The following is a 223,663-nucleotide window of genomic DNA, read 5'->3' as shown; positions in this document are numbered from 1 at the left end:
ACTCTGGCACAGGCCAACCTGCCCGGCGCGAGCGCCATGATCGTGGACCGCGACGGCATCCGCTATTCGCACGCGAGCGGAGAGCGCGATGCGGTGGAGCACGAGCCGATGGCGCTCGATACGCCGTGCCAGATCGCGTCGATGACCAAGGCAGTCGTGTCGGTCGCGGCGATGCAACTGGTCGAACAGGGCAAGCTGGAGCTGGACGCGCCGATCGGATCGGTCCTGCCTGAACTTGCCGAGCCTCAGGTGCTCGACGGTTTCGAGGAGGACGGCACGCCGAAACTGCGCGCCGCGGAAAAACCCGTCACCTTGCGGCACCTGCTGACGCACACCGCGGGCCTCGGCTATTTCTTCGTTCAGCCCGAAGTGCTGCGCTATTTCGCGCATGCGGGGATGCCGGTGCCGGGATCGAAGGCGAGCCTCAAGATGCCGCTGATGTTCGAGCCTGGCGAAAGGTGGGAATACAGTGTCGCGACCGACTGGGCGGGCCTCGCGATCGAAGCTGTCACGAACCGGAAGCTGCGCGACTATCTCAGCGAGCACATCTTCCAGCCGCTCGGCATGAGCGACACCGGATTTCACGATGCCCCGCTTCCCGGAGGAGCCGCTGTTCATCGGCGCGAGGGTGATGGCTTCGTCAAGGCCGATATGTTCCTCGGTGGCGGCGAGTTCGACAGCGGTGGTGGCGGGCTGATCTCGACCGCGCCCGATTATGGACGCTTCCTTCGCATGATCCTGCGCGGCGGCGAGCTAGACGGCGCGCGCATCCTGTCGGAGGAATCGGTGGCCGAGATGAGCCGCAACCAGATCGGCGATATTCGCGCAGGCTACATGGGTTCCTCCATGCCCGATCTTGCCGCGCCCTTCGACAACTTTCCCGATCAGCACACCGGCTGGGGCCTCGGCTTCCTGATCAACCCTGAGCGCGGCCCCGCAGGCCGGTCGCCGGGTAGCCTAGCCTGGGCAGGCATCTTCAATTCCTTCTACTGGATCGACCCGAGCGAAGGCGTGGCGGGCGTGTTCATTTCGCAGATGTCGCCGTTCGGCGATCCGGGCGCGTTCGAGGCCTTCGCCGCACTGGAACGCATGGCTTACGCCTGACCGGCAGCGTCTCCGCCGAGATCGAAGCGCTTGCGGGTCTTGGCGATCTGCGCATGGAAATCCGCGATCGCAGCGCGGTCGGCGTCGGACCCATGCGGCACGATATAGGCCTCGATCTCGGCCAGTTCCTGTTCGGCAATCTCGAGGTGCGCGGGAAGCTCGGCCAACGCTTTCGCGGCCGCCCGTTTGTGCGCCTCGACCTGTCCGGTATCGATGGCGTGGTTCGACACCTTGCGCCGGCAGCGCGCCATTGCTCCTGCGTGTGCTGGAACAGTTTCTTGAGGAACTCGCGCAGCAGGGTCATCGCCAGCGGCGCTTCACCCGCCTCGATCATCCGGTCGAGCGCCATGCGATTCCGCTCGGTCAGCCATCCAACCGGGTGATACATGATCCGATATTTGAGATATTTCGCGACGAGCCCGAACTTGCCTTCGTCGAGATAGGCTTCGACCAGCGGGTGGGTGATCACGTCACCGCTATCGAGCCACAGCAGCTTCGCATCGTGGATTGCGATCTCGCCAGCTTTGGCCAGTTTGAGCGCGCTGTCTTCAACCCGGTCCTGATCCTGCCGGAGGTTCTTGAAGCGTAGCGTCGCCCGCTCGACCAGTTCACGTCCGATAGAAGACAAATGCGGGGGTGGCGGTGGCGGACCTTCGAACAGCATGCGCTCGAACTCGCCGAGTTTGCCGGGCTCTTCGTTTTCAGCGTTGTCATCCATCGCGGCGGGCCCCCGATCGGAGGAAAGGCTATCACGGCGGAGAGATAGCGCAAGGTCGCCGCAAACGTCTCGACGTGAGAGCTCAGCAGGACGCAGCTTCGGCCATGACGAGCTGCAGGGCGTCATCCCAGACGCGGTCGATCCGCTCGCTTCGCACCAGGCCGGCCAGCTGATCGTTAAACGACGCGCGATCATTATGCCACGCAGCATCGAGCATCGCGCCGAGCGTGCGTTCATCATGGCTGAGACAGCCGCAGCAAAAGCGCTGCACCAGTACCGGTTCGGGCCATGAATGGCCGATCGTCTCCACGAGTTGGAGCGCCTTGATCGCGGTCTGGATGCTGCCAAGCCGATTGGCGAGCTCGGCCGCCGGATCACGCTTCGCCCGTTTGTAGGCCGCGACCAGCCTCAACGAATAGATGAAGCGCGCAGCGACCGGATGCAGGTCGGTGATCCTGGGTGCTTCCTGCAAGGCGGAGATCTGCTCCGCAAATCGTTCCGTTTGCGAATCGCTACGCTTCCTCATGCCCGCTCCTTTCAAATGACGAGGCAATGAGTATCCTTGTTGCGAGTGCTTCGCAATAGCATCTTTATAAGTTTGGCAAAGAAAAACCCCGCCGGAAGCTTGCACTTCCAGCGGGGCTCTTTCCTTTCAGCCGGGCAAGGCTGCGAGCGATTACTCCTCGCTCGCGCCCTCCGGAGCGGCTTCGCCGCCGCCCCCGGCACCGCCCATCGCAGCCTTCATCGCTTCCTCGGAAGGAACCGCATCGGCTTCGGGCTCCGGCTCGGACTCGTTCGCTGCGGCGAGCGCTTCCTGCTGCTTCTTCCACTGCGCACGAAGCGCAGCGTCGCGGCTGGAAGCGGTCACGCGCATGCGGTTCATGCCCGCACCGGTACCTGCCGGGATAAGGCGGCCCACGATCACATTCTCCTTGAGACCGATCAGCGTGTCCTGCTTGCCCTCGACCGCGGCCTGCGTCAGCACGCGCGTGGTTTCCTGGAACGAAGCGGCCGAGATGAACGATCGCGTCTGCAAGCTTGCCTTGGTGATGCCGAGAAGGATGGGCGTGCCCTCTGCCGGCTTCTTGTTCTTGGCAAGCTTCGCATTGGTCTCGAGCATTTCGGCCAGATCGACCTGCTCGCCCGGCAGCAGCGTGGTGTCGCCGCCATCGGTGATCTCGACCTTCTGCAGCATCTGGCGAACGATCACCTCGATGTGCTTGTCGTTGATCTTCACGCCCTGCAGTCGATAGACTTCCTGAATCTCGTTCACGAGATATTCGGCCAGAGCCTCGACACCCAGAACCTCGAGGATGTCGTGCGGGTTGGGCGAACCGGAAATCAGGGTATCACCCTTCTTCACGAAGTCGCCTTCCTGCACGTCGATCACCTTGGTCTTGGGGATCAGGTACTCGACGCGATCTCCCTCCTCGGGAACGATCGCGATCTTGCGCTTGGCCTTGTACTCGCGAACGAATTCGATCTTGCCCGAAATCTTGGCAATGACCGACACGTCCTTCGGCATGCGGGCTTCGAACAACTCGGCGACACGCGGCAGACCACCGGTGATGTCGCGCGTCTTGGCCGCTTCACGCGAAGCACGGGCGAGGATGTCACCCGCCTGCACTTCCTGACCGTCGTCGACCGACAGAGTGGTGCCCGGTGCCAGCATGTAGCGCTGGGCCTCGGTCTCGCCGTCTTCGCTCTCGCCTTCGCCGAGCAGGGTCAGACGCGGACGAAGGTCTTCCTTCTTCTTGCGCCCGGTCGCCCGGTTCTCGGTGACGACGCGCTGGGCGATGCCGGTGGCTTCGTCCGAACGCTCTTCCATCGTGGTGCCGTCGACGAGGTCCTTGTAGCGGACCACGCCCGACGTTTCGGTGATGATCGGCAGGGTGAACGGATCCCACTCCGCCAGACGATCGCCTTCCTTCACCTTGGCGCCGTCCTTGTGCATCAGGACGGTACCGTAAGGCACCTTATGGATCTCGCGCTCACGACCCTCGGCGTCGATCACGGCCAGCTCGCCATTGCGGGCAAGCGACAGGATACGACCCTTCTTGTCAGTGATCGTGGGCATGTCGCGATATTCGACCTTGCCGTCCGACACCGCTTCGAGGTGCGAGGTTTCGTTGAGCTGCGCCGCACCACCGATGTGGAAGGTACGCATGGTAAGCTGCGTGCCCGGCTCACCGATCGACTGAGCGGCGATGACGCCGACAGCTTCACCGATGTTTACCGGAGTACCGCGAGCAAGATCACGGCCGTAGCAGGTGCCGCAAACGCCCTGTTCGGCTTCGCAGACCAGCGGCGAGCGGATCTTGGCCGACTGCACTTCGGCTTCCTCGATCGCCTTGACCATCGGTTCGTCGACCAGCGTACCGGCCTTCACGATGACCTCGTCGGTCGCCGCGTTGATGATGTCTTCGGCAACCGTACGGCCGAGGATACGCTCGCCGAGCGAAGCGATGACGCTGCCGCCCTGAACGATGGCGCGCATTTCGAGCACGTTTTCGGTCTTGCAGTCTTCCTCGACGATCACGCAGTCCTGCGACACGTCGACCAGACGACGGGTCAGGTAACCCGAGTTCGCCGTCTTGAGCGCGGTATCGGCCAGACCCTTACGCGCGCCGTGGGTCGAGTTGAAGTATTCAAGAACGGTCAGACCTTCCTTGAAGTTCGAGATGATCGGCGTTTCGATGATCTCGCCCGACGGCTTGGCCATGAGGCCGCGCATACCGGCAAGCTGCTTCATCTGCGCTGGCGAACCACGCGCACCGGAGTGGCTCATCATGTAGATCGAGTTGATCTGCGCTTCCTTGCCGTTCTCGTCGATCGGCTGCGACTTGATCTCCGCCATCATGGCGTCCGCCACCTGGTCGCCGCAACGGCTCCAGGCGTCGATCACCTTGTTGTACTTTTCCTGCTGGGTGATCAGACCGTCCTGATACTGCTGCTCGTAATCGGCAACCAGCTTCTTGGTCTCCTCGATCATGCCGTCCTTGCTGTCCGGAATGATCATGTCGTCCTTGCCGAACGAGATACCCGCCTTGAAGGCGTGACGGAAACCGAGAACCATGATCGCGTCGGCGAACAGCACGGTGTCCTTCTGACCGGTGTGACGATAGACCTCGTCGATCACGTCGCCGATGTCCTTCTTGGTGAGAAGGCGGTTGACGATGTCGAAGGGAACCTTGTGGTTCTTCGGCAGACATTCACCGATCAGCATGCGGCCCGGCGTCGTGACGAAGCGCTTCATCGCGACATTGCCGTCCTCATCGGCCTGCGGAACGCGGGCGATGATCTTGGAGTGCAGCGAGACCGACTTGGTTTCGAGCGCCTGGTGCACTTCGGCCATGTCGGCAAAGCGCGGCAGCTTCTCGATCTTGGTGCCGTCTTCTTCCTCGATGAACTCGGGCGTCTTTTCCTGACGTTCCATCGAGAGGTAGTAGAGACCCAGCACCATGTCCTGCGAAGGCACGATGATCGGCTTGCCGTTGGCGGGCGAGAGGATGTTGTTGGTCGACATCATCAGCACGCGCGCTTCCAGCTGCGCCTCGAGGCTCAGCGGAACGTGAACGGCCATCTGGTCACCGTCAAAGTCGGCGTTGAAGGCGGCACAGACCAGCGGGTGAAGCTGGATCGCCTTACCCTCGATCAGTACGGGTTCGAAGGCCTGGATGCCGAGACGGTGAAGCGTGGGCGCGCGGTTCAGAAGAACCGGGTGCTCGCGGATCACTTCGTCGAGGATGTCCCAGACTTCCTTGCGCTCCTTCTCGACCCACTTCTTCGCCTGCTTGAGGGTCATCGAGAGACCCTTGGCATCGAGGCGGGCGTAGATGAACGGCTTGAACAGTTCGAGCGCCATCTTCTTCGGCAGGCCGCACTGGTGCAGCTTCAGTTCCGGACCGGTCACGATGACCGAACGGCCCGAATAGTCGACGCGCTTGCCGAGCAGGTTCTGACGGAAGCGGCCCTGCTTGCCCTTGAGCATGTCGGACAGCGACTTCAGCGGACGCTTGTTGGCACCCGTGATGACGCGGCCGCGACGGCCGTTGTCGAACAGGGCGTCGACCGATTCCTGCAGCATGCGCTTTTCGTTACGCACGATGATGTCCGGCGCGCGCAGTTCAATGAGGCGCTTCAGACGGTTGTTACGGTTGATGACGCGGCGATAGAGATCGTTGAGATCGGACGTCGCGAAACGGCCGCCGTCCAGCGGGACGAGCGGACGCAGTTCCGGCGGGATCACCGGAATGACTTCGAGGATCATCCATTCCGGACGGTTGCCCGAATCGATGAAGCTTTCGACGACCTTCAGACGCTTGATGATCTTCTTCGGCTTGAGCGCGGACTTGGTGGTCGCGAGCTCTTCGAGAAGGTCTTCACGCTCCTGCTCGAGGTCGAGATCCATCAGCATGATCTTGACCGCTTCGGCACCGATGCCGGCGCTGAAGGCGTCTTCGCCATACTCGTCCTGCGCTTCGAGGAGCTCGTCCTCGGTCAGCAGCTGGAACTTCTCGAGCGGGGTGAGGCCCGGCTCGACCACGATGTAGCTTTCGAAATACAGCACGCGTTCGAGCTGCTTCAGCTGCATGTCGAGCAGCAGGCCGATGCGCGAAGGCAGCGACTTGAGGAACCAGATGTGCGCAACCGGCGCAGCCAGTTCGATGTGGCCCATGCGCTCGCGGCGCACCTTGGTCACGGTCACTTCGACGCCGCACTTTTCGCAGACGACGCCCTTGTACTTCATGCGCTTGTACTTGCCGCACAGGCACTCGTAGTCCTTCACCGGACCGAAGATGCGCGCACAGAACAACCCGTCACGCTCGGGCTTGAACGTGCGGTAGTTGATCGTTTCCGGCTTCTTGATCTCGCCGAACGACCACGAGCGGATCCGCTCGGGCGATGCGATCCCGATCTGGATCTGGTCGAAGGTTTCCGGCTTTGCGAGCTGGTTGGTGAATTTGGTCAGTTCGTTCATTTTCGTATTCCCTTACGGGTGAATCTTGCAGGCGGAGTTGGCGGGGGCGAGAAGCCCTCCGCCGTTATTCCGCCGCCTCCGGCCACTGGTCTTCGTCTTCGTCGCCGTCGCTCAGCGACTTCAACTCGACGTTGAGGCCAAGGCTGCGCATTTCCTTGACGAGAACGTTGAAGCTCTCCGGAATGCCGGCTTCGAAGGTGTCGTCGCCCTTGACGATGGCTTCGTAGACCTTCGTACGGCCGACCACGTCGTCCGACTTGACGGTGAGCATTTCCTGCAGGGTGTAGGCAGCGCCGTATGCCTGCAGGGCCCAGACTTCCATTTCGCCGAAGCGCTGTCCGCCGAACTGCGCCTTACCGCCCAGCGGCTGCTGGGTGACAAGCGAGTACGGACCGATCGAGCGAGCGTGGATCTTGTCGTCGACCAGGTGGTGCAGCTTGAGCATGTAGATGATACCCACGGTGACCTTGCGGTCGAAGGCTTCACCCGTGCGCCCGTCGTAGAGCACCGACTGGCCCGAACCGTCGATCCCGGCTTTTTCCAGCTCGACGGTCACGTCACCTTCGCGGGCGCCGTCGAACACCGGCGTACCCATCGGGACGCCCATGCGGAGGTTGCCGGCCAGTTCTACGATTTCCTCGGTGCTGCGCGCCTCGATTTCATCGTGATACTGCTCGCCATAGACCGTCTTCAGGCGCTCCACGACGGCGGTCGGGGGCTTCGCTTTGGCGTAATCCTCGGCTGCATTCGGATTGGCCGCCTTCCACTCCTCGAGCTCGGCGGTGATCTGCTGGCCGAGGCCACGCGCCGCAAAGCCGAGGTGCGTTTCGAAGATCTGCCCGACGTTCATGCGCGAAGGCACACCCAGCGGGTTGAGCACGACGTCGACCGGCGTGCCGTCTTCGAGGAACGGCATGTCCTCGATCGGCAGGATGCGCGAAATCACACCCTTGTTACCGTGACGGCCGGCCATCTTGTCGCCCGGCTGCAGCTTGCGCTTCACCGCGACGAAGACCTTGACCATCTTGAGCACGCCCGGTGCGAGCTCGTCGCCACGCTCGAGCTTTTCCTTGCGGTCCTCGAACTTGTCTTCGATGCCCTTCACGGCTTCGTCGTACTGCGACTTGACCGCTTCGATCTGCGCCTGGCGGTTGTCGTCGGCCACGGCGAACTTGAACCATTCGTGGCGTTCGATGCCTTCGAGCAGTTCCTCGTCGATCTCGGTGCCCTTCTTCACGCCCTTCGGAGCCGCCGAAGCGGTCTGGCCGACGAGCATGTCGCGCAGGCGGTTGTAGGTCGCCCGGTTGAGGATCGCGCGTTCGTCCTGGCTGTCCTTGCGCAGGCGCTCGATTTCTTCGTGCTGGATGGCACGCGTACGGTCGTCGATCTCGATGCCGTGACGGTTGAAGACGCGGACTTCGACCACCGTGCCGGCCACACCCGGGGGCAGGCGCAGCGAGGTGTCGCGGACGTCCGAAGCCTTTTCACCGAAGATGGCGCGCAGAAGCTTTTCTTCCGGCGTCATCGGGCTTTCGCCCTTCGGCGTGATCTTGCCGCACAGGATATCGCCCGGGTGCACTTCGGCGCCGATGTAGACGATGCCCGCTTCGTCGAGGTTGCGCAGGGCTTCCTCGCCGACATTTGGAATGTCGCGGGTGATGTCTTCCGGCCCGAGCTTCGTGTCGCGAGCCATGACTTCGAACTCCTCGATGTGGATCGAGGTGAACACGTCATCCTTCACGATACGCTCGGAGATCAGGATCGAGTCTTCGTAGTTGTAGCCGTTCCAGGGCATAAAGGCGACGAGGCTGTTCTTGCCAAGCGCCAGCTCGCCGAGATCGGTCGAAGGACCGTCGGCAATGATGTCGCCCGGCTCGACCACGTCACCGACCTTAACCAGCGGACGCTGGTTGATGCAGGTGTTCTGGTTCGAACGCTGGAACTTCTGCAGCGTGTAGATGTCGACGCCCGACTGACCGGGTTCGACATCGCCGATCGCACGGATCACGATACGCGTCGCGTCGACCTGGTCGACGATACCGCCGCGGCTGGAAGTGATCGCCGCGCCGCTGTCACGCGCCACGGTTTCTTCCATGCCGGTGCCGACGAAAGGCGCTTCGGCCTTCACCAGCGGCACGGCCTGGCGCTGCATGTTCGAGCCCATCAGCGCGCGGTTGGCGTCATCGTTTTCCAGGAACGGAATGAGCGATGCGGCGACCGAGACGAGCTGCTTGGGCGAAACGTCCATCAGCGTGATCTGGTCGCGCGGCGCCATGAAGTAGTCGCCGTTCTGACGCGCCGAGACGAGCTCTTCGACGAAGCTGCCGTCTTCGTTGAGTTCGGCCGAGGCCTGCGCGACGGTGTGCTTCTGCTCTTCCATCGCCGACAGGTAGATGACTTCGCTCGAAACCTTGCCGTCCTTGATGGTACGATAAGGCGTTTCGATGAAGCCGTACTTGTTGACGCGGCTGAACGATGCGAGCGAGTTGATCAGACCGATGTTCGGGCCTTCCGGCGTTTCGATCGGGCAGATACGGCCATAGTGCGTCGGGTGAACGTCGCGCACTTCGAAGCCTGCGCGCTCGCGGGTAAGGCCGCCCGGGCCAAGCGCCGAAACGCGGCGCTTGTGGGTGACTTCCGACAGCGGGTTGGTCTGGTCCATGAACTGCGAGAGCTGCGAAGAACCGAAGAACTCGCGCACCGCAGCCACGGCAGGCTTCGCGTTGATGAGGTCGTTCGGCATGACGGTCGACACGTCGACGCTGCTCATGCGCTCCTTCACCGCGCGTTCCATGCGCAGCAGGCCGACGCGGTACTGGTTTTCCAGCAGCTCGCCGACCGAACGGACACGGCGGTTGCCGAGGTTGTCGATGTCGTCGACTTCGCCCTTGCCGTCCTTGAGGCCGACCAGTTCCTTGACCACGGCGAGGATGTCTTCCTTGCGCAGCGTGGTCACAGTGTCCTCGGCATCGAGGTCGAGACGCATGTTGAGCTTGACGCGGCCGACGGCCGAAAGGTCATAGCGCTCGCTGTCGAAGAACAGGCCTTCGAACAGGGCTTCTGCGGTTTCCTTCGTCGGCGGTTCGCCCGGACGCATGACCTTGTAGATCGCTTCCAGACCTTCGTCGCGGTTCTCGGCCTTGTCGGCCTTCAGCGTGTTGCGGATCCACGGGCCGGTGTTGATCTCGTCAATGTCGAGCAGTTCGATCTTGTCGAAGCCTGCAGCATCGAGCGCCTCGAGGTGTTCTGCCGAAACCTCGTCACCCGCTTCGATGTAGATGCGACCGGTCTTCTCGTCGATCAGGTCGTTTGCAGCGTAGCGACCGAAGATTTCGTCGGCCGGAAGCAGCAGGTGCTCGAGACCGTCCTTCTGCGCCTTGTTGGCGGCACGCGGGCTGATCTTCTGGCCGGCCGGGAAGACTTCCTCACCGGTCTTGGCGTCGACCAGGTCGAACGCCGGCTTCTGGCCGCGCCACTGCTCGGGCACGAACGGGATCTTCCAGCCGTCACCCTTCTTGCCCGATACGCGTTCCCACGTAACGGTGTCGTAGAAGTGATGCAGGATTTCCTCGCTATCGAGGCCGAGTGCGTAAAGCAGCGCGGTGACCGGCAGCTTGCGCTTGCGGTCAATACGGACGTTGACGATGTCCTTCGCGTCGAACTCGAAGTCGAGCCAGCTGCCGCGGTACGGAATGACGCGAGCGGCGAACAGCAGCTTGCCCGAGCTGTGCGTCTTGCCGCGGTCATGGTCGAACAGCACACCCGGCGAACGGTGCATCTGCGAGACGATCACACGTTCCGTGCCGTTGATGATGAAGGTGCCGTTCTCGGTCATGAGCGGCATGTCGCCCATGTAAACGTCCTGCTCCTTGATATCGAGGACCGAACGGGTTTCGGTTTCCTGGTCGACCTCGAACACGATGAGGCGCAGCGTGACCTTCATCGGGGCAGCATAGGTGATGCCGCGCTGGCGACATTCGGTGGTGTCGTATTTGGGCTCTTCGAGTTCGTAGTGAACGAAGTCGAGCTCGGCGGTGCCGGCGAAGTCGCGGATCGGGAAGACGCTGCGCAGCGTCTTTTCGAGGCCGGAGACGTAATCGATCTCCTTGTTGGAGCGCAGGAACTGTTCGTAGCTCTCGCGCTGAACCTCGATGAGGTTGGGCATCTGTACGACTTCGTGGATATCGCCGAAGATCTTGCGAATACGCTTCTTCGCAGTGCCCTGCGTCTTGGTGGACTTCGCCTTGGTTGCCATGGAGGAGGTATGCCTCTTTATTATGCCGGGTCCTGAGGGGCAGCCCGGTGTCGTGAACAGTAATGTCACGCGAAACGGCTCGCATATCGGACGCGAAAAGGCCGCAGCGATAGGCCCACCTGTCCCGGCGGTACTGCTGCAGCTCAATCAAGCGTCGCGATTATGGAGCCCGCCGCTTCCATCCTTAAATCCGATCCCCGCGCATGAATCGGTTTTGCTCGAAGCGTGCGGTCGCGGCTGCATATAGGAATGCAGCGCCTGTGGGTCAAGCGCAGTCGGGGTCTGTGCGTTCGAGTCCGAAAGTATGCGCCACGACGGAGCGAATGACTTCGGGGTCGTTGCGGATTTGGCCCAGGAGGATGAGGTTGGCGAGCCCGTGGACGAGCGACCAGGCGTGCATCGCAGCGCTGGCCCTGTCGGACCGCGGGCCCAGTTGCGGAAGAACGCTGGAAATACCGGCCTGGAGTTGGCGGAAGGCTTCATTCTCGCCACCCTCGGGATCGGCCAGATCCCCACTGGTCCGGCGCGAGAACGTAATGGCGAACAGGGCGGGATTGGCCACCGCCCAGTTCACATAGGCCTCTCCTGTCGCGCGGAACTGCGCGTTCTTGCTTTCCGCGCTCCCGGCCGCTTTCTTCTGGCATAGGCCCAATTGCCGTATGCCTTCGACAGCGAGCGCATCGAGCAAGGCATCCTTGTTGGCGAAGTGGCGATACAGAGCTGTCGCACTGACACCGAGCTCGCGCGCGATCGCTCGCAAACCCAGGTCCGGCACCTCTTGCGAGGCCAGTTTCTCCAACCCCAGCGCGATCGCCGCAGCGCGCAAGTCGCCGTGGTGATAGCTCTCGTCGGATTTGATGTTGACAGTGTTAGCATTAGCAGTCATGTTAACATCATAAACATTCCGAGTCGTCCATGCAAGGGAGCCTCATCATGGCCAGCGTTATCGAGAAGAGCATTCGCAAGGCGGTTACCGGCGGCATCATGAAAGTCGCGGATTACAACCGCAAACGCCTACCTGAACCCGCAGGCGGCCATCCCTATCTCACCGGTCTGCACACGCCGATGAGGGAGGAGGTCACGCTTGATACGCTCAAGGTCGATGGCGAAATTCCGGCCCAGCTTGACGGGCGGTATCTGAGGATCGGCCCCAACCCTGTCACCCCGCCCGATCCCGCCAGCTATCACTGGTTCGTGGGCGACGGCATGGCGCATGGCGTGCGGATCAAGGATGGCAAGGCCGAGTGGTATCGCAACCGCTGGGTCCGCTCCAACGCGGTCAGCGATGCGCTGGGAGAGCCGCGCAAGCCGGGCACTCGCCACCCGCGCACGGACAACGCGAACACCAATATCGTCGGCATAAACGGGCGGACCTTCGCCATCGTCGAGGCAGGCGGCAAGCCGGTCGAGCTGGACGACACGCTCGACACGATTGCGCACAACCCGTTCGACGGGACGCTGCAGAACTCCTTTTCCGCGCACCCGCATCTCGATCCCAGAACAGGAGAGATGCATGCGATCTGTTACGACACGCAGATACCGACTACGGTCTGGCACACCGTGGTCGATGCCGATGGCAAGGTCGTGCGCGAGGAACCGATAGAAGTCGCCGATGGCCCCTCTATCCATGATTGCCAGATTACTGAAAACTACGTGCTGGTGTTCGACATGCCGGCGGTATTCTCGATGAAGCGCCTGATCGCTGGCTATTCCTTCCCCTTCCACTGGAATCCTGATCACGGCACGCGGCTCGGGCTCATGCCGCGCAACGGCACGAGCGACGACGTGATCTGGTGCGAGATCGAGGAGCCCTGCTACGTCTATCACCCCGCCAACGCGTTTGAGCGCGAAGACGGGTCGGTCGTCGTCGATGTGGTAGTCCACGAGAGCACTTACGACAGCTCGCCCGGCGGCCCGGGCGGCAAGTGGGTACGGTTCGAACGCTGGATCGCCGATCCCGCGACGCGCACAGTCGAGCGGACAATCGTTCACGACCGGCCGCAGGAGTTCCCGCGCTACGACGAGCGCCGGACCTGCCGACCCTATCGCTACGCCTATTGCATAGGCCTGGCCGAGCGCGAAGGGCTCGACATGGGCGGCACGCAGATCTTCAAGCACGACCTGGAAGCCGGTACGACCGAGGTCCGCGAACTCGGCGCCGGCCGCCACCCGGGCGAGTTCGTCTTCGTACCGCGCAACCCCGGCTCTGGAGAAGATGCCGAAGAGGATGATGGCTGGCTGATGGGACTGGTGATCGACTCGGCGGAGGAAACCACCGAGTTGCTGATCCTGCGCGCCGATGACTTTACCGGCGAGCCCCAGGCAGTGATCCACATCCCCCATCGCATACCGCCCGGATTTCATGGCAACTGGGTCGCATCCTCCGTCTAATTCCCACCCCATCGCGAAACACGAAGCGCCCGCCCGGTCCGTCCGCGGCGGGCGTTTTGGCGCGTGAACCGCGGAAATCCGCCATTTCAAGCAAAACGATACGCTCCATATTGTTTTTCGATATTACTAATTGACAATAAATCGAATCGTCCTTATTGATTATCGATATTGAATATCAAGGAGATCGATAAATGACCCGTTTTGCTTCCCAATCGCTCGCTGCCTTCGCCGCTGTGCTCATGATGGCGGTATCGATGCATGCCATCGTCACCGTTCCCCCGGTTCAGGCACATCCGGTCACCGCACCGGTCCTGGCCTGAACAACCTCAGCGGAGACATCTCATGACTACTCGTACCAATGATCCGCTGCTGCTGGCCGGCAAGGTCGCCACGATCATCGCCCAGGTCGGCATGGCAATCGGCGCGACCGCGCTGGTTGTCGCAATCGGCGCCGCGCTTATCTTTCGCGGGAAAATGGTCGCCGAGTATGCCCAGGAAGTCGGCGACCCGAATGTCGTCTTTCCCGTCTTCCTCCTGATCGGTGTGATGCTGATCGGCCTCGCTATCGTTGCCGCGATGTTCGTCTTCTTCGGCAAGTTACGCGCAATCATCGGAACCGTGGGCGAAGGCGACCCCTTCCAGCCCGCCAATGCCGACAGGCTCAGCATGATGGGCTGGCTGGTTCTCGGAGTTCAGCTGCTCATCCTGCCCGCGACCGCAATGGGCATCCAGTTGGCACAGTTCGCCGACGAGCTGGAGGATGTGAACTTCACCGTCGACGGTGGCTTCGACCTCTCGGCGATATTGATGACAATCGTCCTCTTCATCCTCGCCCGCGTGTTCCGCCACGGCGCCGCCATGCGCGATGACCTGGAAGGAACCGTGTGATGGCGCCTGCAACATCAACCGAAGGAGGCGCGATCATGGTCAAGCTCGACGACCTGCTGCACGACCGCCGCATGACGCTGACCGAGCTGGCCGATCGCGTCGGCCTCACCCTCGCCAACCTCTCGATCCTCAAGACTGGCAAGGCCAAGGCGATCCGCTTTTCCACCCTGGAGGCGATCTGCCGCGAGCTCGACTGCCAGCCCGGTGATCTGCTCGAATATGCGACAAACTAATTCTTGGAATTGTGGCGACAGTATGGCAACTGCGCCTGGCCCGGATTTCAGGGTTCAAGGACAGGACATCATTATGAAGAAGCTCATTCTCGTCGCCGCTCCCCTCGCATTCGCCCTCACCGCGTGTGACGGCCCTGCCGAAGAAGCTGGCGAACAGGCTGACGACATTGCCGAAGCTCAGGCCGAAGTGATCGACGCCGAAGCCGGCGTTGCCGAAGCGCAGGCTGAAGTTGCTGAAGAAGTGGGCGATGATGCCGCCGAAGCCACTTTGGAAGAAGAAGCTGAAGAGCTGGAAGAAACCGCAGACGAAATCTGATCGCTCTTTCACAGCTTGAACAGATACGTCGCCCCGCGATCCCCAGACCGGATCGCGGGGCGACTTGTTTTTGCGCTTCAATCGCCGCTAACTCACGGCAATAGCGGGGGGATCGCATGACATTCTGGCAGAGCTTCAAATTCGCTTACCGTGAATCGCTGGCCTTTCTGATCGCCTGTCCGCTGCTGGCGCTCATCCCCGCCCTCGCCGAGTTCGCCCAGCATGTCGGCGAGATGCATATCGGCATGTATGACAGTGTCGAGGCGGCTCAGGCCGCGGAGAACCACCCGCTGCGGATGGGCCTCGGCGTGTTGAAGACACTGGCATTGCAGGTCTCGATCTTCTGGATGATCCGCTTCTATCACGGTGGACGCGATGCCGGGGCAGCGAGTCGCTTTCCTGCCCGTCCGATGAAGCTGTTCGCTGTCGTGCTCGGCCTGCAAATGCTTCTCGCCATACTCGGCCTCTTCGTATTCGTCCCGGACAACCCGGTCGGTGTCGGCTTCATGGTCTTCGGCTTTTTAATCGGCCCGCTGCTCGCGCGGTTCACTGCAGGCGCTCCGCTAGGCATCTGGATCAGCCCGCTGAAATCGATCCGGCAATTGCTGCCGCATTTTTTCTTTGCCGTCGGTTTCAGCATCATCGCCATGTTGCCGCTGATGGTCGTGCATTATGCGCTGGGGTTCGGCGCCATGTTCGTCGAGCCCGATAGCGTTAAATGGGTGATGCATGTCGCAGACAGTCTGGTGGTCGCCTGGCTGGCGGCGGTGCTTACTGCCATAATGTATGTCATCGCGCTGCGCCCGGGCCCGCTGGAAGACGCTGCGAGGGCTTGACTTTCGGCCCGCAGCGGCTAGTTGCGCCCCCGACCGGTTCGCCGGTCATCCGTCCGAGACAGTTGGTGAAGGCAATCGGGCCTTCTTAATTTCCAGCCTAGACGGGGACAGAGATTTTCCGGCGATGCCTACCGCATCTCCGACACGCGTGACCGCACGCACCTCCTTCCCTTGTCAAAACGGACCTAGCCCGCACGGAGCCTCAAGGCTGCGCGCGGACAAATGTGAGCCGGTCGTATGCGGAGCCATTCGTGTGCGGCCATAGTGAAGGAGTATGGCATGGATCGTTCGCAAAAAGCCGAAGCGGTTGCCCAGCTCAACGAAGCTTTCCAAGAGGTCGGCGTGGTGGTTGTCACCCGCAACCTCGGCCTGTCGGTTGCTCAGTCGACCGAACTGCGCGGAAAGATGCGTGAAGCAGGAGCTTCCTACAAGGTTGCGAAGAACCGTCTCGCCAAGCTCGCCCTGAAGGACACCGATTACGTCGGGATCGAAGAGTTTCTCTCCGGCCCGACCGCGCTGGCCTGGTCGGAAGACCCGGTCGCAGCAGCCAAGGCTGCTGTCGAATTCGCCAAGGCGAATGAGCAGCTGGAAATCGTCGGCGGTTCGATGGGTACGCAGGTTCTCGACGAAGCCGGGGTCAAGGCACTCGCCTCGATGCCGAGCCTCGACGAACTGCGCGCCAAGCTTGTTGGTCTCGTCAACGCCCCGGCAACCAAGGTTGCCCAGGTCGTCAACGCGCCCGCGAACAAGCTTGCCCGCGTCTTCGGTGCCTACGGTGCCAAGGACGCTGCGTAAGAGCAGCATTACGAGACGTTTTCGCAATAGCGATTTTTCCGGGATGACCCCGCGTTGGGCTCCCAGCCGAATTTTGGAGTAAGTAATCATGGCCGATATTGCCAAGCTTGTTGAAGAACTGTCGAAGCTGACTGTCCTCGAGGCAGCTGAACTCGCAACCGCACTCGAAGAAGAGTGGGGCGTTTCCGCCGCTGCTGCTGTTGCAGTTGCTGGCCCGGCTGCCGGTGGTGCAGACGGTGGCGCCGCTGCCGAAGAGAAGGACGAGTTCGACGTCATTCTCACCGGCGACGGTGGCAAGAAGATCCAGGTGATCAAGGAAGTCCGTGCCATCACGGGCCTGGGCCTCACCGAAGCCAAGGGTCTCGTCGAAGGCGCGCCGAAGCCGCTCAAGGAAGGCGTCAACAAGGCAGAAGCCGAAGAGATCAAGGGCAAGATCGAAGCAGCCGGCGGTACCGTCGAGCTCAAGTAAGCTATTCGCTTACGCTTCGGTCGGTTCCGACCGATCAGACGAAGGGCGGTGCCGCAAGGTGCCGCCCTTTTTCGTTGCTATGCGGGCTGCGGTTCGCTCTGCCGGTTTGCGAGGGGGCCGCGCTGCCAGATCAGCCAGACCATGGCGATGCTGACCAGCGGCATGAGATTGAGCTGGAGCGGCAGGGCGAGTGCTCGGACCGCAAGAGGCGAGAAGAAAAGCGCCAGCAGGATGAGCTTGTCCCAAGGGCCGAATCCGCGCTTCAAATTGTCCCAGGTCAGCCACATCAGCGGTATGACGAGGAAGGCGAGGTCGTAGCTGAACAGGTAGGGCGTCGCGAGCGGAATGGCCGCGAGGAAGAGCGCGCCGCTCGCCTGATCGTCTCCGTCGAAGCGTCGCCATGACAACATGACCAAACCGATCATCGCCAACGTGACCACCCCGCTCACCGCCAGTGCGGCGCCCTCTCCGAAATAGAGCCTGACCTGGCCATAGACGGTCACCATTCGCAGGTAGAACTCGTCAGGCGTGTCCTGCAGCAGTTCTCCCGTCACCGTCAGGCTTTCGCGCATGGCCTCGAGACTCTCCACGCCAAACACCAGCAACGACATCCCTGTGAGAGCAATGGCCGAAATCGCCGCTGCCACGAAGGCATCCCATTTTTGGCCCGCTGCGAGCCAGAAGGGTGCGAGCAGGGCAAGGTGCGGCTTGATCACCAGCGCTCCGATGGCGAGGCCCGCGAGCCACGGTCGCCGTGTCACAAGCGCAGTCCCAGCAATCAGCAGGGCGCCGGTGACGAAGCCGTTCTGAGCGTGGATCGCCGCCAGGAACGTTCCGGGAAAGGCTATGGCGAGGGGCCAGAGGCGTGGGAAGGCGCGGATCGCGATTGTCGCCCAGATGGCGAACCCCAGGACGACCCAGACGATCCATGCCAGCGGGTAACCTAAAAAGCCGAATGGCAAGACAACGAACAGGAACGGCGGGGGATTGATGAAGGGAAACACCTCGCCCGGACCGAGACCGGACTGGATCTGCCGCTGCGCATCGAGGTCATAGGCAGCCGTCGGACCAAACTCCAGGACCGCCCTCGCACCGCCCCAGAACGCTTGGAAGTCGCTTCCCGAAGTGGTCAGCGCGAGGTGGTAGAACCACACGAGGCCCGCGACATATCCGAGGAGGACGATCCGGCTGTAGCCCCGCACGCGCGTCGCATCGAGCCAGTGCGCTTCGCGCAAGAACGACATGGCACTCTGCATTCGGCCCCCACTCTTCCGGTGCATAGCCACCGCACCGAAGTTCAAGTCTTGCAGATTGCCAGTTCGCGCGAAAGGCCCCTTTTTCATCGGCATAGAAGCGCGGGAAAATGGTCCGACCCGAAATTGCTCCTGCTGCGATGTGTGTCGGCGAAGTCGCAGCGTCACCGCGAAGTTCGCCTGCGGATGAGAACGCGCTTTGCGCAGTCCGCCAGCACGCGTATCCGGGCCGGCTTTATGCGTGACGCACTGGATCTCGAAACGCCCAGCTGGCGGCAGGAATTGCGCGCGACGACCTTGCTCGCCGCGCCGCTTGCTGCTGCCAATCTGCTGCAGATGCTGACCTATGCGGTCGACGTGATCTTCATCGCGCGGCTGGGGGATGAGCCGCTTGCCGCCTCGGCTCTCGCGGTTGCCTTGTTCGGCCTCGTGCTGTGGGCGATGACCTCGTTGACGGGAGCAGTGGCGCCGCTGATCGCCGAAGCCATCGGTTCGCGCTCTCCCTCCTTCCGCCCCGTCCGCCGCGCCACGCGCATGGCGCTCTGGCTCGCCGTCATCACCGGCGTGATCGGCATGGGGCTCTGCCTGTTGCTCGAACCGATCATGCGGTTGACCGGCCAGCAACCTGCGATCATCGAGCTCGCGGTCGAATACAACGTCGTCATCATCTATTCGCTGGTGCCGATGCTGATCGCCGGCGTGCTGCGCAATTACGTCTCGGCGCTGGGTCGCCCGATCTTCGCGACCGCGATCACCGGGCTCGGCATATTCGTGAACGCAGCGGCGAACTACGCCTTCATCTTCGGCAATTTCGGCGCGCCCGAGCTTGGCCTGACGGGTGCGGCGGTGGCGACGATCATCACCTCGATCTTCACCGTGCTGGTCTACATCGTCGCGATCCTCGCCGATCCGGCGCTGGCGCGCTTCCGCATATTCTACCGCTTCTGGAGGCCCGACTGGCACCGCTTCTGGCAGATCATCCGCATCGGCACGCCGATCGCGCTGACCGTCACCGCAGAGGCAGGCATCTTCGGCGCCGCGGCCTTCCTTATGGGACGCTTCGGCGCGGCGGAACTGGCCGGCCACACGGTCGCGCTGCAACTCGCCGCGCTCGCTTTCCAGATCCCCTTCGGAATCGGACAGGCGGCAACGATCCGCGTCGGCTATTTCTATGGCGCGCGCGATCCAGTCGGTATCAAGCGCGCCGGCTGGGTCGGGATCGCGATCGCGACCGGCTTCATGGCGATGACCGCCAGCACTATGGTCCTCGCGCCCTACACACTGCTGTCGATTTACGTCGATCCCTATGCCGCGAAGAACGCCGCACTGGTCGGATTTGCGCTGCAATATCTCGGCCTCGCTGCCGCCTTCCAACTGGTCGACGGGGTGCAGGCCGTCGCCGCCGGAGCGCTACGCGGCCTGCAGGATACGCGCATCCCGATGTGGATCGCGATCTTCAGCTACTGGGTGCCGGGCTTCGGCCTCGCCATCGGGCTCGGCTTTTTCACCCCGCTCGAAGGTGTCGGCGTCTGGATCGGGCTTGCGGCGGGCCTCGCCTTTGCAGCGGTGCTGCTTACGTGGCGATGGATGCTGCGCGAGAAGCTGCAGCTGACCCTCAGGCCGCGCGCTGCCTGACCTCGCGCTGCGGGAACGGGATCGAGATACCGACATCGTCGAAGCGCGCTTTGGCCTTCTCGGTCAAGTCCCAGCTTACTGCGACGAAGTCGCCCGTGGTGCACCATACCCTTACGCCGATACCCACCGAACTGTCGTCGAGCGAGGCGACGAAGGCGACCGGTTCGGGATCGTCAAGCACGCGCTCGTCTTCTGCAGCAAGCGCCAGCAGTTCTTCGCGCGCCTGCTGCATGCTGTCCGAATAGGCGATGCCGACGATCAGTTCGAAACGGCGGATCGGGTGGCGGTGGAAGTTGACGATCGCCTGGTTCCACAGTTCCGAATTGGGCACCATCACGAACAATCCGTCGAATTGCTTCAGTTCGGTGGTGAAGAGACCGATTTGCTGGACCGTGCCGGTGACCGAACCGGCCGAGATCGCCTCACCGATCTTGAAAGGACGCTGGACGAGGATCATCACCCCCGACGCGACATTGCTGAGCGTGCCCTGCAGCGCGAGGCCGACCGCCAGAGCCATGCCGCCCAATGCCGCGAGGATGCTGGTCGTCTCGACCCCGAACTGCGAAAGCACGGTGACGAGCACCAGCGCCCAGAGCGCATATTTGACGAGGTTCGAAAGGAAGTTCGCCACCGTCGCATCGAACCGGTCGGAGCGGGCAAGGCCGCGCTCGACCCAATTTGAAATGAGCTTTGCGGCCAGCAGGCCGAAGATCAGGACGGCAAAGGCGCCCGCGATATCCATCATGTTGAGCCGCAGCCACAATAGAGCCTGTTCGGGAATAGTGAGGGCCGAGACGGCCTGATCGGTCTGCAAGATTAAGCTCCGTTCAATTTCGGGAATGTCGGATTTGGGGGCTCGATAGGGCGTCGAGTCCGGTCTGGCCACCCTTGGCCCTGTCTGCCGCTGGCGCCGCAAAATTTTTTCCTGAACGCCAGTTGACTCGATCTGCGGGCATCCCCATTTGCGCCACGCTGGCACTCTCATGGGGAGAGTGCCAATTGAGATCATCAACCTAAGTAGAAAGGTCATATAACATGGCATTTCGTCCGCTGCACGACCGCGTTCTGGTCCGTCGCATCGAAGCCGACCAGAAGACCGCTGGCGGCATCATCATCCCCGACAGCGCACAGGAAAAGCCGAGCGAAGGCGAAGTCGTCGCCGTCGGCAACGGTTCCAAGGCCGAAGACGGCACCGTCACGCCGCTCGACGTCAAGGCTGGCGACCGCGTCCTGTTCGGCAAGTGGTCCGGCACCGAGGTCAAGCTCGACGGCGAAGACCTGCTGATCATGAAGGAAAGCGACATCATGGGGATCATCGGCTGATCTGCCGAGCCCACGCTTTCTAACGAAATCACAGAACTCCAGGAGAAACACCAATGTCAGCCAAGGACGTAAAGTTCTCGCGTGAAGCACGCGAAGGCATTCTCAAGGGCGTCGACACGCTCGCAAACGCCGTGAAGGTCACGCTCGGCCCCAAGGGTCGCAACGTCGTGATCGACAAGAGCTTCGGCGCACCGCGCATCACCAAGGATGGCGTTACCGTCGCCAAGGAAATCGAACTCAAGGACAAGTTCGAGAACATGGGCGCGCAGATGCTGAAGGAAGTGGCATCGAAGACCAACGACCTCGCCGGTGACGGCACCACGACCGCTACGGTCCTGGGCCAGGCGATCGTGCGCGAAGGCATGAAGTCGGTCGCAGCGGGCATGAACCCGATGGATCTGAAGCGCGGCATCGACCTCGCCGTCAGCAAGGTCGTCGATGATCTCCAAAGCCGTTCGAAGGACGTCTCCGGCTCGGAAGAAATCGCCCAGGTTGGCGTGATCTCCGCCAATGGCGACCGTGAAGTCGGCGAGAAGATCGCCGAAGCCATGGAAAAGGTCGGCAAGGAAGGCGTGATCACCGTCGAAGAGGCCAAGGGTCTCGAGTTCGAACTCGATGTCGTCGAAGGCATGCAGTTCGACCGCGGCTATCTCTCGCCCTACTTCATCACCAACCCGGAAAAGATGACGGTCGAACTCGATAACCCGTACATCCTGATCCACGAGAAGAAGCTCACGAACCTTCAGCCGATGCTGCCGGTGCTCGAAGCGGCTGTCCAGTCGGGCCGCCCGCTGCTGATCATCGCGGAAGACATCGAAGGCGAAGCGCTCGCAACGCTCGTCGTGAACAAGCTGCGCGGCGGCCTCAAGGTTGCTGCGGTCAAGGCACCGGGCTTCGGCGATCGCCGCAAGGCGATGCTGCAGGACATCTCGATCCTCACCAAGGGCGAAATGGTCAGCGAAGATCTCGGCATCAAGCTCGAGAACGTCACGCTCGGCATGCTCGGCGAAGCCAAGCGCGTCACCATCGACAAGGACAACACGACCATCGTCGACGGTGCCGGCTCGCAGGATGACATCAAGGCCCGCGTCGGCGAGATCAAGGCCCAGATGGAAACGACGACCAGCGACTACGACCGCGAAAAGCTGCAGGAGCGTCTGGCGAAGCTCGCCGGCGGTGTTGCCGTGATCAAGGTTGGCGGCGCTTCGGAGGTCGAAGTGAAGGAACGCAAGGACCGCGTCGACGACGCGCTCCACGCAACCCGCGCTGCCGTCGAAGAAGGCATCGTGCCGGGTGGCGGTACCGCTCTGCTCTACGCCTCGAAGGTCCTCGACGGGCTCAAGGGCGAGAATGACGACCAGAGCCGCGGTATCGACATCGTTCGCCGCGCGATCCTCGCACCGATCCGCCAGATCGCCGAGAACGCCGGCCACGACGGTGCCGTGGTTTCGGGCAACCTCCTGCGTGAGGGCGACGAAAGCCAGGGCTTCAATGCTGCAACCGACACCTATGAGAACCTGGTTTCGGCTGGCGTGATCGACCCGACCAAGGTCGTGCGCACCGCGCTGCAGGACGCAGCTTCGGTTGCCGGCCTGCTGATCACCACCGAAGCGGCGATCACCGACGCTCCGGAAGACAAGAACAGTGGCCCCGCCATGCCCGATATGGGCGGCATGGGCGGCATGGGCGGCGGCATGGGCTTCTAAGCCCTCCCGTCATCCGACGCTTACCAAAAAGCCCCGGTGGAGCGATCCGCCGGGGCTTTTTCCATGGTCGGATGGTCAGCGACACCTTACTCGCGATCCATGATCGGCGCGGCGTCCGGGGTGGTGGTCGGAGTGGTGTCGAACTCGGGCCCGGCGCAGACATCTGCACGCAGCGCGAGGTGGTCGGAGCCTGTATCGTCATCGAGCAGCCTGAACGATTCCACCTTCACGCCGTTCTTCACGAACAACTGGTCGAGCGGCCAGCCGAGTAGCGCATAGCGGGCAGGGAAAGTGGCGAAGCTGCCGCGGCCCACGCGCGGATCGAGATAGCCCCCCTCGGCCACGAAGTTCTGGGTGGTGCGTGACCACGGCACATCGTTGAAGTCGCCGATCGCAAGCACATTGTCGAGCTCCTCGGGGGTCTTGGAGCCGGCGCGCGCTATATTCGCATCGCGCGTCTCGGTGCTCTCCCCCGGCAGTGGAGGACGTGGGTGCAGGCCGATCAGTTCGAACCGCGCACCATCCCCGGTATTCAGCGTCGCATACAAGGTCGGCGTGTTCGAACTGGTGTTGGCGACCATGTTCGCCCGTTCGACCCGCATGCGGGTAGCGAAGGTCATGCCGTAAGTGTTCTCGAGCGGCTCGATCAACTGGAAGGGATAGCGCGCCAATTGCGGCCGAAGCGCATCGACCCATGCCTGGTTCGTCTCCATCAACAGCAGCACATCGGGATCCTCCCGATCGATCATCGCGGCGACCGCATCATACTTGTCGTTGGGCTGGAGGACGTTGAACGACAGCACGCGCATGCAGGACATGCCATCGACGTCATCGGGCAGCGGAAGCTCGCTCTCGGCCAGCATCGAATAGGGCCAGATGCGGTAGAGGTTGATCGCCGCGCTGAGCACCGCGAGGCCCACGATCAGCCAGCGATGCCGCTTTGCAAGCAGCAGAGCCAGTATGACGAACAACGCCGAAAGATAGATCGACGGCTCGCGCACGAAATCCAGAATGCGCACAAGACCGCGATTTGTCTGGACCAGCGAAACGAATGTGGCGAGCAACTGTATCAGCGCGAGGGCCAGCAATATCGCGCTCGGCCAATGCCGGTTTCCGGATGATGTCATTTGCTTGCCCCTCGTATGTGTTCAGGCCGCTCCGGCCCTTCGCGCGCCGCATAGGAATGTCCCGCATGGAAATGCCAGCGAAAAGAGTTGAGGATCGGATAGCGATCTTCAGGCTGTGCAGGCACCAAGATCGCTCCGAAGCATTGGTCCCATGACACCAACATAACGGGAGACCTGAAAGATGAAACTGCCGCACAAGGCCCATGTCGCGCTCGTCGATGGAGAGAGCTTCACCCTGTTCCGCAATGACGGACAGATTTTCGAACCCACGCTGACCAAGGAGAACTCGCCTGACCTCGACGTCACGAATTACAGCGCGGGCGTGCGTCATCAGGACCATATCGGACAGGAACTGGGCCGCACCCAGTTGGAAGAACTCGCGCATGGCGCCGCGGTGGCCGAATGGCTCAACAGCAAGGCGATTTCGGGCGATCTCGACCAGACTCTCATCATCGCAGACCCCAAGACGCTTGGTGAAATGCGCCAGCATTATCACAGCGAACTGGAGAAAAGGCTGGTGGGTGAGATCGACAAGACCCTGACCGGCCTCTCGACCAAGGAACTCGAAAAAGCCATCGCCGACGCATAGTTTCAGCGCAGCGACGCGATCCTGCAGTTGATTTGCCGATAGTTTCACACGGCTGGCCGCAGCCGTGCGCGCTGGAATGTGGCACGCCCTGCCTTAGTCTGTTAATTTCCTGAAAACCATGAATGATGTATACGGGAAAAATGTTGACTAGACTCAAGGGTATCGCGCTCATCGCTCTGGTCGCCGCCGGCGCGACAATGTCGCCTGCGCAGGCGCAGGGCACAAATCTCGAAGCCGCTTTCGACAATGCGCTCGGGACCGAACTGCGAGAGCCGCGAACTTTCGAGGCCGTCTACGAGTCCGGTTTCGAACGTCGCATAGCGCAGCTTGCCGATGGAACCCGCGGGCGGATCGGCGTCTACGCCATAGATCTCAGCTCCGGCGATGAAGTTAGCGTCCTGGGCGACCAGTTCTTCCCGATGGCCAGCACCAGCAAGGTGGCAGTCGCAGCGACGTATCTCGCCGGTGTCGACGAAGGCCGCTGGGGCCTCACCAGCGAGTGGCAGTTGCCGCGACGGGGCGGCGCCCATGTCCCCGCTTATCGCTTGATCGAACTGATGATCAGCAAGAGCTGCAACGACTGCACCGACGCCCTGCTCGATGCCGTCGGCGGTCCCGCCGCAGTGAACGCGTGGGTGAAGAAGGCCGGAATCTCAGGCTTCAACCTCAACCGCAATATCCGTGCGCTGATCCGCGACGATGGCGAGGTCGATCCCGCTTCGGTCGTCGACACGCGCGATGCCGCGACGCCACGCGCGATGGGGCAGCTCCTTGCCGGGATCTACCAGGGGCGCTGGCTGAGCAGTTCCTCGCGTCAGGTCATTCTCGATTCCATGGAGCAGACGACGACGGGCAAGCGCCGCATGCGCTCCGCCGTGCCACTCAGCGCCAAGCTGGCCCACAAGACCGGCACTCTCAGCCGTACGGCGAGCGACATCGGCATCTTCCACACGCCCGATGGCCGGCCGATTGCCGTGGCGATCTACGTCACCGGGCAGAGCCCCTCGATGGCAGTGGAGAATGGCAGCCGCGCGGCGAAGCTTGATGCGCGCAGCCAGCGCGACATGCGCATCGCGACCATCGCCGGCGCTCTTTATGAAGGTTTCGGCGGTCGCAATTCGGACGGCCGGGTCTGGACCAGTTCGGGATACGGCGGCGAGTAACGCTCCGCACTTCGAGGGCGGGTCAGGACTCACCCCCTTCGATCCCGTTCGCATCAATCTGATTCAAACAAAGAAAAAGGGCGGCGCCGCAAGGCACCGCCCTCTTCTGTTAGCGCCGAAGCGCTGCTTGCGACTAATTAATCGGCAGCAGCTTCTGCTTCGGTTTCGCCTTCCATAGCAGCTTCGGCGTCGACTGCAGCGTCTTCAGCAGCAGCTTCGACTTCTGCGCCAGCTTCAGCAACTTCTTCGCCAGCGGCGTCAACGGCGTCACCAGCAGCTTCCATGTTGGCTTCGGTGTCAGCAGCCATCGAATCGGCGGTTGCTTCAGCAGCGTCTTCGGTGCCTTCCGAGCAAGCGGCGAGGCCGAGAGCCGAAGTAGCGATTGCTGCTGCGAGAACGATCTTACGCATAGGTATAATTCCTTGATCAGCGAGTGATATTCGCATTCCCCCTTCCGGGGTTTGCGCAAAGCCATCCGAACTGGCTGGCTCCGGCGTCTAAATAATGGCGAGATTGTGACCGCGCAAGCGAATTTGGGCAAAATGGACACTTTTTTGCCTCATTTTACCTTTGTCTTGCCACATTTCATCGGGGCCTCTCCTCCGTAAAACCGCCGGTGAACAAGCACGCGAAAGCGGCTTACCACGCGCCCTGCACGCTGCTAGCACCCGTTCATGCCAGACCAGCAGCACCTCTACCTCGTCGACGGTTCTTCCTATATTTTCCGGGCCTATCACCGTCTGCCACCGTTGACCGACCCGGAAGGGACGCCGGTCGGCGCGGTTTATGGATACACGACCATGCTGTGGAAGCTGGCCGAGGATCTCGACAAGGCCGATGGCCCGACGCACCTCGCAGTCATCCTCGACAAGGATTCGCAGAGTTTCCGCAACGAGATCTACCCCGAGTACAAGGCCAACCGGCCCGATCCGCCCGAAGACCTGGTGCCCCAGTTCCCGCTGATTCGCGATGCGACTCGTGCTTTCAGCCTGCCCTGTATCGAGGAACAGGGGCTGGAAGCGGACGATCTTATCGCGACCTATGCTCGCGCCGCGCAGCGAGAAGGCTGGAACGTCACAATCGTCTCGTCCGACAAGGATCTGATGCAGCTGGTCGGAGAGGTCGATGGCCCGAACGGACCGGCACGGATCGACATGCTCGACACGATGAAGAGCCAGCGCATTTATATCGAAGAGGTCGAGGACAAGTTCGGGGTGAAGCCCGAGCTGGTGGGTGACGTCCTCGCGCTGATGGGCGACAGCGTCGACAATATCCCCGGCATCTATGGCATCGGCCCCAAGACAGCGTCGAAGCTGATCGCCGAACATGGCAGCCTGACCGCCGCGCTCGACGCGGCCGAGTACATGAAGAAGTCGAAGCTCAAGGAGCGCCTGCTCGAAAATCGCGCCGATGCGGAGATGAGCCGCGTGCTGGTCACGCTCAAGGAGGATTGCGACCTTCCCGAACCGCTCGACGACTTCAAGCTCGACGGCGTGCCGCCCGAACCGCTCGCCGCCTTCCTCGAAAAGCACGGTTTCACCTCGCTGCTGCGCCGCCTCGACGCGGGCAGCGGCAGCCCCGACAGGCCTAACAATCTCAACCCGGAAAAGGCGCAGACCAAGGGGGACGCGGGTACGGAAGAGGGCAACAGCCAGCCCCTGCCCGAAATGCCCGCGGTCGATCGCAGCGCTTACGAAACGGTGCAGACGATGGACCGGCTCCTGTCCTGGATCGAGCGGGCCGAGGCCGCGCACGAAGTGGCAGTCGACACCGAGACATCCTCGCTCGATGCGATGCGGGCGGAGCTGGTCGGGGTCAGCCTCGCGCTGGGGCCGAACGAGGCCTGCTATATCCCGCTCGGCCATGGCGGCAGCGACATGTTCGCCGAAAGGCCTGAGCAGGTGGATCGCGAAGCAGCGCTGGCCGCGCTCAAGCCGTTGCTAGAGAGCGATGCGGTCACCAAGATTTTCCAGAACGGCAAATACGATCTCAACGTGCTGGCGCGCTATGGCATCGAGGTCTCGCCGATCGAGGACACGATGATCGTCAGTTTCGCGCTCGACGCCGGGCGCGGACAGGACGGGATCGGCGGCGGCCACGGAATGGACGAGCTCAGCGAACGCCATCTCGGTCACACGCCAATCGCGTTCAAGGAAGTCTGCGGCACCGGCAAGAAGCAGATCCCCTTCGGCGAAGTCCCGCTCGACAAGGCGACCGAATATGCCGCCGAGGATGCGGACGTCACATGGCGGCTATACCAGCATCTGAAGCCGCGCCTCTCGGTCGAAGGCGGTACGCGCATCTACGAGCGCGTCGACCGCCCGCTGATCCCGGTCGTCGCCGGGATGGAGCGCGAAGGCATCAAGGTCGATCGCGCACGGCTGGCCAAGCTGTCCGAGGAATTCGCGCAGGAGACCGCTCGGCTCGAAGACGAAATCCACGAGGCGGCCGGGCAGGAATTCACCGTCGGCAGCCCCAAGCAGCTGGGCGATATCCTGTTCGAAAAGCTCGGCTACAAGGGCGGCAAGAAGGGCAAGAGCGGGCAATATTCGACCGACCAGAGCGTGCTCGAACGGCTCGCGGGCGAAGGGGCGGATATCGCGAAACTGGTGCTCGAATGGCGCCAGCTGACCAAGCTCAAGTCGACCTATACCGACGCGTTGCAGCAGGCGATCAATCCCGACACCGGCCGCGTGCACACCAGCTACAGCCTCGTCGGCGCGCAGACCGGACGGCTCTCCTCGACGGACCCGAACCTGCAGAACATCCCGATCCGCACCGCCATCGGGCGGCAGATCCGCGAAGCCTTCGTACCCGAAAGCGGCAATGTCCTTCTTGCCGCCGACTACAGCCAGATCGAGCTGCGTCTCGCGGCGCACATGGCCGATGTCGAAACGCTGAAAGAGGCATTTGCCAATGGCGAGGACATCCACGCGCGCACAGCGACCGAGATGTTCGGCGAAGTTACCCGCGACACCCGCGCCCGCGCGAAGACGATCAACTTCGCGATTCTTTACGGCATTTCGCGCTGGGGACTCGCCGGCCGGCTTGAGGTCGAGCCGGACGAAGCGCAGGAAATGATCGACACCTATTTCAAGCGTTTCCCCGGCATCCAGCGCTACATCATGGAAACGCTCGAGACGGTGCGCGAGCGCGGCTATTCGCAAACGCTGTTCGGGCGCAAGACGTGGTTCCCGCGGATCAATTCGAAGAACCAGGCCGAGCGGCAGGGTTCGGAGCGCGCGGCGATCAACGCGCCGATCCAGGGCACCAGTGCCGATATCATCAAGCGCGCCATGGTCCGCATGCTGCCCGCCCTGCGCGAAGAAGGGCTCGATAACGTCCGCATGTTGCTGCAGGTGCATGATGAACTCGTATTCGAACTGCCCGAAGGCGATGTGGAGAAAGCTTCTCCGATCATCGAGCGAGTGATGGCAGAAGCGGCGCGGCCTGCGGTGGAACTCGCGGTTCCCCTTGGCGTGGAGATCGGCACCGGAGCGAGCTGGGATGCGGCACATTGACCATGCCGGCAGTAACCGTGTTTCTTGAAACTGTATTGCCGGGGGCATAATTGGCGCGTCATGCTTGAACGATACAATCCCGCCAACTGGCAGATCGCCTGGGACGAAGTGGTCTCCGGCGCGATCGCGCTAACGATTGCGGTTGTCCTCGCCTATCTGCTGTATCGCGTGGTGTTTGCCGCGGTGAGCCGCCTCACCAGAATGTCGGAAACCGAAATCGACGAAATGGTGATCGAGCGGGTCCGCAAACCCGTGAAATGGTCTTTCATCGCGATCGGCGTCACGCTAGCCGCGCAGGCGCATGAAGAGCTTCAGTCGATATGGGAACCGCTGGCGCAATTCGTGCGCCCAGCCCTGCTCGGCTGGATCGCCTACACGCTCGTGCGCGCATTCACTGCCGCGCTCGAGTTCAAGCTGGAACTGTCTGAAGACCCGGTTGCCATGCGCAGCCGCCGCACGCGCATCGCCGTGCTGTCACGCACCGCGACCTTCGCCATCATATTCATCACCGTCGGCCTTATGCTGTTCACCATACCGGCGGTGAAGAATATCGGCGCCACGCTGCTTGCCTCCGCCGGTTTGGCCGCCCTGGCGGTGGGCGCTGCCGCGCAGCCCGCGCTCAAGTCGCTGATCGCAGGCCTGCAGGTCGCGCTGACCGAACCGTTTCGCATAGGCGATCTGGTCAAGGTCGATGGCGACGTCGGCCGGGTCGAAGAAGTGCGGATGAGCTTTGTTACCGTCCGCACCTGGGATGAACGCGTGATCGTCGTCCCCACCAGCCGCTTCCTCGACGACAGCTTCGAAAACTGGTCACGCATCAGCGAGAAGCTGACCGGCCCGGTCTATCTCCACCTCGACCCTGCAACCGACATTGCTCCGATCCGTGCGGAGTTCGAGCGCTTCGTCGAGACGCAGGAATTGTTCGACGGGCGCAACAAGGCGCTGCTGATGACCGAGGCCTATCCCGAGAGCATCGAGCTACGCCTCGCGATGAGCGCAGCGACGATCGGAGATCTGTGGCAACTCCGCTGCGACGTGCGCGAACACATGGTCGACTGGCTCCGCCGGGAGATGCCGGATGCACTGATCCGGCACCGCCTCGAAGTTGAATCCGCCAACGAGCGCGTCAAACAGGGCTGATCGCCCGCTCTATTCGATCCCGCTTTCTTCCGGCCCACCGTGCTTGCGGTCGCGGATCGGTTCGACCATCCCTTCATGGATGAAGCCGATCGGCTGAACCTCGGCAGCGCGCTTCTTCAACTCGCCCCGCATCTTCTTGTACTCGGCCTCCATCTTGGAAGTGACCGTGGCACGCGAATCCTTGAGCGCTTCGGTAAAGTCGATCGCCTCGACCTTCTCGACCTCCCCGCCCACGCGGCGCAGCGCGTTGAGACCGGCGCGGCGGACCACGTCTTCGAGATCGGCACCGGTAAAGCGCTCGGTCTTCGCCGCGACGTCGGACAGATCGACATCCTCGCCGAGCGGCATGCCGCCGGTATGGATTTCGAGGATGTGCTTGCGGCCTGCGGTGTCGGGCGTGCCGACATAGACCAGTTCATCGAAGCGGCCGGGACGCAACAGCGCCGGATCGACCAGTGTCGGACGGTTGGTGGCGCCGATCACGACGACCGACTGCAGATCCTCCAGCCCGTCCATCTCGGCCAGGATCGTGTTGACCACGCGGCCCGTCACCTGCGGCTCGCCCTGGCCTGACCCGCGTGCGGGCACGAGACTGTCGATCTCGTCGATGAAGACGACGCAGGGCGCGACGGCGCGGGCGCGCTGGAACATCTTGGCGATCTGCTGTTCGCTCTCGCCATACCATTTCGACAGGAGGTCCGAGCTCTTCATCGATATGAAGTTGGCTTCGGCCTCTTTCGCGACCGCCTTTGCCAGCAAGGTCTTGCCGGTTCCGGGCGGGCCGTAGAGAAGGAAGCCCTTGGCCGGGCGGATGCCCAGCCGCATGAAGGCGTCAGGGTTCTTGAGCGGCAGCTCGATCCCCTCGCGCAGCTTGTCGATGGCATCGCCAACGCCGCCGATGTCGTCCCAGCCGACATTGGGCATCTGCACCATCACTTCGCGCATGGCCGAGGGCTGGACGCGCTTGAGCGCGGAGAGAAAATCCTCGCGGGTGACGCACAGGTCCTCGAGCACTTCGGGCGGGATGGTCCGCTCGTCGAGATCGATCCGCGGCATGATGCGGCGCACCGCGTCGATCGCGGCTTCGCGTGCAAGCGCCGCGATATCGGCCCCGACGAAGCCATGCGTGATGCGCGAAAGCTCCTTCAGATCCACCTTGTCGCCCAGCGGCATGCCGCGCGTGTGGATGGCGAGGATTTCGCGGCGGCCGCTTTCATCGGGCACGCCGATCACGATCTCACGGTCGAAGCGGCCGGGACGGCGCAGCGCCTCGTCGATGGCATCGGGCCGGTTGGTCGCGGCGATGACGACGAGGTTGGAGCGCGCTTCAAGCCCGTCCATCAGCGTCAGCAACTGGGCGACGAGGCGCTTTTCGGCTTCCCCCGGCACCTGCTGGCGCTTGGGCGCGATAGAATCGATCTCGTCGATGAACACGATGGCGGGCGCGACGCGAGAAGCTTCCTCGAACACTTCGCGCAGCCGCTTCTCGCTCTCGCCATAGCCCGAGCCCATGATCTCCGGGCCATTGATGGTGAAGAACTCGGCATCGCTTTCATTGGCGACCGCCTGGGCGAGTCGGGTCTTGCCGGTCCCGGGCGGGCCGTGGAGCAGTACGCCCTTGGGCGGATCGACGCCGAGGCGGGTGAACAGCTCGGGGTAACGCAGCGGCAGTTCGACCATCTCGCGCAATTGCTGGATGGTATCGCCCATGCCGCCGACATCGTCATAATTGACCGCAGCGCGTGCATCGCGCGGTTCCTCGAACTCGGCGCGCAGCTCGACCTCGGTGTTCTCGTCGATATGGACGATACCCTTGGGCGCGGTCGACACGACGGAGAGACGGATCTGTGTGAGGGCATAGGCCGGCGTTCGAAGCAGCTGGCGCACATCGGGCGGCATGTTCTGGACCGGCTGCTGGCCGGTGGTGGCGACGAGATCGCCCGCCACGATCGGTTTGCGGAAGAAGTTGCGCTTCAGCGCCTGCGTCGGACCCTGCAGCCGCATTTCGCGCTGGGCAGGGGCGAAAACGACGCGCGTTGCGGGGCGCGATTCAGCCTTCGCGATCTCGACATGCTCGCCCGAGCCGACTTCGGCATTGCCGCGCTGGAGACCGTCGAGCCGCACGACGTCGAGCGTCTCGTCTTCCTGATAGGCCGCCATGGCGACTGCGGCTGTGCTGCGCTTGCCGATGACCTCGACAATATCGCCTTCGGTGATGCCCAGTTCCTGGAAAGCGGAGCGCGGCATGCGCGCGATGCCCTGACCCGATTCCTCCTGCCTTGCGGCTGCAACCTGCAGCCGGACGGATTTCGCCTTGCTCTTTTCGGGTTTGGTCGGGGCGTCGGCATCGGCCATGGAATTCTCTCTTGTTGCGATTCGCTAGGGCGCGTGCTCCCAAGCTAGGAAGCGCGTCCACCTCTTGCAAATGTGCGAATAGACGAAGTGTGCCCACGCCTCGGGAGAATACCGTGCCGGATCGTTGTATCAGGACGCGGACCAACCCTTGCGGAAGAGCGCTGCGGACAAGAAAAAGCCCGGCCGAAATATCGACCGGGCTGGAAAGTCTTTGGGAGAGGATGCCTTAAAGGCATGCCTTATGTGCATTGCAGCAATTTATTTCGCAAGTGCGAAAAGAACATCGAATGTTGCACCTTTTGCAACCTAGGCAGCCGCTCACATCTTCCTGAATTTCAGCATGAATCGGCTGGTCTTGCCACGCACGCTTTCATCAAAGACCGAGGTGTCCAGATCGTCTTCCGGATTGGCGAGGGCGTCACTGCGGTCAACCAGCTCGAAGCCGGCCCGCTGCATTGCGCCAATCACGGTCGCCGGATCGATCCGGTGGATGCGCTCGACTACCTCGCGCGTATCCCCTTCCGGGCCGTAATGATCGACCACGACGACGGTCCCGCCGGGCTTCAGGGCCATATGCCAGTTCTGCAGGACGCTAGGCACATCGAGCCGCGCGTATTCGAAGCGCTCCGATTCCCAATAGAGGTCATGAAAAGTCAGGTGGGTCAGGATCGCATCGACACTGCCCGGCGCAAGTTGCAAATGGGTGTTGGCCGCGATCAGGGGAGAAATGTTCTCGTGCATCGCGCCGATTGCATTCCAGGCCTCGGCATTGTGGAAGCCGACCGGATTCATCGGATAGACCCGACCTTCGGGTCCGACGATCGTAGCGATCATCTCGCTGAAATAACCTGCGCCTGCGAGATAGTCGGCGACGACCTGCCCTTCGTTGAACCCGGCGAAGTCGAGGACTTCGGCAGGACGGCGATTCTCGTCGAGCTGCCGGTTGGCATCCAGCCGCGCCTCATCCGCAATGATCCCGGCGTAATCTTCGGGCGCGGCGCTCAGCGGAAAACTCGCGGCCAAGGCGGCAACGGCTACAGTGAATGAAAGCGGTCTTCTGAACATCTTGGTCCCCCTGCTGTCTGGATTGGGTCGGGATAGCGGCAACAGACCTGCCGGAAAGCGCCAATCGACCAAGTGCGGGCGCGTTCGCCGAACAGCACCACCGCGGAGGGCTACTGGAGATTTCGAACCGTGACACAGGGCATGCACATGGCTAAACGCCCTCGTCATGGACAAGCTCTACCCCAATGCCGCCGCAGCCCTCGAAGGGCTGCTGACCGACGACATGCTGATCGCCGCCGGGGGCTTCGGCCTTTGCGGTATTCCGGAGCGACTTCTCGATGCAATCCGCGACAGCGGGGTGACCGGCCTGACCTTTGCCTCGAACAATGCAGGCATCGATAACGAAGGTATCGGCAAGCTGCTGCGCACCAAGCAGGTCAGGAAAATGATCAGCTCCTATGTCGGCGAGAACAAGGAGTTCGAACGGCAGTTTCTTTCCGGCGAGCTCGAAGTCGAGTTCTGCCCTCAAGGGACGCTGGCAGAACGCATGCGCGCTGGCGGCGCAGGCATACCCGGGTTCTACACGAAGACCGGCGTCGGCACGCAAGTGGCCGAGGGCAAGGAAGTGAAGCAGTTCGCCAACCGCGATGGCCAGATGGAGGATTACATCCTCGAACAGGGCATCTTTGCCGACCTCTCCATCGTCAAGGGATGGAAAGCCGACGAGACCGGCAACCTCATGTTCCGCAAGACCGCGCGCAATTTCAACATGCCCGCCGCGACCTGCGGGAAGGTCTGCGTGGTGGAGGTCGAGGAAATCGTGCCCACTGGCTCGCTCGATCCCGATTGCATCCACCTGCCCGGCGTTTTCGTGAACCGGATGATCGTAGGCGCGCCTTACGACAAGAAGATCGAGTTCCGCACCGTGAGAGAACGCGAAACCGCGTGAACCCGAAACCCGCCATCCGCCTGACTTTGCTCGCGGGAGCGGCGCTGATGCTGCAGGGCTGCCTGATTGCGGCCCTGCCAGTGGTCGCGGGCGGAGCGCTGGCAACACGCGACGTTGCACGCGAAGCAGGACGAAGCACGGCACCCAAGGCACAAACGAGCGAGCCGACAGGTGAGGTGCGCGTCGCAGGCACCGCTTCCGCAGCGACACCGCCCCCGTCAGCAGCAACCCCGCAGAGCAGTGCGACAACCGCCAGCGCGCAGGACTGGCGCGTCTCCGAATTGACCGAACTCCCCGCCCCGACAGGCGCAGGTGTTGCGGCGAGCGGCAGCGCACCCGGCACCTACAACGCCTTTGCCTCCTACGCTCTCGCTCAGGCTGCGCTGGCACCGAAAGAGGCCAAGTCGGCGGTGCTCGCCAATCCCGGTTCTCTCGACGGAAAGCGGGTGGAGTGCCGATCCCAGCCACGCGCCGTCCTGATCGATCTCGACCCCGATGGCAGGATGTTTGCCCTCGACGGAGCCATCCCCAGCGATCCTGGCATTGTAGCCAAGCTCGATCAGTTGCGCCGCCAGGACGTGACCATCGGCTGGATATCCAGCCGTCTCATGATCGATGCGGAGCGCATTCGCGATAGGCTTTCTGCGAGCGGTCTCGACCCGCTGGGCGAAGATACCTTGCTGCTCATGAACAGCTTCGACGAGCGCAAGCAGACGCGCCGCGCCGCCTTCGCAAGCGACTATTGCCTGATCGCCATTGCCGGCGACACGATGTCGGATTTCGACGAACTATACGATTACCTCAAGAACCCGGACATGGCGACGCGCCTGTTCGCCCTGCGCAATGCGGGCTGGTTCATCACCCCCCCACCCATCACGTCAACACCGCTGGCGACAGCGCCAATGACACAGGAATAGGACCGATCATGTCGGAAGAGAAAACTGGCTGGACCCGAGACGAAATGGCCGCCCGCGCTGCGCAGGAGCTGGAGGACGGCTATTACGTCAACCTCGGCATCGGCATCCCGACGCTGGTCGCCAACCACATCCCCGACGGGATGCATGTGACGCTGCAGAGCGAAAACGGCATGCTCGGCATCGGTCCCTTCCCCTATGATGACGAGGTCGATCCCGACCTTATCAATGCTGGCAAGCAGACCATCAGCGAACTGCCGCACAGCGCCTATTTCGACAGCGCGACCAGCTTTGCCATGATCCGCGGCGGGCACATCGACCTGACCGTGCTCGGCGCGATGGAAGTGGCCGAGAACGGCGACATTGCCAACTGGATGATCCCGGGCAAGATGATCAAGGGCATGGGCGGCGCGATGGATCTCGTCGCGGGCGTGAAGAAGATCATCGTGGTCATGGACCACACCAGCAAGGGCGGCGATCCCAAGTTCATCCCCGAATGCACCTTGCCGCTGACCGGCACGAATGTGGTCGACATGGTCATCACCAATCTCGGCGTGTTCCAGCGCCCCGACCACGACAGCCCGTTCCGCCTGATCGAGCTTGCGCCCGGCGTTAGCGAGGAAGATATCGCCGCCAGCACCACCGCGAAATACGAGGTCGCGCTGGCTAACGCCTGACCGGGGCAATTCTCATGTGGCTCGATAAACCGCGCAATCCCAATGCTCCGCACGCCGGGCTCAAGGTGGTGGAGCTCGCGCGTGTGCTCGCGGGCCCGTGGGTCGGGCAAATCTTCGCCGATCTCGGTGCCGACGTGATCAAGGTCGAAAGCCCCGATGGCGATGGCACCCGCAAATGGGGCCCGCCCTGGGTCGAGCGCGAGGGGCCGGATGGCGAGACGCGGCGCGAGGCGGCCTATTACCATGCGGTCAATCGCGGCAAGCGCAGCATCGTGGCCGACTTCAAGCGCGCCGAAGATCTCGACCGGGTCAAGGCACTCATCGCCGATGCCGATGTGCTGGTCGAAAACTTCAAGACCGGCACGCTGGCGAAGTTCGGGCTCGATTACGAGAGCCTCGCCCAGCTTAATCCGCGTCTCGTCTATTGTTCGGTGACAGGCTTCGGCCAGACGGGGCCGCGCGCGCATGAGGCGGGCTATGATTTCGTCATCCAGGCGATGAGCGGCTTCATGGCGCTGACCGGCGAACCGCAGGGGCAACCGATGAAGATGGGCATTTCCATCTCCGACCTGACCTGCGGGCTCTATTCGATGATCGGGACGCAGGCGGCGCTCGCGATGCGAGAGCGGACGGGACGCGGCCAGCATGTCGACATGGCGCTGCTCGATTGCTCGGTCGGCCTGCTCGCGAGTCAGGCGCTGCATTATCAGGTCACCGGCGAGAACCCGCCGCGCATGGGGAACGAGCACGCGCAGGTCAGCGCCTATGGCGTCTTTCCGGTGAGCGATGGTCAGGTCGTGCTGGCTCCCGCCAATGACGGACTGTTCCGCAAGCTGCTGCACGTGCTTGGGCGCGACGATCTGCTCGGCGAGGAGCGCTTTGCCACCAATGAAGCGCGGATCGCAAACCGCGCAGAGATCGACGCGATCATCGCCGAGGCGACGAGCGGTTTCGCGCTTGAAGAGCTGCTAACTGCCTGTGCGGAAGCGGGCGTACCCGCCGGACCGATCCACGCGATCGACCAGGTCTTCGCCGACCGTCAGGTGAAGGCGCGCGGCATGGCGATCGAATTGGGCGGGTTGCCCGGCGTGCGCAGCCCCTTCACCTTTTCCGAGGCCGAACTAGCACTCGACCGCCCCTCGCCCATGCTCGGCGAGGATGACGAGTAAGTTGGGATGAACAAGCTTACCGGGACGATAGTGCTGATTGCAGCCGCCCTCGGACTGGGCTTCCTCGCCACTCGGGCGAATAATGACGGTTCGTTTGCGATGCATGTTCAACCGCAATTTCAACGATCCAGCGAATACTCGGTGCACGATGTCCAAGAGTGTTTGATGTCCGGAAACGGTTCACACATTTTCGAAGATTACGAGGAGCTCGGCACGCGTAAAGGCCAAGATCCGACCGCTTTCACCTATCTCCATGAGAATGGTTCGCGACTCCGAATTGAACGGAGCGGTGAACACGCAGAGGTGACCCTGACCTCTTCCTTTCCGCCGTCAACTCAGGAACTTGACCTGCTGGAATGGTGTGTAGCAACGCCTCACACCACGTGGATCGCTCCAGAACACCGCGAGGCTCGATAAACTTGCGAATCTAAGGCCGAACTGGCGCTCGACCGCCCCTCGCCCATGCTGGGCGAGGATGATGAGTAGGGGCTGAGCGAGTCCCCGGAGAGACGGCGAGGGGCAAAACGCCGGTCCTCTTTCCGCCACTCTTGCGTGCGCCTTCCAGCTGTACGATCTCGAGTCCGCTTTCCGGCGAGACGACGATAAGGCGGAATGTCCGCCAATGGGTGGGAAAGCGGACACTCGTACACTTCGCCAGATTAGGTTAGTCGGGAAACTGTGCGAAAGCGCTGACACTAGTAATTCTGACTTGGCAGCCATAGTTGCCAAGGTGGCCGAAATACCCGGGCTGAACCGCGATTTGCCCCTTGCCCTCGAGCCAGTAGTCGCCCTCGTGTTCGAACCGGCCCTCTTTCCCAATAATTCGATTCAAATCGATGTTAGCATCATCATCGAAGTCAACCCAACAGCCAGTTGCATGGGATGATCGAAGTCTCTCATGGCACGCTCGCGGTTCAGGACAAAAAGCGATTGAACTGATTTCGAAGTAAAACCGAAAGACGCCAGAAATACGGGTTACGTCGCCATACTGCGGCGCCGCCGAGGCGTCTTCGACTTCGTTTGACGTTTTCTTGCTGCCGCTATCGGCGTCGAACGGATCACATCCCGCGACAGCGAGACAAATAAATAGAGCTGCAGGTTTTTTCGCTATCACCTGACGGTGATGGCAGATCGAGCTGGTGTCCACAATCGGGTCGTAAGCTGACCGTCCGCTCCTGGCAGCTGGTTAGCTCGGTCAAACCGTCACGACATGGGTGGAAAGCGGACATTCAGATGAATCAGTCCTTTGACCATGATTGGGCCGATTGCGGAACGTCAGCTTTCGAATTCCAGGATCACAATAGCGCTCTTGGGTATCAACAAGTATAGTCAGCTTCCCGACCGATTTGCGCTGACAGTCCCACCCAGCATGACTGCCGTCGCATCTACTATCCTCTGGACATCGACGTCATCGCCTCGGTGGCTTAGGACAGTTCCCATGCCGTTGTAGATGAAGGCGACCATCAGTTGTCCGGCCAAGGCGATCGGCAAATGGTCCGGCAGGTCGCCTTCCGCGATAGCGCCGGCAATGATCTTCTCGAACTGTGCGGCGTAATCGCGCCGCAAGGACAGCATTTCGCTATAGTCATCACGGTTTCGCAGCATCTTGAGCTGCACTGCAGGTGTCAGCATCGGATACTGAAACCAGCCTGTCTGGTCGTCGACATACAGCATGAGTACCGCTCTGAGCTGGTCTCGCCACCCTTCTTGCTCCGCGATTGCCTGCTCGATGGTTTGAAGGTTGGTTCGGGTCATGTGCACCGCGGTGGCGATGAACAGGGCATCCTTTGACGCGAAGTGGTTGTAGATCGCGGCGCCTGTCAGTCCTGCTTCGGCGGCAATCGCATCCATGCTCACGTCCGAAAACTCTGCCTTCGAGAAATGGCTCGCAGCCGCGCGCATTAGGCGCTCGCGGGTCTTCTTTCCAGATGAGTTGGCGGGGCGGCCTCGCTTGACCTTTTTTCGGTCTTTCACGGCTGGGACACTCGCGGACATGGATTATCGGCTTTTGCTCAGATCGGGCCGATACCAGATCGGTGAGCTGTAGGCACGCTCGCGGATCATGCGCGGTATGCCTTCGGGGATGTCGATGCCGTAACGCTCCGCATCGTATGTCGTCCAGCGCTTGGTTGGGACTTGAAGCAGGCGCACATAGTAGAAGGCCTGCTGGTCGGCTTCGAATTGCGGATCGGTCCATGCGATATCGAAAAGCGCAGTCCCGCGCTTCGCTACCGCGACATCAAAGACGCGCTCCTGAGCTTCACCGTCACTATCCAGCCATCCTTTCACGACCTGAACGCGCTCTAGAGGAGCTCCGTCCGGATCTTTCAGCGCCCGGATCAGCAGGGTCGGGCGCTCAGCGCCGGATGCTTTGCGAAGGATTCCCCCCATTGGAACCCCTGCGTCATACCCGAATGCGTCAGCATCACGGCGCTGGAAATCGGACTGCGCGAAGTTCCAGCCCGCGAACACTCTCAGCCGCATACGCGGCCCCGTTGTCGCATAGACCTCGCGGCGTTTGAAAGCCGCGAAAATCTCTTCGCGCGTGTTCGCCCGTGCCCAGACGCCGGTGTACCCCGAAGCCGACAGTCCGGCGTTGCCCCACAGGTTTCCGCCCATCTTGCTCTGAAGCCGTTCCGGCCCGGGCTCTGAATCGAGAAATTTGCCCCAGAAGTTGTCGTCGTCCGCCGTAGCAAGCGCGGTGTGGCTGTCGGTCGAACCCATCAGCCCGAACTGGAACGGGTTGAAGCCGAGTTCCTCAGTATAGCGCAGCCCCTTTTTGAGCCCGGCGCGGGCGTAATCGCCTTGCAAACCCTTGCGCAATGCCTCGGGGTCCTCGCTTCGAGGCCGCATCGTGATGTCGGTTTCGTAGAATGTCTCGAAATCGGCATACCGGTCGTCAGGAGAGAGCAAGGGGTGCGCTTCGCCATCCCCCTTGACCTGGGTGACTTCGTAGACCGGCTCCCAGCGTGACCGGCGCTTGGCATAGTCGGCCGTCAGTGGCTTGCCGTCCATGCCCGTGTCATCGAACATCAGGCCGCCGGACAAATTGCCATTGTGAGCGATCGCCATCACCTCGCCACCCGTCGACTGCTCGTAGCTGGCCAGATAGTCCCAAAGTCTTTCGGGATCATCGCTCTCAAGCGCGGAGAAAGGCAGGGTTTGCCTGGTCTTGTCAGGACCGTCGCGGAACATCACCACGCGGTGAAGATTTCGCCCGCCCGGCATCGACGTCCATTCGTATCCAGCAAAGGCGGTGAACTGACCCGGGCGATTGTGCTGCTCGGCCGCTTCGATCAGCTTGTTCCACGATGTCTTTTCGAAGGCTTTTCCGGGCAAGTCCATCGGCTTTGCCCGGGTCACCATGGCGACGTAATCGTCCATCACATCGCGGAGGCCGTTTTCGCCCCGCATATAGCCCGACCATCGACTGCCCAGGGTCGTCTCGACGATGCCGCGCTCATCATCTCTTACGGCGCTCAGCACCCCCAGAAACTCCGCATGGTCGGCAACCATCAGAAAATCGAGTGGTTTTGCTAGTTTCGCCGATCGGCCGCTCGACGCGACGACAGTTTCGCCTGCCGCAAAGCGGTAGGCATCGTCGGGTCCGAGCCGCTCGTTACCGAAAGTGTTGCTGTCGAACGAGAGATTGGTGTGAACGTGAAGGTCCCCCCAGTAGACCTCTTGCGGATAGGGCGCGAGCGCGACTCCGGTGCTCGCCTCGAGATCGGTCTGAGCAGGTAGGCTCGTCTGCTCGGCGCAACCGGCCAAAGCGCACGTCGCCACGGCCAGTACGGCCCATGTGGAACGACCGATCATCGCCCTTTTCGCCGTTTGGCGCGAGATGCTCATGCGAGCCAGCGCCGGCTAAATCGCACTGACACATTTGATGATAGCAAGGCACCGCTCCCAAGATATAAATCGCGATTAATAAAATCGAATAGGTCTTGAACTGCCAATGCGCAAATTTGGCAGGAACGACACGGGGAGGAAATGATGACCAAGAGATATGGGTTTGGACTGCTGGGCTCCACAATGCTGGCGAGCATGGCATGGGCAACGCCTGCCATCGCACAAGATTCGGATGAGAACGCTGCCGAAATGGAAGGCGAGATCGTCGTCACCGGCCGCCTGCGCGGCGATGAGTCGGTTCAGGACGTGCCGCTGGCCGTAACGGTCGTCAGCACCGAACAGTTGGCAACGCAGGGAGCGCTGACGGTCGAGGACGTCGAAGGTCTTGCTCCGAACCTAGTCATCGACCCCGTGGGTGCCGGTCCGGGTGGCGGCGCGATCTCGCTGCGCGGCGTTAGCTTCGAGGATATCGAGAAGTCCTTCGAACCCACCGTCGGCGTGGTCATCGATGGAGTCTTCAGCGGAACTAACACGGGCCAGCTAGGCAACGCGTTCGACTTCGAAACGGTGGAGGTGCTGCGCGGGCCGCAAGGCACCCTGTTCGGTCGCAACACCATCGGCGGCGTCATCAATATCAAGCGTTCGCGACCGACGAAGGAGTTCGGCGTGCGCGGCGAAGCGACGTTCGGAAACTTCGGACGCCAGGAATTCAACGCCGTGCTCAATGTGGGCGACGGAGACATCTTCGGCCTCAAGCTGTTCGGCTATGACCGCGAATTCGATGGCTTCTACGAAAATGTAACTCTCGATCGCGACACGGGCGCGAACTCGAACACAAATGTCGGTGCGACCTTGCTGGTTGAGCCGAGCCCGTCCCTCGAAATCCTGCTGACGGCGGAATATTCGGAGATCGGCGGCGATCCGGCCGTGTCTTCGCTTTCGAACGATAACGACGTGCTTTGCATTGCGCTCGGCGCGGTCATTCCGGAGCAGTGCAACCGCAATACGAAGGAAGATCTCTACACTGTCTTCTCGAACGAGCTCGGCTCGATCGATTTCGACGAAGTGGCGCTGTCGGGACAGGTCAATTGGGAAATCGGCGATCTGACGCTGACATCGATCACCGCGCTCAGGGACTCGGACGAGCGCGTAATTCAGGACTTCGATGGCACCTCGATCCCCTTCTTCCAGACCGATCGCGCGCAGGACTATCGCCAGTTCAGCCAGGAACTGCGCGTCGGCGGAGAGTTCTTCGAAGGCGTGTCAGGCGTGCTTGGCCTCTTCTATTGGGAGAACGAATACCAGCTCGATCAAACCACGACGCTCCCTGGCGGTGCACAGGTCAATCCGATGACGGATCACCAGACCGAAAGCTTCGCGATCTTCGGGGACTTCGACGTGTCGCTGACCGACCGGCTGCGTCTGAGCCTTGGTGCGCGCTACTCGTGGGATGACAAGGAGTTCACGCGCACTCTCGCGCCAGGCGCGGTCTTCAGCAATGAGGACAGCTGGAGCGAGTTCACTCCGCGCGTGAGCGTCGATTACGATGTCACCGACGATATCCTTGCCTACGCATCCTACGCTCGCGGTTATCGTGCGGGCGGCTTCAACGGCCGTGCCAACAGCCCGACGGCGGTCGCCACTTCGTTCGATCCGGAAACGGTCGACTCTTATGAGCTTGGTCTCAAGACCTCGTTCCTTGGCGGCGATATCATCCTCAATTTCGCCGGTTTCTATTCGAAGTATGACGACAAGCAGGAAGACGTCGTGCAGGCGACGCCTCCCGGCTCGGCCAACCCGCAGGAAACCGTCACGCTCAACGCGGCGAGCGCCACGATCAAGGGCCTCGAAATGGACATGAGAGCGAACCTGTTCGACGGGTTCACCCTGACTGGCGCGATCGGCATACTCGACGCGGATTACGACAGCTTCTTCGTCGACCGCAACGTAAACGGACAGTTCGATCCGGGCGAGGATGCCTCGACGCAGCAGCTGCGCCGCACGCCGGACTTCACCTTCTCGCTGGCTGCCAACTACGAAACGGAAGTTTCCGCGAACAGTGAGCTCCAGTTCAATGTCCGGCTGAGCACGACCAGCTCGTACCAGACGACCATCGTACCGGCGCCGTTCGATTTCGGTCTCAACGATCCGCGTGGCTTGCACCCGGCAACCGAGGATCTCTCGGCAGCGATTACCTACACGCTTTACACAGGCGACGATTCCAACATCTACGCCCGGGTATTCGGTCGCAACCTGCTCGATCAGGAGGGGCTCGGATCGGCACTGCCAGTAGCAGGCCTCTTTGCGTTCGGCTCGGCGATCCCGCCCCGCCAGTACGGTGTGACACTGGGCTTCGAGTTCTAGCGCCCATTCGATTTCCCAAGCGCTTCGACCTGAGCTCTCGGTCGAGGTTCACTTCCGGGGCCGTGCACTGCGCGGCCCCTTTTTTACCGAGCCGATCAGCTGGCTCATATTCCTATCGGAGATAACTCATGGGCAGCTTCACTCGATACTGCGCCGCCGCGATCTTGTTATTTGGGGGCGCCATTGTCTCACCGGCGAGTGGCGAGCCGCGGCTGTATGATGCCAGCCGTGCCGATCAGTTTCTCGAGCCACTGGCCGAGGACACCGTCCCAGAAGATCCTGCGATGCGAGGTATCTGGGCTGAAAACAGCGCCTATAATGCCGCGCTATTCGGACGGCCCGCCGTACTGACCTATACGCAAATGCACGCTCAGGCGGTGGACGAGACCTCGGCTCTCTATGTCGGTTTCAACAGATTCTCGCATGGCCGCGATCTGGCTGGCCCAGGATACAAACCATTCAAGACACCGAACGCAGACACGCTCTATTCCAATGCGTATCTCGATCTGTCGAGCGGGCCGGTACTGATCACCGTTCCGCCGACGAACGGGCGGTACTACACCCTCAATTTTCTCGACCTGTTCGGCAATGCGACGAACATCAGCGCACGCACTCACGGCACGGATGGCGGGACCTATCTCATCGCCACGACCGATTGGGGCGGAGAAGTACCGGACGGTGCCGAACTGTTCAGGGTCACACAGCAATACATGTGGATTTTGATGCGGGTGGAGGTCGAAGATCGGGAGGAATTGCCGGCCGTCAGAGCGCTGCAGGATAGCTTCACAATCAGCCCGCGCCTCAACTCTGCTTCGAGCCGGCCGTTCCCTCAGCCTGCAGAAATGGACGATCCGGCGGCATTTCTTCGGGTGCTCGACTGGATCGTTGAAGAAGCGGGCGTGCGGATCGGCGAAGCCGCGCTTGTCCATGGTTTCCGCGGGCTGGGCGTTGGCGGACCGATGTCGGTCGAGCAGGCGCTGGAAGATCCCGTCATCGCTCAAGCGGCCAGTCGGGGATTTGAACGCGCCAATCGTTTTGCCGAAACGATCAAGACCCAGAACGGCGCAATGATAGGCGGCTGGCGAGAGCCGTTCGATATTGGTCGCTATGGCTACAACTACAACTATCGTGCCGGCGTTCACAGCTTAGGGCTTGGCGCTAATGTCCGGCTCGAAAACTATGCCTACACGACTTTCATCGATGCCGATGGCAATATGCTCGACGGGTCCGAGGGGGCTTACTCGCTAAAGCTTGATAGCGTGCCGCCAAGCGAGTTCTTCTGGTCAGTGACGGTCTACGATCGCACTACCCAAGAGCTGCACCCCAACACAGAGGACAAGTATCTGGTGAGTTCGAATACTCGTGGATTGGTCGTTTCCGAAGATGGGTCAGTCACGATAACCTTTTCGCGCGATGGCAGCGGCCCGAACGCCATTTCTATTCCAGCAGGGCCTTTCTATCTCGCGCTGCGCGCGCAAGGACCCAGTCGGGAAATGCGCGAAGGAATCTGGCGGCCATCGCCCGTGCGTCTGATCGCAGGAACAGAATGATCGCTCATACTCTGGGGGCGGAAAGCGGACGGAGCGCCAAACGTCTGCAATCGGGTCGTTAGCGGACAGGCAGCTTTCGCAGCATCAAACTTCATTGCCGTCATTCGGAAGCATCCTTTGAATACGGGTGATCCCGGTTAGGGTGGCCATTGCGGGCGGAGTGCCTCGGGGTTTCGAGCAAGAGGCGCGCGCCGTTTTCCTACTTAGGAAAAGCCTGCCATGCATCGCGCGGTTCTTTCATATCGTCGGTTCCATGCGCGCGCATTCTGTAGGGAAAGTGTCAAGTGAGTCCAACACGCGCAAACGCATGATTTTCTACGCGAAAACGCGCCGAGGCCCGCTTGACACAGTGTCAATTGTGTCAAGTTTGTTGGAAATATTCCTGCGGGGCTTGGTCGGGGCGTGCTTTGCGCAGCGCCCCAGCCGAATTCAGCCAAGCGCAGCCTTCAGATCATCGACGAGGTCTGTGCGCTCCCACGGGAAGAAATCGCCCTCGGGCTTGCGACCGAAGTGGCCGTATGCCGCGCTCTTGCGATAGATCGGCTTGTTGAGGCCCAGATGCGTGCGGATGCCGCGCGGGGTCAGCCCGCCGAGCTTGGCGATCGAGCGGATTGCGTCCTCGATCTTGTCGTCGGCAACCGTCCCGGTGCCATGCGTATCGACATAGAGCGAAAGCGGCTCGCTCACGCCGATGGCATAAGCGATCTGAATGGTGCAGCGCCGGGCGAAGCCTGCCGCCACCACGTTTTTCGCGAGATAGCGGGTGATGTAGGCGGCCGAACGGTCGACCTTGGTCGGATCCTTGCCGCTGAATGCGCCGCCGCCGTGCGGAGCCGCGCCGCCGTAGGTGTCGACGATGATCTTGCGGCCGGTCAGGCCCGCGTCACCATCGGGACCGCCGATCTCGAAAGCGCCGGTCGGGTTGATGTGCCACACGGTCTCGTCCGACAGCAGACCTTCGGGCAGAACATCGGCCACGGCCTGTTTCACATAGGCCTTTAGTTCGGCTTCCTTCTCGCCCTTGTCATAGCCCTTGGCATGCTGGGTCGAGACGACCACGGCGGTACAGGCGACCGGCTTGCCGTCCTTGTAGCGCAAAGTGACCTGGCTCTTTGCATCGGGTTCGAGGAAGGGTGCCGCACCCGAATGACGGTCGGCGGCGAGGCGTTCGAGGATCTTGTGACTGAAGTCGAGCGTCGCCGGCATCAGGTCGGGCGTTTCGTCGCAGGCAAAGCCGAACATGATGCCCTGGTCGCCAGCGCCTTCGTCCTTGTTCGATCCGTCCTGCCCCGCATCGACGCCCATGGCGATTTCGGTCGACTGGCCGTGGAGGTGGTTTTCGAAGGTCAGCGTCTTCCAGTGAAAGCCGTCCTGCTCGTAGCCGATGTCGCGCACGGTACTGCGCACGGCCTGCTCGATCTCTTCCTTGGCGCCGGGTGCCCAGCCGCCGTTGACCGCCCACTCCTCGTTGTTCTGGTCGTACATCGGGGCGCAGCGGATCTCGCCCGACAGGATGACGCGCTGGGTCGTGGTCATGGTTTCGCAGGCGACGCGCGCCTCCGGATCCTTGGCAAGCATCAGGTCGACGATGGCGTCGGAGATCTGGTCGGAAACCTTGTCGGGATGGCCTTCGGAAACGCTCTCCGAAGTGAAAAGAAATTCGCTGCGCATAAATCCTCTGAATTGGCGGAAGCGAAGATATAAGGCTTCCTTTATGTGTCGAGCCGACTGTTAGACAGGCCATCGACGCATTGCAACCAGCGATGCTGCGGCTAACACCAATGCCCAGCCGAGCGGCAGAAGATTACCCAGACGGGCAAAGAGCGTGGGCGGTTTGGCAGGCGGCACATAGCCATCGATCCGGTCGGCGCGGCCCATGCCGATCGATGAACGCACTACGCCATCTGCATCGACCACGGCGCTGATCCCGGTGGTGGTGGCGCGCAGCACGGGGAGCCCCTCTTCGATGGCCCGCATCCGTGCCTGCGCAAGATGCTGCGGCGGCCCCCAGCTGCCGAACCAGCCGTCGTTGGAGGGGTTGAAAATGTAATCGGGCCGATCGCCGCGATCGACGACCTGGCCTGAAAACACGATCTCGTAGCAGATCTGAATGCCCGCCTTGCCGTGCCGCCCGAGATCGAACGAACGCGGTCCCGGCCCCGGCAAGTAGTCGATCGTGCCCGCCACCAGCCGCGAGAGGCCTATAGGTTCGAGCAGACCCCGCATTGGCAGGTACTCGCCGTAGGGCACGAGATGCGCCTTGGCGTAGGTTGCGGTGATATCGCCTTCGGGCGTGATTGCGCTAACCGCGTTGCGCGCGCTCAAGGCCCGGCGCACACCGTCCTGCTCACCGATATCGAGATGCACGAGCCCTGTAAGCAGGATCGATTCCTCGCCCAGAAGCGCGCCGATGCGTTGCCGCGCAAACGCCGGATCGGCAGCGGCCGTCATCCGGTCATAATAGCGCTGCGGATAGCCTTCCTCGAGATAGTCTGGCACCGCGCTCTCTGGCCAGAGAACCAGCCGGGGCTCATCGCGCGAGGGCATCGTAAGGCGGGCAAGCCGGACGAACTGTTCTTCGAACTTGCGCGGATCGTTGAGCTCTTCCTGCTTGAGCAGCGGCTGGATGAGCGAAAACCGGACCTTGCCCTCTTCCTGCTTGGGCGCCGGCCAGACCATCAGGACGACGAGGATTACACCGGTCGCAAGAAAGGCGCCCCAACGCCTGTCGGAAGCGAGCCACGCCAGCCCGCCTGCAATCACAAGCGCAAGGCCCGATAGAGCATAGGTACCGATCCATGGGAGGAGACGCGCAATGCCTGGCGCTTCCCATCCGCCGAGTAGCATCAGCCCCAGCGGCGGCCAGGGATAGCCGGTGAAAACCCAGCTTCTAAGCCATTCGGTCACGATCCAGCAGGCAGCAAAGAGGGCGCCGAAGATGATGAGGTTGGTTTTGCGTGCCGCAAGCCAGGCGATGATCGCGGCAAGCGCGGGATAGACCGCGAGATAGATGCACAGGAGTGGCACCGCGACCCAGCCGAGCGCAGCGGGCATTTCCGCCTGATACGTAAACGCAGTCGCGATCCAATTGTTGGCGAGAGTAAGATGCGTCCAGCCAAACAGCCAGCCGATCAGGGCTGCCTGCTTCCAGCTCGAAGCGCCGTGCAACAGCGCGACAAGCGCCGCCAGTGCAAGCAAGCCGATCGGCCAAAGCCCCAGCGGAGGGTAAGCCGTCGCGCCGAGCGCACCCAGAAACAGTGCCGCCCAACGTGGTCTAGCTGCGACAGCTTCCCAGATAGAGCCAAGACGGTCGGTCATGCAGTCCTGCTTCTACCGCCAGTAAATGACAGGTCGCTATCGCGCTCAGCCGACGGCTTTCAGATCGTCACCGCTGCTATCGTTTGACTGGCTATCGTCGGACTTGGGTGCGCGTGTGCGTCGACGTGGCTTGGCTTCTGCTTCGCCGCTGTCGGAACCGATTGCCGGCGGAAGCACGCCCGCGTCGATTTCGCCCGACTGATTATCATCGTCGTTCTTGCGTTTGCGGCGAGCAGGCTTGCCTTCGCTCTTGGCGCGGCGAGGCTTGCGCTCTTCCGAGTTCTCGTCAGCCGCTTCGCCCTCGAAACCGCGCTCGCCTTCGCTTGCGCCGTCATCATCGCGATTGTCATCGCGGCGATTGTTGCGCTGATTACGGCCGCGACGGGGCTTGCGGCGATCATCGCGATCGTCGTCGTCCTCGTCATCGCTGTCGTCATTGGCCTGGCCACGTTCTTCCTGCCGCTTGGCGCGCTGTTCATCCTGGCGAGCCTTGTTGTCGGAAATCACGCGAAAATAGTGATCGGCGAACTGGAGGTAGTATTCGGCCTGTACCCGGTCACCATTGTGCTGTGCGTCATGGGCAAGCTTCTTGTACTTGTCGAGCAGCTGGGGTGCATTGCCGCGTGCGCGGCTGTCGATCCGGTTGGCGTTATTGCCGCCACCGCTCTGGTTGCGATTGCCGCGGCCGCGGCGACGATTGCTACGATTGCTGTTCAAGGAGTAATCTTCCTCATTGGTAGCCCGCGCATGAAACCTGATCGTATCGGCTTTGCCGGGCCCCTCGTTGCGTGTGCGCATTCAGTGCGTCACACTCCTATCCGCATGATCCGGCGAGCGTTTTCGCGCTGCGAATCGAACCAGTAATGCGGAGCTTGGCCAAGTGGTCGCCGTCCATGACAAACCAGAGGCCTGATTCGGAGGTAGCGCGCCCTGCACCGTTTGCCAAGCCCTATGTCAAGATCAATGCACGGGCCCGATTCGCGAGGTCGCGGCGCAATTGGGTCTCGAACCCCGCTTCCCGCGCGATACTGGTGACCGCTTCGCCCTGCGAGGCACCGATTTCGAAGATAGCCACACCGTCTGGCGACAAGAGCTTGCCAAGCTGCGGGATGATCACCCGATAGTCGTCAAGCCCTTCCTCACCAGCGAAAAGTGCGGCGTGCGGCTCATGCTCTTGCACGTCGGGATCAAGCTTCGCACCGGACTCGACATAGGGCGGATTGCAGATGATCAGCTCGAACTGGCCGAGATCGTCGGCCCAGCCTTCCTTGTGCCAATCGCGTTCGCGAAAACGGGCCTGCGCCCCGATCAGGCCGAGCGTCTGCGCATTGGCACGCGCCACTTCGAGCGCGCCAACTGACGCATCGATACCGATGCCGGTAGCCCCCTCGATTTCAAGCAGGGTCGTAATCAGCAGGGCACCCGATCCCGTTCCCAGGTCGAGCACGCGCCGGGCCTTCGGCGCGAATTCAAGTGCGGCTTCGATCAGCGTTTCGCTATCCCCGCGCGGGATCAGGACATCGGGCGAAACGCGGAAGTCGCGCCCGTAAAACTCCTGCACTCCTGTGAGATAGGCAATCGGCTCATGCGCGGCGCGCCGCTCTACAAGCTCAGTGTAACCGCCCGGTGCCGGATCTGCCATGCTCCTCAGTAACATCGAGGAGCGATCGGTGCCGAGCACGTGCGCCATCAGCAGTTCGGCATCGAGACGGGCAGTGTCGCTAGTCGCTTCGAGGCGCTGCGCCGCATCGCGGATTGCCGCAGCGACAGTCTCACTCATTGAGCGCGGCGAGCCGCTTGGCCTCGTCCTCGGCAATCAGCGCGCCGACCAGTTCACCCAGACCCGGTCCTGCGAGCACTTCCTCCAGCTTGTGCAGCGTCAGCCCGATGCGGTGATCAGTCACGCGGCCTTGCGGGAAATTATATGTGCGGATGCGTTCGGAGCGGTCGCCCGATCCGACCATCGCCTTGCGCGCCGCCGCTTCCTCGCCCTGCGACTGTTCGCGCAAGTGATCGTAGATCCGCGTGCGCAGGACCTGCATCGCCTTGGCCTTGTTCTTGTGCTGGCTGCGCTCGTCCTGCTGCTGCACGACGATGCCAGTGGGAAGGTGCGTGATGCGCACCGCACTGTCGGTGGTGTTGACGTGCTGACCGCCCGCACCGGAAGCGCGGTAGATATCGATCTTGAGATCCTTGTCCTCGATCTGGACATCGACCTCGTCCGGCTCGGGCAGGACCGCGACGGTCGCAGCAGAGGTATGGATGCGGCCGCCGCTTTCGGTCACCGGCACGCGCTGTACGCGGTGCACGCCGCTTTCGAACTTGAGCTTTGCGAACACGCCGGTCCCGGTAACGTTGGCAACGATTTCCTTGAAGCCGCCGACTTCGCTGGCATTCATGCTGACCGGCTCGACCTTCCAGCCCTGCTCCGCCGCATAGCGTTCGTACATGCGATAAAGATCGCCTGCGAACAGCGCTGCCTCGTCCCCGCCCGTGCCAGCGCGGATTTCGAGCATGGCGGGCTTGCTGTCCGCACTGTCCTTGGGGAGCATGGCAACGGCGAGCTTGCGCTCGGCTTCGGGCAGCTTTTCCCGGATTTCGTCGAGCTCGTCCTCGGCCATCGCCTTCATCTCGGGATCGGCAAGCATCTCTTCGAGGCCTGCGATCTCCTCGCGCATGGCTTTCACGTCGTTGGCAATCTTCGCGACCGGCTCAAGCTCGGCATAGTCACGGCTCGCCTTGACGAACTCCTCGCCCTCTAGCGTTCCGCTCGCCATGCGCGCTTCAAGTTCGGCGAAACGATTGGCGATCTGGTCAAGGCGTTCGGCGGGGATTTTCATTGTCAGCCGAGAAGTCCCTCAAGCGTCTCCCGGTGGCTGTCTTCCGCCTTGATCCGGACATGCGCGGCGCCGTCGCGCATATCGAGCGCAACGATGGTCTCGGCGCCTGCCTTAACGGCCTTGTCCCAGCGTTTGCGCGGGCTGCCAGAAGCCATGAGTTCAGCGGAATGGCCCGCCGAGCGAAGCTTTCCGAGTGTCGCAATACCTTGGTTCAGGAGATCATCGTTCTCGACCACGACGATCACGTCGGCCTTCGGCTCGCCCTTTTCCCCCACCAGCATCGCCAGCCGCTCGATCCCGGCCGCCCAGCCGACCGCTGGCGTCGGCGCGCCGCCGAGGCTTTCCATCAGCCCGTCATAGCGTCCGCCGCCGAGGATGGTGCTTTGCGAGCCAAGCCGTGAGGCTGCCTCGCTGCCCTCATCGGGAATGAACTCGAATGCCGTGTGGCGGTAATAGTCGAGGCCTCGCACAAGGCTTTCCGCGCGCTGCCATTTCACGCCCGCCGCATCGAGGCCGGACGTCACCGCTTCGAAGAACGCCTTTGCTTCGTCGGTCAGGAAGTCGTCGATCTTGGGCGCATCGGCTACGAAAGCCTGATCGCGGCGATCCTTGCTGTCGAGGATGCGCAGCGGGTTCTTCTCCAGCCGCTCCTGCGAATCCTCCGAAAGCTCGTCCTTCACCGCTCGGAAGTGCTCGACCAGCGCCCCGCGCCAGGCATCGCGGCTGTCCGCATCGCCCAGCGTGTTGAGGTGCAGCGTTACGTCCTCGATACCCAGTTCACGGATGATCTGGTCGGCCATGGCGAGCAGCTCGACATCGGCCTGTGGTTCCGCCACGCCGATGATCTCGGCATCGATCTGGTGGAACTGGCGATAGCGACCCTTCTGCGGGCGCTCGTAACGGAACAGCGGCCCGTGTGTCGCGACCTTCAGCGGAGCGTGCTGCTGCCAGCCATTGGTCAGAAACGCGCGCGCGATGCCTGCGGTGAACTCCGGCCGCAATGTCAGGCTCTCACCGCCGCGATCCTCGAAGGAATACATTTCCTTCGACACGATATCGGTTGTCTCGCCGATCGAGCGGGCGAAGACTTCGGTCTTTTCGAACACGGGCATTTCGACCCGGCGGAACCGATAGAGCTTGCGGACGCGCTCGAAGGTTTCGACCACGAAGGCGAAAGCCTCGGCATCCTCGCCGAAAATATCCTGTGTGCCGCGAATGGCCTGAGGGGTGTTCTTTGCCATGTGTTCCTTCTTCCGGCTGCGCGATTAGGGCCAAGGAAGGGGTTTCGCAATGGCGAGAGCGAGGCTATGTCGCGCGAAAAATGGAGAGGGGCCGTTACCAGTCCAGCCTCGCGGCTGGTGTCGTTCACCAAAACAGAGAGCCCTTTAATGGACATCAGCAAGATTCCCGTCGGCAACAACCCGCCCGACGACCTCAATGTGATCATCGAAGTGCCGACCGGCGGCGAACCGGTCAAATACGAGTTCGACAAGGCATCGGGCGCGCTCTTCGTCGACCGCATCCTGCATACGCCGATGCGCTATCCGGCGAATTACGGCTTCGTTCCGCATACGCTGTCGCCCGACGGCGACCCGCTCGATGCGCTGGTGATCGCGCGCAGTCCCTTCATTCCCGGCTGCGTGGTTCGCGCCCGCCCGATCGGCGTGCTGAACCTCGAAGACGAGCACGGCGGCGACGAGAAACTGATCTGCGTGCCGGTCGACACGACCTTCCCGTATTATTCGGATATCGGCGAGACGAAGGACCTGCCCTCGATCATCTTCCAGCAGATCGAGCACTTCTTCACCCATTACAAGGATCTCGAGGACGAGAAGTGGGTGCGGATCGGCAACTGGGGCGATCGCGAGGAAGCGCGCCAGATCGTTCGCGAGTCGATCGAGCGCTACGCGAAGTAGCTATTCAACCGGGCGCGCGGGGTCGAGCAGGTCCTTGGCCTGATCACCGTCCTCGCGCCGCTCTTTCTCGACCATATCCGCGATTTCGCTTTCAGGGCGGACGTCCTCACGCATCGCCGAGGGCGTTGGCCTTGGCGTTGCGGACGCAGGAGCGGGTTTCGGCGCCTCGCTCGACTCGCTGACCGTCGCCGTGCGACCGATAGGCAGAGGCCCTGTGCGCGCATCGAAGCGCAGGCGATAGATCGGCTCGGGCAAGGCGAAGCCAGCGTCTTCGAGCGCTTCCTTGACGGCAGCGATGGCGAGGCTGCGTGACTTGTACCAGTCGGCCTCGCGCTGATCGACCCAGCCGAGGAACAGGATGGCAATGTTCGAATCGCCCACTTTCTGGATGCGGGCGGAAGGCTCGGGGTCGTCGAGAACGAAGGGCAGGCCCGCAAGAACTTCGGTGCCCAGCTGCATGGCACTGCGCGGATCGTCGTCCGCATCGATGCCCAGTTCGAACTCGAAGCGCCGCTGCGGGTTGCGCGTGTAGTTGAGGATAACCGCCTTGAAGACCTGGCTGTTCGGTATCCGCAGGTGATTTCCGTCGAGCGTCATCAGGATCGTCGCGCGACTGGTCAGGCGGATGATGCGCCCTTCGTAGCTATCGATCAGCACCCAGTCGTTGGCGCGAAACGGTTGGCGCAGGCTGAGCATCAGGGACGCCACGTAGTTCTCGATCGTGTCGCGCATGGCAAAGCCAAGAGCGATCCCGATCACGCCTGCCCCGCCGAGCACCGCGCCCATCAGCGCGCCGGCGCCGAGCATGTCGAGCGCGATGACGATACCGCCGACGACGAAGACGAAACGGATGGCGCTGCGAATGAGTTCGGCGAGAAAGGCGTTGGGAGCGATACGGCTCCACAGCCCGCCAAGGCCCGCGATGAGATAACCGATCACACCGATGGCGGCCGCAGTGACCAGTGCAACGAGCAAGAGCGGAAGGATCTCGAGAAATCCATCGGCGATCTCGGAAAACTTGCCGAGGACCGAGAGATTCTCCTCAACCGACAAATCGCGTTCGAGCGTATTCTCGACCGTCACTACGCCGGAAACGCGCCCTGCGATGTTTTCCGCCCGGGTAATCGCTTCGGCACTGGGAACCCTGCCGGACAGGGTGACGACGCCCTCGCTCACCTCGACGCCTACCGATTGGAACGCAGGCAATTCGGCGAAGATACCTTCGATACGCCCGGCTATGCGGGCGTCTTCCCCTGCCTCGGGGTTGGCATTTATGGCTTGTTCGACGGGGGCGGGTGTTTCCGGCGCTTCGGGCGTGGCCGGGATGAGCGCTTGCGCTGGTACGGCGAAGGATAGGGCCGCGCAAAGCGCCAGCAAGAGATGCACTACGATGTTACGCATTCGTCCCGCCGCCCCAGTTACCGGACCCACAATTGCCGGATTTCACCGGTTGTCTCGATGACAAAGCGAGCAAGACGCGAAATCGGTTCCCGCGCCCGAACGAGCGATCAGAACAATGACGATGCGAGCGTAAACAGGCCGGTGAGCAGAAACGGCAGGCCGATCGCCATGACCCAAAGTTTGAGTGCATCACTACGGAAGGCTCCTGCCAGAGCAGGGTCGGTGCCTTCGTCATCGGAAAGCGTGATCCAGCGTCGTTCGAACCAGCGACAGGCCGGAATGATACCGGCCACGAGGACTACGAGTGCGAAATAGGGGAGGATCGAATGAGACCCTTCTTTCATCGCATGAACGGTCACGAAAATTTGAAGGCCGGTGTAAACCAGCAGGGCATAGGCAACATGGTCGCTCATGGCCTTGCGCCAATCGCGGGTGTTTTCACCATGCCTCTTGGACACGCTTTCGTGCGACACGAGTTTGTTCATTGCCTCTTCCCCTCGGCATCTCTCCGACTCAGCATTATTCCAAAGGAAACGAGCCGTAGCAAGGGTGGTAACTATCTTGCGCAAATGCGCAGTATCCAAAGTAGTCGATCCGGGGATGCACGAATCCTGCCAAATCGAAAGCAATGGGGGTTTCCTGCCGCGATGGCGATGCTAAGGCTAGGCGAATGAACGAGATGGAAGCGATCAGCGAAACCTCCGGCCACAGCCCCGCCAGCGCCTCGGCACCTCTGCCCGACGGCGGCCTGGAAGTCATTTCCATCGCCAAGAGCTATGACAAGCGCGCGGTGCTGACCGATATCTCGCTGACCGTGGGTAAGGGAGAAGTCCTCGGCCTGCTCGGTCCCAATGGCGCGGGCAAGACGACCTGTTTCTATTCGATCATGGGTCTCGTGCGGCCGGACGCCGGACGCATCCTGATGGACGGGGAGGATGTGACGCATCTGCCGATGTATCGCCGCGCAATCCTCGGACTGGGCTATCTCCCGCAGGAAACCTCGATCTTCCGCGGAATGACGGTCGAACAGAATATCAATTGCGTGCTCGAGATGGTCGAGCCCGACGCGGAGACTCGCGCTGCCGAGCTCGAACGCCTGCTCGAGGAATTCCATATAGAGCGGCTGCGAACCTCGCCCGCCATGGCGCTTTCGGGCGGTGAGCGGCGACGCTGTGAAATCGCCCGCGCGCTGGCGGCCAAGCCCTCGATCATGCTGCTCGACGAGCCCTTTGCCGGGATCGATCCGCTCTCGATCAGCGATATTCGCGATCTGGTTAAAGACTTGAAGAAGCGCGGCATCGGCGTGCTGATCACCGATCACAATGTTCGCGAGACGCTCGATATCGTCGATCGCGCCTGCATCATATATGGGGGCCAGGTGTTGTTCGCAGGGACACCGCAGGACCTCGTCGCCGACGAGAACGTCAAGCGGCTCTATCTCGGCGAACACTTCACGCTTTGAAAGCCGGCGGGATCTGAACCATGGCTCTGGGTCCGAGGTTAGACCTCAGGCAATCGCAATCGCTGGTGATGACGCCGCAATTGCAGCAGGCGATCAAGCTGCTGGCGCTTTCCAACCTCGAGATCGAGACATTCATCGGCGAAGCGCTCGAAGCAAATCCGCTGCTCGAAGCAGGCGAGATGCGGGTCGAAGACCGCGACGCGCCCGACGAGGCGGCGGCGAGCGAGATACACGATGCCACGCCTGACAGCGACGCCGGCGAACAGGCGCTCGACATCGATGTCGGCAGCCTCGACCGCGATCGCGACACCGGCGACGGAGACTGGGGCGCATCAGGTGCCCACGCCGCCGTTTCCGACGAACTGCCGAGCATCGAAGATCGCAGCACGGCGGACACCACGCTGGCCGAACATCTCGAGGAACAGCTCGGGCCGGCGGCAGGCGACGCACGCGAAGCCTTTATCGGGCGGCATATCATCGGCCTGCTCGACGAAGCGGGATATCTTACCTCCGATCTGGCGGAAATTGCGAACGACCTCGGCGTAGGCATGGCAGAGGTGCATCGCGCCCTTGCCGTCGTCCAATCGCTCGAACCGACCGGGGTAGGCGCTCGCTCGTTGAGCGAATGCCTGGCGCTGCAGGCGAAAGAAGTGGATCGTTACGATCCCTGCATGGCCCGGCTGATCGACAATCTCGATCTTGTCGCGCGCGGCGAAATCTCGCGGCTCAAGCGGATGTGCGATGTCGATGACGAGGATTTCGCCGACATGCTGGCCGAACTGCGCGGCTACGACCCCAAGCCGGGCCTCGCCTATGGCGCGTCGGACGCAGGCACGGTGGTGCCCGACGTCCTGGTAACGACCGGGCGCAAGGGCGGCTGGGACATTTCTCTTAACGAGGCGACTTTGCCGCGGCTCATCGTCAACCGCGGCTATTACATGGAGTTGCGCGGCGGCGGGACCGACAAGCAGACCGACAGTTGGCTCAAGGAAAAGCTCGCCGACGCAAACTGGCTGATCAAGGCGCTCGACCAGCGGCAGAAGACCATTCTCAAGACCGCGGCGGAAATCGTGAAAAAGCAGGAAGGCTTCTTCCGCAAGGGCGTGTCGGAACTGCGCCCGCTCACCTTGCGCGAGGTTGCCGAAGAGATAGACATGCACGAAAGCACGGTCAGCCGGGTCACCAGCAACAAGTACCTCCACTGCGATCGCGGGTGTTTCGAGCTCAAGTATTTCTTCTCGAGCGGCGTGGGTTCGTCAGACGGCGAAGGAGCCTCCGCCGAAGCGATCAAGGCCCGCATCAAGGCGCTGATCGATGGTGAGGATGCGAAAAAGATCCTCTCGGATCAGAAGCTGGTCGATCTGCTCAAGGCCGAAGGCTTCGATCTCGCCCGCCGGACGGTCGCCAAATATCGCGAGGCGATCGGGATTGGCTCGAGCGCGCAAAGGCGGCGGCAGAAGAAGCTGCAAGGTCTTTGATTCCGCCCGCCCGGGCGTTTCGGCGCCCTGTGGATAACTGTTGCCCAAAAGACTCGCACAATCTCTGCTCGGTCCATTTACGTGACGTTAACCTTTTCCGTTCAGACCTTGTGTGGTTAATACAGGGCAACCTCTCTTATCGAGCGGTTACCGCGATTACTGGGGCAAAGGGGGGACCACCCATGCGCGTGCTTTTGATTGAGGACGAACCGACAACCGCCAAGGCCATCGAGCTGATGCTCACGACCGAAGGCTTCAACGTCTATTCGACCGACCTGGGCGAGGAAGGCCTCGATCTGGGCAAGCTGTATGATTACGACATCATCCTGCTCGACCTGAACCTGCCGGACATGCACGGCTATGACGTGCTCAAGAAGCTGCGCGTCGCCAAGGTGCAGACGCCGGTTCTGATCCTTTCGGGCATTGCCGAAATGGACAGCAAGATCCGCTCGTTCGGCTTCGGTGCCGACGATTACGTGACCAAGCCGTTCCACCGTGAAGAACTGGTCGCCCGCATCCACGCCGTGGTGCGTCGTTCGAAGGGCCACAGCCAGTCGATCATCCGCACCGGCAAGCTGGCGGTGAACCTCGATGCGAAGACCGTCGAAGTCGACAGCGCCCGTGTCCATCTCACCGGCAAGGAATACGCGATGCTCGAGCTGCTTTCGCTGCGCAAGGGCACGACGCTGACCAAGGAAATGTTCCTCAACCACCTCTATGGCGGGATGGACGAGCCGGAACTCAAGATCATCGACGTCTTCATCTGCAAGTTGCGCAAGAAATTGAGCCATGCATGCGGCGGCGAGAACTATATCGAAACCGTCTGGGGCCGTGGCTACGTGCTGCGTGATCCTGACGAGCAGGCGGAAGCTGCCTGACACCAGACCGAATCTCTTGGACGGGATTGAACGCCCGAGGCTTTGCGCCTCGGGCGTTTTTCTTTGGGCGAACCAAGCAGTTTTTTCTCGTCGCCTTCCCTTCGCGCGCCTAATCGGAGCGCAACATAACCGGAAAAAGGCACATGCCCGATGGAATGGTTGGGTATCGAGTTCGCCGAGCTGCTGCCTTTCATCATGGTGGGATTCGCCGCCCAGTTGATCGACGGCGCTCTCGGAATGGCATTCGGCGTCATTTCGAACACTCTCATGGTGAGCCTGCTGGGTGTGCCGCCAGCCGCTGCATCGCAGCGGGTGCACGTGGTCGAATGCTTCACCACCGCGGTTTCGGGCATCAGCCATCTCATCCAGCGCAATATCGAAAAGCGATTGTTTTTCGCGCTTCTCGTTCCAGGCGTGATCGGCGGGGTTGCCGGATCGACGCTGCTCGCCAATTTTGACGGAGAGATCGTCAAGCCGTTCGTGCTGGCATATCTTGCCGGCATCGGGATTTTGCTGCTGGTTCGCGGATTGCTCTATCCCCCCAAGCTCCAGCAGGCGAAGCACGTCAGAGTGCTGGGACTAGTCGGCGGCTTTCTCGACGCAGCAGGCGGTGGCGGCTGGGGGCCGGTCGTCACGTCAAACCTGCTTATTCAAGGGGCCGAGCCAAGAAAGGTCGTGGGAACCGTCAGCGCAGTGGAGTTCTTCCTCACGCTCACCATCTCTGCCAGCTTCATCTATCATCTTGGCTGGGCAGATCTTGCCGGCGCGACGCTGGGCTTCCTGATTGGCGGGGTTGCGGCCGCCCCGCTTGGCGCTTTTGCGGCCAAGCATTTTTCGCCCAAGCTGATGCTGATACTCGTCGGCACGACGATTACGCTCACCAGCGCTTACGGCATCTGGACGACCTGGGGATGATGGCGCTACGAGCGCCGACATGTCAGCATTCAAGGAAGGCGATCCGACCACCCTCAACCGGCTGTATGGGCGTAGCCAGGGCAAGCCGTTGCGCGCGCGCCAGCAGGGGTTGGTCGACAATCTTTTGCCGCAGATCGCGGTGCCGGCCGAAGGCCCGGTGACGGCAGAGCGCTTGTTCGGGCACGATCGCCCGCTTCATTTCGAGATCGGCTTTGGCGGCGGCGAGCATCTCGCCTATCGCGCCGATCTGCTGCCCGACCACGGCTTCATCGGGGCCGAACCCTTCGTCAACGGCGTCGCGCAGGCGCTGACCCATGTCGAAGACCAGAAGCTCGCCAATGTGCGGCTCTACATGGGCGATGCGCTCGAGGTGCTGAGCCGCATTCCCGATGGCTCGCTGACGATGCTTTACCTGCTCCATCCCGACCCCTGGCCGAAAAACAAGCACGCCAAGCGCCGGATGATGAACGACGGCCCGGTGCAGATGTTTGCCGACAAGCTGAAACCCGGCGGCGAGTTCCGTTTCGGCACCGATCATCCGGTTTACCTGCGTCATGCGCTGATGGTGATGCAGCGCCACACAGACTCTTTCGACTGGCAAGTGAAGGACCGATCAAGCTGGGAGGAGCGACCTTCCGGCTGGCCCGAAACGCGCTACGAGCACAAGGCGCGCACGGTCTACGACCACGAGGTCTGGTACTTCCGATATCGCCGCAAATAGCAAGGGCCGCCCCGGCAGGAGCGGCCCTCTGCACATTATGACCTTGCGTCAGAAGCGCAGGCCGATACCCGCGACCACCTGATCGGTCGTCGCATCGCCGAAATCGGCATCGGCGACATCGTTGTACTTCGACCTGCGGTATTCGAGGCGACCTTCGAGCGGGCCGGGAAGCTGGACCTGCAGCCCGCCGCCGAAACGCAGACCGTCGGTGTTTTCCTCCAGATCGCTCAGCGAACCGGAAGACGTGAAAGCCTTCGTATCGAGCGCGGTGTAGCCGACCTTGCCATAGGCAGCGATGCCTGGGGTCAGCGCCACGCCAGCGCGTGCGCCGACGTAATACTGACCATTGGCCTCCAGCCCCTCGCGCGCACCGGTAAAGCTGCCGGGAAACTCGGTCGAGCCGGTGCTCGTCGAGATTTCACCTTCGACACCGACAAACGCGCTGCCGAGCGAAAGATCGTAACCGGCGTTGACGCCGTAGACAGCCGAGTCCGCGTCGGCAGAAACGCTGCCATCTCCGGATTCGACGTTGAGACCTTCGTATCCTCCGATGGCTCCGACATAGAAACCGCCGGGAGCGGTGTTTGCGTCTTGCGCCATGGCAGGGGTGGCCAGTCCGGCGAAAGCGAGGGCGACCAGTGTGATTTTCTTTTTCATTATGCGTCCTTTCGGTTGCGTATTCTTGCCCCCGAAAGCGCTTTTTCGCCGCGCCGCTTGCCCGGTGATGAACCGAAAGGCGAATTGCGCCCGCAATACGATGACCCGCGTGCGAGCAGCCCCTCCAGCCCGTGATATGGCGCGCAGAAGGAGCGGAATTCAGCCGGCCTGGCAATCAGGCGAGACTAGTCAGCCTTCACCCCACCACGCCAGCCGCCGCGAGCACAGCCAGCGTCAGCACATCGGGCGCGATCGCCGTCATCGGGGCGATCTGCACAGGCTTCTCCATGCCGATCAGCATCGGGCCGACCGTCGCATTGCCGGCGAGCTCGCGCAGCAGCTTGGCCGAGAGATTGGCCGACTGCAGGCCGGGCATGATGAGCACGTTGGCGGGGCCGGAGAGGCGGCTGAACGGGTACAGCTCCATGACTTTCGGATTCAGCGCGGCATCGGGTGCCATTTCGCCCTCATATTCGAAACCCGGCTCTTTCTTGTCGAGGATCGCCACGGCTTCGCGAATGTTCTCCAGCCAGCGCCCCATGGGATTCCCGAAGGTCGAGAAGGAGAGAAACGCAACGCGTGGTTCGTGACCCATGCGGCGCGCAACGGCGGCGGTCTCGCAGGCGATATGCGCCAGCTCCTCAGCCGTCGGACGCTCGTTGATCGTGGTGTCGGCCATGAAGGTCGTGTGGTTCTTGCCGATCATCATGTGCACGCCGAACGGCACGGCGCCCGGCGCCGGATCGAGGACGAGGTTCACCTCCTTGGCGGTCTGCGAGAATGTGCGCGTAAGGCCGGATATCATCGCATCGCCAATTCCCAGTGCGACAAGCGAGGCGGCGAACACGTTCCGCTCCTGATTGACCATGCGGGCAACGTCCCGCTCGGTATAGCCACGACGCTGGAGGCGTTCGTAGAGATACTCGTTCATCGCGGGCACGTGCTCGGATGTTTTCGAGTTCTCGATGATGAAGCTGTCCGGATCGTCCACCGCCAGTTCGACCAGTTTCTGCCGCACCTTCTCGGTTCGTCCGACCAGGATCGGCGTGCCGTAGCCGAAATCGCGGAACTGGATCGCGGCGCGCAGCGCGACGTCCTCCTCCGCCTCGGCAAAAACCACGCGTTTCGGATTGGCGCGTGCCTCCTCGTAGACCCGAGTCAGCGCACCGGTGGTGGGGTTGAGGCGAGCCTTGAGTTGGTGGCGATAGGCGTCGAAATCCTCGATCGGCGCGAGCGCGACCCCGGAATCCATCGCCGCCTTTGCCACAGCCGATGAAACCACTTCCATCAGGCGCGGATCGAACGGCGCGGGAATGATGTAATCCTCGCCGAACTGGTGGTTCTCGCCATAGGCCGCCTCGACCTCTTCCGGCACGCGTTCGCGCGCGAGCTCCGCAATCGCGCGGGCGGCGGCGATCTTCATTTCCTCGTTGATTGCGGTCGCCTGCACGTCGAGCGCGCCGCGGAAGATGAAGGGGAAGCCGAGGACATTGTTGACCTGGTTCGGAAAGTCGGACCGGCCGGTGGCGATGATCGCGTCTGGTCGGACTGCCTTCGCTTCATCCGGCATGATCTCGGGCGTCGGGTTGGCCATGGCGAAGATGATCGGCTTGTCCGCCATCTTGTCGACCCACTCGGGCTTGAGCGCGCCGGCAGCCGAGAGGCCGAGGAATATGTCTGCGCCGACCAAGGCTTCCTCGAGGCTGCGCGCCTCGGTCTCGACCGCATGCGCGCTCTTCCACTGGTCCACGCCTTCGCGACCCGGATAGATCGGCCCCTTGCGGTCGCACACGATCACGTTCTCGTGCGGAATACCGATCGCCTTGATGAGCGCGGTGCAGGCAAGCGCCGATGCGCCAGCCCCGTTCACCACCATCTTGCAATCCTTGAGGTCGCGGCCCGTCAGATGCGCGGCATTGATCAGGCCTGCCGCCGAGATGATCGCCGTGCCGTGCTGGTCGTCATGCATGACCGGGATATTCATCCGTTCACGCAGCGCCTGTTCGATGACGAAGCATTCCGGCGCGGCGATGTCTTCGAGATTGATGCCGCCGAAGCTCGGCTCCATCAGCGCGACCGCCTCGATGAAGGCATCGGGATCTTCGGTGGCGAGTTCAATGTCGATCGAATCCACGTCGGCGAAGCGTTTGAACAGCACCGCCTTGCCTTCCATCACCGGCTTGGAGGCAAGCGCGCCCAGATTGCCGAGGCCAAGGATCGCCGTCCCGTTCGAGATCACCGCGACGAGGTTGGAACGCCCGGTATAGCGCGCCGCGGTCGAGGGATCTTCGGCGATCGCTTCGACCGGGGCGGCAACGCCCGGCGAATAGGCGAGGCTGAGGTCGCGCTGGGTCGCCATGGGTTTGGAGGCGATGATCTCGATCTTACCGGGACGGATCGTCTCGTGGTAAAACAGCGCTTCGCGAGTGGTGAATGTGGTCTTGCTTTTCTCGGGCAAGTCTCGAACCTTCCTTTACGTAATCTCGCTGGCCCTACCGCGAGATTCGGCGAAGCGATAGGGGAAAGCTGGCGGGTGCGCGTTCCGAATCAGCTGCATGCGCGCTAACCAGCCGTGATGGCCGGCGGCAAATCTGGAAAACCCACTCCGATGATGGAGCAGTTCCTCGCGCTCAAGCGCGAGGCCGAAGGCTGCCTGCTGTTCTACCGCATGGGCGACTTCTTCGAATTGTTCTTCGACGATGCGAAGGATGCCGCAGGTGTGCTCGACATCGCGCTCACGACGCGCGGCGAGCATGGCGGCGAACCAGTGCCGATGTGCGGTGTGCCGGTCCATTCGGCGGAAGGCTATCTCGCACGGCTGATCAAGGCGGGCCGCCGTGTCGCCATTGCCGAGCAAGTCGAAACGCCCGATGAGGCTAAGGCGCGTGCGAAGCGCGAAGGGACGCCGGTTTCCAAGGCTCTCGTGAAGCGCGACATCGTCCGCTTCGTCACTGCTGGAACCCTGACCGAGGAAGCACTGCTCGAACCGCGGCGCGCCAATATGCTGGCCGCCCTCGCCGAAGTGCGCGGCACGATCGGGATCGCCAGCTGCGACATTTCGACCGGCGCGACGGTGCTGGAAGAATGCACCCCCGATATGCTCGGCGCGGTGCTCGCCCGGATCGGCGCGAGCGAAGTCGTCGTGCCCGAGGGGTGGGAGCACGGTCCCGAAGACGCAGGCGAGATGGCGCGCAGCCATTTCGCCAGCGACGAAGGCGAAGCGCGGCTCAAGACGATCCACGGCGTCGCAACGCTCGACGGTTTCGGCAGCTTCACCCGCGCCATGCTGGCGGCAGCTGGCGGGCTCATCGCCTATCTCGACCATGTCGGTCGCGGCAATCTGCCGCTGCTGCTTCCCCCCGCATTGCGCGAAAGCGGGCAGGCGATGCTGATGGACGAGGCAACGCGCAGCAGCCTCGAGATACTCGCGGCACAGAACGGCGGACGCGACGGCAGCCTGATCGCGGCGACCGACCGCTGTGTAACCGGCGCAGGTGCGCGGCTGCTGGCAGAGGACCTTTCCTCTCCACTGCTTGACCGGTCCGCGATCGAGGCCCGGCTTGCGCTCGTCCACTGGCTACACGCAGATCCGCTGAGCCGCGCCGACTTGCGCGAGGCCCTGCGCGCCATCCCCGATATCGGGCGCGCGCTCGGAAGGCTCGTCGCGGGGCGCGGCACCCCGCGTGACCTAGGCCAGGTGCGAGACGGGCTGCGCGATGCGAGGCAGCTAAGGGCGAAGCTCGAAAGCCTTCCCGATACGCCCGCGCTGCTGGCCGAACTGCTGCCGCAAATGGGTGGACATGGCGCACTCGTGGACCTGCTCGAGCGGGCGCTGGTCCCCTCCCCGCCGACCGAGCGCCACAGTGGCGGATTTATCGCTCAGGGATACGACGCTTCGCTCGACGAATTGCGCGAAACCTCCGGCAATGCGCGCAAAGCGATCGCCGCAATGGAGGCGCGCTATCGCGACGAGACCGGAATTGCCTCGCTGAAGATCAAACATAACGGGGTTCTCGGGTATTTTATCGAGGTTCCCGCGAAACATGGTGACAGGTTGATGGAGCCCGACAGCGGCTTCACCCACCGCCAGACGATGGCGGGCGCGGTGCGCTTCAATTCGGTCGCGCTGCATGAAGAAGCGAGCCGTATCACGGAAGCTGGCGGCCATGCCCTCGCCGCCGAGGAAGCGCATTTCGAAGAGCTCGTCGGGGAAATCTGCAACAGTGCAGCGGCCATCGCCGCGACGGCCGCGGCCCTCGCCCGGATCGATGTGAGCGCGGGACAGGCCGAGCGCGCCGCGGAAGGGGGGTGGTGCCGCCCCGAAATCGACGAGGGCGCGGTGCTGGACATTCGGGCCGGCCGGCATCCGGTCGTCGAAGCCGCCCTAGCCAAGACCGACGACCGGTTCGTCGCCAATGATTGCTCGCTCGATCCCGACGACCGCCTCTGGCTGATCGGCGGCCCGAACATGGGCGGCAAGTCGACATTCCTGAGGCAGAATGCACTGATCGTCCTGATGGCGCAGGCGGGTGGCTTCGTCCCGGCAGACAGCGCAAGGATCGGGCTGGTCGACCGCTTGTTCAGCCGCGTCGGAGCCTCCGACAATCTCGCCCGTGGCCGCTCGACCTTCATGGTCGAAATGGTCGAAACCGCAGCGATCCTCAGCCAGGCGAGCGAGCGTAGTTTTGTGATCCTCGACGAGGTCGGGCGCGGCACATCGACCTATGACGGGCTGGCGCTGGCATGGGCTGTGGTCGAAGCGGTGCATTCGCAGATCGCCTGCCGCTGCCTCTTCGCGACCCATTATCACGAGCTCGCGCGGTTGGCCGACAGTTGCGAGGCGCTGTCGCTGCACCACGTTCGCGCACGCGAATGGAAAGGCGATCTCGTCTTGCTGCACGAGCTGTCCGAGGGCGCAGCCGACCAGAGTTACGGTCTCGCGGTCGCTCGCCTGGCGGGGGTGCCGCAGCCGGTGGTCAAGCGCGCCAAGCAGGTGCTCGACAAGCTCGAGAAAGGCCGTGCCGAAACAGGCGGAATCGCTGCCGGATTGGGCGAATTGCCGCTGTTCGCGGCCGCATTCGCTCCCGACGAAGAAGAAAAGGACAGCCTTGCAGAGCGCATCGCGGCAATCGAACTCGATGCACTCAGCCCGCGCGATGCACTTGATTTGCTTTATGAATTGTCAGCCGAGGCGAAGGCTACGAAAAGTTAAGAGCGGGTCGGCTAACCTTGCGCATTATGCGTACGACCTTGTTCGAGAACCCCAAGAATGCGCTGATATTCGGCGGTGGCATACTGCTGGCCGCAGTGGTGCTCATTGGCGAAGAAAATGATGAAGGCGCGCTCGTCACGGTCGCAGCTTCCAATCACACGCCCACCCCCGCTTTCGCATCGGGTGCGGAGGCCGGAATACGTGAATATGTCCCCGCCGGTAGCGCGGATGAAAGCGATAACGGTTCCGGCTGGGAGAACGACGGCGCTCTTGTCGATGACGCCGATGGCATCGACGCCGCGCCGACCGACAGCACGCCTTCCGTCGGCGATAGCGAACCGAACACGCGAGCCAGCCTGCGCGAACAACCGCCGGGGATCGACGGGCCGGGCACCTGACGGCCCTCGTGCGCTCTTGCGCTTTTGCGCCAGTCACTTAGCGTGGCTTTCCATGGCGCAAGATACCGAAGACAATAGCGATTCAGACGATCAGTCTGCCGATCGCAGCACCCAGATGGCGGAAGATCGGACCGATTGGGCCGAAGACCGCACGGTCATGGCCCTCGAGCGGACCTTCGCTGGCTGGATGCGCACGGCGTTCGCCGCAATTGCGATCGGCATCGGCTTCCGCGCGTTGTTCGGAGAGTTCGAGCCGCCCTGGCTGGCCAAGGCCATCGCGACTCTTTTCATCTCGCTGGCGATTGTCTTCGCGATTGGAGCGGAGCGCCGCGCATGCAAGGCGTTCAACAGGCTCTCCTCGCATGCGGTCGACTCTCCGAAGCTGCCCAATATCCAGCTGATCGCCTATTCGATTTCCGGTGGTGCGCTGCTTCTGATCGTAGCGCTTTGGGTCCTGAATGACGGGACCCTGGCTCCGAATTAGGTGCCGTCACCGCGCAATCCGTCAGGCTTGTGCCCCTTGCCGTATTTGTCGACATTATCGTCGTGATTGGGTTCGCCCGCATAGGCGTCCATATCGACGCGGCCCGAGCTTTCCATGTCCCGCATGTGATCGACCGTATCCTGCTTCGAATTGTCGAGCGGAGTGTTGTCCGCAGGCTTCGTGCTCTCGGTCGGGCTGGAGGCATGCGCGCTGACTTCTTGCGCCTGTTCGGAAACCTCCTGCGCCTGGTTGCGGTGGTCGTCCTGTTCGTCGTTATGGGTTTCGGGGGCGAGGCCCTTCTGACGCTCTTCCTGACTCTTCACTTTGCTATTGTCGGTCATGCATAATCTCCTTTGCCTGACCAACGGGCGTCGATGCTTATGGGTTCCGTAGCCACCCGCGCCCTCCGCCCTTCCACCCGGACTTGCCCCGAAGCGAAGCGGAGGGATCAGCAGGGAGGACGCATACCCGGATGGGTGTGCGGAACAATCACCGCGTCGGAACCGGCGCTTCGCCCGAATAGTCGTAAAAACCGCGCCCGGTCTTGCGACCCAGCCAGCCTGCTTCGACATATTTCACCAGCAGCGGCGCAGGACGGTATTTGGCGTCGCGCGTGGTCTTGTAGAGGACCATGATGATGTCGAGACAAGTATCGAGCCCGACGAAATCGGCCAGTTCGAGCGGCCCCATAGGATGGTTGAGGCCGAGACGGCAGCCTTTGTCGATATCGGCGATACCGGCGGTGGACTGACCGAGCACGAAGATCGCCTCGTTGATCATCGGGAGCAGGATGCGATTGACCACGAAGCCCGGCTCGTCCTGGCTCAGGACCACCTGTTTGCCCAGGCTTTCGGCAAAAGCCGTGATCCGGTCTGTCGTTTCCTGGCTGGTCGCAAGACCGGGAATGACCTCGATCAGTCCCATGACCGGCACCGGATTGAAGAAGTGCAGGCCGATGAAACGCTTCGGGTCGGGCGAATAATTCGCCATGCGCGTGATCGGGATCGAACTCGTATTCGAAGCCATGATCGCGTCGTCGGCAAGGACCTTGCCCGCGGCTTCGAAGATCTTCTGCTTGATGTCCTCGCGCTCGGTCGCCGCTTCTATGATCAGTGATGCTTCCGTCATCGGAGAATAGTCGGCAACCGGCTCGATCTTCGACAGGACAGTCTCGGCCTGATCGGCTTCGAGCTTGCCGCGCCCGACCAGCTTGGTCAGCGCCTTGTCGACGTTTGCCTTGCCGGCTTCGGCGCGCTCGAGATCGACATCGGCCAGCAAGACCTTCGTGCCATGTTGCGCGATCGTCTGGGCAATGCCCGTCCCCATCTGTCCTGCACCGATTACCGCGACTGTCCGCATTCCGATTCCCTTCGCACTTGCAGCAAAGCGCGCGGCTTAGCGAAGGCTGGCGGTACTGGCTAGCGCGGTTTTAGCGATTTTGTCCGGGAACCCAGGTAACATCCCCCGCGCCATTCTCGTTGAAAACGCGGGCGAGCACGAAAAGATAGTCCGAGAGGCGATTGATATAGGCAAGCGCACTGGGATTGACCGGCTCTCCTGCGGCCAGTTCGGTAACGGCGCGTTCCGCTGATCTGACGGATGCGCGCGCAACATGGGTTCGCGCCGCAGCCTCCGATCCGCCCGGAAGAACGAAACTCGTCAGCGGCTCAAGGTTTTCGTTGAGCGCATCGATGGATTGTTCAAGCCATTCGACCTGGCCGGGCACGATCCGCAAAACCATTTCCGAAGGCGCGAAATCGCGATTCTCCGCCGGTGTCGCGAGGTCGGCGCCAAGGTCGAACAGATCGTTCTGGACGCGAAATAGCGCTTGCGCCTGCGCGCCTCCGTCGAGCGCGGCGGCGGCCAGCCCTATCGCGGAATTGGCTTCGTCCACCTTGCCGATCGCCTCGATGCGGGGCGACTGTTTCGCCACGCGCGAGCCATCGACGAGACCGGTCGAGCCATCGTCTCCGGTGCGAGTGTAGATCTTGTTGAGCTTGACCATCGGTCCTCCTGCTGGCGCGCGGCGGACCTAGGCGATTTACTGCGAGATTGCGAGGATGATCGCGACCACGGCAACAGCGAGCGCCTGATACTTGATGCGGGCGAACATCGCCTTGTTCTGCATCAGCTGCATCTCGGTGACGGTTTCACCCTCACCCGTTTCGAGGTCGATCTTGGTCGTTTTCAGGAACGCCACCACCCCGCGCACGAGCGAGAAAACGGTCAGCGCGACCAGTATGGCGAGAACGATGATGAGGAGCGTTGTCATGACAGCTATCTAGGGCTTTCCGAGCGAAATTCCAGATGGCAATCGCTGCAAGCGCAGTTGCTGCGCGAGCAACAGGCCATCCTCTCCGCGTTCGCGCAAATCCGACAGCGCCGGGCTGCCGCGCCGCTTGGCGAGCTTCTTGCCCTCATGGTCAAGCAGCAGCGCATGGTGATGCCATGTCGGCACCGGCAGGTCATACAGTGCCTGCAACAGGCGATGGATATGCGTTGCGAAGAACAGATCGGCTCCGCGCGTGACGAGCGTTACGCCGTCGGCAGCATCGTCGAGCGTCGCGGCGAGGTGATAGCTCGCCGGCTCCTCCTTGCGCACCAAAACGACATCGCCGAATTGTTGCGGATCGCAGATCTGCTCGCCCGCGAGTTCGTCTACCCAGGTCAGGGAGCCTGCCTCTGCCTGTGCGCGCTCCATGTCGAGGCGCAATGCGGCAGGGCGCGCGGGATCGATCAGTCGCCCCTTGCACGTCCCCGGATAGACCAACCCGTCAGGCCCCAGTTTGGGCTTGAGCGCCTCGATCTCCTTGCGGGTGCAGGTGCAGGGGTAGAGCAGGCCGCGCTGAAGCAACTCGTCCGCTGCGGCGCGATAGCTTTCCAGCCGGGTCGATTGCGGCGCGACCTCCTCCCATTCGAGGCCCAGCCATTCCAGATCGCGGCGAAACTCATCGGCCAGTTCGGGCCGCGAGCGCGCACCGTCGATATCCTCTATCCGAAGCAGGAACCGCCCACCGCGCGTCCTTGCCAGATCATGCGCCACGATCGCCGCATAGGCATGGCCGAGATGGAGCGGCCCATTGGGGCTCGGGGCGAAACGCGAGACGATCATGGGTTGCGGCTTTGCCACAGTTTTCGGCCCTTGCGAAAATTCCTTGTGGATTCAGACTGTGTAACAGTCTTGACGCGATTCCGCGCAAATGCTCCGTAAAGAGCATTCAGGAGGCGGCGAATAATGTTCAAGGCCGAACTGCTAGAACGCGCAGCGCAGTTCCGCAGCGCCGAGGAGGACCCGACACGCAATCTGTCGGGCTGTCCCGCGCTCGTTCTCAATGCGGACTACACGCCGCTGTCCTATTACCCCTTGAGCCTGTGGCCGTGGCAGACAGCGATCAAGGCGGTCTTCCTCGACCGGGTCGATATCGTGGCGAGCTATGAACGCGAGGTCCACTCGCCTTCGCTCGACATGAAGATCCCCAGCGTGATCGCGCTGCGGCAATATGTGAAGGCGAGCGAGTTCCCCGCCTTCACCCGCTTTAATCTGTTCCTGCGCGACAGCTTCCAATGCCAGTATTGCGGGGGCCACCAGCATCTGACTTTCGACCACGTCATTCCGCGCAAACTGGGCGGCAAGACGACGTGGGAGAATATCGTCGCGGCCTGCGCGCCGTGCAATGCGAAGAAGGGCGGGCGCACCCCTCAGCAGGCGCATATGCACCTGCTCGAAAAGCCGATCCGACCGACAAGCTGGCATCTGCAGCAGCGCGGCAAGCTGTTCCCGCCGAACTACCTCCACGAGACTTGGCGCGATTTCCTCTATTGGGACATTGAACTGGAAGAGTGAGGTCTATGTCACCGCCGCGCGTTCGCTGAACTCCGGCTTTTTCCATTCGCCGCTTTCGAGCACTTCGACGAGGTGGCGCGCGGCTTCGGCCATATCCTCGAAGCGGAGATAGGCGGGCGCAAAGCCGAGGCGCAGGATATCGGGATCGCGGAAATCGCCGATCACGCCGCGGGCAATCAGCGCCTGACAGATGGCGTAGGCTTCAGCATGGCGGAAGCTGAGCTGGCTGCCGCGCCTGGTGCTGTCGAGCGGGCTGACCAGTTCAAGGTCGAGACCCCACTCGCCGAGGCATTCGAGGAAAAACTCGGAGAGCGCACGCGATTTACGCGCCAACCGGTCGACACTGATCTCCGCCACCAGATCGACACCGACCTCCAGCGCAGCCAGCCCGAGGATCGGCGCGGTGCCGCATTGCAACCGGTCGATACCCGGCGCAGGTGCATAGTCATCGGAGAAGGCGAAGGGCGCGGCGTGCCCGAACCAGCCGGTTAGTGGCTGGTGGAGCGCTTTTTGGTGCCGCTCTGCCACGAAAGCGTACGCCGGTGCGCCGGGACCGCCATTGAAATATTTGTAGCCGCAGCCGACGGCGAGATCGGCTTCGCACCCGTTGAGATCGACCGACAGCGCGCCGCCGGAATGCGAGAGGTCCCATAACACCAGTGCGCCCGCCTCATGCGCAGCTTTCGTCATCGCAGCCATGTCGAACACGTCGCCGGTCTTGTAGTGGACATGGGTCAGCAGCAGCAGCGCAACGTCATCGTCGAGCGCCTCGATCAGCTGGTCGCGCGGCGCCAGCCGCCGCTCGGCCAAACCTTGCCGTTCGAGTCCTGCGATCATGTAGAGATCGGTCGGGAAATTTCCCGGCTCGGACAGGATGACCTTCCTTCCGGCACGCATGTCGAGCGCCGCCGCGATCAGCTTATAGAGGTTCACACTGGTGGAATCGCAGGCCACGACTTCATGCGGCTGCACACCGATCAGCGGTGCAATCTTGCCGCCCACGCGCCGCGCAGCGCCAATCCAGTCGGCATCATTCCACGATCGGATCAGCCCTTCGCCCCATTCACCGCGAATAACTTCTTGCATCCGCGCAGGGGTCGCAGTGGGAAGTGCGCCCAGCGAATTGCCGTCGAGATAGATAACATTTTCGGGGAGGATGAAGCGCTCGCGATATTCGGCCAATGGGTCTGCCGCATCGAGATCCCGCGCGCGCCGAACCAGTTCCTCACGCATCGGGAAGCTCCCGCAAAATCGCGCGCACCGGAGAGGCATCGCCGCCCAGTATCGGCAATGGCAGAGCGATCAGCTCATAGCGCCCCTCCGGCACGTCATCGAGGACCAGACCTTCAAGGATCCGCATGTCGGCCTTGAGCACCGCCTTGTGCGCATCCATCGTCTTCGAGTTCTGCGGATCGATCGAGGGAGCGTCGGTGCCGACGAGTTTCACCCCCTGAACGGCCAGCCATTCGATCGTTTCGGGAGCGATGGCAGTGAAACCCTCGTCCCACTTGTCGTGCGGAAACTTCTCGTAGGTGCGAAACAGCACCCGGTCGATAGATCGCAAGTGTGGCAGGTCGCCTACCTGAACCTCGCCATTCGATCCGCGCGCATCGACGACCAGGCACTCGCCCAGATAGGGCTCGAGATCGACAGTCGCGATGTCGGGCGCGCTCGCATCGTAATGCAGCGGCGCATCGGCATGGGCGCCGGTATGCGTCGACAGCGTCAGCGCCGAGACATTGACCGGAGAGCCTTCCTCCATCTGCCATGTACGCTTGTGTTCGAACGCGGTGTCACCCGGCCAGACCGGAAGCTCCGGCCCCAGAAGCTGCGAGATGTCCCAAATCTTGCGCGCCATCAGATCGCCGTCCGCACACTCAGGAGTTCAGGAAAGAACGCCGCCTTCAACACGCCCGCAAGATAGGGTACGCCGGGCGTGCCGCCCGTCCCCTTCTTGAAGCCGATGATACGTTCGACCGTCTTCAGATGACCGAAGCGCCAGCGCTGGAAGTGATATTCAAGATCGACCAGCTTTTCAGCCAGCTCGTAGAGATCCCAATACTGGTTCGGGTGCTTGTAGACCTCGGCCCAGGCCGCTTCGACACTGGGTGAATGCGCATAAACCGCCTGAACATCGCGGTTCAGCACGTCCTCGCCGATCTCCAGCCCGCGCCGCGCAAGCAAGCGCACTGCCTCGTCATAAATGCTCGGGCGCTCGGTCTCGGCACGCAGTGTCTCAGCCACCTCGGGCGTCGCTTCATGCATGGTAATCATGTCGGGATTTCTCCCGCCGAGCATGAACTCCATCAAGCGGTATTGCGCGGACTGGAAACCGGAGGAATTGCCCAGATGCGGGCGGATGGTCGAATAGTCATGCGGGGTCATTGTGCTCAGCACATCCCAGCTCTGGATCAGTTGGCCCTGGGCACGGGCGACGCGGGCCAGCATCTTGAAGGCCGGACGCAGATCGTCGACTGCGATATGCGCTCGCGCCTCGGTCAGTTCATGCAGGCAAAGCTTGAGCCACAGCTCGCTGGCCTGGTGAACGATGATGAAGAGCATCTCGTCATGCGCGCCGGAGGCCGGATGCTGCGCAGCGAGAATCCGATCGAGATCGAGATAGCTTGAATAGGTAACGTCGCTGGACATGGCTGCTGCCTAGCGCGAACCGGTGACGGATGAAACTACCTGTCGCCCGATGGGCGATTACCCATCGATAATCCGCGTTTCGGGATGATGCTTGTCGAGGTGCTTCTTGATGATCCGCAAATTGCGCGTGTTAGAGCGGAAGACGAAGTCCGCTGCATCGCCGACGAGCGGCACCACGCCGAGCAGCGTATCGACACCGACATTCCCCGCCATGCGCCACAGCTTCCACTTGGGCATGCCGAGATTGCGCGCTTCCCACACGAGATACGCGCCCATCGCGGTCGTCACGATATCGCCCACGACCGGCACCAGCCCGACGATCGCATCGAGGCCGATCGGATAATTGATCCCGGGAATGCGGAAGCTGCGTTCGAGCAGCATCTCCATCGCTTCCACGCGCTGCCGGATCGATTGCACATCGGTGCCGGTGGGAAGCTGAATGCCCATGGGCTGCGGGCGTTGGGGTCCGTCCATCGATTGTTCTCCTCTCCCCTAGATGGGAGGTTCCGCCAGCGGGAACAAGGGATGAAGGCCCCATTGATTCTCCTGGTATCCGACAATCGAACCGCGCACGAGCGACCAGCGAATTGGCGCACCGAAAGGGATGTAGACATGGCTATCCTGCAGCGCGATCTCTGCCTGCGCCAGCAGGGTCGCCTTCTCCTCGGGATTGCTGGCGGAAAGTGAATTGAGAACGGCGGCATCCGCCTCGGGCGAACACGGCCCGCGCCGGATCGAGCAATTGAACTGGTTGAGGAACCAGCGCGGAGAGGCGATCCTCGCCACTCGGTCGTGAAGCTCCAGATCGGCTCCGCTACCGGATTCCACCAGACGGGCCTCGACCCCGATGGCACGAAAATCGCTCGCCAGCTGGCGGAAGAGCAATTCGCTGCCCGGCCCGCGCGGCATGCCGATAGAGACCGTTGCTGCGCCATCGTAGGCAGCAATTCTGTTGCGCGCTTCGGCACGGCGGCGTTCCATGCTCCAGTCTGTCCACTCCAGTTCCTCTGGCACGACATCGCCCCACATCTCGCGCGGGACGATGCTGGTCGCAGACTGCCAACCGCCCAGACTGAACGGCTCCATCAAGTCACTTCGATCGATCGCCATGGCCAGCGCCTCGCGCCGTTCGGGTTCGGCCAGCAGGCCTTCGTCGCTTCGCACGACCAGCCCGAGTTGGCCCAATGCTGCATCGAGCCTGACCGTCCCGCGGGTCAGTGGGCCGGTATTGGCTAGCGGCAAATCGACCAGCCGTCCGTTGAGGACGAGATCGACATCACCGGAAGCAAAAGCCTCGACCGCTTCGGCGGCGGGCAGTGAACGCAGGCGCAGCGGTCGTGTGAGCTCCTCCCAATCGCGCCGCGCCGGCATACCCCGCTGCTCGGGCGGCAGCGCGGTCAATATAGCCTCGTCCCTCTCCTCATCGCGCGACAGCTGCATCGGGCCCGCCCCCTGACCCTCCTTGATCAGGCCCATTTCAGGCTGGGCAAGCAGCCGCAGGAATTCAGGCATCGGACTTGTCAGCCGGATCTCGACGACACGGCCGGTCATAGCCCGAACATCGCGAATCTTGGCAAGATCAAGCCCCAGAGAGGTCCCTTCGAGCCGACGCAGATTGTCGAGCAGTTCGCGTCTTACGTCAGTCGCGGTGATCGCATCGCCACTGGGCCAGTTCGTATTCCTGAGCCGAAAGATATAGCTCATCCCGTCATCGGTGACGATCCAGCGCTCGGCGATTGCGGGGACGATCTGCCCGGAAGCGTTCATGGCGACCAGCCCTTCATGCGTCGATGCGCGCAGGTGCTGGGCTGGCGCAGAGAGCCGGACACCCTGCTGGAACAGGCTTTCGCTCTGGCCGATCACCGCCACCTCGACCGGCCCGTCAGCGCTCTGCGAACCGCACGCGGCCAGCAGAAGCGAAAGGAACAAGGCGTAGCAGATTCGGATCATCACAAGCGGCCTAGCAGCTTGCCTCGATATGGTCAGCGGCGTTTGGGCATTCGAAGCAAAAAGAGGCGTCGCAGGCTCAGCTGCAGGCCCGACTACACGCTTCAGTCGTCGCGCGAAATCTTCTCGCGACGTTCATGCGCTTCCTGCGCTTCGACGGTCATGGTTGCGACCGGACGAGCAATAAGTCGGCGCAGGCCAATCGGATCGCCGGTGACTTCGCAATAGCCATATTCGCCCTGGTCGATCCGGCGAAGGGCAGAGTCGATTTTCGAAATGAGCTTACGCTGGCGATCACGCGTGCGCAGTTCGATGCCCCAATCGGTTTCGCTCGAGGCGCGATCGTTGAGGTCGGGTTCGCGGATCGGTCCATCCTGAAGCGACTGGAGCGTGTGTTCGGCAGCATCGTGGATCGAACGTTTCCATTCGATCAGCAGCATCCGAAAATACTGCTGCTGTTGCTCGTTCATATACTCTTCGTCGTCGCTCGGAACATAATCCGGCTCGAGCATTCGCTTGGCTTTTTCGAGAATGTCGATTTCTTCAGACGCCACAGCGGCCATTTGATTCTCTCACCCGATCCTGACCCGCCGACCAGCCTTTGCGAACTGCTGTCGGCGGATTGTCCAGTGGCCCTCACCACCTGCCTGCGCGGGCCTATAGGGCCGCCGCAAGATGGGCACAAGCCGTTTGTCGGAGAGCTTCAATAGAGTGGGAAACTTAACTCAACGCGAACGCGCATGAGGCCGACGATCTAAATATTTGCGGCTGCGTTAACCAATTGTTGACCATGTTCCGCTGATTTCGGTCTCAGGCGGTCGCCTTGGGGAAGGCGCGCCGCACATAACGGGGGACCAGCAATGGAACTGAAGACGATCAACGGTGGCACTGCCACGGAAGTGACCGGGAAAGAGGCCGACGCGCTAATCGCCCAATGCCTGGCCGCAGCGACAAAGGGCGACACCACCGCCTATTTCGATCTCGGCGTTGCCTTTTCGACTGGCAGCCACGGCGCGGAATGCGACCTCATCGAAGCACACAAGTGGTTCAACCTTGCTGCGTCGAAAGGTCACGAGGAAGCCGGTTGGTGCCGCGCGGATATTTCCGACGAAATGACCGCCCGCGAAATCGCTGAAGCGCAGCGTCGCGCACGCCAGTGGCTCGCCGACGAGCGCCGCAAGGCGGCCTGAACTCTCAGCCTTTCCTGAACGGCGTCCTTTCGCCCAGGAACAGTTGATCGACAGCTACGCCCTCCTTCTCGCGCTCGAGAAAATCGGCGATGGCATCGCGGAATGAAGGGTTGGCGATCCAGTGCGCCGACCATGTCTGGACCGGCTCATAGCCTCTGGCGAGCTTGTGACCGCCCTGAGCGCCCGCCTCGACCCGCTTGAGCCCTCGCTCGATCGCGATGTCGATGGCCTGATAATAGCATAGCTCGAAATGCAGGAAGCGCTTGTCGAGCGTGCACCCCCAATAGCGCCCGTAGAGCGCATCTTCTCCGACGAAGTTGAGCGCGCCGGCAATCGGGTCGCCGTCGAGCAGCGCGAGCACCAGCACCAACCTGTCCCCCATCCGCTCGCCGAACAGGTCGAAGGCTTCGCGCGTCAGATAGGGAGTGCCCCATTTGCGGGCGCCTGTGTCCTGATAGAAAATCCAGAAGGCATCCCAGTGCTCGGGCCTGATTGCGTCGCCTGACAGGCGCACGATTTCGACACCCTCCTGCGCGGCTTCGCGTTCCTTCCTGAGATTCTTGCGTTTGCGCGAGGCGAGTTCGGCGAGAAAATCGTCGAAGCTCGCATAGCCCTTGTTCTCCCAGTGAAACTGGATGTCGCTGCGCATCAGCCAGCCGGCCTCTTCGAACAGAGGCAACTGCTCGCGCTCGATGAAGGTGGCATGGGCTGATGACAGTCCGCTCTGCGTGCAGACCTGCTCGGCAGCCTTGAGCAGATGCGGTGCCAGTGCCTCGTCACTCAGCAAAAGGCGCGGCCCGTTTGCCGGGGTGAACGGCGCGGCGATCTGCAGCTTGGGATAGTAGCGTCCGCCTGCGCGCTGCAGCGCATCGGCCCAGCTATGATCGAAAACATATTCGCCCTGGCTGTGATGCTTGGCGTAGCTGGGCAAGGCTGCGACCAGCCGGTCGTCGGCATCGGTGATGATAATCGGAACGGGATCCCAGCCGGTGCCCTCGCTAACGCTGCCCGAATCTTCGAGCGCGCTCAAGAACTCGTGACTGACAAACGGATTGCGATTTCCGCCAAGCGCGTTCCATTGATCGGCATCGAGACTGCCCACCGAAGGCGCAATTTTGACAGTCAGTTCGCCCTCGCTCACGGAAGCCCTGCTCCCTCGCTGATAAGCGCATCGGCGCAGGCGACCGCGCGAACGCGGGTCTCGGGCGAGTTCACGGTCCAGGTCAGCACCGGCAGGCCTTCGGCACGCAGGGCGGCGACCCAGTCATTGGGCATGGCGGCGATGTGGTACGCCAGAAAATCTGGCTTCGCGATCGCGAAGGCTAACCGCCTTTGCCACCGCCTTTGCGTATAACCGTGTTCGTCCTCGCGCATGACGAGGCCTGCACAAACCTCGGGCGCGTTGCGGCGGAACCATCGGGCAACTCTCGGATCGAAGCTCATGACCGCAGCCGCACCCTGATAGGTGGCAAGCTCCCTCGTCACGATCCTGCAAGTCAGTTCGACGTCGTACCCGCGCCTCGACTTGATCTCGATCAGAAGCGGCACCTGCCCGTCGATGAGTGCGAGCAGGTCGGACAAAGTCGCCGGACCTTCATCGCTGTCGAGATAGCGCAGCTCGCGCATCTCAAGCGCAGTATGCCCTTCGGTCAGCCCCTCGGTTCCGGTCAGGCGAAGCAGGTCCCAATCGTGAAATATCATCGGCGTGCCATCGGCTGTACGCTGGATATCGCACTCGATCCCCATGCCCGCCTCGATCGCGAGGCGAGCGCCCGCCAGCGAGTTTTCCGGAACGCCATTTCCATGCAGCCCGCGATGGGCATATTCCCACTGCATCAGCCACTCGGGAACGGGGCGCTTCGCCACTGCGGCTCAGTCTCCCGCGATGGCGATGATCGCGTCGACCTCGACCGCCGCACCGAGCGGCAGCGCCGGCACGCCGACCGCGGCACGGGCATGGCGACCTTTTTCGCCGAACACGTCGAACATCAGCTCGGAGGCTCCGTTGGCGACCTTGGGCTGGTCGGTGAAATCGGGCGTCGAATTGACGAATGCGCCAAGCTTGACCACCCGCTCCACCTTGTCGAGCGGCACCAGCGCCGCCTTCAATTGCGCGAGGATCATCAGGCCGCAGGCACGTGCCGCAGCCGTTCCGTCTTCGAGCGAGACATCCTCGCCCAGACGGCCGGTGACAAGCTTGCCATCGACGAAAGGCAGCTGTCCCGAAACATGGGCGAACCCGCCTTCCACAACGACCGGGACATAGCTCGCGACCGGAGCTGCCGCCTCGGGCAGAATAATGCCAAGTTCCTGTAAACGCGCTTCGATGGTCATCTCGGGTCTTTCTCCAGTTCGTCGAGCAGCCAGGGCAATGCCTCGGCCCAATTGTCGATCCGCGCATGGGCATGCCCGGCCTCATGCGCGCAATTGATGTGCGGCGCGATCGTCGGTTCGCCGCACAGATGCAGGCGCGAAATGTCCGGCACCGTCTCCGAGGCGGATTGGTGATGCTGGGCAAGATCGTCGATGAAGATCGCCTTGGAGGGCGAGAATTCGTCGATAATCGCCTTGAGCGCAGGGCCCTTCGGCCCCTGATTGGTGAAGACTTCGGCATGAACGCCGAACTTCGCCAGTTGCTCCTTGCGGTGTTCCTGCCGCTCGTCCGTCAGATTGGTCAGGATCACGACATCGGCATCTTCGGCCAGCCGGTTGATACCTTCGACCGCGCCCGCGATGGGAAGCTGCCGATCCATTTCAGTGTCGAAAAATCCGCCCAGCTTGCGCCAGATGTCCTTTTCACCCAGCGGTTCCCCGCTGTCCTTCCAGCGCATGGCAGTGGCGAAATTGTTGCCGACGAGATTGAAGGAAACGCCCTGGCTTTCCTCCAGCCATTCCTTGAAATGCGCCACCATGTGGAGCAGCACCTCATCGCAATCGGATATGACAAGGGGTCGGCTCATGCGGACAAATCCCTTCCGGCTTGCGCCAGTTCTTCGGGGGTGACCGCCAGCGCTTCGGCGCAGCGGATCATGTCGGGTTCGTGATTGGCGAGAAACTCGATCACCGATGCCTGCACCTGTCGCTCGCCAAGACCGGCACGCAGAGAGTCGGGGTCAAGCCCGGTCAACGAGAGAAAGCGTGCGGCGCGATCCTCGTCCTCGAGCACCCAGCCGAGCGCAGCGAGCGCCAGAGTCGGTGCGCTTGCCGATGGTGCATCGGGGGATTGGGCAGGATTGCGAATTGTGGCGGTCATTCGGTTCATCTAGTTAGGTACGGATAAAAGGAGCGCTAGAGGCAGTGGCAAAGAGAATACTGGTTGTCGAGGATAACGACCTCAACCGGAAATTGTTCTGCGACGTGCTGAAGGCGAACGGCTTCGAAGTCGAGCCGGAAGCCGACGGGGAGGCCGCTCTCAATACCGCGCGGCGCGTGTCGCCCGACCTCATCATCATGGATATCCAGCTTCCCAATGTCTCCGGAGTCGATCTGATCGAGGCGGCCAAGCGCGACAGCGAATTGCAGCAGATTCCGGTTCTGGCGGTGACGGCCTATGCCGGAAAGGGCGATGAAGAGAGAATCCGCAGCGCAGGCGCCGCCGGCTATCTCGCAAAGCCGGTCTCGATCATTCCGTTCATGAACGCCGTCAAACAGCTGTTGCCGCATTGATATTGACCGATCCCGGCACCAAGTGGCGCATTCACGGAAATCCCGCGAGGCTATATGCGCTTGACAAGCGCCCCCCACAGCCGCTTTTCCGCCGTAATATAGTGGCAGGCGCCCCCTGCTATCAGAGATAGAAAGAGAGTTTCCGTATGGATCGTGCCGAAGTCGACACGCGCATTCGTTCGCTGATCGAGCCTTTCAACAAGAAGGAAGTCGAGATCACGGATGCCACCACATTCCAGAACGACCTGGAATTCGACAGTCTGACGGTGATGGATTTCGTCGCTGCGATCGAGGACGAGTTCGACATCATCATCAGCATGAACCAGCAAGCCGAAATCGAAACCTACGGGCAGCTGGTCGACGCAGTAACCAAGCTGCAGGGCAGCTGAGCGAGCAAATCACATGAGCGAAGGCATCAACCAGCCCGACCAGCCGCAGGATCTGAAGGGCGAGAAGGGAGACCTCTTCTCCAAGTTCGACGATCTGATCCAGATGCGCGAAGGGCTTCTCGCAAGCGGCGTCGAGGACCCTTTCAACCTCGTGATGGAGAAGGTCCTCTCGCCGACCCGCGCGATATGCAACGGGCGCGACACGATCCTGCTCGGCACCTACAATTACATGGGCATGACCTTCGATCCCGACGTGATCGACGCAGGCAAGCAGGCGTTGGCCGATTTCGGTTCGGGCACCACCGGCAGCCGCGTTCTCAATGGGACGTACCAGGGTCACAAGGAATGCGAGGACGCGCTCCGCGAGTTCTACGGCATGGATCACGCCATGGTGTTCTCGACCGGATATCAGGCCAACCTCGGGATCATCTCGACCATTGCGGGCAAGGGCGATTACGTCGTGCTCGATATCGACAGCCATGCCTCGATCTGGGACGGCTGCGCGATGGGCAATGCCGAGATCGTGCCTTTCAAGCACAATGATATCGAGGCGATGGAAAAGCGCCTGCGCCGCATTCCGGAAGACGCGGGCAAGCTGGTCGTGCTCGAAGGCGTCTATTCGATGCTGGGCGATGTCGCTCCGCTGAAGGAAATGGTCGCCGTCGCCAAGAAGTACGGCGCGATGGTGCTGGTCGACGAAGCGCACTCGATGGGTTTCATCGGCGAAAACGGTCGCGGCGTCGTCGAAGAGCAGGGCGTCATGGATGACGTCGATTTCATCATCGGCACCTTTTCCAAGAGCGTCGGCACGGTTGGCGGCTTCTGCGTTTCGAACCATCCCAAGTTCGAGATCATGCGCCTCGTCTGCCGTCCCTATGTTTTCACAGCCTCGCTACCGCCGAGCGTCGTCGCGACCGCTTGCACTTCGATCCGCAAGCTGATGCATGGTTCGAACAAGCGCGCGCATCTGTGGGAGAACTCCAAGCGTTTGCACGCCGGGCTGACCGAGCTTGGTTTCCAGCTCGGGACCAAAGAGCCGCAAAGCGCGATCGTCGCGGTGATCATGCCCGATCTCGAAAAAGGCGCTGCGATGTGGGAGGCGCTTCTGAAAGAAGGCCTCTACGTCAATCTCGCTCGTCCGCCGGCGACGCCCGCCAATATGACCCTGCTGCGCTGTTCACTTTGCGCGGAACACAGCGACGAGGAAGTCGAAACGATCCTTGGCATGTTCGAGCGCGCGGGAAAGACGGTCGGAATAATCTAGTCTCGGAACATCGAAGCGGTCTCCTGCGTCTTTGAGGCAAAGGAGAAATGCAAAGATGAAAACCACCAACACAGGCAGTGCGACATATCAGGGCCTCGGCAAGGACGGCAAAGGTCACATCTCGACCGGCTCGGCTTCGCTCTCGGCAATCCCCTACGGCTTCAATACGCGGTTCGAGGATGGTCCGGGCACCAATCCCGAGGAGCTGATCGCCGCAGCGCATGCCAGCTGTTTTACCATGGCGCTCTCGTTCAAGCTGGCCGAATCGGGCCACACCGATGGGACGCTGACGACAAGCTCTACCGTCACGCTGGAGAAGGGCGACGATGGCTTTGCGGTGACGAAATCCGAGCTGACGACCAAGGGCAAGGTCCCGGGACTGGCGCAAGAGACTTTCGAAAAGCTGGCCGAAGACGCCAAGTCGGGTTGCCCGATCTCGAAGCTGCTCGATTGCGAGATTACGCTCACCACCAGGTTCGAAGGCTGACCAGGTTCGAAGGCTGAATAGTCAGCGGCCGGAGCGCCCCCCTGCGCCCCGGCCGCAAGGCCTCTCTCTCGCTATTGCTCTCCCTCGAGGCCTCAGGCGGCGGTCGCTGCCGCCTCCTCTCCAACTTGTTCGGGCGCCTCTTCCTTGTTTTCAGGGAAGATCGGCCACAGCAGTTGCTGACCCAGCGTCGCTGGAGCGAGGTTTTCGACCCCGTAGCTCACCGGATAGGTCCGGGTGATCTTCGCCGTGCCGAACAGCACGTCCCAGAAAAACAGCAGATTGCCAAAATTGCCCTTGTAGTTGACCGCCGGGTCGTCCGCGTGGCGGCCATGGTGCGCGTGATGCGTGGCTGGCGTCGAGATCGTACGCTCTACCACCCACATCACCGGCGAAAGCCATTTGATCCGGTAAAGCGGCCTGTCCCAGGCGACGTCCGAATGGGCACCGATGATGACCGCCATCTTGACCACAAGATACCCGGCATAGACCCAGTCGAGGCCCATGTAGAGCAGCACGCCTGCGAACCACAGGCCCGGCATCATCGCGTAGTAAATGATGTTGTTCCGATAGACGAGGCGAACGCTCATGTACCTTGCGTCGTGATGCGCGCGGTGGAGATTGTAGAGCCATGGGAAGGTATGGCTCGCGCGGTGCCACCAGTATTGCGTCATGTCATCGACGACGAGGAACAGCGCGATGGCGGCAAACACGTTCATGCCCGCCAGCGCTCCATCGAGGCCGGGTGCGACCACGCTCATCAGCGCTGCCGAAGTGAAGACGATCGCGGGCTGAGTAATCGCCAGCAGCATGATCATGCTGACCGCTTCGACGATACCGTCGTCGCGAGTCTGCTCTCCCTTGCCGAACAGGTTCGTGCGCCACAGTTCAAGCAGGGCGAAAAACAGATAGACGCCCAGAATTGCGATGGTCGACTTTGGCATGGAGCTCTCCCTTGTTGGAAGGGTTCGTAGCGGGTATTGCTGCCGCAGAATGTCCAATTCTTTACAATCTGGCGATTTCAATCGTACCCTGGCAGCGAACCTGCTTTTCGCGGCGCTCGAGCCGGATCTGCAGGCAAGGCTTCGCGAAGCGAGCCCCCTGCGCGTCTTCAGTGACGGACAGTTCATCCAGTATCGGGGCGACAAGGCCGACGGTTTCTGGTTGATCGAAGAAGGCACAGTGCGGGTGGGCCAGCATCTCGCCAATGGCGAGTTCCGCGCGGTCGCCCTGCTCGGCCCGGGCGATTCCTATGGGGAGCTGGCATTGTTCGCCGACACGCCGCGCGTCGTCGATGGATTGTCGCGCGGGGAAAGTCGGCTTCGTTTCATTGCTGGCGAGTCGTTCCTCCGCCTGCTGCCCGATTATCCGGCTTCCATGCGCGCATTGCTGGGTGCCCTGTCGCACCAATTGCAGGACACGCTATCGCTCTTGGCCGGGATGCGGCGCGGCACCAATCCGGAGCGTATGGCCGGACTGCTGGTCAATATGGTGGGCAATGGACACCAGGTTTCAGTGACCCAGCAGGAACTTGGCGAATTGCTCGGTGTGACGCGCGCCACGGCCAATGCCGCCCTCAAAATGCTGGAAGACGCAGGGTTGGTCAGGCGCAGCTATGGCGCGCTGGAGATCCGCGATGTCGAGCAGCTGCGCGCTTATTCGCTCGCCTGAACGCTGGTTGCGGCCGCGCATTTCTCCTGCACTTCCTCGTTGCCGCCCGAAAGCTGGGTCAGGACGATGAAGCCGCCTACCACCAGCACCACGAAGGCGATCGTCACTGTGCCGAGGTACTGATCGATCACGCGCTTGATCGGCGCTCCGAACACGCGGAACAGGATGCCCACCGTCATGAAGATCAGCGCGCGAGCGCCGAGGCTGGCGAGCACGAATGTGACGAGATTCATCTCGATGAACCCCGCAGTGATCGTCAGCAGCTTGAACGGAACAGGCGTCGCTCCGGCGATGAGGATGGCCTGCCAGTCGTATTCGCGCAGGTGACAGGCAGCGACCGGGAAGCTCTCGGCAAGGCCGAGCGCACCGATGAGCGGCTCGCCCACTGTGTCATACAGGCCCCAGCCAATCGCATAGCCGAGCAAGGCACCGGCGACCGAAGACAGGGTGGCAATCACGGCGAATCGGATCGCCTTCTTCGGTTCGGCCAGACACATCAGGCCGAGCAGGGGATGCGGCGGGATCGGGAAGAAGCTCGCTTCGATGAAGCAGAAGAAAGCGAGCCAGAACTCGGCATGCGGATGCGCCGCCTTCTCCATCGTCCAGTTATAGAGACCGCGCAGCGGCTTCATGACCATCGCTAATGCACCTTTTCCGAGCGAGCGCGGCGCTTAGGGCAGCGCGAGGCAAGGCGCAAGAATTGCCGCGTTTAACCCATTTGGCACTTTTTCATTGACATCGTCACGCTCTTTGGGTACATAACAAGAACATCGCGATAATGTGATTCGAAAGGGCGGCCCTTCTCCTCGGGAAGGTGTCGCCTTTTCGTGGGATCGTCGCGCAACATGAGGATTGGACGATGGCCAGGACTTCACGGAACAGGACCAAGATCAAACCCGAGCTCAAGACAGGAGAGAAGAGCAACCTCAACCGGCATTGGCGTACTCTATTTCTCGACTGCCTCGCTGAAACATCGAATGTCTCCGAAGCTGCCCGCCGCACGGGGATCAATCCCAGCCGCGCCTACAAGGTCAGGCGCGAAGAAGCCGAGTTTGCCCGCCAGTGGCATCGCGCCCTCGTCGAAGGTTACGAGCATCTCGAACTCGAACTGCTGGCGCGACTGCGTGCCGGCGAAGCGAAAGACGGGCCACGCCGCGACAACGCCTCTGCCCTGCGCCTGCTGGCGCTGCACCGCGACACGATGGCCCGCGAACACGCCCGCCGCCGCAATACCGATGCCGCGACTGCCCGCGCCATTATCGATGCGAAACTCGAGGAACTGCGCCAGCGCCGAAGGCAATTGGGCAGGTCATGAGGATGCAATTGCCACCTTCGCGTCAGGACAGTGGCTCTTCACCGCCCCGGTCGAAGGCATGCAAGCGTACGATCGGGATGCGAGCCGGAGAATCTACCACATGAACGGCTGGACACACGCCGAAGAGCCCAGTCCACCGAGCGGCGGCAGCATCATCGACATCGAGGCGCGAACCGCTATCGAACAAATCATCGGCGCGCTGCGTCAAATTGGCGTATTTTCTCCAGCTTAACGGAACTTTAGTCGATGATGGCTGTTTAGGGCGTAATTCAGCGCGGGAGACTTTGCGATACAATTCAATTGCTCGGGCAATAGAGGCTTATTTGCAACACCTCGTGCTGAATGCCCGCTTGCCACCATCCGGCTGAAAAGTTAGAACACCGGAAGGTAGCTCCAGTTCGCTAAGAAGGGGAATAATATAATGCGCAAACTCGTCATCGGAATGGCGATGGCTTCGACAGCGCTTGCTACGCCTGCGCTCGCTCGCGACGACCAATGGTACGTCGGGGTTGAGGGCGGTGTCATGCTCGTCGAAGACCTTGATATCGATATTTTGGACGGCACTGGTGATGCTCAGGCCGATCACGACACCGGCTACGATTTCGGTGCAATGGTTGGTTATGACTTCGGCGCTTTCCGTCTTGAGGCAGAAGCCAGCTATCGTGAAGCAGACCTTGAGCAACTCGCCTCGACGCCTCCTGGCCTGGTATCATCGAACGCCAATACCCGCCTCACCGGCCAGTACCCGGCAATCGGTGAAGGCAACGCGCTGAGCTTCATGCTTAACGGCATGTTCGACTTTGGGCCGGATGACGGTCTCCAGGGTTATGCCGGTGGTGGTATCGGTGTCGCCCGTGTCGAAGCTGAAGGCACGATCAACGTCAATGGTCCAGGCGCCTACAGCGATTCCGATACTGGTCTCGCTTGGCAGCTTCTTGCAGGCGTCCGCGCTCCAATCTCTGACAATTGGGATGTCGGTCTGCGGTATCGCTACTTCAATGCTCCGAATGTGAACATTGTTGATCTCGGCGGTGCCGATCTTGAAACAGATTGGAAGAGCCACTCGCTGCTCGGTACGCTGACCTACAACTTCGGTGGTGAAGAAGCGGCTCCGCCGCCTCCCCCGCCGCCTCCGCCTCCGCCGCCTCCGCCGCCTCCGCCGCCTCCGCCGCCGCCTCCGCCGGCACCGGTTTGCAACACGGGTCCGTACATCGTGTTCTTCAACTGGGATGAGTCGGACATCACTCCGGAAGCAGCCACGATTCTCAACAACGCCGTGACCGCTTACGCGGACTGCGGAATGGCGAGCGTCATGTTGGCTGGTCACACCGACACCTCGGGCAGCGCGACCTACAACATGGGTCTGGCTGAACGTCGTAACGCATCGGTTCGCGACTATCTGTCGAGCCGCGGCATTCCCGACGGTCGCATCACCAGCGAAGCGTTCGGCGAAACCCAGCTTCGCGTTCCGACCGCCGATGGCGTTCGCGAGCTGCAAAACCGCCGCGTGGAAGTAACTTACGGTCCGGGCTCGGGCATGTAAGTCGCTTCAACAGCGAAAAATACTGAAGGGGCCGGAGAAATCCGGCCCCTTTTGCGTTGGTAGTCTGAAACCAACCAAAGGAGTTTTCTCATGCGCCCTCTGACTATTACCCTGCTTTCCAGTTGCCTCGCGGCGGCTGCCTGCAGCCCTGAACAAGCTGAAGCGCCGGCAGAAAACACCGAGCAAGTGGCCGAGACCGGCCCCGAAGTCCTCGGTGAGGCAAATCTCAGTCTGGCCGACGGTTCGGAAGCTGGTTCCGCGAGCCTGATTCAAAATGGCGAGGGATTTGAAATGCGGATATCACTGACCGGATTGGAGCCGGGCGAACACGCGTTTCACATTCATACCACTGGTTTGTGCGAAGGCCCTGATTTCACATCGGCTGGAGGGCACCTCAATCCGCAAGGCAATACCCATGGCAGCCTGAGTGAAGGCGGTCGCCATCTTGGCGATCTTCCAAACATCACCGTTGGCGAGGATGGAAGCGTCACCCAGACAATCGCGCTCGACTGGGCTGGCCCAGACAGCACGAGTGCCATCTTTGACGCAGATGGTAGTGCCGTGATGGTCCACGAAGGTCCGGATGACTACATGACAGACCCCGCAGGTGCGGCCGGTTCGCGTGTTGCATGCGGCATTTTGACGCAGACGACGGGTTAGGCGCCGGAGACCCCGTCGATCTGTTCACCCGAGGCCTGAGCCCTCGAAATCACGGTTCGCTCCGCCTCTGGCACCGATCGATACGCAATGAACAGCAAAAGCAGCCCGATCGGGACTGCAACCAGCAAGCTTAGACCTCCAGTCGACAGGCTTCCGGTCATCGTGGAAACTTGGCCCGCCATATACGGGCCGAGAGCGAGGCCCACCAAGGTGGTGGCAAGGAAGAATGTCGCTGTCGCTGTTCCCCGCATGCGCGGTAGCACGAGGTCTTGGGTTGTCGCGGCGGCGCCACCCAGAGCCGAGCTTCCGAACAACGACTGCAGGAATGCGGCGATATAGAAGATGGTTGGATCCTGTGTCGTGAACATCAGATAGAGGAAGGGCGCCGCAGCCGTCAGGCCGAATGCGACCATTATCAGTCGGCCAGCCGGGTTGCGTTCGCGAAGCCAGTCAGCAGCACGTCCGCCAAAAATCACTCCAAGAAACCCACCGACCGCTCCTGGACCGCCGATCCACCAACCTGCGGTGGAGGGGGCTTCCTCGAGGATACGAATGGCATACGGCGCGGCCCAGAAAGACGCGGCGTAGGACATGAATGCGACCATTCCGTACCCCAGGATGGTCGTCAGGAATGCGGGTGTCCCCCAGATCAACTTGAAAGTTGGTTCGTCGCGGCGCTTGAGCGTCGATGCCCAGGAAAAGATCGCATAGTATCCGATCCCGATTGCACCCCACTGTTGGTAATTGTTTGTCGAAATGGCCATCGCATAAGCGATCCCGCCGATCACCGCTAAGCCGAGAAGGTTGATTGCAATGCCCCGCGTCCCTGCTCGAGCCGCTCCAATCAAGGTGAAAGGTGGTATGACGGCGACCAACTCCTGGAGGAAACCTCGGAACGGATCCTTTGGCGGCGGCGTTACAATACCTTCGCTTTCGCCTCTGAGAGGTTCGCGCAACGTGAACACCAGACCTGCAAGTAGCAAACCTGGAAGCCCGACAATAATGAAGGCTGCTTGCCAACCGGCGAGCCCCAGCGGTGCCTCGACCGGATAAGCGGCATTCCACCGTTCGACGATTGCGCCGCCGATCAACAGCGAAACGCCACCGCCGATGTAAAGACCAGACGAATAAATCGCGAGCGCCGTCGCACGCATCTTCTTTGGAAACCAATCCGAGATCAGGGAATAGGCGCTCGGACTCGCGGTCGCCTCACCCACACCCACGCCGACCCGTGCGACGCTCAAAGTTGCAAAGTTCTTTGCGAAACCGGAAAGGGCTGTGAAAGCTGACCATATGGCCAGGCCCGCCGTCATCAGCCTTACCCGGTGCCAACTATCCGCAAGCTTTCCGAGAGGAATGCCGAAGAGTGCATAGAACACCCCGAACGCCGTGCCGTATAGAAAGCCGATCTGATCATCTCGCAGCCCGAGGTCTGCCTTGATGTCCTCCGCCAGGATCGAAATGATATTGCGATCGACGAAATTGAGGACATAAATTATGACCAGGACCGAGAGCGCGTACCAACTGTAGGCTGGTACAGTCTCTTTCTTATCGGCCACTGTCGCATGGCTAGTTGCTTCGGTCACAATCCTATCCCTCGTTAGATTATTACTCGGCTGCGTAAGCCGTACTGTCTTCCAAGCCTGCCTCGGCGAATCCCTTGCGCCTGAGACGACATGAATCGCACAATCCGCAGGCCACCCCATGTTCGTCAGGATCGTAGCAGGACCAACTCCAGCTCGGATCCAGGTCGAGCCGGTAGCATTCCTTCGCGATGTCGGATTTGGTCAAATGCTGCAAAGGTGCGTGTATCGTGAAAGCATCGCCCCCTGCCCCTGATTTGGTGCCTAGGCGGGCAGTCTCCGCAAAGCTAGCAATGAACTCTGGGCGGCAGTCGGGATAGCCCGAGTAATCGAGCGCATTCACGCCGATAAAAATGTCCTGCGCTCCGCTCGCTTCGGCAAAAGCGGTCGTCAATGCAAGGAACACAAGATTGCGAGCCGGGACATAAGTGACCGGAATGTCTTCACTGACACCGCTCTTGGGAACAGCGATATCGTCGGTAAGCGCAGAACCCCCGAATGTACGCAGGTCAAGCGGAAGTTCGACATGTCGTTCGACCCCGAGCCGCTCGGCAATATCCCGAGCGGACCTGAGCTCCCGCAAATGTCGTTGTCCGTAATTGATGGTGAGTGCCTGAATGGCGAAACCGGCTTCTTTCGCCAGCGCGGCCACGACCATCGAATCGAGACCTCCGGAAAGCAACACCACCGCCTTCTTGCTGCTATGCACTTCGCTTCCCATAGCGCGGGCTTAGCGCGCCAGTGAGAATGTGCAATCTATCCTTTCATAGAAAGCGTGGTTCAGCCGCAATTTCCGGTGCGGCGCGCCTCAGCGTCGAACTGGAAGGGAAGACCGCCCTCAATCCCCTGGCTTTCCAGCTGGACCAGGCTGGCGGTTTCTCTCCGGATGCTCGTCCTGCCATAACCATTGCCCGGACAAGTATACTGCACGGCCACTTCGGAAGCTCCATCTTCGACGACAAATCGGCTGCAGTTGGGGTTGCCATGTTGCAACTGAATAAGCTCGCGGCCACTCCGGACGCAAACCTTGCGAGCAGGTGACCCGTCCCGAAATCGGATGGTCCATTCCCCCTTTGCAAGACTATCGAGCATGGCAAGTCGCGCGTTCTGGGCTTGGCCTGCGCCCGCGGACCCAACGACGAGCACGCCAGCGATGAGCGCAGTAACCGGCACGAGTGATTTAATTCCATTCATCGGACGATACTCCGCCACAATAGTGGCTATTCCAATCGAGCTTATCGCATGTTGTCGATAAACCGTTCCTTAACATCGATGAACCGTTCAGTTTGAGAGCGTGAACAGTCGCGAACAAAAGGCGCAATCTACAACAATGTTCCCTTTTTCGTTCCGCATTTCCTCGCGATCTTCAGGAGGAAAACGCGCGATAACGCTTTCGTAATGCTCGATAGAGCAGCGGCAACCCTTTCCTATTTTCGCACCTGGCCACACCCTGATCTCTTCCTCTTCGTGGAACAGCCTCCAGGCGATCGCCTCCATCGACAATTCGGGATCGACAAGTTCTGTATGCGAGAGACTTCCAGCTAGTGCTTCGACATGCTCCCAATCGGGATGATCGAGCCTGACATGCAACCGCTCGCGTCCTTCTTCGCCGTCAGCCATGTGCTGGACTAGGAAGCCACCACCGATGGTGCCGCCATTTCTTGAACTCACGGCGACACGGATTAGCGTCGGCACCTGTTCGGACTGGACGAAATACTTTTCGCAGGCTTCGGAAAGCGAATCCCCTTCAAGCGGAACAATGCCCTGATAGCGTTGCCCCTTGCCGGTCTCGAAAGTGATCGCCAGATAGCCTTTGCCGAACAAGGCGAAGAGCGAAGGATTTGCTCCCAGCTCTGCTAAACGCTCGTCGTCGAAGTCGGCATAGCCGCGCATCTCACCGGCACGATAGTCGCAGACAAGAAGATTCACCGCACCCGCCTCGGTCTGGGCTTGCATGGTCATCTGCGCGAGATCCCCTTTGAGCAATCCACCCATCAGCGCGCCAAGCACCAGCGCTTCCGCAAGCAGATGCGTGATCGGCGCTGGATAATTGTGGGCGGAGAGGATCTCGCCGAGCACCCCATCAAGGCGCACGACCCTTCCCCGGGCACTACGGCCCGGAAGAGTGAAACTCAGCAATTGATCGCGATAAATCTCTGGCTTCTCGGTCATCCGCGACAATATGGGGCCGGTCCCCGGCGAAAGTAAGAGGTTGGCCCGTCAATCAGCCGAGAAGACCGAAGCTCCAGAGCAGGATTGCCTTCTGCGCATGAATTCGGTTTTCCGCCTCGTCGAAGACGACAGACTGCGAGCCCTCGAATACGCTCTCGCTGACTTCGTCGCCGACATGGGCAGGCAAGCAATGGAGAAAGAGCGCATCCTTCTTCGCATGCACCATCAGGCGCTCGTTCACCTGGTAGGGCGCCATGGCCGCAAGCTTGTTGTGCGCATGATCCTGACCCATTGAAACCCAGGTATCCGTCACGATGACGTCGGCGCCGTCGGCAGCAGCGGCCGCATCTTGGGTCAAGGTGACGTGCGAACCGTTGGCGCGCGCATTTTCAATGAACTCCGGATCCGGCTCGTAACCCTTGGGCGTGGCGACGCGCACGTTGAACTTCATCAAGCCAGCGGCTTCGAGGATCGAGTGCAGCACGTTGTTACCATCACCGAACCAGGCCAGTTCAAGGCCTGGCAGCGCCTTGCCATGCTCGATCACGGTCAGAAGATCGGCGACGATCTGGCATGGATGCGACCTGTCGGTCAGCCCATTGATGACGGGCACGCTGGCATAGCGCGCCAGCTCTTCTGCCTTGGCATGATCGTCCGTTCGGATCATGATCGCATCGGCCATCCGGCTGAGCACCCGCGCGGTATCCGCGATGCTTTCACCCCGGCCGAGCTGGCTCGAGCTCGAATCGAGGATCAGCGAGCCGCCGCCAAGCTGGCGCATGGCAATGTCGAAGCTGACGCGCGTGCGCGTAGAGTTCTTCTCGAAAATCATGGCAAGCACACGCCCGTCGAGCGGCCTGTCGGCGTCCGCCTTGCCCTTGGGCCAATCGAGCCGTGCCGCCTTGCGATCGATCGCGTCTCCGATCATGGCCGCGATCGCATCGCCGCCAGCGTCGGCAAGATCGAGAAAGTGCCGGAGATCTGCCATCAGGCCGGTTCCGGCACCGAATAGCTGGCCGCGCCTGCCGAAAGCTTCTCGAAAAACTCGTCCATCTCGGCATCGCCGATCACGAGCGGCGGGAGCACGCGCAAGGTGTTGTCGCCAGCGGCGACGGTCAGCAGCTGGTGATTGTCGCGCAAGTGGACGAAGAAGGGCCGACTTTCGACCTTCATCTTGATGCCAAGCATCAACCCCTTGCCGCGAACGAGCTCAAACAGCTCGGGATAGTTACCTATGAACTGTTCGAGACGCGACCGCAGCCGCTCACCCTTTTCACGGACCGAGGCGAGAAACGCGTCGTTCGCGACCGCTTCCATCACCGCGCTGCCTGCCGCCATTGCGAGCGGGTTTCCGCCATAGGTCGAACCATGCGTGCCGAAGCCCATGCCGCGGGCCGCTTTCTCGGTCGCCATGCAGGCGCCGAGCGGGAAGCCGCCGCCGATGCCCTTGGCGGTGGCGAGAATATCGGGCTCGATCCCATACTGTTCGTATGCGTAGAGCGTGCCGGTGCGGGCCACGCCGCATTGCACTTCATCGAGCACGAGCATGAGATCATTTTCGTCCGCAAGCTGACGAAGGCCTTTCATGAACGCGTCCGAGGCCGGGCGGATACCGCCCTCGCCCTGGATCGGCTCGACCAGAAATCCTGCCGTGTGCTCGTTCATCAGAGCCTTGGCGGAATCCAGATCGTCGAACTCTGCGTATTTGAAACCGGCAAGCAGCGGAGAAAATCCGTGATGCATCTTCTCCTGGTTCGACGCACTGATCGTCGCCATCGTCCGTCCGTGGAAGGCGTTCTTGAATGTGATCAGCTCGAACTTGGTCGTATCGCCTTCATGCTGGTGATAGGCGCGAGCGGTCTTGATCGCGGTTTCGACTGCCTCTGCGCCCGAGTTGGTGAAGAAGACAGTGTCGGCGAACGTGTTGTCGACCAGCGTTTGCGCGAGTCTTTCGCCTTGCGGACTGCCATAGAGGTTGGAGACGTGCATGAGGGTCTCCGCCTGCTGCTGGATCGCCTTGATCAGCCCCTCGTGCGAATGGCCAAGCAGGTTCACTGCAATTCCGCTCGCGAAGTCGAGATAACGCGTGCCGTCCTCGTCGATCAGGTGGCAGTGCTCACCGCGCACCGGCCGGACACCGCAACGCGGATAAACGGGCATGAGGGGGGAAATCGACATCGGACAACCTCTGGTAGTGAAACGTTTCGTTGAAAGAGAAATGGCGGCCCCGTTAAGGACCGCCACTTCGCGCCGTTTAGATTGTCGTTACACGCCGGTCAAACCGGCGGCCGTGACTTACGGGATCAGTCTTGAACGGGCACAAGATTGACCGCCGAGTATTTGCCTCGTCGATCGACCTCGAGGTCGAACTCGAACCGTTCGCCTTCGTTAATGCCCTGCAGGCCCGAACGTTCAACCGCACTGATGTGCACGAAGGCATCGGGCTGGCCATCGTCGCGCGTCAGGAAGCCGAAGCCCTTCATCGAGTTGAAGAACTTGACCGTTCCGGTCGCCTTGTCGCCGGTCAGCTCGCGCTGCGGCGGGCCGCCACGCGACTGCACTTCGATCACGTCGCCAACGATCTGAAGATCCTGTGCGGAGACCTTGCCACCCCGGTCGACGAGGTTGAATTCAAGCTCCTGCCCTTCGGCGAGACCTTCGAGGCCGGCACGTTCCACGGCACTGATGTGAACGAAGATATCTTCGCCCCCAGTTTCCTGCTGGATAAAGCCGAAGCCTTTCTGGCCGTTGAAGAACTTTACCGTCCCCTTGCCGGTGCCAACGACCTGAGCGGGCATGCGGTTGAAACCGCCGCCGCCGCCGCCGGGGCCGCCGGGGCCACGACCGCGGCCACCGCCACCGCCGCCGAAGCGGTCACCACCGCCACCGAAGCGATCACCGCCGCCGGGGCCGCGGTCATCATCGAAACGACCGCGTCCGCCACCGCCGAAATTGTCGCGCGGGGGCATGCCGTCCATCCCGCCGCCAAATGGATCGAAACCCTCTTCGCCAAATCCGTCGCGCTTGTCCCTGCCGCGGCGGCGCCCTCTGTCGTAACCCATAACCTAATTCGTACCTTGTCGTGTCGTCCTAAAATCAATTTGTCCGCTGAAGGCGACGACGACCCCACCGAACATAGCGGGCGCACCGGATGAATGCCGGATCCCACCTCCACAAGCTCCCAGCATAGCGCAGAATATCGCGCCAAGCGAACAATTTAACAATCTCGGCCTCTATGGCGCAGAATTGTGACATTTTCGCATAGCAGCAGGGCATTGCGAAGCCCGCTCACTTGCGCGTAGAGCCTGTGAAGATCGTTCATCGCAAGGAGTAAATACGCGTGTCCAAGTTTCGCAAGCTTTCCGATTCGATGTTCGCAAGTCCCCAGATCGGACTGGACGATGTGGACCGCGCGCGAAGCGAAGGCGTGACGTTGATCGTCAACAACAGGCCCGACGGCGAAGCACCGGAGGAACCGCAAGGCGCCGAGATCGAGAGCGCCGCCAAGGCTGCAGGAATCGACTATCTCGCCATTCCCGTGACCCATGCCGGCTTCAGCCTCGACCAGGTAGAGCGCATGAATGAAGCGATTTCTCAGGCCGACGGTAACGTACTCGCCTATTGCCGGAGCGGAACGCGCTCGACCTTACTGTGGGCGATGGCGCAGGCGAAACTGGGCATGGATCCGGACACCATTGCAGCGGCGGCTGCCGGAGCGGGCTATGACATCTCGCCCGTCCGACCCACAGTCGATATGCTCGCGAGCCAGTCGCGCGGCTGACTATCGGCGATAATCGAGCGGCGGGTCGCGGTCGCCAAGCAGCGATTTGTACTGGTAGTCCGGCCCCCGCGCGGCGTCGAACTCGGCCTTGGCAGCGGCGCGCAGTTCGGGATTGGTGAACAACTCGGCCGCCATCAGCGCCATCGCCTTCGCCGCCACCTGAGCGCCTTTGTGTCCGATCGAATGTCCGCTGGCGGCAACCGCTTGCCAACTATGCGCGCTGGTCCCCGGGACCCAGGTCGCGGTGCGAACGCCGACCGTGGGGGTTGCCCAGGATACGTCGCCAACATCGGTCGAGCCATAGCCCAGCGACTTTTGATAGGGCTGGATATCGCCTGCACTTTCGAGCGGCTTGGCCGCATCGCCGAGACTTTCCGAGATCTGTGCGGCCCAGGCACGCTCTTCTTCCGTGTAATCGACACCGCCCACGGCGCGCAGCTTTTCGTCCATCGCCCGCGCCAGCGTCTCGTTGACTAGCAGCGGGTTATTACCGTGGATCACTTCCCACTTCACTTGCGTGCCCGTTCCCATGGCCGCGCCTTCGGCAGCCTTTTCCAGCCGCTGCCAGATCGCCTCGACACCTTCGGGTTCGGGATGGCGGACGTAGTAAAAGACTTCCGCGAAGTCGGGCACCACATTGGGCGCATTGCCGCCTGAAGTGATGACGTAATGCATGCGCGCGTCTTGCGGCATGTGCTCGTGCATCATGTTCGCCATCATGTTCATCGCTTCTGCCCCGTCGAGCGCGGAGCGGCCTCTTTCGGGAGCGCCCGCCGCATGCGCCGAGATGCCGGTGAAGCGGAACTTCGCGGATCGGTTGGCAAGGCTCGTACGGGCCGCCGCGCTGTTTTCGTCATCGGCGTGCCAGTGGATCGCAATATCGACATCGTCGAACATGCCCGCGCGGGTCATGTAGACCTTGCCAGAGCCGCCTTCCTCAGCAGGTGTGCCATAGAGACGAATGCGTCCGGGCGTGCCGGTATCCTCGAGCCATTTCTTGACCGCGATCGCCGCTGTGAGCGAGCCCGCGCCGAAGAGGTTATGACCGCAGGCATGGCCCGCGTGCTTGTCGGCAACCGGATCACGGCTGGCCGAAGCGGACTGGTTGATACCCGGCAGCGCGTCCATTTCGGCGAGGATCGCAATGACAGGACCGCCCTCGCCCCATTCAGCCACGAAGGCCGTCGGAATCTCGGCAATGCCCACCTCGACGTCAAAACCTTCGGCGGCGAGTTCGTCCTGCAGGAGCGCGCTCGAGCGCGATTCGAGATAGCCGAGCTCAGCCCATTCCCACAGTTGCCCGGCTACGCGTTCGGTGCGATCGGCCTCGGCAGCGACAATTGCCGCGGGGTCACCATTGTCCTGTGCCTGTAGCGGCGCACCGAGTGCGAGTGCGGCGACGCCTGCCAGTGCAAAAATCCGTTTCATTCGATACTCCCTTGTTGCCGCCTGCTTGCCGCAAAGTGAGCGCTATGCCAATCGCGCAATCATGGATTTGCCACCGGCCTTGGTTCAGTTTCTCGGCTCGCTCATCGCGATTCTCGCGCTGGCGGGCATTGCCTTGTGGTTGAAGCTCGGCCCAACCCCTCGCCTTTCAGACGAAGACGAGGCCCGCGCTGCTGCCGACGAAGCTGTGAGCGGGTTCGAGCCGGTGGAGATTGGATTGGACCGCGAAGGGCGCGGTGCACTTCTGCGCGATGCCGAAGGACGGATACTACTGCTGCGCCCACACGGAACGCATTTCGCGGGCAGGCTGCTGTCGCCGGATGCCAGAATGGCGACGGAGGGCGACGTGCTCCTGGTCGATTCCGCCGAGAAGCGTTTTGGAACAGCGCAGCTGACCCTCGATGATCCTTCAGCTTGGATGCAGGCACTCAACGCGATAAAGCCCCCTGATCATGCCTGACTTCTCGCCCACCGAATACGCCGTGCCCGGCTTTGTCGCGCTCGTCCTGATCGAGATGATCTGGGCCTGGCGGAACCGGCCCAACGCCTATGAGCCGAAAGATACGCTGACCAGCCTGGCCTTCGGGCTCGGCAGCACCGTTTCGGGGCTAATCTTCGGCGGCGTGTTCGTCGCGCTGTTTCTGGCCGCCTGGGAATATCGCCTGTTCGATTTCGGCGAGGAATGGTGGGCGCTGTGGTGGGCCTGGCCGCTCTGCTTCGTGCTGGATGACCTCGCCTATTACTGGGTCCACCGCGCCGGACACCGCATCCGCTGGATGTGGGCGGCGCATGTGAACCACCATTCCAGCCAGCACTACAATCTTTCGACTGCGCTGCGGCAGACCTGGACCAATTTCCTCACCATAGGCTTCCTGTTCCGCCTGCCCTTGGTGCTGATCGGATTTCACCCGGCGATGATCGCAATCGTTGCCGGCTTCAACCTCATCTACCAGTTCTGGATCCATACCGAAGCGATCGGAAGGATGCCGCGCTGGTTCGAAGCGGTGATGAACACGCCGAGCCACCACCGCGTCCACCACGCCACAAATCCGCGCTATCTCGACCGCAACTACGCCGGCGTCTTCATCATCTGGGACAAGATGTTCGGCACGTTCGAGCCTGAAAGCGACGAGGAGAAAATCCGCTACGGCATCGTCAAGCAACTCGGCAGCTTCAACCTGCTTTGGGCGGTGTTTCACGAATGGGTCGGTATCGTGCAGGACATGTGGCGCGCACCGTGGAAGCACAAATTGTCTTATCTGCTGCGCGAACCCGGCTGGACGCATGACGGCAGCCGCGAGACGTCGGACATGATACGCGCACGCTGGCTGAAAAAGCGTGACACGCAGGCACCGCAAACAGTTTTAAGCGAAAACCCGATTGCGGGAAGCGGCGAGCCTGCGTAACTCTCTTCTTCAAGAGGAGAGAGAATGGATACCTTCGACTATATCGTGATCGGTGGCGGCAGCGCGGGCAGCGCGGTCACCGGAAGACTGGCGCAAGATGGCGGGACGAGCGTCTGCCTGCTCGAAGCAGGCGGCACGAATGACAATTTCCTGGTCAAGACGCCCGGAATGATGCCCTTCCTGCTCAAGAACGCGAATTACCGCTTCGAGACGGTGCCACAGAAGGGGCTGAACGGGCGCACAGGCTATCAACCGCGCGGCAAGGGACTGGGCGGATCATCGGCGATCAATGCGATGGTCTATATTCGCGGCAATGCGTGGGATTACGACAATTGGGCAGCGCTCGGCTGCAACGGCTGGGCTTATGAGGACGTCCTTCCTTACTTCAAACGCTCCGAAAGCAATGAGCGCGGGGGCGATGAATATCACGGCGGTGAAGGCCCGCTGCGCGTGTCCGATCAGAAGTGGGCCAACCCTACCAGCCACGCTTTCGTCGCCAGCGCGGCCAATCTGCAGCTTCCCACCACGCGCGACTTCAATGACGCAACGCAGGAGGGCTTCGGACTTTACCAGGTGACGCAAAAGGACGGCGAGCGCTGGTCGGCAGCGCGCGCCTATGTCGAACCGCTGCGCGGCAAGCCCAATCTCGACATTCGCACCGGGACACTGGTCGAGAAGCTGGTCATCGAGAACGGGCGCGTCACCGGCGTCGCGATCCGCCGCGGCAACAAACGCGAGGTCGTGCAGGCGAAGCGCGGTGTCATCCTGAGCGCGGGCGCCTTCAATTCTCCGCAAATCCTGATGCTGTCCGGCATCGGTCCGGGCGAGCATCTGCGCGAGCATGGCATCGAAGTTGCGCTCGACAGGCCAGCGGTCGGCTCCGACCTGCAGGACCACATCGATTACGTCTCCGGCTGGGAGACGGTTTCGAAGGAGCCGATCGGGAGCAGCCTTGCGGGCACCTGGCGCATGGCCAAGGCCATCATCGAGCACCGGCGCAAACGCACCGGTATAATGACCACGCCCTATGCCGAGGCGGGCGGCTTCTGGAAGGTGATGCCCGACTCGCCCGCGCCAGACATCCAGTGGCACTTCGTGCCTGCAGTGCTCGAAGATCACGGCCGCGAAAAGGTGAAGGGGCACGGTTTCTCGCTCCATGCCTGTGTGCTCAGACCCGAAAGCCGGGGCACCGTGCGGCTGAATTCCGCCCGGGCTGGGGATGCGCCGCGGATCGATCCCAACTTCCTCGATGATGATCGCGATATTGCCACCCTGCGCGCAGGCGTCCGCCTGTCGCACCGGATCGCCGAGGCTCCGCCGCTTACCGATTACGAACCGACGGACCGCCATCCGATCGACATCAACAACGATGCCGAGCTGGACGAGTTGATCCGTAATCGTGCGGACACCGTCTATCACCCGGTCGGCACGTGCCGCATGGGTGCGGACGAGGACAGCGTCGTCGATACGCAACTGAAAGCGCGCGGTATCGAAGGGCTGTGGGTGGCCGATGCTTCGATCATGCCGCGGCTGATCTCGGGCAACACCAATGCGCCGAGCATCATGATCGGCGAACGCTGCGCTGATTTTGTGAAAGCCGCGCACGCATGATGCTCGTGATCGCCTTGCGCACCTTCTGACTCAAAACCGGTTCCCACTTTGCTGAAGGTGCAAGGGGCATCATGAGCGGCGAACGCTGCGCGGACTTCATCAAAGCACAAGCCTAGCAAATACAAAAAAGGGGCCGGAGCAATGCTCCGGCCCATCTGAGTCGAGTGTTCGCAGGAGGAACACGGTGAGGCGGGGAGAGGAGGGAGAGGAAGAGAGTTCCTCGCCCCGCCAAACTTGTGGTGGGTTACGCCTGGTTGGCGAGCCCCGGGTAGGCTTCGACACCCGTTTCGTGGATATCGAGACCCGCCATTTCGACTTCCTCCGAAGGACGCACCCCGATGGTGGCCTTGAGAGCAAACCAGATGACTGCCGATGCGAGGCTCACCCAGACAGCGGTCAGGACTACGCCGACGAGCTGGCCCATGAAGGTCGCATCCCCGGTCCAGGCAACGATCAGCGTGCCCCAGATACCGGCGATGAGGTGAACCGGGATGGCGCCGACGACGTCGTCGATCTTCAGCTTGTCGAGCAGCGGAACCGTGAAGACCACGATCGCACCACCGATACCGCCGATCAGGATCGACTGGCCCACGGTCGGAGCGAGCGGCTCTGCCGTGATCGAAACGAGGCCTGCCAGCGCGCCATTGAGCGCCATGGTAACGTCAGCCTTCTTGTAGCGAAGCTGCGTGAGGATGATCGCGACCACCACGCCGCCAGCGGCTGCCATGTTGGTGTTGACGAAAATCTTCGACACGTCCGATGCGTCACCGACGGTGCCCATCGCGAGCTGCGATGCGCCGTTGAAGCCGAACCAGCCGAGCCACAGGATGAAGGTACCCAGCGTCGCGAGCGGAATGTTCGAACCCGGGAAGACGTTGACCTGTCCGTTCGCACCGTAGCGGCCCAGACGCGGACCGATGATCAGCGCGCCGACCAGAGCAGCCCAGCCGCCTGTCGAGTGCACCAGAGTCGAACCGGCAAAATCGGAGAAGCCGTGGACGGTGTCGAGGTAGCCGCCGCCCCATTCCCAGCTGACCACGACCGGATAGATGATCGCGGTGAGGATGGTGACGAAGATGAAGAACGGAACGATCTTCACACGCTCGGCAACCGTGCCTGAAACGATCGAAGCGGTGGTCGCGCAGAACACCATCTGGAAGAACCAGTCGGATGCGACCGAGTAACCGGTATCAAGGTCAGCCGAGCCAACCTCCTGCATCGAGTACGGGAAGCCAGCGACCCCGAACAGGCCCAGCGATCCCTCCCCGAAGCCGGGATAGGCGATCGAATAACCGATGACCCAGAACATCAGGCCAGCAATCGAATAGAGGCCGATATTCTTGAGACACTGCGTCGAGGTGTTCTTGGTGCGGACAAGGCCGGCTTCGAGCATGGCGAAGCCTGCCGCCATCCACATGACCAGGAAGCCGCCGATAAGAAACAGCAGCGTGTTGAAGATATAGGCCGTCCCGCCGCCTACTGCATCGGCAGCAGGAGCCGCAGCTTCCGCTGCCGTCTCGACCGCCTCTGCAACTGGCGCCGCCAGGGCGGGTTGCGATACGGCAAGCGCGCCCAGTGCAAGGGCGCCATATTTGATGATAGCTTTCTGCATTTGTCTTGCCCCCTCGTTCAAAGCGCGGTGTCGCCGGTTTCACCGGTGCGAATGCGCGTTGCGCTGGCGAGATCGAGCACGAAGATCTTTCCGTCTCCGATCGCATCGGTGCTTGCGGTTTGCTGGATGGTCTCGACGACCTGCGCGGCCATATCGTCGCTCGCTGCAACCTCGAGTTTTACCTTCGGCAGCATGTTGGTCGAATACTCGGCTCCGCGATAGATTTCGGTCTGACCCTTTTGGCGACCAAACCCCTTCACTTCGGAAACGGTCATGCCGGCGACCCCGATGTTGCCCAGCGCTTCGCGGACTTCATCGAGCTTGAATGGTTTTATTACGGCGATGATGAACTTCATCCCTGCCCCCTTCTGCTTGCCGGACGAACCCGGACTTCGCACCTGCAGCAAGGGGCGTGCCAAAATCGAGAAAGGTGGGATTCCCGCGTTTAATGGCGGAGGAGCGGCAACCGCCTGGGCGCTCAATGCCTAAAACTTAAGCAGCTGATTAACCTTTGGGCAATTGAAGGCGGGCCCAGACCGGCAGATGGTCCGAAGCCTGCACAGCCAGCGTGCTGTGGTGAACGCCGCTGTCAACATAGTGCCAGTCGGGCGTCGCCACGATCCTGTCGAGTTGCGCCACCGGCCGCCGCGCCGGATAGCTCGCGCCCGGGGTGATGATCTGCCAGGCGAGCGCGAAATCCTGCATTGCGCCGGTCAGCCGGCCCCACTGGTTGAAGTCGCCCATGATCACGGTCGGCATGGCATTTCCGTTGCTGCAATGATCCAGCATCGCGCGGATTTGATCGCGTCGTCTGAGGCCAGAGAGGTCGAGGTGCGTGCCGAGCACGCGTATGCGGGCACCGTTGAGCGTCAATTCGCCCATGACCGCACCGCGCGGCTCGAGCGTTGGAAGATCGAGCGGCCCGGCAGCGACGAAATTCATGTCGCGTCGCACAAGCAGGGCATTGCCGTGCCATCCGAGGCTTCGGCGCCTCTTGGACACGGGCAGAGCCCGCCATCGCGTATCATCGAGAAGCGCACGCGGGATCGTGCTGGCCCGTTCGCCCAACCGCCGATCGGATTCCTGCAGTGCGATGATATCGGCATCGATTTCGCGCAGGACGGCGATAATGCGCTCAGGGTCACGCTTGCCGTCAGTCCCGACGGACTTGTGAATATTATAGCTTGCGAAAGTCAGCTCCACTCTGAGCCTTACCCGTCAGTCGGCCGTCGGTTCCGGCTCACCCGCGATGTATCGGTCTGTCGCGCGGGTCGGCAGACCGTCGATGCTGGAAATCCGGGTCGCCATCTTGGCCTCCCATTCCGCAGGGTTGGCCTGCGCATGCGCTTTCTTGAGAGTCTCGCGCTCGCGCTCATACTCCATGAAGGGCACACCCCAACCGCAGCTCGTCTGTACCGTTTCGACATCGATGACGAAGATCTGACGGGTTCCGGGCAGCAGGGTGAACCTGTCGGCCAGCGCCTCCCACCCATCGTCCTGCGGCAGTACCGGCACGCCGCGGCCGTATATGCGCAGTATCAGCGCGGGCTGTTCGAAATTGCAGAACATCACCGTGATGCGGCCATCGGCGGCGAGATGCGCGTGGGTTTCATTTCCCGAACCGCCGAGGTCGAGATAGGCGACGCGTTTGGGCGAGAGCACGCGGAAGGCGTCATAACCCTTGGGGCTGAGATTGATGCGCCCCATGGGCGCTGCAGTCGCGACGAAGAAGACCGGCTGTTTCTCGATCATCGCGACATGCTTGTCATCCAGTGCGTCGAAAAACTCGGCCATCGTCTCGGTTCTCCTAAAGGAAATCTCGCAGCGTTTTCATGAAGCGGTCGAACTGGTCGTGGTGGAGCCAGTGCCCTGCGTTCTCGAACTCGATCACGTCGGCATTATTGAAGTGCACGATCCGGCCGTCCTTCTCCGGGTTCGAAGCCCAGCTGTCGGCACCGTAGAGGAGCAGCGTGGGCGCCGTAATCGCGCCCCAGGTCTGCTGCAGGAACTCGTCGGCAATGTCCTCGACACCCCAGACGTTCAGGTGCGGATCGAACTTCCAGCTGTATGTGCCATCCTCGTTGCGATTTACCCCGTGAATGGTGAGGTGGCGCGCCTGTTCCTCGGTCAGATAGCTGTTTTCCTCGATCATCCGCTTGAACGCCGCTTCAATCGATTCGTATTTGCGGGGCGTCCGGCCGGAAGCGGAGCGTTTCTTGCCGATCCATTCGGCAAGCCGCTCAGGATATGGCCTGGCGCGCATTTCTTCCTGACGGGACGGGCTCGGTCCAAGCCCCTCGATCGCGACGATCTTCTTGACCATGTCGGGAAAGGTTCCGGCATAGCGCAGCGCAACATTCCCGCCCATCGAATGGCTCACCAGCGTGACCGGCCCGACGCCGAGCTGGTGTATGAATTGCGCGAGGTCATAAACCATGTCGCTGGCCGAATAATTGCCATCCGACACCCAATCGCTGTCGCCATGGCCGCGGTGGTCCATCGCAACCACGTGCCAGTCGCCGCAAAGCTCCTCGGCAACCCAGTCCCAGCTGCGCGCATGGTCGCGCCCGCCATGCACCAGCACGAGCGGAGGTTTGCCGCGATTGCCCCAGTCGACATAATTGAGGCGCATGCGCTGGGAGATGAAAGTCTGGTTGGTGGGTCCGGTGCCGTTCATGCGCGAAGCTTTGCGGAAATCCCGCGCTCGCCGCAAGCCTGACGTTACGTCAGCGTTCCTTGGTTGCGGAGAAGGTCAGCTCGGGATGCTGTTCGGCCTGATAGTTAACGTCCCACGGGCTCTTCGCCATGAAGACGATATCCCCGTCACGATCCTTGGCGAGGTTGGCGCGGTTGAAGTCCTCGAATTTCTTCACCGCTGCCGCGTCGCCCTTGATCCACCGCGCGGTGGCAAAGGGAGAAGCTTCGAGATTCGCGCCGACCTTGTATTCAGCCTCGAGCCGCGAGACGAGCACATCCAGCTGTAGCTGGCCCACCACGCCGATAATCCATTGCGCGCCGATCTCCGGGTAGAACACCTGGATCACGCCCTCTTCGGAAAGGTCGTCGAGCGCCTTCCTCAATTGTTTGGTCTTGGTCGGATCCTTGAGCACGATGCGGCGCAGGATTTCCGGCGCAAAATTCGGCAGGCCGGTAAAGCGGACGTCGTTCTTCTCGGAGAGCGTATCGCCCACACGCAGCGTCCCGTGGTTGGGAATGCCGATGATGTCGCCCGCCTCGGCCGTATCGGCAATCTCGCGGTCCTGCGCGAAGAACAGGATCGGCGAATGCACTGCGATCGGTTTGCCGAGGCCGCTCGGCGTCAGCTTCATGCCGCGTTTGAAGGTGCCAGACACCTGCCGCATGAAAGCGATGCGGTCGCGGTGGTTGGGGTCCATATTGGCCTGCACCTTGAAGATGAAGCCGGTGACTTCGTCGCGGTCGGGGCTGATCTGCTCTTCGCCAGCCGGCTGCGGGCGCGGCGGCGGCGCGTATTTCGCGATCGCATCGATCAGTTCGGTGACGCCGAAGTTCTTGAGCGCAGATCCGAAATAGACCGGTGTCAGGTCGCCATTGCGATAGGCCTCCAGATCGAACTCGGGATAGCCGATCTGCGCCAGCTCGGCGTTCTCCTCGACCTCGTCGGGCAGGTCGAAACCGGCCACGCGCTTGCCGCGATATTCCTTGCTCGGCCCCTCGGGCACGACCACTTCCCCGCTGGCGAAGTCGAGAATGCCCTTGAACTCGCCGCCCATGCCCACCGGGTACATCTGGGGCGAGACATCGAGCGCCAGCATGTCGGCAATCTCGTCGAGCAGCTCGAACACCGGGCGGCCTTCGCGGTCGACCTTGTTGACGAAGGTGATGATCGGCACGCTGCGAAGCCGGCACACCTCGAACAGCTTGCGCGTCTGCGGCTCGATGCCCTTGGCAGCGTCGATCACCATGATCGCGGAATCGACCGCAGTCAGAGTGCGATAGGTGTCTTCGGAGAAATCCTCGTGCCCCGGCGTGTCGAGCAGGTTGAAGGTGATCGTTTCACCGTCATAGTCCTTCTCGAACGTCATCACGCTGGAGGTGACCGAGATGCCGCGCTGTTGCTCGATCTTCATCCAGTCAGACCGCGCACGCCGCGCCTGTCCGCGCGCCTTGACCTCGCCCGCGAGATGGATTGCGCCGCCTTGCAGCAGCAGCTTTTCGGTAAGCGTGGTCTTACCCGCGTCAGGGTGCGAGATGATCGCGAAGGTACGGCGATTGGAGGTCATGTGTCGGGTATCAGATAGGGTCAGTCGCGAGCGACACGGAAGCCTGCGAAATCCTGGCTCACCGGCATCAGCTCGATACGGTTGATGTTGAGATGCGGCGGGAGCTGCGCGATCCACAGGATGGTGTTCGCGATATCCTCGCCTGTCATCGGGTCGGAGCCGCGATAGAGATTGTCCGAGGCTTCCTGGCTGCCGGTGCGAACCAGCGTGAACTCGGTCTCGACCATGCCCGGCTCGATGCTCGTCACGCGTACGCCGGTGCCATGAAGGTCGGCGCGCAGGGCGAGCGTGAAGTGATTGGCGAATGCCTTGCTGCCCGCATAGACATTGCCGCCCGGATAGACATAGCTGCCCGCGACCGAACCGATCGCGATGATCGCGCCCTTGCGCTCGATCAGCCCCGGCAGCAGCTTGCGCGTCAGCTTCACCATGGCCGTCACATTGGTGTCGATCATGGTCTGCCAGTCGTCGAGATTGGCTTCCTGCGCCGGCGAGAGACCTTGCGCGAGCCCCGCATTGTTCACCAGCAGGTCGATCCCGGCGAAATCACCGGGCAAGTTTGCGATGGCGGCATCCATCGCCTCCTCGTCACGCACGTCGAAGATGGCGGGATGGACCTTATCCGCGCCAAGTTCTTCAACCAGCGCGTCGAGCCGTTCCTTGCGCCGCCCGGTTGCAACACAGCGCCAGCCATTGGCGACGAGCGCGCGAACGGTCGCTTCGCCGATGCCAGCGGTGGCTCCGGTGACGAATGCCGTCTTGCTCATCCTCTCAACTCCGCGCCTTGTTTTGCGGCGGCAGCCACCACCGCATCGGAAATCGCCTTGAGATCGGCGTCCTTGTAGCTCGCCTCACCCGGCTGGAGCGTGACCTCGACGGCGACCGATTTCTTGCCTTCGGGCACGCCCTTTCCGGCGAAGACGTCGAAGATGCGCGCATCGACTATGTTCTTCTTGTCGGCACCGCGGACTGACCTGAGGAGGTCACCTGCCGCCAGATCGCTCGGAACGAGGAAGGCGAAATCGCGCGTCACCGCCTGCAAGGCCGGGGGCGAATAGGGCGCGCGCGCGAACGAGCCGCCGCCTTTCTTCTCCGGAATGGCATCAAGGTGAATACCGACGACTGCGACAGGAACATCGATATCGAACGCCTTGAGCATGTTCGGGTGAACCATGCCGAAGCTGGCGAGCACGTTCTTGGGGCCGAGCCGCAAGGTGGCGGACTGGCCGGGGTGATAGGCTGCACCCGCCACTCCATCCTCGACCGGCATCACCATCAGTTTTTCGACCGGCGCGCCCGCCTCTGCCAGCAGCGTCTCCGCTGCAGCCTTGGCGTCATAGGCATCGAAGCTCGTCGCCTTGCCACTCGCCCAGCCACGCTGGGTCTTGTCGCCCGCCATGACGGCGATCAGCGTCGGATATTCGCCATCCGCGAGATAACGCCGCCCGATTTCGAACAGCCGGACCGAACTCGCCCCGCGATCGAGATTGCGCTGCACCGCAGCGAGCATACCGGGCAGGAGCGAAGGCCGCATGACCTTCATGTCCTCGCTGATCGGATTGTCGAGCGTCCAGTTGCCGCCACCGACAAGCGCGGCCTGTTCTTCGGAAATGAAGGACCAGGTGACCGCTTCGTTGAAGCCGCTTGCCGCAGCCGCACGGCGCAGCTTGCGCTCCAGCATCTGCTGCGGCGTCGCGGTCGGTTTAGCGACGCCTTCTGCGCGCGGCAGAGCCACGCTCTCAACCGCGTCGAGGCCGTGGATGCGCACGACTTCCTCGACCAGATCGGCTGGCCCCTCAATATCGTGGCGGCGCAGCGGACAGGTCACCTGCCAATCATCCGAGACATCGAAATCGAGGCTTTCGAGGATGCGGCGCTGCTCGGCCTCGTCGACCGAAACACCGCCGAGGCGCTGCGTCAGCGCCGGATCGAAGGAGACGACCTTGGGTTCGCTCGGTGCAGAGCCGGCGCGGGTCATTTCGCTCGCTGTGCCACCCGCCAGTTCGACGATCAAGCCGGTCAGCAGATCGAGCCCGTCATCGAGGAAGGCCGGATCGACACCGCGCTCGAACCGCGTGCGCGCATCGGAGGCAAGGCCAAGCTTGCGGCCCGTCACCCCGATCTGCGCGGGATTGAAATAGGCGATTTCGAGCAGGACGTCCCTCGTTTCCTCGGTCACGCCCGAATGCTCGCCACCCATGATGCCCGCGATATCATGCACGCCCGCATCATCGGCGATTACGGTCATGCTGTCGTCGAGCGTGTAGGTTTTCTCGTTCAGCGCGAGGATCTGTTCGCCGTCCTTGGCGCGCCGCGCCACCACCGCACCATTGAGCTTGGCGAGGTCATAGGCGTGCGCCGGACGGCCATAGGCCAGCATCATGTAGTTGGTGAGATCGACCAGTAGCGAGATCGGGCGCTGGCCGGCGCTGATCAGCCGCTGCTGCAGCCAATCGGGCGAAGCGCCATTGGTAACGCCTGTCACCACGCGCCCATGAAAGGCTGGGCAGCCGTCGGGATCGTCGGTGCGGATTTCGACCGGGCACGCGTCCTTCGCGTCGAAAGCGGGCATGGCGATCGGCTTCAGCGTGCCGAGGCCAGCTGCGGCAAGATCGCGCGCGATGCCGTACACACCCATGCAATCGGGGCGGTTGGGCGTGATTGCGACATCGAACACGGGCGAAGAGCCGTGATAGTCGGCGAAGCTTTCACCGACCGGCGCATCTTCGGGCAGTTCGATAATGCCATCATGCGCGTCGCCCAGTTCGAGCTCGCGCACCGAGCACATCATGCCATTGGATGCGACGCCGCGGATCGCGCTCTTGCGCAGTTCCATGCCGTTGGCGGGCACGACCGCGCCGGGCAGGCCGAGCACGCCCTTCATGCCAGCGCGCGCATTGGGCGCACCGCACACGACCTGCAGCGGTTCGCCTTCGCCGGTATCGACGGAGAGCACCTGCAGCTTGTCGGCATCGGGGTGCTTCTCTGCACTCAGCACCTTGGCGACGCGGAAGCCCGCGAGGCGCTGCGCCGGATCTTCGAGCCCTTCGACTTCGAGCCCGATGCGGTTGAGCGCAGCCGCGATCTCCTCGACCGAAGCCGTGGTTTCGAGATGGTCCTTGAGCCAGGTCAGCGAGAACTTCATGCCTTCGCTCCCACGCCTGCGGAAAGGGTGGGCTGGTCGAACGGGCTGAAGCCGTAATGCTGCAGCCAGCGCACATCGCCGTCGAAGAAAGCGCGCAGATCGCTCATGCCGTATTTGAGCATCGCGAGCCGGTCGACGCCGACGCCAAAGGCAAAGCCCTGCCACTGGTCGGGATCGAGTCCCGCCATTTCGATGACGCGGCGATTGACCATGCCGCTGCCGAGCAGCTCCATCCACTCATGGCCTTCGTCATCACCGGAGCCTCCGACGACGCGGCGGCCGCCTTCGTTGACGTAGCCGACATCGACTTCGACCGAAGGTTCGGTGAAGGGGAAGTACGAAGGGCGCAGGCGCAGCACGATATCATCCCGCTCGAAATAGGCCTTGAGGAAGGTCTCGAGCGTCCACTTGAGGTGGCCCAGGTGAATGTCGCGGTCGATCACCAGGCCTTCGACCTGATGGAACATCGGCGTGTGCGTCGCGTCGCTGTCCGAACGGTACACGCGGCCCGGTGCGATGATGCGGATCGGCGCGCCCTGCTCTTTCATGCTGCGGATCTGCACCGGCGAAGTGTGCGTGCGGAGCAGCATCTGGCGGCCTTCCGCATCGCGATCGGGGAAATAGAAGGTGTCGTGCATCGCGCGCGCCGGATGGTTTTCATCCATGTTGAGCGCGGTGAAATTGTGCCAGTCGTCCTCGATCTCCGGACCGGTGGCGACAGCGAAACCGAGATCGGCGAAGATTTCGGCGAGTTCGTCCATCACCTGGCTGACGGGGTGGACTGTACCGCGCGGCGCTTCGGGTGCAGGCAAAGTCAGGTCGAGCTTTTCGCTCGCCAGCTGTGCTTCGAGTGCCGCGCTCTCAAGCGCCGCCTTCCGGGCCTCGATCGCATCGGCGATTTCGGCGCGCACGGCCTGGATCGCGGGGGCGGCCTGCTGGCGCTCCTCCGGGCTCATCTGGCCGAGCGTCTTCAAGGCAAGGCTCACCCAGCCCTTCTTGCCGAGCGCGGCCACGCGCTGGCTATCGAGCGTTTCCAGCGTTTCGGCAGCCGCAATGGCGGCCAGCGCTTCGGTCTTTTGTTGTGTCAGGTCGGTCATGGAATCTGTTTTGTTGTGTGAGCGCGCTCCGCTAGCGCCAAATGCGCGCCAAGGCAAAGCCGCTGTGGCTCCTGCCGTAGGTCCGGCGCGCTGCGGGCCGTACTGCGGCAGCGACTGAAGCTTCAGCCAGGCTTGTCGAGCGTCTGTGCAGCCGAGCCCCACATGCGCGCCCGCGCTTCCACGAAGGATGCCAGGATCGGGTGCGGCAGCGCGGCATACTCGGTCGGTGTCATACCCATGAACTGGCGAAACTCGCGCGTAAAATGGGCCTGGTCATGATAATGCTCGTCCATCGCCGCAGTCCAGTTCGCGCCGGGATCGAGCATGAAAGTGGCGAGGCTGCGCATGAATCGCTGGCGGCGCAGCAGAAGTTTGGGCGAAAATCCGAAGTAGCGGCAGCAGAGCCGCTCCAGACTGCGCACGCTCAGTTCGCTGCGTTCCGCAAAATCGGCGACGGTCGTCACGGCGGGTTCGATCATGGCTTTGTGCACGCGACGAATTCTCTCTTCGTCTCGCGATGGCTGCATCAAGCTGCGCATTGCCTCCACGATGGCATCGAACTGCGCTTGCCTGTCGAGCCGGTCGTCGCAGAGGGGCTGAATGAGAGGGGCAAACTTGCTGAAGGCCGCATCCTTCTCGCCATCGCAAACGACGTTGCAAAGGTCTTCGGCATCGCGGGCGATGAACCGGGCCCAGCCCAGAGGAAGAAAGCCGATACCCCACATCTCCGCCGAACCGAGTTCGAAATGGGCGGGCAGGGTACTCGGGCCGGTGGCGGTAAAGCGCGCGCCTTCGACTTCGCTATCGCCGATCCGTGCTTTCGGTCTGGAGCCCGCAAAAAAGCGGATGTTGCCCCATTCCGGCTGGAGGTGATCGCTCACCGTGCCGCTGTCCGCCACCTCGAGAGAAAGGTGGTAGAATGTCGTGAAACACCCGTCGAACTCCGGAGGTGGGGCGTGGAAATTGCTGCGCACCCGAAACCTGCCGTGCTCGTCAGTCATCGCCAAGTTTCCGAATCGCTTTCATCAGGGCGATCACTGGCAAACCTGGCGTCTTTTTACAAATGCGCCCTAGGGACAAAATGTCAGCCCGAATTAGTCTGGCAGGTCGAGCGCCTGCGCTGGCGAGCCCCAAAGCTTGGCCCGCTCGACCATGAAGACGTCCTGGATCGGATGGGGCATCGCGGCGAACTGCTGCGGCGTCATGTCCATGAACTCCCGAAATTCGCGGGTGAACTGGGCCTGATCGTAATAGTCGCTGTCCATTGCCGCGGTCCACAAGACCGGACGCTGCAAGACGAAAGTGGAGAGCGTTCTCACGAAGCGCTGACGACGTAGCAGTGCCTTGGGCGTAAAGCCGAAGTAGCGCTTGCCGAGCCGCTCTAGATGGCGTCTGCCCAAACCCGCTTCGTCGGCAAGATGTCCGGCATTGGCCGATTGTTCCGCCAGCAGCGCGCGATGGATCTGGCGTATCTGTTCGAGGTGGCGCACCGGCTTGAGCCTCTCGCGAAAGAACTGGAAGATCGCCTCGCTCTCGCAATCGTCATCCGGTTCGCAGGACAGCACGTGATCGGCAAGCCCCGCGATCGAGGCATGCGCCGGGCTCTCTTCCGCATCGCAGATGGTGTTGGCGACATGGTCTGCATGAAGATCCGTCAGCCGCGCCAGACCTTCGGGAAAAAGGCCCACGCCCCACATCCGCGTGGTTCCAAGACTGAACATCGTGCCATGGGTAGTTGGTCCGGTCGCCACCAGCCGTGCATCGCCGGAAACCTCGCCATCGGGCAAGGAAGCGATGGGATATGTGCCGCGGAAGATCCGGATATTGGTCCATTCGGGAAGCAGCACATCCTCGATCCTGCCGTCTTCCTCGACAACGAGATCGGCGCGATAGACAACCGAGAAACATCCCGCGAGATCGTCGGGCGGCTTGAAAAAGCGCACCTTGAGGTCGCACGGCGGGTTCACTCGGCCCGCCCGCATGTATGCAGGCTGCTGCAGCCAAGCCCCTGATAATGTGTGCGCATCGTATGAAGCGACCCTGTTTTTCCCCGCCGCCATTGTCGGGTTTGTGACAGCCCCGAGTCAAGCGCGCATACAAAAGGGCGGCCCCGCAGGACCGCCCTTCGCATTTCGCAATGTCGGCAAATCAGGCGGGCAGGGCCTTCTTGGCCTGCTCGATGATCGCCTTGAATGCCGCTTCCTCGTTCATGGCGAGGTCCGCCATGACCTTACGGTCGAGTTCGATACCGGCCAGCTTGGTGCCGTGCATGAACTGCGAGTAAGTCAGACCTTCGGCGCGAACCGCAGCATTGATGCGCTGGATCCAGAGAGCGCGGAAGTTGCGCTTCTTGATCTTGCGGTCACGGTAAGCGTACTGGCCAGCCTTCTCGACGGCCTGGCGCGCGATGCGAATGGTGTTCTTGCGACGACCGCGATAGCCCTTGGCCTGTTCGAGCAGCCGCTTGTGCTTCTGGCGCGTGGTAACGCCGCGTTTGATGCGAGGCATAGTATATTCTCCTTAGACCAGCGCGCTCAGTCGAGCCCGTAAGGGGCCCATTTCTTGACCGTCTTGGTGTCGGCTTCCGACAGGACGGTGGTGCCGCGGTTCTGGCGAATATACTTCGCATTGTGGCTGATCAGGCGGTGACGCTTGCCAGCGACGCCGTGCTTGACTTTGCCAGTTGCGGTGATCTTGAAGCGTTTCTTCACACCGCTCTTGGTCTTAAGCTTGGGCATTTTCATCTCCTAATGCAGAGACACGCTCAACCAGCCCTGGCAGCCCTGACGGCCAGACCGGCGAATGAATCACGTGTCAGTGAAGGGCGCGCAAATAGCGATTCACGGACGGAATGCAAGGGATTTCCCCGTCAGAAGTGCGTTACGTAGCCGCCGTCGACCACTAGCGTGTGCCCAGTGACGTATGAGCCGTCTTCCGAAGCGAGGAAGGCGACTGCACCCGCGATCTCATGCGGCTCGGCCCAGCGCCCGAGCGAGGTGCGGCGCGCGAGATGCTCCGAGACCTCGCCGTCCTTCTCGAACCAGTCCTTGTTCGCTTCGGTCAGGACGAAGCCGGGCGCAACAGCATTGACCGTGATCCCGTCCGGCCCCAATTCAGCCGCGAGCGAGCGGGTCACGCCATCGAGCGCCGCCTTGCTCGCGGTGTAGGCAGCATCGCCGCGCGCAATCTCGCTGGCGATCGAGGTAATATTGACGATCCGGCCATAGCCGCGCTCTCGCATCAGAGGAGCCGCGCGGCGGGCGAGGTCGAAGGGCGCAACGAGGTTCACCTCCATCAGCCGAGCCATGTCTGCCCGCTCGATAGAATCGAACGTGCGGCGGTCGCGCGCGCCTGCATTGTTGACGAGGATGTCGAGCCCGGTGGTCGAACGGATCATGGCGAAAGCCTCGATACAGGCTTCCTCGTCGCAGATGTCGAAGGCGATGGTCCGGTCGTCGCCCTCGATCTCGGCTGCGGCGCGGCGCAACGCCTCGGCATCGCGCCCGTTAAGCCAGACGGTCGCGCCTTCATCGGCCAGCCGCCGCGCGATCTCGAAACCCATGCCACGCGCCGCCCCGGTGACGAGCGCGACGCGGCCTTCCAGTCTTGCACCCCAGGTCATGTCAGTCTTCGTAGATCATCTTTACCGTCATGCCACCATCCACATTGAGGTGTTGCCCCGTCACGAAACCTGCCTCGTGCAGATATTCGACCGCTCCTGCGATGTCCTGCGGCCTGCCGATGCGTCCTGCCGGATGTTGTTCCAGGTCCTTAGGGCGATGGCTCGGATCACGGCGCTCGCCGCCCTTCTGCCACGGGCCGGTCTCGATCCAGCCCGGCCGCACCGCATTGACCCTGATCTTCGGCCCCAGACTGACCGCCATTGCGTGGGTCAGCGCATCCACCCCGCCCTTGGCCGCGGCATAGGCGAAGCATTCGGGCTCGCTCATCACCGCGCGGGTGGAGGAAATATTGGTGATGCTGGCGCCGTCTTCTGCGCGTTTCAGCAAAGGCGCAGCCGCGCGGCTGCAAAGGAAGGCGGCGGTCAGACTGGCGTCGATCCAGCTCTGCCAATCGTCAAGCGCGAGATCTTCGAGCGGGCCGCAATAGGGATCAGCGATGCCTGCATTGTTGACGAGGCAGTCGAGCGCACCGCCATCGAGCCATTCCTCGATCCGGACAAAACTGCGCGTCACCTCGCCTTCCTTGCCGACATCGCAGGTCAGCAAGAGCGCGCTGTCACGAGGGAGCGCGCCACGCAGTTCGGCCAGCGCCTCGGCATCCTTGTCGAGTCCGATAACGCGCCAGCCGGCCCCGTGAAAATGCATCGCGATGGCGCGGCCAATGCCCGCCCCGGCTCCGGTAACACAGATGGTTTTCATGCGCCCTCAACGAGCGGAGCGGGCGTCAGTGCCCGAGCGGGCGGTCAATGGTCGTGGTCATGGCTGTCGACCCCGCCTATCGCCTCGAGCACCTCTTCGAGCCGCGCCGGTTCACCCAGAGCGATGACGCGGCCGCCTTCCTTCTCTGCGGTTTTCGCGTCCAATGGATTGCCCTGCCAGTCGCTCATCATCCCGCCAGCCCCTTCGACCACCGGCACCAGTGCCGCATAGTCATGCAGCTTGAGCCCGCTCTCGATCACGATGTCGAGATGGCCCGAGGCGAGCAGCGCGTAATTGTAGCAATCGCCGCCGTACACGGGATAGGGCCGCTTGGGATAAGCCTTGGCCACGAGGCGCAGATAGGCATCGACGTCCTCCTCGGCGAAGGCATGCGGGCTGGTCGTCGCGACCGATGCCCCTTCAAGCGCACGGCACCGGCGCGTCTGGACGGGCTTGCCGTTGAAGGTGGTGCCTTCGCCGATCACGCCGATCCAGCGCTCCCCAAGGATCGCCTGGTCGATCACCCCCATGACGGGCCAGCCGTCCTGCATCAGCGCAATCAGCGTGCCGAAGATGGGGCGGCCCGCGACGAAACTCTGCGTGCCGTCGATCGGATCGAGCACCCATTGGCGGCCAGCACCCTCGTTGCGCGTGCCGTACTCCTCGCCGATTATGCCGTCGCCGGGGCAGACCTCTTCCAGAATCGCCCGCATCGCAGCCTCGGCCGCGCGATCGGCCTCGGTCACCGCAGTGTGATCTTCCTTCTGTTCTGCGGTCCAATCGCCGCGGAACAGCGGTCGGATCGCCTCGCGCGCAGAGTCGGCGAGCCGGTTCGCTGTATTTATGTCGGATCTGTCCATTACAGCCTATGCTATATTGAGTAGTGTCTTTGGGGCGGCGCGTTCGAACAGCTTCGGCCGCCAAACAGGGAAGACATAGCCAAGTGGCCAGGGAAAACAATCAGCGGGTCGCCAGCCCCGGCTTGAGCACTGCGCTCGGGCTGACCGGCGCCGGTGGATTGCCTTCGCACAACCTCGCCCCTGCCGAAGACCTCTCCCCGTGGATCGCAAGGATCTTCGCCACCGACGTCACGGCGGACCCCGACAGTCTGATCGAATGCGGGCTCGTGTCCGATACGCCTGTGCTGCGTGTGCTGTTCAGGGGCGACTGGAAGGCGGAAACCCGTGACGGAGTGGGCCGCTACAAGAACGCGGCATTGTTTTTCGGCCCGCAAACCAAACGCATGAAGATCAGCGTCAAAGGCGGGTTCGCTACCCTCGGCGTCGCGCTCAAACCCGGCGCCGTTGCAGCGTTGCATGGTCCCAGGGTTGAGGAGACGCTCGACCGGATTATCCTCTACGACCACATCTACGGTGACAAGACCTGGGGCACGAGCGAGCAATTGATCGAATGGTTCGATCCGGCAGGCCCGCCCGAACGCTGGCTCAAGGTTGCAGAGGCGCTCCTGCGCCAGCTGATCGAATTATCGGGCGGTATGAAGCCCGATCCCATCGTCGAGGCTTTCGACAAGGCGGCTTTCGCCGATCCCAACCTCAATCTCGGCGATTTTGCCCGCGAGCACGGTATCGAACGGCGGCGGCTTCAGCGGATAATCAAGAAGGCTTTCGGACAGCCCGCGAAGCAGGTCCTGCGCCGTGCGCGGGCGCTCGATATGGCGGCCGAACTGCGCGGGGTTTCCGACAATGCCGAGGCGGAGGACCTGGCTCTCAGATATTACGACCAGTCGCATCTCATCCGCGACTTTACTGCTTTTTTCGGCATGACGCCGAGACAGTTCGCGCGCACGCCGCAGCCGCTGATGACGCTGACGCTGGAAGCGCGTCAGGCGCGTCGCCTCGAAGTTCTGGGCCGACTGCTGCCGGGCGATGAACTTCCCTGGAGGAAATAGAATCCGCTCTGTTCCGCACTGGACCACCGTGGCAAACGCGTGCAATAAGTGCCCCGGACCGCTTGCGGACGAAAACAATACCTTGTGAAGGGGACAGCATCCGCCATGCCCGATAGAGGCGATCCAGATAAGATGCGCGAGATTCTTGCGCCGATCTGGAGCGCGGATGGCGATGGTCCGCAGCTCGCCGAGAATCGTGCGCCGGCCGAGGACATTTCGCCCTGGGTCGCCACCATGGTTTCGATCAGGGCTCCCGCCGATCCGGGCGAAATGGTTTCCGACGGGCTCTGCAACGACCTCACTTATGTTCGTTTCGTCTTCAACGGTTTGTGGACCGCGGAGTATCCGGAAGGCAAGGAAACCTACCAGAACGAAGCGCTCGTCTTCGGCCAGCATTCCAAGTTCATGCCGCTCACCTGCGAGGGCGACATCATGTCTGCCGGAATCGGCTTGCGTGCAGGGGCCTGGCACGAAATGACAAAGAGGTCGTCTGCCGAGATCACCGACCGCATCGTGCGCGACGATCTGTTCGGCCTGATGGACGAGGAGTTCCGCAGCGAACTCAATGCGGACACCACACCGGTACGCTGGAACCTTGCGCTGGAGGAGGCGGTGCGCCGCTTTGTCGCGCGCGTCCAGCCCGACCCGCCCGATCCGATTTCAACCGCTTTCCAGCGGGCATCCTTCGAAGATCCCATGCAATCGCTCCACGATTTTGCTGAAAGCCAGAACATCAGCCTGAGAAAGCTGGAGCGGGTGGTGAAGCGCGACTTCGGCGTCACTCCGCGTGCGGTCATGCGGCGCGCGCGAGCTATGGACGTTGCGGCCTTGCTGTGCGGCGTGTCCGACCAGCATGAGGAAGACGAACTGATGCTGCGCTATTTCGACCAGTCGCACCTCATCCGCGACTTTACCGCCTATTTCGGGGTCACGCCGCGCCGCTTCCGCGACCGGCCACGCCCACTATTGAAGGTCACGCTGGAGCAGCGCCAGGCCCGCCGCATGCAGGAACTGGGCGAAGGCTGAAAGCGCTCTGCCGAGCGCCTCGCGCAAAACAGTCTTAGTCGAAGAGCGAGCTGACCGAGCTTTCATCCGCGATGCGTCGCACGGCCTCGCCAACAAGTGGGGCGATGGTGAGGATACGGATACGCTCGGAGGCTTCGGCCGCTTCGGTCGGACGGATCGAATCGGTGATGACCAGCTCCTTGAGCTTCGAACCATCCACACGAGCCACCGCGCCGCCCGAAAGAACACCGTGGGTGATGTAGGCCGCGACCGAAGCTGCGCCCTGGTCGAGCAAGGCCTCTGCCGCGTTGCACAGCGTGCCGCCTGAATCGACGATATCGTCGATCAGGATGCAGTGCCGGCCCTGTACGTCACCGATGATGTTCATCACTTCGCTCTCACCCGGGCGATCGCGCCGCTTGTCGACGATGGCGAGCGGGGCGTTGTCGAGCCGTTTGGCCAGCGCACGGGCGCGGACCACGCCGCCGACGTCGGGCGAAACGACCATCAGGTCCTGATCGCCGTACCGTGCCTGGATATCCGCCGCCATCACCGGTGCGGCATAGAGGTTGTCGGTGGGGATATCGAAGAAGCCCTGGATCTGCCCGGCGTGGAGATCCACCGCCAGCACGCGATCGGCGCCCGCTTCGGTAATCAGGTTCGCGACCAGCTTGGCCGAAATCGGAGTGCGCGGACCGGGCTTGCGGTCCTGACGCGCGTAACCGAAGTAGGGGACGACCGCCGTGATCCGCGCAGCCGAAGCGCGCTTGAGCGCATCGATGCAGATCAGCAATTCCATCAGATTATCGTTGGCCGGGAAGCTGGTCGGCTGGACGAGGAAGACATCTTCGCCGCGAACGTTCTCGTTGATCTCTACGAATATCTCTTCATCGGCGAACCGGCGCACGCTGGCATCGGTCAAAGGCATTTCGAGATAACCGGCGATCGCGCGTGCGAGCGGCAGGTTAGAGTTGGCCGACATGATCTTCATCTTGCGCGAATCCCCGAGTGCAGACGTTGAAACCCGCCTAGCCGAGACACGTGGAAACGCAACAGTGGGGCAGGCAGGTTGTCGTCAGATTGAAACAGCAATCTGGCCCTATCGCGCAACTGCAAGAGGTTGCCGGAGGACGGACGGCAGCTACGGGGCGCAATCCGCCGCGTTGCACATTCTGCAACGCCCCTTTCTCTCTCTGCGATGGCGAGGATGAGCGGACAGGCCGATAGAGGGCTGGTCAGACGGATTTTGCCCGTCAGGCACCTCTCCCAAACTCACGCTGGAGGCGTTACGACGCCTCCAGCATTTTTGTCGGCAGGGTGATCTCGCACTCCTTGCGAGTCTCTTCGACGATCCACGTCCTGAACCGTTCGACTGCATGCACGCTGCCAGAAGCGAGCTTCGTGGCGATGGCATAACTGAAGGATGTGTTCACATATTCCCCGAACGGACGCACCAGTCCGGCAGAATCGCCATAGAACTTGACCATGTCCTCCAGAACCAGCGCGAGGCCCAGGCCGCTACGGGCGGCAGCGATCAACAGCGGGCCGTCGTCGAAATAGTCGATGTTGAGTTGGGTATCCTGAGAAAGACCGAGGTCGCTTAGCCAATTCTCCAGGATATGCGGAAGATGCCGATGGACGAGCAGCGGCGTTTCCCGCAGCGCCTTCTTCAGACCGTCACGGCGGTCGACTATCCCGTCTTGCGCCACCAGGAAGGCGCCCTGTGGCCGCAACACTTCGAACTCGACCGGTTCCTCGCCCTCTTCGGCAAAGAAGATGATCATGTCGAGGCTCTCGCCAAGCTTTTCGAGCGGCGATCCCGATGTATCGAGCCTGAGATCTATGTCCGGGTTGCGTTTGCGGAAATCGTCCAGCCGCGGGATCAGCCAGGCAGTCGCGAACGAGGTCGGGACGCCGACCGTCAGGGCCTTCTTGTTCAAACCTCCGGAAGGATCGAAGGCAGCGGTCATGTCGTCGAACGGCTTCTCGATCCGCGCGAGAAGGCGCCTGCCCTCCTCGTTGAGGCGATATTCGTTGCCCCGCCGGATGAAGAGTGGGCGGCCGGTATGCTGTTCGAGCTTCTGAACGCGACGACTAAGCGCAGAGACCGACAGGTTGAGCTCGCTGGACGCGCGCCTCAACGAACCTGCGCGAGCGGCAGCGACAAAAGCTTCGAGGGAGCCGGTGGGGGGTAACCTACGGATACGAAATTCCTCGTGTATTCCTCATTATGCACGACAATGTTGCAGCGCACAATGCAACGCCAATTTTTCTGCGACAATGCCTGAGAGTCATTTATCGCTTAAGACTCAACGCCTTACTTGTGTTTCCGAGTTTGCAACTCGGCCTTTCCCTCTTTGCGATGGCAAATAGGTTTCAAATTGCCACACTGCACTGCAGCACAAATGGAGGCTTTCATGCAGAAATCAATGATCCTTATCGCCGCTACTTTCGCCGCAGCAACCACGCCGGCCCTCGCGACCACCGGCACCGTGGTCGAGTTCGCTTTCAAGCAGAGCGAATTGTCCACCCCCGCCAAGCGCGACCTGCTGCTCGATCGCATCGAAGAGACATCGCTGAATTATTGCGACACCGGATCGCCCCTCGCGACCAATGCTGCAATCAAGCGTTGCGCAGCCGACCTGAAGGAGCAGTTCATCACGGCAATCGACCATGACGAGTTGACCCTTCTCGCAGAATCGGAAGCCCGCGCTCCGTTCCGCACCGCAAGCCGCTAAACCAATTCTCCTTTTCGATCGGCTCCGGCGTCACCTGGCGTCGGGGTCGATTGCGTATGTGGCATAGGGTGGAAACGGGGCCCGAAATTCAGACCCGGTGCTCTCCCTTGATCCAGCGCACGGTGCCGCTGCTCGCGCGCATCACCACGCTGTCGGTCGTCATCACCCGCGCGCCGCCCGCTCCGCGCTTTGTCTTCACACCGTCGAGCAGCGAGCCCGAGGTCACACCGGTCGCTGCAAAGATGCAGTCACCCTTGGCGAGCTCCTCCAGCTTGTAGATGCGGTCGAAATCCTCGTCCGGAATACCCCATTTGCGCGCCCGCGCCTTCTCGTCCTCGTTGCGGAAGACCAGCCGTCCATTGAATTGCCCGCCAACGCAGCGCAGCGCCGCGGCCGCTAGAACACCCTCTGGCGCGCCGCCTTGTCCCATGTACATGTCGATCGTGGTGTCCTCGTCGGTCACCGCGATCACGCCGGCGACATCGCCATCGCCGATCAGCACGACGCCGCATCCGATCCCGCGCAATTCGGCGATGAGATCGGCATGCCGCGGACGGTCAAGCACGCAGACGATAATGTCGGAAGGCTGGACGCCCTTCGCCTTGGCGACCGCCTCCACGTTTTCGGTCGGGGTCTTGGCGAGGTCGATGATGCCCTCGGGATAGCCCGGACCGACCGCCAGCTTGTCCATATAGGTATCGGGCGCGTTCAAGAGGCAGCCCTCTTCCGCAGCAGCCAGCACGGCAAGCGCGTTGGGGCCGGCCTTGGCCGTGATCGTCGTCCCTTCCAGCGGGTCGAGCGCAATGTCGATTTTCGGGCCCTTGCCGATCGCTCCGCCGACCTTCTCGCCGATGAAGAGCATGGGCGCTTCGTCGCGCTCGCCCTCGCCGATCACCACGGTGCCGTCCATATAGAGCTCGTCGAATGCATGGCGCATCGCCTCTACAGCCGCCGCGTCTGCCGCCTTCTCGTCCCCGCGGCCTACCAGCTTTGAGGCGGCAACCGCCGCCGCTTCGGTCACGCGGACCATTTCGAGTACGAGCACCCGATCGAGCACATTGCTCGACTTGGGTTTCTTGTCGGGGTTGATGGCGTTCATCGGTGATTCAGTCCCAAAGCTGTGATTTGCGCCCCGCGCTTAGCCACATGGGGTGGCGCTTGTCGAGCAGGGGGCAGTCAAATTCACAAGAGGATCGTTTTACCCGCGATCGCACTGGCTGCAGTCCTGGCCGCACCGCTGTCTGCCCAGCAGGAAACCGAGCGCGCCGATGGCTCGGTCGAAATCGACGTTCTCGCGACCATCGACGACCTCTACGGTCCCGCGCCGCCGATGGAAGACTGCTCGGAAGAGCAGGAGGCTGCGATCCTTTCAGGCGAGATCATCGTGTGCCGCCGAAAACAGGACCAGCGCCAGTATCGCACGGTGCCAAGAGAGGAAGCGCAGAGGCGCTATGCCGAAGAGACGGCTTTCAAGAGCGACCCCAAGACACCGGACTTCATACTCGACTGCCATGATCAGGGCTGGCCGGTCGGCTGCGTGAAATTCGGAAGCGTCCCGCCCAAGGCGCTCATCATCGACGTGACCGCCCTGCCTGAAGCGCCGCCCGGCTCGGATGCCGATCGCATTTCGCGAGGGCTCCCGCCGCTGGGCGACAGCAACCCTTTCCAGCCGGCTCCCACGCGGCCTGATGATGAGATCGACGAATCCGAACTCGGATTACCTGACGTGGATTGATTATGGGTCGCGCCACCCGGGCCCGCACTCGAAATTCCGCACTCGAAATTCCAAAGCCTCAATCCCGCAGAATAGGCAGCACAAGCGGCGCGTCGGTCAGGCTCTCCGACCCGTCGAGCAGGTCGAGCGCTTCTTTGATGCAGCGCTCCGGCCCTTCATGCGTAACCATCGCGACGAGCACTTCGCCGCCATCGTCGGCGCGGCCTTTCTGGATCAGGCTTTCGATCGAAACCCCGGCATCGCGCATGGCCGCAGTGATCTCGGCGAGCACGCCCGGCCGGTCGGTCACGGTGAAGCGCAGATAGGTCCGCTCCATCCGGTGGCCCGGCTCGACCGGCGGCATCGGCTCCAGCCCTGCGACAGGGATCGAGAAAGGCGCGCCGATTTCCTCGCGCGCGATATCGATGATGTCGGCAACGACCGCGCTGGCGGTTGGTCCATCACCGGCACCCGCACCCTGAAACAGCAGGCGACCTGAAAAATTGCCTTCCGCCACCACGGCATTGGTCGGGCCGTCGACGCTGGCAAGCGGGTGATCCTTTGGCACGAGGCACGGGCGCACGCGCTGCAGCAGGCGCGTCCGGCCGTCTTCTCCGGTCTCGGTGTCGGCCATGGCGATCAGGCGGATCACAAAGCCCAGCGCGTCGGCCTGGGCGATGTCGGCGGCCTTGACCTGCGTGATACCGGTGGTGCGCACTGCGTCGAAATCGATCCTCGCGCCGAATCCGATCGCGGCAAGTATGGCGAGCTTGTGCGCGGCGTCGATGCCTTGGATATCGAAGGTCGGGTCGGCCTCGGCAAATCCCTTCGCCTGCGCCTCCGCGAGAATCTCGCCGAAGTCCGCACCGGTGTCTTCCATCTTGGAGAGGATGTAATTGCAGGTGCCGTTGAGGATGCCGTAGATGCGTTCGAGCGCATTGGCCGAAGTGCCTTCGCGCAGCCCCTTCACCACCGGAATACCGCCGGCGACGGCTGCTTCGAACTTGAGCGCGGCTTCATGGGCTTCGGCCGTTTTGGCGAGCGCGATCCCGTGATGCGCGATCATGGCCTTGTTCGCGGTGACGAAATGCTTGCCTGCGCCAAGCGACGCGCGGGCAAGAGCCAGCGCCGGACCGTCGGACCCCCCAACGAGTTCGACCACGAGATCGACGTCCTCGCGAGCCGCGAGCGCGGTCATATCGTCTTCCCAGGCGTAGCGGGACAGGTCGACGCCGCGATTGCGATTGCGGTCGCGTGCGCTCACGGCCGTTACTTCGATCTCGCGTCCGGCGCGGGCGGTCAGCAAGTCACGGTTGGTTTCGAGCAGGCGGATGACGCCGGTGCCCACGGTGCCAAGTCCGGCGATTGCGATGCGAAGGGGTTTATCCATTATGGGCTACCGCCTCTTCAAATCCGAAAGCCTTGCGAGCGCTGTCGGGTATCCGCTCCGGCTTGCCCGATGGCAGGTCGACATGAACCGCGACCAGCCGGATTTCCGCGCGAAGCGCACCGTCGTCGGCGCCGTGGAGCGTGATATGCTGCTCCATGCTCGAATTTCCGATCTTCGGCACGCTGATCCGGCCCTCGATCAATTCGTCGAGGCGAATCGGGGCGATATAGTCGACTTCGGCGCGGCGCACATGGAACTCGATATCATCTCCAAGCCCATGCGCACGGCGATCTCGGAAATACTCGGTCACCATGACATCGGCATATTCGAGGTAGCGCGAATTGAAGACGACCGATTGCGGGTCGACCTCGGCATATCGCACACGAAAGGTATAGCTGAATGGCTCGGACATAGACGGCTGCCCTAGCGCGGGGCTGGCCGCCATGGGAACCACTTTGTCTTGGGTTTCGTCAATTGCCGCTTTAGCGCAGCGGTTCTTGCACCGCTCAACCCCGCACCAGCGTGCGCACGCATGGACCGAGCGATCCCATCACGAGGCTGTAGTCACGCTCGGCCTGGGCGCGCTCCGCCGGGACGCGCGAAAGATTTGCTCCCGATGGCAGTCGAGCGGGAAGCGCGCAGGCGAGGCGATACCATTCGATCGTGTTGGGGCGCGGCGGTCGCGCGGCCTGGTCGATGATTTCGCCCCAGCTCACACCCCACACCGGCTCGCGCCCCGGACGGCGAAGTATGCTGAGAGACACCGGCTCCCCATTGCGTGTCTCGAGAAATACCTGCGTTTCCGATTCGCCTGCGAGATTGCCCGGAACCGATAGCGCGTCGCGCACACCGGTAACGACTGGCGGAGAATCAGGCGAAGCGAGCGCCGATAGAACCGGGCGCACCTGCGCCTCAAGCTCGGGAGTATAGGGTTGCTGTGCCTGCGGTCCGGCCAGTTGCACTTCGCCGGGACGCGACGGCACTGCACGAGCGAACAAGAGGACCTCTTTCTTCCTGAGCTTGGGGACCTTGCCCTTCGCATTGAGCGGCACGTCGACGAGATAGCGCAGCGATTCGCCGATCGGGGCCGAGCCTGTCAGCAGAGCCTTCGTCTCCGCCTCTATGTAAAGCCGGGCGAATCCCGCTTCGAGGCCTGGCGCGCGCTCCCGCTCGACTTCGACCTGGCGCCGAATCTGCGCATGAATGACGAGATCGGCCGCATCGGACAAATCGGCGATGTCGGCATAGGTCAGCACAGGCTCGGCCGCGGGATCTTGCGCCATGAGCGGTGTGACCGCAGGAGCGCTCGCGATAGCGGCAATGAGTGCCAAACGATTGAAACGCATTAAGAAATCCTTAAACTTTGCTCAGGCGGGCCTGTTCATCAACGCGCCTTGCGCCAGCAAGTGCCGCAATATATTCGTAGCTTCCCCTAATCGAAACAAGAGGCGCTGAATCGGTCCTGAACCGATAAAGCGTTTGCCTGCCTAGGGCTTGCCCGTTAAAGCGGGCGCTGGATGACGTTGCACTGGGGACTTTTGTGCAGTCATTCGGTTGTCGGTTTGGCGTCTGCCGAATCGCGGCCCACCGGGTGGCATAGAAGCTGCTCGGCCAGGGAGGAATTGGAGTCGTAGCTGGCGCAAGCCTGTGTTTGCGCGAAGCTTAGTGTCGGGTTGAACCCGACCAAATGATGGAGAGAAAGCGACTGGATGGCCTACGCTGACCAACAAATGAGCGGCAACCGCATTGTTGCTCTGATCATCGTGGCGTTGATTCATGTAGTGATCGGATACGTGCTGATTAGCGGCCTTGCCTACGAGGCAGCTAAAAAGGTTGTCGAGCGCGTGACGACGGTCGATATCGATGAACCGCCGCCCCCCGAAGAACCGGACGAGCCGCCGCCGCCCGAGCCGGAGCAGACCGCTCCGCCGCCTCCGGTCGCACCGCCGCCGCCAATCAATATTGCGCCGGCCCCGCCGCCGATCCGCACTCAGCCGACGATTCCGCCGCCCGCGCCTCCCGCGCTGGTCGTGCCGCCGCCGGCTCCGGTTGCGCCCCCGCCTCCGCCGCCACCGCCTTCGCAGGCGCGCGGTGCTTCGCCGAGGGGTCTCAATGGCTGGTCGCGCCGTATTCAGGAGAATTATCCCTCCCGCGCCCTGCGCGAGGAGATCGAGGGTACGGTTGGCGTCGCAGTTACCGTCAACGCGGAAGGTCGCGTTTCGGGCTGCCGGGTTACCCGTTCGAGCGGGTCGAGCATTCTCGACGAGGCAGCTTGCGAGGGCATGCAGCGTTATGCCCGGTTCAATCCTGCGCTCAACGATGCCGGCAACCCGACCAACGGCAATTATTCAACGGCCATTACCTACAGGCTGAATTAGGCTAGATAACCGGCCTTGCCGTGATGGCGGGGCTCTGGGGACTTTTTTTCAAGAGGACTTTTCGCAATGATGATTGAACTTCTTACCGCTGCTGCCGACGCAGCTCCGGAGAACCGCTTCGGCTTCTGGGAAGCCATGGAACAGGGCGGCGCTATCGCCTGGTTCATCTTCGGCGTGCTTGTGATCATGAGCGTTGGCTCGTTCTACATCCTGATCACCAAGCTGCTCGAACAGGCCAAGATCAACCGCCAGTGGAACGCTGTGAAGACCAACTTCTGGCGTGCCGGCAGCCTCAAGGACGGCGCCACCAAGCTGGAAAAGAACAGTGCATGGCGCCAGATCGTCGATGACGCCATCAAGGCCGACGAAGAGCACGGCAAGATGACCGACCACCTCGAAGCGCATGACTGGATGCACGGTTCGCTTCAGCGTTCGACCGACTCGATCAACTCGAAACTGTCGGGCGGCCTCTCGTTCCTCGCAACCGTGGGTGCGACCGCTCCCTTCGTCGGTCTGCTCGGTACGGTGATCGGGATCTACCGCGCACTCATCAACATCGGCCTCGCCGGTTCGGCCTCGATCGACAAGGTCGCTGGTCCGGTTGGTGAAGCCCTGATCATGACCGCCATCGGTCTGCTCGTGGCTGTTCCGGCCGTGCTTGCCTACAACTGGCTGCAGAGCCGTAACAAGCGCATCGCAGAACGCATGAACGCTTTCTCGACCGACATTCTCGCGCACATCAGCTCGAATGGTCAGGTCAAGCCTGCGACCATGGCTGCCGCACCGGCTGCCAAGACTGCGGCCAAGCCAGCTGCTGCAAAGCCAGCTGCGACCAAAGCTTGAACCGATAGGTGTCGGGGCGGCGCTGGCCGCCGCCCCAGCACGATTGAAGTGACGAATTACGGATAGGATGATCTAATGGCGATTGAGATTGGAGGCTCGGGTGAAACCCCGATGTCGGACATCAACACCACGCCGCTCGTGGACGTGATGCTGGTTCTCCTGATCATCTTCCTCATCGCGGTTCCCGTTGCGATCCAGACCATCGAAAAGCTCGAGATACCGATCATGGAATCGGTCGAGTCGAAGGATAAGGTCGAGAACTTGCAGCTCACGGTCAGCACGACCGACAATGCAGGTCGCAGCGCTGGCGAACCCGGCTACGAAGGGGCCTCGCGCAACGGTGAATGCCGGGTCTATTTCGGCAATGTGACCCCGGTCTCATCCGAAGAGCTGTATGACCAGGCGTTCGAGCGCCTCGATGCAATCGTACAGCGCGCTGGTGGCCCAGAAGCGATCATGGAAGAACCCGACCTGATTCCGCAGGTGCACATTCGCGGCGACGTGAATGCACCGTGGCGCTGCGTGGCGGGCACGATCTACAATGTGCAGGCGGCCGGTTACCCGACCGTCGGCTTTATCTCCAACCCGGTAGAGCCTGGCATCTAAGCCGGCCCCGCGTTGAAAGAGAGACAGGAGTAAACACCCATGGCAATGTCAGGCGGCAAGGATGATGGCGCGCCGATGATGGAAATGAACATGACGCCGTTGATCGACGTCCTGCTCGTTCTGCTCATCATGTTCATCATCACCATCCCCGTTGCAACGCACTCGGTCGATATCGACCTTCCGAGCCCGCAGCCCAATCCGCCGGACGTGGTGGTTGAGCCGATCAAGAACAAGCTGGTGCTCACGCAGGACAACCAGATCCTGTGGAATGCCGAGCCGATCAACCAGGGTCAGCTCGTCACCCTGCTTCAGGAATCGACCCAGATGTCGGTCGAGCCGGAGCTGCAGTTCGAGCCGGAACCGCTCGCAAGCTACGACCTTTCGGCCAAGGTGCTCAACATCATCAAGGCATCGGGCGTGACCAAGTTCGGCTTCGTCGGTAACGAGAAGTATCGCCAGTTCGGTGGTGTAGGCGGCAGCGAATAAGCTCCCCGACACTCACTCAGGAAAACGAGAAGGGGCGGAGCGATCCGCCCCTTTTTTATTGTCCGGTGCGGATGGCTCCAAACTCCATGGCTACCCCGTCACAGACCGTCGCACCGATATGAAACTAGCCAGATCCTACCCCGTTTGCGCATGGCTCTGTGATGGTATGTCATTCTGTTTCTCGGCCAGTTCGAGGAGAGCGAACATGGCGATTACCCTTACGCGCGTGCACAATCCGATGAACCCGCAGCCCATGGGGCAGATGAATGTGACCCCCTTCATCGATGTCCTGCTCGTCCTGCTCATCATGCTGATCATGACGATCCCCATCGCCACACACACGACCGATGTCGATTTGCCCGCATCGTGCTCCGGCTGCACCAGCAATGCCGATCGCAACACCGTGACGATCGATGAAGCCGACCGGCTGTTCTGGAACGGTGCGCCAGTCACTCGCGAGGCCCTCAAGGCGCAGGTCGGCAATGCCGCGCGCTTGCCGGAAGAACCGCTGCTCGAGTTCAAGCCCGCCGCCCTCGCCAGCTATGACGCGTCTGCAAAAACCATCGCGCTGATCAAGGATGCCGGAGCGACAAGGTTCGCTTTTATTGGCGATGCTGAGCATCGAAGCTTTGGGCAGGAAGAATAGCCTCTTGGGACGGTCCCTTTCAGACCATTTATGTTTAGCCACCCCCTCCGATTGTGGGTGTGAAGCAGTCACTGCAGGCCATATCCCGCAATCAGTTCCGCCAACTCGCCCCGCGAATTGCTTGACTGAAAGGACCATTGATTTACCCCTTTTTCTCGGGAGGGGGCAGTTACATGGATCGACTTGTTTCGACGCGCCTCTCGCCGATCGAGAAATTCGGTTATGCGATGGGCGACTTCTCTACCGGTCTCTTCAATCGCTTCATCACATTCTACCTGCTCTACTACCTCGTCGAACTTAAAGGCGTTGGCGCGGGTGCAGCGGGCACCATGCTGCTGGTCACGCGCATTTTCGATGCCGTGACGGACCCTGCCATGGGAATGGTCGCGGACCGTACACGTTCGCGTTGGGGCCGATACCGGCCCTATCTTCTATATGGGGCGATACCTTTCGGCGTAGTCAGCTTTTTCGTCTTTGCCATGCCCGACATGGGGGGCCTGGCGACCCTGGTGTGGATCTACGTGTTCTACTCGCTCGCTATGCTGCTCTACACCGTGACGAACGTGCCCTATTGTGCGCTGCTCGGTGTAATCTCACCTCATTCAAGGGAGCGAGAAAGTGCAGCGTCTTGGCGTTTCGCTCTACTTAGCCTCGCCGACGTCGTCATTGCCTTGGGCGTCACAACGATAATCAGGGTGGTCGGCAGCGACAACGAGGCACACGGCATTATTATCGCGTGGTCGATGATTGTCGTGATGATGAGTCTATCGTTGCTATTTTGTTTTGCGACAACCCGCGAAAGAATTGCTCCACCGCAACACAAGAGCGCGATCCGTCAGGAACTGCGAACCCTTCTCCGCGAACGCAGTTGGTGGATCGCGATTGGCGCCGCGATCTGCGTTATTGCCACGATTGTGATGATGGCCAGTAGCGCGGTATTCTATTTCCGCTATCTGACCGTTGATGATGGGCAAGCCGTCTTCCTGTTCGTCGATCGGCTAGGCCTGTTCTTTCTGGTCGGAGTTTCGAGTATCTTTGGATCCCTCCTGGCTCCCAAACTCTTCCGCCAAATGGACAAGGGCAGACTTGTAGCTGCCACATTCCTTGTCATGGCGGGGCTTCGGCTCCTGTATCTCCTTGTTCCGCCAGACAATTACCTTTTTATCCTCTTGCTGAACTTTCTGTTCAATTTCACCTTTGGCGTGACCATTGTGGCGATTTTTGCGATTTTTCCTGACATCGCGCGCTTCATTCACTGGAGGTCAGGAATACAGATGACGGGCCTGGTCATTTCGGCTTCGCTATTCGCGCTCAAGGCGGGCGCCGCGCTTGGAGGTGCGGTGCCCGCGTTTATTCTCGGGGCCAGCGGATTTGTTGCAGGTGCAGAGCAAACGGAAGAGGGTTTGTGGGGCATCATGTTAGCCTTCTCGGTGGTGCCTGGATGCGTCGCACTGCTCGGCGCCTGTTTTGGCGGTCTTTACCGCATCTCACGCAGAGACCTTGCCGAAGTTGAGATTGGTTTGACCGAAAGTTCCCCTCAGCCAGTATGAACAGTGTCAGGCGGAATGACCGCAATCGGGTCGTAACCGGACGTTCCACTTACGCAGCCATCGGGGCGCGCAGCACCCCCCCTAATCCTCTGCCTGCTCCTCCGCTCTCCCATCGACTCGCATCGCTTCGCCAGCCAGCGTCTCCGCCTCAAGCAATAGCTCCTCGTCGACCGCGCCTTGTGGCACCGCCTCGCGTCCGATCATCGTCATCACCGGCACGGCAAGCGGGCTGACGCGCTCAAGCTCGACATGGACCAGTTCGTGCTGGGACCGCTCGAGCAAATCGCCCAGCCGCCCCACATCCGTCATCCTCGCACGGGCATCGGCCCAGGCGGCCTCGAGCAGCACGTGGTCGGGCTCGTATTTGCGCAGCACGTCGTAAATCAGGTCGGTCGAGAAGGTGACCTGCTTGCCGGTCTTGCGCTTGCCGGGATGCTGGCGCTCGACCAGCCCGCTGATCACCGCCACTTCGCGGAAGGCGCGGCGTAGCAGGTGCGATTCCTGCACCCAATCGACGAACTCATGCGCGAGAATATCGGGCGAAAGCAGCGGCGCGGGGTCCTCCACCGGGCGCAGCCCCCAGACCGCCAGGCAATAATCATTGGCGACGAAACCGCCCGGCGCGAGCCCGCGGTCCTCCATGCGCCGCGTGATCAGCATGCCGAGGCTCTGGTTCGCGTTCCACCCTTCGAAGGTATAATAGACGCTGTAATGCTTCTTGTGATGCGGGAAGCTTTCAACGAGCAGCATGCCCGGCCCGGGCATCTGGCTGCGCCAGTCCTGCACCTCCAGCCATTCACGGACATCATCGGGGAAGCGGCCCCACTTCTCGCGCTCGACCAGCATGGTTCGCACCCGGCTCGCCAGATGTGTGCTGATCGGCAGGCGCTGCCCGCCATAGCTCGGGATGGTCGCGCTTGTCTTGGCCGCGCGGACGACGACATCCATGTCCTTCAATTGTTCGACCTCGAGGCTCATGCCAGCGAAGAAGAACGTGTCACCGGGCGACAGGGTTGCGGCGAAGCGCTCCTCCACCTTGCCGAGATTGCGGCCATTGCGAAACCGCACTGTGAGCATCTCCGAGTCCACGATGATTCCGGCGTTCATGCGGTGGCGCTGGGCATGTTCGGGATGGGTCAGCCGCCACACGCCATTCTTGTCGCGAACGATCCGCTTGAACTTGTCATAGGCCCGCAGCGCATATCCGCCGTTCTCGACGAAGCCGAGCACACGCTTCCAGTCCTGTTCCTCGACCCAGGCATATGGGAGGCTAGCGCGCACTTCTGCGAGCAATTCTTCTTCGTGAAAGGGCGCTGCGCAGGCGCAGGCCATGACATGCTGCGCCAGCACGTCGAGCCCGCCAGCGCGAAAATCCTCGCCGTCACGCTGCCCGTCATCGACCGCATCCTTGGCTGCAGTCGCTTCGAGAAACTCGAAACGGTTGCCGGGGACGAGCAGAGCGCGAGAAGGCTGGTCGAGCCGGTGATTGGCGCGGCCGATACGCTGCAGAAGACGCGAGGAGCCCTTGGGCGCCCCCATCTGCACCACGCAGTCGATATCACCCCAGTCTACGCCGAGGTCGAGGCTGGCCGTGCAGACCAGCGCGCGCAATTCGCCGCGCGCCATTGCACCTTCGACCTTGCGCCGCGCCTCTTTCGCCAGAGAGCCGTGATGGATGCCGATGGGAAGGTTGTCCTCGTTGATGTCCCACAGCAGCTGGAAGATGAACTCGGCGAGGAAGCGCGTGTTGGTGAAGACCAGCGTCGTCTTGTTCTTCCGGATCTCCTCGTAGAGCTGCGGGATCGCCCAGCGTCCCGCGTGACCGCCCCAAGGGACGCGCTCCTCCTCGGGGAGGAGGATTTCGACCTGCGGCTCCGCGCCCTTCTCACCCTCGACCAATTCGACCGCGTCGATGTCACCCCAAGGCGCAAGCCAGGCGCGGAAGCCCTCCGGGTCGGCGACCGTGGCCGATAGCGCCGCACGCTGCATGTCGGGCGCGATCGCCTGCAAGCGGCTGAGCGCCAAGGCCAGCAGGTCGCCGCGTTTGCCGGTGGCAAAAGCATGAACCTCGTCGATCACGACGCGCTTGAGCCCTTTGAACAGTTCCAGGCTGTCGGGATAGGACAGCAGGAGCGAAAGGCTCTCGGGCGTTGTCAGAAGGACATGCGGCGGCTTCGTCCGCTGGCGTTTCTTGCGGTCGGACGGCGTGTCGCCGCTGCGCGTCTCGACCCGGATCGGCAGGCCGATTTCCTCGATCGGCGTGAGCAGGTTGCGCTGCACATCGTGCGCCAGCGCCTTTAGCGGCGAGACGTAAAGCGTGTGCAGCCCTTCAGGCGGCTTCCCGTCCTCCAGCCGCGAGGGCGCGAAATCGGCCAGCGTCGGCAGGAAGCCCGCCAGCGTCTTGCCCGCTCCCGTATCGGCAACGAGCAGCGCATGCTGGCCTGCTTCGGACGCGGCGAGCATATCCGACTGATGGCGCCGCACACGCCATCCCCGGCCCGCGAACCAGTCGGAGATTTCAGAAGGGATCGTCGCTGTCATCCTGACCGCAACGCTTGAGCGCCACGACCGGTGCCGTCAACGCCCCTCCTGCTTGCTCGAGCCCTATTCGGAAGCTTCCTTCATGGCCTCCAGTTCAGCGGCGAAAGTCATGTTTTCTTCGATTTCGCCTTGCTCCAGCCCGGTAAGTTCGGAGATGCGCGCGCGCTCCGCAGCGGAAAGTTCATCCCAGCTCTTGGCCGCGGGAAGCGCAGCGGTCGCAGCCTCCATCTGGGCCTCGATATCGGCCATACTTTCCATCATCGCCGGCAGAGCCTCCATGCTCGCGCCGAGAATGCGCGGATCGCTGCCCATGGCGAAGCTCTTGCGGGCGTAGGACAGTCCCGAGGGGGTCGAGAAGAATGCGTCGATATCGGCCAGTTCCTGATCGGTGAAGTAGATCGCATAGGCTTCGCTCATGGCCTTGCGCATGGGCGGCTCCATCGTCGCCATCATGCCTTTCATAAGCTCGGGCATGACGGTGGCCATGGCTTCATTGCGCTCGCGCCATGCCGGATCGAGAATATTCGCCAGCTCCACGGCCTGCTCCTCGCCAAGGTCGAGTTCGCTTGCTTCCATGCCAAGCTGGCGAGCAACGTCGCCGGTCGGATTGCTGGTCGCCATCTGCATGAGCGGACCGAACATGGAATCGAACATGCCCCCCATCATTTCGCCCAGCGTGCCCGGGGGAATCATCTTGTCGATGATCGAACGCGCCATCGGCAGACGCGACTGTTCCTCGGCCGTGAGCGGCTCGACCGGGAACATCGTGCGCATGGCCTCCATCATTTCGGCGTCCGGTCCGGCGGCGGCATCGTCTTGCGCGTGGACGGGTGCGGCGAAGAGCGAGAGCGATGCCCCCGCAACCAGCAGCGTGTTCTTCAGAGATTTCATTGTCAGACCCCCTTGGTAATCAGTGACCCACGCTTTCGCCGCGCTCGAGGCCCGACAAGGCGAGTTGTTCGTCGATCTGCGCCATCAGCCGCTCGAGGCCTTCCACGCTTTCGCTCTCTGCGCGTGCGACCAGCACATCCTGCGTGTTGGACGCTCTCAGCAACCACCAGCCATCGTCGGTGGTGACGCGTACGCCATCGGTCGTGTCGGCCACGGCATCGCTCGCGGCGATCCGCTCGGCGATCTCCTTGATGGAGGCGAACTTGCGGCTTTCATCGACCTGGAAACGCATTTCCGGCGTGTTGAGCATGGCAGGCATGTCGCTTCGCAACTGCGTCACCGATTTGCCGAGACGGGCAGAGGCGGCGATCAGACGTACCCCGGCGTAGAGCGCATCGTCGAAACCGTAATAGGTGTCGGCGAAGAACACGTGACCGCTCATCTCGCCCGCCAGCGGAGAGCCGGTTTCCTTCATCTTCGACTTGATCAGCGAATGGCCCGTCTTCCACATCAGCGGCTTCCCACCATGCGCCGCGACATGATCGAACAGCGCGCGGCTGGCCTTCACATCGGCGATAATCGTCTCGTTAGGTCGGGATTGGAGCAAATCCTCGGCATAGATCATCAGCAGCTGATCGCCCCAGATCACGCGGCCTTCGCCGTCGATAGCGCCGATCCGGTCGCCATCCCCGTCAAAAGCCACTCCGAAATCGAGGTTCTTCTCGGCGACGAGCGCCTTCAGATCAGCCAGATTCTCTTCGACAGTGGGATCAGGATGATGATTGGGAAAATTACCATCGACCTCGGTAAAAAGAAGGTGGTGCTCACCGGGAAGGCGCGCCGCGAGCTTCTCGAGCGCAGGTCCGGCGGCTCCATTTCCCGCATCCCAGGCGATCTTCAGTCCTTGCAGGTTCGAAAGTTCGACCCCCTCGAGACCTGCAAGGAGGCGCGCGACGTACTCGTCGAGGATGTCGCGCGTCTCGACTTCCCCGGTTCCGTCGAGCCATTCGCCAGCAGCCGCAATCCGGCCGAGTTTCTGGATGTCCTCCCCGAAAAACGGTCTCCCCTGAAATACCATCTTGAAGCCGTTGTAGTTGGCGGGATTGTGGCTGCCTGTTATCTGAATGCCGCCGTGCACCTCTTCGGCTGACGCTTCTGCATAATAGAGCATGGGGGTCGGCCCCATGCCGATCCTGACCACGTCACAACCGCTGGATGTAAGACCTTCGATCAGCGCATGTTCGAGGATCGGGGAGCTTACCCGTCCGTCATATCCGACCGCCACTTTCGTTCCACCCGCCTCGCGCAGCAGGGTCGCGAAACTGCGCCCGATGGCGCGGGCATCGTCCGGCCCCAGCGTTTCGCCGATGATCCCGCGGATGTCGTATTCGCGCAGAACGGTTTCGTCGAATTGGTGACTCATTGTGGGAAATCGCTTTCTCTAGGTTTGCAGATGCTCGCCCGTTACTGGCGCGCCCTAACCTTCATGTGAAGGGCAAACATGAAAAGACGAAGTAAATCAGCCGTCGCGGTGCGAATTATCGCTCAAACTATCGGGTAGTTCGTCGAGCAGCAGGTCGCGCGCCGCATTGGCTTCATGCACCTGTTCGTTGGTGCCGCCGCGATCGGGATGGATCATGGCGATGAGCCGCTTGTGCGCATCGACGATTTCTCCATGGCTTGCGCCCTGACGCACGCCGAGAAGCTTGCGCGCGCGGAACAGCGCCTGGCTACGGGTCGATTGCCCGCGCAAATATTCCCACGGCCATTTTCCGAATACGAGCTTGATCGCGAGACAGGCGATCGCCGCGATGACGAGCAGCCTGAGCATGGTCTCAGGCGAGCTCCAGCCGCGGCTCGGCGCGCATGAAGTCGGGCAGGTTCAATGACTGGACCAGCTGGCGAAGCTCCTGCCGCGCGACCAAGTGACTGGTGCCGAGTTCGCCCAGATGCCCCTTGTCGAGCAAAGTCAGGCCCGAGGGGAAGAGCTCGCGGTAGATCACGCGCTCGGAGAGACCGTGCGAAACACGGAAGCCGACGCGCTTCGACAGTTCGGCGAGCGCCTGCTCGATACGCGTCATGTTGCGCGCTTCGACATGGCCGGTACGGTTGCGCACGACGACCCAGTCCATCTCGCGCCGCTGTTGCTCGATCGTCGCGCGGCTGCGCTTGATGCGCGCTTCCCAGATCAGCTCTGCATAGAAGCTCAGCCGCTTGACCTTGAATGTCTCGCCTTCGACCTGGCCGATAAGGTCGAAATCGACGAAACTGTCGTTCATCGGCGTGACCAGCGTATCGGCCTCGGTCGCGGCATGGCGTGCGAGCGGATCGTCGCGACCCGGCGTATCGAAGACAAGGAAATCGCAGCCTTCGCCGATCTCGGCAGCGAGCGCCTCCATCCCTTCGACATCGCCTTCGTAGACCGCGAAGTTGGCGCTAGGCAGGTCGATCTTGCGCCGTTCTGCCGTCTCTGCCCGGTTTTCGAGATAGCGCGCGAAGGTGCGCTGGCGCGGGTCGAGATCGATCGCCGCCACGCGCGCTCCGCGATAGGCGAGCGCGACAGCGACGTGCACCGCAGTCGTCGATTTGCCCGTGCCGCCCTTTTCATTGGCGAAAACGATGCGGTGGGGGCGTTGCTGCGACACGGCTGAGGGCTTTCCATTCTCTTGTAAGGGCCGCGCTGGGCGGTCTAGGAGTGCTGCAGATAGTATCCGAGGGGGCCAACCCGTGCAAACCGTCAGCACACTCGAAATGTTGAGAAAATCGTTAGCCGGGTTGCGTGAACAGGGCGCGACCATCGGGCTCGTTCCCACCATGGGCGCGCTGCACGAAGGGCATCTGACGCTGATCCGCGAGGCGAAATCGGCCTGCGACCACGTGATCGCATCGATCTTCGTCAACCCGACCCAGTTCGGGCCGAACGAGGATCTTGACGCCTATCCGCGCCAGTTGGCCGAGGATTCGGCCATGCTGGAGGGCGAGGGCGTTTCACTGCTCTGGGCTCCGACGGTGGAGGCGATGTATCCCGATGGGTTTGCAACGAGCATTTCGGTAACCGGCGTGAGCGAGGGGTTCTGCGGCGCCGACCGCCCGGGCCATTTCGATGGCGTCGCGACGGTCGTGTGCAAGCTCTTCAACCAGGTCATGCCCGACAAGGCGTTCTTCGGCGAGAAGGACTACCAGCAGCTCGCCGTGATCCGCACGATGGCGCGCGATCTCGGCCTGACCGCACCGCACGTGAGCAACATCATCGGTGTGCCGACGGTGCGCGAAGCGGATGGCCTCGCGATGTCGAGCCGCAACCGATACCTGTCGCCCGAACAACGCGAAGCGGCCGCCACTCTGCCCCGCGCCATGCGCGAGGCCATCGCACGGATCGAGGATGGCGCGGATGTCACCCGGACGCTTGCCGCGCTCGAGGACGAGCTTCTCGGCGAAGGCTTCGACCGGGTCGATTACGCCGATCTGGCCGATGCGCGCTCGCTCGCAAGATTGACGGAACTCGGCGATTCGACCGGGCGGCTGCTGGTCGCCGCGCGGATTGGCGGCACGCGACTGATCGACAATATGGCGGTCGGCAAAAACTGACTTGGAGGGAATCGGCCCTTCGTCCTATGTTCGGGCGAAGGCACCGGCATCGCCGGCTGCCAGCGCGATGAGCCAAGGCAAGGTCGATTACTGGGATGCACTGGCGCAGGCCGCGCAGGCTGACAGCGTGGTCTCCTTTCGTCGCGCCATTCACCTGATCCTCGATGCAATCGAGTTCGACTCGCTCTATTTCCTTGCGCCCGTGGTGGCCGACCGCCGCGTCGGACGAGTCTTGTGGAACGTCGGCTTTCCAGAGTTATCCGAGCAGCACTACCGCGAATACGGCTGGAAGTACGATCCCCTGCCCGACATTGCACTCAATCGTAGCAGCGCCTTCCGCTGGTCGGACGCGCCGCGCCTTGCCAGGCTGACGCGACAGCAAAAGGAGTTTCTCAGCCGGATTGGAGAAGGGGTCGGAGTACCCTGCACCGGCCCCTTTGCCCGGGCCGGCTTTGTCGGTGTCGGCAATCCGCACGAGGGTGTCGTCATCGACGATGCGCTCGTGCGCAAAGTCCAGGTGGCGGCGCAGCTTTGCTTCCAGCGCTATTGCGAGCTCGTCAGCGTACGTGACGAAGAACCGCCCGATCTCTCCCAGCGCGAACTCGACGTGATCCGCTGGATCGGCGAAGGAAAGAGCAATGCCGTGATCGCGGAAATCCTCGGCATCACCAAGAACTCGGTCGACAGTTACGTAAAGCGGATTTTCGCCAAGCTGGGCGTCTCCGACCGCACCGCAGCCGCGGTGAAGGCCGTCGCTCTTGGCCTAATTGCGACGGGTGAACACAGCAAGAAAGCGGCCCACCGACCGCGCTGGCGCAACTAGCCAGATCATCGCCCCTCAGGTGGGGGACAAGCCATATTATTGCAGGGGTGTTACTGGCCTTCGCAAGATTGGCAGCAAGAGCCTTTCGGGTTTCAGCCGGGCGCAGCCGAACAATCGGCGCGTCCGGCTTTTTCATGCCTGGAGCGTATGAATCGGCCCGATCAAGCGCCGGTTTCGAGACGTGCAAATTGTCGGAAAGTTGGAGCGGGTAGCGGGAATCGAACCCGCATAACTAGCTTGGAAGGCTAGGGCTTTACCACTAAGCTATACCCGCCCGGGCACCTTCAGTGGGCGCGCGCAATTGCCATGATTACACGGGCTTCGTCAATAACTGTCTTCACCATCCAATCCCCGACCTTTGGCCGGATCGCGGTGGCGAATCAGGCTTCGGGATCCTCCGCCGCATCTTCCGCTGGGGCGTCCGCGCCAGCTTCGGGAATAGCAATGGTCAGTTCGACCCGGCGATTGGCGGCGCGGCCCTCTTCATTGGGCGATCCATCGGGAAGAGCGTTGGGCTCGATCGGATTCTGCTCGCCGAAAGCGATCGTAGTGATGCGCTCCGCATCCGTGCCGTTCTCAACCAGCCAGTCACGCACAGCTTCGGCGCGGGCCATGGAGGCGCGCATATTGGCCTCGTCCGATCCCCCCGCATCGCTGTGAGCGCGCAAGGTGATTGCGCCGCCTTCCTGGAATTGCTCGGATTCGAGAACCCGCTCAAGTGCCGCCACCGCAGCATCGCTAAGGGCGCTGCCACCTTCCGCGAAAGCTATTGTTGTTGCGAGCGGCTCAAGCGGATCGACAGGGCGCTCGATCTCGACATCGGGGCGAAGGATCGAAACGGGTTCGCCATCGGACGTAGGAGTGACGACCGGTTCCGGCTCTTCATTACGTTCGCCGCAAGCGGCAAGCGCGCCGGCGAGCAGGAGTGCCACGGCAGGAGCGGTGAGAGATTGTGGGCTCATGTTTGAGTTCTCCTTGGTCATGCAGGTTGCGGGCTCGAACCGCCGCCGCGTTGTGCCCGGCGAGCCACCTGATCCTTGTGCCTTTCGGCAGGCGGCGAGAAGGAAATGATCGTATCGCCGGCACGGGGGTCCGGCCGGGCTGCGTGGGTAAAGAAGCGCAGGCGGCCAGTGCCGCTACGGATCAGCATCAGCATGTGGGTGCTTTCAGGAAGCTTTTCCTGCGCGTCTTCGAAATCGAACTCGTCCGACAGTTTCGTCTTGCGGAAGACCCAGCCTTCGGACTGGCGCTCGTTGACGTCGGCGACCCCAAATCCGGATTCGAACAAGGCGCGACCGCGCAGCGATGGGGGCAATGCGTGGCGGTCATCCTCATCGACGCTTTCGCCAAGCTGGTAGACAGAATCGCGGCCGATCTCGTGCGCAAACTCGTTGCAGACGAGCGTATTGTAGGCTTCGTTCTCCGTCGCCGCGACCAGCACCTGGAAGGGCGACAGGTCGAGATTGTGCTCGGTTGCCTCGTTCAGGATTTCCCCATGATAGAAGGGCAGGCCTTCGCGTCTGGCCGGGCCGAGCCTCTGCCAGCTCGAATCGACGACCATCACGGGAGTTTTCAGCGCCTTCAGTTCTTTCGCCAGCGCAATCGTCCAGGGGGTCGAGCCGACGATGAGCAAGCCGGGGCGCGAGGTCCCCTTGATGCCGAGCAGACGCGCGGCGATGTCCACCGTGAAGCCGTGAGCGATGACGGTAGCGACGACGACCGCAAAACTGAGTCCGGTCAGCAGTTGACCACCCTCGATGCCGAGGTCTCCGAGGCGCAGGGCGAACAGGCCGGAGATTGCAACCAGCACAATACCGCGCGGCGCGATCCAGGCGATAAAGAGCCGCTCGTTCCATGGGACGGACGTTCCGAGCAGACTGATCAGAACCGTCAGCGGGCGAACGATAAACAGCAAGGCGAGCAGGAACAGCAGCGGACGCCAGCTGGTCTGGAGATAGCTCAGCTCTTCCCATTGGAGCGAAGCGGACAGCAGGATGAAGATGCCCGAGACGAGGAGAACCGCAACGTTCTCCTTGAACGGGTGGATACTTCTGAGGCTGGAGACAGCCATATTGGCGAGCGCCACGCCCATAACGGTGACGGCGACGAGACCTGCCTCATGCTCGATCTTGTTGCAGATCACGAACACGCCAATGACGGTGATGAACAGCACCGGCACCTTGAGATATTCGGGCACTGCCCCGCGAGGGAATAGGTAGGCGATGACCTTGGCTGCGGCATAGCCGATCAGGCCCGAGAGAATCGCGGCGAAGATCAGCGGCGGAACAACCTCGACCAGCGAAGCGCCAGGTGCTTCTGCGACGCGGCGGAAATACTCATAGGCGATGACCGCGCAAAGCGCGCCGGTCGGATCGTTGACGATGCCTTCCCATTTCAGGATCGAGGCTGGCCGCGCCTGGATATTGGCTTGTCGCAGCAGCGGAATGACGACGGTCGGACCGGTAACGATCAGAATGCCGCCAAACAGCACTGCTACCGGCCACACGAGACCGGCGATATAGAAGCCCGCTGCCGCGCCGAGCACCCAACCGACGATGACGCCCACAGTGGCAAGACGCCAAACCGCGTCGCCGGAATGGCGCAGTTCGCGCAGATCAAGACTTAGCCCGCCCTCAAACAGGATCAGTGCAACACCGATCCCGACCATCGGCTCGAGCATTTCGCCGAACGCCGCTTCAGGATCGATCAGCCCGGTTATCGGCCCGGCGATGAAACCGGCGGCGAGCATCAGGACGATCGCAGGCCAGCCGGTGCGCCAGGCGAGCCATTGTGCGCCGATGCCCAGCACGCCCACAATGGCTACAGTAAGTGCTATCGAATTCATTCGGCTGACCGCCCCTCGCGTAAAGCTTCACCTGCAAAATGCGCCGGAGAGCGAATCTTTCCCGCTTCCCGGATCGAAGCCGCTCAGTCGCCCTCGAACTGGATGAGCGCCTCGACCGATAGATCGGCCGCACGCAGCCGGTCCGCGCCGCCCAGATCAGGTAAGTCTATCACGAATAAGGCATGGCCCACATCTGCGCCCGCCGTACGGAGCAGTTCGGCTGCGGCAAGTGCAGTACCTCCCGTCGCGATGAGATCATCGACGATTGCCACACGCTGTCCGTCGGCGATCAGGCTCGGATCGATTTCGAGCCGGTCGCTGCCGTATTCGAGAGCATAGTCGATGCCGATCGTTTCGACCGGAAGCTTGCCGGGCTTGCGGACGGGGACGAAGCCGAGCCCCAGTTGCACGGCGACCGCAGCGCCGAATATGAAGCCGCGCGCCTCCATGCCAGCAATCGCTTCCGCGCCGCTGGCGCGCGCCATATCGGCAAGATGCGCGATCGTCGCGTTCAACCCCGCACCGTGATTGAGGAGCGTCGTGATATCGCGGAACTGGATGCCCTTCGCCGGGAAGTCCGGCACGGTGCGGATCAGTGCCCTGAGCTCGTCTTGTGTCATTTCCAGTCCCCGCACGGTAATTCCCAATGCAAAACGCCCCGCCATCCCGATGGGGACGGCAGGGCGTCTTGTGTCTTGTGTGTCAGGATCGGTTTTATCCCGCGATCAGTCTTCCCGGCGCGGCTTGACCGAGGACCAGATCTGCTTCTTCGACAGATAGGCGAGGATCGTCGCAAACAGGAGGAAGCCAAGAACGGCAAGGCCGGTTTGCTTGCGCTTCACCATGGTCGGTTCTGCGGTCCAGGTCAGGAATGCCGCCACGTCCTTCGACATCTGGCTGATGGTCGGCTCCGGATTGCCCTCGGCATAGGTCACCTGGCCATCCATGCTGAGCGGCGGGGCCATCGCGATGTTGAGATTGTGGAAGTAGACGTTGTGATAGAGACCCGGTCCCGGTGCCGCCTCAGGATGCTCTTCGAGCACTTCGGGCGACGGATCCTGATAACCGGTCAGCAGCGACGCGACGTAATTGCTGCCGTCGTGACGCGCCTTGGTGATCAGCGAGAGATCCGGCGGGATCGCGTTGTTGTTCGCCGCAGCAGCTGCGACCTTGTTGGGATAGGGCGACGGGAAATAATCGGTCGGTTCACCCGGACGCGTGGTCGCTTCCCCGGTGTTAGGATCGATGCCCGGAACCTGCCAACTGGCCGCTTCTGCCTTCACCTGCGCTTCCGAATAGCCGAGGTCGGCAAGATTGCGGAAAGCCACGAACTTGAGGCTGTGGCAGGCGGCACAAACTTCCTTGTAGACCTGGTAGCCGCGCTGCAGCTGCTGGCGGTCCCAATTGCCGAAAGGCCCGTTGAAGGAAAAGTCGATATCCATCGGCTCTTCATAGGGCAGGTGCTTGATCGGCTCCTCGGTCGCGGCGGCATAGGCGCCGAACAGGAAGGAGATCAGTGCAACGCCTGCGAAGCCCAGACCGATAAGGATTGCGAAAAGGCGGATCATTGGTTCGTCTCTTTCTCTCGTCCTTTGGCGGCCGCGGTCAAACCGCAGGCTCCGCGTTTTCGCCCAGCACGGCCTTCTTATCCGATCCGAGCACCGCTTCGGTGATCGAATAGTGCAGCGGCTCGGGCCGCTCGACCATGCTGATGATCGGCAGGATCACCAGGAAGTGCAGGAAGTAGTAAGCCGTCGCCAGCTGGCTCAGCATCACATAGGGTTCTTCGGCAGGGCGGCCGCCAAGATAGAACAGCAGCGCCATGCACGGGATCAGGCCGAACCAGAAGAACTTGCGGAACATCGGGCGATAGTGCCCGCTGCGTACCGGCGAACGATCGAGCCAGGGCAGGAAGAACCACAGCAGGATCGAGCTGAACATCGCGATGACGCCCCACAGCTTGGCCGGCAGGATGAAGTCCATCGTGAAGGCGCGCAGGATCGCGTAGAACGGATAGAAGTACCATTCGGGAACGATCAGCGCCGGGGTCGAAAGCGGGTTCGCCTCGATGTAGTTGTCCGGGTGACCCAGCGCGTTCGGCATGTAGAACACGAAGATCGAGAAGATGATCAGGATAAGGCCGAGCCCGAAACCGTCCTTCGCCGTGTAGTAAGGGTGGAACGGCACCGTGTCGCTCTCGCTCTTCACTTCGACGCCGGTCGGGTTCGAGGAACCCGGGATATGCAGCGCCCAGATGTGCAGGATCACGACACCCGCAATCACGAACGGCAGCAGGAAGTGCAGCGAGAAGAAGCGGTTCAGAGCCGCGTTATCGGGCGCATATCCGCCCAGTAGCCATATCTGCAGAGGCTCGCCCACCAGCGGAATAGCGCCGAACAGGCCGGTGATGACCTTGGCGCCCCAGAAGCTCATCTGACCCCAGGGCAGCACGTAGCCCATGAAGGCGGTCGCCATCATGAGAAGGAAGATAACCACGCCGAGCAGCCAGATCATCTCGCGCGGAGCCTTGTATGATGAGTAGAACAGGCCGCGGAAGATGTGCAGGTAAATGACGACGAAGAAGAAGCTGGCGCCGTTGGCGTGCGCATAGCGCATTACCCAGCCCCAGTTGACATCGCGCATGATGTGCTCGGTCGTCGCGAAGGCAACCTCGGCATTTGCTGCATAGTGCATCGCCAGGATAACCCCGGTGATGATCTGCAGAACGAGGAAGAACCCGGCCAGAACGCCGAAATTCCACATGTAGTTGAGGTTGCGCGGAACCGGATAGCCGGCACCGACGGCATTGTAGACGAGGCGCGGTAGCGGCAGCTTTTCGTCAAGCCACTTCGTCAGACCCGTCTTGGGTTCGTATTCGCGTGCCCAGGCAAAACTCATAGGGTTTCTCTCAGCAATCAGCCGACTTGAATGACAGTGTCGGACAGGAATTCGTATTCGGGAACTTCGAGGTTGGTCGGCGCAGGACCCTTGCGGATGCGACCGGCCGTATCGTAGTGCGAGCCATGGCAGGGGCAGAAATACCCGCCATATTCGCCCTTGAGCTCACCCTCAGCAGCACCGAGCGGCACACAACCAAGGTGCGTACACACACCCATGGTCACGAGAATGTCTTCGTGTCCGGCCTTGGTGCGATCGGCGAGCGATTCGGCATCGCGCAGCGAACCGGTCGGCGTAGCGTTGGCCGCTTCGATCTCGGCAGGCGTGAGACGCTTCACGAAAAGCGGCTGCTTGCGGAACACCGCCTTGATCGCCTGACCAGGCTCGATCGCCGAGACATCGACTTCGGTGCTGCTCTCGGCGAGAACGTCAGCCGACGGTGCCATCTGGCTGATCAGCGGCAGCAGCACGGCAACGCCGCCCACACCCGCTGCGCCCACAGCAGCAATATTGATGAAGTCGCGCCGCCGAACACCATCTTCGCCGCCGTCTGCGACCATGTCTGGAGTTGCGGTGCCTGTCGTTTCAGCCATCAGCCTTAACCTTGCTCAAGCCTATCACCCCGTGTGCCGGATGGCGGGGCTGTCAATCAATTGTCATCACGGCAAGGAAGACCTGGAGGAAATCCCGCCGCAGCTCAACCGGGGAGAGACCCTCTCAATGAAAGCCGCAGACCCCTGTTTGGGCGCGCTGATAGACGCAATGCGCGATATTGCCAACCGCCTTTTAGGAAGCAATTGTTCGCAAATGTGCAAGCGTCAGCTGAGGGCGACGAGACTGATCTGGCGTCCGTAATTGGGCGCGCCTTCGTGCGTCGCGCGGCGGTAGGAGAAATAGCGCTCGCCCAGATCATAGGTGTCGAGCGCGCAGTCCTCGATCGTTTCGACGCCCGCCCGGCGTAATCGCGAAGCGACATAGGCAGGCAGATCGAACTGCCAGTGGCCCGGGCGACCGGGCGCGAAGAACCGGTTATCCTCAACTTCGAACTGCTCGCGGAAGCCCTCGTCGACCTCGTAGCTGGCCTGCGCAATGGTCGGACCGATGGCGGCGGCTATATCGCCGCGATGCGCGCCGAGCGCCTCCATTGCATCCAAAGTGTTTTCGAGCAAGCCGGAGTGCGCGCCGCGCCAGCCCGCGTGCGCTGCACCGATTACACCCGCGCCGGGATCGGCGAACAGCACCGGCGCGCAATCAGCGGTGACGATGCCAAGTACGAGACCCGGCGTTGCGGTCACAAGCGCATCGGCAACCGGGCGGCCCTCGGGGTCGTCCGTCCACGCTTCGGTTATAGTGATAACGTCCGGCGAATGGACCTGGTGCGGCGCAACCAGCATGCCGCCAGCCAGAATCGCTTTCGCCACCCCGGCGCGCGAGGCTGCAATCTGTGCCGGATCGCCCTCCCCGCCATAACCGAACTGGTGCGCTCCGCCGCCATGGCCGGCGAAACCATGCGGCACAGCGCCGAGAACCTCGGCGCGCTCCAGGTCGAAACCGGCTGCGGCCATCAGAGCCCTACCCCTCGAGGCTGCGTGCGACTTGCTCGTAGATATCGCGCGAGAGATTGCCCGCCTTGGCGATTCGCTCGAGCTCGCCGCGCATCTTCTCGGCGCGCCCTTCCTCGATCTTGCGCCACTTGCCGAGCGAGGGGACGAAACGCGCCGCCGTCTGCGGATTGATCGGATCGAGCTCGAGGATGAGGTCGGCCAGCATGCGATAGCCCTCGCCGTCGGCGGCGTGGAAGGCCTGCGGATTACCGGCGAAGGCCATGTAGAGCGAGCGCACGCGATTGGGATTGCGGAGCGTGAAGTCATCGTGCTTTGCCAGCGCCTTCACATGCTCGATCGCCTGCGGGTGGAGCGAGAGCGCCTGCAGGGTGAACCACTTGTCGATGACCAGCGCATTGCCCTTGTAGCGATTGTAGAAATCGAGCAGCCGCGCCGTGCGCTCGGGACATTCGAGGCCGCACAGCACCATGAGCGCACCCTGGCGGTCGGTCATGTTGTCGGCCTTGTCGTACTGGTGCGCGGCCAGCTCGGCCGCCTTGGCCGGGTCGCTCGCAGCGGCATAGGTGAGCACCTGCGTCTTGACCTTGCGCGCACCGCGCGCGCCCTCGCCATCGAAGGGGACGGCTTCGCAGCGGTCGTAGAGCGCATGGAACTCGCTCGCGAGCGTGGTGCCCAGCGTCGCCTTCAATCCTTCGCGCGCTTCGTGAATACGCGCCGGATCGGGCCGGTCCATCTGCTCGAAGAGATAGCTCTCGCTTGGCAGCGTCATCAGCTCGCCGCGCATCGCATCGTCGAGCGCATCGTCGGTGAGAATCGCGCCGAGCGCTTTCGCCAGAGCATCTTCGCCAGCGGCCCTGTCGGCATCGGACCGATCGCCGGAAGCGACCGCGACCAGATGCCCGACAGCAAGCTCCTGCAATGCCTCGTAGCGGGCGAAAGGATCGTCGTCGGATGCCGCGAGGAAAGCCAGATCGTCCTGGCTGACATCGCGTTTGATCCTGACCGGCGCGGAAAAGCCGCGATTGATCGACACCACCGGATCGGGACCGGCGAGCGGATATTCGAAGGTCTGCTCGGCCTCGGTCAGCACAGCCAGCTGTTCAGGGCCGGTGGCTCCATTGGCGCGCGAATGAACCGCGAGGCGCAGCGGGATCGGAACCGGCTTCTTCTCGGACTGTCCCGGCGTAGCGGGCACTTCTTGTGAAAGCGTCAGTTTCAGACCGTCACCGACAACCTCTTGCGCTACGGTGACGCGGGGCGTGCCTGCCTGGCTGTACCACAGCCGGAACTGCTTGAGGTCGAGTCCGGCGCCATCCTCGATCGCGCTGACGAAATCCTCGCAGGTCGCGGCTTCACCATCGTGGCGGTCGAAATAGAGATCGGTGCCTTCGCGGAACTTTTCAGGACCAGCCATGGTCCGCATCATGCGGATGACCTCGGCACCCTTGTTGTAGATCGTCGCGGTGTAGAAGTTCGAGATCTCGCGGTAGCTGTCAGGCCGGATCGGATGGGCGAGCGGCCCCGAATCCTCGGGGAATTGTGCCGCGCGCAGGATCCGCACGTCCTCGATCCGCTTGACCGCTTCGCCCTGCATGTCCTGGCTGAACAGCTGGTCGCGCAGGACGGTGAAGCCTTCCTTGAGGCTCAGCTGGAACCAGTCGCGGCAGGTGATGCGGTTGCCCGACCAATTGTGGAAATACTCATGCGCGATCACGCCTTCGATCGCGTCGTAATCCGCGTCGGTCGCGGTTTCCTGATCAGCGAGCACGTATTTCGTGTTGAAGACGTTGAGCCCCTTGTTCTCCATCGCGCCCATGTTGAAATCGGAGACGGCGACGATGTTGAACAGGTCGAGGTCGTATTCGCGGCCGAAGGTTTCCTCGTCCCACTTCATCGACTTCCTGAGCGATTCGAGCGCGTGATCGGTGCGCGGCAGGTCTTCCTCGCGCACCCAGATGTTCAGTTCGACCTCGCGGCCGTTCATCGTGGTGAAGGTGCCGCGATTGCTGACCAGATCGCCCGCGACCAGCGCGAAGAGATAGGACGGCTTGGGCCAGGGGTCGTGCCACTCGGCCCAGCGTTCGCCCTCTTCCTCGCCGGTCGCGACTTCATTGCCGTTGCACAGCATGACCGGGAATTGCTCGGCAGAGCCGCGCATCTTGACGGTGTAGACCGAAAGCACATCGGGCCGGTCGGGGAAGAAGGTAATGCGGCGGAAACCCTCGGCCTCGCACTGTGTGCACAGCATTCCGCCCGAGGCATAGAGCCCCATCAGCTGGGTGTTGGCCGACGGATCGATTTCCGTGGCGATCTCCACCTCGTGCGCGTCCGATGACAGCGGCAGGATCAGGTCGTCGCCGTCCATGCGCCAGTTATTGACCACCTCGCCATCGACCTTGACCGACAGGAGTTCGAGACCGTCGCCATTGAGGCGCATGGTGTCGGCCGGATCCGCCTTGGCATTGCGCGCGACGGTGAGCTTCGACACGACCCGCGTTGCGTCCAGTCCGAGATCGAAGTCGAGATGCGTCTCCGACACGATCCAGGGATAAGGCTTGTAATCCTCCCGGCGGATTACCGGCGGCTCGTGCGGGGTCGGCGCGGCATCGGCGAGTTCGGGGTTGCCATCGGGCGTGGTGGGGGTCGTTACAATATCCATGAGTCTCGATTTAGGTTGATTGAGGCCGGGGTCCAAGGCTTAGAACGCGCAGCATGGCGCAAATGTTCATTTTCGGTCTGGGTTATACGGCAGGTCGCATCGCCGATGCGCTGAAGGCGCGCGGCTGGCAGGTCAATGCGACCGGCAGCGCAGGCAATGTGGATTTCGGCGATTCCGAAGCGGTCGGCGCGGCGCTCGGACGAGCGAGCCACGTCCTCTCTTCGGTGCCGCCCGACCGGAAAGCCGGGATCGATCCCGTGCTGGAAAACTATCGCGAAGCATTGAGCGGCCAATGGATCGGCTATCTTTCTTCGACGGGAGTCTACGGCGACCAGAAGGGAGCCTGGGTGGACGAGAGCGCGCCGACAGGGACCGGCAGGCGCTCGGCCCGCAGCGAAGCCGATGCGCAATGGATGGAGCTGGGCGCGCGCGTATTTCGCTTACCCGGAATCTACGGGCCGGGGCGCAGCGCGCTCGACCGCGTGCGGGAAGGCAAGGCGCGGCGGATCGACATGCCGGATCAGGTCTTCAGCCGCATCCATGTCGAGGACATCGTATCGGGCGTGCTGGCGGCCATCGACAGCCACGCCCCCGCAGGTGCCTACAACCTCGGCGACGATTTGCCCGCCAGCAGCAATGCCGTGACCGAGGAAGCCTGCCGCCTGCTTGGCGTAGAGCCGCCACCGCTCGAAACGCTGGAGGAAGCGAATCTCAGCGAAATGGCGCGCGGCTTTTACTCGGAGAACCGCCGCGTCGCGAATGGCAAGGCGAAGCGCGTGCTCGGCTGGGAGCCGAAATATCCGACCTACAAGGAAGGCCTTGCTTCGTTGATTTAGCGGCGACAGCGCGCCACCAACACCTCAATCCGTCGGGTGCCGGATCGCGGCGCTCTGCTGCACCTGCACGGCTTTCTGCCGCCGCGCCTTCAGCGCCAGCATCATGCCGAGGATCGCGAGCGCCATTCCGCCCGCGCTCAATGCGGTCCAGCGATAATCCTCGAACAGGGTCGAAAGCAGCATGGCCACGCTGACGGTGAGGATCGAGTTGTAGGCGGTCCGCCCTGCGCCGATCTCGCGCACGAGATTATAATGCAGCGGGAAGGTGACGACCGATCCGATCAAGGCGAGATAGACGATCCCCGCCCAGTAATCCCATTCGGTCGGCAGCGGCGGCGCTCCGGCGGTCGCCACGGCAAACACTCCGTCGAAGATTACGCCATAGAGCATCGCCCAGGCGAGCAGGCTGACCATCGGTACCGCGCGCCCGACCTCGTTCGCCTGCACGACGTTGGCGACCGAGGCCGCGAGAATGCCGAGCATGGCCAGCACGATGCCGAGCCCCACGCCGTCCCCTAGCGGGGCGAGCCGCCATTCCTGCAAGAGAAGCATCGAGACACCGACAATAGCCACCGCGCTGCCGAAAATGAATCCGGGCGTGACTTTCTCGCCCAGCACGAAGCGCGCGAAGAGCGCATTGGGCACCATCAGCAGGGCGAACATCATCGCGACGATGCCCGAGGTCACGTAAAGCTCTGCGTGATAGACGAAGAGAAAGTTTCCGCTGAACTGGAACACGCCGACCAATGCGGCGAGCTTGTGTTCCGGGCCGGTCAGCCGCAGTCGCCGCTTCATCAGCATCGCGACAAGGAACAGCGCGGGCATGGCAACGAGGAAGCGATAGAAGACCGACCAGGCCGCCGGAACGCCGTCGATCTGGCCGGTGATGACGAACCAGGTCGAACCCCAGATCGTGCCTGTCAGGACGAATGGAATGATGACCCGCAGGCGCAGCAGGCCCGCGCTATCGCCCCCGCTCATAGAGCCGCGATTGCCTTGCCTAGCGCGACGGCGTCTTCTTCTCGCGTATTCCACGCGGCAACGAAACGCGCGGCATCCGCACCCCAGTCGTAGAAGTCGAAACCTTGGCTGCGCAGCGCCTCACGTTCTTCTGCGGTGCAGCGCGCAAAGACCTCGTTGGCTTCGACCGGATGCATCAGCCGCTCGTCGCAGCCCGCCGCGATCTCGGCCGCCGCCGCATTGGCAGAGCGCGCATTCTCGAGCCACAAATCGCCGTCGAGCATGGCGTGGATTTGCGCGGCGAGATAGCGTCCCTTGCATTGCAAATGGCCTGCCCGTTTGCGGCGGTATTTGACGAGATCGGCCTGCGCCGGATCGAACAGAACCAGCGCTTCTGCGCTCATTCCGCCGTTCTTGATGAAGCCGAAGCTGAGCGTGTCGACATGCCCCGCCGCATCGCTGGACGAGCCGCCAAGGAACGCTGCGGCATTGGCAAAGCGTGCGCCGTCCATGTGGAGGCCGAGCCCGCGTTCCTTCGCAAACTCGCTCAGCGCAGCCAGTTCTTCGGGCCGGTAGGTACAGCCATACTCGCTCGCCTGCGTAATCGCGATCGCATGCGGCTGGACCTGGTGGACGTCATCGCGGATCGGATCGATCAGTGCGGCGATGCTCTCGGGCGTGAGCTTGGCGCTTTCGGCACCATGACCATCGGCGCATAGCATCAGCTTGGCCCCGTGGAGGAAGAACCCCGGCGCCCCGCCCTCGTCCACCTCGATATGCGCCTCTTCATGACACACCACGCCGCCATGCGGCTGGCACAGCGTAGCGAGGCCAAGACAATTCGCCGCAGTACCGGTCGCCACCCAGATTGCCGCGCATTCGCGGCCGAAGATCTCCGAAAACCGGTCATCGAGGCTGGCCGAAAGGCCGTCCCCGTCATAGGGCATATCCGGATTGTCAGCCTGGCGCAGCGCATCCCAGATATCGGGGTGAACGGAAGCGGCGTTGTCGGAAAGAAATGGCATACGTTTCGTCATTGTGGAACGCGTGTAGCGCAAGGCGCGTTGAGCGCAAGAAGGGAGCAAAAGCCAATGACCGACCCCGCAGCCAAAGGCGAAGAAGGGATCAAGATCACCCACCATGTCCAGGGACAGGGTGGCACCTACGTCGCGCATCTGCCCGGCGAAGATCTCACCGGTTACCTCGAGTGGGAGCCGGAGAACGGCAATGACGATGTGCGCATCGCAACGCATACGGTCGTTCCCAAGCCGATCGGCGGACGCGGTGTCGCCGCGCATCTGGTCAGGCGTCTCGTCGCCGATGCCCAGCGCAAGGGCTTCAAGATCGTGCCGCGCTGTTCCTACGTCGCGGCCAAGTTCGACGAGAATCCGGAATGGTCGGATTTGCGCGCCGAACGATCGTCCGAATAATCGAGCTGCGAGAAATCGGTCGCGGCAATGCTTTGCGTGATCGCCTTACGCAGTTCGCGCGCGCGCTCCAGCGGTATGCCGGGAATCGCGAAATCTCCTCCCGCCAGCCCCAGGTGCAGCGTCGCATAGCCGCGCCTTTGCGCGATCGGCCCCTGCCTGATCTCGACCGAATGCAGCTTCACCCGCGAACCGATCTTGGTACGGGGAGAAAGCACTCCGCGTGACGCGATGACCTGCCGCGGATCGAGCGCATGGCGGTGGAAGCGCCAGCCGAAATAATTGGCGAGAGCCGTTATGCCTGCCAGCGCGAGCGGGATCAGCACGAAGCCGGTCGGCGCGAAGATCGCCACCGGTATGGCGGCAATCAGGAAGAACGCAGCGTCGATGATCGTGCTGTCGGTGCGATAACGCTTGCTCGCGCGGTGCCAGTCGAGATCCTCGGCAGGCGGCTCGAACCCGGCGGCACGGATGATCGGGTCGATCTCCTCGTGCTGCGCGAAGGGCGCGACGACATGGCTCGACGAGCCAGCATCCTGCGCGAGGCTGACGAACTTCAATCCGTGCCAGCCGAAACGGTAGCGTATCAGGCCCGTGCCGATCTCGACGGCCTGTACCCGGTGCGCGGGCATCACGACGTCGGTGCGAGTGAACAACCCCCTGCGGCGGCGGAAACCGCGCGCGGTCTTTTCAAGGATGAACCCCCATTCGCGGGCGAAGGTTCGCGCTAGGCCCGTAGCCGATCCGATCACAAGCAGCGCCGCGAAACCGGCGATAGCGCTCAACACCTGGGCCATCGGACCGAGGCTGGAGATGAAACCCTGCTGGCTTTCGACCCAGCCGCGCCACAGGTCCGGGTCCCACAGCTCGATGCCCATGAAGGTCTCGGCATATTGGGCAAGACCGCCGAGCACGGCGAAGACGGCAAGCGAAAACTCGAACAGGCCGAAAGTGAACAGCCGCTGCGTGTCCATGGTGAACAGCGCCTGCGCGTCTTCTTCGGCCGCAGGCGCGTCGGCTGATGCGCTGCTCTGGCTGGCGCTATCGCTTTCGCCCTCGCGCCGTTCGCGCACCACTTCGCGCAAGCGCTCGCCTTCCTCTTCGGAAAGGTAAGAGAGCTTGAGGTCTTCCCCTCCACCCGAGCCGGTTTCGAACTTCACTTCGACGAGGCCGAAAAACCGCGGGATCAGCGCCTGTTCGAGGCTGACATCTTGAATGCGCTCGAACGGAACCGAACGCGCCGCGCGGCTCAGGATGCCGTATTCGACCCGGATATCCTCTTCATTCACCTGATAGGTGAACTTGCGCCAGGCGAGCCATGCGCGAACGCCCGACAGGATTATCACGGTGAGGCCGATGAGGATCGCCAGCGACAGGCCGAACCCTTCGTCGCGCAGCACGAATAATGCAGCGAGAACCGGAAAGATCGCACTGCGCAAACCGGCGATGGCTTGCACCACGAAACTCAGGGGGTCGGTGCGATGCACTTCGCCTTCACCCGATGGCACCGCTGCCGGCTCCGGCTGCGAGGAAGAGCGAGATTGCGATGGCGATGATGGGACTGATGCCGTGATCGGCACGCTTATCGCATCGCGGCTTGTCGTTTCGTCGGGCCCGGCCATCGCGCTTACAGCGCCTCGCGCTTGATATGGCTGCGGATTTCCTCGCGCATCTCGCGCGCCAGCTTTTCGTCGAGGCCCGGCAGGTCGACCGACGCGTTATGGGTGCCCGCGGTATGCAGGGTAAGCGTCGCGATCCCGTAGTAGCGTTCGAGCGGGCCCTGGTTCACGTCGATATGCTGCACCCTGCCGAACGGGACCACAGTATCGGCGCGGAACAAGATGCCGCGCACCACACGCAGCCGGTCGGCGCTCATCGCATAGCCGCGCGCGAGATGGCGGCGCAGCGGGACGCGCAGGATCACGGCGAGCGCGATCAGCGCAACCGGACCGACAATGACGCCCGTCGGTAAAAGGTCCGCACTCTCGAGCACGAGTGCACCGATCAGGAACGGGATCGAGGCGAGCGCCGCGGAAATGCGCAGCACCTTCACATGGTTGGGATGCAGCTTGGTCAGAGCATCATCATCGTCGCGCGGCGCTACATCGGCGGAAGGGGCAGCGGCGGAGGGGGCAGCGGCGGCGGCATTCCGCTCGGCAATCGGGTTGGTCTCGTCCATACCGTCTTATTTGGGCAACACGCCTCGCTCCGTCAACAAATTGCGGCAGGTCGGCGCGTGCACCGGCGAGCCTAGCGCAATTGGCAGGCGGATTGACCCGGGCGCTCGCATAGTGTCGCTTGCGCAAATACAATTCCGCCAGGAAACCCATTCGCAAAGGAGAGCGACCATGCCCAAACTCCATTCCAGCCTCGGCCCCAATCCCCGCCTCGTACGCATGTTCCTCGTCGAAAAGGGCCTCGAGGAAGGCAGGGATTTCGAGCGGGTTCATTATGACATCATCGCCGGCGAGAACCGCCAGAGCGAAGCGCTGACGGGCAAGAACGAGCTGCAGACACTGCCCGTTTTCGAGCTCGACGACGGCACCGTGCTGACCGAGAGCTGGCCGATCTGCGAATATCTCGAAGAGGTCCATCCATCGCATAATCTCTTTGGCGAGACGCCGGTGGAGCGTGCCGAAGTGCGCAAATGGGCGCGCCTGTTCGACCAGGAAGTCGTCGTGCCCATGACGATGGGCTTCCGCGCGACCTCCGGCCGTCCGATGTTCGAACCGCGCATGGCCGTGCTGAGCGAGAGCGCAGGGGCCGAGATGACCGCCATGTCGGACGAGAAATGGCGCTGGTTCGACAAGGCGCTGGGCGGCAGCAACCACTTCGCGCTGGGCCGCTTCACCTTTGCCGATCTGATCGTCTTCGCCTTTGCAAACTTCGGCTTCACCATCGGCTGGAAACTGCCCGAGGGAACCGCCAATCTCGCGCGTTTCATCGATACGCATAACCAGCGCGCCTGCGCCGCGATCTGGAAAGAGGCCGAGTAGGCATGCCCGACCTTTCGGGCAAGGCGGCGATCGTCACCGGCTGCGCCAGCGGCATCGGTGCAGCGGCCGTCAGGCGTCTCGTCGCGGACGGCGCACAGGTGCTCGGCACCGATGTAAACGCGGAAGCCGGGCAGGCGCTGTGCGATGAGGCGGGCGCGGTGTTCGCGCTGCAGGACGTGTCGGACCGCGACCGCTGGAAGGGCATCGTCGCCATTGCGAAGGAGCGCTTTGGGCGGCTCGATATCCTCGTCAACAATGCCGGGATCGTCAGCGGGGCCTCGATCGGCGAGGACGACGACGAAGCGATGTTCGCCGCATGGGACCGGGTCATCGCGGTGAACCTGTCGGGCACGATGGCGGGATGCCGCGCGGCGATCGGCGCGATGAAGGATAATCCGGGCGGCGCATCAGGTTCGATCATCAACATCGCCTCGACCACCGCGATGGCGCCGTTGCCGACCGATGTCGGCTATTCGGCGAGCAAAGGCGGCGTGCGCGTGCTGTCGAAATCGGTGGCGACATGGTGCGCCCAGCAGGGCTACGCGATCCGCTGCAACACGGTGATCCCCGGCGCGACCGAGACGGGCATCCTCGATGCGACCGAAAAGGAAATGCCGGGGTTCAAGGCGGCGGTCGCGGCAACTTCCCCCATGAACCGGCTGGCGGATCCGGCGGAGACGGCCGCTGCGATCGCCTTCCTCGCCAGCGACGAATGCCCCTTCATGACCGGAGCGGAAATGCTGATCGATGGCGGCGCGCTGTCGATCCATCCGGGGTTCTGAGCAGGCGGCTCAGCTGGCGGCAATTCTTTCCAGATAGCCGGTGATACGCATCTGTCGCGCGGTCCACGCGAATATTGCAAGCGCGGTAGCACCCGCCAATGCGCTCACGATCAGCACAGCGTCCCCCAGCGCAGCATTGCCGCGAGTCGGCTCCAGCATGTCGCTAAGCCAGCCAATCACGCCGAGGCCGAAAGCCTGGCCGATGAGATTATTGAAGAACAGCGCGAAGGCGACCGCGAAGCCGCGCTGCGAAGGTTCCACCGCTGCCTGGATGCCCGACATGATCGGTGCCTGGCTGGCGACGTAAATACCGTAGCTGACCGCAAACAATCCGAGAAAAAGCGCGAAGTCGCCGACTTCGAAAGCGAGCCACAGGGGGAGGATGCACAGCAGGCTGACGATACCCGGCAGCCACGCGCGCCAACGCTCGTCGAAACGCACCAGCCAGTCGGTCACCACGCCGCCGAGGATCGGCCCGGGCACACCGCCGATAAGAAATGCCAGTCCGAGATAGAGTGCGATATCGCCGACCGATACTCCGAACAGGCGGATCATGGCAGGCGCCAGCCAGAAAGCCATCGCATAGCCGATCATGATCTGCACCGCCCAACCCGCCGCAAGGCCGAGAAACACCTTGTTGGCAAGCAAGCTCCTCACGGTCTCGCCGAGCGGCAGTTGTTCGACCCTCGCACCCTTCGGCGCATAGCGTCCGCGCTGTGGCTCGACGACGGTGAAGTATAAAAGACCGCCGATGACGAAGCCCGGCAGCGCCATCAGGATAAACGCCATGCGCCAGCCGAACGCCTCGGCCAGCAGCCCGCCTGCCATCAGGCCGGTCACCGTGCCGAGCGTCGAGCCGAGCGTGAGGAAGCCCATGGCGCGCGCCAGTTCCTTGCGCGGAAAATAGTCGGCCAGCATGGATTGCGAGGCCGGGCCCGAGCACCCTTCCCCCACGCCCACGCCGGTCCGCGCGAAGAACAGCGTCCAGAACCCGATCGCCATGCCGCACAGCGCGGTCATCAGGCTCCAGAAGCTGATCGCACCCGCGACGATATTCTTGCGCACCGATCGGTCGGCCAATCGCGCTGCGGGAAAGCCGATGATCACATAGGTCGCGGTGAAGGCAATCCCGCCGAGCAGCCCGAGCTGGGTATCGCTGAAGTCGAACTCGGCCTTGATCTCCTCGAGCAGGATGGAGAACACCAGCCGGTCTGCCACGCTGAACAGCAGCGTGACGATCAGCAGGCCAAGCACATACCAGCGATAGCGGCTCGGCTTTTCCTCGTTATCAGTGATGCGGTCGGGCGTAGAGGCCATTGTCCACCGGGATCTCGAGGCCATTCAGGAAACGCGCTTCGTCGCTCGCAAGGAAGAGCACGCAATTGGCGACGTCGCGTGGATCGCCAAGCCCGTCTGCCGGCAGCGGGCCCTCTGCAATATCCATCAGCTCTTCGCCTGCGCGCCCGGAGATATCGCGCACCATCGGGGTCTCGATCCCGCCCGGTGCAAGCGCGTTGCAGCGGATGCCGTAACCCTCGTCCTGGCAGTGGATCGCGATCGACTTGGTCATAGAGCGGATCGCACCCTTCGCGGCGGTATAGGCGACGATGTTGCCGTACCCCATCAGCGCGGCGGTCGAGGCCATGTTGATGATCGACGATCCTGCCCCGCCCACCTTCTCGTGCCGGTTCTTCATCAGCGGAATGGCGTATTTGCATCCCAGGAAGGTGCCTTCGACATGGATCGCCATATGGAGGCGAAAATTGTCGAGCGAACATTCCTCGACGGTTTCGAAGATGACGTTTCCGGCATTGTTGACGAGAATGTCGAGGCCGCCGTGCCGCTCCTTGACCGCCTGCATCACGGTCTTCCATTGGTCTTCGTCGGTCACATCGAGCGCCATGGCATCGCCGCCGATGCTATCTGCAACCTGGTGCGCCAGTTCGACTTCGCGGTCGGTCACGATCACGGTCGCGCCTTCTTCCGCCAGTCTTTCGCAATCAGCCTTGCCCAGCCCCATCGCGCCGCCTGTAACCAGCGCGACCCTGCCTTCGACCCGTCCGGTCATTCTTGTCTCCCTCTCTCTTTCCTGGAGGGCAGACTATCCGGAAGCGAACAGCCCGCCACTGTCGAAAGCGCTCATGGCAAAAGCAAATGAGTTGGGCACGGCCTCCACCAAAATGTCAGTCGTCGGGCCGGAACGCCTTGATAGTCTCGCGGGCACGGGAGACAGCAGATGATGAATCAGGCCGAGATCGATCGGTACAAGGCACTGATGGAATGGGAGGCCGGACGAAAGGGGCCGCCCGAGGGGTTCCCCGATCTGCCGGATATGCCCGCCGCGCGCTACACCTCTTCCGAGTTCTACGCGCTCGAGCAGGAGCGCGTGTTCCGCAAGAGCTGGCTTTTCGCGGGACACATTGACGAGATACCGGAGCGCGGCTGTTACATGCGCTGGCACAATGCCGGCGATCCGATCATGATCGTTCACGGCATAGATGGCGAAGTCCGCGCCTTCTACAACACCTGCCGTCATCGCGGCGCGCCTGTCGTGACCGAAGACCGCGGCAGGTCTCCGCGCCTTATCTGCGGCTATCACCACTGGACCTACAAGACCGACGGCACGCTGGTCGGCGTTCCGCAGCGGCAGGACTTCCCTGCGGATTTCGACATGAGCTGCCGCGGGCTCTTGCCGGTGCGCTGCGAGATGCTGGGCAATCTCATCTTCGTCAATTTCGACGAGGATGCGGCAAGCCTGCTCGACTATCTCGGCCCGGTGGCAGACGAGTGGGAGGAATTCCAGTTCGACAAGCTGCGCCTCGCCGCGCGGCACAGCTTCGATCTTAAGTGCAACTGGAAAGTCGCGATGGAGGCCAACATGGAAGTTTACCATGTGCCCTTCATCCATCCCGAAACGGTAGCGCCGCTGGTCGATGCGCACCGCAACGTCAACACGCTCTATCCTCAGGGGCATGGCCGCATGCTGGCACCTGCACCGAAGGACTTCGACCGCGAAAACGTGCGGGCGATCGAGCACCCGCCCGAATGGCAGACCATCGAGACGGTCGGCGAGTTCGGACGCACGGCGACGCAGAGCTATACGATCTTCCCGAACTGGGTGGCGCCGATTTCCAACTATTTCGTGCCGCCGCTGATCTTCTGGCCGACCTCGCTCGACACCTGCCGGCTCGAACTCATCACGATGGCACCTGACTGGGGCGAAGGCCCTGCTCCGGACCTCTGGACGGTGCCCGATGAAAGCCAGCCCAATGGCCGGGCCATGGCCGACCTGATTCAGGAGGACACGCAATTCGGCGAAGCGATCCAGCAATCGATGGAGAGCCAGGGTTTCAAGAGCGTGCCGCTGTCCTATCAGGAATCGCGCATCTACCATTTCCATCAGCATCTCGATCGCGTGATCGGACTCAATGCGATTCCTGCGGAATTGCGGGTCGAGCAGGTCATCGGTGACGAGTGGAAATACCCCAACGATCCGCGCGTCGCGCAGATGGAACGCGAGGCGAAGGAGCCAGCGACCGCCGCTGAATGACGCTACGGAATTCGGGGGTTGTGGCCGAAATGTCGCACTCCCCCAAAGTCCCTAGCGCTTTTGCTAGATGAGCAAAACGGGGGCGCGCCATACACATTGCATACTAGCCGCGGCGGGTTTTCGCCGGGCCTGAGGGACTTGGGGAACGGACACGAAAAGTCCGTCCCAAAAGGGAGAGAGCGACCATGATCAAATTCCAAACTCGTAATCCGTCCACGCTCCGCAGCGTCTTGATGGGCGGTGCAGCGGCCATGGCACTGACCGGCTTCAGCGGCACAGCGATGGCGCAGGGCGCCGACGATATGGCAGTCGAAGAGACTGCAGGAGACAATGTGATCATCGTCCAGGCACGCCGCCAGGCGGAAAGCCTGCAGGAAGTCCCCGTGACCGTGACCGCGATCGGTGGCGACACGCTCGAGCGCTATGCCGTCGACCAGGTCGCCGACGTCGTCAGCCGCGTTCCGACCCTCAATGTCCAGGTTGGCGGCTCGGGTTCGGGCGGCCAGCTCAGCCTGCGCGGAGTCGGCTCTTCGAACATTTCTGCCGCATTCGATTCGGCGGTCGCATTCGATTTCGACGGCGTGCAGGTCTCGACCATGCGCCTCGTCCAGGCGGGTTTCTTCGACACCGCCCAGATCGACGTCCTCAAGGGTCCGCAATCGCTGTTCTTCGGTAAGTCTGCCTCAGCCGGCGTCTTCGCGATCCGTTCTTCCGACCCCACCCCAACCTGGCAAATCGGCGCAACCGGCTCCTACGAGTTCGAGGAAGAAGGTTACGTCGTCAGCGGGTTCATCTCGGGTCCGATCAGCGACACGCTCGGTATTCGTCTTGCCGCCCAGTACAACGACATCGACAAATACGTCGAGCTCCAGCCCGGCACGCCGGCGGTCAACCAGTTCCGCAGCCAGAAGAATTTCGTCGGGCGCGCAACTCTCGAATGGGACACCGATTTCGGCCTCAATGCCAATCTCAAGGTCCAGTACGTCAAGAACGAGGGCGATGGCGCCATCGGCCATACGGACATCAGCTGCGGTGCCAACGGCATCGCCGATCCGGTCTATCTGCTTCAGGGCGGACTGGTGATCCCGGCGGGCAATGACTGTAATGCGACCGACGGGCTCTACTATATTCCCGACACCGCACCGCCGCTGGCCCAGTCCGTGCCGACCGCATCCGGCCCGACCAAGGCGCTCGGTTACGGCGGTGTGCCGTTCTCCGAAACCGAGCTGTGGTTCGCCCGGCTCAAGCTCGACCTCGAGCTGAGCGATAACTTCTCGCTCGTTTCGACGACCGGTTTCGTCGATCTCGATGCGACCGACGTCGACAACTATTCCTACGCCGGTCTGCTGGCTCCGGGCGTCCCGGGCGGCGTAGGCACCAGCGACCCGAGGAACACTCTCAAGCAGTACAGCCAGGAAATCCGCCTCGAAACCGATTTCACGGGCGGGATCAACTTCATGCTCGGCGGCTTCTACGAATGGCGCGAGTTCCTGTTCGACACCGCACAGAACGGGGTCAACATCTCCTTCGTCGCACCCGATCCTATCACCGGCTTCACCTTCGACTGGGACAAGGCCCAGACCACCAAGACCGAAGCGGTTTCGCTCTTTGCCAGCACGATCATCGATCTGACCGACCGGCTCGAACTGTCGGGCGGTGTGCGCTGGACCGACGAGACCAAGACCTCGACCATCTCGGTACCCTACGTCCACGCCTTCCTTGCCGCGACTCCGGCCTTCATCCAGAGCGGCTTCTTCTCGGGCCCGATCGAGTTCCAGGACAGCAATTGGTCGCCCGAAGCGACGATCAAGTACGAAGTCAGCGATGACGTGAACGTCTTTGCCTCGTTCAAGACCGGCTTCAAATCGGGCGGTATTGATAATTCGGCACTTCCGTCGAACAGCCTCAGCCAAGCAGCTGCGAGCGGTGACTTCAGCGCGCTGGTCTACGAATCCGAAACCGCGATCGGCGGCGAGGTCGGTCTCAAGTCGCAGTTCGCAGGGCGTTCGGTGACCTTCAATGCCACGGCCTTCTACTATGTCTTCGACGATCTGCAGGTGCAGAACTTCGACGCGGCAGCGGTTCAGTTCGAAACGCTGAATGCGGGTGAAGTGACCACCAAGGGCGTCGATATCGGCTGGGGCTGGGATACCCCGGTGGAGGGCCTCTCGCTCTCGGGCAATTTGTCCTATCTCGACGCGCAGTTCTCCGACACCTTCATCGCCGGGCTCGGGCAGGATCTCGATGGCCGCGCCGTCGCCCGCGCACCGGAGTTTTCGGGTAACCTCGCTTTCGACTGGATGGTCCCGCTCGGCGACTCGCTCGAACTGGGCCTCGGCGGCAACGCGGTCTACTCCGGCAGCTACTTCACCAATGAAGACACGCTGACCGACCTCAAGCAGGACAGCTACGTCAGCCTCGACGGCCGGATTTCGATCGGCCATCCCGATGGCGACTGGAAACTCTCCCTGATCGGGGTCAACCTGACCGACGAGATCTGGATCAACACCTCGAGCGGCCGCCCCTTCCTCGAACCGGGCGTCGGCGATGATCTGGTGCTCACCCAGAACCGCGGACGGCAGATTTTTGTCGAAGCAAGCGTCAGGTTCTGACGCAGCTTACCAACCCGACACCCTCATCAACCGGTCTCACTGGGGGGTGAGAAGGCGGGCGGATCCCACAGGTCCGTCCGCCTATTCATTGGTGGCGCGGCGAAATCGGCTTCTCGCAAAAGTGAGCATTGCGGGCAGGCCGCCATGCCAACACAATGCGCAGGAAAGCTAGGAGTCCCCGAATGTCACACCAAGATCTCATCAACATGACCCGCTCGCTGGTCGAACACGGGGCGGCCGACACGATGGAATATGCCGACGACATCGTCCGCATTCCGGCCAGCAGCTATACCGATCCCGAAATGTTCGAGCGCGAGAAGAAACAGATCTTCCGCCGCTTGCCGCTGATGGTCGCGCCGTCCTGCGAATTGCCCGAGCCGGGCGATTACAAGGCGCTGGATATCTGCGGCGTCCCGCTGCTGCTCACGCGCCAGAAGGACGGCAGCGTCGGCGCGTTTCTCAACATGTGCAAGCACCGCGGCAATCCGCTGGTCGAGGGGACCGGCAATGCGACGCGCATGGTGTGCGGCTATCACGGCTGGACCTACAAGAATGACGGTTCGCTCGTCGGGGTTGCCAGCCCGCAGGATTTCGGCGCAGTCGACAAGGCTTCGCTGTGCCTCACCAGGTTCCCGGTTTACGAAAAGTCGGGGCTGATCTGGGCGACGCTCGATCCCGATTCGACCCTCGATATCGCCGACTATCTGTGCGGCTATGACGAGTTGCTCGGTGCCTTCGGTTTCGATGGCTGGACGCTGTTCGCCCAGCGCACCCTGCCGGGGCCGAACTGGAAGACGGCCTATGACGGCTATCTCGATTTCTACCACCTGCCGGTGCTGCACAAGGACACCTTCGGCGCCGACTTCTACAACCGCGCGAACTACTTTTCCTTCGGCCCGCACCAGCGCCTTTCGACGCCGTCGAAATATGCGATCAAGGTCCAGGGAGAGGACGACCAGAAGATCGACCTCACCCAGATGGCCGATGAGGACATTCCCTATGAAGTGCTGGTCCAGGGCGTGTGGACCATCTTCCCGCACATCTCGATCGCCAGCTTCTATGGCGGCGGGCAGCGCGGCGCGATGATCAGCCAGCTCTTCCCGGGTGACGAGGTGGGCGAAAGCTACACCACGCAGTACTACGTGATGGAGAACAAGCCGGAGACCGAGGCCGATGTGAAATCGGCGCACGAGCAGTTCGACTTCCTCGAGATCGTCGTGCGCGACGAGGACTACAAGACCGGCAAGCGCCAGCACGAGGCCCTGCAGTCAGGCCTGCTCAAGGAAGTGCTGTTCGGGCGCAACGAGCGCGGCGGTCAGGTCTTCCACCAATGGGTCGAGAGGCTGACCAATGCGAGCGACGACGAGTTGAAGGACATCTTCGCAGCGGAGTGCAAGCAGGCTGCGGAATAGCAGCGCGGAGAACTGACGGTATGACCGCTGTCGGGAGTTTCAGCTGCCGACAGTAGTGTCCGAGAAGGCTGGAAAGCGGACATTTAGAAACCGAAGATTTGCGCTAGTCCCAACGAAAGAAACATGAGGGCAAAGATTGGCGCGATGACTACCATTCACGCGGCAATCGCCCTCGCTAACGTCCGCTCCGCTGCCTTTCTCCGGTAGAAATTGGCCGCGACGGCGAGAGCAAAGCTGAAAACCGAGAAGGTTAGGTGAAAGGTGGGCATGCTCTCAGAAAAAAGAGCCAGCAGCCCTAGCGGCACGAACAAAGCCAAGACATAGATCGCAAACCCTAGCTGACACCCCCATTGAAGCGAAGATCTGACTGAAGGTTGCGCCGAGTTTGAGCATTGAGCGATGCGTCATGGAGTTCGGTCATGCCACTACCATACCGCTCCAGCCAACGTCCGCAATCGGGTCGTTAAAAGACAGGCAGCTTACGGTAGCAGCCGTGACAAAGCTGCCCGTCGGCTTTCAGGCAGTAGTTCCGAGGCGCGCAAGATCCGCGTTTGGGTGGGAAGCGGACATTTGGCCAGCGATGGCGACGGATCAAACTATGGTCGCGCCGTTGGCAATCGCTGGTTTTGGCCGGAATTGGGTGGAAAGCAACCTGTCTCCTTCGAGGCGAGAAATGGTGCAAAGCTGCCGTCTAATCCCGATTGTGTGGAAAGTGAGCTGCATCAGAAACTATAGCTCAATCCCAGAGTCCAGCGTCGCGGAGAACCTGGTCCGTATGCACGCGGGTCCGAGGCACCCGGTGCTTCGGCAAAGTCTATCTCGTCAACTTCGCTGAAGGTGCCGAAGGTCCCATATTCGCGGTCGAACAAGTTGCGCAGTTCACCAAACAGCGACACCCCTTTTACCAGTTCGATTCTGCCGCGGAGGTTAAACAGCACATAGCCGGGAACCGGCGCCGTCAGCTGAGCCTCGTCACCCACCAAGTGCTGGCTTGACCGCGCGACCACGTCGCCGCCGACGGTGAATACGCGCGTGCCGATGCGGCCATCATAGTCCGCGCTTAATGTTGCACTGTGGCGAGGCAGGCCGGGCAAGCGGTCTCCCTTTGCAACTGCGATCTCTCCATCATCATTGACCTGCGGATTTGCCGGGCTGCTGAGAATAAGCGGCGCACGAAAGGTGGCGTCGATGAAGGCATAACTCGCGCTCAGGCTCAGGTCGCCCCTGCGGGCCTTCAGGCTCGCTTCCACCCCCTGTCTGCGGGTCTCGCCGATATTGCGGAAGTAAGCGCGGCCACGGATGTCCGAGGCGACATACTGGATGTCATTGGTATTGGTGGTGCGATAGCCTGACAGTAACCAGTCTATGGACCAATTGCCCCGCTCATGGCTTCCCGACGCGCCCAGCTCGAAACTCTTGGCGACGACTTGGTCCAGAGGCGGATCGGCTATGAAGAAATTGGTTAGGCTGCATGGCGCATTCTCGTCGGCGCAGGAGAGTTCGGCTGCAGTGGGCACGCGGCTGGATTCCGAATAACCGGCTCGCAAGGTGACATCCGGCGTTGCCGCCCAGTCCAATTCGAAGCCGGGATTCAGGCGGCTGAAGCTGTGATCGCCGTTTAGCGCGGTACCAAGCTGGTCGATCAGTCGCACCCTCGCATGATTGTAGCGCAGGCCGATTTCCGCCGTCAGCGTTTCACCGAGCGGCAAAGTATCGCTCAGGAAGGCGCTCCATAACCGCGTGCGGGTTTCCAGCCCCACTGGCGCAATCGCGCCATCGGCCTGCTCGATGAACAGGCCTAGCCCTTCCACGCTGCGATCGTCGGTCAGTTCTCCTAGTTCGGTCGAGGTTGAGAAGTCGCTTTCGCTGGCATCGTAGCTGAAACCCACAGCGAGCCGGTTGGTGCGGCCACCAAAGTCGTGCTCGCTGACGATCTGAGCCAGGATGCCTTCGGATCGTGTCGCGATATTTCCGCGATTGAACACGCCGTAGTCGCCCCCACCGAAAACATCTGCGATGGCGTTTCCGTCGGCATCAGTCAGGACGGCTTGTTCTTCATCGTCATCATCAGCGCCGACTGTCTCGAGGCACAGCAACCCTTCGAGATCGTCATCCTCGCATTCCTCAATATCGGCGGCATCGCCGTTCAGCGTGGCGGCCTTCCGTCGTTGACGATACAGCGTGGCCTCGAAACGCAATCCATTGCCAATGGCGAACCACGGATGCAGGCTGAGCCTGCCGTAACGGTTGCGCGTATTGTCGGGCCAGGTGAACACCGATTGCCGCCGCGCAGCCAGCAATTCTACCGGAGCAACGCCGTTACCGGTAAGATCGGTATCCGCGCCGATGAACTTGATATGCGCGCCTGCACGCGCGCCGTCATAGCCGAAATCGACATAGCCGTTGACCAGACTTGACGGGCTGAAATCGCGCCAGCCGTCTTCCTCGCGATACTGGACCGCGCCGAAATAGCTGAAGCGCCCAACGGCATCGCCAGCCGAAAGGCTGTAATCCCGCTCACCATAGGAGCCTATTGCTGCCGCGCCCTCGATCCCCTGCTCGCTGCGGCCCGTGGCGGTTTCGATCACCAGCGCGCCGCCCAGCGCATTGAGGCCATAGACCGGGCTGGCATCGCGCAAAGTGACGCCCGCAATCGCGGCATCGGGGATCAAGTCAAAATTGACCGTATCCCCGAACGGCTGGTTGAAACGCGCGCCATCGACATAGACTGCGAGGCCCTGCGCCTGCCCCTGCAGGGGCGAGGCGACATAGCCGCGATATACCAGATTGGGCTGCCACGGATTGTTCTGCGCATCCTGCAAGGTGACGCCCGCGAAATTGCGCGTCAGCGCACCAAGCAGGTCTGGAGTTCCGGCAATCTGGATATCCTGCCGATCAAGTCCTCGCGAGTCGTCCAGATCGAATGCGCCACCTGGAGCTGTGACGAGGATCACCTCTTCGCCGGAACCGGTGTCTTCTTCGTCTGAAGCAAATGCAGGGAAAGCGCAGCCCAAGAGCGCTAAGCTGTAGAGGTATTTCATCTTGGCTAGCATGGCCGGTTCTGGGGCTCTTAAGCAAGCTACTTGGCGACTGCTCTCGGGTCGTAAGCTGACTGTCCGGTTTCGAGCTTCTCTGAGCGCCAATCTGCCTGAACGGGAGCAACTTACCCGAAAGCTGGTCGGAAGTTCGACTCGCCCCAGTCCTGCTTGCCGGCCCATTCCTCCATGTCTTCCAGCTTGCCTTCCAGTTCGGGGAAGCGTTCGTAGACATGGTCCATATCGACCGCGAAGGGCTTTGTCGGCGCCGTGTTGTTGTATTCGTAGAACGCCGCGATCCCGGCGGCGAATTCCTCCCGGACTTCCTCGGGCATGTCGTCACCCGCCGCACGCACGAGATAATCGCCGAACTCCTTGGGCGTGCAGGGATCATATTCGACCGGCTTGTCGAGCGTCTTCGAAAGCACCTCGGCAACCTCGGGGCCGCGCATCCGCTTGGGACCGCCGATGTTGAGCCACGCCCCTTCCATGTCGGGCCGGTCGAGGCTGGCGAGCATGAAGCGCGCGACATCGTCGAGGCTGATCCAGTTCGCCTCCAGATGCGGGGCATGCGGATAGACGTAGCGCCCCTCGTTGACGATGAAGGGACGCGCCCAGTTGGTCAGCAGATTGTCCATGAACAACACGCTGCCGAACACCGTGCCCGGCGCGCCCGAACGCCACAGCGCATTGATGCCTGCCGTATTGCCGGCATAGGTGAAGGCATCGCCCGGCTTGTCCGGAATCCAGCTCGAGGTGTTCCATACGACGCGCTTCACGCCCAGCTCGGCCGCGGCCTTGCCCACGTCACCCACCAGCACCGCGCGGTCGGCACGCGCCTGCAGCGGATGGGTGTAGAAGATGTAATCCGAACCTTCGAGCGCGGCGGCAAAGGTGGATGGATCGTAGAGGTCCATCGGGCGCACCTCGACATTCTCGACGCCTTCGATCGGCGCGCCCGCGAAAGGGTCCGGCTGCCGCGAAATGGCGCGGACATCGTAGCCTGCCTTCAACGCCTGGCGCACCTGCGCCATGCCCTGCCGTCCGCTCGCCCCGATCACCGTGATAAGTGCCATTTGTCTCTCTCCCTTTTCTTTGAGGCAAGCCTAGGAAGAGGGCGCGCGGGGCGCACCGCGCCAAAGTGATAGCGCAAGCATCGACGAGCCATTGGGTGACTAGCGAAATGACCTGTTGCCGTGCGGGCCCCGGCCTCTGACTAAAGCGGACACGAACTGCTATTCACGCGTCGCAACTGAAACAATGGATGAAACAGGGGAGCTCGATCAATGACCCATCGCATCGAAGACCGCGAGGCGATCCGCGACGTGATCGCCGCCTATGCCCATGCGATCGACCGGCGGCGCTGGGACATAATGGAGAAACTCTTCCACCCCGATGCGACCTTCGGCTTCGGCACGGTCGGCGGCAGCTGGGAGGATTTCGTGGAGGGGGCCCGCGCTCTGATCGACCCCTGCCTTGCCACCCAGCACCAGCTCGGGCAGGTGCAGTTCGCCTTTCCCGAAGACGACCTTTGCCACACCGAAACCTACATGACAGCGATGCACACAGTGCCCGCGGGTTATCCCGTCCCCGATGTTTTTCCCGACAAGGGCAAGACCTATTCGGCGGTGATCGCCGGACGCTACATCGACCGGTTCGAAAGGCGCGACTACGGCAATGGCGGGGAGTGGCGGATCAAGCACCGCGAGGGGCTCTACGACTGGCGCGAGTTCCGCGAAGTCGAAGGCGTGGATCTTTCGGAAATGCCCCAGGGTTCCTGCGGCTATCATGACGACCGCGACCCCTCGACACCGGTGGTGGCGCGCTGGCGCGCCTGATCAGTGGTCCTTGTAGTCGGGCGCGCGCTTCTCGGCGAAGGCGCGCTTCGCCTCGGCAAAATCCTCGGTCTGGGCGAGCAGGACCTGCTGCCGGTCCTCGATCGCCAGCGCCGCATCGAAACTGGGCGCATCGATATTGCGGTTGAGCGCATCCTTGGTGAGACGCAGCCCCATGGGCGAGGTCGCCAGCATTTCCTCCGCCAGTTCCAGCCCGGCATCGAGCAGCGTCTCTTCTTCGACAATGCGGCTGACGAGATTGCAAGAAAGCGCGGTTTCGGCCTCCATGAACTTGCCGGTCAGAATGTATTCGGAAGCGACCGAAGCTCCGACGAGCCGCGGCAGAAAATAGCTCGATCCCATGTCGCAACCGCCCAGCCCGATCTTGATGTAGGCCGCGTTCATGCGGAGGGAGGGCGCGGCGAGCCGCACATCGCTCGACAGCAGGAGCGAGAAGCCGCCGCCGCAGGCCGGGCCCTGCCCCAGCGCGATGATCGGCTGCGGGCATTGCCGCATCAATTGCATGACGGTCGCAATCGCGCGCTGGGTCTTCCAGCCCGCCTGCACCGCGCCGGCGGCGGTATCTTCCGGCCACGATCCCGGCGTCAGGTCGAGCCCGGCGCAGAATGCGCGCCCCGCGCCGCGCAGGATCACGACGCGGATTTCGGGACGGTCCTGCAGCCCGCGAAAATATGCATCGAGCGCGGCGATCAGCGCCGCGTTCATCGTATTGAGTTTCTCGGGCCGGTTGAGTGTCGCCACCTCGATCTGGCCGCGTGTTTCGATATGCAAGTCGTCACTCATGTCAGGCATCCCTTCGGTGCATGGTATAGACGCCGCTCATGGTCAAAAGCGTTTCGTCGCCGCGCATGATCCGACCGGAGACATGCGCGCTGCGCCCGCCGATCCGGTCGATCCGCGTTTCGGCAACGATCCAGTCGCCTAGCCGCGCCGGGGCGAGGAAATTGGTCGTCATCGTGGATGAGGACACCGGCACGGGTAGCTCCTCGGAACTGTAGACCTGCCACGACATCGCGACATCGGCGAGCGTCGCCAGCGCCCCGCCGTGCGCCATGTCGCGGTAATTGATGTGGTGCTCCATGATCTTCAGCCCGACGGCCTGCGCCCCTTCTTTGCGGGCTCCCAGATAATAGGGCCCTCCGTGGTCGAGAAACCCCGGCGAAAATCGTGCTGGCTCGAAACCTGCTGGCGTATCATCCTGCTTCATCCTGCCACCCTAGCGCGGCTCGCTTGGCGCGCCGCTATGAATTGTGCCAATCGCAATGCGGCGCGCGGTTCGTAAACCGGCGTTCGGGAGAAAAACTTTATGTCCAGTATCGACGATCCGCAGACAATCGGTGACATCGTGCGCCACCAGGGCCGCACGCTGGCGAATGATATCGCCTTCGAGTTCGCGGGTGACGAAATGTCCTTTGCCGAGCTCGACCGGCGCAGCAACCGGGCTGCGAATGCGCTCGCCTCGCTCGGCGTCGGCAAGGGTGACCGGATCGCCTATCTCGGCAAGAACTCGCATCTCTATTTCGAAATCCTGTCGGGCGCGGCGAAGCTCGGCGCGGTGATGACGCCGGTCAACTGGCGCCTTGCACGGCCCGAGGTGGCTTACGTCCTCAACGACAGCCAGGCCAAGGTGCTTTTCGTCGGCCCCGGCTTCGCGGAACTGGTGAGCGATATCGAGGGCTCGCTGGAACACGTCGCCAGGGTCTTCGGCGCAGAAGGGGAAGAGGGGCCCTTTCCCTCCTATCCCGAGTGGCGCGACACCTTCTCCGAGGATGACCCGATGGTCCCATGTGTTGTCGAGGATGATGCGATCCAGCTCTATACCTCGGGCACGACCGGCCATCCCAAGGGCGCGATCCTGACCCATGGATCGATCTTCTCCTCGCGCATGAACGAGGTTGACGACAGTGAACTCAAGGACTGGCAGAGAAAGATCGAAGGCGAGGTCGCGCTGCTCGCCATGCCCTGCTTCCATATCAGCGGCACCGGCTTCGGCCTGGGCACGATGTTCAACGGCACCCGCGCCGTGGTACTGCCGGAATACGACCCGACGCAGGCACTCGACCTGATCGAGAATTACAACATCTCGAAGATGTTCATGGTCCCCGCCGCGATCCAGATCCTGCTCAACCACCCGCGCATCGGTGAGGTCGATTTCTCCAACCTCAAATACATCTCCTACGGCGCATCACCGATCCCGCTCGAGCTGATGAAGCAGGCGATGGACGTGCTCGGCTGCGGCTTCGTGCAGATGTACGGAATGACCGAGACATCCGGCACGATCGTCGCACTCGATCCCGAGGACCACGTCCCGGAAGGCAGCCCCAAGATGCGCTCTGTCGGCAAGCCGCTGCGCGATGTCGAGATCAAGATCATCGACGATGATGGCGAGGAGGTTCCGGCGGGCACGATCGGCGAGATCGCGACGCGCAGCCCGAAGAACATGAAAGGTTACTGGAACCGGCCCGAAGCGACCGAGGAAACCATCGATGCAGACGGCTGGCTGCGCACCGGCGATGCGGGCTATCTCGACGAGGATGGCTATCTCTACATCCAGGACCGCGTGAAGGACATGATCATCTCGGGCGGCGAGAACGTCTACCCCGCCGAGGTCGAAAACGCGCTTTATGCCCATCCCAAGGTGGCCGATGTCGCAGTGATCGGCATCCCGAGCGACAAATGGGGCGAAGAGGTCAAGGCCTGCATCGTCATCAAGGAAGGCGAGGAGCTGAGCGAAGCCGAAGTGATCGCCCATGCGCGTGAACATATCGCGGGGTACAAATGCCCCAAATCGGTCGACTTCATCGATGCGCTGCCGCGCAATCCCTCGGGCAAGATCCTGAGGAAAGACCTGCGCGCACCCTATTGGGAAGGCAAGGAGAAGGCGGTCAACTGATATGCAGATCGCCGGATATCCGATCCGACAGATTGCCTATTACACGCCCGATATAGACCAGGCCGCGCTTGCTCACAGCGCAGCTTTCGGTTCGGGGCCATTCTTCACCTTGCGGCACATCCCGCTCACCAGAAGCGTGCATCGCGGCGTTAGCCACACGTTCGATCACTCCTCGGCCTATGGCCAGTGGGGCGATGTCATGGTCGAGTTCCTGACCCAGCATAATGGCGGGCCGAGCGCCTGCCGCGACATGTATCCTGCGGCCGGTGCCGGGGGGCTGCACCACATGTCGGTCTTCGTCGAGGAGATGGACGGCGCGATCGCCCGTTTCGAAGAGAAGGGCATGCCGCTCGCCCAGCGTTCGACCACCGAGTTCGGAACCGATTTCGCTTTCCTCGATGCCACCGACACGCTCGGCCACATGGTCGAAATTTATGAAGGCGGCGAAAGCCTGCGCGGTTTCTACGCGATGGTGCGAGAGGCGGCAGAGGGCTGGGACGGAAGCGATCCGATCCGCGAACTCGGCTGATTTCTTCAGGCGTTCGCCCGCGCCGCGCTGCGTCCGGCGATATAGCCGAAGGTCAGCGCCGGGCCGAGCGTGCCACCTGCTCCCGCATAGATGCCACCAGTCGGACAGGCGATGGCATTGCCCGCGCCGAACAGCCCGGCAATCGGCTCTCCATCATGGCCGAGGATATGCGCCGCGCCATCGGTGCGCGCCCCGCCATTGGTGCCAAGCAGGCCCATGCGGATCTCCACCGCATAGAATGGCGCGCGCGCCACCGGACCGAGCGTCACCGCCGTACCGTCCCGGCTGCGGTCGCCGTAGAAGTGATCGTAGGCGCTGGTGCCGCGCTCGAAATCCGGGTCGTGACCGGCCTCGGCATGCGCGTTGAAGCGCGAAACGGTTGCCTCGAGCGTGGATCCGTCGAGCCCGATCGACTCCGCCAGCTCGCCGAGGGTATCCGCACGCGTCACCCAGTCGGGCACAGGCTGGCCGGGAAGCCGCGGCCCGATCGGATAGCGCTCCACATAATTTTCATCGAAGATCAGCCATGCGGGCAGGTTGGGATAATCGTAGCTCTGCGGATCGAACTGGTGGAAGGCACCCGCCAGCGCCGAATAATTCGCTGCTTCGTTGCAAAAACGTTCCGCCTTGCGGTTGACCATCAGCGAATGCGGCACCGTCCGCTCGATCAGGACGGGCATGGCGCGCTGTTCGCCCGCAAACTGGTCTTCGGGCCAGGGATTGTCGGGCACCACCAGCGTCGGCGCCCACCAGGCTTGCGTCATATTGCCGAGTTTCGCCCCGCTCTGCATGGCAAGCGAGAGTCCGTCACCGCGGGCTGTCGGCGGGCTGGCAGGAGCATCCATCGGCCCGCGCAGGAATGCCTGCCGCTTCTCTTCGTCCCATTCGAAACCGCCGGTGCTGATCACGACACCGCGGCGCGCGCGCAATTCGAACGCTTCGCCGCCGCGTACGCCCTCGATGCCGGTGACCTGATCTCCGTCTCGTAGCAACGCGCGCGTTTCGACCCCCAGTATCGGCTCGATCCCACGCTCTAGGCAAGCCTTGAGCAGCCGCCCGACCATCGCCTGGCCGAAACCGCGTTCGTTATTGGCCATGCGCCGCTGCAATTCCTCCGGATCGACGAGACCGTTGCCACCCCCGAGCGGCGTTTCGCGCAACATCATCGGCTTGGGCTCTTCGATCGCGGTGATCCTGCCGGCCCATTCGCCGAGTTCGCCCAGAGCGAAAAGGTCATGGTCGAGCGCGCGTCCGCCTTCCGGCTTGGCTCCCGGCCGGTCGAGGTAATAGTCGGGATAGCCATCGAGCAGGGCGACCTTGAGCGCGCCGATGTCTTCCAGAAACGCGAGCGCTTCGGGACCGCGATCGACAAAGGCTTCGAGCGTTTCATCGACGAGGTCGCCGTGATCGAGCGCCTTGAAGTACGCCAGCGCCTCCTCCCGGCTGTCGCTCAGGCCGGAAGCGCGCTGGCGCGGATTGTCCGGTACCCAGATCACCCCGCCAGATACGGCGGAGGTGCCGCCGATCCGGTCGAATCTCTCGATTATGGCGACTTCGGCGCCGGTTTCGTGGGCGGCGAGCGCGGCGGTCATTCCCGCCGCCCCGCATCCGAGCACTATGACATCGACTTCCTGCATAGGGCCTTCTGGGCGCTATCTTCTCTCCGCTACAATTGCTCATTTTAGCAAGGTGTGTTCGCGCGCCGACCTCTCTATTTCCGAGTTCAAGCTCGAAGGAGAGGTCAATGAAGCTCGAAGGTAAAGTCGCAGCCATCACCGGCGGCACGGCGGGATTGGGACGGGGGATCGCCGAGGCGTTCCTGGCGGAAGGCGCGAAGGTGGCGCTGTTCGCGCGCAATCCGGAGAAAGGCGCGAAGGTGCTCGAGGAAATGGGCGCAGGTGACGATGGTCTGTTCGTTTCCGGCGACGTGATGAACCAGTCCGATGTCGAAGGATTCATCGACAAGACCGTCGAACGCTTCGGGACGATCGATATCCTGGTGAACAATGCAGGCGGCGCGGGCGACCTCCAGCCGATGGTCGATCTGAGCGACGAAACCTTCGACGAGGCGATGAAGTGGAACGTCTATTCGACCTTCTGGGCCTCGCGCCGGGCGCTCAAGACGATGATCGCCAACAAGTGGGGCCGGATCATCAACATGTCCTCGATGGAGGGGAAGCACGGCAAGCCGATCTTCACGGCGTACACTGCGGCCAAGCATGCGGTGAATGGCATGACCAAGTCACTCGCGCGCGAAGTGGGCGAGCTGGGCGTGACCGCCAACTGTATCTGCCCGGGCCTCGTCGTCACCGACATCATCAAAAACAACGGTCCTGCCACCGCGAAGGCGATGGGCATGGAGTTCGACGAGATGATCGCGATGTTCGCGTCCGAAAGCGCAATAAAGCGGCCCAACACGGTCGAGGAAGTCGCGGCGGTCGCGCTGCTGCTCGCCTCACCCGAGGGTGCCGGCATTACCGGTGCGGCGATCAGCGTCGACGGGGGAACTGCGCAGTATTAGGGTAATCCCGGCGCGGCGCGGCTAGCTTTCCTGCTCGGCCTTGGCCATCGCCGCGCCGACGGCTGCCTCGATATCGACCGCCTGCGGATTGCCGCGCAGCGTCACGCCGCCGTTGGGCTGGATATTCTGACCCGTCACGAACGCGCGGTCGCTGCATAGCCACAGGCAGGCTTCGGCGACGTCCTCGCTCGTATTGAGCCTTCCGAGCGGATATTTCGGCAGGAATGCATCGACGAGACCGGGCGTGCCGAAAGCATCGCTGGTCATCGGGCTTTCGGTAAAGGCTGGCGACACGGTATTCGCCTTGATCCCGTATTGCCCGAAGTCGTTGGCGACGCAGCGGATCAAGGCCTCGCTACCCGTCTTTGTCCCAATGTAAGCGGCGTGGTTGTTGATCAGCGCCTTGGTCGTGGCGGAGGAAAGCGAGATCAGCGAGCCGCCCTGCGGGTCCTGGTCTTTCATCACCTGGACGAAAGCCTGCAGGAAATGGTGAACGCCCTTGAACTGCAGGTCTGTAATCTGGTCGAGTTGTTCTTCGGTGGTGTCGAGCATGCTCGCGAGCAGGCCCCAGCCGCTGCAGTTGATCGCGGCATCGACGCGGCCCATTTTCTCGGCTGCCGTCCTGGCAAGCGATTGCACATCGGCGCGCTTGGTGATGTCGCACAGCGCGTAGTGGCCGCCGATCTCGTCAGCCAGCGCGGCCAGCGGTTCCTCATGACGCCCGGAAACCAGCACTGTCGCGCCTTCCCTGGCGAATAGCCGAGCGATCGTCTGGCCCATGTTGTCCTTGCTCGCCGCGCCCAGCACGACTGCGGTCTTACCTTCCATCAGGCCCATCGTATCTCTCCTCCGTTTTCTTGCCGTAGCTATCCGTCATCAGGCTCTTCGATAGACCCTCGCCCGGACAAACTCCCTTCCCAAAAGTGTCCATTGTCGCTGGCGCCGGAGAGGGGGATAGCCGGAGCAGTTACGGGAGAAACGACCATGTTCAGAGGACCGCTCGAAGACCGCGTGGAGATCGCCGAATTGAACGGCACTTATGCCGACGGGGTCGTGCGCAAGAATGCCGCGACCTGGGGCACCGTTTGGGCAGAGAACGCGACCTGGGACTTCTTCGGCCAGATGTTCGAAGGCCGGGATGCTATCGTCGGGTTCTGGGAACAGGCGATGTCCGGGCTGGAAGCGGTGAGCTTCCATTGCGTGCCTTGCATGATCGAGGTCACCGGCGACACTGCAACCAGCCGCGTGCAGACGCAGGAAATCCTGCACATGAAGGACGGCAAAACGCGCGTCGTCGGCGGGCTCTACGAGGACGAGCTCGGCAAGATCGATGGCAAGTGGCAGTTCACCCATCGCAAGTTCCAGATCGTCGCAGAATACAATCCATCGGGAGACTAACCTTGGCCAAAATCCTTATCTCAGCGCAGATCGATCTCGACCCGGCGCAGCGCGACGAAGCCCTGCGCAGCGCGCAGAAGTGGATCGATGCGGCCCTCGCCGAAGAGGGGTGCATCCACTATGACTGGAGCGCCGACCTCAACAATCCGGCGCGGGTGAACGTGTTCGAGGAATGGGAAAGCGAGGAGGCGCTCGCGGCGCATTTCAAGGACCCGGCCTATATCGGCATGCGCGATCATGTCGGCCAGTTCGGCCTCACCTCGGCCGTGAGCAAGAAATACCGTGTCGATGCGGAAGGTCCGGTCTACAATGAAGAAGGACAGGCCACCGAAGCATTTGACTGAAGGACAGGTGCACTGAAACTACTCGGCGCCATTCTCGCAGGCGGGCAGGCGCGCCGCTTCGGCAGCGACAAAGCGCATGCCCGCTACGAAGGTTTCCGCCTGATCGACCGGGTTGCAGAGGCGCTCTCCGCGCAATGTGATGCCGTTATCGTGTGCGGGCGGGAGGAACCCGGCTACACCTGCGTTCCGGACCGGCCTGCGCCCGATCTCGGCCCGCTCGGCGGGCTCAACGCAGCGCTGCACTACGCAGAGGAGCAGGGTTTCGATGCGGTGCTGAGCGCAGGCTGCGACATTCCCAACCTGCCGCCGGATCTTGCAGAGATTCTCGCGGCGGAGACGCTGTCGCTACACCGTTCGGCCATCGTCCAGAGCCAGCCGGTGGTCGGGCTTTGGCCAGTTGCCATCGGAAAAGAACTCGAAGCGTTTCTCGCAGATGACGGGCGCGCGCTCTATGGATTTGCCGAGGAGGCGGGTGCGCGAATGGTGCGCTTCGACCCGCCGCTGATGAACATCAATCGGCCCGAAGATCTGGCTTGATCTGGGCTTGGGGCCTTGCCGCCCGCGCCCCCTAGCTTCTCGCTACAATTTCAGCATCTGCTTGCCACGGTTCTTGCCCACGAACAGCCGCTTGAGCGTATCGGGCGCGTTTTCGAAACCTTCCTGGATATCTTCCTGATATGTGAGCTTGCCGCTCTGGACGAAGCCTTCGAGCCGCCGGCGGATGCCAGGGAACTCGCTCGCCCAGTCCGTCACGATGAAGCCCGCCATGCTCGCGCGGCGGAAGATGAGATTGAAGTAATTGCCCGGCCCCGTGGGCGTGCCGCCCGATACGTAGCGGCTGATCCCGCCGCACACGACCACGCGGGCGCCGGTGGCGATATTGGCGAGCATGTCATCGAGGATCTTGCCGCCAACATTGTCGAAGATGACATCGACGCCGCGCGGACATTCCTCCCTGATCTGTGATTTTACGTCGCCCGCCTTGTAGTCGATTGCGGCGTCGTAGCCTGCTTCCTCGACGAGCCATTTGCATTTTTCGGGGCCGCCCGCGATGCCGACCGTCCGGCATCCCGCGATCTTTGCCAGCTGGCCGACGACCGATCCGGTCGCGCCTGCCGCGCCGGAAACCAGCACCGTGTCGCCCGCGACCGGCTTGCCGATCTTGAACAGCCCGCAATAGGCAGTGACGCCGGTCGTGCCGAGCACGGACAGGACCGCGGTCGGCGATAGCTCGGTTTCGACCTTGGTCAGCCCCTCTCCGTCGTGGATCAGATATTCGCTCCAGCCGGTGGTGCCGAACACGAAATCACCGACAGCGAACTTGCCGTTGTTGCTGGCGACGACTTCGCAGATCCCGCTGCCGCGCATGACATCGCCCAGGTTCATCGGGGCGACGTAGTCTGCGATGTTCTCCATCCAGCCCTTCTGCGCCGGATCGAAGCCGAGGTAGCGGGTCGCGAGCAGCATCTCGCCTTCGCCCGGATCATCAAGCTGCTTTTCGACCAGCTTGAAGTCGCCATCTTCGATACCCCGCCCGCGCGGGTGTCCGTTCAAGAGCCATTGGCGGGTGGTGGTCGACATGAGACGCGCTTCCTCTTCCATTTATCAGCCATCGCCTAATGCGGTGTGAGCCTCTGCCGCTCCACGGACAAAAGTGTCAGTCGAAGGCTCTGCCGTGTCTGGTATCTTCCCTTATCGAGGAGAGATCACATGGGCATCCAAACTCACCGTACTTTCTGCCGCTTCTGCCATGCCAATTGCGCGATGCTAGTCGATGTCGAAGACGGAAAGGTGAAATCCGTGCGCGGCGATCCGGAGGATCCCGAATATGGCGGCTACACCTGCAAGAAGGGCCGCGAGCTTCCCGATTCGCACAATTCGGAAAGCCGCCTGCACCATTCTCTGGTCCGCAGCGAGGACGGCGAGTTTCGCGAAACACCGATGGAGGAAGCCCTGGCGCACGTCTCCGGCGAGCTGAGGCGCATCATCGACAAATACGGCCCTGACAGCGTGGCCGTTTTCATGGGTTCGGGCGGCTACCAGAACAGCTCAGCCTGGGCCGCGAGCCACAGCTTCGCGCAGGCGATCGGTTCGAAGCATTTCTTCACTTCCGTCACGCTCGACCAGCCTGCCAAGGTCTTCACCACCGCTCGTTATGGCAAGTGGGAAGGCGGGGTGAACAACTTCTCCGACGCCGACGTCGCGCTGTTCATCGGCAACAACCCGATCGTATCGCATTATGCGCCGGTTGGCGGGGTACCGCCGTTCAGTCCGTCGAAGCGTATCCGCGACCGGCAGAAGGAAGGGCTGAAACTGATCGTCGCCGATCCGCGGCTCGCCGAGGTCGGCCAGCTCGCCGACATCTACCTGCCGGTAAAGCCGGGCGAGGACCCGGCGCTGCTCGCGGGCATGCTCAACGTCATTTTCGAGGAAGAGCTTTACGACCGCAATTTCGTCAACGCCTATGTCGACGGGGTCGAGGAGCTGAAGGAGGCCGTCGCCGAGTTCACGCCCGATGTCGCGGCCGAACGCGCCGGTGTCGAGAAAGACCAGCTGGTCGCCGCCGCGCGGATGTTCGCCGGTGGATCGAAAGGCTGCGCGGTGACCGGTACCGGTCCCGAAATGGCGGGCAACGGCACGCTGACCGAATATCTCGTCACCGCGCTCAACACGATTTGCGCGCGCTTCATCCAGGAAGGCGACAGGGCATCGGCTCCGCGTGTTTTCACCACGCCGCGTGCGCCGACCCGCGCGCAGGTCGCCGACCCGGTGCCGATGTTCGGCGCGCCGGGCATGAACAAGTCGCGCTTCCGCGGGCTTGGCCAGCTCGGCCTCGAAATGCCGTGCAACGTGCTTGCCGACGAAATCCTCACTCCGGGTGAGGGCCAGATCCGCGCGCTGATCTCGGTCGGAGGCAATCCCGAAGTGGGCTTCCCCAACCAGCTCAAGATGCGCAGGGCGCTCGACGATCTCGAGCTGTTCGTCCAGATCGACCCCTGGATGAGCGCGAGCGCCAAGCGCGCCGACGTCGTGCTCGCGCCGAGCCAGTGCCTCGAGCGCGAGGACATCACCAACCTTTCCGAATGGTGGCACGAGACAGCCTACGCGCGGTATACCGAAGCGCTGGCAGAGCCGCCGGGTGACGTGATCGACGAATACGCAATGTTCTGGCACCTCGCCAAGAACCTCGGGCTCCAGTTGCAACTCGCAGGTGGTCCTGTCCCGATGGATGGCGACACGCCGCCACCCAAGGAGGTCTTCCTCGACCTTATGACCGCCGGATGCCTCGTTCCGCCGAGCCAGGTCCGCAAGGATGCGGCAAAGGCTGGCGGCGCAGCGGTGGTCTATAACGAACTGCATCCGATCGTGGAGCCGGCAGATCCCGACGCGCAGAACCGCTTCGACCTGGCAGCGGGCGCGATGCCGACCGAACTGACACGCTACGGAGCGAACGGGGCCGCTGCGAACGGTTTCGATTTCAAGCTCATTTCGCGGCGGTCGAAGGGTCGCTTCAACTCGATCGGGCAGCCGCTCAAGAAGCTCGGCCTGACAGTCACGACCAACCCGGCCTACATCCACCCGGACGACATGGCCGCAAAGGGTATCGAGGAAGGCGACGTGATCGAGATCGCTTCCGCCCATGCCACGATCCATGGCGTCGCCAAGCCGAGCGACCGCGTGCGGCGCGGGCTGATCTCGATGGCGCACGCCTTTGGTGACAGCGAGGCGGGCAAGCACAATGTTCGCGAGATGGGCGGCTCGACCAATCGGCTGACCAGCGACGAGGTCGATTACGATCCGATCACCGGACAGGCGCTGCAAAGCGCAATTCCGGTTCGGATCGCTACGGCCTGAAGATCAAAGAAAAACGAGAAAAGGATTTTCCATGCCCGACAACCGGCGCTTCCTCCTCCAGCGTCGCCCAGATGGCGAGCCCGTCCGCGACGATTTCGAGCTTGTCACGGAGCCGACGCCCGATCTGGCCGAGGGGCAATTCCTGATCCGCAACCACTACGCCTCGCTCGATCCGGCGATGCGCGGCTGGATGGATGCAGAGGGCAATTACATGCCGCCGATCCCATTGGGCGATCCGGTGCGCGCCAGCACCATCGGCGTGGTCGAGGAAAGCCGCGCCGAGGGCTTCGAGAAAGGCCAGTGGGTCATGGGGCTCCACGCGCTGGAGGATTATTCGCTCAGCCAGGCGGGCGGGTTCACCCAGCCGATCGACCCATCGCTCGTGCCCGAAGTCACCAACTATCTCTCGATATTCGGCGCGGTCGGCATGACCGCCTATTTCGGGTTTCTTGAGGTGTGCGAGCCCAAGGAGGGCGACACCGTGCTGGTGACAGGCGCCGCTGGCGCGGTCGGATCGCTGGTCGGACAACTCGCGAAGATCCATGGCTGTCGCGCGGTGGGCATCGCAGGCGGGCCGGAGAAATGCGCCAAGCTGACGGACAAATACGGCTTCGACGCCGCGATCGACTACAAGGGTAAGGACGAGGAAGCGCTGACGAAAGCCATCGCCGAAGCGGCGCCCAATGGGGTCGACATGATCTTCGAAAATGTCGGGGGGATTATCCTCGACGCGGGCCTCATGAATCTCAACCTGGGCGCACGGGTCGGCCTGTGCGGCCTTATCAGCGAATACAACACCGATCCGCGCGGTGCGCGCAACCTTTGGCAGCTGATCGTCAAGCGCGCCTCTATCAGGGGCCTGCTCGTTTCCGACTATGTCGAGCGTTTCGGCGAGGGCGCAGCGAAAATGGGCGAATGGGCGGCTGCGGGCAAACTCGTCGTGGAAGAGCAAGTCGATGAAGGCCTCGAGAATGCCTATGACAGCTTCATGCGGCTGTTCGCAGGTACGAACCAGGGCAAGATGATCCTCAAGATCGCCTGATGAAACGGCTGCTCGTTCTCTCGGGAGGCCATCCCTATGAAGAGGAGCCCTTCGACGAGCTGATCAACGCGCTTGCGAAGGCGCTGGGCGATTGGGAGGTCGGCCACCTCGTCCATCCCGAAGCCGAAGAGGCTGTTGCAGCCGGCGTGGCGGACGAGGCCGATGCGCTGTTGTTCTACGACATGGGCGGCTACGAGTTTTTAGACGAACAGGTCCGAACGCGCCCGCCTTCCGATGGCTTTAAAGACGCAATTCGTCGCCGCTTTGCAGCGGGAAAGGGCGCGGTCGCGATGCATCATTCGCTTGCCGGATGGGCCGAGTGGCCCGAATGGGCGGACATGCTCGGCGGGCGCTTTCTCTACCAACCAGGCGAGTGGAACGGCAGGCAGGTGCCGGATTCGGGCTATCGCCACGATGTCGCCTACGAAGCCGACGTCGTCGCCGGGCATCCCGTAACCGAAGGCGTGCCGACGCATTTTGCTCTGACCGACGAATTGTATCTGGCACAGGTCGACGAAAGCGCGGTGACACCCCTCGTCCGGGCGAAACACGCCTTTACCCGCGACAACTTCTATTCGGCTGCAAAGGCAGTGGCGGGCGAGATGTTCTCCAACGAAGGCTGGGAGCATCCCGCCGGTTCGAACCTCGTCGCATGGGAACGTCGCGTCGGAAACGCGCCGCTCGTCTATCTTCAGTTCGGCGACGGGCCGGAAACCTATCGCAATCCGCATGTCCGCAAGATGCTCGCCAACGCTCTTCGTTACACATCAGGAGAAAGCGAATGACCCCTACAGAGACCGTCGAAGCGTTCATCGCACACTGGAACAACGGTGATATGGACGCGATGTACGCGATGTGCGCGGACGATATCGTTTGGCACAATATCCCGATGGAGCCGATCAAGGGGGGCGCCGCCATGCGCGAGGCGGTCGACGGTTTCATGGGGCCGGTGGAGTCGTGCGAATGGGAAATCCACTCAATCGCTGCCAACGGGCAAACGGTCCTTACCGAACGGGTCGACGCGTTCCAGCTCAAGAACGGGGGCCGCGCGGCCCTACCGGTCATGGGCACGTTCGAAATCGACGCAGAGGGCAGGATCGCCCATTGGCGCGACTATTTCGACATGGGCCAGTTCCAGCGAGAATTCGGAGGCGGCTGAGTGGGCCGACTGCCCAATTGACTAGGCGCGCACCGGCGTTTCCTAACACTTTCACGCATCGCTTCGCGCCCCTTCGAGAGGCTAGAAATCAGTCCTTGTGAGAGGGACCAACGGAGCACGCTCATGAATAAGCCGGCCGGCAATATGTTTGCGCCTGAAATCCTGGTCGATCCGTTCGACTATTACCGCCAGGTGCATGAGGCGGGCGTGAAGCTCGAATTCGTGGCCGAGGCTAACGCGTGGGTCGTCTATTCCTACGATCTCGTTTCGGAAGTGACCGCCAAGCCGGAGATCTATTCGAACGACTTCGCAGCACTGATGGGTGCCGACGATGACGAGATCAACGCGATCCTCGCAGAGGGCTGGGACAATCCGCCGACCCTGCTGACGGCCGACCATCCGGTGCACACGCGCAACCGCAAGCTCGTCAATCTCGCGTTCTCGGCTCCGCGTGTGAATGCAATCGAGGAGGACATGCGCGCCAAATCAATCGATCTGATCGAAAAGATGGCGCAGAAAAACAGCGGCGATTTCGTCGAGGATTTCGCCATTCCGCTGCCGGTCGCAATGATCGCCCAGCAGATCGGGCTCGACAACGATCCCAAGCAGGTAAAGGCATGGTCGGACGCGGCGGTCGACCGCTTCAGCCAGCTCATAAGCCGCGAACGAGAGCTCGAATGTGCGCGCAGCTTCGTCGATTACCAGAAATACATGAAACGCCTGATCGACGATCGCCGCGAGAATGGCGGCGACGATCTGCTGACCGATCTCGTCGAAGCGCGTGTCGAAGGCGAAAAGCCGCTGACCGACGAGGAAATCATGTCGATCATGCAGCAATTCATGGTCGCCGGGAACGAAACAACCACTTCGACCATGGCGGGCGGGCTCCTGCAATTGATCCGCAATGCCGACCAGATGGCGAAGGCAAAGGAGGCTGCCGGAGGGCGCAATCCCAAGCTGATCCAGAACATGGTCGAGGAAATGTTGCGCTACGAATCGCCCAGCGCGGGGATCTGGCGCGTTGTGAAACAGGACGTCGAGCTGGGCGGCGAGCAGATCAAGGCAGGTTCGATGCTGCAGGTCCGCTACGCAGCCGCCAACCGCGATCCGGCCAAGTTCGAGAACCCGGACGCATTCGATATCGAGCGCAAGAATGCGCGCGCGCATCTCGCCTTCGGCAAGGGCCCGCATATGTGCGTGGGCAACATGCTCAGCCGCAAGGAAATGTTCGTCGCCTTCGATGAACTGCTCGAGCGCCTCACTAATTTTCAGCTTGCTGACGAGGACGCCATTACCGTCCTGCCCAACATTATGCTGCGCGGGGTGACCCGCCTGCCAATCACCTATGAGGTAGCTTCGTGAACTTCGACCTTTCCGAAGAACAGGAGATGTTTCGCTCGACGGTCGAGCGGTTCTGCGCTCCGATCGATGTCGAGGCACGCCGCAAGCTGCGCAAGGCCGACGGCGGCTATGACCGCGCGCGCTGGCAGGAGCTGGCCGAACTCGGGCTGATCGCACTTGCAGCTGGCGAGGATGCAGGCGGTATGGCCGGTTCGCCGATTGATCTCGCTCTGGTCGGCGAGGCGCTGGGCAAGGCGAATGCTCCCGAACCCTGGCTCGAGAATGGCGTGCTACCTGCGAGAATCCTCGAAACATCCGGGCGCGTGGACGCCCTCGCCGAAGTGCTCGCCGGCGACACAATCGTGGGGCTCGCTTGGGCCGAACGCCAGCAACGCTACAGCACGACGCCGAAACAGACGAAACTCGAAGGCGGCAAACTTTCGGGCGAGAAAACCTTCGTGCTTGGCGCAGGGATTGCCGACAGCCTGATCGTGACAGCCTCCGAGGGTGGAGAGACGGTCTTTCTCCTGCTCGAGAAAAGCCGCGATGGGGTCGACCTCAGAACCTATCGGCTCGCCGACGGCAGCGTGTCGGGCGAAGTGCGCTTCAACGCGGTCGCAATTGACGAAAGCGACCGGCTTTCGCTCGGCGCAAAGGCATTCGCGCAGATCGTGGCGTACACGAACCTTCTCGCGGCGGCCGAACTGGCCGGGCTCGGCCAGCGCCTCCTCGACGATACGCTCACCTACGTGAAGGAGCGCGAACAATTCGGCGTTCCGATCGGCAGCTTCCAGGCGATCCAGCATCGCCTCGTCGAGTGCTACGCGCGGATCGAACAAGTCCGCTCGATGCTTTACCGCGCGGCGCTGAGCGACCGCGATGATGCCGAGAACTGGCAGCGCGCGGCTGCGGGCGCAAAGGCCTTCATTGCCGAGCAGGTCGATATGGTCGCGCGGGAAGCGGTCCAGATGCATGGCGGGATGGGCGTTACCGACGAACTCGCCATCGGCCATGCGATGAAGCGCGCAATGGTGCTGTCCCGCCTGTTCGGCGACACGGCCACCGCTCTCACCCACTATTCCGAGGCCGCCTGAGGAGCCCCGCGATGAACGCACTTACCCCGATCGATCCGGAGCTTTGGAGCGAGAATGGCGAACCGCACCTGATGGGCGGCAGGCTGCCCTCGGGCGAGATCGTCTTTCCCATGCCTCAAGGCGATGCCGCGAATGAGGTCGAACCTTACAAGCTGTCCAGGCATGGCAAGCTGTGGAGCTGGACCAGCCAGGGCTTCCTTCCGAAAGAGCCGTACGAAGGGCCGGGATCGGGCGAGAATGAAGGTCCGCAGGATTTCCAGCCGTTCCTTCTGGGCTATGTCGAGCTGCCCGGCGAAGTGATCGTGGAAAGCCGGATCGTCGATGCGACGCTCGACGAACTCGAACTCGGCATGCCGATGGAATTCTGCATCGTACCCTTCAATGCGGAGCATACGACCTATGCCTTCCGCCCCCTCAAAGGCGCGGAGAAAGCCGCATGAGCGAGAACGTCTATATTATCGGCGCAGGCATCCATCCCTTCGGCCGCACGGATGGCCGTTCGGGTCGCGAGCAGGGCGTCTATGCTGTGCGCGAGGCGATGGCGGATGCGGGCCTCGAATGGACCGACATCGAATGCGCCTATGGCGGCTCTGCCGCAGCGGGCAATGCCGACATCATGGTCAACGAGCTGGGTCTGACCAGCCTGCCCTTCACCAATGTAGCCAATGGCTGCGCAACCGGCGGCAGCGCGCTCGTCTCGGCGCAAATGGCGATAGCGAGCGGGTTCTACGACCTCGCTCTCGCGGTCGGGTTCGACAAGCATCCGCGCGGAGCGTTCAACGCGAAGCCCTCCGAATACGGCCTGCCCGAATGGTACGGTCAGACCGGCATGATGCTGACGACGCAGTTCTTCGCATTGAAGATCCAGCGCTACATGCAGCTGCACGGGATCAGCCGCGAAACGCTGGGGCGGGTCGCGGAAAAGGCTTTCCGCAACGGCACGATCACCCCGCATGCCTGGCGGCGCAGCCCGATCGATCTCGAAACGATCATGAACGCGCCGATGATCAACGATCCGCTGACGAAATACATGTTCTGCGCGCCTGCTGAAGGAGGCGTTGCGCTGATCCTTGCCAGCGAAAAGAAGGCGAAGGAACTCGGCGCTCTCAACAACAATGGCTCGGTCAGGATCGCCAAGGTCGCGGTGAAGACTCGTCCGCCGGACAGTTTCGAAGTCTTCCAGGCCGGCGTCAGCGTCAAGGAGGGCGGAAAGCCCACTGTGCTCGCGTCACAGGCGGCCTTCGAAGGCGCGGGCATCGGCCCGGAGGATATCGATGTCGCGCAGCTGCAGGACACCGAAAGCGGCGCGGAAATCATGCATATGGCCGAAAACGGCTTTTGCAAGGATGGCGAGCAGGAAGAATGGCTCGCCAATGGCTGGTCCGAAATCGGCGGCAAGCTGCCGGTCAACACCGATGGCGGCTGCCTCGCCTGCGGCGAGCCGATCGGCGCCTCTGGCCTCCGCCAGGTTTACGAGAACGTGCAGCAATTGCGGGGGCGCGCTGGCGAGCGGCAGGTGGAAGGTGCCAAGACCGGCTACAGCCACGTCTATGGCGCGCCGGGCCTATCCGCAGTCGCAATTCTGGAGCGCTGAATGGGCAAGATGCAGAACAAGGTGGCCCTGGTCACCGGCGGTGCCGAAGGTATCGGCGCCACCGTGGGGCGGATGATCGTCGCGGAAGGCGGCAGCGTCATGCTGTGTGACGTCCAGATCGACAAGGCGCGCGCGCTGGCCGACGAGCTGGGCGAGAATGCGCAAGCTTTCGAACTCGACGTGCGCGATCTCGACCAGTGGCACAAGGCTGTCGAAGCGACGGTCGAGCGTTTCGGCAAGCTTACCGTGCTGTGCAACATCGCGGGCATCTCGGAGCCGGGCAATGTCGTCGACGGCACGCTCGACACCTGGGAGCGGACGATCGACATCAATCTCAACGGTCCGTTCTACGGAATGCGCGCCGCGCTTCCCGTGATGGAGAAAAGCGGCGAGCCGGGTGCGATCGTCAATATCGGTTCGATGATTGCGATCCGCGCGGCGGCATTCGTCGCCGCCTATAGCGCGTCCAAGGCGGGGCTTCTGGGCCTCACACGTTCGGTCGCGCTCGATTGCGCCGAGCGCGGTGTGCCGATCCGCGCCAACATGGTCCATCCGGGCGCGATCCGCACGCCGATGTATGAACGCTACAAGTTCTCGGGTGCGGACGAACCGGAGAATATCGAGCGCGATTTCGCAGCGACCCATCCGATGAACCGGATCGGCGAACCCGAAGAGGTCGCGCGTGCAGTGCTATGGCTGGCAAGCGACGAATCCAGCTTCACGACGGGCTGCGACATCACCGTCGATGGCGGCGGCAGCATCAGGAGTTAGGGAATTGGCCGAAGCGAACACCACCCAGCCGGCGCAGAGGATCGACGCGCACTTCATCGCGGCGGGCAAATATCACGATATCGATTACCCGCGGCTCGAAGTGCTCAAGCTGCTTGCCGAACACCCGCATATCCGCACGACGGTGGCTTGCGATTATTCGGGTCTCGAGCGACTCAACCAGTGCCGCTTCCTGATCACCTATACCTGCGACCTGATGCCGACCGAGGAACAAGCGAAGCAGCTTCGCGCGTGGATCGAGGCGGGCGGCAAATGGCTCGCCTTGCACGGCACCAACTCGATCCTCGTGTTCACCGAAGACGGACTGGTCGATGCGCCGAACGACCGGCCCGATGTGATGGAAATGCTCGGCACACAGTTCAAGGCGCACCCGCCGATTGGCCCCTTCCCCGTCGAGGTGGTCAACAAGGATCACGAGCTGACCCGGGGTATCGAGGATTTCGAAGTGGTCGACGAACTCTACCTGTCGAAAACCACGGCCGAGATCGACACGCTGATGCAGACCACTTTCGAAGGCGAGGCGACCGGCTTCGTCGACGAAAAATGGGAAAAGACTGCGGTGCCGATCCTCTACACCCGCGACATCGGCGATGGCCGGATCGTCTACAACACGCTCGGCCATTGCCGCGGCCATTACGATCTGCCCGGGATGCAGGACTTCTATCCGCACAAGGAAATGTGCGCATGGAACTATGACGTGTATTATGACTTGCTCCGGCGCTCGATAGCCTGGGCGATGAGAGACACCGCGAGGGATGGAGCCTGACATCATGGATATGGAGTTTTCCGAAGAAGATCTGGCCTTCCGCGAGGAAGTGCGCAGCTTCGTCAAGGAGAAGCTACCCGAACGGCTGAAGGATGGCGCGCGCCGCACGCCCGGCGTTTTCGTTGAGCCAGACATCGGGATGGAATGGCACCGTACTCTCAACGAAAAAGGATGGGTCGCGCCGCATTGGCCGAAAGAAAACGGCGGCACGGGCTGGACCCCGGTGCAGCGCTATATCTTCGAGAAGGAAAGCGCGCTCGCCGGCGCGCCGGCGCTGTCGATCCTCGGCCTGCGCCTCGTCGGGCCGGTGATTTGCGAGTTCGGCACGCCCGAACAGAAGGAACGTTTCCTGCCCGGCATCCTGTCGGGCGATGATTACTGGTGCCAGGGCTATTCCGAGCCGGGATCGGGCAGCGATCTGGCTTCGCTCAAGACCACCGCGCGGCTGGAAGGTGACGAGTATGTCGTCAACGGATCGAAGATCTGGACGACCCATGCCCACCACGCCGACTGGATCTTTGCGCTCGTGCGTACGGATAACAGCGGCAAGAAGCAGCAGGGCATCACCTTCCTCCTGATACCGATGGACCAGGAGGGCGTGGAAGTGACGCCGATCATGTCGATGTCGGGCGACCACGAGGTCAATCAGGTCTTCTTCAGCGACGCCCGGACCTCGGCCCAGAACCGCATCGGCGAGGAAGGCGCAGGCTGGGCCATCGCCAAGTTCCTGCTCGAAAACGAGCGTGGCGGTTCATGCTACGCACCGCGCCTTCTCAAGAGCATCGACTGGCTCGAAGAGACCGCGCGCGAGCAGCCCTCGGGCGTCAACGGCGCGGTCGCGCATGACCCCCGGTTCCGGGACAAGCTGGCGCGCACAAGGCTCGAAGCCGAGGCGCTGGAAGTGACCGAACTGCGCATTCTTGCCGATCTTGCCAAGGGCCGCGCGCCCGGCCCGCAGACCTCGCTGGTCAAGATGATCGGGTCCAATATCGGTCAGGAAGTCGACACGCTGCGGCTCGAACTGCTCGGCTATGACGCCATGCAATTGCCGTGGGAGCGGCCGCTTTACGGCAATGAAGCGCCCGAACCGGTCGGCAGCGAAGCCGCGCAGGTGTCGCTCGGCAAATATCTCAACAGTCGTGCCGCAACCATCTTCGGCGGTTCGGACGAGGTGCAGAAGAATATCATTGCCAAGACCGTCCTCGGTCTCTGACTGTTCCGCCCAACAAACCCAGACACATAAGGACGCCCTTCGATGGATATTTCCCAGCTGATGTTTCGCGACGGCCTGATGAAGGACGAGCGCATTCTCGTGACCGGCGGCGGCACCGGCCTGGGGCGCGAAATGAGCGAGGCGTTCCTCAAGCTGGGGGCCGATGTCTACATCTGCGGCCGGCGCCAGAACAAGCTCGACGAAACGGCGCAGGAACTGATGGATGCGCATGGCGGCTCTGTGAAGGCCATCGCCTGCGACATCCGCGATGCCGATGCGATCGACGCGATGATCGACCAGATCTGGCAGGACGGTCCGCTAACCGGTCTGGTCAACAATGCCGCAGGCAATTTCATCAGCCGGACCGAGGACCTGTCGGTCAACGGCTTCAACGCCATCGCCGATATCGTGTTTCGCGGAACCTTCTACGTCACGCATAATGTCGGCAAGCGGATCATCGCCGAGAAGGGGCGCTGCAATGTCCTCTCGATCCTCACCACCTGGGTGTGGAACGGGTCGGCCTTCGTCGTGCCCAGCGCCATGTCGAAGAGCGCGATCAACACGATGACGCAGAGCCTCGCGGTCGAGTGGGGCCGCTACAACATGCGCTTCAACGCGATCGCGCCGGGCCTTTTCCCAACCAAGGGGATGAGTGCGCGACTCTCGCCCGGCGGACGCGGCGGCAATTCGAACAACGAGATCAACCCCATGGGCCGCCACGGCGAAATGCACGAGCTGGCCAATCTCGCGGTGTTCCTGATGGGTCCGGGCGCCGAATATGTGAACGGCCAGACCATCGCTATCGACGGTGCCGGCTACCAGGCGACGGGCGGTACCTTCTGGTCGACCCTGCAGGGGCTTGGCGATGAAGAGTGGGAAGGCCTGCGCGCGATGATCAAGGGCACCAATGCCAAGGACAAGTCGGAGCGCAGTACCGGCTAACCGGGCGAGGCGCTGTGGCGGGATCGACTGCGCCTGCAGGCGATGGCGCTATCGCTTGATCCAGCTCTTCGCTTCTTCAAGCTCGGCCATCGGGAAAACCTTCAGCGCGTAGGGTAGAACCGGCGCGAAGATTTTCATCGTCTTCGTCACCCAATTGACGTCGGTCACCACCGCGATGCGCGAGAAGTCGCGCAAGTGCTTCAGGTCGAACTTGGTGTCTTCCCAGGCAGCATCGCCGGCGAAGGTCGCATAGTCATCGCCCATCACGAACATCAGCTTGAGGATGTCGTGCTCTTTCAGCTTTTCCTCGACCAGCGGCACCAGTGTCTCGCGATAATCCTCGGCGGTGATGATCCCTATTGCCCGCACCGCGACGACATCGCGCGGCAAGCCTTCGATCACTTCGAAGCGGCCGGGATCGTCGCCCGCGGCCAGCGCCCAGGCCTTCGCATCCTCGAACTTTTTCGCCGGGAAGCGCCGGACGCTCGCCTTGACGAAATGACCGGCAACTTCGGGACCAAGGGCAAGCAGAGGGGAATCGCCGACTATCGCGACCTTGGACACGATCTTTCCGTGGACCTTCACGAAATGGAAGTGGCGCGACAGCGCGCCGAGACTGTCCCAATGCGGCAGCTTGTCGACGCGGATCACCAGATTGGGGACGCTGTCGGTTTCGTTGATGTGGCCATCGATCGCCGCGGCGAGGTCGGCGAAATCCTTCTCCGACAGGGCACCTTCGGGGCTCAGGACGACGATCCCCGGATGCGTTGTGTCTATGTCGATCATGCTCGGGCCCTTTCCTGACATCCTCATTCCGAGTCGAAATTACGCCTCGGGCCCGCCCCGGTCTTTGCGCAGGATCAAATTCGCACCTCCACACTGCATTGCAGCGCCCGGTAAACTCTAGCTACCCGCGCTATCCGCAATGCCCTGCGCGGTCTTGTAATCCGGTTTGCCGTTGTTGAGCCTCAGCGACTCTTCGGTGAAGAAATAGGCGCGCGGAATCTTGTAGCCTGCGAGCCCCTCGCGTGCCGTTGAATCGAGCACCTCTGCCAGCCCCTCCGCCCAACCTTGCGCCTCGCCCTCGGGCTGCACCACCGCCACCACCTTGCGGCCAAACCGTTCGTCCGGAAGGCTGACGACGCGCACGTCCTTGACCTGCGCATGGTCCTGCAGGACCGCCTCGACTTCCTCGGGGAAGACTTTCTCGCCGCCTGTATTGATGCACATATTGTCGCGCCCGATGAACTCGAGCGTGCCGTCCGCGCTCCACCGCGCACGGTCGCCGGTCATCAGATAGCGCGTGCCGTCGATCACCGGGAAGGTCTGCGCGTTCTTTTCGTCCTCGCCGAGATAGCCGAGCGGCAGCGGGCCGGAGCGGGCGACAATGCCGATACCGTCGGAGCCCGGCTTCACCTCCTCGAGATTTTCGTCGAACAGCTTGGTCTCGCGTCCCGGCAGAGCCTGGAACTTGCCGCCGCCGCTCGACCCCGCTGCGGTCGTAATGACCACCGCAGTGCCCGAACTCTCGCTCGATCCGAGCGCATCGAAAATGACGAGGTTCGGATTGTGCGCGATGAGTCGCTTCTTGTTGCTTTCGGAGAAGATCGCACCGGACGAGCCGATCATGCGCAGGCTGGCGATGGCCTCGCTGCCATCGGATCGCTTGTCGAGGGCATCGGCCAGCGGAAGGGCAAAGGCGTCGCCGACGATGAACAGGTTCTTCGCGCCCAGCCGACCGACCTCGTCGATCGCAAGGTCCGCGTCGAAGCGTTCGGCCGGAAGCATCGCCAGCGTTCCGCCCTTGAGCAATTGAATCACGGCCGAGAACTGCCCTGCGCCATGCATCAGCGGGCTGAGCAAGAGCGTGGGCGCGCTGGATGCGGGATGATCCGGCGTGATCCGACCCGCCTCTGCGGCATGGTCTTCCATCGAAGTCGCAACGAAGGGCGGCTCGCCCATCCCGCGCTGCCAGACCGAGATGCCGAACGCCTGCCATGCTTCTTCGAAAGGCCACATTACCGCCTTCGGCATGCCGGTGGTGCCGCCGGTAGCGGTGAAGAAGAGCGCCTGGCGGTCATCATGGACTGCAAAGCCGGCGGGTGGCTGCGTCCCGAGGAGGTCCTGCCAGGTGCCTTGATCGGCGCCGACGTCGATCACCGGCAAGGCATCGTCCGGCATGGCCGCCTGGGCGCTGGCGGCAAAATCGCTTTCAACGAAGAGTGCCTTCAATCCGAATCGCTCGAAAATGTCGGCAAGCTCGCGGTCCTTGTAATGGTAATTCACATTGACCGGGGTCACGCCCGCTTTCGCGCAGCCGAAATAGGCGAGCATGTAATCGGGCGTATTGCGCAGCATCTGCCCGGCAACGTCGCCGGGCTTCAAACCTAGCGCGGCAAGCCCGGCAGCGATGGAGTCGGTAAGCGAATCGAGTTCGGCCCAGGTCACGATCCTGTCGCCGTGGATCAAAGCGGGCCTTTCAGGTTCGATTGCCTGCGACAACGCCTTGAGCGCAAACCCGAAATTCTCACCGCGCCATGTCATGACTCGCCTTGCCTCCTCATGTCTGATAGGCTTTACTCTAGAGAACGGGGCCGTGAAGAGCGCCTGAAGAAATGAAGAGGCAGGTTGCCGCACTGTGGGTGTATCGGCGCCTGACGGAGAGAGGAAAGGACATTGGGCTATGGCCACGAATGTCGTTGATTTGCACAACCCCCGTGGGCGCGAAAGTCTCGACGAGATGCTCGAAGCGGTGACCATCCGCTCGTCCGAGGATATTCACGATGCCGCTGTTGCGCTTGCCCGAATCGCTGAAGAGCGCGGCATGCAGGTTTCCGTTTGCGACGATATTTCGTCGAAGGAAACGATGCTCGACAGCGATGGCACGGTTCTGAACGCAGACATTTTCGGCTGGATCGCCGACGGAGAGCGTTGGTGGGAAGATCATCGGCTCGCCCTCAGTTCTCCCCTGCCCAGAGCATGCCGCTATGAAAGCGAACCCTTCTGGATCAACCAGCAGGGATTCCACATGCGCTGGCGCAATTCCTATCTCGAGGAAATCGATCTTTCCGATTTCGAGAAGCGTTCCCTGTGCAAGGCCGCGATCGTGATCCCCGTGCATCTGCCCTTCGGCCAGATTTCGGCGAACAGCTTCATCAGCCTCGATCGCGAGAAGGATGATTTGAGCCAGGAGTTCGAACTGTTCGGCTCGCTGTTCTCGCAGATCACGCGACGCTTCATCGCAGGCTACGTGCAGGCGATCCGCACCACGCGGCGCATCCCTTCGGATTGCGTCCTGTCGAAGCGCGAGGTCGAATGTCTGCGTTGGGCAGCGATCGGAAAGACCGACAAGGAGATCAGCATGATCCTCGAACGGTCGCACGCCACGATCCGCTATCACATTCACCGGGCGGGCGAGAAACTCGATTCGGTCAATCGTGCGCAGACGATTTTCAAGGCCGGGCAGCTGGGTTACCTGGGCGCGAATAGCTAGTTTCGCGCGTCGCCGGCGGGCTCTACGAAGCTATTGAAGCATCGGCTCGCCGGGCCGCAAGCCCGACCGGACGGCCTACGGTCTTGCAGGCCATGCGCGCTCCTGTGACTAACCGAGCGTTCTCACGGGCTCGCTGCCGTCCCAATTCTCGCCAGCCTGCTTGATCATGGCGAAGAGGTCGGGGCCGTCATTGTCCTGCTGCAGGATTTCGACGAGGTGCCCGGTACCCCTGCCGGGATCGACATAGATCACCTCGCTCGCGCCGAACTTGCCTTCGATCACGACCTCCGCGCCCTGCGCCTCGCACGTCTTGCGAGCGTCAGCGATGTCGTCTGTCAGTATGCAGACATGATGGACGCCCTCGGTCGCGGCATAATCGTCGGAGTAGATGGAGGGCGCGTCATTCTCGGGCCGGATCAGCTCAATCTGGATATCGCCCCAATAGGCGAGCGCCAGCGTGAATGTCGCCTCGGTGGCCTGGCCCTTGTACTTCATTCCGTCGAGATGAATGTTCTCTATCAGGAAGAACGGGCCCACCCCCATTACCTCGGTCCAGTAGCTGATCGCCGCGTCGAAATCGTCCGGCACGAAGGCTAGCTGCATCACTTCGCCCAGTCCTGCCAATCCGCCTGCTTTCGCCATGTCCCGGTCTCCTCTTCAATCCGATAGGATCAGATGGAAGACAGTTGTGCGATAAAAGCGTAAATCGACACTGCGTAAATTGCGAGGAGAAGCCCAAGAGGAGGGGCTGGTCGCCATGAACGAAATCAAGAACATCGCACGCGAAGATCGCTGCCCGGGCATGGACTACACGGAAATGCTGAAGGGCGACACGCGCACTCCGCCCGACTATTTGTTCGAGGAAACCGTGGCAGACATGCCCAACGATCCTCTGCCGGTAGAACCCTATATCAGCGAAGAGTTCGCGCAGCTCGAACGCGAGAAGATGTGGCCCAACGTCTGGCTCTTCGCCGCGCGCGAAGACGAACTGCCCGATGCGGGCGATGTCGTCGTATTCGAGATCAACGACAAGAGCTTCCTCGTCACCCGCCAGCGCGACGGAAGCGTGCGGGCCTTCTACAACGCCTGCCTCCATCGCGGTCGCAAACTGCGTACGAAGAGCGGCAATTCCACCCAGTTCCGCTGCCCCTTCCACGGGTTCACATGGAAAACGGACGGGTCATTGAAGGAAATCCCGTGCGAATGGGATTTCAAGCATCTCGAAGGCAAGGATATCGACCTTCCGGAAGCCCGGGTGGAGCTGTGGCAGGGCTTCGTCATGATCACCGAGAATCATGATCTGCCGGACTTCAAGACCTGGCTTGGCCCGGCTGCCGACCATTACGAACGCTATGATTTCGAGAATCGCTACACCGGCATGTGGGTGGCGAAGAAGATCCCCGCCAACTGGAAAGCGACTGCCGAGGCGTTCATGGAAGCCTGGCACTCGGTTACCACGCACCCGCAACTGCTGCCGTTCCTCGGCGATGCGAACTCGCGCTACGATCACATCGGCGATCACTTCAACCGGGCGATCACCCCTTCGGGCGTCCTCAGTCCGCACCTCTATGGCAAGGACCAGAACTACGTTCTCGAGAAGATGAACGAGTTTTCGGGCGGTGCCGACGCAAGCACCAACCGCCGCTTTGCCGCGGGCGCCGGCACGGACGAGTTCGATCCGGAAGATCAGCTCGCCGCGCGCAAGGTGCTGGCAGAAGCGGGCCGCAAGGGCTTCACCGAGCAATATGGCTACGATTACTCGGATGCCTCGGACGCCGAGATCCTCGACAATTTCACTTACAATATCTTCCCGAACTTCTCTCCGTGGATCGGCTTCCTTCCGACGCTGGTCTATCGCTGGCTGCCGGGCGACACGCCCGACTGGTGCATCATGGAGATCCGCCTGCTGTTCCCGACGCCCAAGGGCGAGGAGCGGCCGCGCTCGGTCGAGCGGACCTATATTCCCGATGACGAGCCCTTCGCCTGGGCGGCGGACATCATGGGTCCGCAACTTGCTGGCGTGTTCGATCAGGACATGGCCAATCTCCCGCATGTCCAAACAGGCATGAAGGCGATGAAGGATGGAGAGATGGAACTGGGTGCCTATCAGGACAGCCGTGTTCGTCACTTCCAGACGACGCTGATGAAATACATCAACGGTGAACTGCCCAAGACCGCATGAGCCAATTCGGGTTTGACCTCGGTGGGCGCAATGCACTCATTACCGGCGCATCGTCCGGGCTTGGTGCGCGTTTCGGTCGGATCCTGGCCGAAAGCGGCGCCAATGTCGCACTGGGTGCAAGGCGCGCCGACCGTCTCGAGGCGCTCGCCGGCGAAATCGGCGAGCGTGCCCGCGCGGTGCAGATGGACGTGGCGAGCGAGGCGGACATTATTGCAGGCTTCGATGCCGCCGAAGAGGCATTCGGGACGATCGATACGGTCATCGCCAATGCCGGGGTCGACGGCGCAGGCATGATCGCCGACATGCCCGAGGACGAAATCGAGCGGACGCTCGCGATCAATCTCAAGGGTGCGATCCTGACCGCTCGCGAAGGCGCGAAACGCATGATTGCGGCAGGGACGACCAAGGGGCGCATCGTGCTGATCGCTTCGATTACCGCGTTCGAGCCTTCGCCCGGTCTCGTCGCCTATTCGGCGAGCAAGGCGGGTGTGAAACAGGCCGCGCGCAGCATGGCGCGCGAATGGGCGCGGCATGGCATCTGCGTGAACACGATTTCGCCCGGCTATATTCGCACTGCCATCAACCAAGACTGGTTCGAGACCGAGCCAGGCAAGAAGCAGATAGCGCGCTTTCCCAAGCGGCGATTGATGGACGAAGAAGGACTGGATGCGCCGCTGCTCTTCCTGTGTTCGGATGCAGCCGAATTCGTGACCGGAACCGATTTCGTGCTGGATGACGGCCAGACCCTGTGACGCGCAGGCTCCTGTCGATGGCGGCGGGGATCATGCCCGAAGCAAGCCCTGCCCAACTGGTTGAGGCGGCCGCCGCGGCGCAATTCGATTTTGGCGGGATGTGGGCCGAGCGTGACAGCTGGACCCCGGCAACCACACGAGCAATCCGTCAGCAGGCGCGCGATGCTGGCCTCCCCCTGCTCGATCTCGAAGTGGCCTGGATCATGCCCGGCCCGCCCGACCCGTGGCTCACCGAACTGGTCGAAATCGCTGCCGAACTGGGCGCGCGCAACCTGCTGTGCGTGTCTTCCGACCCCGATTCCGCTGCCACCGCTGCAAAGCTCCAGCTGTTGGTCGATCGGGCCAAGGGAACCGGAGTGCGGGTCAATCTCGAGTTCGGGGTGTTTACCGAGGTCAAGACGATCCACGCAGCGTCGGCGATAGTTGAACAGGTCGATGGCGATGCCAAGGCGCTGCTGGTCGATACGCTGCACTGGGCGCGCTCCGGTGGGACAGCGGAGGACCTTGCCGTAATCCCGCGTGATTGGCTCAGCTATTGCCAGCCATGCGATGCGCCCGCAGATGCACCTGATCTGGGCGATGCCGACGCGGTGATCGACGATGCGATCAATCGCCGCATGCCGCTGGGTCAGGGTGGGCTGCCGCTAGGGGCGATGATGGATGCCCTGCCCAATGACTTGCCATTGGCGGTTGAGGAGCGGTCTGCTGCTCTGCGCGAGGCCTTTCCCGACCTCAAGGAGCGCGCTGCGGAAGTTTACCGGACCAGCCGGGCGTGGCTCGACGCGCGCGGATAAGTCCCGCCTCAGCCGGGTAGGCCGGCAGACCAGTCTTTCGACTTCGCCCAATCGAGATGGGACGTGTGCTGCATCCCGAGCAAGTCCCGCGCGTGCCCGGGATCGACCACTAGCGGCGATTCGGGCTGCGCGTTGTACCAGGCGTAGAACCTGGCCATGCCGTCATAGATGCTGAGCGGCTGGACCTCGCGCGACCCGGTGACGAGCTCGCTCATCCGTGCAGCGAACTCCTCCGGCGCGAGGCTCTGGAAGCGCACCGGTCTGCCGATCGCTTCGGTCAGGTTTGCCGCAACTTCATCGCCGACCAGCGCCTCGGGCCCACCGAGCGGGACATGCTGCCCGTCCGCCGCACTCGTCTGGAGCGCGCGGCGCATCGCCTGCGCCACATCCTCCAGGCACACCCAGCTGATCCTGAGCGTCGGCCCGGCGGGATAGGCGAAAATGCCGTCCCGCATGATCAGGGGGCGAGTCCAGATCCGGTACTGATTGTCCATGAAGACGGTCGGCTCGATGAAGACGCACGGAATGCCCGTCTCTTCCAGCGCGCGCTCGATATCGCGCCGGCCATCATGCGCCGAAAGATCGAGATCGTGATCGGCGACGAAACAGGCGGTGTTGAAGACGATCTTCTTGAGGCCCGCACGCTTCGCACCTTCGGCAATGGACCGGCCGAAATGCGCGGCTTTCTCGCGGTCGAACTCGAACGGCAGGTGGAAGGCCGCCGCATCCTGTCCTTCGAACGCCTTCGCCATCGCGCCCGCGTCGGTAATATCGGCATGCACCGTCGGCAGGTCGGGCCACGGCGTGTCGGCCATCGCATTTTCGCGGCGGACGCCCGCGGTCACCGAAAAGCCTTCGCGCAGCAGTTCCTCCACGAGCGGCTGCCCCTGATCGGCAGGGGCTCCAAGCACACAGACTTTCTCGATGGTCATGGTGTCAGGCCTTTTCCGTCACTTCGGCGGCATCGAAATAGTGGATGCGCAGCTCTTTCAGCAGGCCGTCCTCGAAGTTGCCCGCCTCGCACACGGTCTGCTGAAAAGTCTCACCCCCATCCTTCGGCGTCATGGTCAGCGTCAGCACCACCACCGCCCAATGATCCCCGCCGGTGATGTCATGGATGTCGACCTTTGCCTCGGCCCAGGTGCCGTACATCGCCGCCGCGCAGCGCTGGAGCGCGTCCTTGCCGCGCCATTCGCCGCCGAAGGGCAGGCCCTTCGCCTCGTAAAGCACGAAATCGGGATGGAGCAGCGAGGCGACCGTATCCCAGTCGCGCGCACCTGCCGCTGCGTAGACGGCAGAGAGCATTTCACGCAGAGATTTATCGTGGCCCAATAGCTCGATCCCTGACTTCGCTTTCATCGAAGCCCCTATTCGATCGTACCGATAAGATCGCCGACCTTGTACTTCATCCCTTCCTCGCCGGTCGGCCGGATGGTTCCCGAGGCCTGTGCCTCGATCTCCACGGTCGTCTTGTCGGTTTCGGCGGTGTAGATGATCTCGCCCTTGGTGACCTGTTCGCCGTCACCGAACATCCACTCGGAGAGAACAACTTCGGTTGCGCTCATGCCGAGCTTGGGGATGCGTATTTCTTCAGCCACCCGTTCAGTCCTTTCCTACCGATGCCTTGATCTGCTCGACGATCTCTCCCTTGGTGGGGATCCACGCCTGCTCGAGATGCGAGGCGAAGGGGACGGCGGAGAAAGTGCCGCCGATCCGGCGCACCGGACCCTTGAGATCGTCCCAGCATTTCTCCTGGATATTCGCGGCGATTTCCGCGCCGGTGCCGAACGGGCGAACTGCCTCGTGCAGGGTCAGCGCGCGACCGGTCTTACGGACCGAAGCCAGCACGGTTTCCTCGTCGTAAGGCGCGATGGTTCTGAGATCGATGACCTCCACCGAAACGCCTTCCTTCTCCATCTCGCCCGCCACTTCGAGAGCGTCGAGCACGGTGCGGCCATAGGTGATGATCGACAGATCGCTACCCTCTTTCGCCACTGCCGCCTTGCCCAGCGGCACGCGGTAGCCCGGGCCTGGGTCTTCCGAGGTAAGGCCGTAACACAGGATGTTCTCGATGAAGATCACCGGATCGTTGGCATCGATGCTGGCGCGCATGAGGCCGCGCGCATCGGCAGCGTTGGATGGCGTCACAACGTGCAGGCCGGCGACATGGGCGAACCACGCCTCGAGCATGTCGGAGTGCTGACCGCCGAAGCCGACACCGACACCGGTCGTGGTGCGGATCACGAGCGGGCACGGCGTCTGGCCACCCGACATGAAACGCAGCTTGGCCGCGTGGTTGACGATCTGGTCCATGCACACGCCGACGAAGTTCATAAGCATGATCTCGGCAATCGGACGTTGCCCGGCGAGCGCAGCGCCAACCGCCGCACCGACGATCGCGGTTTCCGAGATGGGCGTCGCGCGGATGCGGTTCTCACCATATTTCTCGGTCAGGCCGGACGTGACCTTGAACACGCCGCCGCCCTGCTTCGCGGCGACATCCTCGCCAAGGCAGAACACGCCGTCATCTTCGGCCATCGCCTCGTCGATCGCGAGGTTCAGAGCCTGGGTCATGGTAATCTCGGCCATCAGGCAGTCTCCTCGAGCACGTCTTTGTAAATCTCGTCGGTATCGGGCAGCGGCGCATCGAGCGCATTCTGCACTGCCGCGTCGATCTCCGCATCGATATCGGCCACGATCTTGTCCAGTTCCTCTTCGGTGAACTGGCGTTCGAGCATCACCTTGCGCAGTTTGGGCAGCGGATCTTCCGCCTGCATTTCGGCGATGTGCTCCTTGGGCATGTAGGAGAAGTCCGAGCCGAAGAAGTGTCCCATCATGCGGTAGCACATGGCCTCGACCAGGGTCGGCCCTTCGCCGGCGCGAGCGCGGTCCACCGCTTCCTTCACCGCCGGGTAGACGGCGTTGACGTCGTTTCCGTCGACCGTGACGCCTTTCATGCCGTAGCCTGCTGCGCGATCACTCATCTGCTTCGTATCGGTGTGGTCGGCATAAGCCGTGTGTTCGCCGTAGCGATTGTTCTGGCAGAGGAAGACGACCGGCAGCTTGTAAAGCTGAGCCATGTTCATTGCCTCGTGGAAGCCACCGATATTGGCCGCCCCGTCGCCGAAGCTCACCAGCGTCACGCGACCGTCGCCATTATTCTGGCTCGCCATGGCGAGGCCATTGGCGATCGGAAGCCCGCTGCCGACAACACCGGTGGTCACCATGATGCCGGTATCGGGATCGGTGATGTGCATGGTGCCGCCTTTGCCCTTGCAGGTTCCGGTCGCCTTGCCGAGGCATTCGCCCCACCACTTTTCGATCGGGATACCCTTGGCGGTCTGCTCGCCCTGTCCGCGATAGGTGCAGACGACGTAATCATCGTCTTCGAGTGCGGCCATGGCGGCGGCGGAAACGAGTTCCTGTCCGCGCACGCAGTAATACATGACGGCAACCTTGCCCTGCATCAGAAGCTCGCGGAACTTCTCGTCAGTGCGATTCACCTTCATGGTGCGGGTGTAAATATCGAGCAGCTTGTCGCGGTCGATCTCTTCGGCGATGTCAGCCATCGGGGGACCCTTTCTCGGCTCAGTCTTGCTTAGAATTGGACGCGTTGCGTGAAGCCGCCGTCGACCACGAGGTTCGCGCCCGTCATGTAGGGGACAGCGGGGCTGGCGACGAAGACGATTGCCTTGGCCACTTCCTCGTCATTGCCGAAACGGCCCATCGGCATCTTGGCGAGCGTCGCGTTGAACAGCTCGGGCATGGCACCTTCGATCACTTCCCAGTTGCCGCCGGGATAGTAGATCGCGCCCGGGCTGACGCAGTTTACGCGGATACCCTGTCCGGCGAGCGCCTGGCTCAGCTGCGAGCCATAGGTGATGAGCGCTGCCTTGAGCGCGTTAAAGGCTTGCGGCGCGATGAAGGTCTCGAGCGCAGCGGTCGAGCTCATGAAGACGATCGATCCGCTATCCGACTTTTCGAGATGGGGCGTCAGCGCCTCAACGCCGTTGACCGCGCCCATGATGTCCATGTCGAGACCGTTCTGCCAGTCGCCTGTACCCCCGGTTCCCGAAGAGCTCGCCGTGTGAATGAAGATGTCGCAGCCGCCAAGTTCGCCCGCGGCTTTCTCCAGCCACGCCTTGTAGGCATCACCGCCTGCAGCCATGTCGAAGACCTCGGCGAAGACCTTGCCGTCACCAGCCGCTTCGATCTCGGCCTTGGCGGCTTCGATCTTGTCTTCCTTGCGGCTGAAGAAGGCGACATCGGCCCCTTCCGCAGCGAACAGCTTGAGCGATGCCAGGCCCAGCCCGTGCGCACCGCCGTTCATGATGACTTTCTTGCCCTTGAGACCGAGATCCATAACCGCTTACCTCCACGTGAATTGCGTGAGGCGGGTCTAGCGGAGCGTCCGGCAGCCGGTAATCGTCAAAAGTGTTGGGAGGTTCTGGTCGCGCTCAACTAGCGAAGCGGTAGCGCGATCAGAAAAAATGGTGCCACGAGAGAGAATTGAACTCTCGACCTCACCCTTACCAAGGGTGCGCTCTACCACTGAGCTACCGCGGCGCCTGTTCAAGTGGCGCGCCTATTGTCAGACACGCTCTCAATGTCAAGCGACACTTGAGAACGAAAGCCAATAACGGCAAGGCGTTTCGCATGAGTGAAGACAGCAGCAACAAAATGTCGCGTGAAGAACGCCTCGCTGCAAAATTGCGCGAGAACCTGCGTCGCCGCAAGGCGCAAAGCCGCCAGATAGGCGGCGAATCGGGCGAAAGCGGGGTTTCCAAGCCGAAAGGCAGTAGCTAGGGCGAAGGAAATCTTGATGGGGCTAAGCGCGCCTCCACGGAGATATAATGCCTAAACTGATCCTCGTTCGCCACGGCCAGAGCCAGTGGAACCTCGAAAACCGCTTCACCGGCTGGTGGGACGTCGACCTGACCGAGCGCGGCGTCGAGGAAGCCATGGCGGCGGGCGCCCTGATGAAGGACAAGGGCGTCGAGCCGACACGCGCCTTCACCTCCTTCCAGACCCGCGCCATTCGCACGCTTCATCTCGCGCTGCACCAGTGCAACCGCCTCTGGATCCCGGAGACCAAGGACTGGCGGCTCAACGAACGGCACTATGGCGGGCTCACCGGCCTCGACAAGCAGGAAACCCGCGAGAAGCATGGCGACGAGCAGGTCCATATCTGGCGCCGCAGTTTCGACGTGCCGCCGCCCGAAATGGAAGCAGGCAGCAAATACGATCTCAGCTCCGATCCGCGCTATGCCGGGATCGACATTCCGACCACCGAGAGTCTCAAGCTCACGATCGAGCGGGTGCTGCCCTATTGGGAAAGCGACATCCTGCCCGTGCTGGCGAGCGGCGAGACGGTGATCATCTCCGCCCATGGCAATTCCTTGCGCGCGCTGGTCAAGCACCTCTCGCAGATCTCGGATGACGACATCACGGGGCTCGAGATTCCCACCGGCCAGCCGATCATCTATGATTTCGACGATGGTATGCGCCCGGGTGAACGCTATTACCTCAAGGACAGCTGAGCAGGGCTGAAAGGGATCAGAGGATGGGGTCAAAGGTAGCCATCGTGATGGGAAGCCAGTCCGACTGGCCGACCATGAAATGTGCCGCGAAGGTGCTCGAAGAGCTCGAGGTCGAGCATGAGGCGCGGATCGTTTCCGCCCATCGTACGCCCGACCGCATGAGCGCCTTTGCCAAAGGTGCGGAGGGCGAAGGCTTCGACGTCATCATCGCGGGCGCCGGCGGTGCAGCGCATCTTCCCGGCATGATCGCGGCGATGACCCACCTCCCGGTGCTTGGCGTGCCGGTAAAGTCCAAGGCGCTGAGCGGTCAGGACAGCCTGCTCTCGATCGTGCAGATGCCCGCCGGCGTTCCCGTCGGCACGCTCGCCATCGGCGAGGCTGGCGCGACCAATGCGGGGCTCATGGCGGCGGCCATCCTCGCGCTGCATGACGAGGACCTGTCCGAACGCCTGCAGGACTGGCGCGCGGCGCGCAGCGCTGCCGTGGCGGAGCGTCCGACCGACTGATGGCGCAAGACAGTGTGATCAAGCCGGGCTCGACTATCGGCATCCTCGGCGGCGGCCAGCTCGGCCGCATGATGGCCATGTCCGCCGCACAGCTGGGCTACAAGGTGATCGGCTACGCGCCCGAGGGTGACACTGTCGCCGAGGACGTGTGCCATGATTTCTTCGCCAATGGCTGGGGCGACAAGCCGGCGTTGGCCGCCTTTGCCAGCAAGTGCGACGTCGTGACCTGGGAGTTCGAGAACGTTCCGGTTTCAGCGGTCGAGATGATCCCGCCGCAGATGCTCGCGCCCCACCCGCGCGCGCTCGAAGTGGCGCAGGACCGGCTCAAGGAAAAGCGTTTCGTCGAAGGATTGGGCGGCACGCCTGCGCCCTATGCCTCGGTCGATTCGGACGCGGAGTATCGCGATGCCGCAGGGCGGATCGGCGCTCCCGGCATCCTCAAGACCTGCCGCGAAGGCTATGACGGCAAGGGGCAGTGGCGCGTCGCGACCGACCGCGATGTGGACAGCGTCCGCTTCCCCGGGCGCTCCTGCGTCTACGAAGGTTTCGTCGATTTCGAGGCCGAGTTTTCGGTCATTCTCGTGCGCGCGAAAGACGGCGAAGTGCGGTTCTGGGATTCGACCCATAACGTACATCACGCAGGCATGCTCTCCACCTCCACCCTCCCTGCACCCGCCATCGTAGGCGAGCAGGTCGAGGAAGCGCGCGGCCTCGCGAAAAAGGTTGCCGAAGCGCTCAACTACGTCGGCGTTCTGACGCTGGAGTTCTTCGCCACGGCCAAGGGGCCGGTGTTCAACGAGATGGCTCCGCGCGTCCACAATTCGGGTCACTGGACGATCGAAGGGGCAGCCACGAGCCAGTTCGAGAATCATATCCGCGCCGTCTGCGGCCTGCCACTGGGCGATACCACCACGCGCTTCGCCAGCATCGAGATGCGCAACATCGTCGGCGCAGAAGCGCTTACCGCGCATGAAAAGCTCGCTGATGATGGCGAGGCGCACCTCCACCTTTACGGCAAGTCCGAAGCGCGCGAGGGCCGCAAGATGGGTCACTGGACGCGCGTCGGCCAGGCGAGCGCCTGATGCCCGAAAAAGGCCTGTTCCTCATCTATGCGCGCGCCGCCAATGGCGCGATCGGCAAGAACGGCCAGCTCCCCTGGCACCTTCCCGCCGATCTCAAGCATTTCAAGGCCATGACGATGGGACCCGAAGGCGAGGGCCTGCCGATGATCATGGGTCGCAAGACCTTCGAGAGCCTTCCCGGCCTTCTCCCCGGTCGCCGCCATATCGTGCTGACGCGCCGCGAACGCTGGGACAGCACCGGGGCCGAAGTCGTCCGTTCGGTGCCGGAAGCGATCGCTCTCGCCCGGCGCGACGATCCGGATACGCAAATCGCGGTGGTCGGCGGCGCGGCGATCTATGACGTTTTCCTCGACCGTGCCGAACGCGTGGAGCTGACCGAGGTCCATGCAGAGTTTGACGGCGACACCTTCATGCCGGAGCTCGGCGCCGAATGGGAAGTCGCCGCACGCGAGGAACACCCCGCAAAAGGCGACAGACCGGCCTACAGCTTCGTCACCTACACCCGCTGCGAGGTCGCTGTCTGATGCGCTGGCTCGATCATCGCGACGAGGTGCCCGAGGCGCTGCGCGGGGCGGTCATCGCGCTCGGCAATTTCGACGGGTTCCACAAGGGGCACCAGGCGGTCGCGGGCGAAGCAATCGACTGGGCGCATGCGGAGGGCCGCCCTTCGATCATCGCCACTTTCGATCCGCACCCGGTGCGTTTTTTCAAGCCCGATGTCCCGCCCTTCCGCCTGACGACGCTCGAACAACGGCAGGAACTTTACCTCGCGGCGGGCGCGACCGCGATGCTGGTGTTCCACTTCGACGGCGAACTGGCAGGCACCAGTGCGGAAGACTTCATCACCGAAATCCTCGTGAAGCGTTTCGGAGCGCATGGCGTGGTGACCGGCGCGGACTTCACTTTCGGCAAGGGTGCGAAGGGCAATGTCGATCTGCTGCGCACGCTGGGCGGCGAACACGGGTTGCAGTCGCGCGTCGTCGAAGCGGTCTCGGATGGCGAGGCGGTCGTCTCCTCCAGTCGCATCCGCGAGGCGCTGCGAGAGGGCAAGCCGGAACTGGCCGCCGAACTGCTCACCCGGCCCTTCGCCATTCGCGGCATCGTCGAACATGGCGACAAGCGCGGGCGCACCATCGGCTATCCCACCGCCAACCTCGCGATCGACAAGTATCTGCGCCCCAAATACGGGGTGTATGCCGTGACAGGCCGGATTCTCAGCACGGGGCAGGAATTGCAGGGCGCGGCCAATATCGGCGTGCGGCCGCAGTTCGAACCGCCCAAGGAACTGCTCGAACCCTATTTCTTCGATTTTTCCGGCGACCTTTACGGGCAGGAAATCGAGGTGGCCTTCCACCATTTCCTCCGTCCCGAAGCGAAGTTCGACGGTCTCGACGCGCTGATCGAGCAGATGGATAAGGATTGCGAGAAGGCCCGCAGGCTGCTCGCATGAGAACATGGCTGCGGCGCGGTGCCTTCGCTTTGGCGCTGGTTTTCCTGATCCTCACGCTGGTCAACGCCAGCTGGCTTGCGCCCGAACCTGCGGGTGGTCCCAAGGTGATCGCGCATCGCGGCCTTTACCAGCTGTACGATCGCACGGGGCTTGAGCGCGACACCTGCACCGCCGACCGCATCGACCCGCCCTATCACGACTATCTCGAAAACACGCTCCCCGGCATTCTGCGCGCGCAGAAACTGGGTGCATGGATGGTCGAGGTCGATATCGCCCCGACAGCGGATGACGAACTGGTCGTCTTCCATGACTGGACGCTCGATTGCCGCACGGACGGAACGGGGCCGGTGCGCGAGGCGACACTTGAAGAGCTCAAGGCGCTCGACGTGGGCTATGGCTACACCGCCGATGGCGGCAAGACCTTCCCCTTCCGCGGCGAGTTCGTGGGCGCGATGCCGACTATCGAGGACGTAGCCAGCGCCCTGCCCCGGCGCGGGCGGATGATGATCAACTTCAAGTCGAAGGACGCGCGCGAGGCGGATCTGCTGGCCGCGAAACTGAAAGCGGCGGGCCGCGATCCCGTCGCCGCAGGGGACGCGTTCTATGGTCACGAGGCACCGATTGCCCGCATCCGCGAGCTCTACCCCGAGGCATGGTCATGGAGCATGCAGGGGGCCGAGGCCTGCAGCCGCGACTATATCGCGCTGGGCTGGAGCAGCTATCTGCCCGAAAGCTGCCGCGGCGAAACCATGATCGTCCCGCTCAATCGCCAGTTCGCCTTCTGGGGCTGGCCCAATCGCCTGATCGCGCGGATGGAGGAATATGGCGGCAAGGTGATCGTGGTGGGTCCGCTCGGCGACAATGCGCCGCGCGGGCTGACGCTGCCCGAACAGCTGGGCGAGATCCCGTCCACTTTCAATGGCTATGTCTGGGTGGAGGACGCCTTCACCATCGTGCCCGCGCTGATCACCCGCTTCGATGACCGCAGTCAGGCGGAGATCGACGCCGCCCAGGCGGCGCTCGAACGGCGGCGCGACGCGCAATAAGGGTTCCCCGCGCGCGAGGGATGTTCTAACGGCGCTCCCCTATGTCTGAAAAGCGCGACAACCAGAGAGACTACCGGGACACGGTCTTCCTGCCGAAGACGGATTTCCCGATGAAGGCCGGCCTTCCTCAGAAGGAGCCCGGCATTGCCGCGCGCTGGGCCGAGATCGGCCTGTATGAAAAGCTGCGCGAAAGCCGCAAGGGGCGCGAGAAGTTCATCTTCCACGACGGGCCGCCCTACGCCAATGGCGACATGCACATCGGGCACGCGCTCAACCACACGCTGAAGGACATGGTCTGCCGCACGCAGAACCTGCTCGGCAAGGATTCGCCCTATGTGCCCGGCTGGGACTGCCACGGCCTGCCGATCGAATGGAAGGTCGAAGAGCAGTACCGCAAGAAGAAGAAGGAAAAGCCCGTCCTCACCGGTCCCGAGCGGAACGAGGAAGAGGTCTTTGCCTTCCGCAACGAATGCCGGGCCTTCGCGCAGCACTGGGTCGATGTGCAGCGCGAACAGCTGAAGCGCCTCGGCATCATGGCCGATTGGGACAATCCCTATCTGACCATGCAGAAGGAAAGCGAGGCGGTCATCGTCGCCGAGCTGATGAAGCTGGCCGAGGCGGGCAATCTCTATCGCGGGTCGAAGCCTGTGATGTGGAGCCCGGTCGAACAGACCGCTCTGGCCGAAGCCGAGGTCGAATATGAGGACCTGACGGATTCGCCGCAGATCGACGTGGCCTTCGAGATCGTGGAATCGCCGATCGAGGAACTGGTCGGCGCTCAAGCAGTGATCTGGACGACGACACCGTGGACGATCCCGGTGAACCAGGCTTTGGCCTATGGGCCGGACATCGATTACGTGCTTGTCGCTCTCGATGCCGAGCCGGAAGGCTACGGCGCCGGATCGCATCCCAGCGCCGAGCCGGGCACTCGCTCGCAGCTCGGGCGCAGAATGTTGGTCGCAAAACCTCTGCTCGAAAGCGTGGTCGCCCGCATGCGCGTGCTGGTTCACGACAAGGTCGAGGCGGCATCGGACGAGGCGGACGAAAACCTGCTCGTCCCGCATGAAATCATGAGCATCAAAGGCTCAGACCTTGCCGGAACCAAAGTCCGCCACCCGATGCACCATCTTGGCGGGTTCTACGCCAAACCGCGTCCTTTCCTTGAGGGCGATTTCGTCACCACCGACAGCGGCACCGGCCTCGTCCACATGGCGCCCGACCACGGCGAGGACGACTTCCTGCTCTGCAAACAGCACGGCATCGAGCCGGTCTTCGCGGTCATGGCGGACGGGCGCTATCGCGACGACTGGGCATGGCTCGGTGCCGATGACCTCGACGACGAGGGCAAGGAACGCCGCCGCAGCGTCATCAACAAGCCGTTCAACGCTCCCGACGGGCCGATCTGTTCGGACTTGCGCGAAGCGGGCGCGTTGCTCAGCGCCTCAGCCGACTACGCGCACTCCTATCCGCACAGCTGGCGCTCGAAAGCCAAGGTGATCTTCCGCGCCACGGCGCAATGGTTCGTGCCGATGGACAAGGACCTCGGCGACGGTGCCACGCTGCGCGAGCGCGCGGTTCAGGCCATCGCCGACACGCGTTTCATTCCGGAAAAAGGCCGCAACCGTCTCGGCGCGATGGTCGAGGGGCGTCCCGACTGGGTGTTGTCGCGCCAGCGCGCCTGGGGCGTGCCGATCACGCTGTTCGTGCGGCCCGACGGCTCCTATCTGCAGGATGCCGAAGTCAACGCGCGAGTCGTCGCCGCGGTGCGCGAAGAAGGCATGGACGCCTGGAGCGAGGCACGCAAAGCTGAGTTCCTCGGACCCGATCACGATCCGGCCGAGTACGAGATGGTCACCGACATTCTCGACGTGTGGTTCGATTCGGGCACGACCCATGCCTGGGTGCTCGAAGGCGACCGCTGGCCCGAATTGCACTGGCCCGCCGACCTCTATCTCGAAGGCAGCGATCAGCATCGCGGCTGGTTCCAGTCCTCCCTGCTCGAAAGCTGCGCCACGCGCGGCCGCGCGCCCTTCAACCAGATTCTCACCCACGGCTTCACCATGGCGAGCGACGGGCGCAAGATGTCGAAGTCGCTCGGCAACACGATCGATCCGTTGAAGGTCATGGAGCAATATGGCGCGGACATCATCCGCCTGTGGGCGCTCTCGGTCGATTTCACCGAAGATCACCGCATCGGCGATGAAATCCTGAAAGGCGTCGGCGACCAGTATCGCCGGTTGCGCAACACCTTCCGCTATCTGCTCGGCGCGCTCGACGGGTTCGTCGGCGACATGGGCGATGCGGGCGAGATTCCGGAGCTGGAGCTTTACGTGCTCTCGCTGCTGTCCGAACTCGACGGCAAGCTGCGCACAGCGGTCGAGGAATACGACTTCAACGCCTACACGCGCCTGCTGGTCGATTTCTGCAACGAGGACCTTTCGGCGTTCTTCTTCGATATCCGCAAGGACACGCTCTATTGCGACGGGCCGGACAGCGACACGCGCAATTCCTATCGCACCGTGCTCGACCTGCTGTTCCACGCACTGGTGCGCTATGCCGCGCCGGTGCTGGTCTTCACGGCAGAGGAAGTGTGGCAGACCCGCTATCCCGAAGATGGCGAGCAGCAAGGCAGCGTCCACCTGCTCGAATGGCCGAGCGTGCCACAGGTCGCTGCAGACCGCGCCAAGTGGGATGCGCTGCGCGATCTGCGCGAGCGCGTGAACGAAGCGATCGAGCCGCTGCGCCGCGACAAGGTGATCCGCTCGAGCAACGAAGCGAGCGTGACCGTTCCCGCCGCCGCCGTGCCCGAAGGCATCAGCGACGAACAGCTGGCCGAGTTGTTCATCACCGCGTCAGTGACGCGTGGGCAAGGCGGCGAAGTGACCGTGACCAAGTCCTCCCACCACAAATGCGGCCGGTGCTGGCGCCTGCTTCCCGAAGTCGAGGAAGACGGCGCGCTGTGCGACCGCTGCGATAGCGTGGTCGAGCAGCTGGACAGCGCGGCATGAGCGGCCTGTTCACCCGCAACCGGATCATCGGGCTGGTCGTGGCGGCGGCAATCTTTGCCGTCGACCAGTTCATCAAATGGCTGGTGATCGAGCCGCTGCGGCTGCGCGAGGTCTATCTGATCGAGCTGCTGCCGTTCTTCGATTTGCGCTATACCGAGAACCGCGGCGTATCGCTCGGGTTGTTCGAAGCGACCAGCATGGAAATGCGCTGGCTGCTGGTTGCCGTGACTGCGGTCATCGCGCTGGTCGTGCTCGTATGGATGATGCGGGAGAAGGCGCTCGCCGACATAGTCGGACTCGGCATGATCCTTGGCGGAGCGCTCGGCAACATCCGCGATCGCTACTTGCTGAGCTACGTCATCGACTATGCCGATTTCCATATCGGGGATTTCCGCCCCTTCCTCATTTTCAATGTCGCCGATGCCGCTATCACCATCGGCGTCGTGATTATCCTTGCCCGCTCCTTCTTCGTGCGCGAAAAGGACGCGGAAACACATGAGCCGGCGAAGCAGCCGGCGGAGAGCTGAATAATGCGTAACCTCAAGAGCCTCGTCCTGATCACCGCCACGAGCGCCATGCTGGCCGGCTGCGGCGGCGGCGGTTTCCTCAATCGCGAGCGTCCCGACGAGTTTGCCGTGCAGCGGCAGGCGCCGTTGGTGGTGCCGCCCGATTTCAATCTCGTCCCGCCCGCACCCGGCGCCCCGCGCCCGACCGAAGGCACGGCGGCCGAGCAGGCGCTCGAAGCGCTCTTCGGCGGTCCGGCACCGCGTTCGGGTGTCGAGACGAGCGCGCTCGATCGCGCCGGTGCAGCAGATGTCGGCATCCGCTCGACCATTGGCGATCCGGAGACCAACACCGTGGCCAAGGGCCGCGTGACCCGCGACATCATCGCCGCACCCGAGGGTGACGGTCAGGCGGCACAGGTCGTTATTTCAGGGTAGTTTTCGAGTGAACCCGCATCCGCGGGTTCATCCCAGCCGAATTGCGCGCATCTCATGGTTGGCACCTGGCGGTAAAGTGCGCCTCAGATATCCAGCAATGTGACGGGCCACGACCAGTGGCCCGCAAGGCCAATCGGCCGCCCGCAGCACCGAAGGTGCGAGGATATCGCGAGCGCGGATGCGCTTGCGGAAGACAAAAATCAGCCTTCCTTGCTCACCAGCAACTTGTCGATGCGGCGGCGGTCCATGTCGACCACTTCGAACTGCCAGCCCTGATCGGTGAAGCTGTCACCTTCGGTCGGCAGCCGTTTGAACACGTGAAGCGCGTAGCCCGCCGCGGTGCCGAACTCCCGGTCATCGGGATATTCGAGGTTCAGGCGGTCGGCGAGAGCATCGGCTGAATAGGTGCCCGATACGAGCATCGAGCCGTCCTTGCGCTCGACGATCTGCGGGGCATCGCCCTGGTCCTGATCGCTGGCGAAAGTGCCCACCAGCGCGGTGAGCAGGTCCACCGGCGTCACGATCCCGTCGAGGTGGCCATATTCGTCATGCACCATCGCCATGGCGACGTCGGACTGCTGCAATACGCGCAGCGCGTCCATCGCGTCGAGCTGGTCGGGCACGACTTCGGCTTTCTTCGTGAGTTCGGACAGCACGGGAGTCTCGCCGGCGACGAATGCGGCGAGCAGTTCCTTCACCTTGACCACCCCCACGATCGTGTCGGGCGAGCCATCGGCCACCGGCAGCAGCGAATGCGGGCTTTGCTCGATAACCTTGCGGATCGCCTTCTCGTCCGCGTTGATGTCGATCCAGTCGATCTCGGTTCGCGGGGTCATCATTTCGCGCACGGGACGCTCTGCAAGCCGGACGACGCCGGTCAGGATCTGGTGCTGATCTTCCTCGATCACGCCCGAGCGGGTCGCTTCGGCGAAGATCATGTGCAGTTCTTCTGCCGTGACGGAGGATTGCCCGCCCGGCCTCAGGCCGAACAGGCGCACGAGGACGCCGGAGGACCTGTCGAGCAGCCATACCAGCGGCGCGGCGATGGTCGCCAGAAGCGCCATCGGACGCGCCATGACGATGGCAATCGGGACCGCAGACTTCAGCGCCAGCTGCTTGGGAACCAGTTCGCCCACGACCACGCTGAAATAGGTGGTCAGGGCGATGACGGTGATGAACGCGACTTCGCCCGAGACATCCGCTGGCACGCCCAGCGCGGCAAGACGCTCACCCACAGGCCCTTCAAGGCTCGCGCCCGAGAACGCGCCGGTAATGATCGCGATCAGAGTAATGCCGATCTGGACGGTCGAGAGGAACTTGCCCGGATCGGCGGCCAGCGCAAGCGCGGTCCCGGCACTCGCAGAGCCCTTCTCACGCGCGGCCTTGAGGCGCGCAGTCTTCGCCGAAACGATCGCCAGCTCGGACATGGCGAAGACGCCATTGAGCACGATCAGGCAGGCGATAATGACGAGGTCGGTCCAGGGAAAGGGTGTCACGCCCAATGCGCTAGCACAATTCGTGACGCGCGCCAGCTATTGTAACGTCCTGTTTCACTCGTTTGCGGAACAGGAGAGGTTCATGTTCGTTGGCATTTTATCCGGTGTCTCGGAGAACTCCGGGTGCCCAAACTGTCGCAAGACGACCAAATAGGAAGGGGACTGCCCCATGAAAAAATCGAAAATGATCCTGTCGAGTGTCGCTGCTCTTTCGCTGATCGGCACGACTGCCTGTGTAACCGACCCGAATACGGGTGAGCGCAAGGTCTCGCGGACCGCCATCGGCGGTGTCGGCGGCGCTGTGCTGGGCGGATTGCTGGGCGGCGCGATCGGCGGCAAGACGGGACGCATCATCGGCGCAGTCGGCGGCGCGGCTGCCGGCGGTTACGTCGGATATCAGATGGACGAACAGATCAAGGAACTGAAGGAACAGACTGCTGGTTCCGGCGTCGATGTCACCGAAGTCGACAATGGCGAAGCGATCCTGGTCAACCTGCCCGACGGCGTGACCTTCGATGTCGGCAGCTACACCATCAAGCCGGCCTTCCGCCAGACGCTGGACTCGGTCGCGGACAGCCTGATCCAGTATCCCAACTCGATCATCGACGTTTACGGCCACACCGATTCGACCGGTTCGGACGCGTTCAACCAGCGCCTGTCCGAACAGCGCGCGCAGGCGGTCGCCAACTATCTGATTTCGCAAGGCGTCTCGTCGGCCCGTATCAAGTGGCAGGGCTTTGGCGAAACCATGCCGATCGCCGACAACGACACCGAGTACGGTCGGGCGCGCAATCGCCGTGTCGAAATCAAGATCATTCCCTTTGACGAACAGGATGTTCGTGAGGCACAAGCTGCACAAGGCAACTGACAAATCACGAAGGTCATTGTCTTGAAATGACTAACGGGCTGGTCCGGCGACGGATCAGCCCTTTTTCATGGCCGAGAGCCGACTGACCCGATCAGCCAGTCGCTCGACCGCGTCGTGATGGATCTGCGGCGAGCTTGCCAGCAGGCCGAAGGCACGCGGATCGCGCTTGTTGTAGGCGAGCGGTCCTCCGAAGGCATCGGTCACCTCGGCGCCCGCCTCGCGCGCGATCAGGGCCGCCGCGCCGATATCCCATTCGAAGCCCCAGCGCAGGGTCGCGACGAGGTCCGCCTCGTCAGCGGCGACCATGGCAATCCGCAGGGCGATGGAATTGGGCTTGTAGACGATCTCGAGATCGCGATCTTCCTTGGGCAAGGCATCGGTCGGGACCCGCGCTCCGGCAAATGTCTCGCGCACCGAGGCCCTGAGCGGTTCGCCATTGCGCCGCGCACCCTGCCCCGCAACCGCGATCCATTCCTCGCCTCTCGCCGGAGCGCTGAGCATCCCGATGAGCGGGCGGCCCGAGCTGATCAGCGCGACCGAGACTGCCCAGCCGGGCCTGCCGCGCAGGAAGTCGCGTGTGCCGTCAACCGGATCGACCAGCCAGATCAGCCCTTTGCCAAGGCGCGAAGGATCGTCGGCGGTCTCCTCCGAAAGCCAGCCGGCCGACGGGAGCAACGCGCCCAGTTCGCGCTTGAGGAAGGCATCGACTTCCAGATCAGCCGCGCAGACGGGCGAGCCAGGCTCCTTCTCCCAGCTTTCGACCTCGTGCCCCGCGCCCGGCCACTGGCCATGCGCGATGCGTCCGGCTTCGCGGACGATCTCTTCAAGGCGATCACTGTCTATCATTTGGATAGGTTCGGCCCCTGCAACAGCATTGGCCACTTTTCAAGATGGCCAATCCATGCTTAGGGCCTGCCGAGCCAAACCGACAGAATCTCGAACAGGAAAGCCTCTCCATGAATATCCACGAATACCAGGCCAAGGAACTGCTCGCGAAATACGGCATCGGTGTACCGACCGGTTATGCCGCGATGACTGTTGAAGAGGCAGTCGAAGGCGCGAAGAAGCTTCCCGGACCCTTGTACGTGGTGAAGGCACAGATCCACGCCGGCGGCCGCGGCAAGGGCAAGTTCAAGGAACTCGGGCCCGATGCCGGTGGCGGCGTGCGTCTGTCCAAGAGCATCGAGGAAGTCGAAACCAACGCCCGCGAAATGCTCGGCAACACGCTGGTCACCATCCAGACCGGCGAAGAAGGCAAGCAGGTCAATCGTCTCTACGTCACCGACGGCGTCGACATCGCCAAGGAATACTATCTCTCGATGCTGGTCGACCGCGCAACCGGCCGCGTCGCCATGATCGCTTCGACCGAAGGCGGGATGGATATCGAAGACGTGGCGCATGAAACGCCCGAGAAGATCACCACGATCACCATCGACCCGGCGCAGGGCTTCATGCCGCACCACGGCCGCGCCGTGGCCTTCGCGCTGAAGCTGAAGGGTGATCTCAACAAGCAGTGCCAGAAGCTCGCGAAGCAGCTCTACACCGCTTTCATGGACCTCGACATGGAAATGCTCGAGATCAACCCGCTGGTCGAAACCAAGGACGAGAAGCTGCTTGTGCTCGATACCAAGATGAGCTTCGACGGCAATGCCATGTTCCGTCACAAGGACGTGGAAGAGCTGCGCGACGTCACCGAGGAAGACCCGGCCGAAGTCGAAGCGAGCGAATATGACCTCGCCTACATCAAGCTCGACGGCAACATCGGCTGCATGGTCAACGGCGCAGGCCTCGCCATGGCAACGATGGACATCATCAAGCTGAACGGCGCCTTCCCGGCAAACTTCCTCGACGTTGGCGGCGGCGCGACGACCGAGAAGGTCACCGCCGCGTTCAAGATCATCCTCAAGGACCCGGCGGTCGAGGGCATTCTCGTCAATATCTTCGGCGGCATCATGCGCTGCGACACGATTGCCGAGGGCATCGTCGTGGCCGCCAAGGAAGTCGATCTCGGCGTACCGCTGGTGGTTCGCCTCGAGGGCACCAATGTCGAGAAGGGCAAGGAAATCCTCGCGAACTCCGGCCTGCCGATCGTTCCGGCCGACGATCTGGGCGACGCCGCGAAGAAGATCGTCGCCGAGGTCAAGCAGGCGGCCTGATATGCGTGCGAGGGCGCATCCGCGCCTCGTCCTCGCTAGGTGCGCGGCAAGCCGCGCCCGCTGCGGGCGACCATTCGGCCTTGCGATCGCAATATGCGACCGATTCGTTCGGGCGCAAAACGAAGGCGAGGTTCGACTACCGCGTCGGTTGCGGCTCGGGCAGGACCGGTGTCGAGCTGTCCAAGGACGTCAGCCAGTTCTGCCAGATCCGGTGCGTACGCTGATCGGTCATGTCGATCCGGCAACCGAGCGTCATCGCGCCCCTTATGCTGCCGTCGATCCAGTTTTGGAGGACCGCGCCACATTCGGTATCGCGATAGGCCTCGAAGGCGGTTTGGCTTTCGCGGATCGCTTCGAGCAGATCGCCGCGATCCGCATATCGCTCTATTGCAGCGTCGAAATATTTGACTCGCTTGGCATCGGCCCGGGTCAGCGTCTCTGAAAAACATTCATTCATGTCGACGGTCGTCAGCGCATCGGCACAGCGCACGGACTTGTCCGAACCATGAGCCGGATCGAAGTGGAACAGCAGTTCGCGAACCTCCGGCCCCTCGCTTTTCATGCGGACCGCTGCCACCAGCCCCTCTCCTGGGCGATCGGCATCGGCGCAGCGCAGCGTCAGCGCGTTGAAATAGGCGGCGCATGGCTCGATTGCGACGAGGCGGAACGTCAGCATCTCGTCCTTCTCCTCCCAGCCGGTCAGATCGGCATTGAAATGCTTGAGGCGCAGGACGAGAGAGCCATTTTCCTCCATCAGGTACATGTGCTCGGTAAACATGATGGCTTCCGCGCCATCTTCGCCATGCTTGGTCTGCACGAAGGTGCCGACCATGGTCCCGCCTGCTGGTGGCAGCAAGCTTTCGGTGGCAGGCGCGCCACCAATGCCTTCGCCCGACCACTGACCGACCAGCCAATCCATTTGCGCGAGCGTCGCGGGCGGCGATTCGAACCCTTCTTCGCCGATCCTCGTCTCCGGACTGGAATGTTGTGCCGCCGCGGGTGTGCCCGAAACGATTGCGCACCAGCATGCCAGCACTGCCGAAAATAGTCGCATCCACCCACCTCCCGATTTCGTATCTGGAGAAGCTAATCCTCGCCAATTGGCTAGTAAAGCTGAGGGCGATGAGACTTGACCTTGGCCTGCGGGAACGCGAGGGGTTGCTCAAGGATTTGATAGCTGTAAGCCCGTCGCTCCAACTTGACGTTTACGTAAACGCAAGCTAGAGCGGCGCCGAAAGATTGCGACAGGAAGGATACCCCATGAAAATCCTCGTGCCCGTCAAACGGGTGATCGACTATAACGTGAAGCCGCGCGTCAAGGCGGATGGCTCGGGCGTGGACCTGGCCAACGTCAAGATGAGCATGAACCCGTTCGACGAGATCGCTGTCGAAGAGGCGATTCGCATCAAGGAAGCGGGCAAGGCCGAAGAAATCGTCGCCGTCTCGATCGGCCCGGCAAAGGCTCAGGAAACGCTGCGTACCGCGCTCGCCATGGGTGCCGATCGCGCGATCCTCGTCGAGACCGACGAAGAGGTCGAGCCGCTCGCCGTTGCCAAGATCCTCAAGGCGATTGCCGACGAAGAACAGCCCGGCATCGTGATGCTCGGCAAGCAGTCGATCTCTGACGATAGCAACCAGACCGGCCAGATGCTCGCCGCCCTGATGGGCCGCCCGCAGGGCACCTTCGCCAATACGGTCGAGGTCGACGGCGACGCCGTCACCGTGAAGCGCGAGATCGACGGCGGTCTCGAAACGGTCAAGCTGACGCTGCCCGCCATCATCACCACCGACCTTCGCCTCAACGAGCCGCGCTATGCGTCGCTGCCGAACATCATGAAGGCGAAGAAGAAGCCGCTCGATACCAAGAGCCCGGCGGACTACGGCGTGGATATCGCGCCGCGCCTCACCACCACCAATGTCTCCGAACCGCCAGTTCGCCAGGCAGGTGAGAAGGTCGAAGACGTCGACGCGCTGGTCGCCAAGATCAAAGCGCTCGGCATCGCGTAAGTCACCCCGGACAAGGAAGGAACTATCACATGAAAACGCTCGTCTGGGTCGAACACGACAATAACGAGATGAAAGACGCAACGCTGGCCGCGGTCACTGCGGCAAGCAAGCTGGGCGAAGTGCATCTGCTGGTGGCCGGAAGTGGCTGCGGCGGCGTTGCAGAGCAGGCTGCCAAGGTCGAAGGCGTGGGCAAGGTCCATGTCGCCGACGATGCGGCTTACGAGCATGCTCTGGCCGAGAATGTGGCACCGCTGGTGGCCGACCTGATGGGTCACCACGACGCATTTCTCGCGCCCGCCACCACCACCGGCAAGAACATCGCGCCGCGCGTTGCAGCGCTGCTGGACGTCATGCAAATTTCGGACATTCTATCGGTCGAAGGCGAAAAGACCTTCACCCGTCCGATCTACGCCGGCAACGCCATCGCCACGGTCGAGAGCTCGGATCCCAAGCTGGTCATCACCGTTCGCGGTACGGCGTTCGACAAGGCCGCAGCCGAAGGCGGTTCGGCCGAGGTCGAAGCCGTTTCCGGCCCGGGCGATGCTGGTACCTCCAGCTTCGTCTCGGCAGAAATCGCCGAAAGCGAACGTCCCGAACTGACCAGCGCCAAGGTGATCGTATCGGGTGGCCGCGCATTGAAGGACGCAGAAACCTTCGAGGAATACATCACCCCGCTCGCCGACAAGCTCGGCGCAGGCATCGGCGCATCGCGCGCTGCGGTCGATGCGGGCTACGTGCCGAACGATTACCAGGTCGGCCAGACCGGCAAGATCGTCGCTCCGGAAGTCTACATCGCGATCGGTATCTCGGGCGCGATCCAGCACCTTGCCGGCATGAAGGATTCGAAGACCATCATCGCCATCAACAAGGACGAGGACGCCCCGATCTTCCAGGTTGCGGATATCGGCCTCGTCGCCGACCTCTACAAGGCAGTGCCGGAGCTCACCGAGAAGCTCTGAGCCGAGCAAGCGAAGGGCATTTGATGCCACATGAGACCCGGGCCGCTGGCTCGGGTCTTTTGTTTTGCGCCGCATCAATCGAATACAAAACTACATTTCAGCAGTTATGGTCGTGGTCGCCGCTATCCTGGCGCAGTTCCTGATGTTTCGACGTACAATCTGGCGGCGCTGCTCGCGCGTCTTGCCATAACGGGAGTCGTCGCCTTCCCGGTCGAACACCGATTCCAGTACGATGACCCGTTCTTGCACCGGCGTCTCTATGCGGTTCATCAATCGGAGAAGGGACCGCCTCACCAATGCATTGCTACAGGTTCGTTCGACGCGTTGGAGCGCCGTTTCGTCGACGATCTCGAATACCTCGCCACGCTCGGCATATGCGGCGGACAGTGCCTCGAGAGAGACTGTGCGAACCTGCGCGCTTTGTGCGCTCTGTCGCTGATCGAGGCGCACGCGGTGGCGCAGGCTCTGCAATTCGCCACGTAGCTGCCAGGTAACATGGGTGGTGAATCGAGCCTTGCGGGGATCATAGGTTTCGAGGGCTCGATGCACACCGATGGCGCAGGCCTGCTCCGCATCCTCGCGCATGTCCGATAGTCCATAACGCTGTATCAGATGCCCGATTCGCGGCCTCAGACAGTCGAGCAATCGCGCGAATATCCGGTCGTAGAGCAAAGGTTTGCGTCGCACTTCGGACAGAGGCATTTGCGACAGCGTCCGCGCCAGATATTCGAGCTCGCCAGCAAGTTCGCCCATAGTCGATTCCCATCACCTTCCGGGAAACAGACATATCGGGCGGCCATTCATCGAGCCCTGCCCGCAGGCTAGGTGACTTTACGCGGTAAGCCGCGATGGCGGGTCAGATCACGTGATCGAGCGCATGGATCGTCACGCCGACCAGGCCGCCGACCAGCGTGCCGTTGATCCGGATGAACTGGAGGTCACGCCCGACCGCGCTTTCGATCCGGCCGGTGATCGTCACCGCGTCCCAGCGCTTGACCGTTTCCGAAACGAGCTGGACGATCTGCCCGCCATAGCGTGTCGAAATGCCGACTGCCGTGCGCCGGGCGAAACGATTGATCTGGTGCTGCAGGCGCACATCGTCCTTCAGCGCACTGCCAAGCTCTGCCAGCCCCTTGCGCATTTCTTCGCCCAGCGCGCTGTCGGGGTCGCGCGCGCGGCGGATCAGCGATCGGCGGATCCGTTCCCACACGCCCATCCACCATTCGGCGACCGCAGGGTTCTCCATCAGGTCGCGCTTCATACTCTCGACCCGTTCACGCGTCTTGGGATCGTGCTGGAGATCATGGGCGAGCTTTTCCAGACCCTCCTCGATCTTGCCGCGGAGCGGGTGCTCGGGATCGACCAGCACTTCGGCCAGCAGCTTGTATAGCCCATCGAGAACCGATCCCGAGATCCGCTCGTCGAGGCCGGTCCAGCGCAGCACCGCATTGGCACGGGCGTGAATGATCTCGCGAACGGTCTCTTCATTGTCCTCGAGCGTCAGACCCGCCCACCGGATGAAGCCGTCCATCAACGGCATGTGCCGCCCGTCGGCGATGGCGCTTTCGAGCATGCGCCCGATCAAGGGCGAGACGTCGATCTTGGCGACCTGGTTCGACAAGCCGGTGCGCACCTGATTGCCGAGCCGGTCGGGATCGAGCGATTCGAGAACTTCGGCGAGCAGTTCGGCCGCCCCGCTGGTGATGCGCGAACGGTTGTCGAGCGCCTCGTTGTCGTTGCGCGGGGCACTGAGGAAGTCACCGATCGCGCCTGCGACATTCATGCCGCTCATGCGCCGCGCCACCACGGCGGGCGTCAGGAAGTTCTCGCGCAGGAACAGCGCCATGGTGTCGGCAATGCGATCCTTGTTCTCGGGAATGATCGCGGTGTGCGGGATTGGCAGGCCGAGCGGGTGGCGGAACAGCGCAGTAACCGCGAACCAGTCCGCCAGCCCGCCGACCATTGCCGCTTCGGCAAAGGCGTTGAGATAGCCCCAGCCGGGATGCACTTCGAGCAGCTGCTTGGAACCGATGAACAGCGCCGCCATCAGCACCAGCAGACCGGTCGCAGTCCAGCGCATGGTGCGCGCACGGTCTGCGGTGAGCGGCTCGCCGCCGAAAACGAGCGGTACGGGTTTGCGTGCCGCCATGGTCAGCTAACAATCACTCTGCCGGCTCGAACCCCGGTACAGCGTCACCATCGTCGCGCGCAGGCTTGCCATCGTCGCCCGGGCGATAGGTCAGGAAGCGCTGGCGCAACCATGGGCCGGCGCGTTTTTCGAAACCATCCGCGAGACTGAAGCCCGCCGGAACGATCAGCAGCGTCAGCATGGTCGAGAGAATCAGGCCCCCGATCACCACCACGCCCATGGGCTGGCGCCAGGCGCCATCACCCGAGAGCGAGATGGCCGTAGGCACCATGCCCGCCGTCATGGCGACGGTGGTCATCACGATCGGCTGCGCACGCTTGTGCCCCGCTTCGAGGATGGCGGTCAGCTTGCGTGTGCCCGCCTCCATCTCTTCGATCGCGAAGTCGATCAGCAGGATCGAGTTCTTCGAAACGATACCGAGCAGCAGCAATATCCCGATATAGACCGGCATCGATTGCGACTGGCCAACGAGCCAGATCAGCAGGATGCCGCCGAGTGGTGCCAGCGCAAGCGACGTCATGTTCACGAGCGGACTCATCAGTCGCTTGTAGAGCAGCACCAGCACCGCAAAGACCAGCAGCACGCCCGAAATGATCGCGATGATGAGGTTCTGGACGAGTTCCTGCTGCCATTCGTCCTCGCCCACCACGTCGCGGATCACGCCCTGCGGCAGGTCCTGCAGGATCGGCAGGGCGTCGACTTCTGCCTGTGCCTCCCCCTTGATCACGCCGCTGGCAAGGTCTGCACCGACCAGGACGCGGCGGTTCTGGTTGTAGCGCTGGATCGTCGTCGGGCCGGAACCGAAGGAGATATCGGCCACGCGGCCGAGCGGCACCGAACCGCCGTTGATGGTCTGCACCGGCAGGTTCTCGAGAGTCGTCAGATCGCTGCGGGAAGCCTTGGACAGCTTGACCCGGATCGGGATCTGGCGGTCCGACAGCGAGAACTTCGCGGCGTTCTGCTCGATCTCGCCCATGGTCGCGATGCGGATCGTCTGGCTCAGCGCGATGGTCGTCACGCCGAGTTCGGCGGCAAGATCCTCACGCGGAGTAACGATGATCTCCGGCCGGTTGATGTCGGCGTTGATGCGCGGTGCGACCAGAGTGTCGACGCCTTTCATCTGTTCGACCAGCGTCGCTGCGGTCTCCTCGAGAAGAACAGGGTCGGAACCCGCCAGCATGACCGTGAGGTCGCGGCCGGAACCGAACCCGCCGGATTGCGACTGGAAACGAACCCGCGCATCGGGGATCTGCGCCAGCGTCGGCGCGAGATCGCGCTCGAACTCGATCGAGGTCTTCTCGCGGTCTTCCTTCAGCCTGATGTAGATCGTCGCCTGGCCTTCCCGAACGCGCTCGAGCGCCAGTTCGACCTCGGGCTGTTCGTAAAGCAGGTTGGCGATGTCCTTGGTCACGCGCTCGGTCGTTGCGAGCGTGGTGCCGGGCACCATCTCGATTTCGATCCGGCTGTTTTCATCGTTGATGGTCGGCTGGAACTGGGGCGGAACCTGGCTGAACAGAAGGACCGTCAGCAGCAGCGCGAACCAGCCGACGCCCAGCATCCAGATGCGGTGATCATAGAAGCGCGCGCGCAGATAGGTGACGCTTTGCGAGAACCGGCTGCCGCTGACCTTGGCAAGGAGGGTGAGCAGGTGGAAGGCACCATAAGCAGCGAGAAACCCGATGCCCATTGCTGCGAGCACGGTCAGGATGTCGAACAATCTCTCGACCAGGAAATAGACCGTACCGTTGGGGTCGCTCGAGATTGCGCCGGCGATGCCCGTAGATAGTTCCAGGCCGGCAATCGCCCCGTGCGCCATGAACATGGCCATGGCCGATATGGCGAGAATCAGGATCGTCACCAGCAGCAGACTGATGACATAGAGCCAGCGGTGACGCGGCGGAGCAACACCGTCGCGCATCGCGTAGAGCTTGCCGCGGTTGAGCGACCAGGCGAGGACCTTCATATAGCGGTCCATCCACGGCCCTTCGCCGTGCGCAGCGTGTCCCTTGGCCTTGAGGAAATAGGCCGCGAGCATCGGCGTGATCATACGCGCCACGGCAAGGCTCATCAGCACCGCGACGACGACCGTCAGGCCGAAATTCTTGAAGAACTGACCCGAAATGCCCGGCATCAGGCCGACGGGCAGGAACACCGCGACGATACAGAAACTGGTCGCCACCACGGCGAGGCCGATCTCGTCGGCCGCGTCGATCGAGGCCTGATAGGCGCTCTTGCCCATTCGCATGTGTCTGACGATGTTCTCGATCTCCACGATCGCATCGTCGACCAGCACACCGGCCACCAGGCCGAGCGCGAGCAGGGACAGGAAATTGAGGTTGAACCCCAGCAAATCCATGAACCAGAAGGTCGGGATTGCCGAAAGCGGGATAGCGATGGCCGAAATGATCGTCGCGCGCCAGTCGCGCAGGAAGAAGAAGACCACCACGACAGCCAGAATCGCGCCTTCGATCATGGCGGCGATCGAGCTTTCATACTGACCCACGGTGTATTTGACGGTGTTGACGAGCGGAATGAAGCGGACGTTGGGATTTTCCGCTTCGATCTGCGCGATGATTTCCTGCGCCTCGTTGAAGACGGTCACATCCGAAGCGCCCTTGGCGCGCGACATGAAGAAGTTCACGACCTCCTTGTCGCGCACCTTGCTGATCGAGGTCCGTTCCGAATAGCCATCGCGCACGGTGGCAACGTCGGCGAGCCTGACCGTGCGGCCGTTGCCGAGCTGGATTTGCCGCTGCGACAGCGAGTAGGCATCGTCGTCATTACCGAGGACGCGGACGGACTGGCGCGTTCCGCCGACCTCGGCCATGCCGCCCGCAGCATCGAGATTGGTCGAGCGCAGGACATTGTTGAGCTGGCTGGCCGTGACGCCAAGTGCCTGGATCTTGGCCGGATCGAGGATGACCTCGATTTCGCGATCCACGCCGCCGAAACGCCCGGCTTCGGCCATGCCTTCGATCGAAAGCAGCTGCTTGGCGACCGTATCGTCGATGAACCAGCTGAGCTGTTCGATCGTCATGTCGCTCGCTTCGACGGCATACACGCCGAGGAAGCCGCCGGCGACTTCTTCCTTGCTGATGCGCGGTTCGAGAATACCATCGGGCAGGCTGCCGCGTACCGTATCGACGGCGTTCTTGACCTCTGCCACCGCATCATTGGGGTCGGTGCCGATCTCGAACTCGACGAAGGTGTTCGAACTGCCTTCGCGTGCGGTCGAATTGAGCGACTTCACGCCATTGATGGAGCGAACCGCGGATTCGACGCGCTGGGTGATCTGGTTTTCAATCTCGGTCGGGGCTGCGCCCGGCTGCGAGATCGAAATATTGACCGCAGGAAACTCGACATCAGGATTGTTGACCACATCCATCCGCGCGAAGCTGATGATCCCCGCAAACAGGAGCGCGGTGAAGATCACCAGCGGGATCACCGGGTTGCGAATCGACCATGCGGATATGTTGCGGAAATTCATGAAGTTATCCCTCGCCGGCTTCGGCGGCGACCGGGTTGACGGTTTCACCTTCGGTCAGGAAGCCGCCGGCACGCAGAACGACCTTTTCGCTTCCATCTAGTCCCTCGGCAATGGTGATGCCCTGGTTCGTGACCATACCGGTCCTGATCGAACGGCGGACTGCCTTGTTCTCGTTATCGATCACGAAAACATAGGCACCTTCATTATCGGACAGGACCGCGCTTTCCGGCAGGACCGGAGCGACCACCGTGCCGCTGTTGATCGTCGCCGTGGCAAAGCCGCCCGGGCGCAATTCCGGCGCATAGGACAACGCGATGCGCGCCGTTCCCTGGCGGTTCTGCGGATCGATCACCGGCGAAAGCTGCCAGACCTGCCCGGTGAATTGCTTCTCGGTACCGGTCGGGACGACGTTGGCAGGCACGCCGGTGGACAGGCTTGCCAGCTGGCTCTCACTCACTTCGGCGAGCATTTCCATTTCGCCGCCCTTGGCAATACGGAACAGCGGGGCCGAGCCGCCGCTTACCGTCTGGCCGGGTTCGACATTGCGTTCGAGCAGCAAACCCGAAGCAGGTGCGATGATATTGAGGCGTGCGTTGCGAGCCCGCAGTTCGCGCAGCTGCGCTTGCGCGACATTGACGCGGGCGACAGCGGCATCGCGGGTTGCGGTAAGGCGATCGACGTCGGCCTTGGAAATGAAACCACGCTCGACGAGCTGCAGCGCACGATCGAGGTTGGACTGCGCGAGATTGGCGTCGGCCTGAGCGACCTGGATCTGGGCAGCGGCGCTCTGCGCCTGCTGATTCTGAACCGAACGGTCGATCACGGCGAGAACCTGGCCTTGGCGGACCCAGTCGCCGGCATCGACCGGCACGGAAACCACGCGGCCACCTTCACCAACCACGCCGACCGGCATTTCGCGGCGCGCCGCCAAAGTCCCGGGGGCGGTGATGGTCCCTTCGACGGTGGTGGTTCCTGGCGTCACCACGGTAACAGATGGCAGTTGCGAACGGTCGTCGCCCGCTGCAGCCGGTGCGCCTTCGCCGCTCGACGTCAGGAAATAGGCGAGCGCGAGCGCGCCGATCAGCAGGATGATCCCGCCGATGATCCAGCGCGTCTTGTTCGAACGCTCATAACCGTCGTCCAGCTCGATATCGGAAGCGATCGAATGCTTCGTTTCGCCGGTGATGTTGGTTTCGTAATTCATGCCCATTCCCTACTCGGGCCAGCAAACGCAGCCCAGCGGTGTATTACCGATATAAGTCACCGCGCGCAATACCTCATAAGCATCGCGCCTACGCGGGGCAATGCATGAGTCGATGAGCGACATAAGCCGCCGACAAGGGACATGAGGGCAAATGTCCCGGTGTAAAACGAAGGGGCGGCACGGCTTTCGCCGCACCGCCCCTGATTTCGCTTGGTTTTTCGGCTCTTAGCGAACCCGGCCACGCTGGATCAGGTTGATGATGCCAAGAAGGATCACCGCGCCGAACACTGCGACGATCAGGCCGGTCAGCGAAAACTCCTGTACGCTGCCGACAATGCCGAACTGGTTGGCGATGAGATTGCCGATGACCGAGCCGATGCAGCCGACGACGATATTCCAGAAAATGCCCATCGAGGCATCACGATTCATGACCAGGCTGGCCAGC

General features: G+C 62.2%; 218 protein-coding genes, 2 tRNA genes and 1 pseudogene (2 of these 221 running past the window's edge). 105 read left to right on the top strand and 116 right to left on the bottom strand.

Annotation, left to right across the window (positions count from 1 at the left end; genetic code table 11):
- A protein-coding gene (locus tag CCE89_RS07730; protein WP_086437461.1) for a serine hydrolase domain-containing protein crosses the window boundary here: on the top strand, positions 1-1,104 show its 3' portion. It extends 24 nt beyond the left edge of the window; 1,104 of the gene's 1,128 nt are visible here — the last part of the coding sequence; the start codon falls outside the window, past its left edge; its stop codon occupies positions 1,102-1,104.
- On the opposite strand, the gene CCE89_RS07725 is transcribed toward CCE89_RS07730, so the two are convergent.
- The gene (locus CCE89_RS07725; protein WP_086437460.1) at positions 1,095-1,355 is read right to left on the bottom strand and encodes a hypothetical protein; all 261 of its coding nucleotides are present in this window, start codon (positions 1,353-1,355) and stop codon (positions 1,095-1,097) included. The genes CCE89_RS07730 and CCE89_RS07725 overlap by 10 nt on opposite strands.
- Here CCE89_RS07725 and CCE89_RS07720 point away from each other — a divergent pair.
- Entirely contained in the window at positions 1,355-1,693 is a 339-nt protein-coding gene (locus tag CCE89_RS07720) for a hypothetical protein (protein ID WP_086437459.1), read from the top strand. The two genes, CCE89_RS07725 and CCE89_RS07720, sit on opposite strands and share 1 nt — an antisense overlap.
- A 211-nt stretch (positions 1,694-1,904) precedes the next feature.
- On the opposite strand, the gene CCE89_RS07715 is transcribed toward CCE89_RS07720, so the two are convergent.
- The 4 genes from CCE89_RS07715 to CCE89_RS07700 all read right to left on the bottom strand — a co-directional run bounded on the left by CCE89_RS07715 (position 1,905) and on the right by CCE89_RS07700 (position 11,944).
- Entirely contained in the window at positions 1,905-2,348 is a 444-nt protein-coding gene (locus CCE89_RS07715; RefSeq protein WP_086437458.1) for a hypothetical protein, read from the bottom strand.
- A gap of 150 nt (positions 2,349-2,498) precedes the next feature.
- Entirely contained in the window at positions 2,499-6,803 is a 4,305-nt protein-coding gene (gene rpoC / locus CCE89_RS07710) for a DNA-directed RNA polymerase subunit beta' (protein WP_086437457.1), read from the bottom strand.
- A gap of 64 nt (positions 6,804-6,867) precedes the next feature.
- Complete coding sequence (gene rpoB / locus CCE89_RS07705) at positions 6,868-11,058, bottom strand: DNA-directed RNA polymerase subunit beta (protein WP_086437456.1); 4,191 nt, start codon at positions 11,056-11,058, stop codon at positions 6,868-6,870.
- Between the two features lie 265 nt (positions 11,059-11,323).
- Positions 11,324-11,944, bottom strand: coding sequence for a TetR/AcrR family transcriptional regulator (locus CCE89_RS07700; RefSeq protein WP_086437455.1), 621 nt, complete (start codon positions 11,942-11,944; stop codon positions 11,324-11,326).
- A gap of 47 nt (positions 11,945-11,991) precedes the next feature.
- On the opposite strand from CCE89_RS07700, the gene CCE89_RS07695 reads away from it, so the two are divergent.
- The 8 genes from CCE89_RS07695 (at position 11,992) to rplL (ending at position 16,986) form a co-directional block, all read left to right on the top strand.
- On the top strand, positions 11,992-13,449 hold the full coding sequence (locus CCE89_RS07695) for an 8'-apo-carotenoid 13,14-cleaving dioxygenase (RefSeq protein ID WP_086437454.1): 1,458 nt from the start codon (positions 11,992-11,994) through the stop codon (positions 13,447-13,449).
- Between the two features lie 191 nt (positions 13,450-13,640).
- Positions 13,641-13,769, top strand: a complete 129-nt coding sequence (locus CCE89_RS15520) for a hypothetical protein (RefSeq protein WP_268762229.1) — start codon at positions 13,641-13,643, stop codon at positions 13,767-13,769.
- A 22-nt stretch (positions 13,770-13,791) separates the two neighbouring features.
- Positions 13,792-14,337: a DUF2975 domain-containing protein gene (locus tag CCE89_RS07690; protein WP_086437453.1), complete on the top strand. Its 546-nt coding sequence runs from the start codon at positions 13,792-13,794 to the stop codon at positions 14,335-14,337.
- On the top strand, positions 14,337-14,570 hold the full coding sequence (locus CCE89_RS07685; protein ID WP_086437452.1) for a helix-turn-helix domain-containing protein: 234 nt from the start codon (positions 14,337-14,339) through the stop codon (positions 14,568-14,570). The genes CCE89_RS07690 and CCE89_RS07685 overlap by 1 nt, the downstream gene beginning before the upstream one ends.
- Before the next feature lie 73 nt (positions 14,571-14,643).
- Entirely contained in the window at positions 14,644-14,886 is a 243-nt protein-coding gene (locus tag CCE89_RS07680; protein WP_086437451.1) for a hypothetical protein, read from the top strand.
- A gap of 116 nt (positions 14,887-15,002) precedes the next feature.
- Complete coding sequence (locus tag CCE89_RS07675; protein WP_086437450.1) at positions 15,003-15,722, top strand: hypothetical protein; 720 nt, start codon at positions 15,003-15,005, stop codon at positions 15,720-15,722.
- A 279-nt stretch (positions 15,723-16,001) separates the two neighbouring features.
- Positions 16,002-16,517 (top strand): 50S ribosomal protein L10, encoded by a 516-nt coding sequence (rplJ, locus tag CCE89_RS07670; protein ID WP_086437449.1) that lies wholly within the window; start codon positions 16,002-16,004, stop codon positions 16,515-16,517.
- A gap of 88 nt (positions 16,518-16,605) precedes the next feature.
- A complete protein-coding gene (rplL, locus tag CCE89_RS07665; protein ID WP_086437448.1) occupies positions 16,606-16,986 on the top strand; it encodes a 50S ribosomal protein L7/L12 in 381 nt (126 codons plus the stop codon).
- A gap of 77 nt (positions 16,987-17,063) precedes the next feature.
- Here rplL and CCE89_RS07660 read toward each other — a convergent pair whose 3' ends face one another.
- Positions 17,064-18,242 carry a glycosyltransferase family 87 protein gene (locus CCE89_RS07660; protein WP_159456620.1) on the bottom strand — a complete coding sequence of 393 codons (1,179 nt, stop codon included), beginning with the start codon at positions 18,240-18,242 and terminating at the stop codon, positions 17,064-17,066.
- Between the two features lie 234 nt (positions 18,243-18,476).
- On the opposite strand from CCE89_RS07660, the gene CCE89_RS07655 reads away from it, so the two are divergent.
- Positions 18,477-19,874: an MATE family efflux transporter gene (locus CCE89_RS07655; RefSeq protein WP_086438031.1), complete on the top strand. Its 1,398-nt coding sequence runs from the start codon at positions 18,477-18,479 to the stop codon at positions 19,872-19,874.
- Here the strand turns inward: CCE89_RS07655 and CCE89_RS07650 are convergent.
- The gene (locus CCE89_RS07650; protein ID WP_086437446.1) at positions 19,855-20,688 is read right to left on the bottom strand and encodes a mechanosensitive ion channel family protein; all 834 of its coding nucleotides are present in this window, start codon (positions 20,686-20,688) and stop codon (positions 19,855-19,857) included. The genes CCE89_RS07655 and CCE89_RS07650 overlap by 20 nt on opposite strands.
- Positions 20,689-20,909: 221 nt before the next feature.
- Here CCE89_RS07650 and groES point away from each other — a divergent pair, with 221 nt between their 5' ends.
- The gene (groES, locus tag CCE89_RS07645; protein WP_086437445.1) at positions 20,910-21,197 is read left to right on the top strand and encodes a co-chaperone GroES; all 288 of its coding nucleotides are present in this window, start codon (positions 20,910-20,912) and stop codon (positions 21,195-21,197) included.
- Positions 21,198-21,250: 53 nt separating this feature from the next.
- Complete coding sequence (groL, locus tag CCE89_RS07640; RefSeq protein WP_086437444.1) at positions 21,251-22,903, top strand: chaperonin GroEL; 1,653 nt, start codon at positions 21,251-21,253, stop codon at positions 22,901-22,903.
- 86 nt (positions 22,904-22,989) lie between these two features.
- Here groL and CCE89_RS07635 read toward each other — a convergent pair whose 3' ends face one another.
- Entirely contained in the window at positions 22,990-24,030 is a 1,041-nt protein-coding gene (locus tag CCE89_RS07635) for an endonuclease/exonuclease/phosphatase family protein (RefSeq protein WP_086437443.1), read from the bottom strand.
- A 181-nt stretch (positions 24,031-24,211) separates the two neighbouring features.
- Here CCE89_RS07635 and CCE89_RS07630 point away from each other — a divergent pair, with 181 nt between their 5' ends.
- The gene (locus tag CCE89_RS07630) at positions 24,212-24,619 is read left to right on the top strand and encodes a baeRF12 domain-containing protein (RefSeq protein WP_086437442.1); all 408 of its coding nucleotides are present in this window, start codon (positions 24,212-24,214) and stop codon (positions 24,617-24,619) included.
- 140 nt (positions 24,620-24,759) lie between these two features.
- On the top strand, positions 24,760-25,782 hold the full coding sequence (locus CCE89_RS07625; RefSeq protein ID WP_086437441.1) for a serine hydrolase: 1,023 nt from the start codon (positions 24,760-24,762) through the stop codon (positions 25,780-25,782).
- Positions 25,783-25,919: 137 nt separating this feature from the next.
- Here the strand turns inward: CCE89_RS07625 and CCE89_RS07620 are convergent, their stop codons facing one another.
- A complete protein-coding gene (locus CCE89_RS07620; protein WP_086437440.1) occupies positions 25,920-26,192 on the bottom strand; it encodes a hypothetical protein in 273 nt (90 codons plus the stop codon).
- 264 nt (positions 26,193-26,456) lie between these two features.
- Between CCE89_RS07620 and polA the strand changes: the two genes are divergently transcribed.
- Both polA and CCE89_RS07610 read left to right on the top strand, forming a co-directional pair.
- Positions 26,457-29,303 carry a DNA polymerase I gene (polA, locus tag CCE89_RS07615; RefSeq protein ID WP_086437439.1) on the top strand — a complete coding sequence of 949 codons (2,847 nt, stop codon included), beginning with the start codon at positions 26,457-26,459 and terminating at the stop codon, positions 29,301-29,303.
- 60 nt (positions 29,304-29,363) lie between these two features.
- Positions 29,364-30,443 (top strand): mechanosensitive ion channel family protein, encoded by a 1,080-nt coding sequence (locus CCE89_RS07610; protein WP_086437438.1) that lies wholly within the window; start codon positions 29,364-29,366, stop codon positions 30,441-30,443.
- A 9-nt stretch (positions 30,444-30,452) separates the two neighbouring features.
- On the opposite strand, the gene CCE89_RS07605 is transcribed toward CCE89_RS07610, so the two are convergent.
- Both CCE89_RS07605 and CCE89_RS07600 read right to left on the bottom strand, forming a co-directional pair.
- A complete protein-coding gene (locus tag CCE89_RS07605; protein WP_086437437.1) occupies positions 30,453-32,798 on the bottom strand; it encodes a CDC48 family AAA ATPase in 2,346 nt (781 codons plus the stop codon).
- 318 nt (positions 32,799-33,116) lie between these two features.
- A complete protein-coding gene (locus CCE89_RS07600; protein WP_159456619.1) occupies positions 33,117-33,863 on the bottom strand; it encodes a class I SAM-dependent methyltransferase in 747 nt (248 codons plus the stop codon).
- A 166-nt stretch (positions 33,864-34,029) separates the two neighbouring features.
- Here CCE89_RS07600 and CCE89_RS07595 point away from each other — a divergent pair, with 166 nt between their 5' ends.
- From CCE89_RS07595 to CCE89_RS15115, 5 genes are read left to right on the top strand one after another with little or no spacing between them, the layout of a single operon-like run.
- On the top strand, positions 34,030-34,752 hold the full coding sequence (locus CCE89_RS07595; RefSeq protein ID WP_086437435.1) for a CoA transferase subunit A: 723 nt from the start codon (positions 34,030-34,032) through the stop codon (positions 34,750-34,752).
- Positions 34,749-35,669: a hypothetical protein gene (locus tag CCE89_RS07590; protein WP_086437434.1), complete on the top strand. Its 921-nt coding sequence runs from the start codon at positions 34,749-34,751 to the stop codon at positions 35,667-35,669. The genes CCE89_RS07595 and CCE89_RS07590 overlap by 4 nt, the downstream gene beginning before the upstream one ends.
- An 8-nt stretch (positions 35,670-35,677) precedes the next feature.
- Positions 35,678-36,343, top strand: coding sequence for a CoA transferase subunit B (locus CCE89_RS07585; RefSeq protein ID WP_086437433.1), 666 nt, complete (start codon positions 35,678-35,680; stop codon positions 36,341-36,343).
- Positions 36,344-36,357: 14 nt separating this feature from the next.
- Complete coding sequence (locus CCE89_RS07580; RefSeq protein WP_086437432.1) at positions 36,358-37,512, top strand: CaiB/BaiF CoA transferase family protein; 1,155 nt, start codon at positions 36,358-36,360, stop codon at positions 37,510-37,512.
- 6 nt (positions 37,513-37,518) lie between these two features.
- Positions 37,519-37,929: a hypothetical protein gene (locus tag CCE89_RS15115; RefSeq protein WP_143255987.1), complete on the top strand. Its 411-nt coding sequence runs from the start codon at positions 37,519-37,521 to the stop codon at positions 37,927-37,929.
- 247 nt (positions 37,930-38,176) lie between these two features.
- Here the strand turns inward: CCE89_RS15115 and CCE89_RS15110 are convergent, their stop codons facing one another.
- The 3 genes from CCE89_RS15110 to CCE89_RS07565 form a co-directional block, all read right to left on the bottom strand.
- Positions 38,177-38,659, bottom strand: a complete 483-nt coding sequence (locus tag CCE89_RS15110) for a hypothetical protein (protein ID WP_143255986.1) — start codon at positions 38,657-38,659, stop codon at positions 38,177-38,179.
- Positions 38,660-38,841: 182 nt separating this feature from the next.
- A complete protein-coding gene (locus CCE89_RS07570) occupies positions 38,842-39,414 on the bottom strand; it encodes a TetR/AcrR family transcriptional regulator (protein ID WP_159456618.1) in 573 nt (190 codons plus the stop codon).
- A gap of 96 nt (positions 39,415-39,510) precedes the next feature.
- Positions 39,511-41,331 carry a DUF3604 domain-containing protein gene (locus tag CCE89_RS07565; RefSeq protein ID WP_086438030.1) on the bottom strand — a complete coding sequence of 607 codons (1,821 nt, stop codon included), beginning with the start codon at positions 41,329-41,331 and terminating at the stop codon, positions 39,511-39,513.
- 177 nt (positions 41,332-41,508) lie between these two features.
- Here CCE89_RS07565 and CCE89_RS07560 point away from each other — a divergent pair, with 177 nt between their 5' ends.
- Both CCE89_RS07560 and CCE89_RS07555 read left to right on the top strand, forming a co-directional pair.
- Positions 41,509-43,728: a TonB-dependent receptor gene (locus CCE89_RS07560; protein ID WP_159456617.1), complete on the top strand. Its 2,220-nt coding sequence runs from the start codon at positions 41,509-41,511 to the stop codon at positions 43,726-43,728.
- A gap of 128 nt (positions 43,729-43,856) precedes the next feature.
- Entirely contained in the window at positions 43,857-45,278 is a 1,422-nt protein-coding gene (locus CCE89_RS07555) for a DUF1254 domain-containing protein (protein WP_086437428.1), read from the top strand.
- Between the two features lie 429 nt (positions 45,279-45,707).
- Here CCE89_RS07555 and metK read toward each other — a convergent pair whose 3' ends face one another.
- The 6 genes from metK to hisS form a co-directional block, all read right to left on the bottom strand.
- Positions 45,708-46,949, bottom strand: a complete 1,242-nt coding sequence (metK, locus tag CCE89_RS07550) for a methionine adenosyltransferase (RefSeq protein ID WP_086437427.1) — start codon at positions 46,947-46,949, stop codon at positions 45,708-45,710.
- 60 nt (positions 46,950-47,009) lie between these two features.
- Positions 47,010-48,596: an apolipoprotein N-acyltransferase gene (gene lnt / locus CCE89_RS07545; RefSeq protein WP_086437426.1), complete on the bottom strand. Its 1,587-nt coding sequence runs from the start codon at positions 48,594-48,596 to the stop codon at positions 47,010-47,012.
- 45 nt (positions 48,597-48,641) lie between these two features.
- Positions 48,642-49,394: a DUF4167 domain-containing protein gene (locus CCE89_RS07540; protein ID WP_086437425.1), complete on the bottom strand. Its 753-nt coding sequence runs from the start codon at positions 49,392-49,394 to the stop codon at positions 48,642-48,644.
- Between the two features lie 151 nt (positions 49,395-49,545).
- Positions 49,546-50,376, bottom strand: a complete 831-nt coding sequence (prmC, locus tag CCE89_RS07535; RefSeq protein ID WP_086437424.1) for a peptide chain release factor N(5)-glutamine methyltransferase — start codon at positions 50,374-50,376, stop codon at positions 49,546-49,548.
- The gene (prfA, locus tag CCE89_RS07530) at positions 50,369-51,436 is read right to left on the bottom strand and encodes a peptide chain release factor 1 (RefSeq protein WP_086437423.1); all 1,068 of its coding nucleotides are present in this window, start codon (positions 51,434-51,436) and stop codon (positions 50,369-50,371) included. Before prfA ends, prmC begins: the two co-directional genes overlap by 8 nt.
- Before the next feature lie 2 nt (positions 51,437-51,438).
- Complete coding sequence (gene hisS, locus CCE89_RS07525; RefSeq protein WP_086437422.1) at positions 51,439-52,677, bottom strand: histidine--tRNA ligase; 1,239 nt, start codon at positions 52,675-52,677, stop codon at positions 51,439-51,441.
- Positions 52,678-52,824: 147 nt separating this feature from the next.
- On the opposite strand from hisS, the gene ppa reads away from it, so the two are divergent.
- Positions 52,825-53,352 carry an inorganic diphosphatase gene (gene ppa, locus CCE89_RS07520; protein WP_086437421.1) on the top strand — a complete coding sequence of 176 codons (528 nt, stop codon included), beginning with the start codon at positions 52,825-52,827 and terminating at the stop codon, positions 53,350-53,352.
- Here ppa and CCE89_RS07515 read toward each other — a convergent pair whose 3' ends face one another.
- Together CCE89_RS07515 and CCE89_RS07510 are read right to left on the bottom strand one after the other, a co-directional pair.
- Positions 53,353-54,753, bottom strand: coding sequence for a mechanosensitive ion channel family protein (locus tag CCE89_RS07515; RefSeq protein ID WP_200810311.1), 1,401 nt, complete (start codon positions 54,751-54,753; stop codon positions 53,353-53,355).
- 107 nt (positions 54,754-54,860) lie between these two features.
- Entirely contained in the window at positions 54,861-55,238 is a 378-nt protein-coding gene (locus tag CCE89_RS07510) for a hypothetical protein (RefSeq protein ID WP_086437420.1), read from the bottom strand.
- A gap of 194 nt (positions 55,239-55,432) precedes the next feature.
- Here CCE89_RS07510 and lptB point away from each other — a divergent pair, with 194 nt between their 5' ends.
- The 5 genes from lptB (at position 55,433) to trmB (ending at position 60,207) form a co-directional block, all read left to right on the top strand.
- Positions 55,433-56,215, top strand: coding sequence for an LPS export ABC transporter ATP-binding protein (gene lptB / locus CCE89_RS07505; protein ID WP_407640397.1), 783 nt, complete (start codon positions 55,433-55,435; stop codon positions 56,213-56,215).
- A 20-nt stretch (positions 56,216-56,235) separates the two neighbouring features.
- Positions 56,236-57,693, top strand: a complete 1,458-nt coding sequence (gene rpoN, locus CCE89_RS07500) for an RNA polymerase factor sigma-54 (protein WP_086437418.1) — start codon at positions 56,236-56,238, stop codon at positions 57,691-57,693.
- Positions 57,694-57,875: 182 nt separating this feature from the next.
- Positions 57,876-58,571, top strand: a complete 696-nt coding sequence (gene ctrA, locus CCE89_RS07495; protein WP_061927349.1) for a response regulator transcription factor CtrA — start codon at positions 57,876-57,878, stop codon at positions 58,569-58,571.
- A 150-nt stretch (positions 58,572-58,721) separates the two neighbouring features.
- Positions 58,722-59,486 carry a sulfite exporter TauE/SafE family protein gene (locus tag CCE89_RS07490; protein WP_086437417.1) on the top strand — a complete coding sequence of 255 codons (765 nt, stop codon included), beginning with the start codon at positions 58,722-58,724 and terminating at the stop codon, positions 59,484-59,486.
- A 19-nt stretch (positions 59,487-59,505) separates the two neighbouring features.
- A complete protein-coding gene (gene trmB / locus CCE89_RS07485; protein ID WP_086437416.1) occupies positions 59,506-60,207 on the top strand; it encodes a tRNA (guanine(46)-N(7))-methyltransferase TrmB in 702 nt (233 codons plus the stop codon).
- A gap of 48 nt (positions 60,208-60,255) precedes the next feature.
- Here the strand turns inward: trmB and CCE89_RS07480 are convergent, their stop codons facing one another.
- Complete coding sequence (locus tag CCE89_RS07480) at positions 60,256-60,864, bottom strand: outer membrane protein (protein WP_086437415.1); 609 nt, start codon at positions 60,862-60,864, stop codon at positions 60,256-60,258.
- A gap of 196 nt (positions 60,865-61,060) precedes the next feature.
- Positions 61,061-63,322 (bottom strand): NADP-dependent malic enzyme, encoded by a 2,262-nt coding sequence (locus CCE89_RS07475; protein ID WP_086437414.1) that lies wholly within the window; start codon positions 63,320-63,322, stop codon positions 61,061-61,063.
- A gap of 117 nt (positions 63,323-63,439) precedes the next feature.
- Here CCE89_RS07475 and mutS point away from each other — a divergent pair, with 117 nt between their 5' ends.
- The 3 genes from mutS to CCE89_RS07460 are packed head-to-tail and all read left to right on the top strand — an operon-like array spanning position 63,440 to position 66,958.
- Complete coding sequence (gene mutS / locus CCE89_RS07470; RefSeq protein WP_234989995.1) at positions 63,440-66,076, top strand: DNA mismatch repair protein MutS; 2,637 nt, start codon at positions 63,440-63,442, stop codon at positions 66,074-66,076.
- Positions 66,077-66,102: 26 nt separating this feature from the next.
- Entirely contained in the window at positions 66,103-66,474 is a 372-nt protein-coding gene (locus CCE89_RS07465; RefSeq protein ID WP_086437413.1) for a hypothetical protein, read from the top strand.
- Positions 66,475-66,526: 52 nt separating this feature from the next.
- Positions 66,527-66,958 carry a YidH family protein gene (locus tag CCE89_RS07460; protein WP_086437412.1) on the top strand — a complete coding sequence of 144 codons (432 nt, stop codon included), beginning with the start codon at positions 66,527-66,529 and terminating at the stop codon, positions 66,956-66,958.
- Here CCE89_RS07460 and CCE89_RS07455 read toward each other — a convergent pair.
- From CCE89_RS07455 to gluQRS, 5 genes are all read right to left on the bottom strand, one after another.
- Positions 66,955-67,299 carry a hypothetical protein gene (locus CCE89_RS07455; RefSeq protein WP_086437411.1) on the bottom strand — a complete coding sequence of 115 codons (345 nt, stop codon included), beginning with the start codon at positions 67,297-67,299 and terminating at the stop codon, positions 66,955-66,957. The genes CCE89_RS07460 and CCE89_RS07455 overlap by 4 nt on opposite strands.
- Before the next feature lie 148 nt (positions 67,300-67,447).
- Positions 67,448-68,317: a 3-hydroxyacyl-CoA dehydrogenase NAD-binding domain-containing protein gene (locus CCE89_RS07450; RefSeq protein ID WP_086437410.1), complete on the bottom strand. Its 870-nt coding sequence runs from the start codon at positions 68,315-68,317 to the stop codon at positions 67,448-67,450.
- Positions 68,318-68,387: 70 nt separating this feature from the next.
- A complete protein-coding gene (locus CCE89_RS07445; RefSeq protein WP_086437409.1) occupies positions 68,388-68,963 on the bottom strand; it encodes a cob(I)yrinic acid a,c-diamide adenosyltransferase in 576 nt (191 codons plus the stop codon).
- Between the two features lie 36 nt (positions 68,964-68,999).
- Positions 69,000-69,230, bottom strand: a complete 231-nt coding sequence (locus CCE89_RS07440; RefSeq protein WP_086437408.1) for an HIG1 domain-containing protein — start codon at positions 69,228-69,230, stop codon at positions 69,000-69,002.
- A 9-nt stretch (positions 69,231-69,239) separates the two neighbouring features.
- The gene (gene gluQRS, locus CCE89_RS07435; protein WP_086437407.1) at positions 69,240-70,070 is read right to left on the bottom strand and encodes a tRNA glutamyl-Q(34) synthetase GluQRS; all 831 of its coding nucleotides are present in this window, start codon (positions 70,068-70,070) and stop codon (positions 69,240-69,242) included.
- Positions 70,071-70,193: 123 nt separating this feature from the next.
- Between gluQRS and CCE89_RS07430 the strand changes: the two genes are divergently transcribed.
- Positions 70,194-70,802 carry an HNH endonuclease gene (locus CCE89_RS07430; RefSeq protein ID WP_086437406.1) on the top strand — a complete coding sequence of 203 codons (609 nt, stop codon included), beginning with the start codon at positions 70,194-70,196 and terminating at the stop codon, positions 70,800-70,802.
- Positions 70,803-70,805: 3 nt separating this feature from the next.
- On the opposite strand, the gene kynU is transcribed toward CCE89_RS07430, so the two are convergent.
- The 6 genes from kynU to dksA form a co-directional block, all read right to left on the bottom strand.
- Positions 70,806-72,035, bottom strand: a complete 1,230-nt coding sequence (kynU, locus tag CCE89_RS07425) for a kynureninase (protein ID WP_234989994.1) — start codon at positions 72,033-72,035, stop codon at positions 70,806-70,808.
- Positions 72,028-72,660 (bottom strand): arylformamidase, encoded by a 633-nt coding sequence (kynB, locus tag CCE89_RS07420; RefSeq protein WP_086437405.1) that lies wholly within the window; start codon positions 72,658-72,660, stop codon positions 72,028-72,030. Before kynB ends, kynU begins: the two co-directional genes overlap by 8 nt.
- Positions 72,660-73,451: a tryptophan 2,3-dioxygenase gene (locus CCE89_RS07415; RefSeq protein ID WP_086437404.1), complete on the bottom strand. Its 792-nt coding sequence runs from the start codon at positions 73,449-73,451 to the stop codon at positions 72,660-72,662. Before CCE89_RS07415 ends, kynB begins: the two co-directional genes overlap by 1 nt.
- Positions 73,452-73,508: 57 nt before the next feature.
- A complete protein-coding gene (locus CCE89_RS07410) occupies positions 73,509-73,925 on the bottom strand; it encodes a DUF4112 domain-containing protein (protein ID WP_086437403.1) in 417 nt (138 codons plus the stop codon).
- Between the two features lie 18 nt (positions 73,926-73,943).
- Complete coding sequence (locus CCE89_RS07405; RefSeq protein ID WP_086437402.1) at positions 73,944-75,401, bottom strand: ABC transporter substrate-binding protein; 1,458 nt, start codon at positions 75,399-75,401, stop codon at positions 73,944-73,946.
- Positions 75,402-75,502: 101 nt separating this feature from the next.
- On the bottom strand, positions 75,503-75,961 hold the full coding sequence (gene dksA, locus CCE89_RS07400; protein WP_086437401.1) for an RNA polymerase-binding protein DksA: 459 nt from the start codon (positions 75,959-75,961) through the stop codon (positions 75,503-75,505).
- A 297-nt stretch (positions 75,962-76,258) separates the two neighbouring features.
- On the opposite strand from dksA, the gene CCE89_RS07395 reads away from it, so the two are divergent.
- Positions 76,259-76,588, top strand: a complete 330-nt coding sequence (locus CCE89_RS07395) for an SEL1-like repeat protein (protein ID WP_143255985.1) — start codon at positions 76,259-76,261, stop codon at positions 76,586-76,588.
- Positions 76,589-76,592: 4 nt separating this feature from the next.
- On the opposite strand, the gene CCE89_RS07390 is transcribed toward CCE89_RS07395, so the two are convergent.
- Genes CCE89_RS07390 through CCE89_RS07370 form a run of 5 tightly spaced genes read right to left on the bottom strand, consistent with a single transcriptional unit; the run spans position 76,593 to position 79,850 of the window.
- Positions 76,593-77,729 (bottom strand): GNAT family N-acetyltransferase, encoded by a 1,137-nt coding sequence (locus CCE89_RS07390; RefSeq protein WP_086437400.1) that lies wholly within the window; start codon positions 77,727-77,729, stop codon positions 76,593-76,595.
- Entirely contained in the window at positions 77,726-78,454 is a 729-nt protein-coding gene (locus tag CCE89_RS07385) for a glycerophosphodiester phosphodiesterase family protein (RefSeq protein WP_086437399.1), read from the bottom strand. Before CCE89_RS07385 ends, CCE89_RS07390 begins: the two co-directional genes overlap by 4 nt.
- A 6-nt stretch (positions 78,455-78,460) precedes the next feature.
- Positions 78,461-78,922 (bottom strand): RidA family protein, encoded by a 462-nt coding sequence (locus CCE89_RS07380; RefSeq protein ID WP_086437398.1) that lies wholly within the window; start codon positions 78,920-78,922, stop codon positions 78,461-78,463.
- Positions 78,919-79,548, bottom strand: coding sequence for an HAD family hydrolase (locus CCE89_RS07375; RefSeq protein WP_086437397.1), 630 nt, complete (start codon positions 79,546-79,548; stop codon positions 78,919-78,921). Before CCE89_RS07375 ends, CCE89_RS07380 begins: the two co-directional genes overlap by 4 nt.
- On the bottom strand, positions 79,545-79,850 hold the full coding sequence (locus CCE89_RS07370) for a DUF3572 domain-containing protein (RefSeq protein ID WP_407640393.1): 306 nt from the start codon (positions 79,848-79,850) through the stop codon (positions 79,545-79,547). The genes CCE89_RS07375 and CCE89_RS07370 overlap by 4 nt, the downstream gene beginning before the upstream one ends.
- 35 nt (positions 79,851-79,885) lie before the next feature.
- Here CCE89_RS07370 and CCE89_RS07365 point away from each other — a divergent pair, with 35 nt between their 5' ends.
- The 4 genes from CCE89_RS07365 (at position 79,886) to CCE89_RS07350 (ending at position 82,394) form a co-directional block, all read left to right on the top strand.
- Positions 79,886-80,254 (top strand): response regulator, encoded by a 369-nt coding sequence (locus CCE89_RS07365; protein WP_086437396.1) that lies wholly within the window; start codon positions 79,886-79,888, stop codon positions 80,252-80,254.
- A 146-nt stretch (positions 80,255-80,400) separates the two neighbouring features.
- Positions 80,401-80,643 carry an acyl carrier protein gene (locus tag CCE89_RS07360; RefSeq protein WP_086437395.1) on the top strand — a complete coding sequence of 81 codons (243 nt, stop codon included), beginning with the start codon at positions 80,401-80,403 and terminating at the stop codon, positions 80,641-80,643.
- Positions 80,644-80,656: 13 nt separating this feature from the next.
- Complete coding sequence (gene spt, locus CCE89_RS07355) at positions 80,657-81,907, top strand: serine palmitoyltransferase (RefSeq protein WP_086437394.1); 1,251 nt, start codon at positions 80,657-80,659, stop codon at positions 81,905-81,907.
- A 55-nt stretch (positions 81,908-81,962) separates the two neighbouring features.
- Positions 81,963-82,394 (top strand): OsmC family protein, encoded by a 432-nt coding sequence (locus CCE89_RS07350; protein ID WP_086437393.1) that lies wholly within the window; start codon positions 81,963-81,965, stop codon positions 82,392-82,394.
- Positions 82,395-82,486: 92 nt separating this feature from the next.
- Here the strand turns inward: CCE89_RS07350 and CCE89_RS07345 are convergent, their stop codons facing one another.
- Positions 82,487-83,335: a sterol desaturase family protein gene (locus CCE89_RS07345; protein WP_086437392.1), complete on the bottom strand. Its 849-nt coding sequence runs from the start codon at positions 83,333-83,335 to the stop codon at positions 82,487-82,489.
- A 49-nt stretch (positions 83,336-83,384) separates the two neighbouring features.
- Between CCE89_RS07345 and CCE89_RS15105 the strand changes: the two genes are divergently transcribed.
- Positions 83,385-84,062, top strand: a complete 678-nt coding sequence (locus CCE89_RS15105; RefSeq protein ID WP_159456615.1) for a Crp/Fnr family transcriptional regulator — start codon at positions 83,385-83,387, stop codon at positions 84,060-84,062.
- Here CCE89_RS15105 and CCE89_RS07330 read toward each other — a convergent pair.
- A complete protein-coding gene (locus CCE89_RS07330; protein WP_086437391.1) occupies positions 84,047-84,700 on the bottom strand; it encodes a YqaA family protein in 654 nt (217 codons plus the stop codon). The genes CCE89_RS15105 and CCE89_RS07330 overlap by 16 nt on opposite strands.
- Positions 84,701-84,921: 221 nt before the next feature.
- Here CCE89_RS07330 and CCE89_RS15275 point away from each other — a divergent pair, with 221 nt between their 5' ends.
- The 5 genes and pseudogenes from CCE89_RS15275 (at position 84,922) to CCE89_RS07315 (ending at position 87,580) form a co-directional block, all read left to right on the top strand.
- Entirely contained in the window at positions 84,922-85,377 is a 456-nt protein-coding gene (locus tag CCE89_RS15275; RefSeq protein WP_159456614.1) for a hypothetical protein, read from the top strand.
- Between the two features lie 7 nt (positions 85,378-85,384).
- Positions 85,385-85,429, top strand: a pseudogene (locus tag CCE89_RS15575) (hypothetical protein); the annotation flags it as partial.
- Positions 85,430-85,477: 48 nt separating this feature from the next.
- Complete coding sequence (locus tag CCE89_RS15515) at positions 85,478-85,609, top strand: hypothetical protein (protein ID WP_268762227.1); 132 nt, start codon at positions 85,478-85,480, stop codon at positions 85,607-85,609.
- A 189-nt stretch (positions 85,610-85,798) separates the two neighbouring features.
- On the top strand, positions 85,799-86,920 hold the full coding sequence (locus tag CCE89_RS07320; RefSeq protein WP_086437389.1) for an OmpA family protein: 1,122 nt from the start codon (positions 85,799-85,801) through the stop codon (positions 86,918-86,920).
- Positions 86,921-87,010: 90 nt separating this feature from the next.
- Positions 87,011-87,580, top strand: coding sequence for a superoxide dismutase family protein (locus CCE89_RS07315; RefSeq protein ID WP_086437388.1), 570 nt, complete (start codon positions 87,011-87,013; stop codon positions 87,578-87,580).
- Here the strand turns inward: CCE89_RS07315 and CCE89_RS07310 are convergent.
- The 6 genes from CCE89_RS07310 to CCE89_RS15530 all read right to left on the bottom strand — a co-directional run bounded on the left by CCE89_RS07310 (position 87,577) and on the right by CCE89_RS15530 (position 94,397).
- Positions 87,577-89,166, bottom strand: a complete 1,590-nt coding sequence (locus tag CCE89_RS07310) for a spinster family MFS transporter (protein WP_234989993.1) — start codon at positions 89,164-89,166, stop codon at positions 87,577-87,579. The two genes, CCE89_RS07315 and CCE89_RS07310, sit on opposite strands and share 4 nt — an antisense overlap.
- Before the next feature lie 22 nt (positions 89,167-89,188).
- Positions 89,189-89,884 carry a 7-cyano-7-deazaguanine synthase QueC gene (gene queC, locus CCE89_RS07305; protein WP_086437386.1) on the bottom strand — a complete coding sequence of 232 codons (696 nt, stop codon included), beginning with the start codon at positions 89,882-89,884 and terminating at the stop codon, positions 89,189-89,191.
- A gap of 560 nt (positions 89,885-90,444) precedes the next feature.
- Entirely contained in the window at positions 90,445-91,335 is an 891-nt protein-coding gene (gene hslO / locus CCE89_RS07295) for an Hsp33 family molecular chaperone HslO (RefSeq protein ID WP_086437385.1), read from the bottom strand.
- Between the two features lie 52 nt (positions 91,336-91,387).
- Entirely contained in the window at positions 91,388-92,323 is a 936-nt protein-coding gene (argF, locus tag CCE89_RS07290) for an ornithine carbamoyltransferase (protein ID WP_086437384.1), read from the bottom strand.
- Positions 92,323-93,513, bottom strand: coding sequence for an aspartate aminotransferase family protein (locus tag CCE89_RS07285; protein ID WP_086437383.1), 1,191 nt, complete (start codon positions 93,511-93,513; stop codon positions 92,323-92,325). Before CCE89_RS07285 ends, argF begins: the two co-directional genes overlap by 1 nt.
- A 125-nt stretch (positions 93,514-93,638) precedes the next feature.
- The gene (locus CCE89_RS15530; protein WP_086437382.1) at positions 93,639-94,397 is read right to left on the bottom strand and encodes a cold-shock protein; all 759 of its coding nucleotides are present in this window, start codon (positions 94,395-94,397) and stop codon (positions 93,639-93,641) included.
- Between the two features lie 278 nt (positions 94,398-94,675).
- On the opposite strand from CCE89_RS15530, the gene CCE89_RS07275 reads away from it, so the two are divergent.
- Positions 94,676-95,116, top strand: a complete 441-nt coding sequence (locus CCE89_RS07275; RefSeq protein ID WP_086437381.1) for a TIGR01244 family sulfur transferase — start codon at positions 94,676-94,678, stop codon at positions 95,114-95,116.
- Here the strand turns inward: CCE89_RS07275 and CCE89_RS07270 are convergent, their stop codons facing one another.
- On the bottom strand, positions 95,117-96,544 hold the full coding sequence (locus tag CCE89_RS07270; RefSeq protein ID WP_086437380.1) for an amidohydrolase: 1,428 nt from the start codon (positions 96,542-96,544) through the stop codon (positions 95,117-95,119). It abuts the gene before it with no gap.
- A gap of 61 nt (positions 96,545-96,605) precedes the next feature.
- Here CCE89_RS07270 and CCE89_RS07265 point away from each other — a divergent pair, with 61 nt between their 5' ends.
- Genes CCE89_RS07265 through CCE89_RS07255 form a run of 3 tightly spaced genes read left to right on the top strand, consistent with a single transcriptional unit; the run spans position 96,606 to position 99,579 of the window.
- The gene (locus CCE89_RS07265; RefSeq protein ID WP_234989992.1) at positions 96,606-97,022 is read left to right on the top strand and encodes a hypothetical protein; all 417 of its coding nucleotides are present in this window, start codon (positions 96,606-96,608) and stop codon (positions 97,020-97,022) included.
- Complete coding sequence (locus tag CCE89_RS07260) at positions 97,015-97,968, top strand: sterol desaturase family protein (RefSeq protein WP_086437379.1); 954 nt, start codon at positions 97,015-97,017, stop codon at positions 97,966-97,968. Before CCE89_RS07265 ends, CCE89_RS07260 begins: the two co-directional genes overlap by 8 nt.
- Positions 97,969-97,992: 24 nt before the next feature.
- On the top strand, positions 97,993-99,579 hold the full coding sequence (locus tag CCE89_RS07255; RefSeq protein ID WP_086437378.1) for a GMC family oxidoreductase: 1,587 nt from the start codon (positions 97,993-97,995) through the stop codon (positions 99,577-99,579).
- Between the two features lie 244 nt (positions 99,580-99,823).
- Here the strand turns inward: CCE89_RS07255 and CCE89_RS07250 are convergent, their stop codons facing one another.
- The 16 genes from CCE89_RS07250 to CCE89_RS07175 form a co-directional block, all read right to left on the bottom strand.
- Positions 99,824-101,191 carry an ammonium transporter family protein gene (locus CCE89_RS07250; protein ID WP_086437377.1) on the bottom strand — a complete coding sequence of 456 codons (1,368 nt, stop codon included), beginning with the start codon at positions 101,189-101,191 and terminating at the stop codon, positions 99,824-99,826.
- Between the two features lie 17 nt (positions 101,192-101,208).
- Positions 101,209-101,547 (bottom strand): P-II family nitrogen regulator, encoded by a 339-nt coding sequence (locus CCE89_RS07245; protein WP_086437376.1) that lies wholly within the window; start codon positions 101,545-101,547, stop codon positions 101,209-101,211.
- Between the two features lie 148 nt (positions 101,548-101,695).
- Positions 101,696-102,394, bottom strand: a complete 699-nt coding sequence (locus CCE89_RS07240; protein WP_086437375.1) for an endonuclease/exonuclease/phosphatase family protein — start codon at positions 102,392-102,394, stop codon at positions 101,696-101,698.
- 15 nt (positions 102,395-102,409) lie between these two features.
- Positions 102,410-102,985, bottom strand: coding sequence for a pyridoxamine 5'-phosphate oxidase family protein (locus tag CCE89_RS07235; RefSeq protein ID WP_086437374.1), 576 nt, complete (start codon positions 102,983-102,985; stop codon positions 102,410-102,412).
- Positions 102,986-102,998: 13 nt separating this feature from the next.
- Positions 102,999-103,868, bottom strand: coding sequence for an alpha/beta fold hydrolase (locus tag CCE89_RS07230; protein ID WP_086437373.1), 870 nt, complete (start codon positions 103,866-103,868; stop codon positions 102,999-103,001).
- A gap of 49 nt (positions 103,869-103,917) precedes the next feature.
- Positions 103,918-105,453, bottom strand: coding sequence for a peptide chain release factor 3 (locus CCE89_RS07225; RefSeq protein WP_086437372.1), 1,536 nt, complete (start codon positions 105,451-105,453; stop codon positions 103,918-103,920).
- A 20-nt stretch (positions 105,454-105,473) separates the two neighbouring features.
- Complete coding sequence (locus tag CCE89_RS07220) at positions 105,474-106,220, bottom strand: SDR family NAD(P)-dependent oxidoreductase (RefSeq protein ID WP_086437371.1); 747 nt, start codon at positions 106,218-106,220, stop codon at positions 105,474-105,476.
- Positions 106,217-108,598: a phenylalanine--tRNA ligase subunit beta gene (pheT, locus tag CCE89_RS07215; RefSeq protein ID WP_086437370.1), complete on the bottom strand. Its 2,382-nt coding sequence runs from the start codon at positions 108,596-108,598 to the stop codon at positions 106,217-106,219. The genes CCE89_RS07220 and pheT overlap by 4 nt, the downstream gene beginning before the upstream one ends.
- Positions 108,595-109,695, bottom strand: a complete 1,101-nt coding sequence (gene pheS / locus CCE89_RS07210) for a phenylalanine--tRNA ligase subunit alpha (RefSeq protein WP_086437369.1) — start codon at positions 109,693-109,695, stop codon at positions 108,595-108,597. Before pheS ends, pheT begins: the two co-directional genes overlap by 4 nt.
- 122 nt (positions 109,696-109,817) lie before the next feature.
- Positions 109,818-110,696: a helix-turn-helix domain-containing protein gene (locus tag CCE89_RS07205; RefSeq protein WP_086437368.1), complete on the bottom strand. Its 879-nt coding sequence runs from the start codon at positions 110,694-110,696 to the stop codon at positions 109,818-109,820.
- Positions 110,697-110,789: 93 nt separating this feature from the next.
- Complete coding sequence (locus CCE89_RS07200) at positions 110,790-111,662, bottom strand: AraC family transcriptional regulator (protein ID WP_159456612.1); 873 nt, start codon at positions 111,660-111,662, stop codon at positions 110,790-110,792.
- Positions 111,663-111,843: 181 nt separating this feature from the next.
- Entirely contained in the window at positions 111,844-112,203 is a 360-nt protein-coding gene (gene rplT / locus CCE89_RS07195) for a 50S ribosomal protein L20 (RefSeq protein WP_086437366.1), read from the bottom strand.
- A gap of 26 nt (positions 112,204-112,229) precedes the next feature.
- The gene (gene rpmI, locus CCE89_RS07190; RefSeq protein WP_086438021.1) at positions 112,230-112,433 is read right to left on the bottom strand and encodes a 50S ribosomal protein L35; all 204 of its coding nucleotides are present in this window, start codon (positions 112,431-112,433) and stop codon (positions 112,230-112,232) included.
- A gap of 131 nt (positions 112,434-112,564) precedes the next feature.
- Positions 112,565-113,317, bottom strand: coding sequence for an SDR family oxidoreductase (locus CCE89_RS07185; RefSeq protein WP_086437365.1), 753 nt, complete (start codon positions 113,315-113,317; stop codon positions 112,565-112,567).
- A 1-nt stretch (position 113,318) separates the two neighbouring features.
- Positions 113,319-114,077 (bottom strand): SDR family NAD(P)-dependent oxidoreductase, encoded by a 759-nt coding sequence (locus CCE89_RS07180; protein WP_086437364.1) that lies wholly within the window; start codon positions 114,075-114,077, stop codon positions 113,319-113,321.
- A gap of 44 nt (positions 114,078-114,121) precedes the next feature.
- Entirely contained in the window at positions 114,122-114,937 is an 816-nt protein-coding gene (locus tag CCE89_RS07175; protein ID WP_086437363.1) for an inositol monophosphatase family protein, read from the bottom strand.
- 122 nt (positions 114,938-115,059) lie between these two features.
- On the opposite strand from CCE89_RS07175, the gene CCE89_RS07170 reads away from it, so the two are divergent.
- On the top strand, positions 115,060-115,986 hold the full coding sequence (locus tag CCE89_RS07170) for a helix-turn-helix domain-containing protein (RefSeq protein WP_234989991.1): 927 nt from the start codon (positions 115,060-115,062) through the stop codon (positions 115,984-115,986).
- A 132-nt stretch (positions 115,987-116,118) separates the two neighbouring features.
- The gene (locus CCE89_RS07165; protein WP_159456611.1) at positions 116,119-117,012 is read left to right on the top strand and encodes a helix-turn-helix domain-containing protein; all 894 of its coding nucleotides are present in this window, start codon (positions 116,119-116,121) and stop codon (positions 117,010-117,012) included.
- A 34-nt stretch (positions 117,013-117,046) separates the two neighbouring features.
- On the opposite strand, the gene CCE89_RS07160 is transcribed toward CCE89_RS07165, so the two are convergent.
- Positions 117,047-117,982 carry a ribose-phosphate pyrophosphokinase gene (locus tag CCE89_RS07160; RefSeq protein ID WP_086437361.1) on the bottom strand — a complete coding sequence of 312 codons (936 nt, stop codon included), beginning with the start codon at positions 117,980-117,982 and terminating at the stop codon, positions 117,047-117,049.
- Positions 117,983-118,277: 295 nt separating this feature from the next.
- Positions 118,278-119,195, bottom strand: a complete 918-nt coding sequence (locus CCE89_RS07155; protein ID WP_268762239.1) for a LysR substrate-binding domain-containing protein — start codon at positions 119,193-119,195, stop codon at positions 118,278-118,280.
- Positions 119,196-119,408: 213 nt separating this feature from the next.
- Between CCE89_RS07155 and CCE89_RS07150 the strand changes: the two genes are divergently transcribed.
- Entirely contained in the window at positions 119,409-119,729 is a 321-nt protein-coding gene (locus tag CCE89_RS07150) for a UrcA family protein (RefSeq protein WP_159456610.1), read from the top strand.
- A gap of 88 nt (positions 119,730-119,817) precedes the next feature.
- Here the strand turns inward: CCE89_RS07150 and glpX are convergent, their stop codons facing one another.
- Positions 119,818-120,828, bottom strand: coding sequence for a class II fructose-bisphosphatase (glpX, locus tag CCE89_RS07145; RefSeq protein ID WP_086437358.1), 1,011 nt, complete (start codon positions 120,826-120,828; stop codon positions 119,818-119,820).
- Between the two features lie 21 nt (positions 120,829-120,849).
- On the opposite strand from glpX, the gene CCE89_RS07140 reads away from it, so the two are divergent.
- Positions 120,850-121,464, top strand: coding sequence for a hypothetical protein (locus CCE89_RS07140; RefSeq protein ID WP_086437357.1), 615 nt, complete (start codon positions 120,850-120,852; stop codon positions 121,462-121,464).
- Positions 121,465-121,522: 58 nt separating this feature from the next.
- On the opposite strand, the gene CCE89_RS07135 is transcribed toward CCE89_RS07140, so the two are convergent.
- The 3 genes from CCE89_RS07135 to CCE89_RS07125 form a co-directional block, all read right to left on the bottom strand.
- Positions 121,523-122,833, bottom strand: coding sequence for a homoserine dehydrogenase (locus tag CCE89_RS07135; protein WP_086437356.1), 1,311 nt, complete (start codon positions 122,831-122,833; stop codon positions 121,523-121,525).
- Entirely contained in the window at positions 122,826-123,245 is a 420-nt protein-coding gene (locus CCE89_RS07130) for an acyl-CoA thioesterase (RefSeq protein ID WP_086437355.1), read from the bottom strand. The genes CCE89_RS07135 and CCE89_RS07130 overlap by 8 nt, the downstream gene beginning before the upstream one ends.
- Before the next feature lie 94 nt (positions 123,246-123,339).
- On the bottom strand, positions 123,340-124,179 hold the full coding sequence (locus tag CCE89_RS07125) for a hypothetical protein (protein WP_086437354.1): 840 nt from the start codon (positions 124,177-124,179) through the stop codon (positions 123,340-123,342).
- 363 nt (positions 124,180-124,542) lie between these two features.
- On the opposite strand from CCE89_RS07125, the gene CCE89_RS07120 reads away from it, so the two are divergent.
- The 6 genes from CCE89_RS07120 (at position 124,543) to CCE89_RS07095 (ending at position 129,342) form a co-directional block, all read left to right on the top strand.
- On the top strand, positions 124,543-125,211 hold the full coding sequence (locus CCE89_RS07120; protein WP_086437353.1) for an energy transducer TonB: 669 nt from the start codon (positions 124,543-124,545) through the stop codon (positions 125,209-125,211).
- A gap of 66 nt (positions 125,212-125,277) precedes the next feature.
- Positions 125,278-126,054, top strand: coding sequence for a MotA/TolQ/ExbB proton channel family protein (locus tag CCE89_RS07115; RefSeq protein ID WP_086437352.1), 777 nt, complete (start codon positions 125,278-125,280; stop codon positions 126,052-126,054).
- A 75-nt stretch (positions 126,055-126,129) separates the two neighbouring features.
- On the top strand, positions 126,130-126,660 hold the full coding sequence (locus CCE89_RS07110; RefSeq protein ID WP_200810309.1) for an ExbD/TolR family protein: 531 nt from the start codon (positions 126,130-126,132) through the stop codon (positions 126,658-126,660).
- A gap of 39 nt (positions 126,661-126,699) precedes the next feature.
- A complete protein-coding gene (locus CCE89_RS07105; protein WP_086437351.1) occupies positions 126,700-127,146 on the top strand; it encodes an ExbD/TolR family protein in 447 nt (148 codons plus the stop codon).
- 205 nt (positions 127,147-127,351) lie between these two features.
- On the top strand, positions 127,352-127,792 hold the full coding sequence (locus CCE89_RS07100; RefSeq protein WP_234989989.1) for an ExbD/TolR family protein: 441 nt from the start codon (positions 127,352-127,354) through the stop codon (positions 127,790-127,792).
- Positions 127,793-127,965: 173 nt separating this feature from the next.
- Positions 127,966-129,342: an MFS transporter gene (locus tag CCE89_RS07095; RefSeq protein ID WP_086437350.1), complete on the top strand. Its 1,377-nt coding sequence runs from the start codon at positions 127,966-127,968 to the stop codon at positions 129,340-129,342.
- Between the two features lie 81 nt (positions 129,343-129,423).
- Here the strand turns inward: CCE89_RS07095 and CCE89_RS07090 are convergent, their stop codons facing one another.
- From CCE89_RS07090 to CCE89_RS07070, 5 genes are all read right to left on the bottom strand, one after another.
- The gene (locus CCE89_RS07090; protein WP_086437349.1) at positions 129,424-131,883 is read right to left on the bottom strand and encodes a ligase-associated DNA damage response DEXH box helicase; all 2,460 of its coding nucleotides are present in this window, start codon (positions 131,881-131,883) and stop codon (positions 129,424-129,426) included.
- Positions 131,884-131,946: 63 nt separating this feature from the next.
- Positions 131,947-132,774 carry a DUF2059 domain-containing protein gene (locus tag CCE89_RS07085; protein ID WP_086437348.1) on the bottom strand — a complete coding sequence of 276 codons (828 nt, stop codon included), beginning with the start codon at positions 132,772-132,774 and terminating at the stop codon, positions 131,947-131,949.
- Between the two features lie 19 nt (positions 132,775-132,793).
- On the bottom strand, positions 132,794-134,197 hold the full coding sequence (pgmG, locus tag CCE89_RS07080; protein ID WP_086437347.1) for a phosphoglucomutase/phosphomannomutase PgmG: 1,404 nt from the start codon (positions 134,195-134,197) through the stop codon (positions 132,794-132,796).
- A 96-nt stretch (positions 134,198-134,293) separates the two neighbouring features.
- A complete protein-coding gene (locus tag CCE89_RS07075) occupies positions 134,294-134,605 on the bottom strand; it encodes a J domain-containing protein (RefSeq protein WP_086437346.1) in 312 nt (103 codons plus the stop codon).
- 4 nt (positions 134,606-134,609) lie between these two features.
- The gene (locus CCE89_RS07070) at positions 134,610-135,419 is read right to left on the bottom strand and encodes a division plane positioning ATPase MipZ (protein WP_234989988.1); all 810 of its coding nucleotides are present in this window, start codon (positions 135,417-135,419) and stop codon (positions 134,610-134,612) included.
- Between the two features lie 82 nt (positions 135,420-135,501).
- Here CCE89_RS07070 and panC point away from each other — a divergent pair, with 82 nt between their 5' ends.
- Positions 135,502-136,362, top strand: coding sequence for a pantoate--beta-alanine ligase (gene panC, locus CCE89_RS07065; RefSeq protein WP_086437345.1), 861 nt, complete (start codon positions 135,502-135,504; stop codon positions 136,360-136,362).
- Positions 136,363-136,429: 67 nt separating this feature from the next.
- Entirely contained in the window at positions 136,430-137,185 is a 756-nt protein-coding gene (locus tag CCE89_RS07060) for a helix-turn-helix transcriptional regulator (protein ID WP_143255982.1), read from the top strand.
- Between the two features lie 200 nt (positions 137,186-137,385).
- On the opposite strand, the gene CCE89_RS07055 is transcribed toward CCE89_RS07060, so the two are convergent.
- The 9 genes from CCE89_RS07055 to pepN form a co-directional block, all read right to left on the bottom strand.
- Positions 137,386-137,459: transfer RNA gene (locus tag CCE89_RS07055), tRNA-Gly, on the bottom strand.
- 106 nt (positions 137,460-137,565) lie between these two features.
- On the bottom strand, positions 137,566-138,147 hold the full coding sequence (locus CCE89_RS07050; protein ID WP_159456609.1) for an OmpA family protein: 582 nt from the start codon (positions 138,145-138,147) through the stop codon (positions 137,566-137,568).
- A gap of 17 nt (positions 138,148-138,164) precedes the next feature.
- Positions 138,165-140,030, bottom strand: a complete 1,866-nt coding sequence (locus CCE89_RS07045; RefSeq protein ID WP_086437342.1) for a cation:proton antiporter — start codon at positions 140,028-140,030, stop codon at positions 138,165-138,167.
- A gap of 83 nt (positions 140,031-140,113) precedes the next feature.
- On the bottom strand, positions 140,114-140,650 hold the full coding sequence (locus tag CCE89_RS07040; protein WP_086437341.1) for an adenine phosphoribosyltransferase: 537 nt from the start codon (positions 140,648-140,650) through the stop codon (positions 140,114-140,116).
- Positions 140,651-140,755: 105 nt separating this feature from the next.
- Positions 140,756-141,598: a cytochrome c1 gene (locus CCE89_RS07035; RefSeq protein ID WP_086437340.1), complete on the bottom strand. Its 843-nt coding sequence runs from the start codon at positions 141,596-141,598 to the stop codon at positions 140,756-140,758.
- 37 nt (positions 141,599-141,635) lie between these two features.
- Positions 141,636-142,928, bottom strand: coding sequence for a cytochrome b (locus CCE89_RS07030; protein WP_086437339.1), 1,293 nt, complete (start codon positions 142,926-142,928; stop codon positions 141,636-141,638).
- Positions 142,929-142,945: 17 nt separating this feature from the next.
- Complete coding sequence (gene petA / locus CCE89_RS07025) at positions 142,946-143,521, bottom strand: ubiquinol-cytochrome c reductase iron-sulfur subunit (RefSeq protein WP_086437338.1); 576 nt, start codon at positions 143,519-143,521, stop codon at positions 142,946-142,948.
- A gap of 225 nt (positions 143,522-143,746) precedes the next feature.
- Positions 143,747-144,493: a peptidoglycan editing factor PgeF gene (gene pgeF, locus CCE89_RS07020; protein WP_086437337.1), complete on the bottom strand. Its 747-nt coding sequence runs from the start codon at positions 144,491-144,493 to the stop codon at positions 143,747-143,749.
- A gap of 7 nt (positions 144,494-144,500) precedes the next feature.
- On the bottom strand, positions 144,501-147,152 hold the full coding sequence (gene pepN / locus CCE89_RS07015) for an aminopeptidase N (RefSeq protein WP_086437336.1): 2,652 nt from the start codon (positions 147,150-147,152) through the stop codon (positions 144,501-144,503).
- A 53-nt stretch (positions 147,153-147,205) separates the two neighbouring features.
- Here pepN and CCE89_RS07010 point away from each other — a divergent pair, with 53 nt between their 5' ends.
- The gene (locus CCE89_RS07010) at positions 147,206-147,988 is read left to right on the top strand and encodes an SDR family oxidoreductase (protein WP_086437335.1); all 783 of its coding nucleotides are present in this window, start codon (positions 147,206-147,208) and stop codon (positions 147,986-147,988) included.
- A 24-nt stretch (positions 147,989-148,012) separates the two neighbouring features.
- Here the strand turns inward: CCE89_RS07010 and CCE89_RS07005 are convergent, their stop codons facing one another.
- Together CCE89_RS07005 and CCE89_RS07000 are read right to left on the bottom strand one after the other, a co-directional pair.
- On the bottom strand, positions 148,013-148,969 hold the full coding sequence (locus tag CCE89_RS07005; RefSeq protein WP_086437334.1) for a DMT family transporter: 957 nt from the start codon (positions 148,967-148,969) through the stop codon (positions 148,013-148,015).
- Positions 148,966-149,985, bottom strand: coding sequence for a threonine aldolase family protein (locus CCE89_RS07000; RefSeq protein WP_234989987.1), 1,020 nt, complete (start codon positions 149,983-149,985; stop codon positions 148,966-148,968). Before CCE89_RS07000 ends, CCE89_RS07005 begins: the two co-directional genes overlap by 4 nt.
- A 54-nt stretch (positions 149,986-150,039) precedes the next feature.
- Between CCE89_RS07000 and CCE89_RS06995 the strand changes: the two genes are divergently transcribed.
- Positions 150,040-150,378 (top strand): GNAT family N-acetyltransferase, encoded by a 339-nt coding sequence (locus tag CCE89_RS06995; RefSeq protein ID WP_086437332.1) that lies wholly within the window; start codon positions 150,040-150,042, stop codon positions 150,376-150,378.
- Here the strand turns inward: CCE89_RS06995 and CCE89_RS06990 are convergent.
- Positions 150,309-151,997 (bottom strand): PH domain-containing protein, encoded by a 1,689-nt coding sequence (locus CCE89_RS06990; protein ID WP_086437331.1) that lies wholly within the window; start codon positions 151,995-151,997, stop codon positions 150,309-150,311. The two genes, CCE89_RS06995 and CCE89_RS06990, sit on opposite strands and share 70 nt — an antisense overlap.
- 5 nt (positions 151,998-152,002) lie before the next feature.
- Entirely contained in the window at positions 152,003-152,554 is a 552-nt protein-coding gene (locus tag CCE89_RS06985) for a PH domain-containing protein (protein WP_086438016.1), read from the bottom strand.
- 169 nt (positions 152,555-152,723) lie between these two features.
- Here CCE89_RS06985 and CCE89_RS06980 point away from each other — a divergent pair, with 169 nt between their 5' ends.
- Both CCE89_RS06980 and CCE89_RS06975 read left to right on the top strand, forming a co-directional pair.
- On the top strand, positions 152,724-153,371 hold the full coding sequence (locus CCE89_RS06980) for a glutathione S-transferase family protein (RefSeq protein WP_159456608.1): 648 nt from the start codon (positions 152,724-152,726) through the stop codon (positions 153,369-153,371).
- Positions 153,372-153,373: 2 nt separating this feature from the next.
- Positions 153,374-154,153, top strand: a complete 780-nt coding sequence (locus CCE89_RS06975; RefSeq protein WP_086437329.1) for an SDR family oxidoreductase — start codon at positions 153,374-153,376, stop codon at positions 154,151-154,153.
- Positions 154,154-154,162: 9 nt separating this feature from the next.
- Here CCE89_RS06975 and CCE89_RS06970 read toward each other — a convergent pair whose 3' ends face one another.
- Positions 154,163-155,470: a spinster family MFS transporter gene (locus tag CCE89_RS06970; RefSeq protein WP_159456607.1), complete on the bottom strand. Its 1,308-nt coding sequence runs from the start codon at positions 155,468-155,470 to the stop codon at positions 154,163-154,165.
- Entirely contained in the window at positions 155,442-156,221 is a 780-nt protein-coding gene (locus CCE89_RS06965) for an SDR family oxidoreductase (protein WP_086437327.1), read from the bottom strand. Before CCE89_RS06965 ends, CCE89_RS06970 begins: the two co-directional genes overlap by 29 nt.
- Positions 156,222-156,389: 168 nt before the next feature.
- On the opposite strand from CCE89_RS06965, the gene CCE89_RS06960 reads away from it, so the two are divergent.
- The 3 genes from CCE89_RS06960 to CCE89_RS06950 all read left to right on the top strand — a co-directional run bounded on the left by CCE89_RS06960 (position 156,390) and on the right by CCE89_RS06950 (position 161,727).
- Positions 156,390-157,703 carry an aromatic ring-hydroxylating oxygenase subunit alpha gene (locus tag CCE89_RS06960; protein ID WP_234989986.1) on the top strand — a complete coding sequence of 438 codons (1,314 nt, stop codon included), beginning with the start codon at positions 156,390-156,392 and terminating at the stop codon, positions 157,701-157,703.
- A gap of 185 nt (positions 157,704-157,888) precedes the next feature.
- The gene (locus tag CCE89_RS06955; RefSeq protein WP_086437326.1) at positions 157,889-160,315 is read left to right on the top strand and encodes a TonB-dependent receptor; all 2,427 of its coding nucleotides are present in this window, start codon (positions 157,889-157,891) and stop codon (positions 160,313-160,315) included.
- 182 nt (positions 160,316-160,497) lie between these two features.
- Positions 160,498-161,727 (top strand): aromatic ring-hydroxylating oxygenase subunit alpha, encoded by a 1,230-nt coding sequence (locus tag CCE89_RS06950; protein ID WP_159456606.1) that lies wholly within the window; start codon positions 160,498-160,500, stop codon positions 161,725-161,727.
- Between the two features lie 722 nt (positions 161,728-162,449).
- Here CCE89_RS06950 and CCE89_RS06945 read toward each other — a convergent pair.
- Entirely contained in the window at positions 162,450-164,780 is a 2,331-nt protein-coding gene (locus CCE89_RS06945; RefSeq protein ID WP_086437324.1) for a TonB-dependent receptor, read from the bottom strand.
- 110 nt (positions 164,781-164,890) lie between these two features.
- Complete coding sequence (locus CCE89_RS06940; RefSeq protein WP_086437323.1) at positions 164,891-165,838, bottom strand: SDR family oxidoreductase; 948 nt, start codon at positions 165,836-165,838, stop codon at positions 164,891-164,893.
- A gap of 210 nt (positions 165,839-166,048) precedes the next feature.
- Between CCE89_RS06940 and CCE89_RS06935 the strand changes: the two genes are divergently transcribed.
- Positions 166,049-166,600, top strand: coding sequence for a nuclear transport factor 2 family protein (locus tag CCE89_RS06935; protein ID WP_086437322.1), 552 nt, complete (start codon positions 166,049-166,051; stop codon positions 166,598-166,600).
- On the opposite strand, the gene CCE89_RS06930 is transcribed toward CCE89_RS06935, so the two are convergent.
- Together CCE89_RS06930 and CCE89_RS06925 are read right to left on the bottom strand one after the other, a co-directional pair.
- Positions 166,601-167,401: an enoyl-CoA hydratase/isomerase family protein gene (locus CCE89_RS06930; RefSeq protein ID WP_086437321.1), complete on the bottom strand. Its 801-nt coding sequence runs from the start codon at positions 167,399-167,401 to the stop codon at positions 166,601-166,603.
- A gap of 1 nt (position 167,402) precedes the next feature.
- Positions 167,403-167,825 carry a PaaI family thioesterase gene (locus CCE89_RS06925; RefSeq protein WP_086437320.1) on the bottom strand — a complete coding sequence of 141 codons (423 nt, stop codon included), beginning with the start codon at positions 167,823-167,825 and terminating at the stop codon, positions 167,403-167,405.
- Between the two features lie 99 nt (positions 167,826-167,924).
- On the opposite strand from CCE89_RS06925, the gene CCE89_RS06920 reads away from it, so the two are divergent.
- A complete protein-coding gene (locus CCE89_RS06920) occupies positions 167,925-169,511 on the top strand; it encodes a fatty acid--CoA ligase (protein WP_086437319.1) in 1,587 nt (528 codons plus the stop codon).
- Between the two features lies 1 nt (position 169,512).
- On the top strand, positions 169,513-170,040 hold the full coding sequence (locus tag CCE89_RS06915; protein ID WP_086437318.1) for a VOC family protein: 528 nt from the start codon (positions 169,513-169,515) through the stop codon (positions 170,038-170,040).
- Between the two features lie 5 nt (positions 170,041-170,045).
- On the opposite strand, the gene CCE89_RS06910 is transcribed toward CCE89_RS06915, so the two are convergent.
- Entirely contained in the window at positions 170,046-171,677 is a 1,632-nt protein-coding gene (locus CCE89_RS06910; RefSeq protein WP_086437317.1) for an FAD-dependent oxidoreductase, read from the bottom strand.
- A gap of 107 nt (positions 171,678-171,784) precedes the next feature.
- Here CCE89_RS06910 and CCE89_RS06905 point away from each other — a divergent pair, with 107 nt between their 5' ends.
- On the top strand, positions 171,785-172,561 hold the full coding sequence (locus tag CCE89_RS06905; protein ID WP_086437316.1) for an SDR family NAD(P)-dependent oxidoreductase: 777 nt from the start codon (positions 171,785-171,787) through the stop codon (positions 172,559-172,561).
- 21 nt (positions 172,562-172,582) lie between these two features.
- On the opposite strand, the gene CCE89_RS06900 is transcribed toward CCE89_RS06905, so the two are convergent.
- A complete protein-coding gene (locus CCE89_RS06900; RefSeq protein ID WP_200810306.1) occupies positions 172,583-173,398 on the bottom strand; it encodes an SDR family NAD(P)-dependent oxidoreductase in 816 nt (271 codons plus the stop codon).
- A 147-nt stretch (positions 173,399-173,545) separates the two neighbouring features.
- On the opposite strand from CCE89_RS06900, the gene CCE89_RS06895 reads away from it, so the two are divergent.
- The 3 genes from CCE89_RS06895 to mobA are packed head-to-tail and all read left to right on the top strand — an operon-like array spanning position 173,546 to position 174,840.
- Positions 173,546-173,959 carry a nuclear transport factor 2 family protein gene (locus CCE89_RS06895; RefSeq protein ID WP_086437315.1) on the top strand — a complete coding sequence of 138 codons (414 nt, stop codon included), beginning with the start codon at positions 173,546-173,548 and terminating at the stop codon, positions 173,957-173,959.
- A 2-nt stretch (positions 173,960-173,961) separates the two neighbouring features.
- Positions 173,962-174,303 (top strand): putative quinol monooxygenase, encoded by a 342-nt coding sequence (locus tag CCE89_RS06890; RefSeq protein ID WP_159456605.1) that lies wholly within the window; start codon positions 173,962-173,964, stop codon positions 174,301-174,303.
- A gap of 12 nt (positions 174,304-174,315) precedes the next feature.
- Positions 174,316-174,840, top strand: a complete 525-nt coding sequence (gene mobA / locus CCE89_RS06885) for a molybdenum cofactor guanylyltransferase (protein ID WP_086437313.1) — start codon at positions 174,316-174,318, stop codon at positions 174,838-174,840.
- A 42-nt stretch (positions 174,841-174,882) separates the two neighbouring features.
- On the opposite strand, the gene CCE89_RS06880 is transcribed toward mobA, so the two are convergent.
- Positions 174,883-175,884 carry an NADP-dependent oxidoreductase gene (locus tag CCE89_RS06880; RefSeq protein ID WP_086438013.1) on the bottom strand — a complete coding sequence of 334 codons (1,002 nt, stop codon included), beginning with the start codon at positions 175,882-175,884 and terminating at the stop codon, positions 174,883-174,885.
- 129 nt (positions 175,885-176,013) lie between these two features.
- Here CCE89_RS06880 and CCE89_RS06875 point away from each other — a divergent pair, with 129 nt between their 5' ends.
- From CCE89_RS06875 to CCE89_RS06820, 12 genes are all read left to right on the top strand, one after another.
- Positions 176,014-178,158, top strand: coding sequence for a molybdopterin-containing oxidoreductase family protein (locus tag CCE89_RS06875; protein WP_086437312.1), 2,145 nt, complete (start codon positions 176,014-176,016; stop codon positions 178,156-178,158).
- A gap of 31 nt (positions 178,159-178,189) precedes the next feature.
- On the top strand, positions 178,190-179,200 hold the full coding sequence (locus CCE89_RS06870; RefSeq protein ID WP_086437311.1) for an NADP-dependent oxidoreductase: 1,011 nt from the start codon (positions 178,190-178,192) through the stop codon (positions 179,198-179,200).
- On the top strand, positions 179,200-179,985 hold the full coding sequence (locus CCE89_RS06865) for a ThuA domain-containing protein (RefSeq protein ID WP_086437310.1): 786 nt from the start codon (positions 179,200-179,202) through the stop codon (positions 179,983-179,985). Before CCE89_RS06870 ends, CCE89_RS06865 begins: the two co-directional genes overlap by 1 nt.
- Positions 179,982-180,359 carry a limonene-1,2-epoxide hydrolase family protein gene (locus CCE89_RS06860; RefSeq protein WP_086437309.1) on the top strand — a complete coding sequence of 126 codons (378 nt, stop codon included), beginning with the start codon at positions 179,982-179,984 and terminating at the stop codon, positions 180,357-180,359. Before CCE89_RS06865 ends, CCE89_RS06860 begins: the two co-directional genes overlap by 4 nt.
- 123 nt (positions 180,360-180,482) lie before the next feature.
- Positions 180,483-181,721, top strand: a complete 1,239-nt coding sequence (locus tag CCE89_RS06855; protein ID WP_086437308.1) for a cytochrome P450 — start codon at positions 180,483-180,485, stop codon at positions 181,719-181,721.
- The gene (locus CCE89_RS06850; RefSeq protein ID WP_086437307.1) at positions 181,718-182,794 is read left to right on the top strand and encodes an acyl-CoA dehydrogenase family protein; all 1,077 of its coding nucleotides are present in this window, start codon (positions 181,718-181,720) and stop codon (positions 182,792-182,794) included. The genes CCE89_RS06855 and CCE89_RS06850 overlap by 4 nt, the downstream gene beginning before the upstream one ends.
- A gap of 11 nt (positions 182,795-182,805) precedes the next feature.
- Positions 182,806-183,234, top strand: a complete 429-nt coding sequence (locus CCE89_RS06845; protein WP_086437306.1) for a Zn-ribbon domain-containing OB-fold protein — start codon at positions 182,806-182,808, stop codon at positions 183,232-183,234.
- Positions 183,231-184,388, top strand: a complete 1,158-nt coding sequence (locus tag CCE89_RS06840) for a thiolase family protein (RefSeq protein WP_086437305.1) — start codon at positions 183,231-183,233, stop codon at positions 184,386-184,388. The genes CCE89_RS06845 and CCE89_RS06840 overlap by 4 nt, the downstream gene beginning before the upstream one ends.
- Positions 184,389-185,159, top strand: coding sequence for an SDR family NAD(P)-dependent oxidoreductase (locus CCE89_RS06835; protein WP_234989985.1), 771 nt, complete (start codon positions 184,389-184,391; stop codon positions 185,157-185,159).
- A 4-nt stretch (positions 185,160-185,163) separates the two neighbouring features.
- Entirely contained in the window at positions 185,164-185,943 is a 780-nt protein-coding gene (locus CCE89_RS06830; protein ID WP_234989984.1) for a ThuA domain-containing protein, read from the top strand.
- Between the two features lie 4 nt (positions 185,944-185,947).
- A complete protein-coding gene (locus tag CCE89_RS06825; RefSeq protein ID WP_086438010.1) occupies positions 185,948-187,156 on the top strand; it encodes an acyl-CoA dehydrogenase family protein in 1,209 nt (402 codons plus the stop codon).
- A gap of 42 nt (positions 187,157-187,198) precedes the next feature.
- Positions 187,199-188,098, top strand: coding sequence for an SDR family oxidoreductase (locus CCE89_RS06820; RefSeq protein ID WP_086437304.1), 900 nt, complete (start codon positions 187,199-187,201; stop codon positions 188,096-188,098).
- A 48-nt stretch (positions 188,099-188,146) separates the two neighbouring features.
- Here CCE89_RS06820 and CCE89_RS06815 read toward each other — a convergent pair whose 3' ends face one another.
- Together CCE89_RS06815 and CCE89_RS06810 are read right to left on the bottom strand one after the other, a co-directional pair.
- Positions 188,147-188,884, bottom strand: a complete 738-nt coding sequence (locus CCE89_RS06815; protein ID WP_159456604.1) for a SpoIIAA family protein — start codon at positions 188,882-188,884, stop codon at positions 188,147-188,149.
- A 117-nt stretch (positions 188,885-189,001) separates the two neighbouring features.
- Positions 189,002-190,642 (bottom strand): AMP-binding protein, encoded by a 1,641-nt coding sequence (locus tag CCE89_RS06810; RefSeq protein ID WP_159456603.1) that lies wholly within the window; start codon positions 190,640-190,642, stop codon positions 189,002-189,004.
- A gap of 139 nt (positions 190,643-190,781) precedes the next feature.
- Here CCE89_RS06810 and CCE89_RS06805 point away from each other — a divergent pair, with 139 nt between their 5' ends.
- Positions 190,782-191,591, top strand: coding sequence for a helix-turn-helix transcriptional regulator (locus CCE89_RS06805; RefSeq protein WP_086437301.1), 810 nt, complete (start codon positions 190,782-190,784; stop codon positions 191,589-191,591).
- A gap of 108 nt (positions 191,592-191,699) precedes the next feature.
- On the opposite strand, the gene CCE89_RS06800 is transcribed toward CCE89_RS06805, so the two are convergent.
- Positions 191,700-192,233, bottom strand: coding sequence for a VOC family protein (locus CCE89_RS06800; protein ID WP_086437300.1), 534 nt, complete (start codon positions 192,231-192,233; stop codon positions 191,700-191,702).
- 115 nt (positions 192,234-192,348) lie between these two features.
- On the opposite strand from CCE89_RS06800, the gene CCE89_RS06795 reads away from it, so the two are divergent.
- From CCE89_RS06795 to CCE89_RS06785, 3 genes are read left to right on the top strand one after another with little or no spacing between them, the layout of a single operon-like run.
- Complete coding sequence (locus CCE89_RS06795) at positions 192,349-193,773, top strand: aromatic ring-hydroxylating oxygenase subunit alpha (protein ID WP_086437299.1); 1,425 nt, start codon at positions 192,349-192,351, stop codon at positions 193,771-193,773.
- Positions 193,770-194,525 carry an SDR family NAD(P)-dependent oxidoreductase gene (locus CCE89_RS06790; protein ID WP_086437298.1) on the top strand — a complete coding sequence of 252 codons (756 nt, stop codon included), beginning with the start codon at positions 193,770-193,772 and terminating at the stop codon, positions 194,523-194,525. The genes CCE89_RS06795 and CCE89_RS06790 overlap by 4 nt, the downstream gene beginning before the upstream one ends.
- Complete coding sequence (locus tag CCE89_RS06785; protein ID WP_086437297.1) at positions 194,522-195,319, top strand: sugar phosphate isomerase/epimerase family protein; 798 nt, start codon at positions 194,522-194,524, stop codon at positions 195,317-195,319. The genes CCE89_RS06790 and CCE89_RS06785 overlap by 4 nt, the downstream gene beginning before the upstream one ends.
- 8 nt (positions 195,320-195,327) lie before the next feature.
- Here the strand turns inward: CCE89_RS06785 and CCE89_RS06780 are convergent, their stop codons facing one another.
- From CCE89_RS06780 to CCE89_RS06750, 7 genes are all read right to left on the bottom strand, one after another.
- On the bottom strand, positions 195,328-196,251 hold the full coding sequence (locus CCE89_RS06780; protein ID WP_086437296.1) for an SDR family oxidoreductase: 924 nt from the start codon (positions 196,249-196,251) through the stop codon (positions 195,328-195,330).
- Between the two features lie 4 nt (positions 196,252-196,255).
- Positions 196,256-196,678 (bottom strand): nuclear transport factor 2 family protein, encoded by a 423-nt coding sequence (locus CCE89_RS06775; RefSeq protein ID WP_086437295.1) that lies wholly within the window; start codon positions 196,676-196,678, stop codon positions 196,256-196,258.
- 8 nt (positions 196,679-196,686) lie between these two features.
- Positions 196,687-196,917, bottom strand: coding sequence for a biotin/lipoyl-containing protein (locus CCE89_RS06770; protein ID WP_086437294.1), 231 nt, complete (start codon positions 196,915-196,917; stop codon positions 196,687-196,689).
- Positions 196,918-196,921: 4 nt separating this feature from the next.
- The gene (locus CCE89_RS06765) at positions 196,922-197,908 is read right to left on the bottom strand and encodes an alpha-ketoacid dehydrogenase subunit beta (RefSeq protein ID WP_086437293.1); all 987 of its coding nucleotides are present in this window, start codon (positions 197,906-197,908) and stop codon (positions 196,922-196,924) included.
- Positions 197,908-198,888 carry a thiamine pyrophosphate-dependent dehydrogenase E1 component subunit alpha gene (locus CCE89_RS06760; RefSeq protein WP_086437292.1) on the bottom strand — a complete coding sequence of 327 codons (981 nt, stop codon included), beginning with the start codon at positions 198,886-198,888 and terminating at the stop codon, positions 197,908-197,910. The genes CCE89_RS06765 and CCE89_RS06760 overlap by 1 nt, the downstream gene beginning before the upstream one ends.
- Positions 198,889-198,917: 29 nt before the next feature.
- Complete coding sequence (locus tag CCE89_RS06755) at positions 198,918-199,682, bottom strand: SDR family NAD(P)-dependent oxidoreductase (protein WP_086437291.1); 765 nt, start codon at positions 199,680-199,682, stop codon at positions 198,918-198,920.
- A gap of 128 nt (positions 199,683-199,810) precedes the next feature.
- A tRNA-Thr gene (locus tag CCE89_RS06750) sits at positions 199,811-199,885 on the bottom strand.
- Between the two features lie 90 nt (positions 199,886-199,975).
- Here CCE89_RS06750 and CCE89_RS15265 point away from each other — a divergent pair.
- From CCE89_RS15265 to CCE89_RS06705, 10 genes are read left to right on the top strand one after another with little or no spacing between them, the layout of a single operon-like run.
- Positions 199,976-200,125, top strand: a complete 150-nt coding sequence (locus CCE89_RS15265; protein ID WP_159456602.1) for a hypothetical protein — start codon at positions 199,976-199,978, stop codon at positions 200,123-200,125.
- A 47-nt stretch (positions 200,126-200,172) separates the two neighbouring features.
- A complete protein-coding gene (gene gpmA / locus CCE89_RS06745; protein ID WP_086437290.1) occupies positions 200,173-200,859 on the top strand; it encodes a 2,3-diphosphoglycerate-dependent phosphoglycerate mutase in 687 nt (228 codons plus the stop codon).
- 23 nt (positions 200,860-200,882) lie between these two features.
- The gene (gene purE / locus CCE89_RS06740) at positions 200,883-201,365 is read left to right on the top strand and encodes a 5-(carboxyamino)imidazole ribonucleotide mutase (protein WP_086437289.1); all 483 of its coding nucleotides are present in this window, start codon (positions 200,883-200,885) and stop codon (positions 201,363-201,365) included.
- Between the two features lie 14 nt (positions 201,366-201,379).
- Positions 201,380-202,447 carry a 5-(carboxyamino)imidazole ribonucleotide synthase gene (locus CCE89_RS06735; RefSeq protein ID WP_086438009.1) on the top strand — a complete coding sequence of 356 codons (1,068 nt, stop codon included), beginning with the start codon at positions 201,380-201,382 and terminating at the stop codon, positions 202,445-202,447.
- Positions 202,447-202,971 (top strand): dihydrofolate reductase, encoded by a 525-nt coding sequence (locus CCE89_RS06730; RefSeq protein ID WP_086437288.1) that lies wholly within the window; start codon positions 202,447-202,449, stop codon positions 202,969-202,971. The genes CCE89_RS06735 and CCE89_RS06730 overlap by 1 nt, the downstream gene beginning before the upstream one ends.
- On the top strand, positions 202,971-203,897 hold the full coding sequence (locus tag CCE89_RS06725; RefSeq protein ID WP_086437287.1) for a bifunctional riboflavin kinase/FAD synthetase: 927 nt from the start codon (positions 202,971-202,973) through the stop codon (positions 203,895-203,897). Before CCE89_RS06730 ends, CCE89_RS06725 begins: the two co-directional genes overlap by 1 nt.
- Positions 203,894-204,943, top strand: a complete 1,050-nt coding sequence (locus CCE89_RS06720) for a glycerophosphodiester phosphodiesterase family protein (protein ID WP_086437286.1) — start codon at positions 203,894-203,896, stop codon at positions 204,941-204,943. Before CCE89_RS06725 ends, CCE89_RS06720 begins: the two co-directional genes overlap by 4 nt.
- Positions 204,944-204,984: 41 nt before the next feature.
- On the top strand, positions 204,985-207,951 hold the full coding sequence (gene ileS, locus CCE89_RS06715; RefSeq protein WP_086437285.1) for an isoleucine--tRNA ligase: 2,967 nt from the start codon (positions 204,985-204,987) through the stop codon (positions 207,949-207,951).
- On the top strand, positions 207,948-208,478 hold the full coding sequence (gene lspA, locus CCE89_RS06710; protein ID WP_086437284.1) for a signal peptidase II: 531 nt from the start codon (positions 207,948-207,950) through the stop codon (positions 208,476-208,478). Before ileS ends, lspA begins: the two co-directional genes overlap by 4 nt.
- Before the next feature lie 3 nt (positions 208,479-208,481).
- On the top strand, positions 208,482-208,892 hold the full coding sequence (locus tag CCE89_RS06705) for a DUF3035 domain-containing protein (RefSeq protein WP_086437283.1): 411 nt from the start codon (positions 208,482-208,484) through the stop codon (positions 208,890-208,892).
- Between the two features lie 200 nt (positions 208,893-209,092).
- On the opposite strand, the gene CCE89_RS06700 is transcribed toward CCE89_RS06705, so the two are convergent.
- On the bottom strand, positions 209,093-210,388 hold the full coding sequence (locus tag CCE89_RS06700; RefSeq protein ID WP_086438008.1) for a hemolysin family protein: 1,296 nt from the start codon (positions 210,386-210,388) through the stop codon (positions 209,093-209,095).
- A 169-nt stretch (positions 210,389-210,557) separates the two neighbouring features.
- On the opposite strand from CCE89_RS06700, the gene CCE89_RS06695 reads away from it, so the two are divergent.
- Positions 210,558-211,256: an OmpA family protein gene (locus CCE89_RS06695; RefSeq protein WP_086437282.1), complete on the top strand. Its 699-nt coding sequence runs from the start codon at positions 210,558-210,560 to the stop codon at positions 211,254-211,256.
- Positions 211,257-211,310: 54 nt separating this feature from the next.
- On the opposite strand, the gene CCE89_RS06690 is transcribed toward CCE89_RS06695, so the two are convergent.
- The gene (locus tag CCE89_RS06690) at positions 211,311-212,102 is read right to left on the bottom strand and encodes a 3'(2'),5'-bisphosphate nucleotidase CysQ (protein ID WP_086437281.1); all 792 of its coding nucleotides are present in this window, start codon (positions 212,100-212,102) and stop codon (positions 211,311-211,313) included.
- Between the two features lie 110 nt (positions 212,103-212,212).
- Here CCE89_RS06690 and sucC point away from each other — a divergent pair, with 110 nt between their 5' ends.
- Positions 212,213-213,412 (top strand): ADP-forming succinate--CoA ligase subunit beta, encoded by a 1,200-nt coding sequence (sucC, locus tag CCE89_RS06685; RefSeq protein WP_086437280.1) that lies wholly within the window; start codon positions 212,213-212,215, stop codon positions 213,410-213,412.
- A 136-nt stretch (positions 213,413-213,548) separates the two neighbouring features.
- Here the strand turns inward: sucC and CCE89_RS15260 are convergent, their stop codons facing one another.
- Positions 213,549-214,466 (bottom strand): DUF6265 family protein, encoded by a 918-nt coding sequence (locus tag CCE89_RS15260; RefSeq protein WP_159456601.1) that lies wholly within the window; start codon positions 214,464-214,466, stop codon positions 213,549-213,551.
- Positions 214,467-214,672: 206 nt separating this feature from the next.
- Here CCE89_RS15260 and CCE89_RS06670 point away from each other — a divergent pair, with 206 nt between their 5' ends.
- Positions 214,673-215,419, top strand: a complete 747-nt coding sequence (locus tag CCE89_RS06670) for an electron transfer flavoprotein subunit beta/FixA family protein (RefSeq protein ID WP_086437278.1) — start codon at positions 214,673-214,675, stop codon at positions 215,417-215,419.
- A gap of 29 nt (positions 215,420-215,448) precedes the next feature.
- Positions 215,449-216,378: an electron transfer flavoprotein subunit alpha/FixB family protein gene (locus CCE89_RS06665; RefSeq protein ID WP_086437277.1), complete on the top strand. Its 930-nt coding sequence runs from the start codon at positions 215,449-215,451 to the stop codon at positions 216,376-216,378.
- A 90-nt stretch (positions 216,379-216,468) separates the two neighbouring features.
- Here CCE89_RS06665 and CCE89_RS06660 read toward each other — a convergent pair whose 3' ends face one another.
- The 5 genes from CCE89_RS06660 to CCE89_RS06640 form a co-directional block, all read right to left on the bottom strand.
- Complete coding sequence (locus tag CCE89_RS06660; RefSeq protein ID WP_086437276.1) at positions 216,469-217,131, bottom strand: sigma factor; 663 nt, start codon at positions 217,129-217,131, stop codon at positions 216,469-216,471.
- A 103-nt stretch (positions 217,132-217,234) separates the two neighbouring features.
- Entirely contained in the window at positions 217,235-218,458 is a 1,224-nt protein-coding gene (locus tag CCE89_RS06655; protein WP_200810331.1) for a DUF445 domain-containing protein, read from the bottom strand.
- Positions 218,459-218,540: 82 nt separating this feature from the next.
- Positions 218,541-222,014 (bottom strand): efflux RND transporter permease subunit, encoded by a 3,474-nt coding sequence (locus tag CCE89_RS06650; protein WP_086437274.1) that lies wholly within the window; start codon positions 222,012-222,014, stop codon positions 218,541-218,543.
- A gap of 4 nt (positions 222,015-222,018) precedes the next feature.
- The gene (locus CCE89_RS06645) at positions 222,019-223,218 is read right to left on the bottom strand and encodes an efflux RND transporter periplasmic adaptor subunit (protein WP_086437273.1); all 1,200 of its coding nucleotides are present in this window, start codon (positions 223,216-223,218) and stop codon (positions 222,019-222,021) included.
- 225 nt (positions 223,219-223,443) lie between these two features.
- Positions 223,444-223,663, bottom strand: the 3' portion of a protein-coding gene (locus CCE89_RS06640) for a GlsB/YeaQ/YmgE family stress response membrane protein (RefSeq protein ID WP_086437272.1). Its footprint extends 44 nt past the window's final position; 220 of the gene's 264 nt are visible here — the last part of the coding sequence; its start codon lies beyond the right edge, outside the window; it ends in the stop codon at positions 223,444-223,446.

It is taken from the genome of Altererythrobacter xiamenensis, from assembly GCF_900177715.1.
Taxonomy (GTDB): Bacteria; Pseudomonadota; Alphaproteobacteria; order Sphingomonadales; family Sphingomonadaceae; genus Erythrobacter; species Erythrobacter xiamenensis.
This window is presented reverse-complemented; position numbering and strand designations above follow the sequence as displayed.

What these genes read in the sequence shown, in the direction of transcription:
- CCE89_RS07725 (WP_086437460.1), bottom strand. Translation starts at nt 1,355, where the DNA reads ATGGCGCGCTGCCGGCGCAAGGTGTCGAACCACGCCATCGATACCGGA.
- CCE89_RS07715 (WP_086437458.1), bottom strand. Translation starts at nt 2,348, where the DNA reads ATGAGGAAGCGTAGCGATTCGCAAACGGAACGATTTGCGGAGCAGATC.
- rpoC (WP_086437457.1), bottom strand. Translation starts at nt 6,803, where the DNA reads ATGAACGAACTGACCAAATTCACCAACCAGCTCGCAAAGCCGGAAACC.
- rpoB (WP_086437456.1), bottom strand. Translation starts at nt 11,058, where the DNA reads ATGGCAACCAAGGCGAAGTCCACCAAGACGCAGGGCACTGCGAAGAAG.
- CCE89_RS07700 (WP_086437455.1), bottom strand. Translation starts at nt 11,944, where the DNA reads ATGACTGCTAATGCTAACACTGTCAACATCAAATCCGACGAGAGCTAT.
- CCE89_RS07695 (WP_086437454.1), top strand. Translation starts at nt 11,992, where the DNA reads ATGGCCAGCGTTATCGAGAAGAGCATTCGCAAGGCGGTTACCGGCGGC.
- CCE89_RS15520 (WP_268762229.1), top strand. Translation starts at nt 13,641, where the DNA reads ATGACCCGTTTTGCTTCCCAATCGCTCGCTGCCTTCGCCGCTGTGCTC.
- CCE89_RS07690 (WP_086437453.1), top strand. Translation starts at nt 13,792, where the DNA reads ATGACTACTCGTACCAATGATCCGCTGCTGCTGGCCGGCAAGGTCGCC.
- CCE89_RS07685 (WP_086437452.1), top strand. Translation starts at nt 14,337, where the DNA reads ATGGCGCCTGCAACATCAACCGAAGGAGGCGCGATCATGGTCAAGCTC.
- CCE89_RS07680 (WP_086437451.1), top strand. Translation starts at nt 14,644, where the DNA reads ATGAAGAAGCTCATTCTCGTCGCCGCTCCCCTCGCATTCGCCCTCACC.
- CCE89_RS07675 (WP_086437450.1), top strand. Translation starts at nt 15,003, where the DNA reads ATGACATTCTGGCAGAGCTTCAAATTCGCTTACCGTGAATCGCTGGCC.
- rplJ (WP_086437449.1), top strand. Translation starts at nt 16,002, where the DNA reads ATGGATCGTTCGCAAAAAGCCGAAGCGGTTGCCCAGCTCAACGAAGCT.
- rplL (WP_086437448.1), top strand. Translation starts at nt 16,606, where the DNA reads ATGGCCGATATTGCCAAGCTTGTTGAAGAACTGTCGAAGCTGACTGTC.
- CCE89_RS07660 (WP_159456620.1), bottom strand. Translation starts at nt 18,242, where the DNA reads ATGCAGAGTGCCATGTCGTTCTTGCGCGAAGCGCACTGGCTCGATGCG.
- CCE89_RS07655 (WP_086438031.1), top strand. Translation starts at nt 18,477, where the DNA reads ATGCGTGACGCACTGGATCTCGAAACGCCCAGCTGGCGGCAGGAATTG.
- groES (WP_086437445.1), top strand. Translation starts at nt 20,910, where the DNA reads ATGGCATTTCGTCCGCTGCACGACCGCGTTCTGGTCCGTCGCATCGAA.
- groL (WP_086437444.1), top strand. Translation starts at nt 21,251, where the DNA reads ATGTCAGCCAAGGACGTAAAGTTCTCGCGTGAAGCACGCGAAGGCATT.
- CCE89_RS07635 (WP_086437443.1), bottom strand. Translation starts at nt 24,030, where the DNA reads ATGACATCATCCGGAAACCGGCATTGGCCGAGCGCGATATTGCTGGCC.
- CCE89_RS07630 (WP_086437442.1), top strand. Translation starts at nt 24,212, where the DNA reads ATGAAACTGCCGCACAAGGCCCATGTCGCGCTCGTCGATGGAGAGAGC.
- CCE89_RS07625 (WP_086437441.1), top strand. Translation starts at nt 24,760, where the DNA reads ATGTTGACTAGACTCAAGGGTATCGCGCTCATCGCTCTGGTCGCCGCC.
- CCE89_RS07620 (WP_086437440.1), bottom strand. Translation starts at nt 26,192, where the DNA reads ATGCGTAAGATCGTTCTCGCAGCAGCAATCGCTACTTCGGCTCTCGGC.
- polA (WP_086437439.1), top strand. Translation starts at nt 26,457, where the DNA reads ATGCCAGACCAGCAGCACCTCTACCTCGTCGACGGTTCTTCCTATATT.
- CCE89_RS07610 (WP_086437438.1), top strand. Translation starts at nt 29,364, where the DNA reads ATGCTTGAACGATACAATCCCGCCAACTGGCAGATCGCCTGGGACGAA.
- CCE89_RS07605 (WP_086437437.1), bottom strand. Translation starts at nt 32,798, where the DNA reads ATGGCCGATGCCGACGCCCCGACCAAACCCGAAAAGAGCAAGGCGAAA.
- CCE89_RS07600 (WP_159456619.1), bottom strand. Translation starts at nt 33,863, where the DNA reads ATGTTCAGAAGACCGCTTTCATTCACTGTAGCCGTTGCCGCCTTGGCC.
- CCE89_RS07595 (WP_086437435.1), top strand. Translation starts at nt 34,030, where the DNA reads ATGGACAAGCTCTACCCCAATGCCGCCGCAGCCCTCGAAGGGCTGCTG.
- CCE89_RS07585 (WP_086437433.1), top strand. Translation starts at nt 35,678, where the DNA reads ATGTCGGAAGAGAAAACTGGCTGGACCCGAGACGAAATGGCCGCCCGC.
- CCE89_RS07580 (WP_086437432.1), top strand. Translation starts at nt 36,358, where the DNA reads ATGTGGCTCGATAAACCGCGCAATCCCAATGCTCCGCACGCCGGGCTC.
- CCE89_RS15115 (WP_143255987.1), top strand. Translation starts at nt 37,519, where the DNA reads ATGAACAAGCTTACCGGGACGATAGTGCTGATTGCAGCCGCCCTCGGA.
- CCE89_RS07570 (WP_159456618.1), bottom strand. Translation starts at nt 39,414, where the DNA reads ATGCGCGCGGCTGCGAGCCATTTCTCGAAGGCAGAGTTTTCGGACGTG.
- CCE89_RS07565 (WP_086438030.1), bottom strand. Translation starts at nt 41,331, where the DNA reads ATGATCGGTCGTTCCACATGGGCCGTACTGGCCGTGGCGACGTGCGCT.
- CCE89_RS07560 (WP_159456617.1), top strand. Translation starts at nt 41,509, where the DNA reads ATGACCAAGAGATATGGGTTTGGACTGCTGGGCTCCACAATGCTGGCG.
- CCE89_RS07555 (WP_086437428.1), top strand. Translation starts at nt 43,857, where the DNA reads ATGGGCAGCTTCACTCGATACTGCGCCGCCGCGATCTTGTTATTTGGG.
- metK (WP_086437427.1), bottom strand. Translation starts at nt 46,949, where the DNA reads ATGCGCAGCGAATTTCTTTTCACTTCGGAGAGCGTTTCCGAAGGCCAT.
- lnt (WP_086437426.1), bottom strand. Translation starts at nt 48,596, where the DNA reads ATGACCGACCGTCTTGGCTCTATCTGGGAAGCTGTCGCAGCTAGACCA.
- CCE89_RS07540 (WP_086437425.1), bottom strand. Translation starts at nt 49,394, where the DNA reads ATGCGCACACGCAACGAGGGGCCCGGCAAAGCCGATACGATCAGGTTT.
- prmC (WP_086437424.1), bottom strand. Translation starts at nt 50,376, where the DNA reads ATGAGTGAGACTGTCGCTGCGGCAATCCGCGATGCGGCGCAGCGCCTC.
- prfA (WP_086437423.1), bottom strand. Translation starts at nt 51,436, where the DNA reads ATGAAAATCCCCGCCGAACGCCTTGACCAGATCGCCAATCGTTTCGCC.
- hisS (WP_086437422.1), bottom strand. Translation starts at nt 52,677, where the DNA reads ATGGCAAAGAACACCCCTCAGGCCATTCGCGGCACACAGGATATTTTC.
- ppa (WP_086437421.1), top strand. Translation starts at nt 52,825, where the DNA reads ATGGACATCAGCAAGATTCCCGTCGGCAACAACCCGCCCGACGACCTC.
- CCE89_RS07515 (WP_200810311.1), bottom strand. Translation starts at nt 54,753, where the DNA reads ATGCGTAACATCGTAGTGCATCTCTTGCTGGCGCTTTGCGCGGCCCTA.
- CCE89_RS07510 (WP_086437420.1), bottom strand. Translation starts at nt 55,238, where the DNA reads ATGAACAAACTCGTGTCGCACGAAAGCGTGTCCAAGAGGCATGGTGAA.
- lptB (WP_407640397.1), top strand. Translation starts at nt 55,433, where the DNA reads ATGGAAGCGATCAGCGAAACCTCCGGCCACAGCCCCGCCAGCGCCTCG.
- rpoN (WP_086437418.1), top strand. Translation starts at nt 56,236, where the DNA reads ATGGCTCTGGGTCCGAGGTTAGACCTCAGGCAATCGCAATCGCTGGTG.
- ctrA (WP_061927349.1), top strand. Translation starts at nt 57,876, where the DNA reads ATGCGCGTGCTTTTGATTGAGGACGAACCGACAACCGCCAAGGCCATC.
- CCE89_RS07490 (WP_086437417.1), top strand. Translation starts at nt 58,722, where the DNA reads ATGGAATGGTTGGGTATCGAGTTCGCCGAGCTGCTGCCTTTCATCATG.
- trmB (WP_086437416.1), top strand. Translation starts at nt 59,506, where the DNA reads ATGTCAGCATTCAAGGAAGGCGATCCGACCACCCTCAACCGGCTGTAT.
- CCE89_RS07480 (WP_086437415.1), bottom strand. Translation starts at nt 60,864, where the DNA reads ATGAAAAAGAAAATCACACTGGTCGCCCTCGCTTTCGCCGGACTGGCC.
- mutS (WP_234989995.1), top strand. Translation starts at nt 63,440, where the DNA reads ATGGCCGGCGGCAAATCTGGAAAACCCACTCCGATGATGGAGCAGTTC.
- CCE89_RS07465 (WP_086437413.1), top strand. Translation starts at nt 66,103, where the DNA reads ATGCGTACGACCTTGTTCGAGAACCCCAAGAATGCGCTGATATTCGGC.
- CCE89_RS07460 (WP_086437412.1), top strand. Translation starts at nt 66,527, where the DNA reads ATGGCGCAAGATACCGAAGACAATAGCGATTCAGACGATCAGTCTGCC.
- CCE89_RS07455 (WP_086437411.1), bottom strand. Translation starts at nt 67,299, where the DNA reads ATGACCGACAATAGCAAAGTGAAGAGTCAGGAAGAGCGTCAGAAGGGC.
- CCE89_RS07450 (WP_086437410.1), bottom strand. Translation starts at nt 68,317, where the DNA reads ATGCGGACAGTCGCGGTAATCGGTGCAGGACAGATGGGGACGGGCATT.
- CCE89_RS07445 (WP_086437409.1), bottom strand. Translation starts at nt 68,963, where the DNA reads ATGGTCAAGCTCAACAAGATCTACACTCGCACCGGAGACGATGGCTCG.
- CCE89_RS07440 (WP_086437408.1), bottom strand. Translation starts at nt 69,230, where the DNA reads ATGACAACGCTCCTCATCATCGTTCTCGCCATACTGGTCGCGCTGACC.
- gluQRS (WP_086437407.1), bottom strand. Translation starts at nt 70,070, where the DNA reads ATGATCGTCTCGCGTTTCGCCCCGAGCCCCAATGGGCCGCTCCATCTC.
- CCE89_RS07430 (WP_086437406.1), top strand. Translation starts at nt 70,194, where the DNA reads ATGTTCAAGGCCGAACTGCTAGAACGCGCAGCGCAGTTCCGCAGCGCC.
- kynU (WP_234989994.1), bottom strand. Translation starts at nt 72,035, where the DNA reads ATGCGTGAGGAACTGGTTCGGCGCGCGCGGGATCTCGATGCGGCAGAC.
- kynB (WP_086437405.1), bottom strand. Translation starts at nt 72,660, where the DNA reads ATGGCGCGCAAGATTTGGGACATCTCGCAGCTTCTGGGGCCGGAGCTT.
- CCE89_RS07415 (WP_086437404.1), bottom strand. Translation starts at nt 73,451, where the DNA reads ATGTCCAGCGACGTTACCTATTCAAGCTATCTCGATCTCGATCGGATT.
- CCE89_RS07410 (WP_086437403.1), bottom strand. Translation starts at nt 73,925, where the DNA reads ATGGACGGACCCCAACGCCCGCAGCCCATGGGCATTCAGCTTCCCACC.
- CCE89_RS07405 (WP_086437402.1), bottom strand. Translation starts at nt 75,401, where the DNA reads ATGATCCGAATCTGCTACGCCTTGTTCCTTTCGCTTCTGCTGGCCGCG.
- dksA (WP_086437401.1), bottom strand. Translation starts at nt 75,961, where the DNA reads ATGGCCGCTGTGGCGTCTGAAGAAATCGACATTCTCGAAAAAGCCAAG.
- CCE89_RS07395 (WP_143255985.1), top strand. Translation starts at nt 76,259, where the DNA reads ATGGAACTGAAGACGATCAACGGTGGCACTGCCACGGAAGTGACCGGG.
- CCE89_RS07380 (WP_086437398.1), bottom strand. Translation starts at nt 78,922, where the DNA reads ATGACCATCGAAGCGCGTTTACAGGAACTTGGCATTATTCTGCCCGAG.
- CCE89_RS07375 (WP_086437397.1), bottom strand. Translation starts at nt 79,548, where the DNA reads ATGAGCCGACCCCTTGTCATATCCGATTGCGATGAGGTGCTGCTCCAC.
- CCE89_RS07370 (WP_407640393.1), bottom strand. Translation starts at nt 79,850, where the DNA reads ATGAACCGAATGACCGCCACAATTCGCAATCCTGCCCAATCCCCCGAT.
- CCE89_RS07360 (WP_086437395.1), top strand. Translation starts at nt 80,401, where the DNA reads ATGGATCGTGCCGAAGTCGACACGCGCATTCGTTCGCTGATCGAGCCT.
- spt (WP_086437394.1), top strand. Translation starts at nt 80,657, where the DNA reads ATGAGCGAAGGCATCAACCAGCCCGACCAGCCGCAGGATCTGAAGGGC.
- CCE89_RS07350 (WP_086437393.1), top strand. Translation starts at nt 81,963, where the DNA reads ATGAAAACCACCAACACAGGCAGTGCGACATATCAGGGCCTCGGCAAG.
- CCE89_RS07345 (WP_086437392.1), bottom strand. Translation starts at nt 83,335, where the DNA reads ATGCCAAAGTCGACCATCGCAATTCTGGGCGTCTATCTGTTTTTCGCC.
- CCE89_RS15105 (WP_159456615.1), top strand. Translation starts at nt 83,385, where the DNA reads ATGTCCAATTCTTTACAATCTGGCGATTTCAATCGTACCCTGGCAGCG.
- CCE89_RS07330 (WP_086437391.1), bottom strand. Translation starts at nt 84,700, where the DNA reads ATGGTCATGAAGCCGCTGCGCGGTCTCTATAACTGGACGATGGAGAAG.
- CCE89_RS15275 (WP_159456614.1), top strand. Translation starts at nt 84,922, where the DNA reads ATGGCCAGGACTTCACGGAACAGGACCAAGATCAAACCCGAGCTCAAG.
- CCE89_RS15515 (WP_268762227.1), top strand. Translation starts at nt 85,478, where the DNA reads ATGAACGGCTGGACACACGCCGAAGAGCCCAGTCCACCGAGCGGCGGC.
- CCE89_RS07320 (WP_086437389.1), top strand. Translation starts at nt 85,799, where the DNA reads ATGCGCAAACTCGTCATCGGAATGGCGATGGCTTCGACAGCGCTTGCT.
- CCE89_RS07315 (WP_086437388.1), top strand. Translation starts at nt 87,011, where the DNA reads ATGCGCCCTCTGACTATTACCCTGCTTTCCAGTTGCCTCGCGGCGGCT.
- queC (WP_086437386.1), bottom strand. Translation starts at nt 89,884, where the DNA reads ATGGGAAGCGAAGTGCATAGCAGCAAGAAGGCGGTGGTGTTGCTTTCC.
- hslO (WP_086437385.1), bottom strand. Translation starts at nt 91,335, where the DNA reads ATGACCGAGAAGCCAGAGATTTATCGCGATCAATTGCTGAGTTTCACT.
- argF (WP_086437384.1), bottom strand. Translation starts at nt 92,323, where the DNA reads ATGGCAGATCTCCGGCACTTTCTCGATCTTGCCGACGCTGGCGGCGAT.
- CCE89_RS07285 (WP_086437383.1), bottom strand. Translation starts at nt 93,513, where the DNA reads ATGTCGATTTCCCCCCTCATGCCCGTTTATCCGCGTTGCGGTGTCCGG.
- CCE89_RS15530 (WP_086437382.1), bottom strand. Translation starts at nt 94,397, where the DNA reads ATGGGTTACGACAGAGGGCGCCGCCGCGGCAGGGACAAGCGCGACGGA.
- CCE89_RS07270 (WP_086437380.1), bottom strand. Translation starts at nt 96,544, where the DNA reads ATGAAACGGATTTTTGCACTGGCAGGCGTCGCCGCACTCGCACTCGGT.
- CCE89_RS07265 (WP_234989992.1), top strand. Translation starts at nt 96,606, where the DNA reads ATGGATTTGCCACCGGCCTTGGTTCAGTTTCTCGGCTCGCTCATCGCG.
- CCE89_RS07260 (WP_086437379.1), top strand. Translation starts at nt 97,015, where the DNA reads ATGCCTGACTTCTCGCCCACCGAATACGCCGTGCCCGGCTTTGTCGCG.
- CCE89_RS07255 (WP_086437378.1), top strand. Translation starts at nt 97,993, where the DNA reads ATGGATACCTTCGACTATATCGTGATCGGTGGCGGCAGCGCGGGCAGC.
- CCE89_RS07250 (WP_086437377.1), bottom strand. Translation starts at nt 101,191, where the DNA reads ATGCAGAAAGCTATCATCAAATATGGCGCCCTTGCACTGGGCGCGCTT.
- CCE89_RS07245 (WP_086437376.1), bottom strand. Translation starts at nt 101,547, where the DNA reads ATGAAGTTCATCATCGCCGTAATAAAACCATTCAAGCTCGATGAAGTC.
- CCE89_RS07235 (WP_086437374.1), bottom strand. Translation starts at nt 102,985, where the DNA reads ATGGCCGAGTTTTTCGACGCACTGGATGACAAGCATGTCGCGATGATC.
- CCE89_RS07230 (WP_086437373.1), bottom strand. Translation starts at nt 103,868, where the DNA reads ATGAACGGCACCGGACCCACCAACCAGACTTTCATCTCCCAGCGCATG.
- CCE89_RS07225 (WP_086437372.1), bottom strand. Translation starts at nt 105,453, where the DNA reads ATGACCTCCAATCGCCGTACCTTCGCGATCATCTCGCACCCTGACGCG.
- CCE89_RS07220 (WP_086437371.1), bottom strand. Translation starts at nt 106,220, where the DNA reads ATGAGCAAGACGGCATTCGTCACCGGAGCCACCGCTGGCATCGGCGAA.
- pheT (WP_086437370.1), bottom strand. Translation starts at nt 108,598, where the DNA reads ATGAAGTTCTCGCTGACCTGGCTCAAGGACCATCTCGAAACCACGGCT.
- pheS (WP_086437369.1), bottom strand. Translation starts at nt 109,695, where the DNA reads ATGACCGACCTGACACAACAAAAGACCGAAGCGCTGGCCGCCATTGCG.
- CCE89_RS07205 (WP_086437368.1), bottom strand. Translation starts at nt 110,696, where the DNA reads ATGACTGACGAGCACGGCAGGTTTCGGGTGCGCAGCAATTTCCACGCC.
- rplT (WP_086437366.1), bottom strand. Translation starts at nt 112,203, where the DNA reads ATGCCTCGCATCAAACGCGGCGTTACCACGCGCCAGAAGCACAAGCGG.
- rpmI (WP_086438021.1), bottom strand. Translation starts at nt 112,433, where the DNA reads ATGCCCAAGCTTAAGACCAAGAGCGGTGTGAAGAAACGCTTCAAGATC.
- CCE89_RS07185 (WP_086437365.1), bottom strand. Translation starts at nt 113,317, where the DNA reads ATGACCTGGGGTGCAAGACTGGAAGGCCGCGTCGCGCTCGTCACCGGG.
- CCE89_RS07180 (WP_086437364.1), bottom strand. Translation starts at nt 114,077, where the DNA reads ATGAAAACCATCTGTGTTACCGGAGCCGGGGCGGGCATTGGCCGCGCC.
- CCE89_RS07175 (WP_086437363.1), bottom strand. Translation starts at nt 114,937, where the DNA reads ATGGACAGATCCGACATAAATACAGCGAACCGGCTCGCCGACTCTGCG.
- CCE89_RS07165 (WP_159456611.1), top strand. Translation starts at nt 116,119, where the DNA reads ATGCGCGAGATTCTTGCGCCGATCTGGAGCGCGGATGGCGATGGTCCG.
- CCE89_RS07160 (WP_086437361.1), bottom strand. Translation starts at nt 117,982, where the DNA reads ATGAAGATCATGTCGGCCAACTCTAACCTGCCGCTCGCACGCGCGATC.
- CCE89_RS07150 (WP_159456610.1), top strand. Translation starts at nt 119,409, where the DNA reads ATGCAGAAATCAATGATCCTTATCGCCGCTACTTTCGCCGCAGCAACC.
- glpX (WP_086437358.1), bottom strand. Translation starts at nt 120,828, where the DNA reads ATGAACGCCATCAACCCCGACAAGAAACCCAAGTCGAGCAATGTGCTC.
- CCE89_RS07135 (WP_086437356.1), bottom strand. Translation starts at nt 122,833, where the DNA reads ATGGATAAACCCCTTCGCATCGCAATCGCCGGACTTGGCACCGTGGGC.
- CCE89_RS07130 (WP_086437355.1), bottom strand. Translation starts at nt 123,245, where the DNA reads ATGTCCGAGCCATTCAGCTATACCTTTCGTGTGCGATATGCCGAGGTC.
- CCE89_RS07125 (WP_086437354.1), bottom strand. Translation starts at nt 124,179, where the DNA reads ATGCGTTTCAATCGTTTGGCACTCATTGCCGCTATCGCGAGCGCTCCT.
- CCE89_RS07120 (WP_086437353.1), top strand. Translation starts at nt 124,543, where the DNA reads ATGGCCTACGCTGACCAACAAATGAGCGGCAACCGCATTGTTGCTCTG.
- CCE89_RS07115 (WP_086437352.1), top strand. Translation starts at nt 125,278, where the DNA reads ATGATGATTGAACTTCTTACCGCTGCTGCCGACGCAGCTCCGGAGAAC.
- CCE89_RS07110 (WP_200810309.1), top strand. Translation starts at nt 126,130, where the DNA reads ATGGCGATTGAGATTGGAGGCTCGGGTGAAACCCCGATGTCGGACATC.
- CCE89_RS07105 (WP_086437351.1), top strand. Translation starts at nt 126,700, where the DNA reads ATGGCAATGTCAGGCGGCAAGGATGATGGCGCGCCGATGATGGAAATG.
- CCE89_RS07100 (WP_234989989.1), top strand. Translation starts at nt 127,352, where the DNA reads ATGGCGATTACCCTTACGCGCGTGCACAATCCGATGAACCCGCAGCCC.
- CCE89_RS07095 (WP_086437350.1), top strand. Translation starts at nt 127,966, where the DNA reads ATGGATCGACTTGTTTCGACGCGCCTCTCGCCGATCGAGAAATTCGGT.
- CCE89_RS07090 (WP_086437349.1), bottom strand. Translation starts at nt 131,883, where the DNA reads ATGACAGCGACGATCCCTTCTGAAATCTCCGACTGGTTCGCGGGCCGG.
- CCE89_RS07085 (WP_086437348.1), bottom strand. Translation starts at nt 132,774, where the DNA reads ATGAAATCTCTGAAGAACACGCTGCTGGTTGCGGGGGCATCGCTCTCG.
- pgmG (WP_086437347.1), bottom strand. Translation starts at nt 134,197, where the DNA reads ATGAGTCACCAATTCGACGAAACCGTTCTGCGCGAATACGACATCCGC.
- CCE89_RS07075 (WP_086437346.1), bottom strand. Translation starts at nt 134,605, where the DNA reads ATGCTCAGGCTGCTCGTCATCGCGGCGATCGCCTGTCTCGCGATCAAG.
- CCE89_RS07060 (WP_143255982.1), top strand. Translation starts at nt 136,430, where the DNA reads ATGAGCCAAGGCAAGGTCGATTACTGGGATGCACTGGCGCAGGCCGCG.
- CCE89_RS07050 (WP_159456609.1), bottom strand. Translation starts at nt 138,147, where the DNA reads ATGAGCCCACAATCTCTCACCGCTCCTGCCGTGGCACTCCTGCTCGCC.
- CCE89_RS07045 (WP_086437342.1), bottom strand. Translation starts at nt 140,030, where the DNA reads ATGAATTCGATAGCACTTACTGTAGCCATTGTGGGCGTGCTGGGCATC.
- CCE89_RS07040 (WP_086437341.1), bottom strand. Translation starts at nt 140,650, where the DNA reads ATGACACAAGACGAGCTCAGGGCACTGATCCGCACCGTGCCGGACTTC.
- CCE89_RS07035 (WP_086437340.1), bottom strand. Translation starts at nt 141,598, where the DNA reads ATGATCCGCCTTTTCGCAATCCTTATCGGTCTGGGCTTCGCAGGCGTT.
- CCE89_RS07030 (WP_086437339.1), bottom strand. Translation starts at nt 142,928, where the DNA reads ATGAGTTTTGCCTGGGCACGCGAATACGAACCCAAGACGGGTCTGACG.
- petA (WP_086437338.1), bottom strand. Translation starts at nt 143,521, where the DNA reads ATGGCTGAAACGACAGGCACCGCAACTCCAGACATGGTCGCAGACGGC.
- pgeF (WP_086437337.1), bottom strand. Translation starts at nt 144,493, where the DNA reads ATGGCCGCAGCCGGTTTCGACCTGGAGCGCGCCGAGGTTCTCGGCGCT.
- pepN (WP_086437336.1), bottom strand. Translation starts at nt 147,152, where the DNA reads ATGGATATTGTAACGACCCCCACCACGCCCGATGGCAACCCCGAACTC.
- CCE89_RS07010 (WP_086437335.1), top strand. Translation starts at nt 147,206, where the DNA reads ATGGCGCAAATGTTCATTTTCGGTCTGGGTTATACGGCAGGTCGCATC.
- CCE89_RS07005 (WP_086437334.1), bottom strand. Translation starts at nt 148,969, where the DNA reads ATGAGCGGGGGCGATAGCGCGGGCCTGCTGCGCCTGCGGGTCATCATT.
- CCE89_RS07000 (WP_234989987.1), bottom strand. Translation starts at nt 149,985, where the DNA reads ATGACGAAACGTATGCCATTTCTTTCCGACAACGCCGCTTCCGTTCAC.
- CCE89_RS06995 (WP_086437332.1), top strand. Translation starts at nt 150,040, where the DNA reads ATGACCGACCCCGCAGCCAAAGGCGAAGAAGGGATCAAGATCACCCAC.
- CCE89_RS06990 (WP_086437331.1), bottom strand. Translation starts at nt 151,997, where the DNA reads ATGGCCGGGCCCGACGAAACGACAAGCCGCGATGCGATAAGCGTGCCG.
- CCE89_RS06985 (WP_086438016.1), bottom strand. Translation starts at nt 152,554, where the DNA reads ATGGACGAGACCAACCCGATTGCCGAGCGGAATGCCGCCGCCGCTGCC.
- CCE89_RS06980 (WP_159456608.1), top strand. Translation starts at nt 152,724, where the DNA reads ATGCCCAAACTCCATTCCAGCCTCGGCCCCAATCCCCGCCTCGTACGC.
- CCE89_RS06975 (WP_086437329.1), top strand. Translation starts at nt 153,374, where the DNA reads ATGCCCGACCTTTCGGGCAAGGCGGCGATCGTCACCGGCTGCGCCAGC.
- CCE89_RS06970 (WP_159456607.1), bottom strand. Translation starts at nt 155,470, where the DNA reads ATGGCCTCTACGCCCGACCGCATCACTGATAACGAGGAAAAGCCGAGC.
- CCE89_RS06965 (WP_086437327.1), bottom strand. Translation starts at nt 156,221, where the DNA reads ATGACCGGACGGGTCGAAGGCAGGGTCGCGCTGGTTACAGGCGGCGCG.
- CCE89_RS06960 (WP_234989986.1), top strand. Translation starts at nt 156,390, where the DNA reads ATGATGAATCAGGCCGAGATCGATCGGTACAAGGCACTGATGGAATGG.
- CCE89_RS06955 (WP_086437326.1), top strand. Translation starts at nt 157,889, where the DNA reads ATGATCAAATTCCAAACTCGTAATCCGTCCACGCTCCGCAGCGTCTTG.
- CCE89_RS06950 (WP_159456606.1), top strand. Translation starts at nt 160,498, where the DNA reads ATGTCACACCAAGATCTCATCAACATGACCCGCTCGCTGGTCGAACAC.
- CCE89_RS06945 (WP_086437324.1), bottom strand. Translation starts at nt 164,780, where the DNA reads ATGCTAGCCAAGATGAAATACCTCTACAGCTTAGCGCTCTTGGGCTGC.
- CCE89_RS06940 (WP_086437323.1), bottom strand. Translation starts at nt 165,838, where the DNA reads ATGGCACTTATCACGGTGATCGGGGCGAGCGGACGGCAGGGCATGGCG.
- CCE89_RS06935 (WP_086437322.1), top strand. Translation starts at nt 166,049, where the DNA reads ATGACCCATCGCATCGAAGACCGCGAGGCGATCCGCGACGTGATCGCC.
- CCE89_RS06930 (WP_086437321.1), bottom strand. Translation starts at nt 167,401, where the DNA reads ATGAGTGACGACTTGCATATCGAAACACGCGGCCAGATCGAGGTGGCG.
- CCE89_RS06925 (WP_086437320.1), bottom strand. Translation starts at nt 167,825, where the DNA reads ATGAAGCAGGATGATACGCCAGCAGGTTTCGAGCCAGCACGATTTTCG.
- CCE89_RS06920 (WP_086437319.1), top strand. Translation starts at nt 167,925, where the DNA reads ATGTCCAGTATCGACGATCCGCAGACAATCGGTGACATCGTGCGCCAC.
- CCE89_RS06915 (WP_086437318.1), top strand. Translation starts at nt 169,513, where the DNA reads ATGCAGATCGCCGGATATCCGATCCGACAGATTGCCTATTACACGCCC.
- CCE89_RS06910 (WP_086437317.1), bottom strand. Translation starts at nt 171,677, where the DNA reads ATGCAGGAAGTCGATGTCATAGTGCTCGGATGCGGGGCGGCGGGAATG.
- CCE89_RS06905 (WP_086437316.1), top strand. Translation starts at nt 171,785, where the DNA reads ATGAAGCTCGAAGGTAAAGTCGCAGCCATCACCGGCGGCACGGCGGGA.
- CCE89_RS06900 (WP_200810306.1), bottom strand. Translation starts at nt 173,398, where the DNA reads ATGGGCCTGATGGAAGGTAAGACCGCAGTCGTGCTGGGCGCGGCGAGC.
- CCE89_RS06895 (WP_086437315.1), top strand. Translation starts at nt 173,546, where the DNA reads ATGTTCAGAGGACCGCTCGAAGACCGCGTGGAGATCGCCGAATTGAAC.
- CCE89_RS06880 (WP_086438013.1), bottom strand. Translation starts at nt 175,884, where the DNA reads ATGTCGACCACCACCCGCCAATGGCTCTTGAACGGACACCCGCGCGGG.
- CCE89_RS06875 (WP_086437312.1), top strand. Translation starts at nt 176,014, where the DNA reads ATGGGCATCCAAACTCACCGTACTTTCTGCCGCTTCTGCCATGCCAAT.
- CCE89_RS06870 (WP_086437311.1), top strand. Translation starts at nt 178,190, where the DNA reads ATGCCCGACAACCGGCGCTTCCTCCTCCAGCGTCGCCCAGATGGCGAG.
- CCE89_RS06865 (WP_086437310.1), top strand. Translation starts at nt 179,200, where the DNA reads ATGAAACGGCTGCTCGTTCTCTCGGGAGGCCATCCCTATGAAGAGGAG.
- CCE89_RS06860 (WP_086437309.1), top strand. Translation starts at nt 179,982, where the DNA reads ATGACCCCTACAGAGACCGTCGAAGCGTTCATCGCACACTGGAACAAC.
- CCE89_RS06855 (WP_086437308.1), top strand. Translation starts at nt 180,483, where the DNA reads ATGAATAAGCCGGCCGGCAATATGTTTGCGCCTGAAATCCTGGTCGAT.
- CCE89_RS06845 (WP_086437306.1), top strand. Translation starts at nt 182,806, where the DNA reads ATGAACGCACTTACCCCGATCGATCCGGAGCTTTGGAGCGAGAATGGC.
- CCE89_RS06840 (WP_086437305.1), top strand. Translation starts at nt 183,231, where the DNA reads ATGAGCGAGAACGTCTATATTATCGGCGCAGGCATCCATCCCTTCGGC.
- CCE89_RS06835 (WP_234989985.1), top strand. Translation starts at nt 184,389, where the DNA reads ATGGGCAAGATGCAGAACAAGGTGGCCCTGGTCACCGGCGGTGCCGAA.
- CCE89_RS06825 (WP_086438010.1), top strand. Translation starts at nt 185,948, where the DNA reads ATGGATATGGAGTTTTCCGAAGAAGATCTGGCCTTCCGCGAGGAAGTG.
- CCE89_RS06820 (WP_086437304.1), top strand. Translation starts at nt 187,199, where the DNA reads ATGGATATTTCCCAGCTGATGTTTCGCGACGGCCTGATGAAGGACGAG.
- CCE89_RS06815 (WP_159456604.1), bottom strand. Translation starts at nt 188,884, where the DNA reads ATGATCGACATAGACACAACGCATCCGGGGATCGTCGTCCTGAGCCCC.
- CCE89_RS06810 (WP_159456603.1), bottom strand. Translation starts at nt 190,642, where the DNA reads ATGACATGGCGCGGTGAGAATTTCGGGTTTGCGCTCAAGGCGTTGTCG.
- CCE89_RS06805 (WP_086437301.1), top strand. Translation starts at nt 190,782, where the DNA reads ATGGCCACGAATGTCGTTGATTTGCACAACCCCCGTGGGCGCGAAAGT.
- CCE89_RS06800 (WP_086437300.1), bottom strand. Translation starts at nt 192,233, where the DNA reads ATGGCGAAAGCAGGCGGATTGGCAGGACTGGGCGAAGTGATGCAGCTA.
- CCE89_RS06795 (WP_086437299.1), top strand. Translation starts at nt 192,349, where the DNA reads ATGAACGAAATCAAGAACATCGCACGCGAAGATCGCTGCCCGGGCATG.
- CCE89_RS06790 (WP_086437298.1), top strand. Translation starts at nt 193,770, where the DNA reads ATGAGCCAATTCGGGTTTGACCTCGGTGGGCGCAATGCACTCATTACC.
- CCE89_RS06780 (WP_086437296.1), bottom strand. Translation starts at nt 196,251, where the DNA reads ATGACCATCGAGAAAGTCTGTGTGCTTGGAGCCCCTGCCGATCAGGGG.
- CCE89_RS06775 (WP_086437295.1), bottom strand. Translation starts at nt 196,678, where the DNA reads ATGAAAGCGAAGTCAGGGATCGAGCTATTGGGCCACGATAAATCTCTG.
- CCE89_RS06765 (WP_086437293.1), bottom strand. Translation starts at nt 197,908, where the DNA reads ATGGCCGAGATTACCATGACCCAGGCTCTGAACCTCGCGATCGACGAG.
- CCE89_RS06760 (WP_086437292.1), bottom strand. Translation starts at nt 198,888, where the DNA reads ATGGCTGACATCGCCGAAGAGATCGACCGCGACAAGCTGCTCGATATT.
- CCE89_RS06755 (WP_086437291.1), bottom strand. Translation starts at nt 199,682, where the DNA reads ATGGATCTCGGTCTCAAGGGCAAGAAAGTCATCATGAACGGCGGTGCG.
- CCE89_RS15265 (WP_159456602.1), top strand. Translation starts at nt 199,976, where the DNA reads ATGAGTGAAGACAGCAGCAACAAAATGTCGCGTGAAGAACGCCTCGCT.
- gpmA (WP_086437290.1), top strand. Translation starts at nt 200,173, where the DNA reads ATGCCTAAACTGATCCTCGTTCGCCACGGCCAGAGCCAGTGGAACCTC.
- purE (WP_086437289.1), top strand. Translation starts at nt 200,883, where the DNA reads ATGGGGTCAAAGGTAGCCATCGTGATGGGAAGCCAGTCCGACTGGCCG.
- CCE89_RS06730 (WP_086437288.1), top strand. Translation starts at nt 202,447, where the DNA reads ATGCCCGAAAAAGGCCTGTTCCTCATCTATGCGCGCGCCGCCAATGGC.
- CCE89_RS06725 (WP_086437287.1), top strand. Translation starts at nt 202,971, where the DNA reads ATGCGCTGGCTCGATCATCGCGACGAGGTGCCCGAGGCGCTGCGCGGG.
- CCE89_RS06720 (WP_086437286.1), top strand. Translation starts at nt 203,894, where the DNA reads ATGAGAACATGGCTGCGGCGCGGTGCCTTCGCTTTGGCGCTGGTTTTC.
- ileS (WP_086437285.1), top strand. Translation starts at nt 204,985, where the DNA reads ATGTCTGAAAAGCGCGACAACCAGAGAGACTACCGGGACACGGTCTTC.
- lspA (WP_086437284.1), top strand. Translation starts at nt 207,948, where the DNA reads ATGAGCGGCCTGTTCACCCGCAACCGGATCATCGGGCTGGTCGTGGCG.
- CCE89_RS06705 (WP_086437283.1), top strand. Translation starts at nt 208,482, where the DNA reads ATGCGTAACCTCAAGAGCCTCGTCCTGATCACCGCCACGAGCGCCATG.
- CCE89_RS06695 (WP_086437282.1), top strand. Translation starts at nt 210,558, where the DNA reads ATGAAAAAATCGAAAATGATCCTGTCGAGTGTCGCTGCTCTTTCGCTG.
- CCE89_RS06690 (WP_086437281.1), bottom strand. Translation starts at nt 212,102, where the DNA reads ATGATAGACAGTGATCGCCTTGAAGAGATCGTCCGCGAAGCCGGACGC.
- sucC (WP_086437280.1), top strand. Translation starts at nt 212,213, where the DNA reads ATGAATATCCACGAATACCAGGCCAAGGAACTGCTCGCGAAATACGGC.
- CCE89_RS15260 (WP_159456601.1), bottom strand. Translation starts at nt 214,466, where the DNA reads ATGCGACTATTTTCGGCAGTGCTGGCATGCTGGTGCGCAATCGTTTCG.
- CCE89_RS06670 (WP_086437278.1), top strand. Translation starts at nt 214,673, where the DNA reads ATGAAAATCCTCGTGCCCGTCAAACGGGTGATCGACTATAACGTGAAG.
- CCE89_RS06665 (WP_086437277.1), top strand. Translation starts at nt 215,449, where the DNA reads ATGAAAACGCTCGTCTGGGTCGAACACGACAATAACGAGATGAAAGAC.
- CCE89_RS06660 (WP_086437276.1), bottom strand. Translation starts at nt 217,131, where the DNA reads ATGGGCGAACTTGCTGGCGAGCTCGAATATCTGGCGCGGACGCTGTCG.
- CCE89_RS06655 (WP_200810331.1), bottom strand. Translation starts at nt 218,458, where the DNA reads ATGCGCTGGACTGCGACCGGTCTGCTGGTGCTGATGGCGGCGCTGTTC.
- CCE89_RS06650 (WP_086437274.1), bottom strand. Translation starts at nt 222,014, where the DNA reads ATGAATTTCCGCAACATATCCGCATGGTCGATTCGCAACCCGGTGATC.
- CCE89_RS06645 (WP_086437273.1), bottom strand. Translation starts at nt 223,218, where the DNA reads ATGAATTACGAAACCAACATCACCGGCGAAACGAAGCATTCGATCGCT.